At 62.2% G+C, this 223,750-nt stretch carries 220 protein-coding genes, 1 tRNA gene, 1 other RNA gene, 1 pseudogene and 1 riboswitch (2 of these 224 only partly in view); of the genes and pseudogenes, 124 read left to right on the top strand and 99 right to left on the bottom strand.

Going from position 1 to position 223,750, the window contains the following annotated elements; genetic code table 11:
- The 5 genes from rnpB to gatC form a co-directional block, all read right to left on the bottom strand.
- Positions 1 to 23, bottom strand: an RNA gene (gene rnpB, locus K3762_RS13305) — RNase P RNA component class A; it reaches 457 nt to the left of the window's first position.
- An 11-nt stretch (positions 24 to 34) separates the two neighbouring features.
- Positions 35 to 724, bottom strand: coding sequence for an N-acetylmuramoyl-L-alanine amidase (locus K3762_RS13300; protein WP_260009898.1), 690 nt, complete (start codon positions 722 to 724; stop codon positions 35 to 37).
- Positions 725 to 727: 3 nt separating this feature from the next.
- Positions 728 to 1,483: a hypothetical protein gene (locus tag K3762_RS13295; RefSeq protein WP_260009896.1), complete on the bottom strand. Its 756-nt coding sequence runs from the start codon at positions 1,481 to 1,483 to the stop codon at positions 728 to 730.
- 37 nt (positions 1,484 to 1,520) lie between these two features.
- On the bottom strand, positions 1,521 to 3,008 hold the full coding sequence (gene gatA, locus K3762_RS13290; protein ID WP_120351567.1) for an Asp-tRNA(Asn)/Glu-tRNA(Gln) amidotransferase subunit GatA: 1,488 nt from the start codon (positions 3,006 to 3,008) through the stop codon (positions 1,521 to 1,523).
- Positions 3,008 to 3,295 carry an Asp-tRNA(Asn)/Glu-tRNA(Gln) amidotransferase subunit GatC gene (gene gatC / locus K3762_RS13285; RefSeq protein ID WP_067627510.1) on the bottom strand — a complete coding sequence of 96 codons (288 nt, stop codon included), beginning with the start codon at positions 3,293 to 3,295 and terminating at the stop codon, positions 3,008 to 3,010. Before gatC ends, gatA begins: the two co-directional genes overlap by 1 nt.
- 325 nt (positions 3,296 to 3,620) lie before the next feature.
- On the opposite strand from gatC, the gene K3762_RS13280 reads away from it, so the two are divergent.
- The 3 genes from K3762_RS13280 (at position 3,621) to K3762_RS13270 (ending at position 5,249) form a co-directional block, all read left to right on the top strand.
- A complete protein-coding gene (locus K3762_RS13280; protein WP_260009885.1) occupies positions 3,621 to 4,313 on the top strand; it encodes a metal-dependent hydrolase in 693 nt (230 codons plus the stop codon).
- Between the two features lie 71 nt (positions 4,314 to 4,384).
- Positions 4,385 to 4,543, top strand: coding sequence for a hypothetical protein (locus tag K3762_RS13275; protein ID WP_165935557.1), 159 nt, complete (start codon positions 4,385 to 4,387; stop codon positions 4,541 to 4,543).
- Between the two features lie 16 nt (positions 4,544 to 4,559).
- Positions 4,560 to 5,249 (top strand): VIT family protein, encoded by a 690-nt coding sequence (locus K3762_RS13270; RefSeq protein ID WP_260009883.1) that lies wholly within the window; start codon positions 4,560 to 4,562, stop codon positions 5,247 to 5,249.
- Between the two features lie 79 nt (positions 5,250 to 5,328).
- On the opposite strand, the gene K3762_RS13265 is transcribed toward K3762_RS13270, so the two are convergent.
- The gene (locus K3762_RS13265) at positions 5,329 to 6,105 is read right to left on the bottom strand and encodes a Bax inhibitor-1/YccA family protein (RefSeq protein WP_067627480.1); all 777 of its coding nucleotides are present in this window, start codon (positions 6,103 to 6,105) and stop codon (positions 5,329 to 5,331) included.
- Positions 6,106 to 6,730: 625 nt separating this feature from the next.
- Between K3762_RS13265 and K3762_RS13260 the strand changes: the two genes are divergently transcribed.
- From K3762_RS13260 to K3762_RS13245, 4 genes are all read left to right on the top strand, one after another.
- Complete coding sequence (locus K3762_RS13260) at positions 6,731 to 7,105, top strand: helix-turn-helix domain-containing protein (RefSeq protein ID WP_120351565.1); 375 nt, start codon at positions 6,731 to 6,733, stop codon at positions 7,103 to 7,105.
- A gap of 115 nt (positions 7,106 to 7,220) precedes the next feature.
- Entirely contained in the window at positions 7,221 to 8,021 is an 801-nt protein-coding gene (hisN, locus tag K3762_RS13255; RefSeq protein ID WP_120351564.1) for a histidinol-phosphatase, read from the top strand.
- 133 nt (positions 8,022 to 8,154) lie between these two features.
- Entirely contained in the window at positions 8,155 to 9,489 is a 1,335-nt protein-coding gene (locus tag K3762_RS13250) for an 8-oxoguanine deaminase (RefSeq protein WP_132444421.1), read from the top strand.
- On the top strand, positions 9,486 to 9,905 hold the full coding sequence (locus K3762_RS13245) for a CAP domain-containing protein (protein WP_120351562.1): 420 nt from the start codon (positions 9,486 to 9,488) through the stop codon (positions 9,903 to 9,905). The genes K3762_RS13250 and K3762_RS13245 overlap by 4 nt, the downstream gene beginning before the upstream one ends.
- 24 nt (positions 9,906 to 9,929) lie before the next feature.
- Here the strand turns inward: K3762_RS13245 and guaD are convergent, their stop codons facing one another.
- Complete coding sequence (gene guaD, locus K3762_RS13240) at positions 9,930 to 11,231, bottom strand: guanine deaminase (RefSeq protein WP_260009880.1); 1,302 nt, start codon at positions 11,229 to 11,231, stop codon at positions 9,930 to 9,932.
- Between the two features lie 121 nt (positions 11,232 to 11,352).
- On the opposite strand from guaD, the gene mgtE reads away from it, so the two are divergent.
- The 4 genes from mgtE (at position 11,353) to K3762_RS13220 (ending at position 16,123) form a co-directional block, all read left to right on the top strand.
- Positions 11,353 to 12,756, top strand: a complete 1,404-nt coding sequence (gene mgtE / locus K3762_RS13235; protein WP_120351560.1) for a magnesium transporter — start codon at positions 11,353 to 11,355, stop codon at positions 12,754 to 12,756.
- Complete coding sequence (locus K3762_RS13230; protein ID WP_260009877.1) at positions 12,753 to 13,313, top strand: 5-formyltetrahydrofolate cyclo-ligase; 561 nt, start codon at positions 12,753 to 12,755, stop codon at positions 13,311 to 13,313. Before mgtE ends, K3762_RS13230 begins: the two co-directional genes overlap by 4 nt.
- Before the next feature lie 131 nt (positions 13,314 to 13,444).
- Positions 13,445 to 14,257 carry a TIGR00282 family metallophosphoesterase gene (locus K3762_RS13225; RefSeq protein ID WP_120351558.1) on the top strand — a complete coding sequence of 271 codons (813 nt, stop codon included), beginning with the start codon at positions 13,445 to 13,447 and terminating at the stop codon, positions 14,255 to 14,257.
- 93 nt (positions 14,258 to 14,350) lie between these two features.
- Positions 14,351 to 16,123, top strand: a complete 1,773-nt coding sequence (locus K3762_RS13220; protein WP_120351557.1) for an SLC13 family permease — start codon at positions 14,351 to 14,353, stop codon at positions 16,121 to 16,123.
- A 1-nt stretch (position 16,124) separates the two neighbouring features.
- On the opposite strand, the gene K3762_RS13215 is transcribed toward K3762_RS13220, so the two are convergent.
- A complete protein-coding gene (locus K3762_RS13215) occupies positions 16,125 to 17,159 on the bottom strand; it encodes a hypothetical protein (RefSeq protein ID WP_132444423.1) in 1,035 nt (344 codons plus the stop codon).
- 319 nt (positions 17,160 to 17,478) lie between these two features.
- On the opposite strand from K3762_RS13215, the gene K3762_RS13210 reads away from it, so the two are divergent.
- Positions 17,479 to 19,023, top strand: a complete 1,545-nt coding sequence (locus K3762_RS13210; protein WP_260009874.1) for a hypothetical protein — start codon at positions 17,479 to 17,481, stop codon at positions 19,021 to 19,023.
- Between the two features lie 69 nt (positions 19,024 to 19,092).
- Here K3762_RS13210 and K3762_RS13205 read toward each other — a convergent pair whose 3' ends face one another.
- Together K3762_RS13205 and K3762_RS13200 are read right to left on the bottom strand one after the other, a co-directional pair.
- Positions 19,093 to 19,950, bottom strand: coding sequence for a bile acid:sodium symporter family protein (locus K3762_RS13205; RefSeq protein WP_260009872.1), 858 nt, complete (start codon positions 19,948 to 19,950; stop codon positions 19,093 to 19,095).
- Positions 19,951 to 20,029: 79 nt separating this feature from the next.
- Positions 20,030 to 21,802: an SLC13 family permease gene (locus K3762_RS13200; RefSeq protein WP_120351553.1), complete on the bottom strand. Its 1,773-nt coding sequence runs from the start codon at positions 21,800 to 21,802 to the stop codon at positions 20,030 to 20,032.
- A 119-nt stretch (positions 21,803 to 21,921) separates the two neighbouring features.
- Between K3762_RS13200 and K3762_RS13195 the strand changes: the two genes are divergently transcribed.
- Positions 21,922 to 22,662 (top strand): YebC/PmpR family DNA-binding transcriptional regulator, encoded by a 741-nt coding sequence (locus K3762_RS13195; RefSeq protein WP_260009863.1) that lies wholly within the window; start codon positions 21,922 to 21,924, stop codon positions 22,660 to 22,662.
- Here the strand turns inward: K3762_RS13195 and K3762_RS13190 are convergent.
- The gene (locus K3762_RS13190) at positions 22,659 to 23,540 is read right to left on the bottom strand and encodes a LysR family transcriptional regulator ArgP (RefSeq protein ID WP_260009861.1); all 882 of its coding nucleotides are present in this window, start codon (positions 23,538 to 23,540) and stop codon (positions 22,659 to 22,661) included. The genes K3762_RS13195 and K3762_RS13190 overlap by 4 nt on opposite strands.
- An 88-nt stretch (positions 23,541 to 23,628) precedes the next feature.
- On the opposite strand from K3762_RS13190, the gene K3762_RS13185 reads away from it, so the two are divergent.
- From K3762_RS13185 to K3762_RS13160, 6 genes are all read left to right on the top strand, one after another.
- On the top strand, positions 23,629 to 24,228 hold the full coding sequence (locus tag K3762_RS13185) for a LysE/ArgO family amino acid transporter (RefSeq protein WP_067936692.1): 600 nt from the start codon (positions 23,629 to 23,631) through the stop codon (positions 24,226 to 24,228).
- A gap of 55 nt (positions 24,229 to 24,283) precedes the next feature.
- Positions 24,284 to 25,213 (top strand): DMT family transporter, encoded by a 930-nt coding sequence (locus K3762_RS13180; RefSeq protein WP_120351551.1) that lies wholly within the window; start codon positions 24,284 to 24,286, stop codon positions 25,211 to 25,213.
- Between the two features lie 92 nt (positions 25,214 to 25,305).
- Positions 25,306 to 25,881: a choline-responsive transcriptional repressor BetI gene (betI, locus tag K3762_RS13175; RefSeq protein ID WP_120351550.1), complete on the top strand. Its 576-nt coding sequence runs from the start codon at positions 25,306 to 25,308 to the stop codon at positions 25,879 to 25,881.
- A gap of 76 nt (positions 25,882 to 25,957) precedes the next feature.
- Complete coding sequence (betB, locus tag K3762_RS13170) at positions 25,958 to 27,415, top strand: betaine-aldehyde dehydrogenase (protein ID WP_260009858.1); 1,458 nt, start codon at positions 25,958 to 25,960, stop codon at positions 27,413 to 27,415.
- 86 nt (positions 27,416 to 27,501) lie between these two features.
- Positions 27,502 to 29,160: a choline dehydrogenase gene (gene betA / locus K3762_RS13165; RefSeq protein WP_260009855.1), complete on the top strand. Its 1,659-nt coding sequence runs from the start codon at positions 27,502 to 27,504 to the stop codon at positions 29,158 to 29,160.
- Positions 29,161 to 29,221: 61 nt separating this feature from the next.
- Positions 29,222 to 29,896 carry a thermonuclease family protein gene (locus K3762_RS13160; protein ID WP_120351547.1) on the top strand — a complete coding sequence of 225 codons (675 nt, stop codon included), beginning with the start codon at positions 29,222 to 29,224 and terminating at the stop codon, positions 29,894 to 29,896.
- On the opposite strand, the gene K3762_RS13155 is transcribed toward K3762_RS13160, so the two are convergent.
- Complete coding sequence (locus K3762_RS13155) at positions 29,897 to 31,297, bottom strand: short-chain fatty acyl-CoA regulator family protein (protein ID WP_120351546.1); 1,401 nt, start codon at positions 31,295 to 31,297, stop codon at positions 29,897 to 29,899. It lies immediately after the preceding gene.
- Positions 31,298 to 31,382: 85 nt separating this feature from the next.
- Entirely contained in the window at positions 31,383 to 32,597 is a 1,215-nt protein-coding gene (locus K3762_RS13150; RefSeq protein ID WP_260012821.1) for a multidrug effflux MFS transporter, read from the bottom strand.
- Positions 32,598 to 32,766: 169 nt separating this feature from the next.
- On the opposite strand from K3762_RS13150, the gene K3762_RS13145 reads away from it, so the two are divergent.
- The 7 genes from K3762_RS13145 to K3762_RS13115 all read left to right on the top strand — a co-directional run bounded on the left by K3762_RS13145 (position 32,767) and on the right by K3762_RS13115 (position 38,554).
- Positions 32,767 to 34,299: an acyl-CoA carboxylase subunit beta gene (locus tag K3762_RS13145; RefSeq protein WP_120351544.1), complete on the top strand. Its 1,533-nt coding sequence runs from the start codon at positions 32,767 to 32,769 to the stop codon at positions 34,297 to 34,299.
- A 105-nt stretch (positions 34,300 to 34,404) separates the two neighbouring features.
- Entirely contained in the window at positions 34,405 to 34,659 is a 255-nt protein-coding gene (locus K3762_RS13140; protein WP_067630224.1) for a Rho termination factor, read from the top strand.
- A 32-nt stretch (positions 34,660 to 34,691) separates the two neighbouring features.
- Positions 34,692 to 35,057 carry a DUF6497 family protein gene (locus K3762_RS13135; protein WP_120351543.1) on the top strand — a complete coding sequence of 122 codons (366 nt, stop codon included), beginning with the start codon at positions 34,692 to 34,694 and terminating at the stop codon, positions 35,055 to 35,057.
- A 214-nt stretch (positions 35,058 to 35,271) separates the two neighbouring features.
- Positions 35,272 to 35,412: a hypothetical protein gene (locus K3762_RS13130; protein WP_162931863.1), complete on the top strand. Its 141-nt coding sequence runs from the start codon at positions 35,272 to 35,274 to the stop codon at positions 35,410 to 35,412.
- 81 nt (positions 35,413 to 35,493) lie between these two features.
- Positions 35,494 to 35,841, top strand: a complete 348-nt coding sequence (locus K3762_RS13125) for a hypothetical protein (protein WP_067941107.1) — start codon at positions 35,494 to 35,496, stop codon at positions 35,839 to 35,841.
- 322 nt (positions 35,842 to 36,163) lie between these two features.
- Positions 36,164 to 36,370, top strand: a complete 207-nt coding sequence (locus K3762_RS13120; protein WP_067630227.1) for a hypothetical protein — start codon at positions 36,164 to 36,166, stop codon at positions 36,368 to 36,370.
- A 138-nt stretch (positions 36,371 to 36,508) separates the two neighbouring features.
- Complete coding sequence (locus K3762_RS13115; protein WP_132445212.1) at positions 36,509 to 38,554, top strand: acetyl/propionyl/methylcrotonyl-CoA carboxylase subunit alpha; 2,046 nt, start codon at positions 36,509 to 36,511, stop codon at positions 38,552 to 38,554.
- Positions 38,555 to 38,596: 42 nt separating this feature from the next.
- Here K3762_RS13115 and K3762_RS13110 read toward each other — a convergent pair whose 3' ends face one another.
- A complete protein-coding gene (locus tag K3762_RS13110) occupies positions 38,597 to 39,052 on the bottom strand; it encodes a DUF4174 domain-containing protein (RefSeq protein WP_120351541.1) in 456 nt (151 codons plus the stop codon).
- Positions 39,053 to 39,217: 165 nt separating this feature from the next.
- On the opposite strand from K3762_RS13110, the gene scpA reads away from it, so the two are divergent.
- The 5 genes and pseudogenes from scpA (at position 39,218) to K3762_RS13085 (ending at position 44,055) form a co-directional block, all read left to right on the top strand.
- Positions 39,218 to 41,359 carry a methylmalonyl-CoA mutase gene (gene scpA / locus K3762_RS13105; RefSeq protein ID WP_260009794.1) on the top strand — a complete coding sequence of 714 codons (2,142 nt, stop codon included), beginning with the start codon at positions 39,218 to 39,220 and terminating at the stop codon, positions 41,357 to 41,359.
- Positions 41,359 to 41,880, top strand: coding sequence for a GNAT family N-acetyltransferase (locus tag K3762_RS13100; protein WP_260009792.1), 522 nt, complete (start codon positions 41,359 to 41,361; stop codon positions 41,878 to 41,880). Before scpA ends, K3762_RS13100 begins: the two co-directional genes overlap by 1 nt.
- Positions 41,881 to 41,932: 52 nt before the next feature.
- Complete coding sequence (locus K3762_RS13095; protein ID WP_120351538.1) at positions 41,933 to 42,613, top strand: molecular chaperone DjiA; 681 nt, start codon at positions 41,933 to 41,935, stop codon at positions 42,611 to 42,613.
- Positions 42,613 to 43,612, top strand: a pseudogene (locus K3762_RS13090) (endonuclease/exonuclease/phosphatase family protein). The gene K3762_RS13095 and the pseudogene K3762_RS13090 overlap by 1 nt, the downstream one beginning before the upstream one ends.
- A 77-nt stretch (positions 43,613 to 43,689) precedes the next feature.
- Entirely contained in the window at positions 43,690 to 44,055 is a 366-nt protein-coding gene (locus K3762_RS13085) for a hypothetical protein (RefSeq protein ID WP_260009790.1), read from the top strand.
- Positions 44,056 to 44,061: 6 nt separating this feature from the next.
- On the opposite strand, the gene K3762_RS13080 is transcribed toward K3762_RS13085, so the two are convergent.
- The 4 genes from K3762_RS13080 to K3762_RS13065 form a co-directional block, all read right to left on the bottom strand.
- Entirely contained in the window at positions 44,062 to 45,645 is a 1,584-nt protein-coding gene (locus K3762_RS13080) for a Ppx/GppA family phosphatase (protein ID WP_260009788.1), read from the bottom strand.
- An 84-nt stretch (positions 45,646 to 45,729) separates the two neighbouring features.
- Positions 45,730 to 47,904 (bottom strand): RNA degradosome polyphosphate kinase, encoded by a 2,175-nt coding sequence (locus K3762_RS13075; RefSeq protein WP_067626891.1) that lies wholly within the window; start codon positions 47,902 to 47,904, stop codon positions 45,730 to 45,732.
- Between the two features lie 61 nt (positions 47,905 to 47,965).
- Positions 47,966 to 48,646 carry an HdaA/DnaA family protein gene (locus K3762_RS13070; RefSeq protein WP_120351536.1) on the bottom strand — a complete coding sequence of 227 codons (681 nt, stop codon included), beginning with the start codon at positions 48,644 to 48,646 and terminating at the stop codon, positions 47,966 to 47,968.
- 1 nt (position 48,647) lies between these two features.
- A complete protein-coding gene (locus K3762_RS13065) occupies positions 48,648 to 49,730 on the bottom strand; it encodes an AI-2E family transporter (RefSeq protein WP_067937490.1) in 1,083 nt (360 codons plus the stop codon).
- 244 nt (positions 49,731 to 49,974) lie between these two features.
- Here K3762_RS13065 and proS point away from each other — a divergent pair, with 244 nt between their 5' ends.
- Genes proS through K3762_RS13045 form a run of 4 tightly spaced genes read left to right on the top strand, consistent with a single transcriptional unit; the run spans position 49,975 to position 53,856 of the window.
- Positions 49,975 to 51,315, top strand: a complete 1,341-nt coding sequence (gene proS / locus K3762_RS13060; protein WP_093926792.1) for a proline--tRNA ligase — start codon at positions 49,975 to 49,977, stop codon at positions 51,313 to 51,315.
- A gap of 8 nt (positions 51,316 to 51,323) precedes the next feature.
- Positions 51,324 to 51,830 (top strand): DUF2937 family protein, encoded by a 507-nt coding sequence (locus K3762_RS13055; protein WP_120351533.1) that lies wholly within the window; start codon positions 51,324 to 51,326, stop codon positions 51,828 to 51,830.
- A gap of 54 nt (positions 51,831 to 51,884) precedes the next feature.
- Positions 51,885 to 53,180 carry a lipoprotein-releasing ABC transporter permease subunit gene (locus K3762_RS13050; protein WP_260009785.1) on the top strand — a complete coding sequence of 432 codons (1,296 nt, stop codon included), beginning with the start codon at positions 51,885 to 51,887 and terminating at the stop codon, positions 53,178 to 53,180.
- Positions 53,173 to 53,856: an ABC transporter ATP-binding protein gene (locus tag K3762_RS13045; RefSeq protein WP_132445198.1), complete on the top strand. Its 684-nt coding sequence runs from the start codon at positions 53,173 to 53,175 to the stop codon at positions 53,854 to 53,856. Before K3762_RS13050 ends, K3762_RS13045 begins: the two co-directional genes overlap by 8 nt.
- A gap of 12 nt (positions 53,857 to 53,868) precedes the next feature.
- Here K3762_RS13045 and K3762_RS13040 read toward each other — a convergent pair whose 3' ends face one another.
- The 6 genes from K3762_RS13040 to K3762_RS13015 form a co-directional block, all read right to left on the bottom strand.
- Positions 53,869 to 54,546: a hypothetical protein gene (locus tag K3762_RS13040; protein ID WP_132445196.1), complete on the bottom strand. Its 678-nt coding sequence runs from the start codon at positions 54,544 to 54,546 to the stop codon at positions 53,869 to 53,871.
- A gap of 147 nt (positions 54,547 to 54,693) precedes the next feature.
- Positions 54,694 to 55,665 (bottom strand): MrcB family domain-containing protein, encoded by a 972-nt coding sequence (locus K3762_RS13035; protein ID WP_132445194.1) that lies wholly within the window; start codon positions 55,663 to 55,665, stop codon positions 54,694 to 54,696.
- Complete coding sequence (gene parE / locus K3762_RS13030) at positions 55,662 to 57,617, bottom strand: DNA topoisomerase IV subunit B (protein ID WP_132445192.1); 1,956 nt, start codon at positions 57,615 to 57,617, stop codon at positions 55,662 to 55,664. The genes K3762_RS13035 and parE overlap by 4 nt, the downstream gene beginning before the upstream one ends.
- Positions 57,618 to 57,713: 96 nt before the next feature.
- Positions 57,714 to 58,091 carry a type II toxin-antitoxin system death-on-curing family toxin gene (locus K3762_RS13025; protein ID WP_132445190.1) on the bottom strand — a complete coding sequence of 126 codons (378 nt, stop codon included), beginning with the start codon at positions 58,089 to 58,091 and terminating at the stop codon, positions 57,714 to 57,716.
- Entirely contained in the window at positions 58,088 to 58,336 is a 249-nt protein-coding gene (locus tag K3762_RS13020; RefSeq protein WP_132445188.1) for a hypothetical protein, read from the bottom strand. Before K3762_RS13020 ends, K3762_RS13025 begins: the two co-directional genes overlap by 4 nt.
- Before the next feature lie 47 nt (positions 58,337 to 58,383).
- On the bottom strand, positions 58,384 to 59,271 hold the full coding sequence (locus K3762_RS13015) for an alpha/beta fold hydrolase (protein ID WP_260009778.1): 888 nt from the start codon (positions 59,269 to 59,271) through the stop codon (positions 58,384 to 58,386).
- 148 nt (positions 59,272 to 59,419) lie between these two features.
- On the opposite strand from K3762_RS13015, the gene K3762_RS13010 reads away from it, so the two are divergent.
- Complete coding sequence (locus K3762_RS13010) at positions 59,420 to 60,775, top strand: MATE family efflux transporter (protein ID WP_132445184.1); 1,356 nt, start codon at positions 59,420 to 59,422, stop codon at positions 60,773 to 60,775.
- Between the two features lie 3 nt (positions 60,776 to 60,778).
- Here the strand turns inward: K3762_RS13010 and K3762_RS13005 are convergent, their stop codons facing one another.
- Positions 60,779 to 61,180 carry a hypothetical protein gene (locus K3762_RS13005; protein WP_132445182.1) on the bottom strand — a complete coding sequence of 134 codons (402 nt, stop codon included), beginning with the start codon at positions 61,178 to 61,180 and terminating at the stop codon, positions 60,779 to 60,781.
- A 9-nt stretch (positions 61,181 to 61,189) separates the two neighbouring features.
- Positions 61,190 to 62,392: a pyridoxal phosphate-dependent aminotransferase gene (locus tag K3762_RS13000; RefSeq protein WP_260009774.1), complete on the bottom strand. Its 1,203-nt coding sequence runs from the start codon at positions 62,390 to 62,392 to the stop codon at positions 61,190 to 61,192.
- 85 nt (positions 62,393 to 62,477) lie between these two features.
- Between K3762_RS13000 and K3762_RS12995 the strand changes: the two genes are divergently transcribed.
- The 3 genes from K3762_RS12995 to K3762_RS12985 all read left to right on the top strand — a co-directional run bounded on the left by K3762_RS12995 (position 62,478) and on the right by K3762_RS12985 (position 63,723).
- Entirely contained in the window at positions 62,478 to 62,879 is a 402-nt protein-coding gene (locus tag K3762_RS12995) for a helix-turn-helix domain-containing protein (RefSeq protein WP_260009771.1), read from the top strand.
- Positions 62,872 to 63,138: a succinate dehydrogenase assembly factor 2 gene (locus K3762_RS12990; protein ID WP_120351522.1), complete on the top strand. Its 267-nt coding sequence runs from the start codon at positions 62,872 to 62,874 to the stop codon at positions 63,136 to 63,138. The genes K3762_RS12995 and K3762_RS12990 overlap by 8 nt, the downstream gene beginning before the upstream one ends.
- Before the next feature lie 84 nt (positions 63,139 to 63,222).
- Positions 63,223 to 63,723 carry a MarR family winged helix-turn-helix transcriptional regulator gene (locus tag K3762_RS12985; protein ID WP_067942516.1) on the top strand — a complete coding sequence of 167 codons (501 nt, stop codon included), beginning with the start codon at positions 63,223 to 63,225 and terminating at the stop codon, positions 63,721 to 63,723.
- On the opposite strand, the gene K3762_RS12980 is transcribed toward K3762_RS12985, so the two are convergent.
- Positions 63,717 to 64,463: a DUF1194 domain-containing protein gene (locus K3762_RS12980; protein ID WP_132445178.1), complete on the bottom strand. Its 747-nt coding sequence runs from the start codon at positions 64,461 to 64,463 to the stop codon at positions 63,717 to 63,719. The genes K3762_RS12985 and K3762_RS12980 overlap by 7 nt on opposite strands.
- Before the next feature lie 151 nt (positions 64,464 to 64,614).
- On the bottom strand, positions 64,615 to 65,049 hold the full coding sequence (locus K3762_RS12975; protein ID WP_067262125.1) for a VOC family protein: 435 nt from the start codon (positions 65,047 to 65,049) through the stop codon (positions 64,615 to 64,617).
- 260 nt (positions 65,050 to 65,309) lie between these two features.
- Between K3762_RS12975 and K3762_RS12970 the strand changes: the two genes are divergently transcribed.
- From K3762_RS12970 to K3762_RS12955, 4 genes are all read left to right on the top strand, one after another.
- On the top strand, positions 65,310 to 66,143 hold the full coding sequence (locus K3762_RS12970) for a thymidylate synthase (protein ID WP_120351520.1): 834 nt from the start codon (positions 65,310 to 65,312) through the stop codon (positions 66,141 to 66,143).
- A complete protein-coding gene (locus K3762_RS12965) occupies positions 66,143 to 66,622 on the top strand; it encodes a dihydrofolate reductase (RefSeq protein ID WP_132445176.1) in 480 nt (159 codons plus the stop codon). Before K3762_RS12970 ends, K3762_RS12965 begins: the two co-directional genes overlap by 1 nt.
- Before the next feature lie 42 nt (positions 66,623 to 66,664).
- Entirely contained in the window at positions 66,665 to 67,849 is a 1,185-nt protein-coding gene (locus K3762_RS12960; RefSeq protein WP_120351518.1) for a cytochrome P450, read from the top strand.
- A gap of 83 nt (positions 67,850 to 67,932) precedes the next feature.
- Complete coding sequence (locus tag K3762_RS12955; RefSeq protein WP_165935581.1) at positions 67,933 to 68,238, top strand: hypothetical protein; 306 nt, start codon at positions 67,933 to 67,935, stop codon at positions 68,236 to 68,238.
- Between the two features lie 54 nt (positions 68,239 to 68,292).
- Here K3762_RS12955 and K3762_RS12950 read toward each other — a convergent pair whose 3' ends face one another.
- Positions 68,293 to 68,499 carry a cold-shock protein gene (locus K3762_RS12950; RefSeq protein ID WP_067262111.1) on the bottom strand — a complete coding sequence of 69 codons (207 nt, stop codon included), beginning with the start codon at positions 68,497 to 68,499 and terminating at the stop codon, positions 68,293 to 68,295.
- A 168-nt stretch (positions 68,500 to 68,667) separates the two neighbouring features.
- Between K3762_RS12950 and K3762_RS12945 the strand changes: the two genes are divergently transcribed.
- Positions 68,668 to 68,988, top strand: a complete 321-nt coding sequence (locus tag K3762_RS12945; protein WP_260012818.1) for an ArsC/Spx/MgsR family protein — start codon at positions 68,668 to 68,670, stop codon at positions 68,986 to 68,988.
- Here the strand turns inward: K3762_RS12945 and K3762_RS12940 are convergent.
- The 5 genes from K3762_RS12940 to thrS form a co-directional block, all read right to left on the bottom strand.
- On the bottom strand, positions 68,985 to 69,518 hold the full coding sequence (locus tag K3762_RS12940; RefSeq protein WP_132445174.1) for a DoxX family protein: 534 nt from the start codon (positions 69,516 to 69,518) through the stop codon (positions 68,985 to 68,987). The two genes, K3762_RS12945 and K3762_RS12940, sit on opposite strands and share 4 nt — an antisense overlap.
- Positions 69,515 to 70,273 (bottom strand): DNA-binding domain-containing protein, encoded by a 759-nt coding sequence (locus tag K3762_RS12935; RefSeq protein WP_132445172.1) that lies wholly within the window; start codon positions 70,271 to 70,273, stop codon positions 69,515 to 69,517. Before K3762_RS12935 ends, K3762_RS12940 begins: the two co-directional genes overlap by 4 nt.
- Positions 70,270 to 71,115: a DUF692 family multinuclear iron-containing protein gene (locus K3762_RS12930; RefSeq protein ID WP_120351515.1), complete on the bottom strand. Its 846-nt coding sequence runs from the start codon at positions 71,113 to 71,115 to the stop codon at positions 70,270 to 70,272. Before K3762_RS12930 ends, K3762_RS12935 begins: the two co-directional genes overlap by 4 nt.
- A gap of 63 nt (positions 71,116 to 71,178) precedes the next feature.
- Complete coding sequence (locus K3762_RS12925; protein WP_067622878.1) at positions 71,179 to 71,481, bottom strand: DUF2282 domain-containing protein; 303 nt, start codon at positions 71,479 to 71,481, stop codon at positions 71,179 to 71,181.
- 224 nt (positions 71,482 to 71,705) lie between these two features.
- The gene (gene thrS / locus K3762_RS12920; RefSeq protein WP_132445170.1) at positions 71,706 to 73,652 is read right to left on the bottom strand and encodes a threonine--tRNA ligase; all 1,947 of its coding nucleotides are present in this window, start codon (positions 73,650 to 73,652) and stop codon (positions 71,706 to 71,708) included.
- A gap of 173 nt (positions 73,653 to 73,825) precedes the next feature.
- Here thrS and K3762_RS12915 point away from each other — a divergent pair, with 173 nt between their 5' ends.
- From K3762_RS12915 to K3762_RS12905, 3 genes are all read left to right on the top strand, one after another.
- On the top strand, positions 73,826 to 75,112 hold the full coding sequence (locus tag K3762_RS12915) for an MFS transporter (RefSeq protein ID WP_132445168.1): 1,287 nt from the start codon (positions 73,826 to 73,828) through the stop codon (positions 75,110 to 75,112).
- Positions 75,113 to 75,163: 51 nt separating this feature from the next.
- A complete protein-coding gene (locus K3762_RS12910; RefSeq protein WP_132445166.1) occupies positions 75,164 to 75,916 on the top strand; it encodes a carboxylesterase in 753 nt (250 codons plus the stop codon).
- 142 nt (positions 75,917 to 76,058) lie between these two features.
- Positions 76,059 to 76,769, top strand: coding sequence for an alpha/beta fold hydrolase (locus K3762_RS12905; protein ID WP_067622867.1), 711 nt, complete (start codon positions 76,059 to 76,061; stop codon positions 76,767 to 76,769).
- Between the two features lie 9 nt (positions 76,770 to 76,778).
- On the opposite strand, the gene phaZ is transcribed toward K3762_RS12905, so the two are convergent.
- Positions 76,779 to 78,110, bottom strand: a complete 1,332-nt coding sequence (gene phaZ / locus K3762_RS12900) for a polyhydroxyalkanoate depolymerase (RefSeq protein ID WP_260009757.1) — start codon at positions 78,108 to 78,110, stop codon at positions 76,779 to 76,781.
- 50 nt (positions 78,111 to 78,160) lie between these two features.
- On the opposite strand from phaZ, the gene K3762_RS12895 reads away from it, so the two are divergent.
- The 3 genes from K3762_RS12895 to phaR all read left to right on the top strand — a co-directional run bounded on the left by K3762_RS12895 (position 78,161) and on the right by phaR (position 81,254).
- Entirely contained in the window at positions 78,161 to 79,966 is a 1,806-nt protein-coding gene (locus K3762_RS12895; RefSeq protein ID WP_120351510.1) for an alpha/beta hydrolase, read from the top strand.
- A gap of 152 nt (positions 79,967 to 80,118) precedes the next feature.
- Positions 80,119 to 80,562 carry a phasin family protein gene (locus K3762_RS12890; protein WP_067622858.1) on the top strand — a complete coding sequence of 148 codons (444 nt, stop codon included), beginning with the start codon at positions 80,119 to 80,121 and terminating at the stop codon, positions 80,560 to 80,562.
- Between the two features lie 143 nt (positions 80,563 to 80,705).
- Complete coding sequence (gene phaR / locus K3762_RS12885) at positions 80,706 to 81,254, top strand: polyhydroxyalkanoate synthesis repressor PhaR (protein ID WP_067622929.1); 549 nt, start codon at positions 80,706 to 80,708, stop codon at positions 81,252 to 81,254.
- 46 nt (positions 81,255 to 81,300) lie between these two features.
- On the opposite strand, the gene K3762_RS12880 is transcribed toward phaR, so the two are convergent.
- The 15 genes from K3762_RS12880 to secG all read right to left on the bottom strand — a co-directional run bounded on the left by K3762_RS12880 (position 81,301) and on the right by secG (position 95,452).
- A complete protein-coding gene (locus K3762_RS12880) occupies positions 81,301 to 82,479 on the bottom strand; it encodes a DegT/DnrJ/EryC1/StrS aminotransferase family protein (RefSeq protein ID WP_132445162.1) in 1,179 nt (392 codons plus the stop codon).
- Between the two features lie 215 nt (positions 82,480 to 82,694).
- Positions 82,695 to 83,999, bottom strand: a complete 1,305-nt coding sequence (locus K3762_RS12875; RefSeq protein ID WP_260009753.1) for an FAD-binding oxidoreductase — start codon at positions 83,997 to 83,999, stop codon at positions 82,695 to 82,697.
- 14 nt (positions 84,000 to 84,013) lie between these two features.
- Positions 84,014 to 85,375, bottom strand: coding sequence for a glutamine synthetase family protein (locus tag K3762_RS12870; RefSeq protein ID WP_243266977.1), 1,362 nt, complete (start codon positions 85,373 to 85,375; stop codon positions 84,014 to 84,016).
- Positions 85,375 to 86,064, bottom strand: a complete 690-nt coding sequence (locus K3762_RS12865) for a type 1 glutamine amidotransferase (RefSeq protein WP_120351506.1) — start codon at positions 86,062 to 86,064, stop codon at positions 85,375 to 85,377. Before K3762_RS12865 ends, K3762_RS12870 begins: the two co-directional genes overlap by 1 nt.
- 10 nt (positions 86,065 to 86,074) lie before the next feature.
- Positions 86,075 to 87,409 (bottom strand): glutamine synthetase family protein, encoded by a 1,335-nt coding sequence (locus K3762_RS12860; protein WP_120351505.1) that lies wholly within the window; start codon positions 87,407 to 87,409, stop codon positions 86,075 to 86,077.
- A 101-nt stretch (positions 87,410 to 87,510) separates the two neighbouring features.
- The gene (locus tag K3762_RS12855; protein ID WP_120351504.1) at positions 87,511 to 88,317 is read right to left on the bottom strand and encodes an ABC transporter permease; all 807 of its coding nucleotides are present in this window, start codon (positions 88,315 to 88,317) and stop codon (positions 87,511 to 87,513) included.
- Complete coding sequence (locus K3762_RS12850) at positions 88,314 to 89,198, bottom strand: ABC transporter permease (RefSeq protein ID WP_067627062.1); 885 nt, start codon at positions 89,196 to 89,198, stop codon at positions 88,314 to 88,316. The genes K3762_RS12855 and K3762_RS12850 overlap by 4 nt, the downstream gene beginning before the upstream one ends.
- Positions 89,199 to 89,307: 109 nt before the next feature.
- Positions 89,308 to 90,045 (bottom strand): transporter substrate-binding domain-containing protein, encoded by a 738-nt coding sequence (locus tag K3762_RS12845; RefSeq protein ID WP_067627063.1) that lies wholly within the window; start codon positions 90,043 to 90,045, stop codon positions 89,308 to 89,310.
- A gap of 24 nt (positions 90,046 to 90,069) precedes the next feature.
- On the bottom strand, positions 90,070 to 90,846 hold the full coding sequence (locus K3762_RS12840; RefSeq protein WP_132445154.1) for an ABC transporter ATP-binding protein: 777 nt from the start codon (positions 90,844 to 90,846) through the stop codon (positions 90,070 to 90,072).
- 111 nt (positions 90,847 to 90,957) lie between these two features.
- Positions 90,958 to 91,398: a TerB family tellurite resistance protein gene (locus tag K3762_RS12835; RefSeq protein WP_067938626.1), complete on the bottom strand. Its 441-nt coding sequence runs from the start codon at positions 91,396 to 91,398 to the stop codon at positions 90,958 to 90,960.
- Positions 91,399 to 91,434: 36 nt separating this feature from the next.
- Positions 91,435 to 91,872 carry a TerB family tellurite resistance protein gene (locus K3762_RS12830; RefSeq protein WP_067627069.1) on the bottom strand — a complete coding sequence of 146 codons (438 nt, stop codon included), beginning with the start codon at positions 91,870 to 91,872 and terminating at the stop codon, positions 91,435 to 91,437.
- Positions 91,873 to 91,957: 85 nt separating this feature from the next.
- Complete coding sequence (locus tag K3762_RS12825; protein ID WP_067627071.1) at positions 91,958 to 92,251, bottom strand: DUF1330 domain-containing protein; 294 nt, start codon at positions 92,249 to 92,251, stop codon at positions 91,958 to 91,960.
- Between the two features lie 3 nt (positions 92,252 to 92,254).
- Positions 92,255 to 93,046: a 23S rRNA (adenine(2030)-N(6))-methyltransferase RlmJ gene (locus K3762_RS12820; protein ID WP_260009736.1), complete on the bottom strand. Its 792-nt coding sequence runs from the start codon at positions 93,044 to 93,046 to the stop codon at positions 92,255 to 92,257.
- Positions 93,047 to 93,263: 217 nt separating this feature from the next.
- Positions 93,264 to 94,907 carry a CTP synthase gene (locus tag K3762_RS12815; protein ID WP_067627074.1) on the bottom strand — a complete coding sequence of 548 codons (1,644 nt, stop codon included), beginning with the start codon at positions 94,905 to 94,907 and terminating at the stop codon, positions 93,264 to 93,266.
- Positions 94,908 to 95,086: 179 nt separating this feature from the next.
- Complete coding sequence (gene secG, locus K3762_RS12810) at positions 95,087 to 95,452, bottom strand: preprotein translocase subunit SecG (protein WP_067627076.1); 366 nt, start codon at positions 95,450 to 95,452, stop codon at positions 95,087 to 95,089.
- 353 nt (positions 95,453 to 95,805) lie between these two features.
- Here secG and nthA point away from each other — a divergent pair, with 353 nt between their 5' ends.
- The 5 genes from nthA (at position 95,806) to K3762_RS12785 (ending at position 99,035) form a co-directional block, all read left to right on the top strand.
- The gene (gene nthA / locus K3762_RS12805) at positions 95,806 to 96,423 is read left to right on the top strand and encodes a nitrile hydratase subunit alpha (protein ID WP_259945340.1); all 618 of its coding nucleotides are present in this window, start codon (positions 95,806 to 95,808) and stop codon (positions 96,421 to 96,423) included.
- On the top strand, positions 96,420 to 97,094 hold the full coding sequence (gene nthB / locus K3762_RS12800) for a nitrile hydratase subunit beta (RefSeq protein WP_067938633.1): 675 nt from the start codon (positions 96,420 to 96,422) through the stop codon (positions 97,092 to 97,094). Before nthA ends, nthB begins: the two co-directional genes overlap by 4 nt.
- Positions 97,091 to 97,417 carry a nitrile hydratase accessory protein gene (locus K3762_RS12795; RefSeq protein ID WP_120351499.1) on the top strand — a complete coding sequence of 109 codons (327 nt, stop codon included), beginning with the start codon at positions 97,091 to 97,093 and terminating at the stop codon, positions 97,415 to 97,417. Before nthB ends, K3762_RS12795 begins: the two co-directional genes overlap by 4 nt.
- Positions 97,418 to 97,507: 90 nt before the next feature.
- Positions 97,508 to 98,803: an adenylosuccinate synthase gene (locus K3762_RS12790; RefSeq protein WP_067626585.1), complete on the top strand. Its 1,296-nt coding sequence runs from the start codon at positions 97,508 to 97,510 to the stop codon at positions 98,801 to 98,803.
- A 4-nt stretch (positions 98,804 to 98,807) separates the two neighbouring features.
- On the top strand, positions 98,808 to 99,035 hold the full coding sequence (locus tag K3762_RS12785; RefSeq protein ID WP_007119326.1) for a DUF2842 domain-containing protein: 228 nt from the start codon (positions 98,808 to 98,810) through the stop codon (positions 99,033 to 99,035).
- Positions 99,036 to 99,094: 59 nt separating this feature from the next.
- Here K3762_RS12785 and K3762_RS12780 read toward each other — a convergent pair whose 3' ends face one another.
- Positions 99,095 to 101,296, bottom strand: coding sequence for a hypothetical protein (locus K3762_RS12780; RefSeq protein WP_260009730.1), 2,202 nt, complete (start codon positions 101,294 to 101,296; stop codon positions 99,095 to 99,097).
- Positions 101,297 to 101,349: 53 nt separating this feature from the next.
- Here K3762_RS12780 and K3762_RS12775 point away from each other — a divergent pair, with 53 nt between their 5' ends.
- On the top strand, positions 101,350 to 102,045 hold the full coding sequence (locus K3762_RS12775; RefSeq protein WP_260009728.1) for a thiamine diphosphokinase: 696 nt from the start codon (positions 101,350 to 101,352) through the stop codon (positions 102,043 to 102,045).
- Here K3762_RS12775 and K3762_RS12770 read toward each other — a convergent pair.
- Positions 101,981 to 102,907: a DMT family transporter gene (locus K3762_RS12770; RefSeq protein WP_260009726.1), complete on the bottom strand. Its 927-nt coding sequence runs from the start codon at positions 102,905 to 102,907 to the stop codon at positions 101,981 to 101,983. The genes K3762_RS12775 and K3762_RS12770 overlap by 65 nt on opposite strands.
- Before the next feature lie 57 nt (positions 102,908 to 102,964).
- Here K3762_RS12770 and K3762_RS12765 point away from each other — a divergent pair, with 57 nt between their 5' ends.
- Complete coding sequence (locus K3762_RS12765; RefSeq protein ID WP_260009724.1) at positions 102,965 to 103,210, top strand: hypothetical protein; 246 nt, start codon at positions 102,965 to 102,967, stop codon at positions 103,208 to 103,210.
- Between the two features lie 206 nt (positions 103,211 to 103,416).
- Here the strand turns inward: K3762_RS12765 and K3762_RS12760 are convergent, their stop codons facing one another.
- Complete coding sequence (locus K3762_RS12760) at positions 103,417 to 104,823, bottom strand: diguanylate cyclase (RefSeq protein ID WP_132445144.1); 1,407 nt, start codon at positions 104,821 to 104,823, stop codon at positions 103,417 to 103,419.
- Between the two features lie 97 nt (positions 104,824 to 104,920).
- On the opposite strand from K3762_RS12760, the gene K3762_RS12755 reads away from it, so the two are divergent.
- Together K3762_RS12755 and K3762_RS12750 are read left to right on the top strand one after the other, a co-directional pair.
- Positions 104,921 to 105,205: a DUF3572 domain-containing protein gene (locus tag K3762_RS12755; protein ID WP_132445142.1), complete on the top strand. Its 285-nt coding sequence runs from the start codon at positions 104,921 to 104,923 to the stop codon at positions 105,203 to 105,205.
- Positions 105,196 to 105,891 carry an HAD family hydrolase gene (locus tag K3762_RS12750; protein ID WP_120351494.1) on the top strand — a complete coding sequence of 232 codons (696 nt, stop codon included), beginning with the start codon at positions 105,196 to 105,198 and terminating at the stop codon, positions 105,889 to 105,891. Before K3762_RS12755 ends, K3762_RS12750 begins: the two co-directional genes overlap by 10 nt.
- Positions 105,892 to 105,898: 7 nt before the next feature.
- Here the strand turns inward: K3762_RS12750 and K3762_RS12745 are convergent, their stop codons facing one another.
- From K3762_RS12745 to K3762_RS12735, 3 genes are read right to left on the bottom strand one after another with little or no spacing between them, the layout of a single operon-like run.
- Entirely contained in the window at positions 105,899 to 106,420 is a 522-nt protein-coding gene (locus K3762_RS12745) for a DUF421 domain-containing protein (RefSeq protein ID WP_132445140.1), read from the bottom strand.
- Complete coding sequence (locus K3762_RS12740; protein WP_162931861.1) at positions 106,420 to 107,067, bottom strand: DUF998 domain-containing protein; 648 nt, start codon at positions 107,065 to 107,067, stop codon at positions 106,420 to 106,422. Before K3762_RS12740 ends, K3762_RS12745 begins: the two co-directional genes overlap by 1 nt.
- A gap of 53 nt (positions 107,068 to 107,120) precedes the next feature.
- Positions 107,121 to 107,267, bottom strand: a complete 147-nt coding sequence (locus K3762_RS12735; protein WP_161487393.1) for a hypothetical protein — start codon at positions 107,265 to 107,267, stop codon at positions 107,121 to 107,123.
- 210 nt (positions 107,268 to 107,477) lie between these two features.
- Here K3762_RS12735 and K3762_RS12730 point away from each other — a divergent pair, with 210 nt between their 5' ends.
- Genes K3762_RS12730 through K3762_RS12715 form a run of 4 tightly spaced genes read left to right on the top strand, consistent with a single transcriptional unit; the run spans position 107,478 to position 111,148 of the window.
- Complete coding sequence (locus tag K3762_RS12730; protein WP_120351492.1) at positions 107,478 to 108,062, top strand: heme NO-binding domain-containing protein; 585 nt, start codon at positions 107,478 to 107,480, stop codon at positions 108,060 to 108,062.
- Positions 108,059 to 109,084 (top strand): GGDEF domain-containing protein, encoded by a 1,026-nt coding sequence (locus K3762_RS12725; protein WP_132445138.1) that lies wholly within the window; start codon positions 108,059 to 108,061, stop codon positions 109,082 to 109,084. Before K3762_RS12730 ends, K3762_RS12725 begins: the two co-directional genes overlap by 4 nt.
- A gap of 43 nt (positions 109,085 to 109,127) precedes the next feature.
- Complete coding sequence (locus K3762_RS12720) at positions 109,128 to 110,219, top strand: glycosyltransferase family 2 protein (RefSeq protein ID WP_240791612.1); 1,092 nt, start codon at positions 109,128 to 109,130, stop codon at positions 110,217 to 110,219.
- Entirely contained in the window at positions 110,216 to 111,148 is a 933-nt protein-coding gene (locus K3762_RS12715; RefSeq protein WP_260009714.1) for a glycosyltransferase family 2 protein, read from the top strand. The genes K3762_RS12720 and K3762_RS12715 overlap by 4 nt, the downstream gene beginning before the upstream one ends.
- A 3-nt stretch (positions 111,149 to 111,151) precedes the next feature.
- Here the strand turns inward: K3762_RS12715 and K3762_RS12710 are convergent, their stop codons facing one another.
- Positions 111,152 to 111,898: a WecB/TagA/CpsF family glycosyltransferase gene (locus tag K3762_RS12710; protein WP_260009712.1), complete on the bottom strand. Its 747-nt coding sequence runs from the start codon at positions 111,896 to 111,898 to the stop codon at positions 111,152 to 111,154.
- 150 nt (positions 111,899 to 112,048) lie between these two features.
- Between K3762_RS12710 and K3762_RS12705 the strand changes: the two genes are divergently transcribed.
- From K3762_RS12705 to K3762_RS12670, 8 genes are all read left to right on the top strand, one after another.
- Complete coding sequence (locus K3762_RS12705; protein ID WP_240791611.1) at positions 112,049 to 113,551, top strand: hypothetical protein; 1,503 nt, start codon at positions 112,049 to 112,051, stop codon at positions 113,549 to 113,551.
- A 169-nt stretch (positions 113,552 to 113,720) separates the two neighbouring features.
- Complete coding sequence (locus tag K3762_RS12700) at positions 113,721 to 120,170, top strand: type I polyketide synthase (RefSeq protein ID WP_260009709.1); 6,450 nt, start codon at positions 113,721 to 113,723, stop codon at positions 120,168 to 120,170.
- Positions 120,167 to 121,177, top strand: coding sequence for a glycosyltransferase family 2 protein (locus K3762_RS12695; protein ID WP_311198984.1), 1,011 nt, complete (start codon positions 120,167 to 120,169; stop codon positions 121,175 to 121,177). Before K3762_RS12700 ends, K3762_RS12695 begins: the two co-directional genes overlap by 4 nt.
- Entirely contained in the window at positions 121,177 to 125,763 is a 4,587-nt protein-coding gene (locus tag K3762_RS12690; protein WP_260009707.1) for a MupA/Atu3671 family FMN-dependent luciferase-like monooxygenase, read from the top strand. The genes K3762_RS12695 and K3762_RS12690 overlap by 1 nt, the downstream gene beginning before the upstream one ends.
- Positions 125,735 to 126,445 (top strand): 4'-phosphopantetheinyl transferase, encoded by a 711-nt coding sequence (locus K3762_RS12685; protein ID WP_120351486.1) that lies wholly within the window; start codon positions 125,735 to 125,737, stop codon positions 126,443 to 126,445. The genes K3762_RS12690 and K3762_RS12685 overlap by 29 nt, the downstream gene beginning before the upstream one ends.
- 4 nt (positions 126,446 to 126,449) lie before the next feature.
- A complete protein-coding gene (locus K3762_RS12680; RefSeq protein ID WP_132445128.1) occupies positions 126,450 to 127,394 on the top strand; it encodes a hypothetical protein in 945 nt (314 codons plus the stop codon).
- Positions 127,391 to 130,054 (top strand): hypothetical protein, encoded by a 2,664-nt coding sequence (locus K3762_RS12675; RefSeq protein ID WP_132445126.1) that lies wholly within the window; start codon positions 127,391 to 127,393, stop codon positions 130,052 to 130,054. Before K3762_RS12680 ends, K3762_RS12675 begins: the two co-directional genes overlap by 4 nt.
- Positions 130,045 to 130,899 carry a glycosyltransferase family 2 protein gene (locus K3762_RS12670; protein ID WP_132445124.1) on the top strand — a complete coding sequence of 285 codons (855 nt, stop codon included), beginning with the start codon at positions 130,045 to 130,047 and terminating at the stop codon, positions 130,897 to 130,899. The genes K3762_RS12675 and K3762_RS12670 overlap by 10 nt, the downstream gene beginning before the upstream one ends.
- On the opposite strand, the gene K3762_RS12665 is transcribed toward K3762_RS12670, so the two are convergent.
- Entirely contained in the window at positions 130,896 to 132,101 is a 1,206-nt protein-coding gene (locus tag K3762_RS12665) for a glycosyltransferase (RefSeq protein WP_132445122.1), read from the bottom strand. The two genes, K3762_RS12670 and K3762_RS12665, sit on opposite strands and share 4 nt — an antisense overlap.
- A gap of 159 nt (positions 132,102 to 132,260) precedes the next feature.
- On the opposite strand from K3762_RS12665, the gene K3762_RS12660 reads away from it, so the two are divergent.
- The gene (locus K3762_RS12660; RefSeq protein ID WP_132445236.1) at positions 132,261 to 133,571 is read left to right on the top strand and encodes an oligosaccharide flippase family protein; all 1,311 of its coding nucleotides are present in this window, start codon (positions 132,261 to 132,263) and stop codon (positions 133,569 to 133,571) included.
- 5 nt (positions 133,572 to 133,576) lie between these two features.
- Here the strand turns inward: K3762_RS12660 and K3762_RS12655 are convergent, their stop codons facing one another.
- From K3762_RS12655 to K3762_RS12605, 11 genes are all read right to left on the bottom strand, one after another.
- The gene (locus K3762_RS12655) at positions 133,577 to 134,878 is read right to left on the bottom strand and encodes a Wzz/FepE/Etk N-terminal domain-containing protein (RefSeq protein WP_132445120.1); all 1,302 of its coding nucleotides are present in this window, start codon (positions 134,876 to 134,878) and stop codon (positions 133,577 to 133,579) included.
- 114 nt (positions 134,879 to 134,992) lie between these two features.
- Positions 134,993 to 135,892, bottom strand: coding sequence for a CpsD/CapB family tyrosine-protein kinase (locus tag K3762_RS12650; protein WP_132445118.1), 900 nt, complete (start codon positions 135,890 to 135,892; stop codon positions 134,993 to 134,995).
- Positions 135,893 to 135,963: 71 nt separating this feature from the next.
- Positions 135,964 to 136,680: a sugar transferase gene (locus K3762_RS12645; protein ID WP_120352243.1), complete on the bottom strand. Its 717-nt coding sequence runs from the start codon at positions 136,678 to 136,680 to the stop codon at positions 135,964 to 135,966.
- A 1,148-nt stretch (positions 136,681 to 137,828) separates the two neighbouring features.
- Positions 137,829 to 138,161 (bottom strand): DCC1-like thiol-disulfide oxidoreductase family protein, encoded by a 333-nt coding sequence (locus tag K3762_RS12640; RefSeq protein WP_067622436.1) that lies wholly within the window; start codon positions 138,159 to 138,161, stop codon positions 137,829 to 137,831.
- Entirely contained in the window at positions 138,158 to 138,982 is an 825-nt protein-coding gene (locus tag K3762_RS12635; protein ID WP_132445116.1) for an HTTM domain-containing protein, read from the bottom strand. The genes K3762_RS12640 and K3762_RS12635 overlap by 4 nt, the downstream gene beginning before the upstream one ends.
- A complete protein-coding gene (locus K3762_RS12630; RefSeq protein WP_260009687.1) occupies positions 138,979 to 139,449 on the bottom strand; it encodes a hypothetical protein in 471 nt (156 codons plus the stop codon). The genes K3762_RS12635 and K3762_RS12630 overlap by 4 nt, the downstream gene beginning before the upstream one ends.
- A 379-nt stretch (positions 139,450 to 139,828) precedes the next feature.
- Positions 139,829 to 141,184, bottom strand: coding sequence for a patatin-like phospholipase family protein (locus K3762_RS12625; protein WP_260012815.1), 1,356 nt, complete (start codon positions 141,182 to 141,184; stop codon positions 139,829 to 139,831).
- A gap of 158 nt (positions 141,185 to 141,342) precedes the next feature.
- Positions 141,343 to 141,741 (bottom strand): hypothetical protein, encoded by a 399-nt coding sequence (locus K3762_RS12620; RefSeq protein WP_132445110.1) that lies wholly within the window; start codon positions 141,739 to 141,741, stop codon positions 141,343 to 141,345.
- Positions 141,742 to 141,915: 174 nt separating this feature from the next.
- The gene (locus K3762_RS12615; protein WP_120351474.1) at positions 141,916 to 142,590 is read right to left on the bottom strand and encodes a response regulator; all 675 of its coding nucleotides are present in this window, start codon (positions 142,588 to 142,590) and stop codon (positions 141,916 to 141,918) included.
- A gap of 2 nt (positions 142,591 to 142,592) precedes the next feature.
- On the bottom strand, positions 142,593 to 144,017 hold the full coding sequence (locus K3762_RS12610; RefSeq protein ID WP_260009671.1) for an ATP-binding protein: 1,425 nt from the start codon (positions 144,015 to 144,017) through the stop codon (positions 142,593 to 142,595).
- A gap of 102 nt (positions 144,018 to 144,119) precedes the next feature.
- Entirely contained in the window at positions 144,120 to 144,596 is a 477-nt protein-coding gene (locus K3762_RS12605; RefSeq protein ID WP_132445107.1) for an A24 family peptidase, read from the bottom strand.
- Between the two features lie 182 nt (positions 144,597 to 144,778).
- On the opposite strand from K3762_RS12605, the gene K3762_RS12600 reads away from it, so the two are divergent.
- Both K3762_RS12600 and K3762_RS12595 read left to right on the top strand, forming a co-directional pair.
- A complete protein-coding gene (locus K3762_RS12600; RefSeq protein WP_120351471.1) occupies positions 144,779 to 146,404 on the top strand; it encodes a DUF4331 domain-containing protein in 1,626 nt (541 codons plus the stop codon).
- A gap of 24 nt (positions 146,405 to 146,428) precedes the next feature.
- On the top strand, positions 146,429 to 146,626 hold the full coding sequence (locus tag K3762_RS12595; protein ID WP_132445105.1) for a hypothetical protein: 198 nt from the start codon (positions 146,429 to 146,431) through the stop codon (positions 146,624 to 146,626).
- Positions 146,627 to 146,713: 87 nt separating this feature from the next.
- On the opposite strand, the gene K3762_RS12590 is transcribed toward K3762_RS12595, so the two are convergent.
- The 3 genes from K3762_RS12590 to K3762_RS12580 are packed head-to-tail and all read right to left on the bottom strand — an operon-like array spanning position 146,714 to position 149,240.
- On the bottom strand, positions 146,714 to 147,583 hold the full coding sequence (locus K3762_RS12590; protein WP_260009665.1) for a general secretion pathway protein GspK: 870 nt from the start codon (positions 147,581 to 147,583) through the stop codon (positions 146,714 to 146,716).
- Complete coding sequence (locus K3762_RS12585) at positions 147,580 to 148,107, bottom strand: type II secretion system protein GspJ (protein ID WP_260009662.1); 528 nt, start codon at positions 148,105 to 148,107, stop codon at positions 147,580 to 147,582. Before K3762_RS12585 ends, K3762_RS12590 begins: the two co-directional genes overlap by 4 nt.
- On the bottom strand, positions 148,104 to 149,240 hold the full coding sequence (locus K3762_RS12580; protein WP_260009660.1) for an ABC transporter substrate-binding protein: 1,137 nt from the start codon (positions 149,238 to 149,240) through the stop codon (positions 148,104 to 148,106). Before K3762_RS12580 ends, K3762_RS12585 begins: the two co-directional genes overlap by 4 nt.
- Positions 149,241 to 149,275: 35 nt before the next feature.
- Between K3762_RS12580 and K3762_RS12575 the strand changes: the two genes are divergently transcribed.
- Positions 149,276 to 149,893 (top strand): type II secretion system protein N, encoded by a 618-nt coding sequence (locus K3762_RS12575; RefSeq protein WP_260009657.1) that lies wholly within the window; start codon positions 149,276 to 149,278, stop codon positions 149,891 to 149,893.
- Here the strand turns inward: K3762_RS12575 and gspF are convergent.
- From gspF to gspL, 4 genes are read right to left on the bottom strand one after another with little or no spacing between them, the layout of a single operon-like run.
- Entirely contained in the window at positions 149,890 to 151,101 is a 1,212-nt protein-coding gene (gene gspF / locus K3762_RS12570; RefSeq protein WP_132445097.1) for a type II secretion system inner membrane protein GspF, read from the bottom strand. The genes K3762_RS12575 and gspF overlap by 4 nt on opposite strands.
- Positions 151,101 to 152,627, bottom strand: coding sequence for a GspE/PulE family protein (locus K3762_RS12565; protein ID WP_132445095.1), 1,527 nt, complete (start codon positions 152,625 to 152,627; stop codon positions 151,101 to 151,103). Before K3762_RS12565 ends, gspF begins: the two co-directional genes overlap by 1 nt.
- Entirely contained in the window at positions 152,627 to 153,079 is a 453-nt protein-coding gene (gspM, locus tag K3762_RS12560; protein WP_120351464.1) for a type II secretion system protein GspM, read from the bottom strand. The genes K3762_RS12565 and gspM overlap by 1 nt, the downstream gene beginning before the upstream one ends.
- Positions 153,076 to 154,233, bottom strand: coding sequence for a type II secretion system protein GspL (gene gspL, locus K3762_RS12555; protein ID WP_132445093.1), 1,158 nt, complete (start codon positions 154,231 to 154,233; stop codon positions 153,076 to 153,078). The genes gspM and gspL overlap by 4 nt, the downstream gene beginning before the upstream one ends.
- A 76-nt stretch (positions 154,234 to 154,309) precedes the next feature.
- Here gspL and gspG point away from each other — a divergent pair, with 76 nt between their 5' ends.
- Genes gspG through gspD form a run of 5 tightly spaced genes read left to right on the top strand, consistent with a single transcriptional unit; the run spans position 154,310 to position 158,487 of the window.
- A complete protein-coding gene (gene gspG, locus K3762_RS12550; protein WP_132445091.1) occupies positions 154,310 to 154,807 on the top strand; it encodes a type II secretion system major pseudopilin GspG in 498 nt (165 codons plus the stop codon).
- A complete protein-coding gene (locus K3762_RS12545) occupies positions 154,804 to 155,310 on the top strand; it encodes a prepilin-type N-terminal cleavage/methylation domain-containing protein (RefSeq protein ID WP_132445089.1) in 507 nt (168 codons plus the stop codon). Before gspG ends, K3762_RS12545 begins: the two co-directional genes overlap by 4 nt.
- On the top strand, positions 155,307 to 155,669 hold the full coding sequence (gene gspI / locus K3762_RS12540; protein WP_120351460.1) for a type II secretion system minor pseudopilin GspI: 363 nt from the start codon (positions 155,307 to 155,309) through the stop codon (positions 155,667 to 155,669). Before K3762_RS12545 ends, gspI begins: the two co-directional genes overlap by 4 nt.
- Positions 155,666 to 156,541 (top strand): type II secretion system protein N, encoded by an 876-nt coding sequence (locus K3762_RS12535; RefSeq protein ID WP_260009648.1) that lies wholly within the window; start codon positions 155,666 to 155,668, stop codon positions 156,539 to 156,541. The genes gspI and K3762_RS12535 overlap by 4 nt, the downstream gene beginning before the upstream one ends.
- Positions 156,538 to 158,487 (top strand): type II secretion system secretin GspD, encoded by a 1,950-nt coding sequence (gene gspD / locus K3762_RS12530; protein ID WP_254693919.1) that lies wholly within the window; start codon positions 156,538 to 156,540, stop codon positions 158,485 to 158,487. The genes K3762_RS12535 and gspD overlap by 4 nt, the downstream gene beginning before the upstream one ends.
- Positions 158,488 to 159,367: 880 nt before the next feature.
- Here the strand turns inward: gspD and K3762_RS12525 are convergent.
- Both K3762_RS12525 and K3762_RS12520 read right to left on the bottom strand, forming a co-directional pair.
- Positions 159,368 to 160,156 carry a MauE/DoxX family redox-associated membrane protein gene (locus tag K3762_RS12525; RefSeq protein ID WP_120351458.1) on the bottom strand — a complete coding sequence of 263 codons (789 nt, stop codon included), beginning with the start codon at positions 160,154 to 160,156 and terminating at the stop codon, positions 159,368 to 159,370.
- Positions 160,157 to 160,172: 16 nt separating this feature from the next.
- Positions 160,173 to 160,691, bottom strand: a complete 519-nt coding sequence (locus K3762_RS12520; protein WP_120351457.1) for a DUF305 domain-containing protein — start codon at positions 160,689 to 160,691, stop codon at positions 160,173 to 160,175.
- Positions 160,692 to 160,805: 114 nt separating this feature from the next.
- Between K3762_RS12520 and K3762_RS12515 the strand changes: the two genes are divergently transcribed.
- The 11 genes from K3762_RS12515 to K3762_RS12465 all read left to right on the top strand — a co-directional run bounded on the left by K3762_RS12515 (position 160,806) and on the right by K3762_RS12465 (position 168,344).
- Positions 160,806 to 161,045 carry a metal-sensitive transcriptional regulator gene (locus tag K3762_RS12515; protein ID WP_162931852.1) on the top strand — a complete coding sequence of 80 codons (240 nt, stop codon included), beginning with the start codon at positions 160,806 to 160,808 and terminating at the stop codon, positions 161,043 to 161,045.
- Positions 161,029 to 161,487: a helix-turn-helix transcriptional regulator gene (locus K3762_RS12510; RefSeq protein ID WP_260012812.1), complete on the top strand. Its 459-nt coding sequence runs from the start codon at positions 161,029 to 161,031 to the stop codon at positions 161,485 to 161,487. Before K3762_RS12515 ends, K3762_RS12510 begins: the two co-directional genes overlap by 17 nt.
- Before the next feature lie 259 nt (positions 161,488 to 161,746).
- Positions 161,747 to 162,214: a DUF411 domain-containing protein gene (locus tag K3762_RS12505; protein WP_260009642.1), complete on the top strand. Its 468-nt coding sequence runs from the start codon at positions 161,747 to 161,749 to the stop codon at positions 162,212 to 162,214.
- A 39-nt stretch (positions 162,215 to 162,253) separates the two neighbouring features.
- Entirely contained in the window at positions 162,254 to 163,225 is a 972-nt protein-coding gene (locus K3762_RS12500; protein ID WP_260009640.1) for a cation diffusion facilitator family transporter, read from the top strand.
- 559 nt (positions 163,226 to 163,784) lie between these two features.
- Positions 163,785 to 164,732: an exo-alpha-sialidase gene (locus K3762_RS12495; RefSeq protein WP_240791606.1), complete on the top strand. Its 948-nt coding sequence runs from the start codon at positions 163,785 to 163,787 to the stop codon at positions 164,730 to 164,732.
- Positions 164,729 to 165,223 carry a DUF411 domain-containing protein gene (locus K3762_RS12490; RefSeq protein WP_132445081.1) on the top strand — a complete coding sequence of 165 codons (495 nt, stop codon included), beginning with the start codon at positions 164,729 to 164,731 and terminating at the stop codon, positions 165,221 to 165,223. Before K3762_RS12495 ends, K3762_RS12490 begins: the two co-directional genes overlap by 4 nt.
- A gap of 10 nt (positions 165,224 to 165,233) precedes the next feature.
- A complete protein-coding gene (locus K3762_RS12485; protein ID WP_260009635.1) occupies positions 165,234 to 165,377 on the top strand; it encodes a hypothetical protein in 144 nt (47 codons plus the stop codon).
- Complete coding sequence (locus K3762_RS12480) at positions 165,374 to 165,850, top strand: cytochrome c (RefSeq protein ID WP_132445079.1); 477 nt, start codon at positions 165,374 to 165,376, stop codon at positions 165,848 to 165,850. The genes K3762_RS12485 and K3762_RS12480 overlap by 4 nt, the downstream gene beginning before the upstream one ends.
- Positions 165,847 to 166,425: a DsbE family thiol:disulfide interchange protein gene (locus tag K3762_RS12475; protein WP_132445077.1), complete on the top strand. Its 579-nt coding sequence runs from the start codon at positions 165,847 to 165,849 to the stop codon at positions 166,423 to 166,425. The genes K3762_RS12480 and K3762_RS12475 overlap by 4 nt, the downstream gene beginning before the upstream one ends.
- Entirely contained in the window at positions 166,422 to 166,937 is a 516-nt protein-coding gene (locus K3762_RS12470; protein WP_132445075.1) for a TlpA disulfide reductase family protein, read from the top strand. The genes K3762_RS12475 and K3762_RS12470 overlap by 4 nt, the downstream gene beginning before the upstream one ends.
- 348 nt (positions 166,938 to 167,285) lie before the next feature.
- The gene (locus K3762_RS12465; protein ID WP_132445073.1) at positions 167,286 to 168,344 is read left to right on the top strand and encodes an endonuclease/exonuclease/phosphatase family protein; all 1,059 of its coding nucleotides are present in this window, start codon (positions 167,286 to 167,288) and stop codon (positions 168,342 to 168,344) included.
- Between the two features lie 67 nt (positions 168,345 to 168,411).
- On the opposite strand, the gene K3762_RS12460 is transcribed toward K3762_RS12465, so the two are convergent.
- Positions 168,412 to 168,660 carry a YrhK family protein gene (locus K3762_RS12460; protein WP_120351446.1) on the bottom strand — a complete coding sequence of 83 codons (249 nt, stop codon included), beginning with the start codon at positions 168,658 to 168,660 and terminating at the stop codon, positions 168,412 to 168,414.
- A 201-nt stretch (positions 168,661 to 168,861) separates the two neighbouring features.
- Between K3762_RS12460 and K3762_RS12455 the strand changes: the two genes are divergently transcribed.
- Positions 168,862 to 169,035, top strand: a complete 174-nt coding sequence (locus tag K3762_RS12455; RefSeq protein WP_132445071.1) for a CsbD family protein — start codon at positions 168,862 to 168,864, stop codon at positions 169,033 to 169,035.
- A 438-nt stretch (positions 169,036 to 169,473) separates the two neighbouring features.
- Here K3762_RS12455 and K3762_RS12450 read toward each other — a convergent pair whose 3' ends face one another.
- The 7 genes from K3762_RS12450 to K3762_RS12420 all read right to left on the bottom strand — a co-directional run bounded on the left by K3762_RS12450 (position 169,474) and on the right by K3762_RS12420 (position 177,300).
- Positions 169,474 to 169,737: an ATP-binding protein gene (locus K3762_RS12450; protein ID WP_276321498.1), complete on the bottom strand. Its 264-nt coding sequence runs from the start codon at positions 169,735 to 169,737 to the stop codon at positions 169,474 to 169,476.
- Between the two features lie 83 nt (positions 169,738 to 169,820).
- Positions 169,821 to 170,950, bottom strand: a protein-coding gene (locus tag K3762_RS12445) for an IS3 family transposase (protein ID WP_260009627.1) whose coding sequence is annotated in 2 segments (ribosomal slippage) — positions 169,821 to 170,716 and positions 170,716 to 170,950 — 1,131 coding nt in all. Because the reading frame shifts where the segments join, the coding sequence is not laid out codon by codon here.
- A gap of 1,166 nt (positions 170,951 to 172,116) precedes the next feature.
- Positions 172,117 to 172,191, bottom strand: a tRNA-Glu gene (locus K3762_RS12440).
- A gap of 117 nt (positions 172,192 to 172,308) precedes the next feature.
- Complete coding sequence (recJ, locus tag K3762_RS12435) at positions 172,309 to 174,048, bottom strand: single-stranded-DNA-specific exonuclease RecJ (RefSeq protein WP_132444438.1); 1,740 nt, start codon at positions 174,046 to 174,048, stop codon at positions 172,309 to 172,311.
- A 52-nt stretch (positions 174,049 to 174,100) separates the two neighbouring features.
- Positions 174,101 to 175,063 carry a class II fructose-bisphosphatase gene (glpX, locus tag K3762_RS12430; protein ID WP_132444439.1) on the bottom strand — a complete coding sequence of 321 codons (963 nt, stop codon included), beginning with the start codon at positions 175,061 to 175,063 and terminating at the stop codon, positions 174,101 to 174,103.
- A gap of 474 nt (positions 175,064 to 175,537) precedes the next feature.
- Entirely contained in the window at positions 175,538 to 176,824 is a 1,287-nt protein-coding gene (locus K3762_RS12425; protein WP_120351428.1) for a homoserine dehydrogenase, read from the bottom strand.
- 116 nt (positions 176,825 to 176,940) lie between these two features.
- The gene (locus K3762_RS12420; RefSeq protein WP_206054294.1) at positions 176,941 to 177,300 is read right to left on the bottom strand and encodes a hypothetical protein; all 360 of its coding nucleotides are present in this window, start codon (positions 177,298 to 177,300) and stop codon (positions 176,941 to 176,943) included.
- A gap of 84 nt (positions 177,301 to 177,384) precedes the next feature.
- On the opposite strand from K3762_RS12420, the gene K3762_RS12415 reads away from it, so the two are divergent.
- Positions 177,385 to 177,969: a TetR/AcrR family transcriptional regulator gene (locus tag K3762_RS12415; RefSeq protein ID WP_120351427.1), complete on the top strand. Its 585-nt coding sequence runs from the start codon at positions 177,385 to 177,387 to the stop codon at positions 177,967 to 177,969.
- Between the two features lie 19 nt (positions 177,970 to 177,988).
- Here K3762_RS12415 and K3762_RS12410 read toward each other — a convergent pair whose 3' ends face one another.
- Positions 177,989 to 178,900, bottom strand: coding sequence for a pirin family protein (locus K3762_RS12410; protein ID WP_132444440.1), 912 nt, complete (start codon positions 178,898 to 178,900; stop codon positions 177,989 to 177,991).
- Between the two features lie 94 nt (positions 178,901 to 178,994).
- Positions 178,995 to 180,368 carry an L-serine ammonia-lyase gene (locus K3762_RS12405; protein WP_260009621.1) on the bottom strand — a complete coding sequence of 458 codons (1,374 nt, stop codon included), beginning with the start codon at positions 180,366 to 180,368 and terminating at the stop codon, positions 178,995 to 178,997.
- A 3-nt stretch (positions 180,369 to 180,371) separates the two neighbouring features.
- Here K3762_RS12405 and K3762_RS12400 point away from each other — a divergent pair, with 3 nt between their 5' ends.
- From K3762_RS12400 to K3762_RS12370, 7 genes are all read left to right on the top strand, one after another.
- Positions 180,372 to 180,608 (top strand): hypothetical protein, encoded by a 237-nt coding sequence (locus tag K3762_RS12400; protein WP_120351424.1) that lies wholly within the window; start codon positions 180,372 to 180,374, stop codon positions 180,606 to 180,608.
- A 13-nt stretch (positions 180,609 to 180,621) separates the two neighbouring features.
- Complete coding sequence (gene rpiA / locus K3762_RS12395) at positions 180,622 to 181,410, top strand: ribose-5-phosphate isomerase RpiA (protein ID WP_120351423.1); 789 nt, start codon at positions 180,622 to 180,624, stop codon at positions 181,408 to 181,410.
- 119 nt (positions 181,411 to 181,529) lie between these two features.
- Complete coding sequence (gene gorA, locus K3762_RS12390) at positions 181,530 to 182,909, top strand: glutathione-disulfide reductase (protein ID WP_132444442.1); 1,380 nt, start codon at positions 181,530 to 181,532, stop codon at positions 182,907 to 182,909.
- A gap of 68 nt (positions 182,910 to 182,977) precedes the next feature.
- The gene (hflK, locus tag K3762_RS12385; protein WP_206054295.1) at positions 182,978 to 184,210 is read left to right on the top strand and encodes an FtsH protease activity modulator HflK; all 1,233 of its coding nucleotides are present in this window, start codon (positions 182,978 to 182,980) and stop codon (positions 184,208 to 184,210) included.
- The gene (gene hflC / locus K3762_RS12380; protein ID WP_067916329.1) at positions 184,210 to 185,325 is read left to right on the top strand and encodes a protease modulator HflC; all 1,116 of its coding nucleotides are present in this window, start codon (positions 184,210 to 184,212) and stop codon (positions 185,323 to 185,325) included. The genes hflK and hflC overlap by 1 nt, the downstream gene beginning before the upstream one ends.
- A complete protein-coding gene (locus K3762_RS12375; RefSeq protein WP_120351421.1) occupies positions 185,322 to 185,516 on the top strand; it encodes a DUF2065 domain-containing protein in 195 nt (64 codons plus the stop codon). Before hflC ends, K3762_RS12375 begins: the two co-directional genes overlap by 4 nt.
- A gap of 193 nt (positions 185,517 to 185,709) precedes the next feature.
- Positions 185,710 to 187,197, top strand: coding sequence for a DegQ family serine endoprotease (locus K3762_RS12370; protein WP_132444443.1), 1,488 nt, complete (start codon positions 185,710 to 185,712; stop codon positions 187,195 to 187,197).
- Positions 187,198 to 187,251: 54 nt separating this feature from the next.
- On the opposite strand, the gene K3762_RS12365 is transcribed toward K3762_RS12370, so the two are convergent.
- Positions 187,252 to 187,803: a peptidoglycan-binding protein gene (locus K3762_RS12365; protein ID WP_132444444.1), complete on the bottom strand. Its 552-nt coding sequence runs from the start codon at positions 187,801 to 187,803 to the stop codon at positions 187,252 to 187,254.
- Between the two features lie 176 nt (positions 187,804 to 187,979).
- Here K3762_RS12365 and K3762_RS12360 point away from each other — a divergent pair, with 176 nt between their 5' ends.
- Positions 187,980 to 188,303, top strand: a complete 324-nt coding sequence (locus K3762_RS12360; protein WP_067625538.1) for a 2Fe-2S iron-sulfur cluster-binding protein — start codon at positions 187,980 to 187,982, stop codon at positions 188,301 to 188,303.
- Positions 188,303 to 188,998, top strand: a complete 696-nt coding sequence (locus tag K3762_RS12355) for a VCBS repeat-containing protein (protein WP_132444445.1) — start codon at positions 188,303 to 188,305, stop codon at positions 188,996 to 188,998. The genes K3762_RS12360 and K3762_RS12355 overlap by 1 nt, the downstream gene beginning before the upstream one ends.
- A 30-nt stretch (positions 188,999 to 189,028) precedes the next feature.
- Here K3762_RS12355 and purD read toward each other — a convergent pair whose 3' ends face one another.
- The gene (gene purD / locus K3762_RS12350) at positions 189,029 to 190,294 is read right to left on the bottom strand and encodes a phosphoribosylamine--glycine ligase (RefSeq protein WP_260009613.1); all 1,266 of its coding nucleotides are present in this window, start codon (positions 190,292 to 190,294) and stop codon (positions 189,029 to 189,031) included.
- Between the two features lie 70 nt (positions 190,295 to 190,364).
- Here purD and xseA point away from each other — a divergent pair, with 70 nt between their 5' ends.
- Positions 190,365 to 191,927 carry an exodeoxyribonuclease VII large subunit gene (xseA, locus tag K3762_RS12345; protein WP_132444447.1) on the top strand — a complete coding sequence of 521 codons (1,563 nt, stop codon included), beginning with the start codon at positions 190,365 to 190,367 and terminating at the stop codon, positions 191,925 to 191,927.
- Between the two features lie 6 nt (positions 191,928 to 191,933).
- Here xseA and K3762_RS12340 read toward each other — a convergent pair whose 3' ends face one another.
- Positions 191,934 to 192,323 (bottom strand): hypothetical protein, encoded by a 390-nt coding sequence (locus K3762_RS12340; RefSeq protein WP_067625553.1) that lies wholly within the window; start codon positions 192,321 to 192,323, stop codon positions 191,934 to 191,936.
- Between the two features lie 41 nt (positions 192,324 to 192,364).
- Positions 192,365 to 193,366, bottom strand: a complete 1,002-nt coding sequence (locus tag K3762_RS12335; RefSeq protein WP_132444563.1) for an alkane 1-monooxygenase — start codon at positions 193,364 to 193,366, stop codon at positions 192,365 to 192,367.
- 161 nt (positions 193,367 to 193,527) lie between these two features.
- Between K3762_RS12335 and K3762_RS12330 the strand changes: the two genes are divergently transcribed.
- Both K3762_RS12330 and ftsY read left to right on the top strand, forming a co-directional pair.
- Entirely contained in the window at positions 193,528 to 195,240 is a 1,713-nt protein-coding gene (locus tag K3762_RS12330) for an NAD(P)H-dependent oxidoreductase subunit E (protein ID WP_132444448.1), read from the top strand.
- Positions 195,241 to 195,336: 96 nt separating this feature from the next.
- Positions 195,337 to 196,737, top strand: a complete 1,401-nt coding sequence (gene ftsY, locus K3762_RS12325) for a signal recognition particle-docking protein FtsY (protein WP_260009607.1) — start codon at positions 195,337 to 195,339, stop codon at positions 196,735 to 196,737.
- Positions 196,738 to 196,770: 33 nt separating this feature from the next.
- Here the strand turns inward: ftsY and K3762_RS12320 are convergent, their stop codons facing one another.
- Positions 196,771 to 197,256 carry an MgtC/SapB family protein gene (locus tag K3762_RS12320; RefSeq protein WP_067626987.1) on the bottom strand — a complete coding sequence of 162 codons (486 nt, stop codon included), beginning with the start codon at positions 197,254 to 197,256 and terminating at the stop codon, positions 196,771 to 196,773.
- A 63-nt stretch (positions 197,257 to 197,319) separates the two neighbouring features.
- On the opposite strand from K3762_RS12320, the gene K3762_RS12315 reads away from it, so the two are divergent.
- The 6 genes from K3762_RS12315 (at position 197,320) to K3762_RS12290 (ending at position 203,392) form a co-directional block, all read left to right on the top strand.
- A complete protein-coding gene (locus K3762_RS12315; protein ID WP_260009602.1) occupies positions 197,320 to 198,222 on the top strand; it encodes a DMT family transporter in 903 nt (300 codons plus the stop codon).
- A 10-nt stretch (positions 198,223 to 198,232) separates the two neighbouring features.
- Positions 198,233 to 198,838 carry an inner membrane-spanning protein YciB gene (locus K3762_RS12310; RefSeq protein ID WP_120351411.1) on the top strand — a complete coding sequence of 202 codons (606 nt, stop codon included), beginning with the start codon at positions 198,233 to 198,235 and terminating at the stop codon, positions 198,836 to 198,838.
- Positions 198,839 to 198,895: 57 nt separating this feature from the next.
- Positions 198,896 to 198,972: riboswitch (SAM riboswitch) on the top strand.
- Positions 198,973 to 199,038: 66 nt separating this feature from the next.
- Complete coding sequence (gene metZ / locus K3762_RS12305) at positions 199,039 to 200,229, top strand: O-succinylhomoserine sulfhydrylase (RefSeq protein ID WP_132444450.1); 1,191 nt, start codon at positions 199,039 to 199,041, stop codon at positions 200,227 to 200,229.
- Positions 200,230 to 200,306: 77 nt separating this feature from the next.
- On the top strand, positions 200,307 to 201,398 hold the full coding sequence (gene folE2 / locus K3762_RS12300) for a GTP cyclohydrolase FolE2 (protein WP_260009592.1): 1,092 nt from the start codon (positions 200,307 to 200,309) through the stop codon (positions 201,396 to 201,398).
- Positions 201,399 to 201,613: 215 nt separating this feature from the next.
- Entirely contained in the window at positions 201,614 to 201,862 is a 249-nt protein-coding gene (locus tag K3762_RS12295) for a hypothetical protein (protein ID WP_120351408.1), read from the top strand.
- Between the two features lie 81 nt (positions 201,863 to 201,943).
- The gene (locus tag K3762_RS12290; RefSeq protein WP_260009580.1) at positions 201,944 to 203,392 is read left to right on the top strand and encodes a TrkH family potassium uptake protein; all 1,449 of its coding nucleotides are present in this window, start codon (positions 201,944 to 201,946) and stop codon (positions 203,390 to 203,392) included.
- 65 nt (positions 203,393 to 203,457) lie between these two features.
- On the opposite strand, the gene K3762_RS12285 is transcribed toward K3762_RS12290, so the two are convergent.
- Positions 203,458 to 205,338 (bottom strand): serine protease, encoded by a 1,881-nt coding sequence (locus K3762_RS12285; protein ID WP_132444454.1) that lies wholly within the window; start codon positions 205,336 to 205,338, stop codon positions 203,458 to 203,460.
- A gap of 155 nt (positions 205,339 to 205,493) precedes the next feature.
- Here K3762_RS12285 and K3762_RS12280 point away from each other — a divergent pair, with 155 nt between their 5' ends.
- The 9 genes from K3762_RS12280 to glmM all read left to right on the top strand — a co-directional run bounded on the left by K3762_RS12280 (position 205,494) and on the right by glmM (position 216,812).
- A complete protein-coding gene (locus tag K3762_RS12280) occupies positions 205,494 to 206,441 on the top strand; it encodes a glycine--tRNA ligase subunit alpha (RefSeq protein WP_120351405.1) in 948 nt (315 codons plus the stop codon).
- Positions 206,438 to 206,953, top strand: coding sequence for a DUF6446 family protein (locus K3762_RS12275; RefSeq protein WP_067627003.1), 516 nt, complete (start codon positions 206,438 to 206,440; stop codon positions 206,951 to 206,953). The genes K3762_RS12280 and K3762_RS12275 overlap by 4 nt, the downstream gene beginning before the upstream one ends.
- 81 nt (positions 206,954 to 207,034) lie before the next feature.
- Positions 207,035 to 207,850, top strand: a complete 816-nt coding sequence (locus tag K3762_RS12270) for a DUF1206 domain-containing protein (protein ID WP_240791583.1) — start codon at positions 207,035 to 207,037, stop codon at positions 207,848 to 207,850.
- A gap of 92 nt (positions 207,851 to 207,942) precedes the next feature.
- Positions 207,943 to 210,030 (top strand): glycine--tRNA ligase subunit beta, encoded by a 2,088-nt coding sequence (gene glyS, locus K3762_RS12265; protein ID WP_260009570.1) that lies wholly within the window; start codon positions 207,943 to 207,945, stop codon positions 210,028 to 210,030.
- Positions 210,031 to 210,104: 74 nt separating this feature from the next.
- Positions 210,105 to 212,642 carry a pyruvate, phosphate dikinase gene (locus K3762_RS12260; protein WP_260009568.1) on the top strand — a complete coding sequence of 846 codons (2,538 nt, stop codon included), beginning with the start codon at positions 210,105 to 210,107 and terminating at the stop codon, positions 212,640 to 212,642.
- A gap of 126 nt (positions 212,643 to 212,768) precedes the next feature.
- On the top strand, positions 212,769 to 213,413 hold the full coding sequence (locus tag K3762_RS12255; protein ID WP_205570860.1) for a cell wall hydrolase: 645 nt from the start codon (positions 212,769 to 212,771) through the stop codon (positions 213,411 to 213,413).
- A 113-nt stretch (positions 213,414 to 213,526) separates the two neighbouring features.
- Positions 213,527 to 214,456, top strand: coding sequence for a dihydroneopterin aldolase (locus K3762_RS12250; protein ID WP_132444457.1), 930 nt, complete (start codon positions 213,527 to 213,529; stop codon positions 214,454 to 214,456).
- Positions 214,456 to 215,469, top strand: a complete 1,014-nt coding sequence (gene folP, locus K3762_RS12245) for a dihydropteroate synthase (protein WP_132444458.1) — start codon at positions 214,456 to 214,458, stop codon at positions 215,467 to 215,469. Before K3762_RS12250 ends, folP begins: the two co-directional genes overlap by 1 nt.
- Positions 215,466 to 216,812: a phosphoglucosamine mutase gene (gene glmM, locus K3762_RS12240; protein WP_067916323.1), complete on the top strand. Its 1,347-nt coding sequence runs from the start codon at positions 215,466 to 215,468 to the stop codon at positions 216,810 to 216,812. The genes folP and glmM overlap by 4 nt, the downstream gene beginning before the upstream one ends.
- A gap of 6 nt (positions 216,813 to 216,818) precedes the next feature.
- Here the strand turns inward: glmM and K3762_RS12235 are convergent, their stop codons facing one another.
- Together K3762_RS12235 and ilvC are read right to left on the bottom strand one after the other, a co-directional pair.
- A complete protein-coding gene (locus tag K3762_RS12235; RefSeq protein WP_260009564.1) occupies positions 216,819 to 217,739 on the bottom strand; it encodes a DMT family transporter in 921 nt (306 codons plus the stop codon).
- A 76-nt stretch (positions 217,740 to 217,815) separates the two neighbouring features.
- Positions 217,816 to 218,838 carry a ketol-acid reductoisomerase gene (ilvC, locus tag K3762_RS12230; protein WP_132444460.1) on the bottom strand — a complete coding sequence of 341 codons (1,023 nt, stop codon included), beginning with the start codon at positions 218,836 to 218,838 and terminating at the stop codon, positions 217,816 to 217,818.
- A gap of 134 nt (positions 218,839 to 218,972) precedes the next feature.
- Between ilvC and K3762_RS12225 the strand changes: the two genes are divergently transcribed.
- The 3 genes from K3762_RS12225 (at position 218,973) to K3762_RS12215 (ending at position 221,067) form a co-directional block, all read left to right on the top strand.
- Positions 218,973 to 219,428 (top strand): Lrp/AsnC family transcriptional regulator, encoded by a 456-nt coding sequence (locus K3762_RS12225; RefSeq protein WP_067935636.1) that lies wholly within the window; start codon positions 218,973 to 218,975, stop codon positions 219,426 to 219,428.
- Complete coding sequence (locus K3762_RS12220; RefSeq protein WP_132444461.1) at positions 219,425 to 219,880, top strand: Lrp/AsnC family transcriptional regulator; 456 nt, start codon at positions 219,425 to 219,427, stop codon at positions 219,878 to 219,880. Before K3762_RS12225 ends, K3762_RS12220 begins: the two co-directional genes overlap by 4 nt.
- Positions 219,881 to 219,942: 62 nt before the next feature.
- Positions 219,943 to 221,067, top strand: a complete 1,125-nt coding sequence (locus K3762_RS12215; RefSeq protein ID WP_132444462.1) for an aminotransferase class V-fold PLP-dependent enzyme — start codon at positions 219,943 to 219,945, stop codon at positions 221,065 to 221,067.
- Between the two features lie 18 nt (positions 221,068 to 221,085).
- Here the strand turns inward: K3762_RS12215 and K3762_RS12210 are convergent, their stop codons facing one another.
- Positions 221,086 to 222,285 (bottom strand): UbiH/UbiF family hydroxylase, encoded by a 1,200-nt coding sequence (locus K3762_RS12210; RefSeq protein WP_120351398.1) that lies wholly within the window; start codon positions 222,283 to 222,285, stop codon positions 221,086 to 221,088.
- Positions 222,285 to 222,932, bottom strand: coding sequence for a pyrimidine 5'-nucleotidase (locus K3762_RS12205; RefSeq protein WP_132444565.1), 648 nt, complete (start codon positions 222,930 to 222,932; stop codon positions 222,285 to 222,287). The genes K3762_RS12210 and K3762_RS12205 overlap by 1 nt, the downstream gene beginning before the upstream one ends.
- 101 nt (positions 222,933 to 223,033) lie before the next feature.
- On the opposite strand from K3762_RS12205, the gene K3762_RS12200 reads away from it, so the two are divergent.
- On the top strand, positions 223,034 to 223,687 hold the full coding sequence (locus K3762_RS12200; RefSeq protein ID WP_067622715.1) for a GntR family transcriptional regulator: 654 nt from the start codon (positions 223,034 to 223,036) through the stop codon (positions 223,685 to 223,687).
- Here K3762_RS12200 and K3762_RS12195 read toward each other — a convergent pair.
- Positions 223,638 to 223,750 carry the 3' end of a glycosyltransferase family 2 protein gene (locus tag K3762_RS12195; protein ID WP_132444463.1) on the bottom strand. The gene runs 1,834 nt beyond the window's last position, so the window shows 113 of its 1,947 coding nt (coding positions 1,835-1,947); its start codon lies beyond the right edge, outside the window; the stop codon is at positions 223,638 to 223,640. The two genes, K3762_RS12200 and K3762_RS12195, sit on opposite strands and share 50 nt — an antisense overlap.

The raw sequence follows: 223,750 nt of genomic DNA, 5'->3' as shown, positions 1-223,750 counted from the left end.
GCAGCGGCCATCCAGCCTTCCGCGCATCCCCGCCCTAGACGCCGCCGCGTGGCGCGTCAATGGGGGCGGGCAGGGCGGCAAGGTCTGCGGGGGTGAGAGGGCCGCGCCCGTGGGGCCTGAAACGCATCCGCACGGTCTCTAGCAGCGTGGCATCGTCACAGGGCGCGGTGAAGCCTGCGGCTTGCGCGGCGGCGCGGAAGGTATCGGCTGTGGCGGTCTTTGGCGCAACGCCGTCGCCCGCAGACAAGGCCAGCCCCCGCCGCGCCAGCCGTGCCCAATCGAATCGGGGGCCGGGGTCGACCTTTCGGCCCGGTGCCATGCAGGAGTGGCCGATTATCCCTTCGGGCGGGATGCCGTGACGCTCCATGATGCCGGGCAGGAGGATTTCGAGCGCGCGCATCTGCGGTTCTGAGAAGGGGTGATCGCCGCGGTTGTCCAACTCGATCCCGATGGAGCGGGAGTTGATGTCGTCCTGACCCGCCCATTCGCCGACGCCCGCGTGCCAAGCGCGCTGGTCTTCTTTAACCAATTGCAGGATGCGCCCGTTGCCACAGATCAGATAATGCGCAGAGACAGCCGCAGAGGGGTCGCAGAGGCGATCCAGCGCCGCTTGGGCGCTGGTCATGGCCGTGTGGTGGAGGACGATAAGCCGGGGCCGCAGCCCGCCGCGTCGCGGGCCGCAATTCGGCGAGGGATGCGCCGTCACGTCAGGCGCGACAGGCATCTATCAGCCCTGCGCAGCCCGGCGGAAGGGAGTGGGATCCCAGTTGCAGGCGAAGCCATCGCCATCGGGGTCCATGCCCTCGCGGTCCTTTTCGGGGCCACCGGCCTCAAGGAAAGCAATCTGCGCTTGGTCGGCGTGGCTGTACTGCGCGCAGGCACGTTCAAACTTGCGGGCCTTGTTAAAGCCGATACGGCTATAGACCTGCTGACCGACCGATTGGTTGGATTGCAGCGCATAGGCGACGATGTTCGGGCCGACGTTCCGACGCTCTGGCAGTGCTTCGGGCTGAACCACCTGATATTGGGCGCGGTTGGCGGCCACACGGGCCGCGTCGTCTTGAATGCTGCGCTGGCCCGATACCGCGTCAAAGTTGTTCTCGTTCGAGATGCCAACGGCGTTGACCGCGGCGGGGGGCGGGTTCGACGGGCTGGCGTTCACCGGGGAAACGCCCGAGTTGGTCGTGGCGTCATTGCCCAGACCGTTGCTTGCCCCGCCCGGACGGGTCGCCGCCAGAACGCGGGCAGTTTCCGCCGCCGTCGCTTCGGGGGAGCCGTCATCTAACGGCTGGGCGGTCACGTCAGAGGTGAAGCTGCCGTCGCCCGCCAGCGCCGCATCGCGTGCGCGCTGCTCGGCTTCGAAATTGCTGTCGCCAAAGCCGACGCCGCGCCCGCTGTTGATGTTCCCGGAATCGGGGATAGCCGGTTGGCAGGCTGCCAAAAGACCGCCTGCTGTCATCGCTAGAAGTGTCCGTGTGATCATCTGACCCGCTCTCGCCTCTTATTCACCGCCCTGCGGCTTACCACCATTTCTCGGGCTTGGCCACAAAACCGGCCGCCTTCTCCAGCGCATAGGCGGAGGACAGCAACTCGGCCTCTTCCCACGGGCGCCCGATCAGTTGCAGACCCAACGGCAAGCCTGTGGCGCTTTGCCCCGTCGGCAGCGCGACACCGGGCAGACCGGCAAGGTTCACCGTTACGGTGAACACGTCGTTGAGATACATCGCCACCGGATCGGCATCCTTCATCTCGCCCAAACCAAAGGCGGCCGAAGGCGTGGCTGGGGTCAGGATGCTGTCGATGCCTTGGGCAAAGACGTCTTCGAAGTCTTTCTTGATCAGGGTGCGGACCTTGCGGGCGCGGTTGTAATAGGCGTCGTAGAAGCCTGCGGAGAGCACATAGGTGCCAACCATGACGCGGCGCTGCACCTCGTGGCCGAAGCCCTCGGCGCGGGTTTTCTCGTACATCTCGGTGATGCCGTCGCCGTGGTCGAGCTTGGCGCGGTGGCCAAAGCGCACCCCGTCATAGCGCGCGAGGTTCGAGGAAGCTTCGGCAGGCGCGATGACATAATAAGCGGGCAGGGCGTATTTCGTGTGCGGCAGCGAAATGTCGACGATCTCGGCGCCTGCGTCCTTCATCATGGCGATGCCGTCTTGCCAGAGCTTGTCGATCTCTTCGGGCATGCCATCCATGCGGTATTCGCGCGGGATGCCGATTTTCTTGCCACGGATGTCGCCAGTCAGGGCCGCCTCAAAGTCCGGCACGGCCAGATCGGCGCTGGTGCTGTCCTTGGCGTCATGGCCGCACATGGCTTCCAGCATGATCGCGGCGTCGCGCACGGTTTTGGTCATCGGCCCGGCTTGGTCGAGGCTTGAGGCGAAGGCGACGATGCCCCAACGCGAGCAGCGGCCATAGGTCGGCTTGATGCCCACGGTGCCGGTAAAGGCCGCAGGCTGGCGGATCGAGCCGCCGGTGTCGGTGCCGGTCGCGGCGAGGCACAGATCAGCCGCCACGGCGGCGGCAGAGCCACCCGAGGAGCCGCCCGGTGTCAGGTCCGCCGTGTCACCCGCGCGGCGCCACGGATTCACCGCGTTGCCATAGACGGAAGTCTCGTTCGACGAGCCCATGGCGAATTCGTCCATGTTGAGCTTGCCTAGCATGACCGCGCCGCTGTCTTTCAGCTTTTGGCTGACGGTGCTTTCATATTCGGGCAGGAACCCTTCGAGGATGCGGCTGCCCGCTTGGCTTGGCACGCCTTTGGTGCAGAAGAGGTCTTTGATGCCGATGGGCAGGCCGCACATGGCAGGCGCGTCGCCCTGTTTGATGCGCGCGTCAGCCTCGGCGGCCTGTTCCATCGCGATCTCGGGGGTGCGGTGCACAAAGGCGTTCAGCGCGCCTGCGCCGTCGATGGCCTTGAGGCAGGCTTCGGTCAGGTCTTTCGAGGTGGTCTCACCCTTGCGCAGGGCATCGCGGGCTTCGGCAAGGCTCAGTTTGTTCAGATCGGTCATTATTCCACCACCTTCGGCACGGCAAAGAACCCTTCACGGGCATCGGGGGCATTGGCCAGCACGCGGTCCTGCTGGTCGCCATCGGTGACCACATCCTCGCGCCGCTTCAGGCGTTGCGGGGTCACGGAGGTCATCGGCTCGACGCCGTCGACATCCACCTCGGACAGCTGCTCGATAAAGCCGAGGATGTTGTTGAACTCTTCCGCCAGCGCCGGAAGCGCCTCGGGTTCAACCTTGATCCGGGCCAGTTTCGCCACCCGTGCGGCGGTGTTTTCGTCGATCGACATGAACATCTCCATCTCTTTGAGGCTCCTCTACCGTTTGGGGGCGGGCCTCGCAAGGGTTTGAGAGGGGCGAAGCGGAGCCGCGCAGCGCCAGACCGGGGGATGGCGCCTGCTTCGAAGCAGTTGGGCAATTTATGTTTGCTGGGGTATTGCGCGATGGCGGGATGGCGTCCGGCTTGCAGAAGCGCCAGCCCGTTGGGCCGGTCTGGCGCTGCCCGGCGGGCATGCGCCCTTGATTCCGGGCTGGTGGCATGCGGAGGCGTTTACTTGATTCCGCGCTTCGGAGGGTCAAATCTGACGTGAAACCCACATCACTCAGGAGACCCTCATGAACATCATCTGGCTCGGCCACGGCTCATTCCGCATCGAGATCGAAGATCAAGTGCTGCTGATCGACCCTTGGCTCAAGGACAACCCGATGCTGCCTGAGGAACACCATGCCGAGGCGATCAAAGGCGCGACTCAAATCCTCGTCACCCACGGCCATTTCGACCACACGGCTGACATCGCCGATATCGCCAGCCGGACCAATGCGCCGGTGGCGGGGATGGTCGAACTGATGGTCTGGCTGGAAAGCAAAGGCGTCGCACAAACCACCGGCTTTAACAAAGGCGGGACGATCCGCACGGGCGAAGTGGCGATCACCATGGTTCCGGCCTCGCATTCCTCATCCGTGGAAGGCGACAACGGGCCGATCTACACCGGGATGGAGACGGGGTTCATGATCTCGGGCGAGGGGCATACGATCTATCATTCCGGCGACACGGCGATCATGGCGGATATGGATTGGATGGGCGACTACCACAAACCCGACATCGGCATTCTATCCGCGGGCGGGCATTTCACGATGGACATGGCGCAGGCCGCCTATGCCGCGAAACGCTATTTTAATTTCAAGACGGTTATCCCCTGCCACTACCGCACCTTCGACGCGCTGGAGCAGTCGGCGCAGGCGTTGACCGATGGCCTGCCCGGCGTCGATGTGGTGGAGCCGCAGGTGATGCAGCCGATCACCGTCTGACCAACTGCCCCGACCGCCTTGCGCGCCAAGGCGGAACGGGGGATACCTGAATGAACCACCGGGGAAATGCCATGTTTGCCAAAACGACTGCCGTGATCTTGTTGCTGACGCTGGGGGCCTGCGCCCCGCTGGACCGGGCCGAGCCTACCGGCAGTGTCGGCTTTACCGGCGTGGGTGGTGACCGGCCAGTCATCTTCCCGGCGCATCTTTTGGTGTACCAGCCGCAATAGACGTAAGGCGGCTGAGATGCCCAAAGAAGGTCACTTCATCAACCGCAGCAATTGGCTGCGCGCTGCCGTTTTGGGGGCCAACGACGGTATCGTCTCTTCTGCCAGCCTGCTGGTGGGGGTGAGCGCGGCAGGTATGGCGCAGGGCAATGTCTTGCTGACCGGGCTTGCGGGGCTCACCGCCGGGGCGCTGTCAATGGCGGCAGGGGAGTATGTCTCGGTCTCGGCACAGGCGGATGTTGAGAAGGCCGATTTGGAGCGCGAGCGCGTGGCCCTGATCGAAGACCCGGATTACGAGCTGAGCGAACTTGCCGAAGGGCTGGAGAACCGGGGCGTGGAAAGTGACCTCGCGTTGGAAGTCGCAGCACAGATGACCGACCATGACGCCTTGGGCGCCCACGCGCGCGAAGAGTTGGGCATGTTCGGCCTTGCCGGTCAGGCCGATCCGCTGCAGGCGGCGGGCGCCTCGGCGCTGGCCTTTGCCTTGGGCGGCGGGCTGCCCTTGTTGGCGGCTGTTCTGGCCCCTGCGGGGGCGCGTGGCCTGACGATCGCTTTGGTTGCGTTGCTGGCGCTGGTGCTGCTTGGCGCGGGCGGGGCACAATTGGGCGGTGCGCCGAAACGGCCCGCCATCAGGCGTGTCGTTTTCTGGGGTGGTTTGGCCATGGCCGTGACCGCGGGGGTCGGCCATCTTTTCGGAGCGACTGGCTGACCGCTTTGACTTTAAATGCCGCCAAAGAAAAAGGCCGACCCCTTTCAGGGCCGGCCTTTCGCATCAGATGGTCCAGCGATTACTCGCGGTTGCCGAAGAGCGACAGCAACATCATGAACATGTTGATGAAGTCCAGATAGAGGCTCAGCGCGCCCATGATCGCGGCCTTGCCCAGCCACTCAGTGTCGCCGTGATGCGCGTGGGCCAGATACTCGGTCTTGATCTTCTGGGTGTCATAGGCGGTCAGACCCGCGAAGATCAGAACACCGATGGCCGAGATCGCGAACATCAGCGCCGAAGAGGCGAGGAAGATATTAACGATCGACGCGACGACCAGACCGATCACGCCCATGATCAAGAAGCTGCCCCAGCCGGAGATGTCCTTCTTGGTGGTGTAGCCCCAGAGCGACAGACCGGCGAAGGCGATCGATGTGATCAAAAAGACCTGCGCGATGGAATAGCCGGTGAAGACCAGAAAGATCGAGCTGATCGAGATGCCCATGACGGCAGCGAAGGCGTAGAACACGACCTGCGCCGTGGCCGCCGACATTTTGTTGATCATCGCGCTAAAGCCAAAGACAAAAGCGAGCGGCGCGAACATTACGACCCATTTCAGCGGCGAGGCATAGAGCGCATAGCCCAACTGCGTCAGGTACTTATCTTGGCTAAGCTGCGCCACGGCGGCGGAGGGGTCGGAGGTAACCGACAGCCCAGAGATCGCCCAAGCCGCGGCGAAGGTGATGAGCATGCCGATCGACATGGTGCCATACACCTTGTTCATATGAGCGCGCAGACCCTCGTCGATCGCGGCGACGCGCGACCCGGCAGCAGAGCGAATTGAATTGACGTCAGCCATTTAGTGACTCCCATTGGCAAAGTTGCGTGTCGAAACCCGGCCGACACGTTCTTGGCTTTGAATATCGGGCCTGAAGGGGCGAATTTCAAGTGTCTTGCAACCTGATATCACGGCAATAATCGCGGGTTTCGCCCCGGATTTGTCAGGGGCGCGCGCTGAGGGTCGGTAAGACCTCTGTTTCGGGCGGGCGGGTCGCCCAAGGTGCGGTGATCGGCGGAAAAGCACCGATGCTTCGGCGGCGCGGCGGGGCGCGGGTAACGGTGACGTGAACCACCCGAGAGCCAGAAAAACGGCATTTGAACTATTCCGGGGGGAACCGATTGATATTCTTCGCGTTCATCCAATGGTTGCCGAGCGGAAAACCACTACAGCCAAGGAAACTTGGAGATTCAACGCCCGCCGGTCAAAGAGAGAGAGGGGCAGTGCACCGCCTGAGGTTGCGGTCGAAACGGAACGGATTTTTACCATCACGTGAAATTTCTTTGCCGAATTCAACGCAACCGCTATGATAGGAGGTAGGACTTTCACGCAACCCCTGCGGTATTGCGTGAAGCAACGGCACACTTCGTCCTTGTTTGGAACAGAGATTGGCACGGTCGCATGTGCCCTATAAGGATTAAAGAATATGGTGCATGTGGTAGATGTACATGTGGGTAAACGTATCAGGCAGCGGCGCTGGCTGACGGGGATGACCCAACAGAAACTGGCGGAACTCGTCGGAATCAAATTCCAACAGATACAAAAATACGAAACCGGCGCCAACCGCGTCAGCGCTTCGCGGCTTTGGGATATCGCGGATGCGCTTGGCGTGCCTGTGTCTTTCTTCTTTGAAGGATTGAAAGACGAAGAGGTCGCAGATGGCCCAGCGGTGGACGGGCTGCCAGCCGATCTGATGGCCGACAAAGAGGCGATGGAGCTGGTCCGTTCTTACTATGCCATCCCCGAGAACCAGCGCCGCCGGTTGTTCGAACTGGCCCGCGTGCTGAGCGATGTGGCCTGATCCCATCCGGGTCGTCTTTCTTGGCCTAGCTTTTGAAGGGCCAACATTCTAAGGCCCGACTTTCTAAAGCATTGGCAGGCTTGCGCAAACCCGCGCAAACTGTCAGGTCTTCGTCATGATGAACGCCACTGATTTTGATCCTGATATTCGCCGCGTCGCCCATCTGATGGCGGATGCGGCGCGTCAGGTGATCCTGCCCTATTTCCGCAGCCTTGATTTGCAGGCCGACAACAAGCTCGGTACCGGTTTTGACCCCGTGACCGAGGCGGATCGCGCCGCCGAACGGGCGATGCGCGATATCTTGGCGGCGGAACGGCCCGCCGATGGCATCTTGGGCGAGGAATATGGCGCGCAGCCCGGCACGTCGGGGCTGACATGGGTGCTTGACCCGATTGACGGCACACGCGGGTTTCTCAGCGGCACGCCGACTTGGGGCGTGCTGATCGCGGTCAGCGATGCGTCGGGGCCATTCTACGGCATCATTGACCAGCCCTATATCGGCGAGCGGTTCGAGGGCGCACCGGATGGCGCGCTGATGACCGGGCCGCATGGAAGCCGCCCCCTGCAGGCCCGCGCGGCGCGGGACCTGCGACAGGCCATCGTTTTCACCACATTCCCCGAGGTCGGCAGCCCCGATGAGGCCAGTGCCTTTCGGGCCGTGGCCTCGCAGGCGCTGCTGACCCGCTATGGCATGGATTGCTACGCCTATGCTTTGGTCGCGGCCGGGCAGGTCGATCTGGTGATCGAGGCAGGATTGAACGCCTATGACATTCAAGCGCCAATCGCAGTGATCCAAGCGGCAGGGGGGATCGTCACCGATTGGCAGGGCAACCCGGTGCATGAGGGGGGCAGGGCGCTTGCGGCGGCCAACCGCGAAATCCACGCGCAGGCGCTTGCGGTCCTTTCCGCATATTGATCCAATTGTCGAAACCCGCGGATTGACCGGCCCCGGCGGGATGCGATAAATGCCGTAAAGGCCGGTTCTCTCGCCCGTTTTCCATCGGCCACACACACTTTGCATGAGACGGGCATAGCGAAAAGTGTGACCTATGGCAGAGACCCTCATCCGCGGCGCGGATTACCTTATCACGATGGACGATACCCGGCGCGAGCTTGCCGGTGCAGACCTGTTGCTGCGCGACGGGGTGATTGCCGAGATCGGGCAGGGCCTTCGGACGGAGGGCGAGATTGTCGAGGCGAAGGGTTGCATCGTCACGCCGGGACTCGTGAACACGCATCACCACCTTTACCAGAGCATGACCCGCGCCGTGCCGGGCGCACAGGATGCGCTGCTCTTTGGCTGGTTGCAGCGGCTCTATCCGATCTGGGCGCGTATGGGGCCGGAGCATATGTCCGTCTCGGCCCAGATTGGGTTGGCGGAACTGGCGCTGTCGGGCTGTAGCCTGAGTTCGGACCACCTTTATCTCTACCCAAACGGCGTGCGGCTGGAGGATACGATCCACGCCGCCGCCGAACTGGGCCTGCGGTTTCACCCCACGCGCGGCTCGATGAGCATCGGTGAAAGCGATGGTGGCCTGCCACCCGATGCGCTGGTGGAGCGGGAAGCGGCGATCTTGGAAGATTGCATCCGCGTGGTCGACGCCTTCCATGATCCTGCCGAAGGGTCGATGTGTCGTGTCGGATTGGCACCTTGTTCACCTTTCTCGGTCAGTCGCGAGTTGATGCGCGACACGGCGCTTCTGGCGCGGGACAAAGGCGTGATGCTGCACACCCATCTGGCCGAGAATGCCGAGGATGTGGCCTATTCGCTGGAGAAATTCGGCTGCCGCCCCGGAGAATATGCCGAAAGCCTTGGTTGGCTGGGCGATGACGTCTGGCATGCCCATTGTGTGCAGTTGGACGCGTCTGAGATTGACCTCTTTGCCCGGACCCGCACCGGGGTCGCGCATTGCCCCTGTTCCAATTGCCGCCTTGGGTCAGGCATCGCGCCGGTACGGGCGATGCTGGATGCAGGCGTGCCGCTGGGGCTGGGGGTCGATGGATCGGCCAGCAACGACAGCGGCAATCTGGCAGCCGAGGCGCGGCAGGCGATGTTGTTGCAGCGCGTGGCGCGCGGCGCTGATGCGATGAGCCCCCGCGCCGCCTTGGAACTGGCCACACGCGGCGGGGCGGATGTGCTGGGGCGCCCTGATTGCGGGCGGCTGATGGTCGGCAAACGCGCCGATGTGGCAATTTGGGACGTTTCCGGCGTGCATAGTGCGGGCAGTTGGGATCCGGCTGCGCTGCTTCTTGCCGGTCCGACGGCGGTGCGCGACCTTTTCGTTGAAGGCCGTCAGGTGGTGCGCGATGGTCACGTCACCACGATTGACTTGGCCGCACAGGTGGCGCGGCAAAACGAATTGGCGAAAGGCTTGGCTGAATGAGGCCATTTTTTCTATCGATCCTGATGCTGGCAGGCATGCCGGCATTGGCCGACCCCATGGGGTTGGAGCGCGTAAATGCGTTGCGGGATGTGCAGGGGCTCAAACCCCTCGTCTATGATGGCCGTTTGGCGCAGGCGGCCCAAACCCATGCCAGCGATATGGCAGAGCATGACTATTTCAGCCACAAAGGCCGCGATGGCACGGATGTGGGCCGTCGTGCCGCGATGGCGGGCTATCAATGGTGTTTTGTGGCCGAGAATATCGCCAAGGGCCAGCAGTCATTGGATGAGGTCATGACCGGCTGGACCAACTCGCCGGGGCATTACCGCAATATGGTCGACAGCCGTGCCGAAGAGATGGGGCTGGTGCAGGCCGATAGTGAAGTTTGGGTGATGGTGCTGGGCGCGCCCTGCTGAGGCGACCCACTCACGGTTGGCGCGTTACGCCGTGCCACCCCGACGCGCACCCGCAACCCAAACATCTGCAATCGCCCGATCATCGCCCATCATGATGGTGGCGAAGAGGCTTTCCCAGATATCCTTGGCTGCCGCGTGACGCTGAGCGATGGCGGGGGTGGAGTTGAGCGATAGCACGGTGATATCCGCCTCCATCCCTTCGGCCAGACTGCCGACGTGATCCTGCAGATGCAGGCTGCGGGCCGAGCCTGCGGTGGCGAGCCAGATCAGCTGCGCCGCGTGCAGCGGGGTGCCGCGCAACTGGCCGACCTCATAGGCTGCGGCCATCGTTCGCAGCATCGAGAAGGAAGAGCCGCCCCCGGTATCCGTTGCCAGCGCCAGCGGAATGCCCCGCGCCGCGAGGCCCGTCATGTCAAACAGCCCCGAACCGATAAACGTATTGGAGGTGGGGCAATGCACCAGCGCCCCGCCTGTCTCTGCCAGCCGGTCAATCTCACGCGGCTCTAGGTGGATCGCATGGCCGTAGAGCCCGCGTTCGCCTAGCAGCCCATGGGCCTCATAGGTATCAAGGTAATCGCGCGCCTCTGGGAACAGGCCGCGCACCCATTCGATCTCATCCGTTTGTTCGCTGAGGTGGGTCTGCATCAGGCAGGTCGGATGCTCTGCCCAAAGCGCGCCTAGGGCCGAGAGTTGTTCGGGCGTTGAGGTCGGAGAGAAACGCGGCGTGATCGCATAGCTCGCGCGGCCCTTGCCGTGCCAACGCTCGATCAGCGCTTTGCTGTCATCATAGGCCGATTGCACCGTGTCGCGCAGCCCCTCGGGGGCGTTGCGGTCCATGCAGGTCTTGCCCGCTACGATCCGTTGGCCGCGATCCTCTGCCGCCTGAAACAGCGCGTCGGCGCTGTGGGGGTGGATCGTGCAGTAAGACGCAACAGTGGTGGTCCCATGGGCCAGCGTCAGGTCCAAATAGCGCGCGGCGATGTCGCCCGCATAGGCCGGATCCGAAAGGCGCATCTCTTCGGGGAAGGTGTAGGTGTTCAGCCAGTCGATCAGCCGCTTGCCCCATGACGCGATGATCGCGGTCTGCGGATAATGCACGTGGGCATCGACAAAGCCCGGACAAATCAACGCATCGCCATAGCGCGTCACCTCGGCCTGCGGATGGTCGGCACGCAGGCGTTCGCCATTGCCCACGGCGACAATGCGACTGTCTTCGATCAAGACACCGCCTTCGGTGTCGATCTTCACGGCATCCTCCCACGCGCTTTGCATCGGGTTGCCGGAATAGCTGAGCGTCGCGCCCAAAAGGAGTCGTTGATTTGTCATGCCAGTGGTTTAGGTGAGGGCGAGACGGGGAACAATACCGAAGCGTCGCGGGCGGCATTGTGCCCGTGCGGGCGCTTGCATATTGTCGGCCCAAAGCGCAGCACAGGCACGGAGAACGCGGATGGCAGAGCAGATCGAAGAGCTGGATCCGGCGGTAGCCTCTGAGGAGAATGCCGAAGCCTATATGCTGGACCGCAAGGCCGTTGCCGCGATCCTTGAGACCGTAGAGGCCAACGATCAAGCCCATCTGACCCAGTTGATGGAACCGCTGCACGCGGCGGATATCGCTGACCTTTTGGAACAGATCGACGAGGATGACCGCGCAGCGCTGATCCGGCTTTACGGGCAGGAATTCGACGGTGAGATTCTGTCGGAACTCGACGAGTCGATCCGCGAAGAAGTCATCTCCATCCTGACGCCGCAGGTTTTGACCCAAGCGGTGCGTGAGTTGGACAGCGATGATGTCGTCGACCTGATCGAAGATCTGGAAGACGCGCAGCAGGAAACCATCCTCGACGCGCTGGAGGAAACCGACCGGGTCGCCGTTGAACAGGCGCTGAACTGGCCAGAATACTCCGCCGGTCGTCTGATGCAGCGCGAGGTTGTGATGGCGCCCGAGCATTGGACGGTGGGCCAGACCATTGACCATCTGCGCGCCACCAAGGAAGAAGACCTGCCAGATCAGTTCTATCACATCGTCATGGTCGACCCGCGCCTGCACCCGGTGGGCAACGTGACACTGGGCAAGCTGATGCGCTCGCGCCGCGAGACGCGGCTGGCGGATATCTTGGAGGAAACCTTCCAGATCATCCCCGCGATGCGGGATGAGGGCGATGTGGCCTATGCGTTTAACCAGTACCACCTGATCTCGGCCCCTGTGGTTGATGAAGAGGGGCGGTTGATCGGCGTCATCACCATCGACGACGCCATGGCGGTGCTCGATGAAGAGCACGAAGAAGACATCCTGCGACTGGCGGGTGTGGGCGAGGGCTCACTTTCCGACCGTGTGGCGGAAACGACCAAACAGCGTCTGCCATGGCTTGCGGTGAACCTTGTAACGGCGATTGCCGCGTCGATGGTGATTTCGCAGTTCGAAGCCGCCATCGCGCAGATCGTGGCGCTGGCGGTGCTGATGCCGATCGTCGCCTCCATGGGCGGCAACGCGGGCACGCAGAGCCTGACCGTCGCGGTGCGTGCGATTGCGACGAAAGACCTTACCGGCTCGAACGTCTGGCGGGTGATCCGGCGGGAGGTTCTGGTGGGGCTGGTGAACGGTCTGATCTTTGCGGTGATCATGGGGATTGTCGGGGTGATCTGGTTCGGCTCTCCGGCGCTTGGCTATGTGATCGCGACCGCGATGGTGATCAACCTTGTGGTGGCAGGGCTGGCTGGCACCGGTATTCCGATCTTGCTGGAGCGGTTCGGGATTGACCCGGCGCTCGCCTCGGGGGCCTTTGTGACCACGGTGACGGATGTTGTCGGCTTCTTTGCCTTCCTCGGTCTCGCGGCGCTGGTGCTTTTGTGAGCGAGGCTGCAGCGCGTAAGGCCGCGGCGCGCAAGGCCGCCTTTGCCCGCCGCAAGCCGTTGTTTGAACAGGCGAATGCCGCGCAGGCTGGGTATCTGTCTGAAGTTTTGGCAGGCTATCGCGGCGTGCCGCTTTCAGGCTTCATGCCCATTCGCACCGAAATCGACCCCCGCCCGGCCCTGGCCGAAGCCTGCGCCCACGGCCCGGTCGGCGTGCCGGTGATCATGTGGCCCGACCACCCGTTGTCGTTCTCGCGCTGGACACCCGAGACGCCGATGGTGGCGGGCACTTTCGGCGCGATGATCCCCGAACATAACGATTTTTTCGAACCCGAGATCGTGATCGTTCCGCTGCTGGCCTTTAACCGCGCAGGCGCGCGGCTGGGCTATGGCGGCGGATTTTATGATCGGACACTGGCGATGCTGCGCGCGCGCCGGGCCACCATGGCAATCGGTTTCGCCTTTGCCGGGCAGGAGAGCGACGACGTTCCGTTGGAAGACACCGATGAGCCGCTGGATCTGATCGTGACAGAGGCCGGGGTGATTGAGGTGGCGTGACGTTAACCCGCCCACGTGGAATAAGGCCCCGCGCTGAGTAAGGCCCCAAATGGAACGAGGCCCCACGCGGAATAATGCCCCAAGCGGAATAAGGGTTGCCGCCAAGCCGCGCGCGTCCTAGTCCATAAGTTATGAAGATTTTGTTTCTTGGCGATGTGATGGGCCGGGCCGGACGGCGGGCGATCACCGAAAATCTGGCGCGGCTGCGGCGCGACTGGAAGCTCGATTTCATTGTGGTCAATGGCGAGAATGCGACCGGCGGCATGGGGCTTTCGGGCGCACATGCCAAGACGTTGCTAGAGGCCGGGGCCGATTGCCTGACCCTTGGCGATCACGCTTTCGACCAGAAAGACATGCTCAGCTTTATCGAGCAAGAGCCCCGCGTGATCCGCCCGCTGAACTTTTCTAAGAATGCACCGGGCAAGGGGGCCAAGCTGTTCACAGCGCAGAATGGCAAGAAGGTCTTGGTGACCCAAGCGCTCGGCCAAGTCTTTATGAAACGCCCCTTTGATGATCCCTTTTCGGCGCTGGAGCCGGTGCTGAAAACGCACCCTCTGGGCGGAATGGCGCAGGCGATCATCGTCGATATGCACTGCGAAGCCACGAGCGAGAAGATGGCAATGGGCCATTGGTGCGACGGGCGGGCGAGCCTTGTTGTCGGCACTCATACCCATGTGCCGACCGCCGATGCGATGATCCTGCCGGGCGGGACGGCCTACCTCAGCGATGCGGGCATGTGTGGCGATTACCATTCGGTCATCGGCATGGACAAGGCCGAGCCGCTGCGCCGTTTCATCACCGGCATGCCGCGCGAACGTTTCACCCCCGCCAATGGCGAGGCAACGCTGTCGGGTGTCTATATTGAGACCGATGACCGCACGGGCCGCGCCACACGGATCGTGCCGGTGCGCGAGGGCGGTGCCTTGCAGGCCAGCGCACCTTAAGTTCAGCACGGCGCGGCGACGCGTCGCGCTTGCACCGAAGGCCGCAATCGGCGTAACTGGACAACGGCCTTTTGCCCGAATGACAGGTTCTTGATGGAATTTTTCAGCTTCTCTCCGATGGAGACGGCGGTGCTCACCCTCGTGGTCGTCGGCATGATGTTCGTGCTTTTCCTGCGCGAAGCTTTCCCTACCGAAGTGGTCGCCATCGCCGGTGCCGCGCTTTTGCTGGCCATCGGCGTCTTGCCCTATGACGATGCGCTGGCGGTGCTGTCGAACCCCGCGCCTTGGACCATTGCGGCCATGTTCATCATCATGGGGGCCTTGGTGCGGACCGGGGCGTTGGATGTGCTAACCCGGCTGGCCGAACGCTCGGCCAAGACCCACCCCAAGACGGCGGTGGCGGGGGTGATCCTGTCGGTCATGGCGGCGAGTGCGATCATGAACAACACGCCCGTCGTCGTGGTGATGATCCCGGTGGTGGTGCAACTCACCCGTACGCTCAATACCAAAGCCTCTAAGTTGCTGATTCCGCTCAGCTATGCCGCGATTATGGGCGGTTCACTCACGCTGATCGGCACCTCGACCAACCTGTTGGTCGATGGTGTGGCGCGGTCGCAGGGGATGGCGCCGTTTGGGATCTTCGAGATCCTTCCCGTGGGTCTTGTCGTCTGCACATGGGGTTTGATTTACATGCTGTTTTTCGCCGACAAACTGCTGCCCGCGCGCGACAGCATGGCGAATATGCTCTCGGACCGCTCCAAGATGAAGTTCTTTACCGAGGCGGTGATCCCCCCTGAAAGCAACTTGATTGGCCGCGAAGTGCTGGACGTGCAGCTGTTCAAACGCGAGGGCGTGCGGTTGATCGACGTGGTGCGAGGCGACGATTCATTGCGCCGCAACCTCAAAGGCGTTGAGCTTCAGGTCGGGGACCGCGTGGTGCTGCGGACCCAGATGACCGAGCTGTTGAGCCTGCAAAACAACAAAGAACTGCGCCGGGTTGACCAGCTTTCGGCGGTGGAGACCACGACCGTCGAAGTGCTGATCACCCCCGGTTGCCGGATGGTGGGGCGTAGTTTGGGCTCCATGCGGCTGCGGCGGCGCTATGGCGTCTATCCGCTGGCGGTGCATCGGCGGAACCAGAATATCGGCCAACAGCTTGACCAACTGATCGTCAAAGTGGGGGACACGCTGCTGCTGGAAGGCGCTGCAGAGGATATTCAGCGTCTGGCCAGCGAGATGAACCTCGTTGACGTGACCCAACCCTCGGCCCGTGCGTTTCGGCGGGGCCATGCGCCGATCGCCATCGCGGCGCTGGTGGGCATCGTCACACTGGCGGCCTTCAACGTCGCGCCGATCTTGGCTTTGGCCGTGATCGCCGTGGCCGTGGTGCTGGTGACCGGCTGTATCGACGCAGAGGAGGCATTCTCTTTCGTCGAAGGGCGCTTGTTGGCGCTGATCTTTGCCATGCTGGCCGTGGGCGCTGCCCTGCAGAACTCAGGGGCAATTGCGCTGATCGTCGACAATATCGCGCCGGGATTGGCACAGTTGCCGCCGTTTTTCATCATCTGGGCGGTGTTCCTGCTGACCACGACCCTTACCGAGATCGTCAGCAACAATGCTGTGGCAGTCATCATGACGCCGATCGCCATCAGCCTCAGCGCCGCCCTTGGCATGGACCCGCGCCCGCTGGTTGTGGCGGTGATGATCGCGGCCTCCTGCGCCTTTGCCACGCCCATCGGCTATCAGACCAACACGCTGGTTTACGGGCCGGGGGGGTATAAATTCACCGATTTCATGCGCATCGGGATCCCGCTGAACCTGAGCATGTCGCTGTTGGTAAGCGCGGTGATCCCGCTGTTTTGGTAACTCAGGCGCTGCGCTGCTTTTCGGTCTGGGCGACGATCGCTTCAAATCCCGCCTGCGCCTCAAGGAAGTTGCGTGTCAGCGGCGCGGTGAGTTCGGATTGGTCCGAGAAATAGGCCCCAACCCGGCAGATATGCGCCGCGAATTCGGGGTGCACGCCTGCATCGTCATAGCGCCGGATGCGGTCTTTGCTCAGCCAGCCACGTTTCTTGGCTTCCTTGCTGATCAGTTTAAGCCGCTGCACGGCATGGAAGGTCAGGTAAACCGAAAGGTAGTCAAGGTAGTCGGGCAGGGGGATGCCGCAGGTGGGATCGAAGGCGTCGATCACCACGTCGACCATGTCCTGCGGGGCGACGGGCCACGCCTCATCCCCGATCAGCCAAGCGATGTCTTCGGCGCCATGGCGCAGCCCGGCATATTCAAAATCGAACCAACGCAATTTGTCATCCCGGCCAATCGCGGCATTGCCCGACCGGCAGTCCCACTTCACGAATTGCCGCGCCGGGGCGTTGATACGTTCATAGGCGGCGGTGCGGTCGAACTGGTCTGAAATGCCGCCCCCGAGGTCCTTTAGAAAGTCCACCGCATCAACGAAGTTCAGCACCCAATCGCGGTTGTTGCCCAGATGCGGCATGATGGCGTTCAACTCGGTCTGGCGCGCGGCGCCATGGATGCGAAAAATGGCCGATACGGCCTCTCCCGCAAGATCAAGCTGTACCGCTGGCGCGACCTGCGCGACCTCAACATTGAGGCGGCGTTTGCCGACATCGGATTGGAACATGATCTCACCCACCACACCCAGACATTCGGGCAGGTCGCTGCAATGGCGGCCAAGTTCGGTCAGCACATGGGCTTCTAAATGGGTGCGGCGAAAGTTCGGGCGCAGGGTTGCGATGACGGTGCGATCGGTCAGGTGCAGCCGGAAACTTGACCGGTTCTCACCACCGGGGGCCGATACCCGTGCCACGTCTTGGCCAAAATGCTTGCGCGCCGCTGCGACGATCTGCGCCTGAGCGCTTTGTTCCTTGGGTCGTGCCATGGGGCCTCCGCTGGTGTTTCCGTCTGTCTAGGCGTTTTGACGGTCGAGGGTACGGCGGGTTTTGGGCAAAACAAAGGCAATTTCAGCCTATCCGGCCGGAGTGATTCGCCGCCATTCGGTATGTTTGGCCTATACCAAAGGACAATGCGTCTGCGCGGCGCGTTACTGTTTCGCGATTATGTCGACATCTGGCCTCATTCATCGAAAAAATGGAAAGAATTTGCCGAAAGAGAATTGCGCCTGTTAGTTTCGCAAGTCTGTGGGGGACGTGGCGCTGCAAAGCGGTCGCGACTGCAAAAGTATATGAGGGATTGGTGTCATGGGTTACAGATTCTCTAAAGGTTGGAACAGTAAAGACGATAGCTGGTCCACCGATGGTGCGGCGGGCAGCGGTTGCGACGCCAGCGGAACGAAGTCCTATCACAACGGCGGGGTAGAGGGATCCTCCTTCGCGAAATGGTATGACGAAAACCTGGCCGGGAAGTTCGACGGGAGCGATGACGGCAAGGGTTCTGGTTCTGGCGGCACCAAGGGTTCTGGTTCGGGTGGCACCAAGGGTTCCGGCTCTGGTGGTACCAAAGGCACCGGCTCTGGCGGCACGAAGGGCGCCGGTTCTGGCGGCACCAAGGGTTCTGGTTCGGGTGGCACCAAGGGCACCGGCTCTGGCGGTACGAAGGGCTCCGGCACTGGCGGCACGAAGGGTTCCGGTTCTGGCGGCACGAAGGGTTCCGGCACTGGCGGTACGAAGGGCTCCGGCACTGGCGGTACGAAGGGCTCCGGCTCTGGCGGCACGAAGGGTTCCGGCACTGGCGGCACGAAGGGTTCCGGCACTGGCGGCACGAAGGGCACCGGCTCTGGCGGTACGAAGGGTTCCGGCTCTGGCGGCACGAAGGGCTCCGGTTCTGGCGGTACGAAGGGCTCCGGCTCGGGTGGTACGAAGGGCTCCGGCTCTGGCGGCACGAAGGGTTCCGGCTCGGGTGGCACGAAGGGCTCCGGTTCTGGCGGTACGAAGGGCTCCGGCTCTGGCGGCACGAAGGGTTCCGGTTCTGGTGGCACGAAAGGTTCTGGTTCGGGCGGTACGAAGGGCTCCGGCTCTGGCGGTACGAAGGGTTCCGGTTCTGGCGGTACGAAGGGCTCCGGTTCTGGTGGTACGAAGGGTTCCGGCTCTGGCGGCACCAAGGGCTCCGGCACTTGCGGAACGAAGGGCTCCGGCTCTGGCGGTACGCAAGGTAGTGATACCGGTGGCGACGATAAAACCGTTCTGAAATTCCTGATGGGGGAGAATGGAGAGACCACAGTCGCCGTCACTGAGATGCCTAATGGCGAGTTGCACTTCAACCTATCACCCACAGACCCTGAAGCTGAGTCCCACGCAGATATCAACGGACTTTTCTTCAATGTGACTGACGGGAGTGCGATCGAAGAACTGAACTTCTTCCCTGATGTGAACGCCGAGGGGTATCACCTCACGGACGTGAAGGCTGTTGATGACGGAGTTGACGGTTTCACCGACGGTCCCCAAGCGGGGGGCAATTTTGATGTCGGTCTGCAGTTCGGCACGACCGCTGATAGTTCGGAAGGGGAGGTCAGCAGTACCAACTTTACCCTGTGGACCTTTCCCGGCTCACTGTCGTTCGAGGATATCGATCTGAGCGGGATGCGCCTCGTCGTCGACTCGGACGAGACTGGCGGGGAAGTTCTTGAGGTGACGGGTATGGTCGATCCCGACATGGCCGACCCCGACGCCGCCGACACATCCGACGGCGCGACCGCTCTTTTGGACGCGCTCAGCCTTGCCTCCATGCCTTCGGAGGAAGACGAAGAGCCCGACCTCTGTGAGGACGACGCTTTCGACATGGCCTGATGGCCCGTCCCTTAAACAAGAAAGGCGCGTCCCTCGGGGCGCGCCTTTTGTTTGTGCGGCCCCCCACTCTCAGCGCTTGCGAAACCAAAGCACAAAGGGCAGGGCCCCCAGATACATGGTAATCCCATAGACCGCCGAGGGCAGGGCGTAGGCGCTGAACCCCGAGGCTTGGCCCGATATCAAAGCGGCGAGGGTGATGCCCAGCGTGGCGTTCTGAATGCCGACCTCAATCGAAATCGTCTTGCGCGTCCGCCACGCCAGCCCCGCGGCCCCGGCGATGCCCAGCCCCAGCAGCATTAAAACGACGTTAAAGCTGATGAGCGCAGGCCCGAGGCTGGCGAGGTTCTCAGCAAAAAGGCTCCAGTTCCCGGCCAAAGCGGCCAGCACGATCAGCACAAAAAGCAGCGCGGCGAGGGCCGAGAGACCCGGCTCGATCCGCAGGGCCAAGGCAGGCGCGCCGTGGCGCAGCAGCAGCCCAAGCGCGACGGGCAGGGTGGTGATCAGAAACATCGCCATGGCAAGTGTTGCGACCGACACATCCGGGGTCGCATCGCCCATGAAATGCCGCACGGCGATGGCGGTGAAGATCGGCACGGTCAGAATGCTCAGGAGCGAGACGACCGCCGTCAAAGTCACCGACAGCGCCACATCGCCCCGCGCGAATTTGCTGACCATGTTCGAGGTCACCCCGCCGGGGCAGAAGGACAGGATCATCAGCCCCACCGCCAGCTCTCCGCTGAGGCCAAAGGCCGTGGCGACGGCCCAAGCGGCGGCGGGCACCAGCACCACTTGGCACAGCGCGCCCAACCCGAAAGCGCGCGGGTATTTTGCAACGCGGGTGAAGTCTTGGACCGTAAGGCCGACCCCCAGCGACAGCATGATGATCGCCAAAGACAGCGGCAGTACGACGTTGATTAGAATATCCATTTGTCCCCCCTAAAGCTGAAATCAGCCTAGGGGCGACAAATGCGATCTGGCAAGCCTGACGCGCGCCGGGGGCGCGACGTCAAAGTGGCCAAAAGACGAGGATCGCGGGGATCGACACCGCGACGACGATGATCTCTAGCGGCAGCCCCATGCGCCAATAGTCGCCAAAGGAATAGCCGCCGGGGCCAAGGATCAGGGTGTTGTTCTTATGTCCAATCGGCGTGAGGAACGCCGAAGAGGCCGCCACCGCCACCGCCATCAGGAAGGGGTCGGGCGACACCCCGAGCGTCTGCGCCATCTGGATGCCCACCGGGGCGGCGACGATTGTCGTCGCCGTGTTGTTCAGCACATCCGACAGCGACATGGTCACCACCATGAGCACCGTCAGCACGACCCATGCGGGCAGCCCCTCGGTCAGCCCCACCAGCGCGCCCGCGATCAACTCGGTCCCGCCCGAGGTTTCCAGCGCCGCGCCCAGCGGGATCATGGAGCCCAAAAGCACGATCACCGGCCATTCGATATGAGTATAGAGCTCCGACAGCGGCACGATCTTGGCCAGCACATAGCCCACGACCACCAGCCCAAGCGCAATGGGCAGATAGATCAACCCAAAGGAGGCCGCCGCCACCGCACCTGCGAACATGCCGATGGCAAGCCACGTCTTGCTGTCTTGGGTCACGGCAAGGCCACGGTCGGCCAAGGGCAGTACGCCCAGCCAGTCGGTGACATGGGCCACCGTGTCACGCGGCACCAGCAGCAAGAGGATGTCACCGGGTTTCAGCTCGGTTGTGCGCAGCTGCGAGGTGATCTTGCGGCCTTGCCGAGACAGACCCAGAAGCACCGTGCGCTGGCGCCACGAAAGGCCCACCGCCTGCGCCGTGCGACCATTGAGGCGGGACCCTTCGGTCACCACGACCTCGACAATCTCGACCCCGTCGCCATCGGCCAGCAGCAGGTCTTCGCGGTCACTGTCCGCCAGCGCGAGGTTCAGGGTGCTGCGAAATTCGTCCAGCGCGTCGGGCGTGGCTTCCAGCACGATCGCGTCTCCGGCCTGCAGCACCACATTGCGCGCGGTGCCATAGCGCCTCTTGCCGTCCCGCATCAGCCCAAGGATCGCCACATCGGCCTTATGTGCTTCTTCCTGTAGCTCTGCCAGACGCTTGCCGATCTGCTTATTGCCCTCGGGCACGGTCAACTCGGCGATATATTCCGCGATATCATCAGCTTCGATCATCGCGTCTTCGCGGGCGGGGATCAAACGCCAGCCGATCAAGGCCACGAAGATCAGCCCGGCAATGGCGGCCAAACCGCCCACCGGGGCAAAGTCGAACATCTTGAAAGGCGCCCCCAGCGATTCCTGCCGGATCGACGCGATGATAATATTGGGCGGCGTGCCAATCAGCGTGGCCATGCCGCCAAGGATGGTGGCAAAACTCAGCGGCATCAGGCTTAGCCCCGGCGCGCGGCCCGCTTTGCGCGCGGTCTGAATGTCGACCGGCATCAAAAGCGCCAAGGCCGCCACGTTGTTCATAAAGGCCGAGAGCACCCCGCCGACGGCCCCCATGATCGAGATATGCGCGCCCAAGCTGCGCGAACTGTCCACCAGCGTGCGGGTGATCAACATCACCGCGCCCGAACGCACCAGCCCGGCGGAAACCACCAGCACCAGCGCCACGATCAGCGTCGCCGGATGGCCAAAGCCGTCAAAGGCGTTTTCCGTGGGCACCACCCCCAGCACCACCCCGGCCATCAGTGCGCCAAATGCCACGATGTCATAGCGAAAGCGGCCCCACAGCAGCAGGCCAAAGACCGCGCCAAAGAGGGTAAAGAGAATGATCTGATCTGTGGTCATATATCCGGTCTAACGTGGTTGCCCCAAAGGAGGAAAGCTAAGCACAGGCCGGGTGGCTTGTTCCAGCGGTGATGCTGGCATATAGAGTGGCGCAAACGCATTGCCAGAACGAGGTATTCATGGCCGGTCACTCCAAATGGGCAAACATCCAGCATCGCAAGGGCCGTCAGGACAAGCTGCGCGCCAAGGTGTTTTCCAAACTTTCCAAGGAAATCACCATCGCGGCCAAGATGGGCGACCCCGACCCGGAAAAGAACCCGCGTCTGCGCATGGCCGTGAAAGAGGCCAAAGGCCAGTCCATGCCCAAGGACAACATCGAACGCGCCATCAAGAAGGCCGTGGGCGGTGAGGGCGAGGATTACGAAGAAATCCGCTATGAGGGCTATGGCCCGAACGGCGTGGCGGTGATCGTGGAAGCGATGACCGACAACCGGAACCGCACCGCTTCGACCGTGCGCTCGACCTTCACCAAGAACGGCGGCAATCTGGGCGAGACAGGCTCGGTCGGCTTTATGTTCGAGCGCAAGGGCGAGGTCATCTACCCCGCGTCCGTGGGCGACGCGGACACCGTGATGATGGCGGCGATTGAGGCCGGAGCCGAAGATGTCGAAAGCTCCGAAGACGGTCACGTCATCTATTGCGCCGACACCGATCTCAATGATGTATCGACAGCGCTCGAGGCGGAACTGGGCGAGTCGGAATCGACTAAACTGATCTGGCGTCCGACCACCACCACCGAGATGGACCTTGAGGCCATGGAAAAGCTAATGAAGCTGGTCGATGCGCTTGAGGAAGACGACGACGTGCAGCGCGTCACCACCAATTTCGAAGCCTCTGATGAGGTTATGGCGCAGCTTTAACGCGCCCCTTGCACCAGCGCCTCGCGCGCCGCAGCCCTTATGGCGGCGGTGAGCGGGGCAAGCGCGGGGGCCATGATCCGCGCGACCTGCCAGTAAAGCGGCACATCCAATGGCAATGCGTCGTCGAGCGAGACGAGGCGGCCTTTCTCCATATCCTCAGCCACCAGAGGGGCAGGGTTCATGCCCCAGCCCAAGCCTTCGCGCGCCGCCGCCACGAAGCCGTGACTTGAGGGCAGGTGGTGGCTGGGCGGGGTCAATCGCTGCCTGGTTTTTTGCATCAGCCAGCGCCCCTGCAGTTGATCCTTGCGGTTAAAGGTCAGCATCGGCGCTTGGCCCAGTGTCTCGGTGGTGACGCCTTGGGCAAACCATTTCTTCATATAGGCGGGGCTGGCTGTGGGGTGATAACGCAGCGCGCCCAAGGGCCGCAGATCACAGCCCGGTGCGGCGCGGGCTTGTCCGGTCACAGCCGCGCTGACCTCTCCACGCCGCAGCCAATCGGCGGAGGTGTCTTGATCGTCGATCACCAGATCAAACAGCATCTCCGGTATCTGCGCCAAGGCCGGGATGAGCCATGTCGCCAGTACATCCGCAGGCACCGCCAGCCGCAGCCGGGGCGGGGACGTGTTGCCGCTGACGCCCAATGCCTGCGCTTCGAGCAGGGCCACGTCTTCGGCATGTTTCGCCAGCCGCTGGCCCGTCGGCGTGCCGGTACAGGGTTGGCCGCGCAAGACCAGCGTGGTGCCGACTCGATCCTCAAGCGCCTTCACCCGCTGCGAGATGGCGGAGGGGGTGACCCCGAGCGCCGCCGCCGCCGCGTCAAAGCTGCCAAGTCGCAGGATGCTCGCCAAAGCGGTCAGTTGGGCGCTGTCTAGCTGCATAAGTTTTTCTAATCCAAGCGAAGACTATTGAATTTGAGTAATCTGTACCGCCGCGGTAGGCAAAAGCAACCCAAGACAGGACGCCCCAATGCTGACCTCATTCCTCCCCGGCTTCGCTCTCAGCCTCACTCTCATCATGGCCATCGGCGCGCAGAACGCCTTTGTCCTGCGCCAAGGGCTGCGGCGTGAGCATGTGCTGGTGGTGGTGTTGGTCTGCGCCACTTCGGATGCGATCTTGATCACTGCCGGTGTGGCCGGTTTTGGCGCGCTGGCCGAAGCGGCACCGTGGTTCGGGCCACTGATGCGCTACGGCGGCGCGGCCTTCCTGCTGTGGTACGGTTGGCGCAACGCCGTGTCGGCATGGCGCGGCGGTGAGGGGTTGGAGGCCGAAGGGCAGGCCACCCGCAGCTTGGGCAAGGCGGTCCTAACCCTGCTGGCCCTGACCTGGCTGAACCCGCATGTTTATCTCGACACATTGGTGCTGCTTGGTTCAATCTCGGCGCAGTATCCCGACCGCCTGAGCTTTGGGATCGGCGCAGCGTTGGCGAGTTTCGTGTTCTTCTTTGCCCTCGGCTATGGCGCGCGGCTGCTTGCGCCGCTTTTCGCCAAGCCGCGCAGTTGGCAGATTTTGGACGCCGTCATCGCCGTGACCATGTGGGGGATTGCGATCAAATTGCTTGCGATGTGAATAAAAGTGCCGCGCCCATCTTGCCCTTGGCAGCACTTTGGGAAAGGGTCGCGACATGACACAAAACCCCGCGACCACCCCCGACATCCCCGTTCCCGCCAATCGCCCGCTTGTCGGGGTCTTTTGGATGCTGGTGACCGGGGCATGTTTCATCGGCGTGACCGCGCTGGTCAAATACATGGGGCCGCGCCTGCCCTCGGCAGAGGCCGCATTCCTGCGCTACGCCATGGGGCTGGTCTTTGTTCTGCCGATCCTGCGGTCGCTTTTGTCGACCCCCGTTAGCAAGCGCCAGTGGGGGCTTTTCGGTCTGCGCGGGTTCTTTCATGCGGGCGGGGTGATCTTGTGGTTCTACGCCATGACCCGCCTTCCGATTGCCGAGGTCACGGCGATGAACTACCTCGCGCCGATCTATGTCACTGTCGGCGCTGCGATTTTTCTGGGCGAAAAGCTCGCGGCACGGCGCATCGTGGCGGTCTGTCTGGGGCTGGCGGGCGCGGCGATCATCCTGCGACCGGGTTTCCGCGAAGTTTCGACCGGGCATCTGGCGATGCTGCTGGCGGCGGTGGTGTTTGCGGGGTCTTACCTCTTGGCCAAGGTGCTGGCGGATGAAGCGCGGCCTGTGATGATCGTCACCATGCTGTCGATCTTCGTGACCATCGGCCTTGCGCCCTTCGCCTTCACCGTTTGGATCACGCCCACCGCGCAGGAGTTGCTGATCCTCGCCGGCGTCGCCTTTTTCGCCACGGCGGGGCATTTCACCATGACGCTGGCATTCGCCGCCGCCCCCGTGACGGTGACGCAGCCGGTGACATTCCTGCAACTGGTCTGGGCCACGATCCTTGGTGTGGTGGTCTTTGCCGAACCGGTGGACATCTGGGTGGTGCTGGGCGGAGCCGTGATTTTGGGCTCGGTCACCTTTATCACATGGCGCGAAGCAATGCTGAAACGGCAGGTCACGCCGCCCTCCCACGCCACGAAATTCTGACGTACCACCCCGCCGGGCGGTACTTGATTGACGAGTCAATAAAGATTCCCCTATCCTGAGGCGGTCAACACTGCCCCAAGGACCCGAATCCAATGCCCAAAGTCGGAATGGAACCCATTCGCCGCTCTGCGCTGGTCAAAGCCACCATCGCCGAGATTGGCGAAGCTCAGTCGCTGGATGTGACGGTGAGTCAGATCGCCAAGCGGGCAGGCATGTCGAGCGCGTTGGCGCATCACTATTTCGGCGGCAAGAATCAGATCTTCCTCGCCGCGATGCGTCATATCCTGTCGGAATATGCCGCCGGGGTGCGCGAACGGCTGGCCACGGCCCGCACGCCGCATGACCGGGCGGCGGCGATCATTGTCGCCAGTTTCGACGACACCGGCTTTCATCCTGGCACGATTAGCGCGTGGATGACGCTTTACGCCCATGCCCGCACCAATCCCGAAACGCGGCGGCTGCTGACAGCTTATCAAAGCCGTCTGCGCTCGAACCTCACCCATGCGCTGCGCCCGATCAGCCCCCAACCCGAAGGCGACGCCGACACATTAGCGGCGCTGATTGATGGGCTCTATCTGCGCGCCGCGCTGTCGGACGATGTCAGCGCTGCCGAAGCCATGACCCGCGCGCTCTATACCCTCGACCTGCTGCTGAAAGCGGGCCGCTGAACACTGCGGAGAAGGGCGGCATTGCCGCGCTCCGCCTCCTCGAACACTCCGCCCCTCAGGCAAGAAAGTATCTTTGATGTCTTATGATCCCCAGCCCACAGCCAGCCATTTCATCGACGGCGCCTATGTCGAAGACACGGAGGGCACGCCGATCCCGGTGATCTATCCCGCCACGGGCGAGACGATCGCCACGCTCTATGCCGCCACGCCTGCGATCGTTGAACAAGCCATCACCTCGGCCCGCAAGGCGCAGGCCGCATGGGCCGCGATGACAGGCACCGAGCGGGGCCGCATCCTGCGCCGCGCCGCCGACATGATCCGCGAGCGCAACCACGACCTGTCGGTGCTGGAGACCTATGACACCGGCAAACCCTATCAGGAAACCTCTGTCGCCGATGCCACCAGCGGGGCCGACGCGCTGGAGTATTTCGGCGGTCTGGCGGGCAGCCTGACGGGCGAGCAGATCCAACTGGGCGAAGACTGGGTCTATACCCGCCGCGAGGCGCTTGGCCTGTGCGTGGGCATCGGCGCGTGGAACTACCCCACGCAGATCGCCTGCTGGAAAGCCGCGCCGGCGCTGGCCTGCGGTAATGCGATGATCTTCAAACCGTCCGAGACAACGCCGCTCTGTGCGCTGAAAGTGGCTGAGATACTCGTTGAGGCCGGGCTGCCTGCGGGCCTGTTCAACGTGGTGCAGGGCATGGGCGAGGTGGGGCAATCGCTGGTCACCGACAGCCGCGTCGACAAGGTGTCGCTGACCGGATCCGTCCCAACGGGCCGCAAGGTCTATGCCGCCGCCGCCGAGGGCATCAAACATGTCACGATGGAGTTGGGCGGCAAATCCCCCATGATCGTCTTTGAAGATGCCGATATCGACAATGCCGTGAGCGGCGCGATCTTGGGCAACTTCTATAGCTCCGGCCAGATTTGTTCGAACGGCACGCGGGTCTTTGTGCATCGCGACATCAAGGAGGCGTTTCTTGCGCGGCTGTCTGAGCGGTTGGAAAACGCCGTGATCGGTGACCCGATGGACCCCGACACCAGCTTTGGCCCCATGGTCAGCGACCGCCAGATGCAGATCGCGCTGGACTATGTGGCGAAGGGTGAGGCCGAGGGCGCGCGGCTGGTCTATGGCGGCAAACGGATTGAGCGCGACGGTTTCTACATGCAGCCGACCGTCTTTGCCGATGTTAAAGACGACATGGTCATCGCCCGCGAAGAGATTTTCGGCCCCGTCATGGCCGTGCTCGATTTTGAGGATGAGGCCGAGGTCATGGCCCGTGCCAATGCCACGGAATTCGGCCTCGCCGCTGGTGTCTTTACCCAAAACCTGACCCGCGCACATCGCGTGGCCGCCGGGTTCGAGGCGGGGACCTGCTACATCAATACCTATAATGACGCGCCGGTCGAAGCGCCCTTTGGGGGCATGAAGAACTCCGGCGTGGGCCGCGAAAACTCTAAGGCCGCGATCAACCATTATAGCCAGTTGAAGTCGGTCTACGTCCGCATGGGCGATGTCGAAGCGCCGTTCTAAGCAACGGAAAATTAGGCCGCAGCGCATAAAGCCGACACCGTCGGGCGCTGCCCCGCACCCGTGCGGATTTGCGGAAGGTAAGTGGAATGGAAGCTGAATTTGTAATCGTCGGGGCGGGGTCTGCGGGCTGCGCCATGGCCTACCGTCTGGCCGAGGCGGGGCGGAAGGTGATCGTCATTGAACATGGCGGCAGCGACGCGGGGCCGTTTATTCAGATGCCCGCGGCACTCAGCTATCCGATGAACATGCCGCGCTATGACTGGGGCTATAAATCCGAACCCGAGCCGCATCTGAACGGGCGCGAGTTGGTCTGCCCGCGCGGCAAGGTGATCGGCGGGTCATCCTCGATCAATGGAATGGTCTATGTGCGCGGCCATGCCAAGGATTTCGACCATTGGGAAGAAAGCGGCGCGCAGGGCTGGGGCTATGCCGACGTGCTGCCCTATTACAAACGCATGGAGACCTGGCACGAAAACGGCCATGGCGGCGATGCGGCGTGGCGCGGCACAGACGGCCCGCTGCACGTCAGCCGCGGCCCGCGCGAGAACCCGCTGTTTGACGCTTTCGTACAGGCGGGCTCGCAGGCCGGTTACCAGATGACCGAAGATTACAACGGCGAGAAGCAAGAGGGCTTTGGCCCGATGGAGCAGACGGTCTGGAACGGGCGGCGCTGGTCGGCGGCCAATGCCTACCTGCGGCCTGCACAGAAAACCGGGAATGTGACGCTGATCCGCGCGCTGGCGCAGCGCGTGGTGATCGAAGAGGGCCGCGCCGTGGGGGTCGAGGTCAAGCGCGGCAACCGCACAGAGGTCATCCGTGCGCAGCGCGAGGTGGTGCTGGCCGCGTCATCGATCAACTCGCCGAAACTGCTGATGCTGTCGGGGATCGGTCCGGCGGGTCATCTGGCGCAGCACGGCATCAATGTTGTCGCAGACCGTCCCGGCGTGGGGCAGAACCTACAAGACCATTTGGAGCTCTACATCCAGATGGCCTCCAGCCAGCCGATCACCCTTTATAAGCATTGGAACTTGCTGTCGAAGGCTGTCATCGGCGCGCAGTGGCTCTTTACCAAGACCGGTATGGGCGCCTCTAATCAGTTCGAATCCGCGGCCTTCATCCGCTCGAAGCCCGGCGTGGAATACCCTGATATTCAATACCATTTCCTGCCCATCGCCGTGCGTTACGACGGGCAGGCAGCAGCGGAGGGGCACGGGTTTCAAGCCCATACAGGGCCAATGCGCTCTAAGTCGCGGGGCGACATCACCCTGCGGTCAGCCGACCCGGCAGATGCGCCGAAAATCCGCTTTAACTACATGTCGCATCCCGACGATTGGGAGGAGTTCCGCACCTGCATCCGCCTCACACGTGAGATTTTCGCGCAGGAGGCTTTCAAGCCTTTCGTCAAACATGAGATCCAACCCGGCGACGCGCTGCAATCGGATGCGGAGCTTGACAGTTTCATCGCCGAACATGCGGAAAGCGCCTATCATCCCTGTGGCACCTGCCGCATGGGCGCGGCCGACGATCCGAACGCCGTGGTCGACCCGCAGGCGCGGGTGATTGGGGTTGAAGGGCTGCGGGTGGCCGACAGTTCGATCTTTCCGCGCATCACCAATGGCAACCTTAACGCGCCCTCGATCATGGTGGGGGAAAAGGTCTCGGACCTGCTTTTGGGCCGCGATCCACTGCCTCGGGCGAATGACGAACCTTGGCTGCATCCCAATTGGCAGGTGGCGCAGCGCTGATCATTAACCTGTCTTAATCTCCTCCCTTGAAGCTGACGGGGCAGGGCGTCATACCTGCCCCATGTTAAAGATTTGTTCACTTTTCGCCCTCAGTCTCACGCTGAGTTTCGCAGCAGTATCGGCTGGGGCGCAGACCGTGTCGGGTGTGGTGCGCGTGATCGATGGGGATACCTTCGATCTTGGCGGCACGCGCATCCGCTTGCACGGAATCGACGCGCTTGAGGCAAGCCAGACCTGCGAAACCGATGGCGGGCAGGCTTGGGCCTGCGGTGATTGGACAACGAGAGAGGTGCGCGACAGATACCAAGGGGCCGAAGCGCGCTGTGAAGCGCTGGACCGTGACCGATATGATCGCATCGTCGCCCGCTGCCATGTCGGCGGTGTCGACGTAGGGCAGGCGCTTGTGCAAGAGGGGCTGGCCTTTGCCTATCGCAAATATTCGATGGACTATGATCTGGAGGAGAAGGCAGCCTTTGTCGCAGGGCGTGGCATTCATGGGTTCAAGACCATCTCTCCGGCCCGCTACCGCGTGACCCGCCGCAGCAGTTCAGAACCGGCCCGGCCTGAGGGGAGCTGCCAGATCAAGGGCAATATCAGCGCCAAAGGGACCAAGATTTACCATATGCCGGGGCAGGATTTCTATAGCCGCACCCGCATCAGTACCCGCAAGGGAGAGCGTTGGTTCTGTTCCGAAGCAGAAGCCCGCGGTGCTGGCTGGCGGCGGGCGCGGCGCTGATCACTCCACCCGGTAGGGCAGGGTATCGCGCAGATGCGGGTCGACGACCAACTGCCGTTCCAGCGGCGGGACGGAGCGCTGGTGGCAATCCCGGCGCTCACAAATGCGGCAGGAAATGCCAATCGGTTCAAAGGCATCGCTGCGGGTGACATCCATCCCATCGGCATAGACGAGTGCCGCCGCATGGCGCACCTCGCACCCCAGTGAGATCGCATAACGCCGCACCGGCGCGCCAAACCGCCCCGCCGGCTTCGAGATGTCCCGCGCCAGACTGATATAGCGCACCCCGTCCGGCGTTTCGGCCAATTGGCGCAAGAACCTTCCCGGCGTTTCAAACGCGCGGTGGACATTCCAAAGCGGACAGGCCCCGCCAAAACGCGCGAATTGCAACCGGGTGGCAGAATGGCGCTTGGTGATCGTGCCCGCCTGATCGACCCGCACAAAGAAAAAGGGCACCCCCTTTGCGCCGGGCCGCTGGAGCGTCGAAAGCCTGTGCGCCACCTGCTCAATCGAGGCGCCGAAATGCCCAGCCAGCACCTCCAGATCATGGCGGCAGTCCTGCGCCTTTTGCAGGAATCGCCCGTAAGGCAGCAGCGCCGCCCCAGCAAAGTAATTGGCCAACCCGATCTTGGCGATATCCCGGGCGGCGGCGCTGTGGAACCGGGCAAGATCAAGCGTTGCCTCCAGCAGCGCGTCCTGCTGGGTCAGCGCCACTTGGAGCAACATTTGAAAGGTCTGCGTCTCAGGGGCTGCACGGGCCGACAGATGCAGCGTTTTGCGCGCGGGATCATAGGCGCGCAGGCGGTCGTCATCCTCAAAGATCACGGTCACGCCAGCGCGTTCAAGCGCGGTTGCCGCGGTCGCCCGCGTATCGTTACCGCTGCCCGCGCGGGTGGCGAAATGCTCTGCTGCGCGGTCGACGGCATCAATGTAATTGTCGCAATAGTGAAAGAAATCCCGCACCTCCTCCCAAGGGGAGGGCATCGCCCGAGCGTCCTCGCGGCCCAAGGCTTCGTCCAGTGAGGCCAGTCGTTCATGCACCTGCCGGTAGCTTTGGTGCAGGGCGAGAAACGCATGGGCCAGACCCGGCGCGTTGGAGGCGGTGAGGCGCAGATCGGCCACCGGGGGTGTCTTTCCGGCGAAGATCGGATCGGCCAGCGCCTCGCGCAGATCGCTCACCAATCGCTCTCCATCTCCGCTGGAAAGCTCGGTCACGTCGAGCCTGAACTCCGACGCCAGTGCCAGTACCACATTGGTACTGACGGGCCGGTTGTTGTTTTCCATTTGGTTGAGATAGGGCAAGGAGACGCCAAGCCGGGCGGCGAAGTCTTTCTGCGTCAGCCCCGCACGGGTGCGGGTCTCTCGCAGTTTTACACCGGCATAGAGTTTCTGGATCGCCATCCGCGCACCTTTGCAAATTTGCATTTCGCGGCAGCGTAGCTTTGCAAACCCCCGCTCGCAAGCCCGAGGCGGGGGTACTGCTAGGTTAAAGCCCCAGGGCTTTCTCGCGCCGGATCACCACCCAGATGGAGGCGACCGAGGCGATGGCGGTCAGCAGCATCAACCACAATAGCGGATAGGCCCCGGTCTCTGGTGTGAGCAGGGCCCCGGCCAGCGCGCTCAGCGCCGCGCCACCGACGATCATAATCGCCCCGCCAAGCCCAGAGGCCGTCCCCGCCAGATGCGGGCGCACCGACAGCATCCCGGCCGTGGCGTTGGGAATGCACAGGCCATTGCCCAGCCCCACCAGCGTCATCAGCCCGAAAAAGCTGAGCGGGGAGCCGTATCCCGCAAGGAATATCAGCAGCGACACCGTGCCGCCCACGGCGTTTGAGATGCAGCCCCAAAGCACCAAGGTATTGACGCCAAAGCGGGTCGCAGTCCGCGCGGTGATGAAGTTGCCAATAAAATACCCGACTGCGGGCGCGCCGAAATAAAGGCCAAGCACCGCAGGCTCCATCCCGAAAACCACGGTGCCCACGAAAGGCGCGCCGCCAAGATAGGCAAAGAAAGCGCCCGAGCAGAAGCCCGTCGCAAGCGCATAGCCCCAAAACCGTGGCGAGCGGAGCAGTTCGGGGTATTCGCCGAACTGCTGGCCCAGCGATTTGCCACTGGCGCGGGCGGTTTCGCCCAAATCCGCCCAAGCCACCCAGAACACCAGCCCGCCGAGGATCAGCATCGCCCAAAAGGAGGCCTGCCAGCCAAACCCCTGCTCCAACAAGCCGCCCAAGGCCGGGCTGATCATCGGCACCAGCGCCATGCCCATGGTGACATAGCCGATCATGGAGGCCGATTCGTCTTGGGTATAAAGGTCGCGGATCACCGCACGGCTCAGCACCATGCCCGTGGCGATGACGGCCTGCGCCATACGAAAGACGAGGAACACGGCGATGTTCGGAGCGAGCAAGCAACCAACCGTGGCCAGGGAAAAGATGCCCAGCCCCCAAAGCATCACGCGCCGCCGCCCGAGGTTGTCGGATATCGGCCCAATGAAGATTTGCAGTATGCCACTGAAGAACAGGTAAAGCGGCACCGAAAGCTGAATCACCGCGTAATCCGTGCCAAAATGCTCTGCCATCTTCGGCAGGCTGGGCAGAAAGATGTTCATCACCATGGCCGAAAGCCCGGCCAGCAGGATCAGCGTTGAAATATGGGGCGGGGTCGTCCGGTCTAGATACCGGACTTTGGGGATATCGCTCATGCAAATGCAAGTAGTCGCGGGCATGGGAAATGTCCATGTTAACTAGATTGTTTTGCAACTTTTCATTTTGCTTGGGTGCGCCTGTATTGATTTTGCAAATTTGCAAAATTGCTCTTTGGTCAGTTGCGCTCCTCCGATAGACTGGCCGAAATCACAATAGGGGTGCGTCATGAAAGACATTCTCGAACAACTGGAGCGGCGCCGCGAAGATGCGCGTTTGGGCGGCGGACAGGCGCGGATCGATGCGCAGCACGGTCGCGGCAAGCTCACCGCACGGGAGCGTGTCGATCTGCTGCTCGACGAAGGCTCGTTCGAAGAATTCGACATGTTCGTCACCCACCGCTGCACCGATTTTGGCATGCAGGATCAAAAGCCCGCAGGCGATGGCGTGGTCACCGGTTGGGGCACGATCAACGGCCGCCTCGTCTATGTCTTCAGTCAGGATTTCACCGTCTTCGGCGGCTCCCTTTCGGAAACCCACGCTCAGAAAATCTGCAAGATCATGGACATGGCGGTGCAGAACGGCGCGCCCGTGATCGGCATTAACGATTCCGGCGGCGCACGTATCCAAGAAGGCGTGGCAAGCCTCGCGGGCTATGCCGAGGTTTTCCAGCGCAACATCGAAGCCTCCGGCGTGATCCCGCAGATCAGCGTCATCATGGGCCCCTGCGCGGGCGGCGCGGTCTATTCGCCCGCGATGACCGACTTCATCTTCATGGTCAAAGACAGTTCTTACATGTTCGTCACCGGCCCCGATGTGGTGAAAACCGTCACCAACGAAGTCGTCACCGCCGAGGAATTGGGCGGCGCCTCGACCCACACGCGCAAATCCTCTGTCGCCGATGCGGCGTTCGAAAATGACGTAGAGGCGCTGGCCGAAGTACGCCGCCTCGTCGATCTGCTGCCCGCCAACAACCGCGAGAAACCCCCGGTCCGCCCCTTCTTCGACGATCCCAACCGGATCGAACCCTCGCTCGACACGCTGGTGCCGTCGAATGCCAACACCCCCTATGACATGAAGGAACTGATCCTCAAACTGGCGGATGAGGGCGACTTTTACGAAATCCAAGAGGAATTCGCCAAGAACATCATCACCGGTTTCATCCGTCTCGAAGGCCGTACCGTCGGCGTGGTCGCCAACCAGCCGATGGTGCTGGCGGGCTGCCTCGACATTGATAGCTCGCGCAAAGCGGCCCGTTTCGTGCGGTTCTGCGATGCTTTCGAAATCCCGATTCTGACCCTCGTGGACGTGCCCGGCTTCCTGCCCGGCACCGGTCAGGAATTCGGCGGCGTCATCAAACACGGCGCGAAACTGCTCTTCGCCTATGGCGAGGCGACCGTGCCGATGGTCACCGTCATCACGCGCAAAGCCTATGGCGGCGCCTATGACGTGATGGCTTCCAAACACCTGCGTTCGGATTTCAACTACGCATGGCCCACCGCCGAAGTCGCCGTAATGGGGGCCAAAGGCGCTACAGAGATCATCCACCGCAAGGATCTGAAGGATCCCGAAAAGATCGCCAAACACACGAAGGATTACGAAGACCGTTTCGCCAACCCCTTCGTCGCCGCCGAACGCGGTTTCATCGACGAGGTGATCCAGCCCCGCAGCACCCGCAAACGGGTCGCCCGTGCCTTCGCGTCATTGCGCAACAAAAAAGTGCAGACCCCGTGGAAGAAACACGACAACATCCCGCTCTGAGCACCATCATGCAGCTTCATCCTTTCTTAAATACCGATCCCACCGAGGCCGCGCGCGGAACCCTCGGCGGGCTGGGTGGTTTTCCTTGCAAAGGAGGGCCGGATCATGCCGAATTCATCAATCAAGGACGAAGAGACCTACAAGTCCCTGCGCGAGGATGGGGCGAGCAAGGAGAAAGCCGCCCGCATCGCCAATGCGCAGGCCAACGACAGCCAGCATCCCGGCAAGAAGGGGGGCAAACAGCCACCCTACGAGGATTGGACCAAGGACGACCTCTACGACCGGGCGCAGGAACTCGGGATCGAGGGGCGTTCGGATATGGACAAGGACGCGCTGATCGACGCTTTGCGCAATCACTAGGCGCTCTGCTGCGCCGAGCTTGCCTGCCAGCTTTGCTGGCGGGGGGGCTCGCGTCTCCGGCACGGGCGATTGACGTTCCCTCGGGGCAAGTTATTGACTTGCAAGAGGTTCTTGTCGAGGAATTGGGCGGTGAGACTTGGCTTCGCTTTCGGTTCATTGCGCCGCAGATCGCCAAAGGGCCGGAGGCCATCGCCTATGACCTCGCCGCTCCAGACATGGAGCATCTCTGCGCGGTGGTCGCCCTCCCTTACATGACCGAACATGCGCTTGCGGGGCAGGTGATCGTCGTCTCCCTTGCTGACCGCCCGGTGGAATTCGGCGCGGCCGACCCCGAAGCGACCCAATATTTCGAAGCTTTCCGTGCCCAAGATGACGCTTGCATCTGGGAGGGTTTGTGATGCGCAGGCAAGATCTTGCAAGAATCCGCCGATCCTCCAATTGGAATGATGCTTTGGAGTCACAACGCGACCGATTGCGCTTGCAACCATATCCATTGCTATGTGAATCGCATATGATGCGGTCAAGGAATACCCACGTATCCCTTACCTCAGAACCCGGGCTTGGCCGGCATGTTGTCGCGTCAGGTTCATTTAACATCAATAGGAGATATACATGTCCAAGAGCATCAAGTTGCTGGCAGCTATCGGTTTCGTCGCAGCTGTTTCGGCCTGCGCACAGCAAGAAGAAGAGTTCGTCGTGGTTGAGCCCGAGCCCATCTCGGTCGAGCCCGTCTACACCGGCAAGTACAAATAATGCCGTTGCAGGGCAGGCGTTTGCGCCTGCCCTGATCCCAGCCACCCCTGCAACCGGGAGGGGTGTCTGATGCCCGCCTATATGCTAAAACACCGCGGGTTCCCCGGGCGACTGCCCGGCACCGATTTCCAATTCACAATTCGCCGTCCGAACCCCAAGGGGGTCACGCCCATCACCCGGCGTGAGCGTCGCCCTGACCGCCGCGCGCCTGACCGCCGCGCCGATGCCGCCTTTGTCAAAGCCCTGTGGGAAGCCTTTGGCGAGCATCCTTTCGAGCGTGGCAATCTGGATGCGGGCCGTCTGTCGTGGCTCTTTGGCCGCGAGGTGCTGCCGGCTACCGATCCCTTTGATCCCGCCGATTACGAAGCTTTGCTCGTGCTCGACGTGGCCGCAGCCCGTGCCGCCTTCCCTGAAGCTTTCGAGGGTTGATCGGCATGATGTCGCCCCGCCTCTACGCAGATCAGCACAGCCTTGCCGAAGTCCGGCCGCCTCAAAGGGCGTGCTTGGCGCTGGCGCAGGCTTGGGGCAGGTTTTGCGTGGCTGGCGGCGCGTCTTTTGCTCTTCGTGCCGTCGGACATGAAGACCATACCCCTTCCCCTAACGGGCAGCCGCTGCGCAACCGCGCCGCGCTGCCCGACTTTTCGGCGGGGTGGTTTTCGCGCCACAGGGCAACGGGCCGGAAAATTGACCGGGAACTTGTCAAACGGCAGGGCGTTGGTCGGACAGTAGATAGCAGTGAAGGAACAGGCACATGTCAATTCGTAACATCATTCTCGCGCTTGGCGCGACAGCCGGTCTTGCCGCATGTGGCAACACCATCGGCGAACAGGGTTTGGGCGGCGCAGCCGTGGGCGCAGGTGCGGCAGCCGTCACAGGTGGGTCGCTGGCGCAGGGCGCAGCCATCGGCGCCGCAGCCAACGTCGGTTATTGCCAGCTTAACCCCGGCAAATGTAACTGATCTCGCCCCATTAACCGCTCTGCCTGCCATTGGCGCGGGCAGGGCGGTTTCCCCCTCCATCTTTATCTCTACAGGCACCCGCGCAGCTATGGCTGACGCGGCATTTTGCGTGGCCTGTTACCGTCAAAGGAACTGCTGATGTTTGACAAGATCCTCATTGCCAACCGGGGCGAAATCGCCTGCCGCGTGATCAAGACCGCTAAGAAGATGGGTCTGACCACCGTGGCGATCTATTCCGATGCGGATGCGCAGGCGCTGCATGTGGAAATGGCGGATGAGGCCATTCACATCGGCCCGCCCCCCGCGAACCAGTCCTATATCGTCATCGACAAGGTGATGGAGGCCGTGAAACAATCCGGCGCGCAGGCGGTCCATCCGGGCTATGGTTTTCTCAGCGAAAACAGCAAGTTTGCCGAGGCGCTTGACGCTGTTGGCGTGGCTTTCGTCGGCCCGCCCGTTGGCGCCATTGAAAAGATGGGCGATAAGATCACCTCCAAAAAGATCGCTCAGGAGGCGGGTGTCTCGACCGTGCCGGGCTATATGGGGCTGATCGAAGACGCCGAGGAGGCCGTGAAAATCTCCAACGAAATCGGCTACCCGGTGATGCTCAAAGCCTCGGCTGGCGGCGGCGGCAAGGGCATGCGGATCGCTTGGAATGATGAAGAGGCCCGCGAGGGTTTCCAGTCGTCCAAGAACGAGGCGGCAAACTCCTTTGGGGATGATCGGATTTTCATCGAGAAATTCGTCACCCAGCCCCGCCACATTGAAATTCAGGTGCTCTGCGACGCGCATGGCAATGGTATCTATCTGGGCGAGCGGGAGTGTTCGATCCAGCGCCGCAACCAAAAGGTCGTCGAAGAGGCACCGAGCCCCTTCCTTGATGAAGAGACCCGCAAAGCCATGGGCGAGCAGGCCGTCGCACTGGCGCAGGCCGTGGGCTACACCAGCGCGGGCACGGTGGAATTCATCGTCGATGGCGACAAGAATTTCTACTTCCTTGAGATGAACACCCGCCTTCAGGTGGAACACCCGGTCACCGAACTGATCACCGGTGTTGATCTGGTCGAGCAGATGATCCGCGTCGCTAATGGCGAGAAACTGTTGATCACCCAAGACGATGTGACTTTGACCGGTTGGGCCATCGAAAACCGGCTCTACGCCGAAGACCCTTACCGTAGTTTCCTGCCGTCCATCGGTCGTCTGACCCGCTACCGCCCGCCGCAGGAAGTGGCCGCCGGGCCGCTGCTGGAGCAAGGCACATGGCAGGGCGATGCACCGAGCGGCGAGATGGCCGTGCGCAACGATACCGGCGTCTTTGAGGGCGGCGAAATCTCGATGTATTACGACCCGATGATCGCCAAGCTTTGCACATGGGCCCCGACCCGCGAAGAGGCGATTGAGAAGATGCGCGTGGCGCTCGACAGTTTCGAGGTTGAGGGCATCGGGCATAACCTGCCGTTTCTCTCTGCCGTGATGGATCACCCGAAATTCGTCTCGGGCGAGATGACCACCGCCTTCATCGCCGAGGAATATCCCGAAGGTTTCGAGGGTGTGACCCTGCCTGAGGGCGAGCTGCGCCGCATCGCTGCGGCCTGCGCTGCGATGCACCGCGTAGGCGAAATTCGCCGCGCGCGTGTCTCGGGCCGGATGGACAACCACGAGCGCAAGGTCGGCAGCGATTGGAACGTAAAGCTGCAGGGCGAGAGTTTCGACGTGGTCACCAAGGCCGATCCCGAAGGGGCGACGGTGGCCTTTGGCGACGGCGGCGAAATGCGCGTCAGCGGCGATTGGACACCGGGCGACCAACTGGCCGAAATGACCGTCGATGGCGCGCCTCTGGTGCTGAAGGTTGGCAAAATCTCTGGCGGCTTCCGTATCCGCACCCGCGGAGCGGATCTGAAAGTCCATGTCCGCACCCCGCGTCAGGCGGAACTGGCGGCCCTCATGCCCGAGAAACTGCCGCCCGACACCTCCAAGATGCTGCTCTGCCCGATGCCGGGTCTGGTGGTGAAACTCGACGTGGAAGTGGGCGATGAGGTCCAAGAGGGCCAAGCGCTCTGCACCATCGAGGCGATGAAAATGGAGAACATCCTGCGCGCCGAGAAGAAGGGCGTGGTGAGCAAGGTCAACGCTGGCGCGGGCGACAGCCTTGCGGTGGACGATGTCATCATGGAGTTCGAATAGGGTGCGATGCGCTGGCGATCAGGGCGGGCAGGGCGCGGGGCATCAACGGATGACGTCGCGCTCCTTTGCCTCTCTGATTTCACGCTGGCGCAGCGGCATCTTGTCGATGCTGCGGGTGATCTCGCGCACGTCCCATGGAAAGGGTTTGCGCAGCTCGATTTGGCCTTCCTTGTCGACCAGCACCAGCATGAAGCCCCGCGGGCGCATCCGCAGCCTCAGCGCACTGCGCGCGGCAGGGTCGGTATCGGTCAGCACGATGACATCACGCAACCGCAACTCTTCCTCGCGGTCGCGGAGGTATTCCATCTGCGCGACATATGCCGGATCGTTCTCGGAATTGGCAAAGACCAGAACGGGCCGCTTTTTCCATTGGAAGGCGCTGAGATCGGCCATATCGGCGGGCAGGAACAGCGGATCCTCCATCGGGGTATCGGCCCCTTGGGCAATCGCTGTGCTGGCGATCAATCCTGCAAAAACTAGTGAGATCAAACGTTTCATCAAGGCTCCTGTCCCTTCAGATATAGGGGGCCTGTACCATTTTGCGAAGGGCAAAGCGCCGCAGGGGGCATTTATCCCCGTGAGGGCGCGCCCCGTGACAATTCAGCCGCCGGTGATGCGCAGGCTTATGCCTGCCGCCCGGCGTTAAGGGAGAAGGACAAGCATATGACATCCGACCAAAAGGACGCCAAGACACGCTGGCAGGAACTGGCCACGGGCGAATTGCGCGGACGCAGCCTTGATGATCTGACGTGGAAGACGTTGGAGGGGATCGACGTACAACCGCTCTATACCGCCGACGACGTGAACGGGCTGGAGCATCTCGGCAGCATTCCCGGCGAAGCGCCGTTTACGCGCGGCGTGAAGGCGACGATGTACGCGGGCCGTCCTTGGACGATCCGGCAATATGCAGGTTTTTCGACGGCTGAGGAATCCAACGCCTTTTACCGCCGCGCGCTGGCCGCCGGGCAGCAGGGTGTTTCGGTGGCCTTTGATCTGGCAACGCACCGGGGCTATGACAGCGATCACCCGCGCGTTGAGGGCGATGTCGGCAAGGCCGGTGTGGCCATCGATTCGGTTGAGGATATGAAAATCCTCTTCGACGGCATTCCGCTGGATCAGGTCTCGGTCTCCATGACGATGAACGGCGCAGTGATCCCGATCCTCGCCAATTTCATCGTCGCGGGCGAAGAGCAGGGCCATGACCGTGCCAAGCTCTCGGGGACGATCCAGAATGACATCCTCAAGGAATTCATGGTGCGCAACACCTATGTCTATCCGCCGGAACCGTCGATGCGGATCATCGGGGACATCATTGAATATACCTCGGACCACATGCCGAAGTTCAACTCGATCTCGATCTCGGGCTACCACATGCAAGAGGCGGGCGCGAACCTCGTGCAGGAGCTGGCCTTTACCATCGCCGATGGGCGCGAATATGTGCGCACGGCGATTGCCGCAGGCATGGATGTGGATCGTTTCGCACCGCGGCTGTCGTTCTTCTTTGCCATCGGCATGAACTTCTTCATGGAGGCCGCCAAGCTGCGCGCCGCGCGTCTGCTTTGGTCGCGGGTCATGGCGGAATTTGAGCCGAAGAACCCCAAGTCATCGATGCTGCGGACCCACTGCCAGACCTCTGGCGTCAGCCTCGCTGAACAGGACCCCTATAACAACGTCGTGCGCACGGCCTATGAGGCGCTTTCTGCCGTGCTGGGCGGCACGCAGTCGCTGCACACGAACTCGCTGGACGAAGCGATTGGCCTGCCGACTGAGCATTCTGCCCGCATCGCCCGCAACACCCAGCTGATCCTGCAGGAAGAGACCGGCATCACCAATGTCGTCGACCCGCTGGCAGGCAGCTACTACGTTGAGAAGCTGACCGCTGATCTGGCCGAGGCCGCGTGGAAGCTGATCGAGGAAGTCGAGGAGATGGGCGGCATGACCAAGGCCGTGGCCTCTGGCATGCCGAAACTGCGCATTGAGGAAGCCGCAGCACAGCGTCAGGCGGGCATTGACCGGGGCACCGAGGTGATCGTGGGCGTCAACAAATACCGCCGCGATAAGGAAGAGCCGATCGACATTCTCGACGTCGACAACGTCAAGGTGCGCGCCGGTCAGATCAAGGCGCTAGAGCGCATCCGGGCCGAGCGCGATGACGCGGCCTGCACGGCTGCCTTAGGCGAACTGACACGGCGGTCCGCCGAGGGCGGCAATCTGCTCGACGCGGCGGTGGAAGCCGCACGCGCGCGCGCCACAGTGGGAGAGATCAGCATGGCGATGGAGAAAGAATTCGGACGGCACCGGGCTGAGGTCAAAACGCTTTCTGGCGTCTATGGCGCGGCCTATGAGGGTGACGAGGGCTTTGCCGACATTCAAAAATCGGTCGATGAATTCGCCGAGGCCGAAGGCCGCCGCCCGCGCATGCTGGTGGTCAAAATGGGCCAAGACGGGCACGATCGCGGGGCCAAGGTGATCGCCACCGCCTTCGCCGATATCGGCTTTGACGTGGATGTCGGCCCGCTTTTCCAGACCCCTGCCGAAGCGGCGCAGGATGCGGTGGACAACGACGTTCATGTTGTCGGCATCTCCAGCCAAGCGGCGGGGCACAAGACATTGGCACCGCAGCTTATTCAGGCGCTCAAGGATGCAGGGGCAGAGGATATTCTGGTGATCTGTGGCGGGGTCATTCCGCAGCAGGATTACAAATTTTTGGAGGACGCGGGCGTCAAGGCGATCTTTGGCCCGGGGACGAATATCCCGACGGCTGCGCAGGATATCCTCAAGCTGATCCGCGAGACCCGGAAGTGATGCAGGCTGAAACGGGCGCGGTCCAATCGGGCCGCGCGATCCGCCCGGCAGAGCGGCGCGATGCCGCTGCCGTGGCGGGCCTATGGAACGGCATGATCCGCGACAGCCTCTCGACCTTTACCACCGACGAAAAGACGCCAGAGGATATCACCGCCCTGATCGCCACCCGCGCCGACGCCTTTTGGGTGGCCGAAGACTCAGGGCAAGTCATGGGTTTTGTCACCTACGGCAGCTTTCGCGGCGGTCCGGGCTACGGCGCGACGGTCGAACATAGCATCGTGCTGGCGGACGCGGCACAGGGGCAGGGACTGGGCCGCGGCCTGATGACGCGGGCGGTCGAGGCGGCAGCGGCGCAGGGCCATCACGTCATGGTTGCCGCGATCAGCAGCGCCAATCCGGGGGCTGTGACTTTCCATGAAAAACTGGGCTTTGCGCAGGTGGGCCGGATGCCCGAAGTCGGGCGCAAACACGGGCAATGGCTTGATCTGATCTTGATGCAAAAAACCCTGTCAGCATCCTGACTTCCCCGGTGCCAGCGGTTAAGCTGGGGGCCGAATACCAAAGGGTCAGCCCATGTCGATCTGGACGCGCATCTCCGAAGCTTTGTCAGCCCTCACCGCGGGCGAGGGGCTGTCGGCTGTCTTTGACCGTCTGCGCAGCCCGCCTGAACGCTCGGTCGCCTTTACCATCGCAGTCATCGCCTTGGGCGCGAAGATGGCCAAGGCCGATGGGCTGGTGACCCGCGACGAGGTGACGGCCTTTCGCGAGGTCTTCCAAATTGCCGAAGGGGATCAGGACGGAGCGGCGCGGGTCTTTAACCTTGCGCGGCAGGATGTCACCGGGTTTGAGGAATACGCCAAACGCATCGCCAGCATGTTCAACGACCAGCCCGAGATGCTGCATGATCTGATGGAGGGGCTGTTTCACATTGCCATGGCGGATGGCGTCTATCACCCGAATGAAAACGCCTTTCTCGAAGATGTGGCTGCGATCTTTGGCATGGGAGAGGAGGCTTTTGCCTCGCTCAAAGCGCGGTTCGTGCCCGACAGTTCGCCCCTGCCGCGCACGGTTCTGGGCATCGGCCCCCATGCCACGCTCGAAGAAGCCCGCAAGGCGTGGCGGCGGCTGGTACGCGAAAATCATCCTGATGCCTTGGTGGCGCGCGGCTTGCCACAGGAGGCCATTAAGATGGCCGAGAAACGCATGATCGACATCAACCGCGCGTGGGAAACGATCTCGGGCAAACACGCTTGATGCGCATCGCGACCTACAATGTTGAGTGGTTCGCGAGCCTTTTTGACGATGACAATCAGCTCTACGACGACGGTGAATGGTCTTCGCGCTATCAGGTGACCCGTGCGCAGCAGACGGCTGCTTTGGTGCTGGTTTTCGGCGCGCTGGATGCCGATGCGGTGATGGTGATTGAGGCGCCGAACCAAGGGCGGCGGCAGTCCACCGTGGCAGCGTTAAAGCATTTCGCCGCGCGGTTTTCCCTCCGCGCGGGAGGCCGTCATGGGGTTTTCCAACGATACAGAGCAAGAGATTGCACTGCTTTATGACCCCGATAAGCTCACCGCCCGCCACACGCCGCAGTCGGCAGCAGGTGCTCCGCGCTTTGACCAGACGTTGCGGATTGATCTTGACGTAGACGCGACTGAGGATGCCGTGGTCTTCTCCAAACCGCCGCTTGAGTTGGAGGTGACCACGAAGACCGGCTTTGCCTTTCAGGTGATCGGCGCGCATCTCAAATCCAAAGCGCCTCATGGGGCCAAGTCGGAGGCCGATGTGCTGCGCATCGCCATCGCCAATAGGCGCAAGCAATTGGCTCAGGCGATCTGGCTCAGGCGGCGGATTGATGCGCATTTGGCGGCAGATCGGCCCGTGATGGTGATGGGTGATTTGAACGACGGGCCGGGGCTGGATGAGTTCGAGAGCCTGTTTGGGCGGTCTTCGGTCGAGATTGTGCTGGGGGAGGGGGCGGCAGCGCTCTTTGACCCGCATGCCAAACAGGCGCTTAGCCGACGGTTAGGGGCCGCGCCTACCAGCGCGCGGTTTTGGATCGCACCAGAGGAACGTTACCTTCAGGCGCTGTTGGATTACATCATGGTCAGCCCGCAAATCTGTGCCCGCGATGCCCGCTGGCGGATTTGGCACCCGATGGATGACCCCGCTTGCTGGCAAAATGTGGCCCTGCGCGATGCGCTTCTTGCGGCGTCGGATCACTTTCCGGTCACGCTGGATGTCGACCTTTAGGCGGGCTTGTGCCCGTGCATCGGCAGAAGACTAGAAATCCCGAACGCGCCGCCTACATCAATTGCATGACACGTTTCATGCCCCTTATCGCCCTTTGCACGATGCTGACGCTTGCGGCCCACGCACAAGAGGACACCGAAGAACGCGGCCTCGGCTTGATGGAGCGCGGCGCGCAGATGTTCATGGACGGGATCATGGATGAAATGGGCCCGGTCATGGAGGGTTTCGAAGGCTTTAGCGAAGCCATGCGCCCCGCCCTGCGCGATTTTGCGCGTGAGATGGGGCCGAAGCTGACGGAACTGCTGGATGAGGTCGAGGACTGGAGCGCATACCAAGCGCCCGAGATGCAGCCCAACGGCGATATCATCATTCGCCGCAAGCCGGATCATCCGATGGTGCCACCAGACACGCCGACAGAGCCTGCCCCCCAGATCGACCTGTAACCCGGGCTATTTCGGAGGGCGCTTGCCGGTGCGCACATGGACTTCGGCGTCAAGCGATTTGGCGAGCGAGTTCAGTCGGGCCTCTGCGACCTCACCGAAGAGCGGCACCATGTCGGGGGTGAGCCACAGTTCCAACTGCTTTTTCTTGGGGAACCAGCGCAATTCGCCGCGCTGTTCGCCCTTGTCCATCCAGAGCATCGCACCAAAGCGCATGGCCTTGCCAAGGATCTCGGCCTCCAGACGGGTCTTTTCGTCGACCATCTCATAAAGGTCTTCGAACCGGGTGTTTTCGCGTTTGTTGGAATAACGGTGCAGCAGCGCCAGCCCCAGATAAATCCGCTCCGCGTGTTTGAGCCCGCCAAGGTTGGCGCGGGTGGCGTTGTCAAAACAGGTCTCGGCCCGGTAGTCGGGATGCGCGCGCCAGCTGACATCATGCAGGAGGCAGGCCGCTTTGACCAACCGCCTGCGCGCATGCGGGGCAGAGCGGTAGAGCGGCAGGATGAAGTTATAGAGCACCTTACCAAAGCCGGGCATCCGCGCGTCTTTGGCTTCGGCGAAATAGCAGGCCTCGATCAGCGGATCACGGTCGCGCAGGCGTTGCGGCATCTGCTCATAGAGCATGCCTTCGCGGATGCCGTAGCTGGAAATGGCGATGTCTTTGGGGCGGAAGGTTTTGACCAGACGGCTTAGCACCTCGGCGGCGTAGGGCACCAATGACATCCGGCTCGACGACACGCCGCAGGCGCTGCGCAACTCTTCCAAATCAGAGGTTTGGATGAACTTCACCGTCTCCCGGACCGAGGTCACGGTCATGCGGTATTCATGCAGAACATGCAGCGGATAGCCCCGGCGGTACATGTCGATCCGCGCGATAGCGCGCCATGAGCCGCCCACAAGGAACAGCCGGTCGCGCTGGTTGCCCATCTTTTCCTGAAGGCCGGTGATGACCTCTTTGATATGGGCGTGCCGCCCCTTGGCACCGCCCTTGAGATCGCGCAATTTCAGCGGCCCGAGTTGCGAGGTCACCCGCCGCCCGACACGCCCACCGGAGATTTCTGCCAGTTCCATCGACGAGCCGCCGATGTCGCAGACAAGGCCGTATGCGCCAGGCCAGCCCAGCAGCACCCCTTGGGCCGAAAGCCGGGCCTCTTCCTCGCCGTCGATCACCCAGATGCGCAGGCCGGTTTCGCGCAGCACATCGGCGCAGAACTCGCGCCCATCGCTGGCATCGCGCACCGCTGCGGTGGCAACGACCGTGAGTTCCGACAGGCCCATGCCATCGGCAAGCTTGCTGAACCGCCGCAGCGCCGAGAGGGCACGGGCGCGGCCTTCGGGCGACAAGTGGCCCGTCTCAGACATGCCAGCACCAAGGGCACACATAATCTTTTCGTTATAGAAATAGGCCGGAGAGCGGGCCGCGCCGTCGAACACCACAAGGCGGACAGAGTTCGAGCCCACATCCACCACGCCCACCCGCGCCAGCGCGCGCGCACCCGGATCCTGAAACAACGGTTTCGCGAAAAGGCCCAGTTCCGCCACGCCGGTCTCAGGGACGGGGGCGGCTCGGGAAGGGTCGGTCTGGTCTGCCATCAATGCTCCTGCGGGCCATCCGTTTGAAGGGATAATTGGCGCAGGGGCGCGGTGAGGTCAATTGCTAACGGACCTCTCCATAGGTCAATCCTCGGTATGGGTCAGCTTGGGCACATCCGACGCCCCCGCGCTGCCGCGCCCCGAGAGCGAGGGGTTTTCCATAAAGAAGCGGTGGCAGTTAAACGCGAACGTCCCCTCCGGCACGGCGGGCCGGGTGAATTTGCCATCCGGCCCCATGACCCAGCTTTGCGCCACGTCAGCCAGATTGGCGGCCATGATCTGGCTGGTGATCTGTGCCTTGACGGTCGGGTTCTCGATCTCAACCAAAGTCTCGACCCGGCGGTTGAGGTTGCGGCCCATCCAGTCAGCGGAAGACATGAAAACCCGCGCTTTTTTATGCGGCAGCCCGTGGCCGTTGCCGACACAGACAATGCGGCTGTGTTCCAGAAAACGGCCAATGATGGATTTGACGCGAATGTTGTCCGACAGCCCCTTAACGCCGGGGCGCAGCCCGCAGATGCCGCGAATGACAAGGCTGATCTCCACCCCCGCTTGGCTGGCATCATAAAGCGCGTCGATCACCTCGGCGTCGATCAGGGCGTTCATCTTGGCCCAGATTACGGCGGGGCGTCCGGCGCGGGCATGGTCAGCCTCGGTGGCGATCATCTCAAGCAGGCGCGGCTTGAGCGTGGTGGGGGAAATGGCGAGGTTTTCCAACTGCTCTGGCGGGGCATAGCCTGAGAGGAAGTTGAAGACTTTCGTGGCATCGCGCCCAAGGCTCGAGTCGCAGGTGAAAAGCGACAGATCCGTATAGATCCGCGCGGTGATCGGGTGGTAGTTGCCGGTGCCGTAGTGGGTATAGGTCACCAGTTGATCGCCTTCGCGGCGTACCACGGTCGAGATCTTGGCGTGGGTCTTGAGGTCGAGAAAGCCATAGACCACATGCGCGCCCGCGCGTTCCAAGCGGCGTGACTGGCGGATATTGGCGGCCTCATCAAAGCGGGCTTTCAGTTCAACCAAGGCGGTGACGGATTTACCATCCTCGGCAGCCTCGCAGAGCGCGCTGACAATCGGGCTGTCGCGCGAGGTGCGGTAGAGCGTCTGTTTGATCGCCACCACGTCGGGATCCCGCGCCGCTTGGGCAAGGAAGCGCACCACCATATCAAAGGTCTCATAGGGGTGGTGCAGCAGCATGTCCTTTTGCCGGATCGCGGCGAACATATCGCCATCGTGGTCGCTGACGCGCTCGGGCACGCGCGGGGTGAACTGCGGCCACAGAAGGTCGGGCCGGGCGTCGGTCACCAGTTTCGACAGATCGGCGATGCCGAGCATGCCTTCGATTTCGATCACGTCTTGGGGCCGCACGCAAAGTTCGCGCATGACGACGGATTTCAGCTTTTCCGGGGCGCCCGCGGAATGGGTCAGCCGCACGACTTCACCGCGGCGGCGGCGTTTCAGGGCGACTTCGAACTCGCGCACGAGGTCTTCGGCCTCGTCTTCGACCTCAAGATCGCTATCGCGCAGCACGCGGAATTCGAAATGCGCCTTGAGTTTGTAGCCCGGAAAGAGGTTGGGGATGTTGATGATCAGCAGGTCTTCGAGCGGCAGGTAGCGCAGGCAGCCGTCGGGCGCGGGCAGGGGTACGAAGCGGTCGATCTGGCCGGGGATCGGCAGCAGCGCTTGCAGGGGGCGTTTGTCGCGGCTGCGTTCCAGTTGCAGCGCCAGCGCATAGCCGGTGTTGGGGATGAAGGGGAAGGGATGTGCCGGATCAATCGCCAGCGGCGACAGCACGGCGAAGACTTGGTTAAGAAAGACCCCTTCGAGATGTTTGTGGTCCGCCTCGGTCAGGTCGGCGGCGCGTTCCAGCATGATGTTCTGCGCGTCCATCTCGGTCATGAGGTCAACCAGCACACGCTGTTGGGACATCATCAGGTTGCGGGCGTCTTCGTTGATCAGCACCAATTGCTCACCGGGGCTCAGCCCATCGGCGGCGGCGGTGGTATTGCCCGCTTGGGCCAGTTCGCGCAGCCCCGCGACCCGCACGGTATAGAACTCATCCAGATTGGTGGCTGAAATCGACAGAAAGCGCAACCGTTCCAGCAGCGGCACGCGCGGGTTCTCGGCCTCTTCCAGCACCCGCCAGTTGAAGTCGAGCCAGCTTAGCTCACGGTTAAAGAAACGGCCCGGCCCGGCGGTATCAAGCTCGGGCAGATCGGTGGCGGGCGGAAAGGGCGCTTGCAGGAAATCAGCTTGGGTCATGCGGGCCTCATGACATTGGAATGTAACGGGTTTGCGAAGGCTTGCGTTAATTATTCCAGTATCACGCGCGGGGCGGGGCGATGTCCAGCACCTGCGCGGCCAGTGCGCGGGTCAACGGGCGCTTCTGCGCAAGGCTGGCGGCATCCAGCCGGTCGACCAGCGCGATGGCAGCGGCAAAGGAACGATCCATCCGGGTCATCAGGTAGTTGATCAGTTCCGGTTTCGGCGTCAACTGCCGGTCGGCCAGCAGCTTGACCAGCAGGGCCGAGAGCAGCGCGTCATCGGGGGCTTCCATTTCGACCATCGTGGCGCCGCGCATCCGGCTGACCAGATCGGGCAGCGTCAGCCCCCAATGGGCCACCGGCCCCGTGCCGGTGAGCAAGAGCGCCTGACCCTCGGCCAGTACGAGGTTGTGCAGGTGAAACAGGGCCGTTTGCGCTTCTGCGTTCCCGGCGATCAGATGGACATCTTCGACGGCGAGGGGGCCGCGGGCGAGGGCGGGAATGTCGGCCTCCAGCAGGTCGGCAGCACTGATGATGCGGGCGCCCGACAGGTCCGCCCAAACATGCGTCAGATGCGTCTTGCCCGAGCCTTGTGGCCCGGTCAGCGCCAGCTTGCCGCCCGCCCAACCGCGCCAGCCGTCGATCATCGCCATCGCCATGGCGTTGGAGGGGGCGACAAAGAATGCGTCGCGGCCCAGAGCCGTCCGGCTGGGCAGGTTCAACCCGAGTTGGTGGGCCATGTCAGCGAATGTCCTCGTCGACGGTCGTTTCAGGCTCGCGGCCTTTGTAGAGCACGCTTTCACGGTAGCGCGCCGTGGCGAAACGCGCGATCACCCCGATGGCGGCGGCCACGGGCACCGCGACCAGCAGGCCGACGAAGCCGAAAAGCGTGCCGAAGACCGACAGCGCCAGCAGCAGCCAGACCGGATGCAGCCCGACGGAGTTGCCGACGAGTTTTGGTGTCAGCAGATTGCCCTCGACGATCTGGCCCAGCACAAAGATGCCAGCCACCAGCCCGATCGACACCCAATCGCCCCAGAATTGGAACAGCGCCAGCCCGATCGCCAGCGCCCCACCGATCAATGCGCCAAGGTAAGGGATGAAAGTGACCAAACCGGCCACGAAACCGACGACGAGGCCGAACTGTAGCCCCACCAGCATCAGCGCCACGGCGTAATAGGTGCCAAGGATCAGGCAGACCGTGCCCATGCCACGCACGAAAGAGGCGAGCGTCGCGTCGATCTCCCGCGCCAATTGCCGGATCGTCGGCGCATGGTCGCGCGGCAGCAGCCGGTCAATGGCGGCAACCATGCGGTCCCAGTCGAGCAGCAGGTAGACGGCGACCACGGGCACGATGACGAACAAGAGCAGGATGTTGATCAGCGAGGCAAAGGAGGCCAGTGCGGTTTGGAACAGCTCACCACCGCGTTCTTGGATCGTCGTGCCCAAGGTGGTCAGCGAGGTGCGCAGCGTCGAATCGTCGTCCAACAGCGAGGGGAAACGGTCGGTGATGAAATCGGTGAAATTGCGAGTGACCTTGGGCGCGGTCTCGATCAAGTTGACGGTTTGGTTCACTAGCGTCGGGATGACCAAAAGCGCCATCAGCACGAAGATCAAAAGAGCCGCCACGGTGATCAGCGCGGTGGCCATCACACGGCTCAGCCCCAGACGCTCCAGCCGGTCGGCCACCGGATCAAGGAAATAGGCAATCGCCCCGCCGAGCAGGAAGGGCAGCAGCACGTCGCCCATGAACCACAATGCCACCATGAACACCGCCGCAGCGATGCCCCAGTATTTCAATTGGTCTCGGATTGGCAGGGCCATGATGCTCTCCGGCAGGGAATGTTCTCACATCGCCCATGTGGCGTTTCGTTTCAAGTCTTGGCTGCTTAACTTGGGGGAGATCGGGCGGCCATCGCAGCAGCACGCTGTCCGTTGTGCACAGGCCGCTCGAGAGATGGGCGCTGTGCGCCGCGGGCGGCCAAGCTCTCGCGCTGCCGTGCGATGTGATTGTCTCGCCTCCTGACATGCACTAGTCAGGGGGCAATTCGCTCAATGAGGAAACACCATGCGTCTGTCCCAATATTTTCTGCCCGTGCTGAAGGAAAACCCTGCCGAGGCGCAGATCGTCAGCCACCGGTTGATGCTGCGGGCGGGGATGATCAAGCAATCCAGCGCGGGGATCTATTCTTGGCTGCCGTTGGGCTACAAGGTGCTGCGCAAGGTCGAAGAGATCGTGCACCAAGAGCAGCAGCGCGTGGGCCATATCCCGATGCTGATGCCGACGCTGCAATCGGCGGATCTGTGGAAGGAATCGGGCCGCTATGACGCCTACGGCCCCGAGATGCTGCGCATCCGCGACCGCCAAGACCGCGACATGCTCTATGGTCCCACCAATGAGGAGATGATCACCGACATCTTCCGCAGCCATGTCGGCTCTTACAAAGACCTGCCGCTGACGCTCTATCACATTCAATGGAAGTTCCGCGACGAGATCCGCCCGCGTTTCGGCGTGATGCGGGGCCGCGAGTTCCTGATGAAAGATGGCTATAACTTCGACCTCACCAAAGAGGACGCGCTGCACGCTTACAACCGCCATCTGGTGAGCTACCTGCGCACCTATGAGCGGATGGGCTTGCAAGCGATCCCGATGCGTGCTGATTCCGGCCCCATCGGCGGCGATGACACGCATGAATTCCTCGTGCTGGCCGAAACGGGCGAGTCGGAGGTCTTCTATGACAGCGAGATCACCGATCTGACCTTTGGCGACCGCGAGATTGACCCCAGCGATCACGACGCCTGCCGCGCTGTGCTGGATGAGTTCACCTCGCGCTACGCCCGCACCGATGAGACCCACGACCCCGAGCTTTTCGCCAAGGTGCCCGAAGAACGCCAGCGCACCGCGCGCGGCATCGAAGTGGGGCAGATTTTCTACTTCGGCACGAAATACTCCGACGCGATGAACGCCAAGGTCCAAGGCCCGGACGGCAAGCAAGTGCCGGTGCATATGGGCAGCCACGGCATCGGCGTCAGCCGCCTGTTGGGCGCGATCATTGAGGCCAGCCACGACGACAAGGGCATCATCTGGCCTGAGGGCGTGACGCCCTTCCACGCCGGGATCGTGAACCTCAAGCAAGGCGATGATGAGGCCGATGCAGCCTGCGACGCGCTTTATAAGAGCCTCAAAGCGCTGGGTCTCGATCCGCTTTACGACGACCGCAAGGGCGGGGCGGGTATGAAATTTGCGACGATGGATCTGATCGGTCTGCCGTGGCGCATCACCGTTGGGCCACGCGGGCTGAAGAATGGTGTGGTTGAGTTGACCAGCCGCCGTACGGGTGAAAGCGAAGAGCTGCCGCCAGAGCAGGCGGTCGAAAAGCTGGCGAAAATCTACGCCGGTATTGCCTGAGGTCGCCGATGATCCTGCGGGCGCTGACATTGGCCGGTGGGATCATAGGGGCAGGGATTGCGGCGCAAGGCCCGGGGTTTTCCCGGGCCTATGTGTTTGAGCTAGAGGCCGCAGAACGCAGGCTTTCGCAAGTGGTGGCGGATTTCGACCGTGCGGCCGAAATTGTCGGGCTAGACAGAAAGGCCGCTCTGGCGCGGCTGCGTGGCTCGGCCCTTTTGGAGCGTCGCCGCATTGACCTGATCCGCAATATTGAGCGTCACGCGACACTGGAGGCGGAATTGCCGCCCCTTAGCGCAGCAGGCCCGTTCTTGCGCAGCTATTATCTGCTGCATGCGCCGGATGCTGACGCCCTGCGCGAAACCGTGCGTGCCTTTTCGCCCTCCGCCCCGCGCAGCCGTGCGGAATTTATCTTTGCCGTTTTGGGGTTCATCGGAGGGGCCGTTTTTAGCCGGTTCCTTTTGTGGCTGCCCACATGGCCCGCGCGCTTCCGCCGCCGCCGGGCATTGCGTTCTTGACCCTTCTGAGGCAAAGGCTCACGTTGCGCGCACCTCAGACCGGAGCCCTCCCCGATGGCCAGTAAGCCCACCCGAACCGCCCCATTCGCGGCCTTTGAATGGATGATCGCTTGGCGCTATTTGCGCGCCCGCCGCGCCGAGGGCGGGGTGAGCGTGATGACGTGGATCAGCCTGATCGGCATCACGCTTGCGGTCTTTGCGCTGATCGCCACACTGTCGGTTCGCTCAGGGTTTCGCGCCGAATTTGTCGACACGATCCTTGGCGCCAACGCCCATGTCACGGTCTACACGATGGGCGAGGTTCAAGAGACTGGCCAGATCGACCGCACCATCGCCAACTATACTGAGATGGCCGCCGAGGTTGCAAAAGTGCCCGGCGTGACCCGCGTGGCCCCCTTGGTGCGCCAGCAGGTCATGGCGAACCGGCGGCAGTCCAACGCAGGCGTTGAGGTCTTTGGCATCGCGTCTGATGATCTGATGACCATCCCCGGCATCCAGCCTTCCGAGCGCTCTTTCGGTGACATCGGTCGGTTTGAAGAGGGCATCGCCATCGGCAGCGGCGTGGCGCAGTCTTTGGGCGTGCAGGTGGGCGATACGATCAAGCTAATCTCGCCCAATGGGGTGAAAACCGCCTTTGGCACCAGCCCGCGGGTGAACGGTTATGAAGTGGTCTATATCTTCTCAGCCGGTCGCTATGATATTGATAAGACACGTGTCTATCTGCCGATCGCCGAGGCGCAGAGCTTTTTCAACCGCGAGGGCGTCGCGGATGAGTTGGAGGTTATGGTCGAAGACCCCGAGAGCGTTGACGCCATGGCGCGGGCATTGATGCAGGCGGCGGGGGATCGGGCGCAGGTCTGGACATGGCGCGATGCGTCCGGCTCGTTCCTTTCGGCGCTGGATATCGAGGACCGGGTGATGTTCGTGATCCTCTCGGTGTTGGTGTTGATCGCCGCGATGAACATCGTCTCGGGGCTGATCATGCTGGTCAAGAACAAGGGCCGCGACATTGGCATTCTGCGCACCATGGGGCTGTCTGAGGGCTCGGTGCTGCGGGTGTTCTTTATCTGCGGCGCGTTCACGGGGATCATCGGCACCGCCGCGGGCGTGGTGCTGGGCGTGCTCTTTGCGATCTACGTCGACCAGATTTTCGCCTTCGTGAACTACCTCAGCGGCGGCAATGCTTGGGATGCGTCGATCCGCGGCATCTATTTCCTGCCCGCGAAACTGCAACTGGGCGATGTGCTCTCCGCCGTGGGGCTGTCGCTTGGCCTTAGCTTTGTCGTGACGATTTTCCCCGCCCGCCGTGCGGCGCGGATGAACCCTGTGGAGGCCCTGCGCTATGAATGATCCCGTCCTGCGCCTGAGCGGCATTTCAAAGGCCTACAACCCCGGCAAGCCCAACGAGGTGCAGGTGCTACGCGGCATAGACCTGACGGTCGCCCCCGGTGAAGTCGTGGCACTGGTCGCCCCTTCGGGTGCGGGCAAGTCGACGCTGCTGCACATCGCGGGGCTGCTGGACGCGGCTGACAGCGGCACGGTTGAGATCGCGGGCGATGACCTCACGGGGCAGAGCGACCGCAAGCGCACCGGGGTGCGCCGGGCGGATGTGGGATTTATCTATCAATTCCACCACCTACTGCCCGAATTCACCGCGCTGGAAAACATCGTGCTGCCGCAGCTTGCCAATGGCGTGGCCCGCAAGCCGGCCGAGGCGCGGGCGCGTGATCTACTGGCACAGGTGGGCATTGCCGAGCGCGCGGATCACCGCCCCGCCGCTATGTCTGGCGGTGAGCAGCAGCGGGTGGCCTTCTGTCGGGCGCTGGCCAACGAGCCGCGTCTGTTGCTGGCGGATGAGCCGACGGGTAACCTCGACCCCTCGACCTCGGATCAGGTGTTTGCAGCACTGATGGCGCTGGTGCGCGGCACCGGGCTTTCGGCGGTGATTGCCACGCATAACCTCGAACTGGCTGCGCGGATGGACCGTCAGATCCGTCTTGAGGCTGGGCAATTGGTGCCGGTCTGAGCCGGGCCTGATCTAGCCGCAGATATTGTCCAGCTCGACCCCGTCCCAAGGCAGACGCACATCATGGGCGCGACTTTGGGGCAGGGGGGCGACGGGCATGGCTTCGGACAACATGTCGTGCAACCGCTTTGTGCGCGGCGCTTGCGGGTCCAGCGCACGACAGCAGACAAATTCCTCAACGATAGAACCCTGCTGCTCGTAGCCGAAATCGAGGAAGCGCGGCTGCGTGTCGACCTCGAAAAGATAGGGATCGGGGCTGGTGAACTGCTCTGAGGCCGCGCGCAGTGGTGAGTAACCGGTGAGCTTACGGTTCTGCCATTGCCAGACATGGGTGATCTCATGCGCGAGCAGCATCGCGGCGATCAGGCCGATGCGGTCAGGGTGATCGGGCAGGTAGTCGTCGAGGTACCAATCCTTGTCGAAAAGCAGGTTGTTCCACAGGGCCACGGCGGCGGGTTTGGAGGTCACGGTGTCACCTTCCTGCGGCGGCAGGATGCGCTCGCGGCAGGTGGTGCGCGGGCGCGGCTTGCGGGTGAAGGTAACGGCGCGGGTCGGGGCCCCGTCGTGCAAGCGCACGCGGTCGTAGTCGACGGAACTGCCGTGGATGGTGGAGAGATAGGCGCGCTCGTTCTCCGTCAGCGGACGACCGCAGGCGGTGAGGAGTAGGAGAAGGAGGAGGGCGCGGATCATGGGGGGGAGTTAGGACCGGTGGGGGCGGCGGATCAAGGGGAAAGATTTGGGCTGGGTGCGAAACGGTAGGGCCGCGCCCGACCTCAGCCCGGAGGGCGGCGCAAGCCGTGGGGGCACGCATGTGCGCCCTCCCCGGGGAGGGCGCCACTATTTCGGCTTAAATTTATGGACGAACTGTATGCTGTCCCGGAGATAGTCCAAATCCGATGGATCACTCTGTTTGTGTATCATTCTATGGCAAGTTGGGCAGAGCACATAGAAATCGTCCGGAATTTTGTAGCGCCTACTTTCGCCCTCCGCCAACCAATTGACGGGAGACGTATGGTGCACGTCGAGGGGCGTTTTTTCGGGCGGACCGGAATATTTCATGTGGACTTCGGGGTCGAAACCACAACCTTCGCAAACCGCATTGCGCCTCTGAAGCACGGCCTTTCGCACTCCCGCCGCTCTCTCGATTCTTTTTGATAGGCTATACTTTCTCACTTCTTCGATGGAAGTGCTGTCCGCGTCGTCACGAAGTACATCTGTAGGTGTAGTTCCTCCGCGATCGATTAGCGCTTCATAGGCAGCAAGCATCTGCTCGAAATCGCTATCGAACATGTCCTCGTCGATAACTTCGGGACTATAGCGCCGGCCAAATGAATGCCCGGCAGCGTAGCCGCTAGGTAATGATTCATCGGAGCCCAAATCGATTGGTGAAATGTCAAAATTATTCGCGAAATCAGAAACTCGTTCGCGGATATCTAAGGCACGTCGTTCGAGAACTTTGCGACCGCGTGTTTCACCAAACTCTTGATAGACGGCTGTCGTACCCTGATTCAGCGAGAGATAAATATCACGCGTTTGCGCATTTATGAGATAAACGACGTAAAACCCATTGGTAGCGCTTTTCGTAATGAGCGGATCAAAAAATCCTAGCCAGGGTACCCCGGCCCATTTTCCAGCGCCGACGCTCGCCTTTACGGTTAAGTCGTAGGGTAGAAAAATAAGCCGTTTCTTAGCTTCTAAGGCCAAGTCGTGCCGGACAAAATTTCCAAATTCACTTCCTGCAAATGGCTTTGCGCGCTCGTATGCGTATCCCTCGGCAGTCGAAGCGAGCATCTCATAGAGCCTACTCAAACATCCAACTCCTCCACAAACTGCGCATTCTGCTGAATATACTCAAACCGCATCTCCGGCTTCTTCCCCATCAGCCGCTCCACCAAATCCCCGGTCTCGCCCGGCACGTCCTCATCCACGGTTACGCGGATCAGCTTGCGGGTGGCGGGGTCCATGGTGGTCTCTTTCAGGTCCTTCGCGTCCATCTCGCCCAGACCTTTAAACCGGCTCACATCAATCTTGCCTTTGCCGCCCAAGCCCTTCTCCAGCCACATGTTTTTCTCAGCTTCATCCAAGCAATAGACCCGCTTGGCCCCTTGGGTCAGACGGAACAGCGGCGGGCAGGCCAGGTACAAATGCCCTGAATCAATCAGCGGGCGCATCTGGGTGAAGAAAAACGTCATCAACAATGACGCGATATGCGCGCCATCGACGTCGGCGTCGGTCATGATGATGATCTTGTCATAGCGCAGATCGTCGAGGTTGAATTTCGTGCCCATGCCAACGCCAAGCGCCTCGCAAAGGTCGTTGATCTCGGCGTTGGTTGTGAGCTTGCTTGAGGCCGCGCCCAGCACGTTCAGGATCTTACCCTTGAGCGGCAGCAGCGCCTGCGTATTGCGGTTGCGCGCGCCCTTGCCAGAGCCACCCGCCGAGTCGCCCTCGACGATGAACAACTCGGTGCCTTCGCGGGTCTTGCTGGTGCAATCGGTGAGCTTGCCGGGCAGGCGCAACTTCTTGGTGGCGGATTTACGGGCGGTTTCCTTCTCTTGCTTGCGGCGCATCCGTTCCTCGGCGCGCAGGACGAGGAAATCGAGGATGGCACCGGCGGATTTCGTGTCCGCCGCCAGCCAGTTATCAAAGTGGTCGCGCACGGCGTTCTCAACCAGACGCGCGGCTTCGGTTGTGGCCAGACGGTCCTTGGTCTGGCCCACGAATTCCGGCTCGCGGATAAAGCAAGATACCAGCGCGCAGCCTCCGGTGATCAGGTCGTCGCGGGTGATGTCCTTGGCCTTGCGGTTGTTCGCCAATTCGCCATAAGCGCGGATGCCTTTGAGGATCGCAGCCCAGAAGCCGCCTTCGTGAGTGCCGCCCTCGGGCGTGGGCACGGTGTTACAGTAGGACTGGATGAAGCCGTCACGCGCGGGCGTCCAGTTGATCGCCCATTCGACCTTGCCCGGCACGCCAAAGCGTTCTTGGAACTCGACCGTTCCGGCAAAGGGGTTTTCGGCATAGGTGGTTGATTTGCCAAGTGTTTCGCGCAGGTAATCAGCCAGACCGCCGGGGAAGTGAAAAGTCGCCTCCATCGGCGTGTCGCCGTCTTCAATCTCAGATTTCCAGCGGATTTCGACGCCGGAGAACAGATAGGCTTTGGACCGGACCATCTTGAGCAGGCGGGCGGGTTTGAAACGGTGGGCGCCGAAAATCTGCTCATCCGCGTGGAAAGTCACCGTGGTGCCGCGCCGGTTGGGCGCCGCGCCGATCTTCTCCACCGGGCCTTGCGGGATCCCGCGGGAGAAGCGTTGTTCGAACAGTTCGCGGTTCCGCGCGACCTGCACCACCATCGAATCCGACAGCGCGTTGACTACGGATGCACCAACCCCGTGCAGACCGCCCGAGGTCTGATAGGCTTTGCCCGAGAACTTGCCGCCCGCGTGCAGCGTGCAGAGGATTACTTCAAGCGCGGATTTGTCGGGAAACTTCGGGTGCGGGTCGATCGGGATGCCGCGGCCGTTGTCGCGAATGGTGACCGAATAATCGGCGTTCAGCTCCACCTCGATCCGGTTGGCATGGCCCGCCACCGCTTCGTCCATCGAGTTGTCGAGCACTTCGGCCACAAGGTGGTGCAGAGCGCGTTCATCTGTGCCGCCGATATACATGCCGGGGCGCTTGCGGACAGGCTCCAGCCCCTCCAGCACTTCGATGGAGGAGGCATCGTATTCGGTGGGTTCCTGGCCGGAAAGAAGATCGGTCATGCGGGCCTGCTCTTTGTTTGTGGGTGGGGGCCATTTTGACAGCCCCGCGCGCCGGGGGCAATCGCGGGTTTGTCTTGTTGGGTGGATTTAACCGGGTCAGCTGGCTTTGGCGCGCAGCCAATCAGCAAGGGTCTCTTCGTCGATGCGGCCTTGGGCCACTTCGCGGATCAGGTCGCCTGCCTCGACGGTGTCGTGGTCAAGTTGCACCCCATTGAGATCAAGACAGATATCGAGAACGAGATGCGCGGTTCGCTTGTTCGCGTCGTTGAAGACATGCCCCGTGGCAACCGCCACGCAATAAGCCGCAGCGAGGTCAAAGACATCTTCGAACATGCCGTAGACCAGTCGGTTGTCGACCCGTGCCAGCGCTCCTTCGAGTGATTTGTCCAAGGTCATGCCGGCTAGCTCGCCGGGGTTTAACGCAGAATCGTGGATCCTGACGACGAGGTCAGGTGAAAGCAGCACATAGGTCATTTATCTTTGAGATAGTCCAGAACCGGCTGGTTGATGTGCTTTCTGCGGGCAATGCTCTCCATCACCTCATCCAGCGTGGCCACGCGCGGCTCCTCCTGCAGGGTCGCCTCGGCGGGTACGAAATACCCCACACAGCGTGAGTTCTTCATCACCGCCACGGGTCTGCCGCCAGAGCGTTCCAACACCTTATGCGGTTCGCGCATTTCGGTCATGGTGGCGATGTGGTTGGTATGGATGCGGGTCATGGCGTGGCTCCTGAATACACATCTCAATATACATTTTGTTGCGCATTTTACAAGGGCCGCGTCCTGCACCAATCAAGGATCGCCTTTGCCACAACTGATGGCTTTTGGTGGTGCAACCAGTGGTCCGCGCCTTCTATCTCAATACGGGTAAGGTCTGGCGCGAAGGTTTCCAGCCCCGCGGTGGCTTCGGGCAAAAGGGCGGTATCCTCGGCCCCCCAGATCAGCAGATGCGGGCAGTTCACGCGCAAACGTTCAACCGGGAATTCTGGCAGGTCGCGCAGGGGCTTGCCGGGCGCCGCAACCTGCAGGGGGGAGGCGCGATACCAGTTGATCATCGCCCTCAGCCGCCCCGGACGCCCCCATTCCGCGCGGTAATCCTCAAGCCGCTCTGCCGTCAGCCAACTCAGGTCCATATGCGCCGAAAAGAGCTTTAGCAGCCCGGCGAAGTCATCTTTGGCCAGCCTCACCGCGCTGCCTTCGGCGCGCAGCGCGTTGATATATTGCGAGGCGCTCGACTGCGCACCGCCTGCGGCCATGGCACGCTGAAAAGGCACGGGATGCACGCCGTTGAGAATGATCAGCCGGGCCACCAACTCGGGTCGAAACATCGCCAATGCGTATCCCACCGAAGCGCCCCAATCATGCGCCAAAACTGTCACCGGCCTGTCGCCGATCAACGCGGCCATATCGGCCATAAGATGCGCCATCGCGTAGGGTTCGATCCCTTCGGGCGCGCTGCTTTGGCCATAGCCGCGCTGGTCGGGGGCGATGCAATGGAAGTGCTGGCAAAGCAGCGGGGCCAGATCGTGCCATGCGCCGCCATATTCGGGAAAGCCATGGAGCATGAGCAGCGGCGGCAGGTTCTCATCGCCCCAATGGCGTATGAAAATCTCCTGACCATTCACGCGGCGGGTTTCGGTCCGTGTTGCTTCCATCGCGAGCCCTCCTGCCATCAGCTTTGCCGCTCAGGGCCGCAGACGCAAGGAATTCATGGCAAAATCAGGGCAACAAAGCCCCGCAACCCTATGATAGAGCGCAAAAACCGGACTTTCCCTTTGCAGCGGCCCGGCGTAAGGCTGGCCCATGACCAAAGTAATGACCAACCGCAATCACGTCCGGGCGATCCTGACGCTTGGCCTGCCGCTGATCGGCGGACATCTGGCACAGATGGCCATCGGGGTGACCGATACGGTCATGCTGGGCTGGTATTCGGTCGAGGCGCTGGCGGCGGTTGTTCTGGGCAGTACCTATTTCTTCGTGCTGTTCATCTTTGGCTCGGGCTTTGCCATGGCGGTGATGCCGTTGGTGGCCGCCTATGACGCCGAGGGTGACGAGATTGGCCTGCGCCGCGCCACGCGCATGGGGCTGTGGCTGTCGGTGGGTTTTGCGATGATCGCGCTGCCCGCGATGATATGGTCGCCTGCGGTGCTGGACCTGCTGGGACAGGGGCCCAACCTTGCCGATACGGCGGGTGATTACCTCAAAGTCGCAGGCTGGGGCATCGTGCCTGCGCTGCTGGTGATGGTGCTGAAATCCTACCTTGCTGCCTTGGAGCGGACTCAGGTCGTGCTATGGATCACCCTGCTGGCTGCCGTGATCAATGCGATGGCGAACTACGCGCTGATCTTTGGCAATTGGGGCGCGCCGGAGCTTGGTGTGATGGGCGCTGCCGTGGCCTCGGTCACGACGCAATGCGTTTCGCTTATCGGGGTGGTGATCTATGTGCTGATCGCCCTGCCGCAACACAGTCTGTTCGTGCGGCTCTGGCGGGTCGATACCCAGATGCTGGTGCGGGTCTTTACGTTGGGGCTACCGATTGGCCTGACCACGCTGAGCGAAGTTGGCCTGTTTGCGGCCTCTTCGTTGATGATGGGCTGGCTGGGGACGATCCCGCTGGCGGCGCATGGGATTGCGATCCAGCTCGCCTCTCTGACCTTCATGGTGCATCTGGGGCTGAGCAACGTCGCCACGATCCGTGCGGGCAATGCCTATGGCCGCCGCGACGTGCCGCATATGAAGCGCGGCGCGGTGATTGTCACGGTCCTGTCGCTGGTCTTTGCCCTGATCACCATGGTCGGTTTTGTGGGCTGGCCCGAGCCGCTGATCTCGGTTTTCATGCAAGAGGACGAGCCTGCGCGGGTCGAAATCCTTGCCATTGGCACCGGCCTTCTGGTCATGGCCGCGCTGTTTCAACTGGTCGACGGGGCGCAGGTGGTGGCGCTTGGCCTGCTGCGCGGGGTGCAGGATACCAAGATCCCGATGGTGATGGCCGCGATCAGCTATTGGGTGGTCGGCATGCCCTGCTCCTATTTCCTTGGCTTCACGCTGGGGTTCGGAGCGATGGGCATTTGGGCCGGTCTGGTGGCCGGGCTGGGCGTTGCGGGGCTGCTGCTCAACGCGCGGTTCTGGGGCGTCACGGTCAAGTCACTGGCCGGGTAACCCTCAGCTCCGATCCATCCGATCCGCTTTTTTGCGCACGAGCGTGCTGCGCAGATCATGCATTGCCAACAACAAGTCATCCGTCACCGCATCCAACTCGGCATCCGTGGCGCGCGATTGTGCCCATTGCGTGGTGAGGTTCAGGTGATCCACCGCGCGGCGGATGTCGTCAATCTCCCGTGCGGCAAGGGTTTCGCGGCGCGCCTTTGTCCAGCGGGCGATCTCGGACTTATCGGCTTCGGTCAGATGGTGCTGCCCATGGGGCTTTACCTCACCGTTGCGGATGTTGACGACGGCGATCTGCTCCATCTCGATCCGGCGCTGGCGGTTTGCGGCATCCAGCCGAAACACCGCCGCGCCATTCTCGCGGACCCTGAAGTAATAGTCGGGAAGATCGCCTGCCATGGTTCGCCTTTACGTCAGCCCGGCACAGAAGGTTTGGATGCGGGTGCATGCCTCTTTCAACGCCTCGTCAGAAGTAGCGTAGCTGACGCGGAAATTCGGCGAAAGACCGAAGGCCGCGCCAAAGACGACCGCCACGCCGGTTTCCTCAAGCAGCGCGGTGGCAAAGGTCTCATCATCCGAGATCTTGGTGCCCGCCGCCGAGGTCTTACCGATCAGCCCCGCGATGGAAGGGTAGACGTAGAACGCCCCCTCGGGCGTCGGGCAGGTGATGCCCTCAATGGCCGAGAGCATCTCGACCACCAGATTGCGGCGGCGCACGAACATCTCGTTGTTCTCAGCGATGTAATCCTGCGTGCCGTTCAGTGCCTCAACCGCGGCCCACTGGCTGACCGAGCAGGGGTTCGACGTGCTTTGCGACTGGATTTTGCGCATTGCGCCGATCAGCTTTTCCGGGCCTGCGGCATAGCCGATGCGCCAGCCGGTCATAGCGTAGGCTTTCGAGACGCCGTTGACCGTCAGCGTGCGGTCGTAAAGCGCGGGTTCCACCTCGGCCGGGGTGCAGAACGCGAAACCGTCATAGGCGAGGTGCTCGTACATATCGTCGGTCATCACCCAGACATGCGAGTGGCGCATCAGCACATCGGTCAGCGCCTTCAACTCGTCGCGGCTATAGCCCGCCCCGGTAGGGTTCGAGGGCGAGTTGAAGATGAACCATTTGGTTTTGGGCGTGATCGCCTCTTCCAGCGCTTCCGGCGTCAGCTTGAAGTTATTCTCAAGCGTGGCGGGCGCGATCACCGGTGTGCCGCCTGCGAGCAGCACCATATCGGGATAGCTGACCCAATAGGGCGCGGGGATCACGACTTCTTCGCCGGGGTTCATGGTTGCCATCAGCGCGTTATAAAGGATCTGTTTGCCGCCCGTCCCGACGCTGACCTGTGCGGGCGTGTAATCCAGCCCGTTGTCGCGTTTGAACTTGGCGCAGATCGCCTGTTTCAACTCGGGGATGCCATCGACGGGGGTGTATTTCGTCTTGCCTGCGTTGATCGCGGCGACGGCGGCGTCCTTGATATTCTGCGGCGTGTCAAAGTCCGGCTCGCCCGCGCCAAGTGCGATAATATCGCGCCCCGCGGCCTTGAGTTCTGCCGCCTTGGTGGTGACGGCGATGGTGGGCGACGGTTTGACCCGATCAAGGGTCGCGGACAGCAGTTCCATTTCAGCCTCGGGTTGCTTATGAATATCCCCACGTTCATAGGGGGCGGCCCCGCACCCGGCAAGGGTGTCTGGCAGGAGATAAAGCATGACCGACGAGATTGACTGGTACGGCCCCGAGGCCGCCACCTTTGGCGACCGGGTCGCGGCGGCCCGCGAACAGACTGGCATGACCCAAGCGATGCTGGCCAAACGGCTGGGCGTGCGTCTGGCGACTTTGCGCGGCTGGGAAGAAGACCTGTCCGAGCCGCGCGCCAACCGGCTTTCGATGCTGGCGGGGCTTTTGAATGTCTCGATGATGTGGTTGATCAATGGCGAAGGCGAGGGGGTAGATGCCCCCGAAGCGGGCGAAACCGCGCGCCGCGTCGATCTGGAAGAAGTGTTGGCCGACATGCGCGCCCTGCGCACCGACCTGCTGAAAAAGGCCGAGACTGTCGGCAAAATGGAAAAGCGCATTCGGCGCCTTATGACGGAGCCCGCAGATGCCTGAGGTCCATGAACACCGGTTGAAACGCCTGCAAATGCGCTCCATGCGCCGGGGCATCAAAGAGATGGACCTGATCCTATCGGCCTATGCCGAGGCGCGGCTGCCGCAGATGGATGACGCGGGGCTCACGCTCTATGACCAGATGCTCAATGAGAATGACCACGACCTCTATCTTTGGGTCAGCGGACAGGCCGACGCCCCCGCCGAATATGCGGCATTGGTCACAGATATCCGCGGGCAATTGGCCGAGGCGCGCGGCTGATTCAAAAAACCCGAAAGGGTTTAACGAATTATTCTGATTTTTCAGCGAGTTTCCGGTTCGAACAAGGTGAACCGGAGATTTCGCATGAGCATTCAAGACCCCGCTGCGCAGCCGATGGCCATAAAGGGTTTTATGGCAGGCTATCTTGAGTCCCTGTCCTTGGTCGAGCGGTTGCACCGCTTGCTGCTGGACGTGATCAAGGACGAATTCGAACGTGTCGGCGTGTTAGAGATCAACGCCGTGCAGGCGCTGCTTTTGTTCAATATCGGCGATAACGAGGTGACCGCGGGCGAGCTGAAAAGCCGCGGCTACTATCAGGGCAGCAACGTCAGCTACAACCTCAAGAAGCTGGTCGAAATGGGCTATATGCACCACCAGCGCTGCGAGATTGATCGCCGGTCCGTCCGCGTTCGGCTGACCGAAAAGGGGCGTTATATCCGCGATGTGGTGGCCGAGCTTTTCTCGCGCCATGCCGATGGGATGGAAAACAAGGGCGTGCTGGGCGATGCAGGGATCGAAGATATCACCCGCTCTCTCAAACGGATGGAGCGGTATTGGACGGATCAGATCCGCTATATCTACTGATCACGGGCAGGGGGGGTGAGGTGGGAGTAGACCCTCCCCTCCACTTCCCGCAAGAGCTTCTGGGTCATGGCGCGGGCGTAGTCCTCAAACCCCTCTGCCGTCTCAACGAATGCGCCGGGGCCGAGCATGACTTCGGCCCGGTAGTATGACGCCAGCGCGCCGATCTCGGCCTGCCGACTGTCGCCAAGCGCCGGGTCTTCCGCGCCGATCACCAAACCGTTGATGGTCAGCTCCTGTGGCTCGAGGGGCTGGGCTTGCAACCTGTCGCGTATATCCCGGGGCCGCGGCCCGAAGTTCGAGATGCCGTCGCCCGAGATATCCAGCGTGTGTTTCTGGCAGGCGGCGCGCGTCGCCAACTGGCCCGCGCCAAACTGCATCGCATCCCCCAATGCCGTGCCGGGAGAAGCCTCACGCCGCTCGGTGCTGCGCAAAAGTGCGATGGCCCCATCAAGCGCCGCCGCGTCGCTCAACGGGGTCCAAGGCAAGATCACCGTCTGATCACTGGATCCGCTCCATTCATAGATCATCAGGTCGACGCCATGCTCCGGCAGCGCCAGCAGGGCGTCCCGCACACGCGGATCGTTCAGCGCGTCGGCCAAACCACCGATCTGTAACCGATACTCTCGCGCATCGACCGAACCAGAGACATCCAGCCCCAAGGCAAGCGCCTGCCGACAAGCGGCCTCGGCCGATTGGATGGCATTGATCGTGAGAAAAAGGGCGAGGGCCGCGCGGATCATCCCAGCGATCCGCTCAGCCGCGGCGGCACCCCCTTGGGGGCGACCGAAGAGGGCACATCACGCACCGGACGCCGCGCGAGACGACAAAGGGCCGCCCGCGCTTCGCCTATGGGCGCGAGCATCAGCGCCAGCAGGACATTGATGCAGAGCCTTACCAATGACCGGTGTTTTCCATGCTGGCCCAAGGTTCCTGCGCGGGCAGGGCGTCACCCTCTTGCAGCAATTCGACCGAGATATTGTCGGGCGAGCGGACAAAGGCCATCCGCCCGTCCCGCGGCGGGCGGTTGATGGTCACGCCGTTGTCTTGCAGGTGCTGGCAGGTCTCATAGATATTCTCGACCGTATAGGCGAGGTGACCAAAATGGCGGCTGTCACTGGGCAGCGCGTCATCGCCGTCCCAGTTATAGGTCAGCTCCACATCCGCATGGCCATCGTCCATGCCCGGCGGGCAGAGGAAAACCAGCGTGAAACGGCCCCCCTCGTTGTCGATCCGGCGCCGTTCCACAAGGCCCAGAAGTTTGTAAAATGCGATAGAGGCGTCCAGATCCTTCACGCGCACCATTGTATGCAAGTATTTGATGGGCATCGGTTTTCCTTCAGTTGGGCCGCTTGGGGAGGGATGAAACACCCTGTTCGGGCCGAAAATTCGTCGTCAAAAAGTCGTCACAAAACGGGAAGCGGCAAAATATGCCCGCCGCGCTTTGATAGAGAGTTTAGGCGCGAAACCACCGGTGTCAAAGGCGGCAACGGCATTGTCAGGCGATTGCCCCCGCAAAGCCGCCTTGAGGCGCGCGGCGCGGAAGGGTATGCAAAGACAAATGCCACGGATAACGTGAGGGGGGCTGCGTGAAACAGTACCATGATGCGCTGCGCGAAGTGCTGGAGCAGGGGGTGACCTCGACCGACCGCACGGGAACGGGGACGATCTCTCATTTCGGGATGCAACAGCGCTACCGGATGGCCGATGGCTTCCCGCTGGTGACGACGAAGAAGCTGCATCTGAAATCCATCCTGCATGAGCTTTTGTGGTTCCTCTCGGGCGACACGAACATCGGCTACCTCAAGGAAAATGGCGTCCGCATCTGGGACGAATGGGCCGATGAGAACGGTGACCTCGGCCCGGTTTATGGCCATCAATGGCGGCGTTTTCCGATGGTGGGTGAGCCGATGCCGCAGCCCGATGGGACGGTGCTGCATCAGGCCGGTCAAGTCGATCAAATCGCCAAGCTGGTCGAGGCGATCCGCAAGACCCCCGACAGCCGCCGGCTGATCGTTTCGGCGTGGAACCCCGGCGAGGTAGATCAGATGGCGCTGCCGCCCTGCCATACGCTATGGCAGGTACGCATCGCGGGCGGCAAGCTGCATTTGCAGCTTTATCAGCGCTCGGCGGATATGTTCCTTGGCGTGCCGTTCAACATCGCCTCCTACGCGCTGCTGCTGGAGATGTTGGCCCATGTCACTGGCTACGCACCGGGCGATTTCGTGCATTCGATGGGCGACGCGCATATCTATTCCAACCATCTGGAACAGGTGCAGACCCAACTTGCGCGCACCCCCAAGCCGCTGCCAAAGCTGCGGATCAACCGCGAGGTGAGCTCGATCTTTGATTTCCGCTATGAGGATTTCACCTTCGAAGGCTATGACCCCGACCCAGCTATCAAAGCGCCGGTGGCCGTCTGATGCTGAGCCTGATCGTCGCCCGCGCCCGCAATGGTGCCATTGGCAAAGACGGGGATATCCCTTGGTCGCTGCCCGAAGACCTGAAATTCTTTCGGCGCGAAACCACCGGCGGTGCCATCATCATGGGGCGCCGCACATGGGAAAGCCTGCCGTTCAAGCCTTTGAAGAACCGTCTGAATTGCGTGGTCTCCAGTACTGATATTGAGGGCGTCCATTCGGCGCGCGACCCGCAGGCGGCCTTGGGCCATTGCGCGGCTGAGGGGTATCGCCGGGTCTACGGCATTGGCGGCGAAGGTATCTACCGCGCACTTCTGCCCTTGGCGGATCGGCTCTTGGTGACCGAAGTCGACGTGGAAATCGACGCGGCAGACGCATTTTTCCCCGAGTTTGACCCCGAAGAATGGATTGAGCTTGGCAATCTTTGCCTGCGCGCGACGGGCCCCCGCGCCATCGCACGTGAATGGCTGCGCCGCCGCTGACAGCCATTGACATAGGCCGCGCGCCGCGCATCACTGCGGCCTATGTTTGATCTGTCCGCACCGCCTGAGGGGTTTGTCGAAAACCCATTCCCCCATTACGACCGCCTGCTGCGCGAGACCCCGGTGCTGCGCCAGCCCGATGGCTCTGTGCTGATCTGCCGCCACGCGGACCTGAACGCGATTTACCGCGACACCACGCTTTATATCTCGGACAAAAAGCTGGCCTTCGCGCCGAAATTCGGCCCTGGCAGCCCTCTGTTTGAGCATCACACCACAAGCCTCGTGTTCAATGACCCACCGTTGCACACCCGCGTGCGGCGGATCATGACGTCGGCCCTGACGCCCAAGGCGCTGGCACGGATGGAGCCGGGGCTGATCGACACGGTTGACCGTCTGCTGGAAGGGCTGGGCCCCACGCCGGACCTGATTGAGGACTATGCCAGTTGCATTCCGGTGCAGATCATCGGCAACCTGCTGGACGTCCCGATGGAAGAACGCGGCCCCCTTCGGGACTGGTCACTGGCAATTCTCGGCGCGCTGGAGCCTACCTTGAGCGAAGCGGAGTTGGAGGCGGGCCATACTGCGGTGCGCGCGTTCAAAGCCTATCTGCAAGACCTCATCGCCCGGCGCCGGGCTGATCCGGGGGATCCTGAAACCGACGTGCTGACGCGGCTCATTGCCGGAGATGACGGCGGGCAGTTGACCGAGATCGAGTTGATTCAAAACTGCATTTTTATTCTCAACGCAGGCCATGAGACGACCACCAACCTGATCGGCAGTGCCCTCGCGCTGCTCCATGACCACCCGGATCAAAAGGCGCGATTGCTGGCGGAACCCGCGTTGATCGGCCCCTGTATCGAAGAGGTGCTGCGCTTCCGCTCGCCCAACCAGTTCGGCAACCGCGAGACCACGGCCCCCGTCACGATCGGCGGGGTGGAGATTGCCGCAGGGACCAACCTGCATCTTTGCATCGGAGCGGCCAACCGCGACCCGGAAGTCTTTGAGGATCCGACGAAATTCGATATCGGGCGCAAACCCAATCGGCATCTGGCCTTTGCCGGCGGTCCGCATGTCTGCGTAGGGCTGACCTTGGCACGGATGGAGGGGAAAATCGCCCTCCAACGCTTTCTGAACCGTTACCCGGACTATGAAATCAGCGCGGCGCGTCAGGGCGGTGGGCGTATCCGTTTTCACGGCTATGCGACGCTTCCGGCGCGGTTGAGTTAAAGACGCGCTGCCATAAAAGACTGGACTTGATGTATGCGCCCCGGCAATCTTCGTTCATATTGTATATAATTACGAGGATTATCATGCGTCTAACGACAGCTATTGCAGCGGCGATAGGGCTGCTTTCTGCGGGCTTGGCCGGTCAGGTCTCGGCCGAGCCAAAGCTCTATGCCTATCCTAGCAGCGCGAATTATTGCCCGGCTGGATTGCAGCCGGTGACGCTTGGCGGCGCGATTGGCTGCGGGACACCGAACCAGCCCATGACCTATGCAGAGGTCAAAGCGCATCCGGTTGTCCACCGCCATCGCCACCCGCACCGCGCAGTGACACTGCGCCGTTCAGCCCGCGTGCCTTGCCCGGTCGGGGCAAAGGGCTGTTCGTATCAGTGAACTCTCAAGCAACGCCCGGCGCGGGACGCCGGGTGTTCTTTTGCGATATCGTGGCTAGAGCAGGGCGAGATCGGTGGCCATCTGCCGACCGTCGCGGCCTTCGGTCAGCTCGTAGCTGACCTTTTGATCATCCGCCAAGCCGGTCAGGCCAGAGCGTTCGACCGCTGAAATATGAACAAATACATCGTTACCGCCGCTCTCGGGGGCGATGAACCCGTAGCCTTTGGTGGTGTTAAACCATTTCACGGTGCCAGTTGGCATAATCTCCGCGCCTCCTTTGTCTTTGCGTCTCTGCGTCGAGCAGAATGGCGAAAGCGATTGAATTGCGACCCGCCATAATAGAAAGATCGCGCGGACTTGGAAAAAATCAAGCGATCAGGTGCGAAACCCGCAATTGGGGGCGCGATCGCGTGGCTGAGGGAGACGAATGTGCTAATTTATGGGCTGAAAAACTGTGACAGCTGTCGCAAGGCGAAAAAGGCGCTGCCAGAGGCGCAGTTGGTCGATGTTCGGGAGGCGGGCGTGCCAAGGGCGGTTTTGACGCAGGCCCATGAGCAATTTGGTGCGGCCTTGCTCAACACCCGCTCCACCACCTGGCGGGGGCTGGATGAAGAGACGCGCAAGCAGGCCCCGCTCGCCCTGATAGGAGCTCATCCAGCGCTAATGAAACGCCCTCTGATCGCGGTGGGTGACAAGCTATTTCTCGGCTGGAACAAAGAGATAGAAGCCGACGTTCACGCGATGCTTTAACTTCGGCCTGCAATTAGCCGGTCCAGTGACAATGGGCCGGCACCTTTGATGACGAGTACCAAAAGCAAGAACACCCAGAGCGCCCGCTGGTCAAGAATATGGGCATCAGGAAAGCGGTCGAACCACGCGCCAAGCGCGCTGCCATGGCCGTAAAGATCGGTGAGGGATTGCACCACGACAAAGCCCACCATCGCCAGTGCCGCCAGTCGGGTCAGCAGGCCAATAACGATGAGCAGCGGCAAGATAAATTCCGCCACCGTTCCGGCGACGACGACGAGCCAATGGAACACCCCAAGCGCGTCACTGTCATAGCCCACGGCCGCAAACACGCGGGGGAAGATTTGCGCATAGGCTCCGGTGGATGGGGTAAAGATGCCCAAGGGGCCGGGCCCGAGTTTGGTCAGCCCGGCATTCAGGAAATAGACCAGCAACACTGCGGCAAAGAGGAACCGGGCGAGGGTCGGAAGCAGCCAGTCGGCCCGCTCCAGACGGTCGGCGGCGTTGCGGTATAGGGTCGGAAGCTGGGTCATTTACTGCCCTCCAAGGAAATTGCGCTGAAGACACCGTGGCTCAGGGCGAGGGTCAAGGCGGCGGCAAGGTCAAACGCGGGCTGGGCGCCCGCCGTGGCGTCATGGGCCGCCCCGAAGGGCAAGCCGTCGGCAAGGTGGGATAGCCATAGCGCCGCGCCGGGCGGCAGCAGATGCGGCGCGGGATCATAGGCGGGGCGGGTGATCACCACGTCCTGCGCTGCGCTGTGGGGCTTGGGCGCGTCCTCGGTGAAATTATAGCGCCAGATGTCGAAAAGCGGCCAGTCTGACCGCAAGAGGCGGGTTGCGGGCGCGAGGGTGAACCTTGCCCCCATCAATGCATCGGGGCCAAGCGTTTCGAAGACCTTCGGATCAAGCGGAGCCGCGTCAGCCGCGTGATAGGAGGCACGCAGCGCGAGGTCGAGCCGTGCCGCATCGGCGAGGTAGCCAATCTTGGCCAAAGGGGCGAAAGCCGCGATAAAGGCGGGGAAATCCCTGCCGTAATGCATCATCATCGGAGATGTCGGCGGATGCGCCCGGACGTAGAGGGGGGCCAGTTCGGCAAAGTTGCGGGCGCCGATCAGCTTGCGCACAAGGGGAAAGGCCACTTCGAGCGCGGCGATCAGGGAATGCGTGACGTTGTTGCGATAGACGCCATAGCGCGCGCCCGCCGGTTGCCCCCGGCCATCGCGCAGCCCATCGGGTGCAGACCGTGACGGATCAAGCAGGGCCGCGCGAAAGCTGTGTTGGTCGGTCACACCAGCACCTCAGCGGCGCGGGTGGCTTCGGCCCGTAGGACGGACCAGTCGGGCACGTCATTGTCCCACTCGACCAGCACCGGCTTTGGCCCGGTTTGGGCCAGCGTGTAGCTTAACAGGTCCCAAACAGGATCGACGACCGGTTTGCCATGGCTGTCGATCAAAAGCGGCGCGCCGTGATCGTCGGTGTCGTCATCATGGCCGCCCACATGAACCTCGCCCACATGGTCTGTCGGGAAGGCGTCGATGTAACCCTGTGGCGACAGCCCGAGATTGGTGGCCGAAATGAAGACATTGTTGACATCCAGCAAGAGACCGCAAGAGGTGCGCGCTATAATCTCTGCCAAAAAGTCCGTTTCAGACAAGTCGGATTCCGCGAATGCAAGGTAGCTGGAGGGGTTTTCCAGCAGCATTTGCCGACCCAAGACATCTTGGACTTGGTTGATATGTGACGCCACACGGGTCAGCGTTTCCTCGGTGTAGGGCAGCGGAAGGAGATCGTTGAGATACTCCATCCCATGGGTCGACCACGCCAAATGTTCGGAGAAGGACGCGGGCTGCGTTCGGTCACAGAGGGTTTTGAGCCGTGCCAGATGGGCCGCGTCCAGCGGCCCTTCGCCACCGATCGACAGGCCGACACCATGGACCGACAGGGCGAAACGGTCTTGCAAGGCGCGTAGTTGCGCATGGGGGCGGCCACCGTCGCCCATGTAGTTTTCGGCATGCACCTCGATCCAGCGGACCGGGCCAGGATCGGCCATCAAGCCATCGAAATGTCGAGATTTAAATCCGACGCCGGGGGCATTGGGCAGTGTTGTGACAGGGGGGGTATCGTCGCGCATAACGGCCTCCGGCATGTTGCGGGGCGGGGTTCCGGGCGGGGATGCCGCCCGGAACGCTATAGATTAAGCGGGCAGGTCGCGGTCGAGCGCTTCCAAAGAGCCGGTCCGCTCGGTCCCGTCTGCCATCTCGGGCAGGTCGATCTCGGCGCAGGTGCCTTCGTCAACGAGGGTCCATGCGTTGCCTTGGTAATCGGTCACAGAGGTGCCCGCGCAGGTGGTGCCGGGGCCCGCTGCGCAGTCGTTCTCACCGGCCAGCGAAACGCCAAAGCATTTCTCTTGCGAAGCGGCGGTAGCGGTGGTGGCGTGGCTGCTCAGCGCGGCGGCGACGGCCCCTGCGATGGCGGCGGTTTTGAGTGTGGTGGACATTGTCGTTTCCTTCCTGATGGTTTGAACAGGTTTACTAGAGCAGCCTGCTTCCTCACAAGCCAGTCACGAGGGAGTGCGTCACGGTCCCGTCAGAAATCACGCGGAAAACTAGCGAAAATTGTAACCTTCCCGCGCAGGAAGGGAATGATTGTTACAAAAACGCTCCGGCGGGCAGGGGGCAAGCTGCCCGCAAGACCGCCGGAGCGCAGATTTGTTACAAGCCGTTAGCGCAGGTCAGGCGGGGTCGCGTCCTGCGCCAGTTCGGCGGTGAGTGCATCCAGCGGCTGCACCGAAGTCTGCTTTTGCCCCAGACGGCGCACGGAAACGGTACGCTCTTCAACCTCACGCGCCCCGACGGCGAGGATCACCGGCACTTTGCCGACCGAATGCTCACGGACTTTGTAGTTGATCTTCTCATTACGCATGTCGGCTTCCGCACGCACACCAGCGGCTTTCAGGGTCTCGACGACCTCGGCCACATAGTCATCCGCTTCAGATGTGATGGAGGCCACGACCACCTGACGCGGGGCCAGCCAGAAGGGCAGCTTGCCAGCGTGCTCTTCGATCAGAATGCCGATGAAACGCTCGAAGCTGCCCAAGGTGGCGCGGTGCAGCATCACAGGGCGGTGCTTGTTGCCGTCCTGCCCGATGTAGCTGGCCTCCAGCCGCTCGGGCAGGTTGGCATCGACCTGTAGGGTGCCGCATTGCCAGTTGCGCCCGATGGCGTCGGTCAGAGTGAACTCCAGCTTCGGCCCGTAGAATGCGCCTTCGCCCTCCAGCACCTCAAAGTCATAGCCGGCAGCCTTGCAGGCATCGCCAAGCGCCTGCTCCATGTTGTCCCATGTCTCATCGGAACCAATCCGCTTTTCGGGGCGGGTGGAGAGCTTGATGGTCCAGTTCTCAAACCCGAGGTCGGCATAGACCTTCGACAGAAAGGCGATGAACTTGGCGGTTTCCGAGGTGATCTGATCCTCGGCGCAGAAGATATGCCCATCGTCTTGGGTAAAGCCGCGCACCCGCATGATGCCATGCAGCGCCCCCGAAGGCTCATAGCGCGCGCAAGATCCGAACTCGGCCATCCTGAGCGGCAGGTCGCGATAGGATTTCAAGCCTTGGTTGAAGACCTGCACGTGGCAGGGGCAGTTCATCGGCTTGAGCGCGTTCACCGCCTTTTCGCGGGCATGTTCCTCATCGACCTCAACGATGAACATGTTCTCTTGGTATTTGTCCCAGTGGCCGGATTTTTCCCACAGTTTGCGGTCGACGACCTGCGGGGTGTTCACCTCGACATAGCCGTCGCGGTCCTGCATGCGGCGCATGTAGTCCTGCAAGGTGGTGTAGATGCGCCAGCCGTTGGGGTGCCAGAAGACTTGGCCCGGTGCCTCTTCCTGCATGTGGAACAGGCCCATCTCTTTGCCAAGCTTGCGGTGGTCACGCTTGGCGGCTTCTTCGAGCATGTTGAGATGCGCGCGCAGCTTTTCCTTGCCGGTGAAGGCCACGCCGTAGATGCGTTGCAGCATCGCGCGGTCACTGTCGCCGCGCCAATAGGCACCGGCGATGGACATCAGCTTGAACGCATCGCCCGGCACTTGGCCGGTGTGTTGCAGGTGCGGGCCACGGCAGAGGTCTTGCCAATCGCCGTGCCAATACATGCGCAGCGGCTCATCGCCGGGTATCGCGTTGATCAGCTCGACTTTATAAGGCTCGTTCAAGTCCTCGTAATGTTTGATCGCGCGGGCGCGGTCCCAAACCTCGGTCCGGACGGCGTCGCGTTTGTTGATGATCTCTTTCATCTTCTTTTCGATTGCGCCGAGGTCTTCTGGGGTGAAGGGCTCTTTGCGGTCAAAGTCGTAATACCAGCCGTCCTTGATCACCGGGCCGATGGTGACCTTGGTGTCGGGCCAGATTTCCTGCACGGCGCGGGCCATGATGTGCGCGAGGTCGTGGCGGACCAGTTCATTTGCCTGCGCTTCGTCGGCCATGGTGTGGATCGCGATGTCGGCATCTGCTTCAATCGGCCACGCCAGATCGAAATGCGCGCCATTGACGGTGGCGCTGATGGCCTTTTTGCCCAAGGATTTTGAGATGTCGGCAGCCACTTCGCCAGCGGTGATACCGGCGTCATATTGGCGGCTATTGCCATCGGGAAGGGTGAGGGAGATTTGGGCCATCTTGGGCGCTCCTCGTCGGTTTGGCGCCTACGAGACGCCCGGTTGCGGGTTATGTGTTGCGCCTATGTGGCGGGACGGGGGCGTTTTGTCAATGCGAGCGGGACCTTGGGCAGGCAAGTTGCGGCCCTGCGGCGGCGCGCTATGTCAGGCGGGCAACAACGAGGATGGGTCACATGCAAGACGACACGGCGCAGCGCGCTTTCGAGACGATTTCGGGGGCGGATGACCCGGCACCGGGGTTGGACGACAAGGCGCAGCGGGCCGAGGCACGCAATGGGCTGCGCCATATCCTGTCGTTGTCGATGACCAAAGTGGCCGATGGGCTGATTGATCCCAAGCTGGTGTTGGCGTGGCTGCTGAGTGCCCTCGGCGCGCCTGCGGTCTTTGCGGGGGCCTTAGTGCCGATCCGCGAGGCCGGATCGCTTTTGCCGCAGATCGCGCTGGCGGGCGTGGTGCAGCGCATGGCGCGGCGCAAATGGGCTTGGGTGTGGGGCTCGGTCGGGCAGGGCATGGCGGCGGCGCTGATCGCCCTCGCCGCGCTGAGCCTTGAGGGGGCCACGGCAGGCTATGCCATCTGCGCGGCCCTCGCGCTGCTGGCCGTTTGCCGCGCCGCCTGTTCGGTGTCGTTCAAGGAAATTCTGGGCAAGACCGTGGGCAAAACCCGGCGTGGATCGGTGACCGGTTTGGCGGGGTCCGTGTCCTCGGTCGGGGTGGTGATCTTTGCCGGGCTCTTGATGTCGGGCCTGTTTCAAAGCCGCGGTGTCGTCGTGGTGGCGATTGCGCTGGCGGCGGGGCTTTGGGTCGCGGCGGCGCTGCTCTTCTCAACGATCAAAGAAACGCCGAGCGAGACCGAAAAGGCCGATGGCGTGGATTTCAAACTGCTGCGCGGCAATCGCGACCTGTGGCTGTTCATTCTGGTGCGTGGGCTTTTGGTGTCGACCGCGCTTGCGCCGCCCTATTTGGTGGTGCTGGCCGGATCGTCGGAGGGCGGGCAGTTGGGGCAGTTGGGCGCCTTGGTGCTGGCCTCGGCATTGGCGTCCTTGGTCAGCTCCTATGTCTGGGGGCGGCTGTCAGATATGTCGAGCCGCCGAGTGCTGATGCTGACGGGCATCGTCGGCGCACTGGCGATGGCGTTGGCGGTGGGGCTGTGGTTCCTTGGTTTGGCGCAGGCGGTCTGGGCCATGCCCGGCGTGCTGTTCATCCTGATGATCGCCTATCACGGCGTGCGGCAGGGGCGCTCGACCTATCTGGTCGACATGGCCCCGAAAGACCACCGCGCCGCCTATGCCGCCGTGAGCAATACGGTGATCGGGTTGCTTTTGCTGCTGGCCGGGGTGCTGGGCGGTGGTGCTGCGCTGATCGGGGCGCAGGCGACGCTGATGCTCTTTGCCGTGATGGCGGTCGCCGCCGCGGTTCTGGCCCATTGGTTGCCCGAGGTTGAGCATCTTTCCGAGGACTGACTTGCCCTCATCCGCGGCGATGCCCATGATTGGGCCAAAGACGGAGGCAGCATGTCAGACAGCAAATTCATCGACACCCCAGAGGGGCGGCGCATCGCCTATCACAAGACCGACGGGGCGGGGCCCTGCGTGGTTTTCCTCGGCGGGCTGAAGTCCGACATGATGGGGACCAAGGCGGTCTATCTCGAAGACTGGGCGCGGGCCGAGGGGCGGGCGTTTCTGCGGTTCGACTACTCCGGTCACGGGGAATCCTCGGGCAGCTTCACCGAAGGCTGCATCGGCGATTGGCACGAAGATACGCTGGCCGCAGTCACGGCGCTGACCGAGGGGCCGCTGATCGTTGTGGGGTCGTCCATGGGGGGCTGGCAGGCGCTGCTTTTGGCCCGGCACCTGCCAGAGCGCATTGCCGGGCTGGTCGGCATCGCCGCCGCACCTGATTTTACCGAAGACGGATACTGGGCGAATTTCACCGAGGCGCAGAAACAGACGCTGGCAGAGGTCGGGCAGGTCGAACTGCCGTCGGACCATATGGAGCCCTATGTCATCACCCGCCGCATGATCGAGGATGGGCGCAAGCGGCTGGTGCTGCGGGAGGCGCTCGACTTGCCGTTCCCCGTGCGGCTGCTGCAGGGCACGGCCGATACGGCCGTCAGCACGGCCACGGCGGTGCGGCTACTGGAGCACGCGCAGAGCCCTGATATGCAACTGACGCTGGTCAAAGACGCCGATCACCGCTTCTCAGATGCGCGCTGTCTGGCGATGATCGTCGCGGCGATCAACGAGGTTTCCGGCAAAGAGGGCTGACCCAAGGCGCGGGCATGGAACCGCCGATAAGGTTGCGCCCCCGATGCCACCCCAAACCACCCATGCTAAGAGACCGCCAAACCCAAGGGGGACGGCATGAAACCACGTCATTTCAACCGCATACCGCAGCGGATCCTGCGCAATGGCTGAGCCGCTTGTTCTGCTGCCCGGCATGATGTGCGATGCCCGTGTCTTTACGCCACAGGTCCGAGCGCTCTCCCCACGCAGCACGGTGGTGTTGGCTCCGATCACCCAAGGGGAACGGATCGAAGAGATCGCCTCGGGCCTTTTGGATCAACTGCCACCGCGTTTCGCGTTGGTGGGGCAGGGCATGGGCGGTGTTGTGGCGCTGGAGCTTTTGCGTCGCGCCCCCGACCGGATCAGCCGCATTGCCTTGCTGGCGACGCAGGTGCTGGCCGAACTGCCCGCCATCGCCGCGGACCGGGAGCCGCAGATCATCATGGCGCAATCCGGCAAGCTGGGGGAGGCGATGCAGGCGCGGATGGCCTCGGGCTTTCTCGCCCCCGGCAAGGGACGGGGCGAGGTGCTGACCCGCGCGATGGAAATGGCCGAGACACTGGGCGGCGATACCTTTGTGCGCCAGTCCCGTGCCCTGCAACGGCGGCGGGACCAGCAAGCGGTGCTGCGCAAATGCAAGGTGCCGGCACTGGTGCTTTGTGGGGAGCATGACATGCTCTGCCCCGTCAAACGCCACGCCTTCATGGCCGAGATGATCCCCTACGCCAAGCTGACGGTGCTGGAGGATGCAGGCCATTGGCCCAGCCTAGAGGCACCAGAGGCCACAACCGCCGCGCTGCGCGACTGGCTGCATCAACCTCTGGTGCTGCAATAGGGCGGCGGCTCAGGCCGCTGCCGGTTTGTCGGTCTTCTTGGGCGCAGATTTCTGAGACACGGGTTTCTGAGACTCGGATTTCTGAGGCTCGGGCGTTTTCGGCTCGGGCTGGCCATTGTTGGCATCGATAAAGTCCAGCACCAAGGGCCGAATATTGTTGCGCCAGCTTTTGCCTGCAAAAATCCCGTAGTGGCCCGCCCCATCTTCAAGATGGCTGGCCTTTTTGGAATCAGGCAGACCGGTCAGCAGATCAAGCGCCGCGATGCATTGGCCGGGAGCAGAGATGTCATCCTTGCTGCCCTCAACCGTTTTAACCGCCACCGTGGTAATCTTGCCGATATCGACCTGACGGCCCGCCACGGTAAAGACGTTCCGCGCGATCTCGCGCTCTTTAAACACGCGTTGCACGGTCGACAGATAGAACTCTGCCGGCATGTCCATCACGGCGAGGTATTCGTCGTAGAACTTGTTGTGCTTGTCGTGCTCATGCGCCGCTTTTTGCGCTACGCGGGTGATCTGATTGGTAAAGGCATCGCGGTGGGTGTCGTTGTTCATTGAGATGAAAGACGCCAGTTGCAGCAGACCGGGGTACACCTTGCGGCCCACGCCCGCGTATTTGAAGCCGACTTGCTGGATCATCAACTGCTCAAGCTGGCCCATGGTGACACTATGACCAAAGTCGGTCACATCGGTAGGCGCGGCATCCGGGGCAATCGGGCCGCCAATCAACGTCAGCGAGCGCGGCTGCGCTTCGGGCGCTTCTTCGGCCAGATAGGCGGTGGCCGCCAAGGTCAGCGGGGCGGGCTGACAGACCGCGATCACATGGGTGTCGGGGCCAAGGTGGTGCATGAAATCAACGAGGTAGAGCGTATAATCCTCGATGTCGAATTTGCCTGCACTAACTGGAATATCACGCGCATTGTGCCAGTCTGTCACATAGACGTCGCAATCAGGCAGCAGGGAGATCACGGTGGACCGAAGGAGCGTGGCATAATGACCGGACATTGGCGCAACCAGCAGAACCTTGCGGCCCGTCTCTTTGCGGCCTTGGACCGAGAATTTCAGCAGATCGCCAAAGGGGCGTTCCATCACCGGCTCGATGCTGACCAGACAATCTTGGCCCGTGGGGCCGACCACTGGGGGAATGTCCCAGTCGGGTTTCACGACCATGCGGGCGAAACTACGCTCCGTCACTTCGCCCCATGCGGCGAGCCATTCCATCGCAGGGTTTGGAAACAGAGAGAAAGCCGGGTAGGATGCCATAGCAAGCGCCGAAGCGCCGAGCCATTGATTGGTATTCCGGATGGACTCCATCATGTCGTAGGTGGCCATATAGCGCATGTGGGGGCTCCTTTATGCTGCACCTGCAAAGATAGGAGGTAAGGGTTAAGATGACAACAGAATCCGAAAATCCCGAGATCACTGAGCCTCAAGCCCTGTCTCGAATGGCGCAAAACCTGAAAAAGGTTGAAGAATTAAGTAAGCGCCTGACCCGCGTGATGTCGCAGCGCGAGGGCCATCAGCCCGCGTTGGACGGGCCGAACCAACAACTTTTCGCGAAAGCAGCACAGTCTTACTGGGCCGAGGCGATGACAAATCCGGCCCGTTTGATGGAGCATCAGATGGGCTATTGGACCAAATCGGTCGCCCATTTCGTCGAGGCGCAGCAGGCGCTGGCCAAGGGCGGGCTGGCCCCGGTCGAGGGGGAGGCGCCCACCGACAAACGTTTTGCCAATCCGCTGTGGCAAACCCATCCCTATTTCAACTTCATCAAACAGCAGTATCTGATCAACGCCGAAGCGCTGCGCCAAGCGGTCGAAGACGCCCAAGACATGGACCCGGCCGAGAAGAAGCGGCTGGTCTATTTCAGCCAGCAGATCATCGCGATGATGTCGCCGACCAATTTCCTTGCCACCAACCCCGATGTTTTGGAGCGCGCGGTAGAGACAGAAGGCGAGAGTCTTGTGAAGGGGCTGGAAAACCTGATCGCTGATTTGGAGGCCAACAACGGCGAGTTGGTCGTCAAACTGGCGGATGACAGCGCCTTTGAGTTGGGCCGTAACATCGCCACCACGCCCGGCAAGGTGGTGTTTCGCAACCGCATGTTCGAGCTGATCCAATACACGCCCAGCACCGAAGAGGTGCACAAGACCCCGCTGCTGATCTTCCCCCCATGGATCAACAAGTTCTACATCCTCGACCTCAAGGCGCAGAACAGCCTTGTCAAATGGCTTGTCGATCAGGGGCACACGCTGTTCGTCGTCTCATGGGTGAACCCCGATGTCAGCTATGCCCAGATCGGCATGGAGGATTACGTCGAAGAAGGCTACCTCGCAGCGATTGAAGAGGTGAAGGCGATCACGGATGAAAAGCGCGTGAATGTCGTCGGCTATTGTATTGCAGGCACCACGCTGGCGCTGACGCTCTCGCTGTTGAAAAAACGCAGCGACACGTCGATCAAATCCGCGACCTTCTTCACCGCGCTCACCGATTTCTCGGATCAGGGCGAATTCCAGCCCTTCCTCACCAATGACTTCATCGACGGGATCGAGGCCGAGACGGCGGACAAGGGCATCCTGCCCTCCGTGGTCATGGCGCGGACATTCTCTTTTCTGCGCTCCAACGATCTGGTCTATGGCCCCGCCGTGCGCAGCTATATGATGGGAGAGACCCCACCGGCCTTTGATCTGCTCTATTGGAACGGGGACGGGGCCAATCTGCCGGGGCAAATGGCGATGCAATATCTGCGCGGCCTGTGCCAGCGGAATGAATTGGCCGAGGGCGGGTATAAACTGCTGGGCGAGCGGCTGACCCTCGACGATATCGAGGTGCCGCTCTGCGCTGTGGCCTGCGAGACCGACCATATCGCGCCGTGGAAAGACTGCTACCGTGGCGTGCAGCAGATGGGTTCAAAGGACAAGACCTTCATCATGGCGCAATCAGGCCATATCGCGGGCATCGTGAACCCGCCCAGCCGCAATAAATACGGCCACTATGTGAACGGTGATCTTAGCCAAGATTACGCAGCCTGGCGCGAGGCCGCAACTTATCACGAGGGGTCATGGTGGCCGCGGTGGGGCAAGTGGCTGGTCAAACGTGCAGGCGCTATGATTCCCGCGCGCTTTCCCGGCGATGATGGCCGCGAGGTTCTCGGCGACGCGCCGGGCGCCTATGTGGCCCGCAAGGCAAATGACTGATTACCTTACGTAATCTTAGCGCGCTAAGCAGCTTATGCTGCAATGCAGAAAAAACCTTGAAATGCTGCACTGCGGCATCTATATTGTGGTCAGACGCGAAACGGACGGGTCTTCCCGCTCCCTTGCCACAGTAGCAGTAAAAGGATTGAGACATGACCAAGACACCTGACATGACCGCGATGTTCAAAGACATTATGGGCGCTTTCCCCGTAGATAACGCCGCCATGCAAGACGCATTCAAAAACACCGCCTCCCTGAACGAGAAACTCTCGGGCGTTGCTTTTGACGCGGCTGAAAAATCGGCTGACATCTCCACCGCCTGGACCAAAGAAACTCTGTCCCGCCTGACTGAGATGACCAAAGTCAAAGCCGAGCCTACAGACTACGCCAAAGCGATGACCGATTTCGCTTCCGCCTCCGCTGAATCCGCGGCCGAGCATATGGCCGCCTTCGCCGAGATCGCGAAAAAGGTGCAGATGGACACTGTTGAGCTGATGATGTCGGCTGGCAAAGAGTTCCAGAGCGACGCGACTGCCGCAGCGACCAAGACAGCCGAGAACGCTCAGGCTGCTGCTAAGAAATCCACCGTGAAGTAAACCGCCCGTCGGTTTTATCTTCTCGGCATGATGCCTAGAAAAAGGGCAGGTCCAATCGGGCCTGCCCTTTTGTCATGCGCTCTTTCTATTTGCCGATCCCTGTCCTAAGCTGCGATGCAGCACCACTGGTCGGGAGTAACATCATGGCGGACAAACCGAAGCCCTTGCTGATAAAACGCTATGCCAGCCGCAGGCTCTACAATACCGAGACAAGCGATTACGTCACCTTGGAGGATATCGCCGGTTTCATCCGCGATGGCCGTGAGGTTCAGATCGTCGACCTGAAGTCTGGCGATGACCTGACACGGCAATATCTTTTGCAAATCATCGCCGAACACGAAAGTCGGGGCGAAGCCGTCTTGCCGGTCGATGTGCTGACCGATCTGGTCCGCAGCTATATGTCGGGCAATGTTTCGGTGGTGCCGCAGTTCTTGCAGGCCTCTTTCGACATGCTCCGCGATGGGCAGAGCAAAGTGGTCGAAAACATGAGCGCGATGAACCCGATGGCCAAAATGCCCGGCATGGAAGCGATGCAGGCGCAGCAAGAAGCCTTCATGAAAGCGATGACAGGGGGCTGGGCCAAATCGACCGCGCCGGAACCACCCAAGCAGCAGGCCGAGCAGGGCGACGATCTGGATGCGATCAAAAAGCAGTTGGCCGAATTGCAGGACAAACTGTCAAAGCTGAACTAACCCACCCCTGGTGAGGGAGCCCTGCGCTCCCTCCTTTCGGTGCACCCTATGCAGCCTGCGCATCCGCCACATCGGCCAGCGCCGCCAAGATCACATCCGCCACAGCGTCGATCTCATCCAGCGTCAACTGAACCGGCAGGCGCACGTCACAGGCCCGCATCAACATGGCGCGGGTACGCGGCAGGTCAGGCAGGTCTTCGATGAATTGCCAGTTCCAAAAAGCCCGGGCGTTATCGGTGCTCTGGCCAAAGACCTGCACCTTCACACCCGTCGCTTCAGCCGCCGCGGCGAAGGCGCGGATCGTGGCATCGGGCAGGCCCACCAGATTGAACTGGATCGAATCCGGCGCGCGGGTCTCTCCGGGCAGGGGGCTTGGCACATCGATCAACGGTGAGGCCGCCAGCCGCGCGGCCATGTGATCATGATTGCGCAGCCCATCCGCCACCCGGCGCGGCAGATGCGACAGTTGCGGGCGGATGATCGCCGCCGACAGGTTCGACATGCGCAGATTGTAAAGCGGCAGCCGGTTCTGCCACGTGGCAAAGCTGTCTTGCAGGGCTGCGTGTTTCTTCCAATTATGCTCATAGGCGCCCGACATGATGATGGCACGGGCCACCAAATCGGCATCATCGGTGATCAGGATGCCCCCTTCGCCGGCGTTGATCATCTTGTAGGACTGAAAAGAGAAACAGCCGATTTTGCCAATCGTGCCAATCTTTCGCCCCTGCCAAAGCGTTCCCAGCGAATGGGCGGCGTCTTCGATCACCGCCACATCGGCGGCCTCACAAAGCGCCATGATCGCATCCATATCCGAAGTGTGCCCGCGCATATGGCTGATAATCACGGCCTGAACACCGGGCAATTTGGCGGCGAAATCCTCAAGATCGACGCGGTAATTCTCGCCCACCTCGCAAAGCACCGGCTTGCAGCCTGCGTGGATCACCGCAGAGGGCACGGCGGCGAAAGTAAACCCGGGGATCAGCACCGACGCCTCTTTCGGCAGGTCCAAGGCGAGCAAGGACAGAAACAGCGCGGCAGAGCATGAAGAAACGGCCAAGGCATATTCGCTGCCCATCATCCGCGCAAATTCGACCTCCAGCAAGGAAACAGGCGCGTCCTTTGCCGCAGTGTAGCGAAAAAGATCGCCGCTTTGCAAAAGCGCCGCAATGGCAGCCTCGGCTTCAGCGGGGATAGGTTCGGCGCGGTGCATGTCGGGCAAAGCCATATTTCAAAATCCTGAATAATGATTTCCAGAATTGTAAAACAACGCGCCGCTCAGGCCAAGAGAAGACCAGCTCAACCCGCACCCCAGTTCTTCCTTCATTCTTTCTCAAATACCCGCGGGGGAATCGCGCCCCCGGCGCGATGGGGGCAGCGCCCCCGCTTTTCAAAGGCCCGCCCAAAACGAGCCCCCCGCCATTGCCGCTCACGCTGGAGAAGTCAAAGACCCAGCCGATCCCGCGTCGCATACCAAAGCATGGCCAGCACCAGCAGCGGGCTGCGCAGAGAGGCGCCACCCGGAAATGCCTGCGTCGGGATCGCGGCCATCGTGTCGAACCCAGCAGCATCGCCCTCGATCGCCTTGGCCATCAGATAGCCCGCATGGGTCGCGGTGCCGACCCCGTGGCCAGAATAGCCGGAAGCCGATAAGATGTTCGGCGCCAGCCGCGCGACATAGGGCAGGCGCTTCATCGTGATGCCCAAGGTGCCGCCCCAAGCATAGTCGATCTTCACATCCTTCAACTGCGGAAAGACCTGCGACATCGGTTTGCGCACCTTAGCGGCGATGTCCTGCGGGAACCGGTAGCCATAGCTTTCGCCCCCCCCGAAAAGCAGGCGCCCGTCGTGCGACAGCCGGAAGTAATTCACCACGAACCGGCTGTCAGCCACCGCCACGTCGCGGGGCAGCACATCGTTTACGCGGTCGCCCAAGGGTTCGGTGGCGGCAATGAAGTTGTTGATCGGCATGACCCGCGCGGCCACGTCGCCGTTCAACTTGCCCAGATAGCCGTTGCAGGCCAGCACCACATGGTCGGCAGAAACGCTGCCGGTGGCGGTCTGCACCAGTGCCTTGCTGCCTTCGACGATATTCTCGGCGGGGCTTGTCTCATGAATGCGCACCCCCGCGGCGGCGGCGGCGCGGGCAAGGCCGAGCGCATAGTTCAGCGGATGCAGATGCGCCGCACCCATATCCAGCACACCGCCTTTGTAGTCGGGCGAGGGGCAAACCGATTGCAGCGCGGCGTGATCCAGCACCTCGATCTCATCATAGCCGTAGTGCTTTTGCAGATGCTCTGCATAATCGTGCAAGTGCCGCACGTCCGAGGCGGTCGATCCTGTCCATGCCACGCCGGGTTTCAGATGGCAGTCAATCTCATGCTTTTCGATCAACGATTTGACCAGCGCCTTGGCCTCTTGCCCCATCTCCCAGAGCTTGCTGGCGTGCTCTTGACCCAGCATCTTCTCCAGACCGTCCTGTTCAACCCGCTGACCGGACCCCAACTGCCCGCCGTTGCGGCCCGACGCACCGAAGCCCACGCGCTGCGCATCTAACAGCACCACGTCATAGCCCGCCTCGGCCAGATGCAGTGCTGCCGAAAGGCCGGTATAGCCCCCGCCAACCACACATACGTCGGCTTTTGCGTCCCCCTGAAGCGGCGGGTGGGCCGTGTGCTTCGTGGCGGTGGCGGCATACCAGCTGGTGGGGTACTGGCCGGGCGTGTCGTTGGCGTAAAGCAGGTTCATCGGGCCTCCGGGCGTTAGACGTTCATCAGCAGATGTTCACGTTCCCAGGGCGAGATGACCTGAAGGAACTCTTCGTATTCGGCCCGCTTGACGATGGAGTAAACGCGGGCGAAATCGGGCCCCAAAGCCTCATGCAGCTCCGTGGCTTCTTCAAACAGATCAAGCGCTTGGCCCAGAACTTGGGGGATGTCCCCTTCGCCGACATAGGCGTCGCCCTTGAATTCGGGCAGCGGGTCTTTTTGCTGGGTTAATCCCAGATAGCCGCAGGCGAGGCTGGCGGCGATGCCGAGGTAGGGGTTGCAATCCATCCCCGCAAGGCGGTTCTCAACCCGGCGCGATTTTGGCCCCGAGAGCGGCACGCGGATGCCTGTGGTCCGGTTGTCGCGGCCCCACTCAAGGTTGATCGGCGCGGCGTGATCCTTGACGTAGCGGCGGTAGGAGTTGACGTAGGGCGCGATCACGGCCAGCGCCGAGGGCATGTGGTTTTGCAGCCCGGCGATGAAGTGCTTGAAGGGCGCAGTCTCTTCCCCATCCGCATCGACAAAGATGTTTTCGCCGGTTTTCACGTCCAGCACCGAGTGGTGGATGTGCATCGCGCTGCCCGGCTCATCGGCGATGGGTTTGGCCATGAAGGTGGCATAGCACTCGTGCCGCATCGCCGCTTCGCGGATCAGCCGTTTGAAGTAGAAGACCTCATCGGCCAGACGCACCGGATCGCCGTGCTGCAGGTTGATCTCAAGCTGGCCAGCACCGCCTTCTTGGGTGATGCCGTCGATTTCAAAACCCTGCGCCTCGGCAAAGTCATAGATGTCGTCGATGACGGGGCCGAACTCATCCACGGCGGTCATCGAATAGGCCTGCCGCGCCGCAGCCGGGCGGCCCGAGCGGCCCATCATCGGCTGAATTTCCTTGGCCGGGTCGATGTTGCGGGCCACAAGGAAGAATTCCATCTCAGGGGCCACCACAGGCTCCCATCCCTTGTCGCGGTACAGTTGCACCACCCGTTTAAGCACATTGCGCGGCGAATAGGCCACCGGCTCATTGTTGCGGTCATAGGCGTCGTGGATGACCTGAAGCGTCCAGTCCCCGGTCCATGGGGCGGCGGTGGCCGTGTCCATATCCGGGCGCAGGATCATGTCTTTTTCAATGAACCCATCGTCGCCTGCCGCTTCGCCCCATTCACCGGTGATGGTCTGGTAAAAGATGCTGTCGGGCAGGTGAAAGTAATCCTGCCGCGCGAACTTCGACGCCGGGACAGCCTTGCCGCGGGCGATGCCGGGCAGGTCGGGGATGATACATTCCACTTCGTCCAGACGCCGGCCCTCAAGATAGGCGCGCGCCGCTTCGGGTAGTGCTTCTGTCCAATCCTCGGCCATCAGGCCCTCTCTTTCCTGTTGTCTTTGAAGAATGCGGCCATTTGGTCCGCGATTTTTTGGTTATCAATGGGGCCACCAAGCGCGGCGGTGGCCTGTTCAAGCTGGTGGTCCGGCACCACGCCTTTGCCACGGGTTTTGATCAAGCCGTCGATGAAATCATGACCGAACTCGGGGTGAGGCTGAACCGTCCAGATGCGGTTGTCATAGGCCAGCGCCGCATAGGGGCAGAAATCAGATGAGGCAACGACCTTGGCACCTTCGGGCAGTTCGACAACCTGATCCTGATGCCATGCGTTGAGCGCCAGCTTGTCTCCGTCCATGTCGTATTCAGTGCGGCCGATCGACCAGCCGCCGGTGAACTTCTCGACCTTGCCGCCAAGCGCTTGGGCGATGACCTGATGGCCAAAACAGACGCCAATCATCGGGCGGCCATCGGCATAGGTTTCGCGGATGAAGTCTTCCAGCGGCGGGATCCAGTCGTGATCCTCGTAAGCGCCGTGTTTGGACCCGGTGATGAGCCAGCCATCGGCTTCATCCACCCCTTCGGGCAAGATCCCATCGACGACCGACCAGATTTGAAAGTCAAAGTCATGACCGTCCAGCAGCTTGGTGAACATTTCGCCATAGTCGCCCAGCTGTTCGCGGAAGTCGTCGGGAGAATGGCCGGTTTGAAGAATGCCGATTTTCATGTGTCACCTGTTACACAGTGTCGAGATAGATCTCGACCTGTTCCTCTGGGGTCAATTCCTGCATGTAATGCAATTCTTGGCGTTTCGTCAGCACGAAGTTGCGGACCATCTCGGGGGCAAAGATCCGTGCGACATGGGGGCAGCTTTCAAACAAGTCGATAGCGGTTTTCCAATCGCTGGGCATGCGCGGCAGATCGGCGGCATAGGCGTTGCCGGTGATCGGGGCAGGCGGCTCTGCTCCATCTTCGATCCCGTTAAGCGCCGCGCCCAGAACGGCGGCCAGCATCAGATAGGGGTTCACGTCGCCGCCAGAGACCCGATGTTCGATCCGCCGCGCCTTGTGGCTGCCCGAAGGGATGCGGATCGCGGCGGTGCGGTTTTCATAGGCCCAGCATACCCCGGTGGGCGCATGGGATTCGGGCACCATCCGGTCAAAGCTGTTGGCGTGCGGACAGAACACCAGCGCCGAGCCCCGCATCGCGTTCATGCAGCCCGCCACGGCGTGGCGCAGCGTGGCGGTCCCCTTGGGCCCGCCATCGTCAAAGATGTTGTCGCCATTTTCATCCAGCACCGAGAAATGCGTGTGCAGGCCGGAGCCGGAGTAATCCTCGTAAGGTTTCGCCATGAAGCTTGCGGCAAAGCCGTGCCGCCGCGCCAGCCCTTTGACCAGCATCTTGAACAGCCATGCGTCGTCGGCGGCGCGCAGCGCATCGTCGCAATGCATCAAGTTGATTTCGAACTGGCCCAGACCCGCCTCGGAAATGGCGGTGTCGGCGGGGATGTCCATCTCTTCGCAGGCGTCATAGAGATCGGTGAAGAACAGATCGAACTGGTCGAGCGCGCGGATCGACATGGTCTCGGCCGCCTTGCGCCGTTTGCCCGAGCGGGGCGAGATCGGCACCTGAAGGTTGCGGCCCGAATCGTCGATCAGGAAGAATTCCAACTCCACCGCGCAAACCGGCGTCAGCCCGCGCGCCTTGTAGCGGTCAAGCACGGCGCGCAGCGCGTGGCGCGGATCGCCTGGGTAGGGGCGGCCATCTTCGCGGAACATCCAAATCGGCAGCAGGGCCGAGGGCGCGTCGAGCCATGGCATCGGCATAAAGCCCCGCTCGGTCGGTTTCAGCACGCCGTCCGCATCGCCGCTCTCAAACACCAGCGGGCTGTCGTCGATATCCTCGCCCCAGATGTCGAGGTTCAGCACCGAGACCGGAAAGCGGGTGCCTTCGGTTGTCACCTTATCGGCAAAACGCGACGGAATGCGCTTGCCGCGGGCTTGGCCATTGAGGTCGGCGGCGGCCACACGAATGGTGCGGACCTGAGGGTTTTTGCGAAGCCAGTTGTTCATACGTCACCTGCAAAGGCGGTGGGCATGTCACAGAGCGGTTCACCCGGGGGGCAAAAGCAGTTGGCGCCCACGCGCCGCGTAATTTGATCAAATAATGGATACTACCGGATCAAATTAGGACGCAAGCGAATTTTACGGCGTTGGGCCTGTGGCAGGTGCCGGTTTAGGCGGGAATTGATCAAACCGAAGACGCCAATGATGCAGAGCGTCAGAAGGATGAAATAACCGGCAAGAATGGGATAGGGCACGAAGGGATTGAAGGTTTTGTCGGCAAAATAGCTGGCGTAATAGAGCGCATCTCCGCGCTGTTGCCAGGCCGGGAAACCGCTGAAAAACACCAGTGTCGTGGCGTGAAACAGAAAAATCGCCTCGTTCGTATAGGCGGGCCAGGCAAGGCGCAGCGAGGTGGGCCAGATCACCCGGCGAAAGCGCGACCAGCCCGACAGACCATAGGCATCTGCGGCCTCGACATCGCCCTTGGGGATGGACTGCAGCGCGCCGTAAAAAATTTCGCCCGAATATGCGGCAGTGTTGAGAAAGAGCACGATCAGCGCCCCCAACCATGCCGCGGTGAAGGGAGCGAAAAAGGCGTATTCGGACTTCAGCGACAGAAACAGGAAGTAGCCAAAGAAGAATTGGATGAAGAGCGGCGAGCCACGGAAGATGAAGATGAACCATTCCGCCGGTTTGCGGAACCAAGGGTTCGGACTGGCCTTTCCAACGCCAAGCGCCGTGGCAAAGAAGAACCCTGTCAGCAGGGCGATGACGCCGAAGTAGATGTTCCACAGCATCCCTGAGCCGATCAGCGTGAACTGTTCGCAGAGCGTGAAACCCTCGCGCGGCAGCAGGCGTTCACCATAGCCAAGAGAGCGCAGACCGTAGTCCTGAATCGTTTGCAGACAGCTCATGCGCCGGCCCTCCGCTGGGCTTCGCCGCCGGTGGTGGCTTGGCCGCGTGTCAGTCGTTTCATCAGGCGGTCCAACGAAATCTCGGAAATCCGGGTAAAGAGCAGGTAGAACACCAGCAGCCCGAGGAAGTACCACATGCGCCAGTCGGGGTGCGGATAGTCGGTAAAGCGCGGCGTCTTGGTGCCGCCCAGTTCGCGCGCCCAATAGACGATATCCTCGACGCCCAAAAGAAACAGCAGCGGCGTGGCCTTGATCAGCACCATCCACAGGTTGCTGAGACCGGGCAGGGCATAGACCCACATCTGCGGCACCAGCACCCGCCAGAAGGTCTGGCGGTGGTTCATGCCGTAAGCCTCGGCGGTTTCAAGCTGCGCCCGGGGCACGGCGCGCATGGCACCGAATAGGACGTTGGCCGCAAAAGCGCCGAAGACGATGGCAAAGGTAAAGACCGCAAGGCCGAAACCATAGGTCTCATGCACCCATTGCGCGGCATTGCCCAAAGGCATCTTGGCGGCCTGACAGACCACGAAATCACTGCCTTGGCGGACCGGCATGTCCCAATCGGAACAGAGCGCCTTGTGACGCAGGTATTCGATGCCCTGATCCAAGGCGATGACGAAAAACAGAAAGAAGGCGATATCCGGCACACCGCGCACCAGCGCGATATAACCTTTGCCGACCCAACTCAGCGGCGCGAAACGCGCACGCGCCATCATGGCCCCGCCAAAGCCGAAGGCCAGCGCCACAGGCGCGGTCACGGCAAGCAGCATCAAGACCTTAAGGAAGGACATGTAGAACGACATATGAACGCCGGTTGTCAGGTAACAGGCGGTCCAGAACCAGTCGTTCAGGATCGATGGGTCAGAGCAGAAAGAAAACATGGGCCCCCATGGGCTGGTCCGCGCGAGGGTGCTGCGCGAGGGCTAATCCGCGCGAGGGTGCCGCGCAGGGAAGGTCAGGCGCGCCGCGAAGGGCGCGCCTGAGGTTGGATCACTCGTAGGTGTTGGTATCGTCGCCGAACCACTTTTTGAGCATTTCGTTCAGCGAGCCGTCTTCTTTCATCTCAGTGATGACGGCGTCGAATGTGTCACGCAGTTCGGTGTCGGACTGACGCAGACCCATGCCGATGCCGTCGCCAAGCGGGACATCGTCGCCCACGAACATCAACTCACCGCCGGATTCCTCGACGATCGGAACGAGGTAATCTTTGTCAGCGAATACCGCGTCGGCTTCGCCGTTGCGCACGGCCGCAACGGTTTCTTCGGGGGTCGCGAATTCGATCAGCGTGGCACCGCTTTCGGCAACGTGACCAGCTTGGATGGTCGCTGTCTGACCTGCAACAACGCCGCCTTCGATGTCCGCATCCTCAGAGGCCGCAACATAAGCGGAAGCGGTCGGCGGATAGTAGTTCTGCGTGAAGGAGATGACTTCCTTCCGCTCGTCGGTGATGCTCATCCCGGCCATGATGTTGTCGTAGTTGCCCGACACGAGGTTGGGGATGATGCTGTCCCAGTCGTTTTTCACCCATTCGCAGGTCAACTCGGCGCGTTTGCACAGCTCGTCGCCCAGTTCACGCTCGAAACCGTCGACTTCGCCGGCGTCGTTGATGAAGTTGTAGGGGGGGTAGGCGCCCTCGGTGCCCATGCGGATGGTTTTGCCATGAGCTTCGGCCATCGCGAAACCAGCAGTCATGCTGAGCGCGGCGCTTGCCAGTAGGATCTTTTTCATTTGGTAACTCCCTTTGGTTTTTGTTTACGCAGGCTGGGTTGCCGAAAGGAACCCACGCAGACGTTCCGATTTGGGCGCGCCGAAGACTTCTTCGGGCGTCCCTTGTTCTTCGATCAGACCTTGGTGCAGGAACACGACATGGTCGCTGACATCAGCGGCCAGTTTCATGTCATGGGTCACGATCACCATCGTGCGCCCCTCTGCGGCGAGGTCTTTGATGACTTTGACGACTTCCTGCTCCAGCTCGGGGTCGAGCGCGCTGGTCGGCTCATCAAACAGCAGCGCCTCGGGCTCCATGCAGAGTGCACGGGCAATGGCGGCGCGCTGTTGCTGGCCGCCGGACAGTTGGGCGGGGTAGACATCGCATTTGTCACCGATCCCGACCTTTTCAAGATAGCCGCGCGCGGCGCGCTCTACCTCTGCCCGGTCGCGGCCCAGCACGGTCAGCGGCGCTTCCATGACGTTTTGCAGGATCGACATATGCGCCCAGAGGTTGAACTGCTGGAAGACCATCGACAGGTTGGTGCGGATGCGCAGCACCTGCTTGGCGTCCGCCGGGCAGCGGTGGTGGCCGTTGCCTTTCCAGCGCACCGGTTCGCCTTTGAAAATCACTTCGCCCTGCTGGCTGTCTTCCAGCAGGTTACAGCAGCGCAGCAAGGTCGATTTACCAGAGCCTGAAGAGCCGATCAGCGAGATCACATGGCCACGCGGGGCGGTCAGATCGACCCCTTTGAGAACCTCCAGTGAGCCATAGGCTTTGTGAAGGTTCTTGATCTGGATAACCGGGGTATCTGTCGTCACGGAAACTGTCGCCAATCTGTCATTTCAGTGCGCTATAAAGCGACGAATCGACGGAAATTGCAACGCAGAGTTTGGCCCGCGTTGCATCGCAGTACCGGTGCTGACGCTAGGTCAGCTTTCCTTGGCGACACGCTGGCGCGCCATGGCGCTGTCGGTATCGGTGACGCCCAATAGGTTCGACACCAACCGCAGCAGCGCGTCTTCTTCGTCAGAGCGGCTGCCATCGGCCAAAACCACCTGCCAAAGCGCTTCGATCACCTCCAGCCGACGCTCATAGGGCACCGCGTCTTTGATCGCGCGGGTAAAGCGCACAGTGTCGGGGGCTTGCGCCTCAAGCGCCTCGGCTTCTTCGCGCAGGGCGGTGGCGTCAGCCTCATTCAGCCCGTAGCGTTCAGCCGCGATCCGGTCGATCAAGCGCCGTTCGCTCATCGCGTAGTCATTGTCGGACCTGGCGATGCGGACCAAGAGCGCGGTCAGCGCGAGGCGGGCATCGTTGTCGGCCAATGGGTCGGGTTCGGGCTGGGTCAGCCGTTTGAGAAAGTCACCAAACATAAGTGCGTTATCATCCTGCTGCGGGGAAAGGGAATGTCAGAGCGTATTTAGAGCGTTGGCGCGGGCTGCGGCCATATCCTCATCCGATAGGCCAAGCGCGGTTTCGATGGCGACAAGCTGGATTTCCTCGTCATCATTGCGCGCCCCGTCCGAGAGGGCCACCTGCCACATCGCCTCGCCCAGTGCTTTGCGGTCGGCATAGTCGACCTCTTCGCGCAGGATGCGGGTGAACTCAGGCGTGCCGGGGGCGTCACGTTCCAGCGCCTCGCACGTGGCGCGCAGCTTGGCGGCCTCAATCGGTTTCAACCCAAAGGTCCGCGCCAGAATCTGGTCGATCTGGCCGATCTCGGAGGCGCGGTAGTTGCGGTCGGCAAAGGCCACACGCACCAAAAGCGCGCCCAGTGCCAGTTGGGCATTGGGCTGCGGCAAAGGTTTCGGCTGTGCCTTACGGCGGGGGAACAGTCGGTTCAGCATGGGGCTCACTTATCGCAGGAAACAGGGTCGCCATAGAGGAAACTGCGCGTGGGGCGCGCTGGTTCCTGCAATGGTCCGCATGGATTTAGCTGTCATAGCCTTCTACGATCACCAAAGACCCATCGGCCACGTTCAGGCGGATGTCTTTGGCACGCTGGTAGCCGGGGCTTTCGTAGCAGGCGACCGCGTCGGCATAACTGTCGAATTCCAAGACAACAGTGCGGGCGCGCATCTGGCCTTCGCGGACTTGTTGGGTGCCGCCGCGCACGAGGAAACGCGCGCCGTAATCCGCGAATGGTTTGGCATTGGCGGCGCGGTATTTATCATAAATCGCGGTGTCGTGGATATCCATGGTGGCGATCCAATAGCCCTTTGGCATCTGTTATCTCTCCTGTTGGGTCAAAGTGGCGAAACGGGCGGTGAGGTTCTGCGCCTCAGTTGCCAGCCCGTAGGGGGGATTGATCACGAACATGCCCGAGCCGACCATGCCATGACCGGGGCGCGCTGGCGGGAAGCGCACTTCGTGGCGCAGCGCTTCGGGGTGGTTGGCGGTGAGCGTGTCGAGCATGGGTACATGCGCGCGGTTGGTCAGGATCGGATACCACAGGGCTATGATCCCGACGTTCCACGCGCGGCTAAGCTTGGCGATCTGGCGCGGGATGGTCTCGTAATCCGTCTTGATCTCATAGGAGGGATCAATCAGCAGCATCCCCCGGCGCGGCGTAGGCGGAGTGAGGGCAAAGGCCATCTCGAACCCATCGCTGAGGTGGCATTTCGCCGGGTAGGGCGACATTGCCAGATCAAGGGCGCTGTGCTCTTGGGGGTGCAACTCGGCCAGATGGATGCGGTCATCGGGGCGCAGCAGTTTCGCAGCCAGCAGAGGAGAGCCGGGATAGGCGCGGGGGCCGTGGGTCTCGCGCAACGCTTGCAAGACTTGGGAATAGGGGTGATCGGGGGCGAACCAATCGGCCACCTTGTCGATGCCCTGCCGCGCTTCGCCGGTCTTTTCGGCCGCCGCGTCCGACAGGTCATAGAGCGCCCGGCCTGCGTGGGTTTCCAGATAGGTGAGCGGTTTGTCCTTGCGGGTGAGATACGACAGCATCCACGCCAAAAGCGCATGTTTCTGCACGTCTGCAAGGTTTCCGGCGTGGTAGATGTGTTGATAGCTCAGCATGGCCTAGCTGTAGCGGAGTGGTTGGCGGGTGCAACGCGAAAGAGCGGAGAGGGCCATAGCCTACCCGTCGCACCGCAGGTGCGGCGAATGAATGATGGCACGCCTGCGGCGTGGCGGGCGGGCAGGCGATGGCCCGGCGCCTGCGGCTTGATTCCGGGCCTGTTGATGGCTGCCAGACAGAAAAAAGGCCCGGCGTTTAACGCTCGGGCCTTCGATCTTATACCAACCGCGACACATCCTTCGCGGCGCGCACGAAATCCTTGAAAAGGGGATGCGGATCAAACGGCTTTGACTTCAGCTCAGGGTGGAACTGCACGCCGATGAACCACGGGTGATCCGACCATTCCACGATCTCTGGCAGCTTGCCATCCGGCGACATGCCCGAGAATTTCAGCCCAGCCTTCTCAAGCTGTTCCTTATAGGCGATGTCGACCTCATAACGGTGACGGTGACGTTCATCGATTGTGGTGGTGCCATAGGCTTCGGCCACGCGCGAGCCTTCGGCCAGCGTCGCGTCATAGGCGCCCAAACGCATGGTGCCGCCTTTGTCGTCATCGACCTTCCGCGCCACCTTGTGGTTGCCCTGCACCCATTCTTTCAGGTGGTAAACCACCGGCTCGAAACGCTTTTTGCCTGCCTCATGGTCAAACTCTTCTGACCCCGCAGATTTCAGCCCGGCCACGTTTCGCGCGGCTTCGATCACCGCCATCTGCATGCCAAGGCAGATACCGAGGTAGGGGACCTTGTGCTCGCGGGCATATTGCGCGGCCTTGATCTTGCCTTCGGTGCCACGCTCGCCAAAGCCGCCGGGGACGAGGATCGCGTGGAAACCTTCAAGATGCGGCGCGGGGTCTTCGCTGTCGAAAATCTCGGCGTCGACCCATTCCACGTTAACCTTGACCCGGTTGGCCATGCCGCCATGGGTCAGCGCCTCGGCGATGGATTTATAGGCGTCTTCAAGCTGGGTGTATTTGCCGACGATGGCGACTTTGACTTCGCCTTCGGGGTTGTAGATGCGGTCGGCCACGTCTTCCCAACGGCGCAGGTTCGGCTTGGGGGCAGGGGTGATCTGGAAGGCATCCAGAACCGCCTGATCCAGCCCCTCGCGGTGGTAGGCCAAGGGCGCTTCGTAGATCGATTTAAGGTCTTGCGCGGCGATCACCGAATCCGGGCGCACGTTGCAAAAGAGCGCCAGCTTCTCGCGTTCTTTCGCGGGGATCGGCCCCTCGGAACGGCAAACCAGAATGTCGGGCGCGATGCCGATGGAGCGCAGTTCTTTGACCGAGTGCTGCGTCGGCTTGGTCTTCAGTTCGCCGCTGGCTTTGACGTAGGGCAGCAGCGTGAGGTGCATGAAAATACACTGCCCGCGCGGCTTGTCTTGGCTGAACTGGCGGATCGCTTCAAAGAAGGGCAGACCTTCGATATCGCCCACGGTGCCGCCGATTTCGCAGAGCATGAAATCGACCTCATCATCGCCGATATCGATGAAGTCTTTGATTTCATTGGTGACGTGGGGGATAACCTGAATGGTCTTTCCCAGATAGTCGCCGCGGCGTTCTTTCTCCAGCACGGTGGAATAGACCCGGCCCGAACTGATGCTGTCGGTCTTGCGCGCGGCCACGCCGGTGAAGCGCTCATAGTGCCCAAGATCAAGATCGGTTTCCGCGCCATCATCGGTGACGAAGACTTCGCCATGCTCAAATGGCGACATCGTGCCGGGGTCGACGTTCAGGTAGGGGTCCAGCTTGCGCAGACGAACCGAAAAACCGCGTGCCTGAAGCAAGGCGCCCAAGGCCGCCGAGGCCAGACCCTTGCCCAGCGACGAGACCACACCGCCTGTGATGAAGATATAGCGTGCCATGTGATCGGAGACCCCCGTGAAATCAAAGTTTGTTGCAGGCAAAAACCAGCCAAACGCGCTGCGGAAAACCGCAGCACCACGGGATTTAAGCCTTACAGGATTCGTGCGTGTGAGGCAAGGCCTGCCGCAACATGCAGTTGCGGAACAAGGCCGTGCCTCAAGGTTTTGTGTTCGTTAGCTTAATCGGCCGCAGGGACCAGCGGTGAGTTGCCATCCGCGGAAGGCGGCAGCAGATCGTCGCCCGCAGGCAGGGCAGGGCTGCCATCTTGGTTCTGGGCGGGCGGTGTCGCGCTCAGCCGGTCGATGACCGACGAGCCTGCGGATTTTTCCGCCGCGATGATGGTCAGCGTGATCGAGGTGGCGATGAAACCAGCGGCAAGGATCCATGTCACCTTGCCCAGTGCCGTCGCGGCAGAGCGGCCCGAAACGGCACCGCCGCCGCCACCACCCATGCCAAGGCCACCGCCCTCAGACCGTTGCAGCAGTACCACGGCGATCAGGCCGAGGGCCAGAATCAGGTGAATGATCAGAACGACATTTTCCATGGGTACGACAGCTTTCGGTTTTGGTTGGCGGGTATCTATTCGTCTTTGCCCATGGGGGCAAGGGTGGATTGCCGCCGAGCAGCGATCGGACCGGGGTGAAAAGCGGGGAGGGGGCACCAGACGGATGAAAGGCACGAGCAAAGACCGCCGCATGGGGGCGACGGTCTTTTGAAGCAGTACTCAACCACAATATGTAAGAGGGTTATCCTGGAATTAAGGTGGTGCAGACTCGCTTCGTAGGAATACTATAGCATGAAATGCGGGCAAATTCGCCCATTTTCTTTGCAGAGAAATGAAGGAATTGGCTTTGATCGGCGATGGACAGCCGATCCCCTCTGGGGCAGTCTGCCGCCATGCCTCATGATCATCCAGACCACGACCACCCCCATGCCCTGCTGCCGCCCGAGCCTGCGCTCAGGGTCAAGGCGCTGGAAACGCTGTTGACGGCCAAGGGGCTGATTGACCCCGCCGCATTGGATGAGATCATCGACACCTATGAGAACCGCATCGGCCCGCGCAACGGGGCCGAGGTCGTCGCCCGCGCGTGGAGCGATCCTGATTTTCGCGCGGCGCTGCTCAAGGATGCGACCGCCGTGGTGGCCGAGATGGGTTTCTTCGGGCGGCAGGGCGAGCATATGGTCGCGGTCGAGAATACGGATGAGGTGCATAACATCGTCGTCTGCACGCTGTGCTCCTGCTACCCTTGGCCGCTTCTGGGCATTCCGCCGGGTTGGTATAAATCCGACGCCTACCGCGCCCGCGTGGTGCGCGAACCGCGCAAGGTGCTGGCGGAATTCGGGGTGGACCTGCCCGCAGACACCGCCGTACGGGTCTGGGATTCAACAGCCGAGGTGCGCTATCTGGTGATCCCGCAGCGCCCGGCGGGAAGCGAGGGCATGGATGTCGCGGCGCTGGCCGACCTTGTCACCCGCGACAGTATGATCGGCACCGGATTGGCCAAAGCGCCATGACCCGCGTGCATGATATGGGCGGGCGTTTCGGCGATGGCCCGGTCACGCCCGAGGCCGAAGACGTGATCTTTCACGCCGAGTGGCACCGCCGCGCGCTGGCGTTGACCTTGGCCACCGGCACCTTAGGCAAATGGAACATCGACGTGTCGCGCCATGCCCGCGAATGTCTCGCCCCCACTGATTACATGCGGTTCAGCTATTACGAAAAGTGGCTCGCCGGGGTGGCCGATATGTTGGTCGCCCGCGGGGTGGTCAGCCGTGAGGAACTGGCGGGCAAGGCCGATCCTGCGCCCAGCCCGCTGGCGGAAAAGGCGATGAAAGCGCCGCAGGTGGCTGGGGTGCTGGCCCGTGGCGGCCCGGCGGATCGCCCTTCGGACATCGCAGCGATCTTTGCGCCCGGCGATGCGGTCGTCACCCGCAAGCAGCCTGAAAACACAATTGTTCCGGGCGGCCACACCCGGCTGCCCGCCTATGCCGCGGGCGCGAAGGGCCGGGTGCTGCGGCTGCATGGCACGCATGTCTTGCCCGACAGCAACGCCCATGATCTGGGCGAAGCCCCTGAGCCGCTTTATGCCGTAGCCTTTCCGGCCTCTGAGCTTTGGGCGCATCCCGAACACCCCCGCGATGAGGTCGTGCTCGACCTGTGGCAAAGCTATCTGGAGGCCCCATGAGCGCCCCGGAACCCGTCTTTGAGGCGCCATGGCACGCGCATCTCTTCGCGCTGACGGTGCATCTGAACGAGAGTGGTCTTTTCGATTGGCCCTTTTGGGCCGACCGCTTTGGCGCGACTTTGGCACGGCATGGGCTGAGGCGAGAGTTGAACGGCGGAGAGGACTACTTCAACGCTTGGCTGGAAACCCTCGAAACCCTGCTGATCGACGCAGGCCATGCCCGCCCCGGTGATCTGCGCAGCCTGCGCGACGGGTGGGAGGCCGCCTATCTCAGCACGCCACATGGCGATCCGGTGCGTTTGAGCGCGGCAGGAAACGTCTAAACCCCCTCGCTGGCGCTCAGCGCGTTTTTCGAGTTTCACACGCCTGCCACTGTCGCTATACGGGCGCGGGACATCGCAAAGGAATATATCATGGCCAATGTCGTCGTTGTCGGCGCCCAATGGGGTGACGAGGGAAAAGGCAAGATCGTTGACTGGCTCAGCGAACGCGCCGATGTGATCGCGCGCTTTCAAGGCGGGCATAACGCGGGCCACACTCTGGTCATCGACGGCAAGGTTTATAAGCTGCACGCGCTGCCTTCTGGCGTGGTGCGCGGTGGCAAGCTGTCTGTCATCGGCAACGGCGTGGTGCTGGACCCGTGGCACCTGCTGAAAGAAATTGAGACCATCGAAGGGCAGGGCGTTGAGATCAACCCCGAGAACCTGATGATCGCGGAAAACACGCCGCTGATCCTGCCGTTCCACGGCGAATTGGACCGCGCTCGCGAAGAAGCGGCGAGCAAGGGCACCAAGATTGGCACCACTGGCCGCGGCATCGGGCCGTGCTACGAGGACAAAGTGGGCCGCCGCGCCATCCGCGTGGCCGATCTGGCGGACCCCGCGACATTGGAAGCCCGGGTTGACCGTGCGCTGCAGCACCACGATCCGCTGCGCAAGGGCTTGGGCGTTGAAGCCATCGACCGCGACGCGCTGATTGCACAACTGCAAGAAATCGCTCCGAAAATCCTGCCTTTCGCTGCACCCGTTTGGAAAGTGCTGGCCGAAAAGCGCAAAGCGGGCAAGCGCATCCTCTTCGAAGGGGCGCAGGGCGCGCTGCTCGACATCGACTTTGGCACCTATCCCTTTGTCACGTCGTCGAACGTGATCGCAGGGCAGGCGGCGACCGGCGTGGGCCTTGGCCCCACCGCCATCGACTATGTGCTGGGCATCGTCAAAGCCTATACCACCCGCGTCGGCGAAGGCCCGTTCCCGACAGAGTTGGAAGACGCAGACGGCCAACGTTTGGGTGAGCGGGGCCATGAGTTCGGCACCACCACCGGGCGCAAGCGCCGCTGCGGCTGGTTCGACGCGGCCCTGCTGCGCCAGACCTGCGCGACTTCCGGCATCACCGGCATCTGCCTGACCAAGCTTGACGTGCTTGATGGGTTCGAGACGCTGAAGGTCTGCGTCGGCTACGATCTGGACGGTGAGCGGCTCGACTATCTGCCGACCGCCGCCGAACAGCAGGCCCGTTGCGTGCCGATCTACGAAGAACTGCCGGGCTGGTCCGAATCGACCGAAGGCGCGCGCAGTTGGGCCGATCTGCCCGCCAATGCGATCAAATATGTGCGCCGGGTCGAAGAGTTGATCCAATGCCCCGTCGCACTCGTCTCCACCTCGCCAGAGCGGGAGGACACCATTCTGGTGACCGACCCTTTCGCGGACTGATCTGATGGCGCTGAGCTACAAAGCACGTCGCCGTTGGGCGCTGGTGATCCTGCTGATCGGGCTGCCAAGCTATATCGCGGTGGCGGTCTGGACGGTGGCCCAATTCGACCGCCCGCCGGTGCTGCTTGAGCTTGGCATTTATGTTGCCCTTGGGATCGTCTGGGCACTGCCGTTCAAATTTGTCTTTAAAGGCATCGGACAGGCAGACCCGGATGCGGGCGATGACCAGTAACACCTAATAAAAAAGCGCCCCGCGGGGCGCTTTTTCGTATCTGCACTTTGGTCGGGGGTTTAACCCACGGCGCGGTGATCAGGGCGGTAGCCAATCTCATCGGAGACGGTGAACCGCCCGCCTTTGATTTTCTCGATCTTGCCTGCGCGCAGCAGTTGACCGAAGGAGCGCAGCCCGTCTTCGCGGGTGAAGTCCGGCAGCCCGATCGAGCGGACCTTGCCCATCAACTGCGGGCGGGAGAACTGGTCGCGCCCCTCGACAAAGGACATGTAAGACGCCGCTGCTTCAAGCAGTTCGGGCAGCTTGGTAGCGCCCATGTCGGCGGCGAAATCGGCAAAGCTTTCGGCATCGGGGTTGGTTTTGACCGGCTCGACCACGGCAGCCACCCGGCGCGGACGCACGGGGCCGGCGCTGCGCAGCTTGTCGACGTCGATGCGCTGCTCGGCTACCAGTTTCAGCGGAGCAGAACGGGCGTCGGCCTTGGGTCGCTCGGTCCGGGCCGAACGGCTCACGGGGCGGCGCGGACGGACTACATCGGCCAAGTCTTCGCGGTAGGCGTCATCCGAGGTCGCGGTGGTGGCGCGGCCCCCCATCGCCTCATCGGCTTTCTTCGCGGCGACGGCGGCGCGAAGATGGGCAAAGGCATCGCGGCGCGTGGTGCTTTCGGCCTCGTCCATCTTGCTGTCGGTTTCCGCCATCAGACGCGACATGTCGGGGCCGGTCTCATCGTCGATGGTGGGCAGGCTGTGACGGGCCGCTTGCGCAGGCTCGGCTTGCTCTTCGATCTGTTCCGCTGCGGCTTCAACCTCTGCTGGTTCCTGCTCTGCGGCTTTAACCTCTTCGGGCTCTTCGCCTGCGGGTTCGTCTTCAACAGGCGCGGCTTCCGGCTCGGTCATCTCGACCGCGGGGGCGGGCGTTTCCTCGGCCTCTGCCGGGGTGGACGCGCCAAGTTCGGCCTCCAACGCGGCCAATTCGCGGGCCAGTTCGTCTTCATCCTCGGGCGACAGCGAAGAGCTGCGCGCTTCCTCGGCTTTTGCGGCGGGTGCCTCTTGCGGTGCCGGGTCGGAGACTTCTTCCAGATCGCCCCGGGCCACGGCGGCTTCGAGATCTGCGCGTTTGACCTTGATCACGCGCCCTTTGCGGGGCAGGTCGGCGGCGTCGATCTCCGGTGCGGCTTCGGCTTCAGGTTCCTCTTCGTCCTCTGCGTCGAACAGGCTTTCGTCCGTCTCGGCGACTTCTGCTTCGTCTTCTTCTTCGGCCTCAAGACGGTTGAGGATGTCAGCGAGATCGTCGTCGTCCTCTTCCGCTTCGTCTTGCGCCATCTCTGTGGCTTCATCGGCGTCCAGCGCATCTTCGATGTCGCGACGTGCGGCGTCGATGGCGGCTTGGCTCTCTTCGGATTCGACCTGCGTTTCGGCGGTGGCACGGGCCACTTGGGGCGCGGCTGCTTCTTCCTCGTCGTAGCTTGCGGCCTCATCCTCGTCCTGCTGGGCGACCACGGCGCGGATGCGCTGCAGTTTGGCGGCGATGCTGTCGGCGGGGGCGGCGCTTGCGGCGGGCGTCTCTTCGACGCTGGCGGCCTGCGCTTCATCCTCGTAGTGGGACTGCGGCTGCGGGCTGGCGGCAAAGAACGCCTCGGCGTCGCTGGTGTCTTCTTCCTCTGCTTCGGCTGCCGGTGCAGGCTCGGCGGTAGGGGCGGGCTCCGCCTTTTCGACGGCTTCAGCGATCTGAGGTTCGGCTGCTGCTGGGGCTTCCACGGCGGCGGTGTCGGCGATCTCAGCCTTAAGGGGGGCTGGCGCTTCTTCTTGGACGGGCGCAGGCTCTGCCGCGGCGGGTGCTTGCGGCGCTGCGGTTTCGGCCTGAGCCGGAGCGGCTGCGGCAGGTGCTGCTGCCGGGGGCGCTTGGGCCGGAGCCTCCGCGCTTTGGTTCTCCAGCGCGCTCAGCACGATCTTGCCTTCCTGCTCACGGGCTTGCACCCGGCGGGAGACTTCGCGCTGCGCGATCCGGGTGAGCATCTCAGCATCCGGTTGTGGCGGCTCGGCACCGAAGTAACGGTCATCCGAGGCCAGATCGCGGAAATACTCGGCAATGGCCTTCATGGTGCCGAAGGAATCGTCGAAGCCTTCCAGCGTACACGAAAAAGTGCCATAGGAGACCGTCAAGATTTTGTTGCTGTTCATCATCGGATGCTCGTCCTCTGCGGTGTTGCAGGTATCGTTTACCACGATGTCCAAGACCAAAGCGGCTCGAATCTGTGCCATTCAACGTATGATTTCAAGGCAAGATTAAGGCAGATTTCCGAAAGGGGCACTAATTGACCACTTCAGACCATATCGTGCGGGACCACAAACCAGTCACGCTGCTCGGCGGCGGAGAGGTCTTTGAGGGAGACATCGGCGCGGCACTGGCGCTGGCACCCACCTGCGTTGCGGCCGACAGTGGCGCCGCGCTGGCTCTGGCGGCAGGGGTGGAATTGGCGGCGGTCATCGGCGATTTCGATTCCGCCCCGGCAGAGGTGTTGGCACGGATCCCATCAGAGCGGTGTCACCGGGTCGCCGAGCAAGAGAGCACGGATTTCGACAAGGCGCTGACCCGGATCGACGCGCCGCTGGTGCTGGGGGTTGGTTTTACCGGGGCGCGGCTGGACCATCAGCTTGCGGCTTTTAATACGCTCGCCACCTATCCGGATCGGCCCTGCATCTTGTTGGGCGCGCATGAGATCGTGCTGCTCGCGCCGCCGCGCATCACCCTACCGACGGAGGCGGGGGATGTGGTCTCTCTCATGCCATTGGCACCGGTGACGGGGCGCAGCCGTGGATTGGAATGGCCGATTGACGGGCTGGATTTTGCGCCCGGTGGCCGGGTTGGCACGTCGAACCGCGCTTTGGGGCCCGTCGCGCTTGAGATGGACGGCCCCGATATGTTGCTGATCCTACCGCGTCGCCTTATGGCGCCACTGGCGGCGCAACTGCTGCGGCCAGATCACGCGCAGTGGCCCGCTCGCGCATGATCACGTAGAGACCCGCGCTGACGCTGATCAGAATGCCCAAACCTGCGAGTGGATTGGGCAGGTCGGAGAAGATGAGCAAACCAAGCAGCGTGGCGAAGGGGATTTCAAGGTATTGCATCGGCGCCAATGTGGCCGATGGGGCAAAGCGCAAGGACCATGTCATCAGCAGATGCGCGATCGTACCGAGAACCCCGATGCCGAGCAGCAGGGTCCAGTCGAAGGCATCGGGTTGTATGATCTGCAAAGGCGCGAACTCCGTGATGGCGCCGAGCGCCAGCAACGGCAGGATCATCACGACAGCCATCACCCCGCTCACGGCTTGCAGGCTGATCGGGTCCGTCTCCTTGGCGATCTGGCGGGTGACCAGCATGAAGAATGAAAAGACGACCGCCACGACGATCGGCAGCAGTGCGGGCCAGCCGACGTTCACGAAACTCGGTTGTACGATGAGAAGCGTGCCGAGAAACCCAACGATGCTCGCGCCCAAACGTCTTGGGCCGACCTCTTCCTTTAAGATGAGTTTGCCGAGCAGCAACATGAAAAAAGGCATGACGAAAGCAATGGCAACGGCATCGGCGAGGGGCAGGTATTTCAACGCGGTGAACATGGCGGCAATGCCCGCCATATGCAGCAGGGTGCGCAGAAGGGTCAGCCGAAACACCCGCCCGCGCATGTGCCAGACGCGGCCAGAGTACCACACGATTGGAAACAGGATCAGCGCCTGAAGGGCGAAGCGGAGCAGCACCACCTGTCCCAAGGGGACCGAAGCGCCCAGTAGCTTGGCCACCGCATCGCCCACGGGCGCTACGATGCAGAAGCCCATCATCAGGGCTATTCCGATAAGGGGCCGATCCTGTTGCATTGCGTTACGCTAAGGAAGGTTTGTGTTTAATGCAATCTTTGGTTGAGGCTGGCTCATTTGTATCGCGTCCTTTTCGCAGAGGCAGAGGCAGAGGCAGAGGCAGAGGCAGAGGCAGAGGCAGAGGCAGAGGCAGAGGCAGAGGCAGAGGCAGAGGCAGAGGCAGAGGCAGAGGCAGAGGCAGAGGCAGAGGCAGAGGCAGAGGCAGAGGCAGAGGCAGAGGCAGAGGCAGAGGCAGAGGCAGAGGCAGAGGCAGAGGCAGAGGCAGAGGCAGAGGCAGAGGCAGGATGCGGGTGGAAAGGCTGACAAAAGGACCGGCATCGAAGGGGACGTTGATTGCGATTGCCTGCTTACGAAGACCCGGCGGTGGACAGTGGACTATGCAAACCTAGTACCCCCAAATGGACTTTCGTCTTGTCCTAAACGCAACCAGCGCCGCGAATGCGACTGACACTTGCCCGACAGAAGGGCGTCCGGCGCCTTTGGTCCCGGTTTCGTTCTGGGCCTCAGGTTCAAGCCGCGGGGCGGCTCAGGTTCACCCGGTTTCGACCGTGGGTTTTCGCAGCGTAGAGGGCCTGATCCGCCTGAGCCATCAACGCTTCCGAGGATAGCGGGCGGCCCTCTTCCTCCATCGGGCCGACGGAGAGACCGATGCTGATGGTCACATGTATCGGTAGGGGAGTGCCGGGAACGACGAAGCCGCGATTGCCGATATCGGCACAGATCGCCGCCGCCGTTTTTTCGGCATCCGCAAGGTTGGTCCCCGGCATGACGATAAGGAATTCCTCCCCGCCAATCCGCGCGACAAGGTCCATGCCGCGCAGATTGTTGCGCAGCCGTTCCGCCGTTTGCACCAGCACCGAATCCCCCGCGGCATGGCCATAGCGGTCATTGATGCCTTTGAAATGATCCAGATCGGCGACCATCACCGAAAAAGGGCGGGCGGTTTCAAGGGCATGTTCCGCGATGTGATCCAGATGGGGCAGGGCATAGCGGCGATTGTGCAGCCCCGTCAGAGGGTCGAAAACGGCAGCCTTCAGCCCTGTGCGTACCGTATCGCGAAGTTGGTCCGTCATCCGTTTGCGCCGCAAGATCGCATGAAGACGCAGGGCCATTTCCGCGGGGTTGAAACCTTCGGTCATCAGATCGTCTGCTCCCAGATCTAGGGCAGTGGCAGCAAGCGCCGCATCCGGGGCCAGTTGCACCACCAGCAGCCCGGTATGGCGGGTTTGCGCATTGGCGCGTAGGGTCGAGATTAGGCGCAGAGCCGCCGTGGCAGGCACGGGATCTTGAGGCAGGACCAATACAAAGGCGTCTGGCGGCCCGTTTGCGGCGGCGGCGCGAATGGCCTCCTCCGGGTTGGCGAGGGTGAGGCGCGCGCGCAGTTGGGGGCGGAGGTGTTTGGCCCAATTCACGCTCATCGCGCTGTCGGAATGGATGATCACACAGTGGCTGCGGGCTGTGAATTCCGCCGTAAATTGAGCCGCGGGTTCCGCCAACCCAAGCGCGCGTGACGTGTCATCGCGCATCTCCCATTCGTCAGCCGCATTGCGGGCACGGATGAGACTGCGCGCCCGGCCTAGCAATAGCGTGCAATCAAGCGGTTTGAGCAACACGTCGTTTGCCCCCGCTTCGAGCGCGGCAAACCTATCCACCGCCTGATCGCCGTTGCCGATGGCCAGCACCGGAAGCTGCGCGCTATCGCCAGAGGCTTTGAGCGCGCGGCATAGGTCCGCCGCCCCGCCACCCGGCAGGGTCAGGGCGCAGATCACCAGATCCGGCGGGTTGTCCCGCACGCAGGTCAAAGCCTCTTCCATATTCTCTGCCTGCACGACGTGATAGTATGCCGCACAGAGCTTGACCTTGAGGGCGATCCGATTGGTTGCAATCGCATCTGCAATAAGGATGGTCCCTTGCACGACAGCTCCTTCACCGTACAAATCAGTTTGATGAGACTGTCTTTGCCCCTTAATGGTTAACAAAGGGTTTCCAACCTTCAGCAAAAGACGGTTTTCAATGTCCTATACCCAAGATTCCGCCGAAACTTTGGCACTTCAGGCGCTGGGCTGGCTCGCGGCGAATGATGATCTATTGCCGGTGTTTCTGGGCAGTACGGGCGCGTCCGAAGCGGACCTAACGAAAGAGGCCAGCGACCCTATTTTTCTGGGCGCTGTGCTGGATTTTCTGATGATGGACGACGCCTGGGTCATCGGGTTTTGCGACCATCTGGCGATACCCTATGAACGGATCATGCAAGCCCGCGCGGCGCTGCCCGGTGGGGAGCAGGTGCATTGGACTTAAGAAACGTTAAGGGTCTGCTCTTTGACAAGGACGGCACCCTTTTTGACTTTGCCGCGACTTGGGAACCTTGGGCCGAAGCCTTCTTGCTGCGGGTCTGTGATGGGGAGCGTGAAATGGCCGCGCGGGTCGGCGCAGACATTGGCTTTGACCTTGCCACCCGCCGCTTTGCCCCAGACAGTATCGCCATCGCTGGCACACCGCAGCAGGTGGTCGATGCCTTGGCCCCGCATTTCCCTGAACGGCCGCCTTCGGACCTTCTAGAGTTAATCAATGCCGAGGCGGCCCGTGCGCCGCAGCGCGAGGCGGTGCCGCTCAGACCGTTTTTGCAGGGACTGCGCGACCGGGGGCTGCGCCTCGGCGTGGCGACCAATGATGCGGAACACCCCGCGCGCGCGCACCTGCTGGCGGCGGGGGTGGTTGATATGTTCGACTTTATCGCAGGGTTCGACAGTGGGCATGGGGGCAAGCCATCTCCGGGGCAGTTGCACGCCTTTGCGACGCATGTGGGCCTGCCGGCCTCCTCCATCGCGATGGTCGGCGACAGCATTCATGATCTAGCAGCCGCGCGCGTGGCGGGCATGGGGCGGATCGCGGTGTTGACCGGACCGGCCACAGCGGAAGATCTCGCCCCGCACGCCGATCTGGTCTTGCCGGATATCGGCCATTTGCCGGGGCGGTTGATTTAAGGCCGGGTCAGTCCTTGATCACCCGCGCACCCTCAAGAATTCCCTCTTCGAGGGTATCCCCATGCAGGACCGAGATATCGCCCGTCGTCTCCAACACAACGGCACGCACCTCCGAAAAGCGCAGCGCATTGGCCTCCCGCAGCTTGGCAATCAGATCGGCGCGCGCGACGCGGGTTTCGCTTAGGGCGGCGTCGAAAATTTCACCCTCCCGCATCAGGATCACAGGCTCGTTCTGCACGACTTTTTCGAATTGGTCAGAGGCTTGCCGTATCCGCGCGATGACGAATTGCGCACCAAGCAGGGCGGAAATGGCTAAGGTCGGCTGCGCAAACTCTGGCCAAGTGGTGGCCTGACAGGCCCCGGCAAGCAGCGAGCCTGTGGCGACCGTGGCGACGAAGTCAAAGGCGGTCATCTTTGAAAAAGTGCGCAGCCCGATCACGCGGACCACAAAGATCACCCAAGTCAGCGCAATGGCGGAAAGCAAGAGCGCCCGGGCGAGGATATCGAGCGGAACGTGGTCGAAAAACATCACCCGTGCCCCCCGTTCAATGCCTTGCCCCGCTGGATAAAGAACCGCCCCAAAAGCACCACCATCGCCATGGCAATCAGCCCCAGATAGCGCTCATAGATGCCGTCGATCCCGGTGGGCAGGAAGAAGAACGGCGGGGCGGAGACCAGCCACAGAAGCGAGATCACCTTGAGCGCCTTGGCAAGGAACGCAGAGATATCAGCGAAACCTTTCGACAGCAGCCAAGGCACGGTGAGCATAATCAGCCCAAGCGCGTAGACCAGATAGACATGGATCACCACGCCATCGGAATCGCGGTCCCCGTATTCGTTTCTTGCGCCGACCAGAAAAACGATGAGCCCCAGAAGGGCAAGGCCAATGGTGGCGATGCTCCACCACCGATCGCCGAAATGCACATGGGCACAAAGCAGGGCACAGGCAATTAGCGCGGCGGAGAAGGCATAGATGCCGATGTCGACGATGAATTCATACCGCCCCGCACCCAAATCGCTGATCGTGTCGGCGATCCAGTCATGATTCGGCACCACAAAATCCGCGATCAGGATCGAGACGGCGAATATCACACAGCCAAGGATGGCGACCCAGCCCAGACAAATCATAAACCCCGGCGCGCTGTGCTGCCGGGGGGCTGTGACGTCATTGCTCATATTTAGACACCCTTTTTTACTTGAGGTCTGACACCAAGGTCAGACCCAGACCCTCAGTCCGATAGCCGCGAGCGTTCTTCGGCGTTGGGGCTTCCTGCGGGGGCTTCGTCCAATGTGGCCTCAGGGCGGTGCAGGTCTTTTTGAGGTTTCTTGGGCGGTGTCTTGTCTTCGTCTTTCGGGTGTTTGGGATCATCGCTCATGGATATGCTCCTCACTGGCTGGGGGAGAGGCGGGGCGTCGCCTCTTCTCTCCAATACCGAACGCGCGGAATGTGGCGGCGGTTCCGGGTGCGATTCCGGGCTTGGCGTGGCCGGGTGGACGACGCAATTTCCTGACAACTGTATTCATCAGGCCAATCTTAACCACTGCAACGGCAATCTGCTCTCGGGAAAAATGGGAATGAGGCAGTCATGCACGGGCTTATCAACCGCAGCATTCAGAACTACTTTTGTGCCAACTACGGGCAGAGACTTTGGGCCGAGGTGGCCTCTCGGGCCGGGTTGGACTTTACCGAATTCGAGGCGATGCTGACCTATTCGGATCACGTCACCCCGGCTGTCCTTGAGGCGGTCTGCGACGTGCTGGACCGACCCCGGGCCGAGGTGATGGAAGACGTCGGCACCTTTCTTGTGGCGCAACCGGGCTATGAGGCTGTGCGGCGTTTGCTGCGCTTTGGCGGGGTGAGCTTCAGTGACTTTTTGCAATCGCTCGACGATTTGCCGGACCGGACGCGCCTTGCCCTATCCGAACTGCATTTGCCTTGGGTCGAACTGCGCGAAGACCCCGATGGCCAGTATTCCTTGATCTGCGAAGCCCCGCTCGTTGGCTATGGCTACCTTATGATGGGGGTCTTGCGGGCCATGGCCGATGACTATGGCGCGCTGGTGCTGTTGGAACACTGTGGGCGATCGGATGGCATTGAGGTGCTAAAGATCATTCTGGTCGAGGCCGAATTCTCGGAAGGGCGCCGGTTTGAGCTTGGGGCGCGGGCATGAGCGGAGGGTGCCATGATCCGGCGGTTCTGGACAAACTATGTCCGATGCATCTGCTGTTGTCCGCCAATGGCGAGATCCGCCACGCCGGGCCGACGATCCAAAAGCTTCGCCCGCAGTCCCCGCTGGCGGGGCGGCATTTTCTGGAAACCGTCACCGTCAAGCGGCCCCGCGGGATTGACGGGATGAAAGACCTGCACCGGGCCACGGGGGTAAAGCTGCACCTCGCCTTTCGCGATTCCCCCCGGACCGAGCTGAAGGGGCTGCTGGTGCCCTTGGGGGATCGGCGGCTGATCGTGAACCTCTCTTTCGGGATTTCGATTTTCGACGGGGTGCAGGACTATGCGTTGACCAATGCGGATTTCGCCGCCACCGATCTGGCGATCGAGATGCTCTATCTGATGGAGGCGAAATCAGCCGCGATGGAGGCCTCCCGTCGCCTGAACCTGCGCCTGCAAGAGGCGCGGATCACGGCAGAAGAACAGGCCTTTACCGATACGCTGACCGGGCTGAAAAACCGCCGCGCGCTGAACGCGGTGCTGGAGCGGTTGATCACCGCCGGAGAGGGGTTCGCGGTGATGCATGTCGATCTCGATTACTTCAAGGCGGTGAATGACAGTCTGGGCCATGCCGCGGGCGATCATGTGCTGCAAGTTGTCGCCCGGATCATGCAACAAGAAACCCGAAGCTCTGACATGGTGGTGCGGTTGGGCGGGGATGAGTTCACCGTGGTTCTGCCCGATGTGCGGGGCGAGGGCATATTGCGGCGGATCGGCCAGCGGATCATCGATCGGCTGGAAGAGCCAATCCGCTACAAGGGGGAGGTTTGCAAGGTTTCCGCCAGCATCGGCACGGTCTGGATCCAGCGCGGCGATCGGCGACCGCGTGAGGTGGTTCTGGCCAATGCAGATGCCGCGCTCTATGCCTCGAAACACGCTGGCCGTGCGCGCCACACATTCTTTGACCCCGCCCTGCGGGCGGTGGCCGGGCCTGCTGCCGCGCCCGGTCAAAACGGTGGCAGCTAATCGCTCGGGGCGCTGTGACGCGGATCAGAAAGCCCTGGCGGCAGTGGACCGCGCAGATTGCCTGTCGTATCACAACGGCATGAAATCGCCCCTGCATCTGCTCCGCCGCCTGCGCCAACGCCTGCACGACGCCCGCCGCCGGGCGCGCTTTGCCGCTTCCTTGCAGCATCTGCACGGGCCGAGCAAACTGGACGTGGCCCTGGGGGAGGTGGTGCTGATCGCCTTGGTGCGCGACGGCAGCTATTACCTCGACGCCTTTTTTCGCCATTACCGCGCGATGGGCGTGCAACATTTCGTTTTCATCGACAACGGCTCGCGCGATGACACCATCGCCCGGATCAAAGCGCAGAAAGGCACTGTGATCGACCGCTGCACCCTGCCGCTGGCCGAATACGAAGACCTGATCCGCCAGTATCCCGCGCAGACCTATGGTAGAAATCGCTGGTGTCTTTATGTCGATATGGATGAAATCTTTGATTTCGAAGGGCGGGGTCAGATTGGCATCAAGGGGCTGACCGCCTATCTCGAACAGCAGGGCTATACCGCCTTAGTGGCGCAGATGCTTGAGATGTTCCCTAAAACCAGCCTCGCTGCCGCGGCGGGGGTGCCCTATAAACAAGCGCTGCAATCCTTTCTCTATTATGACATCAGCGCGGTGCGCAAAACCGACTACCACAGTCCGGAGATTCCGTTCTCCGCGCTGCTGGCCGATAATGATCTTTCCAACGATGCGGTGAAGTTCGCCTTTGGCGGCGTGCGCGGCAAGGTCTTTGGAGAGAACTGTTGCCTGACGAAACATCCGCTGATCTTCAACGGGCCAGAGGTCACACCGGCGCCGCATCCGCATCTGTCCTGCGGGCTGCGCGTGGCGGATATGACGGCAGTGATCAAACACTACAAGTTCGCCAATGACGCCGCCGCGCGGGATGCCGAGACGCTGGGCGCAGGCAATTTGGCGCATGGCGAAGACGCACGCCGCATGGCGGTGATCGGGCAAAACCCCGATGTCTCGCTCTTCTCGCTGGACGCGCGGCGTTGGAACCGGGTCGAACTTCTGTACCGCGCGGGCTTTCTGGTACCCTCCGACAGCTACAGCGCCCATGTCGCCGCTTGGCGTGATGAGCATGCCGCATGAGCATCGGCGCCGTTGTCATCGGACGCAATGAAGGCGCCCGGCTGGAGCGGTCCTTGCAGGCTTTGGCGGGGCAGGTGGCGCAGATTGTCTATGTCGACAGCGGCTCAACCGATGGGTCCGTCGCTGCGGCGCGGGGGCTGGGCGCGGAAGTGGTCGAACTGGACATGCAGCAGCCCTTCACCGCCGCGCGGGCCCGCAATGCGGGCGTGGCGGCATTGGGCGAAGGGATTACGCTGGTGCAATTCCTTGATGGCGATTGCATCCTGCGGGACGGTTGGCTGGCGGCGGCTGAGGCCCATCTGAACGCGCATCCTCAACTCGCCGTGGTCTGCGGCAGACGTCGCGAGGAACATCCCCAAACCTCGATTTACAACAGTCTGATCGACGCAGAATGGGACACGCCGCCGGGCGAGGCGCGCGCCTGTGGTGGCGATGCGCTGATACGGCTTGAGGCGCTCCGCGCCGTGGGTGGCTACCGGGCAGAGATGATCGCCGGAGAAGAACCAGAACTGTGCCAGCGGCTGCGCCGGGCGGGTTGGCAGATATGGCGGCTCGACGCCGAGATGACATGGCATGACGCGCAGATCACCCGGTTCAGCCAGTGGTGGCGGCGCAGCCTGCGTGCTGGTCACGCCTTTGCCGAAGGGGCGGCGCTGCATGGCGCTGGTCCCGATCGCCATTGGGTGGCCGAGACGCGCCGCGCCGTGCTTTGGGGCGCGCTTTTGCCTGCGGTGATTTTGCTGCTGGCGCTGTTGACGCCGTGTGCCGCAGTCGGGCTGATGCTGCTCTACCCACTGCAACTCTTGCGGTTGATCTGGCGCGGGGGGGCGGCTTGGGGCTTTTTCACCCTGCTGGGCAAATTCCCCGAAGCCTTGGGCGTGCTGAAGTATCACATGCGCCGCGATGGGCGGATCATCGAATACCGCTGACGCCTAGCGCGTCCGCCAAGCCTCAAGCGTCAGGCGCGGGAGGATCGCGAAACAGCGCGCATAGCGCGGCACCATCCGCGCCGGGCTCTGCAGGGCACGCCAAAACCATTCCAGAGCCAGCATCCGCATCCATTTCGGCGCACGGCGCTGCCGCCCGGCCAAAAAATCCAATCCCGCCCCGACAGAGGCGAACCCCACCCCCGGCGCAACCTCACGCCCGCGCGCGGCGAGCATCTCTTGTTTGGGCGCACCTAGTGCCAGAAAACACAGACGCGCCCCGCTGTTGGCGATGTTGCGCAGGGCGGTATCCGCTTCGGCGCTTTCGGGGTCAAAGCCCTTCGGCGGGGCGGCGATGTGGCAAATCTCCAGCCCCGGCACACGGGCCCGCAGGGCTGCTGCGGCCCCGTGAAGGGCTTCCTCATCACTGCCGAAGAACGCGATGGGCAACGATTGCTCGGCGGCCAATTCGCAAAGCGGGATGATCAGATCAGAGCCGGGCATCAAGGCAACCGGCTGCTTGGCCAGTTGCGACAGCCAGACAACGGGGCGGCCATCGGCCACGATCAGATCCTGCGCATGATAGGCAGCGGCAAAACCCGCATTGCGGGGCAGTTTGGTCAGATGGTCGAGGTTGAGCGTGGCAAGCGCGAATCCTTGGCCCTTGGCAAAGCGCGCGCGCAGGGCCTGAAACAATGCGGCCCTTGTCGCCACATTAACCACCACCGCGGCATCGCCCTTGCCATACTTCATACCGCGCGCCCCGCCTTTGGGCTGCCACAGGCAGGCGCAAGGGGGGAGGATGCACGCTTTATGTAATTGATTTCACATGCCATCTATCAACCACGCCCGTGCCAGATTGAACCTGCCGCAAAACTAGCGGGATGACAGGGCTGGGGCCAGATGGTATTTTCGCCCCGCCCCATCCTGCCGCGCATTCGTCCGGCTTTCGTGAAGGACATCATGCCAAATCCCGTCGCCTATCTGATGCTGCTGATCTGGCCCTTCGTCTGTCTGGGGCTGTTTCGCAACCTGCCGCTGCAGCGGGCGTTGATCTGGTCGATCTTGGGGGGCTATCTTTTCCTGCCGCCGCTGGCCGAATTTAACCTGCCGCTGGTGCCGGGCCTCGACAAAGTGTCGATCCCGAACCTGAGCGTTTTGTTGATCATCTGGCTGGGCACGCAAGAGAAACTGCAGCTTTGGCCCGCCTCTCGTTTGGCGGGGTTCTTGGTGGTGGGGCTGGTCTTTTCCGCTGTGCCCACGGTGCTGACCAATGGCGATCCGATCCTGTTTCAGGCAATCCGAGGGTTCGAGCCGATCCTCTTTCCCGTGGACGCCCTGCCGGGGCTGTCGATCCGCGACATCGGGTCGGTCTTGATCGGCCAGATGCTGATGCTGGTGCCCTTCTTGTTGGCGCGGCAGTTCCTTGCGGACGAAGAGGGCCTGCGCGAGCTGTTGCTGGCCTTCATGATCGGCGGGCTTATCTATTCCGTGCCCTCGCTCTTCGAAATTCGTTTCTCTCCGCAGCTAAACACCTGGATCTACGGATTCTTTCAGCACTCCTTTGAGCAGATGATGCGCAATGGTGGCTTCCGGCCCATCGTGTTTTTACCGCATGCGCTGTGGCTGGCGATTTTCATGTGTATCGCGCTGTTGTCGGCGGTTGCGCTGGCGCGGCAGACCCCGGTGATCGACCGTTGGAAAATGCTGCTGTTGGCGGCCTATTTGGGCGTGGTTCTGCTGCTGTGCAAAAGCCTTGCCTCCATCGCCTATGCGCTGCTTTTGGTGCCGATGGTGCTGCTGGTCCCGGCGCGCTGGCAGATCCGTCTGGCGGTGGTCTTTGCGGCGGTGGCGGTGATCTATCCGATGCTGCGCAATGCCGGGCTGGTGCCGCTCGATGCCATCCTCGCGCAGGCCGAGGCGATCAGCGCGGACCGGGCGCACTCGCTTGGCTATCGGTTCATGAACGAAGAACGGCTGCTGGCGCGGGCAGCCGAAAAGCCGTGGTTCGGCTGGGGTGGATGGGGGCGCAACCTGATCCGGGATGCGACCAACGGCAATATCCTATCGATTCCGGACGGCCGCTGGATCATCGTTTTTGGCACTTTCGGCTGGGTCGGGTATCTTTGTGAGATGGGTCTTTTGGCGCTGCCGATCTTTCTTATGGGGCTACACCTCTACCGGCAGGGGGATGCGGGCCTCTCCCCTTGGGTCGCGCCGCTGCTTTTGATCCTTGGCATTACCATGATGGACATGTTGCTTAATGCCACGCTGACGCCGCTTACTTGGCTTACGGCCGGGGCGATCCTCGGTCATGCCGAGGGTCTGGCGGCGGCGCGCAGGGGGCAGACCGCACTTGATGCCAGCGCAAATCCTGCGCTGCAGGCAAAGCGGACGGTTTTCTGAACTGGCATCTGCTCACCGTTCCGTGAAGCGATTTTGTCCAGAATAGACCCAAGGGCACGCTCTTGGCTCATTTTTGACAGATTTGCCTGTTGTATGCTGCACCCGAAGCTTAAATTGAACCTTGAAGGCTCATCACTGTAGTCGAACGGGCGATGGGACATGTGTCGCAATGAATAGCACAGACAAAACTCTTGCACGCGATGATATCGCTATTGTCGGCATGTCGGTGAATGTGCCGGGGGCCGAAGGAGTCGACGCCTATTGGGCGAACCTCCGCGATGGCGTGAGCGCGCTCAAGCGGCGCGACGCGGCCGAGCTGCGCGCCGCCGGAGAGAGCGCCGAACGTATGGCCCGGCCAAACTACGTGCCCGTCACCGCCGAGATGCCCGGTTACGACATGTTCGACGCCGAGTTCTTCGGCTTTTCCCCAAAAGACGCCGCCATCCTCGACCCGCAGCACCGCAAATTTCTTGAGGTCGCTTGGGAGGCGATGGAGCAGGCGGGGCATATGCCCGAAAGCCTCTCTGGCCCCGTTGGTGTCTATGCGGGCTGTGGAATGGGCAGCTATTTCTATTTCAACATCTGCTCGAACCCCGATCTGGTCGATGACGTGGGCATGTTCCTGCTGCGGCATACCGGCAATGACAAAGATTTCCTCTCGACCCGGGTCAGCCATGTGCTTGACCTCAAAGGCCCATCGATCAATCTGCAAACCGCCTGTTCGACCTCGCTGGTGGCAATTCACTATGCCGCGCAGGCGCTGCGGGCGGGCGAAATTGACATGGCGTTGGCGGGCGGGGTGACGATCGAACTGCCGCAGGGCAGGGGCTATGAGTTCAAAGAGAACGAAATTCTCTCCCCCGATGGTGAATGCCACGCCTTCGACCACCGCGCGCAGGGCACCGTCTTTGGCTCTGGCGCAGGGGCGGTGGCGCTGCGGCGGTTGGAAGATGCCATTGCGGATGGCGATCCTATTTGGGCGGTCATCAAAGGCTCGGCGGTCAACAACGACGGCGCGGCCAAGGCGGGCTATCTGGCCCCTTCGGTTGATGGGCAGACGGCGGCCATTGCCCGCGCGCTCGACAATGCAGGCGTGGCGGCGCAGAGCATCGGCATGGTCGAATGCCACGGCACCGGCACCTATCTAGGCGATCCGATTGAGGTCGCCGCCCTGACCCAAGCCTACCGGGCCGAGACGCAGGCCGAAGATTTCTGCCGCATCGGGTCGGTCAAAACCAACATCGGCCATCTCGATACTGCGGCGGGTGTGGCGGGGCTGGTCAAGGCGGCGCTGGCGTTGCACCACCAGCAAATCCCCCCCTCGCTGGGCTATGAAGCGCCGAACCCGGCGATCCCCTTCGAAGGCTCGCCTTTCCGCGTGAACGACCGGCTTTATAACTGGCCCGCCCAAGCCGCGCCCCGGCGTGCCGCGGTCAATGCGCTTGGCGTTGGCGGGACCAACGCGCATATGATCTTGGAAGAGGCGCCCGCCCGCGCGGCGTCGGAAGAGAGCGATTTCCCGTTCCATGTGCTCTGCCTCTCGGGCCGGAACAAAGCGGCGTTGGACGCCAACAGCGCCGCCCTCGCGGCGCATTTGCGCGCGCATCCCGAACAGCCCTTGGCCGATGTGTCCTTCACCCTGAAAGAGGGCCGTCGGGGTTTCGACAAACGCCGCATCTTGGTCGCCGAAACCCATGAAGAAGCCGCAGCCCTTTTGGAAGGCGGCGACAGCCGCCGTGTCTTCACCCATGACCACCTTGGCCCCGAGGCTGAGGTCGTTTTCATGTTCCCCGGCGGCGGCGCGCAATATGCCGATATGGCCCGCGACCTTTATGAAACCGAGCCGGTCTTTGCCGAATGGATGGACCGGGGGCTCGACCATCTCGCGCCGCAGCTTGAGTATGACATCCGCGCGATCTGGCTGCCGGAACCCGAAGACCGCGCGGCGGCAGAAGCCAAGCTGAAACGGCCTTCGGTGCAATTGCCGCTGATCATGATCGTCGAATACGCGCTGGCGCAGCTTTGGCTCTCTTGGGGGGTGAAACCCGCGGCGATGGTGGGGCATTCCATGGGGGAAAATGTCGCCGCCTGCATTGCCGGGGTGATGCGCTTTGAGGAATGCATCGACCTTGTCCTGCTGCGCGGACGGCTCTTTGATGAGGTGCCCGCAGGCGGGATGATCAGCATCTCCGCTCCGCTGGATCAGATCACGCCACTTCTGGGCGAAGGGCTTGATATCGCCAGCGTCAACGGCCCGGAACTGATCGCGGTCTCTGGCCCGGACGACGCGCTAAAGGCGCTACAAGCACGGTTGGATGCAGCCGGTCTCGACCACCAGCGCATCGCCATCGACATCGCCGCCCACTCGCGGATGCTGGACCCGATCCTTGACCGATACCGCGCTTTCCTTGCCACGCTTGACCTGCGCGCGCCGCAGATGCCCTTTTTGTCCAACCGAACAGGCAAGATGATCACGGCGCAGATGGCGGCGGACCCCGACTATTGGGTCGAACAGCTGCGCAACACGGTGAATTTCGCCGATTGTATCAGCACGTTGAGCGCTGACGCGCGGCGGGTCTTCCTAGAGGTCGGACCGGGCAAGGCGCTTTCCGCCTTGGCGCAGATGAACGCGGATGTGGCGCCGGGGCAGGTGATGTCTTCGTTGCGCCACCCCGAGCAAGAAATCGCGGATGATGCCTATTTCCTCAGCGTGATCGGGCGGCTTTGGGCCTCGGGGGTCGAAGCTGACTGGGCGCAGATCTGGGGCGAGGCACGGCGCAACCGCGTGGTGCTGCCGACCTATCAATTCCAACGTGCGCGTTATTTCATCGAACCGGAAGAGGCCGCGACCCGCCCCGCAGAGCAACCGCTGCAACGGCTGGATGACATCAGCGATTGGGGCGCGCTGCCGCATTGGCAACCGCGCTACGCCGAAGGGGATATGGCGCTCTCCGGCCGGGTGAACTGGCTTATCTTCGCCGATACGGCGGGGCCGGGGGCCGAGGCCGCCGCGCAGTTGCGGGCCAAGGGGCATCGCGTGGTGCAGGTCACGGCGGGGGATGCCTTTGCCCGCGTCACCACGGATCACTTCACGCTGGCCCCCGAACAGGGACGGTCGGGCTATGACCAGTTGATCGCGACGCTTCAGGCCGAAAGGCAAATGCCCGACCGGATCGCGCATTTCTGGCTGACCGATGATCAGGTCGCCCCGCGCCCCGGTTCCAGCAGATTTGACCGCAATATTGAACAGGGGTTCTGGAGCCTGACGTGGCTCGCGCAGTCCTTGGCCGAGGCCGAGATTGACGCGCCGCTGCACCTTAACGTCTTCACCACCGGTGGGGCGCAGATCGCGGAAGAGGGGCTGGCCTATCCCGAAAAGGCGCTGATCTCTGGCCCCGTCGGCGTCATGGCACGAGAGGTGCCGGGGCTGACGGCGAGCCAGATTGACCTGCCCGTCGCAGCACCCGTGGCACCGGCAAGATGGTTTGCGAAGCCAGCTGACCCCGCGCCGGTGATTGATCCCGGTGACCTGATCGAAGAGCTTTTGGCCAGCCCGGCCAACCTTCAGGTCGCCCATCGTGCTGGCCGCCGCTATGAATTGGGCTACCGCGCAGCCAGCCTACCGCCAAGCGATTTGCCGGGGTGGAAGCCGGAGGGACATTACCTCATCACCGGCGGTTTCGGGGGCATCGGGCTGACCCTTGCGGCAGACATTCTTGAGACGCCGGGCACCCGCGTCATCCTGCTGAGCCGCGCTGCGCTTCCGATGCGCCACGAATGGGACAGCCACCTTGCCAGTCACGGCCCCGCCGATGCCACGGCCCGCCGACTGCGGGCAGTTCTGCGGCTTGAGGCGCAGGCGGCGCAGTCGGGCGGGGCGGTCGAAGTGGCCCGCGCGGATGTCACCAACCTTGCGCAGATGCGCCGGGTGATCGACGATCTGACCGCCCGCCACGGGGGGCTGACAGGGGTGATCCATGCCGCCGGGGTGCTGGACGATGCGCCGCTCTTGGCCAAATCCGACGCGGGCATTGACGCGGTGCTGGCCCCCAAGGTGCAGGGGCTGCGGGTCTTGGACCAACTGTTGCCCGATGGCGCGCTTGACCTGATGGTGCTCTTTTCCTCGACCTCTACCGCCAGTCGCGCGGCGGGGCAGGTGGACTATGTGGCGGCGAACGCCTGGCTCAATGCCTTTGCGCAATCGCGGCGCGGCGCGAAGACCCGCGTGGTCGCGGTGAACTGGGGCGTTTGGGCCGATGTGGGCATGGCCGCTGACACGCTTGCGGGGGGCGGTGCCGTGGCGCTGCCTGCCCGCGCGATCAATGCGGCGCTGCTTGAAACCGCAGGGTCAGGCGACAGCGGCGTACCGGAATTCACCACCGAGATCGCCACCTCACATTGGCTGCTCGACCAGCACCGCACCTTGGATGGCCGCGCCATCATGCCGGGGACAGGCTATATTGAGCTTTTGGCCGAGGCCGCGCAGGCTCAAGGGCTGCAGGGGTTCACGCTGCAAGACCTCTATTTTCTGCGTCCCCTGCCGCTGGCCGATGGGGCGCGGCGCAAGATCAAGATCACCCTGACCCCCGAGGGCGCAGGTTTCGCCGCCGAGTTGCGCAGCGCCTGTGTGGTCAATGGCAGGCCCGCGTGGCAGTTGCATGTTCAAGCGCGTTTGACCCCCACGGGGCGCACGGCCAGCCCTCTAGATCTTGCTGCCCTCGCGGCCCGTTGCGAGGACGTGGCCGAAGCCGCGCCCGGGGGCCGTCTGCCCGCCGTTCAAGAGGCGCATCTGAAATTCGGCCCGCGCTGGCATGTGCTGCAACGCACCGCCATGGGACAGGGAGAGGGGCTCGCCGCGCTACGGCTGCCCGAGGCCGCGCAGGGTGATCTGGCCGATGGCTATGTGCTGCACCCCGGTCTGATGGACATCGCCACCGGTTGGGCCATGGCGCTGATCCCCGGCTATGCCGCGCGTCACCTTTGGGTGCCGCTGTCTTATGGTGAGATCACGCTTCACGCGGCGCTGCCTGCCGAGGTCCGCTCGCACGTCCGGCTTGCCGAAGGATCGGCGGCGGAGGGCTTGGCCCGGTTCAATGTGACGATCACCGATGCGCAGGGAGCGGTCCTTGTCGATGTGCACGATTTCGCGATGAAACGGCTCGAAGGGGCCTTCGCCGAGGTGCCGCCGCCCGACGCCCGCGAAGTGGTCTTTGAGGATGCCCAAAGCGCTGACAGCCTCAGCCCCGCCGAAGAGCGTTTGGCCCGTCTGGTGCGCCAAGGTATCCGCGCGCAAGAAGGGCCAGAGGCCCTGCGCCGTGCGCTGGCGCTGGATGCGTCACAGGTCATGGTGTCCTCACTGCCCCTGCAGACATTGATTGCCCAAGCCGACGCGCCGCTGACCGATGCCTCCGCCCAAGGGCAAAGCTTTGAGCGGCCCGATCTGGACGGTTCTTTCGTCGCCCCCCGCAACGGGATCGAAGAGAAACTGGCCGAGATTTGGTCGAACCTTTTGGGCGTTAGCCCGGTGGGGGTCGAGGATAGTTTCTTTGACCTCGGCGGGCATTCCCTGATCGCTGTCCGCCTGTTTGCGGCGGTCAAGCGCGAGTTCAAGGTGGAATTCCCGATCTCCGTTCTGTTCGAGGCTCCCACGATCGCCAAATGCGCAGCGCTCATCGCGGCGGAGCGCGGAGATTTGGCGCAGACGGAAGTGGCTGATACGGCAGCGGCGGCCCCGCAGCAGCGCTTTGACCACCTTGTACCGCTCAATCAATCGCCGCAGGATGCGACGCCGCTTTTCGTGGTGGCGGGGATGTTCGGCAATGTGCTGAACCTGCGCCACCTTGCCTTGCCCTTTAGCGGCGAACGCGCGGTCTATGGTGTGCAGGCCCGTGGGTTGATCGGCGACGCTGCCCCCCACGAAGAGGTGCAGGCCGCTGCGGCTGACTACATCGCAGAGATCCGTGCGCTGCAGCCCCAAGGGCCCTATCTGTTGGCCGGATACTCCGGCGGCGGGATCACGGCCTATGAGATGGCGCAGCAGTTGCAGGCGGCAGGGCAAGAGGTGGCCGTTCTAGCGATGCTCGACACGCCGCTGCCCGTCCGCCCGACGCTCAGCAAGATCGACAAGGCGCATATCAAATTGGCAGAGCTGCGGCGTAAGGGTCCGGCCTATCTGCTTGAATGGGCGCGCAACCGCTGGGCGTGGGAGCGCGCGCGCCGCCGGGGGCCTCAGGAGGCGGTCGGCGATGGTGAGGGGGGGGCTTCCTTCAACAGTCTGCGCATTCAGGCGGCCTTCCTGCGCGCGATGGAGCGCTATGAAACGCCCCAGTGGGACGGGCCGATGACACTCTTCCGACCACCGCTGGATCGGCATTGGGCTGTTTCTGCCGGGCAATATGTCACCGCGGAAAAAGAATATGTCTATGAGGACAACCAGTGGCGGCAATATGCGCCGCGCTTGCAGGTGATCGAAGTGCCGGGCGACCATGTGAGCATGGTGCTGGCGCCCAATGTGACTGTCTTGGCGCAAGAGCTGGCCGAGGTGATCGCGGCGGCCCTGCCAATAGACGCCAGCCACGACCAGCCCGCTGATCAGCCTCAGGCCACGGCGGCGGAATGATGCAACAATCACCCCGCCTTTTGGTCATTATTCTCAACTACCGCACCGCAGAGATGACCCTGCGCGCGGCTGAGGCCGCCTTGGCCGATATGCCCCAGACCCATGCCGAACTGGTGATCGTTGACAACGACAGCGGCGACGGTTCTGCCGCGCTCTTGGCGCAGGAGATTGCCGCGCGGGGCTGGGGTGCGGGCAATCGGGTGCGGCTGATCACATCGCCCCGCAACGGTGGCTTCGGGGCGGGCAACAACATTGCCATGCGGGCGGGGATGTCCGACGGGGCAGCGCCGGATTTCGTGCATGTGGTGAACTCGGATGCCTTCCTTGATCGGGGCTGTATCGGGACGCTGTTGGACCATCTACAGAACCACCCCCGCGCCGGGTTGGCCGGAAGCCATGTGCGCGGCGAGGATGATCTGCCCCATGCCACGGCCTTCCGGTTCCCTTCTGCCGCGGGTGAGTTGGAAGCTGCCGCGCGGTTGGGCCCACTGACGCGACTGCTGTCCTCTGCCGTGGTGGCCCCGCCCTTGCCGGAAGAGGCCGCAGAGGTCGATTGGGTGGCCGGTGCCAGTGTCATGATGCGGTGGGATATGCTGGCTGATGTCGGTCTCTTCGACGAAGCGTATTTCCTTTATTATGAGGAAACTGATCTTTGCCTGCGTGCCGCGCGGGCTGGGTGGGACTGCTGGTATGTGCCTCAGGCGCGCTGCGTTCACGTTGGCTCGGTCTCGACCGGGATGAAGGAATGGCGCCGGATGCCGCGCTATTGGTTCGACAGTCGCCACCGCTATTTCGCCAAGAACCATGGCCGCGCCTATGCCGCTTTGGCCACCTGTGCACGGCTTGCCGGGGGCGGATTGCACCGCCTGCGCTGCCTGCTGACCGGACGCCAGCCAGAAGATGCCCCCGGTTTCTACCGTGACCTCGCGGCCCATGCGCTCACGGCGAGGCGCGCGGCCCCCGCCGACCAAAACCCAAGCCGTAGCCCCGCCACGGAGGACCGTTGATGACCGCCAGTTTCAAGACAGAACCGTTTTCCGCGCTCTTGATGGGCGACGAATCTCTGACCATTGCCTGCGGCGACATGCTGCTGGCGGGCGGCCATCGGATCGCCGCCGTAATCACCCGAGATGACGCGGTGCGCGCATGGGCCGAAGGGCTGGGGCTGGTCCTCTGCCACGATGCGGAAGATCTGCTGCCCATGGGTCTGGCCGCCGACTGGCTTTTGAGCATCGCCAACCTGCGGCTGATCCCTCAGACGGTTCTGGCCCTGCCCACACGTGGCGCGGTCAATTTTCACGATGGGCCCCTGCCGCGCTATGCTGGGCTGAACACACCCGCTTGGGCAATCATCAACGGCGAGGCGCAGCATGGGGTCAGTTGGCATCTGATTGAAGCGGGCGTTGATACCGGTGACCTGCTGGCGCAGCGGGAGGTAGAGATCGCGCCCGATGAGACGGCCTTTAGCCTCAACTCTAAATGCTACGCCGCCGGGATGGAAAGCTTTGGCGCAGTGCTGGCCCAGTTGGAAAGCGGCAAGCTGCAAGGCACCGCCCAAGACCTGCGTCAGCGCAGCTATTTCGCGAAGGACAAACGGCCCGAGAACTGCGGGCTGATCGACTTTACCAAGACCGCAGGAGAGATCAGCGCGCTGGTCCGTGGCTTGGATTTCGGGGCCTATTGGAACCCTTTGACCACGGCAAAACTCGCAGGCGCGGCAGGCGCGGTGCTGGCCGTTTCCCGCGTCGAGGTGCTGGCGGGCCAAGGCGGCACCCACGGCGAGGTTGTCGATGTCGACAGCACGCGGGTGGTCGTGGCGGCGCGCGATGCCCATATCGCCCTCTATGATCTGCGCGATATGGCGGGGGAGAGTATTGCTCCGGCCCAGTTTTTTGCCCCCGGTGATAAAGTGCCCCACACGGCGGGCAGCGCTCCGGCTTCGGCTGAGGAGGCACATTGGCGGCGCGCTTTGACCGGGTTTGAGGCGCTGCCGGTCCCCTTGGCCACCGCAGCTGAAACGACGGCAGCGACATGGGCAGAGCGAGAGATCGCGCTGCCGCAGAGGAGTGACCTTTCGCAGCAGGCCGCAGCCGCAGCCCTCGTCGCGCTGCGCAGCGCCGGGGCAACAGAAGGCGGCATCGCCCTCAGCCGCAAAGGGGAATCCGCGCCGCTGATCGCCGATTGGTTGCCGGTCACCATCGCGGCAGAGGCGGGTTTGCCCGTGGCGGAACTGATCGCACAGGTGGAACCACAACTTGCCCGCGCGAAGGATGCGGCAGGTTTCGCGCGTGATCTGCCGCTGCGCGACCCAGCGATTGAAGCGCTTGGCACTCCGGATTTTGCGTTGTCCTTTGACAGTGAACCGCTCGCGGGCGCGGCGTTGACCCTCTGCCTCGGGGCGGGGGGCGCGCGCCTCTTTGCGGATAGCACGCGACTGACCGATGCCGCGATCGACCTCCTCGCCGCGCGGTTAGAGGCGGCCTTCGCCAAGATTTCCGAGGCTACCGATTGCGGCACCGTCTGGGCGGTTCCTGAGACCGAGGTGCAGTTTCTGACCCGCGTCAACGCGACGACGCGCGACTATGAACACCTCACCATCCATGCCGCTTTTGAGGCGCAGGTGGCGCGCACACCCGAGGCCCCCGCGCTGGTGTTCGAGGGGGAGACGCTTAGCTATGCCGCGCTGAACGCCTGCGCCAATCAATTGGCGCATGTGCTGGGGGACATGGGGGCCGGGCCGGGGATGCCGGTGGCGCTTTGCGTTGCACGGGGGGTGGACCTGCTGGTGGGCACCCTTGGCATCCTGAAAGCTGGCGCCGCCTATGTGCCGCTTGATCCGGCATATCCAGCGGACCGTCTGGCACATTACCTTTCAGACAGTGGCGCTGCGGTCGTGGTCACGCAATCGGCCCTTTCCGCCAGCCTGCCCGCGCAAGGCGCGCAGGTGTTGGAGCTGGACCGTGACACACGCCTCGCCACGGCTTCGGACGTGAACCCTGCCGCCAGCGCGGGGCCGGATGACCTTGCCTATCTGATCTATACCTCCGGCTCGACCGGGACCCCCAAGGGCGTGATGGTCAGCCACGGCAATGTGGCGAATTTCTTTGCCGGAATGGACGACCGGATCGATCATGAGGCGGGCGCTGTCTGGCTCGCTGTCACCAGCCTCAGTTTCGATATCTCGGTGCTGGAACTGTTCTGGACCTTGGCGCGGGGGTTCAAACTGGTGCTGGCAGGCGACGATAGCCGGGCGCTGATGTCGAACGGGCCGATTGCCACCAGCGACCGCAAGATCGACTTTAACCTGTTTTACTGGGGCAATGACGACGGGGTCGGCCCCAAGAAATACGAGCTGCTGCTGGAAGGCGCGCGGTTCGCCGATGCCAATGGCTTCAACGCGGTCTGGACGCCCGAGCGGCATTTCCATGCCTTCGGCGGCCCCTATCCGAACCCCTCTGTCACAGGCGCTGCCGTGGCCGCGGTGACGCAGAACCTTGATGTGCGGGCCGGGTCTTGCGTCGCCCCGCTGCATCACCCCGCGCGGATCGCCGAGGAATGGGCGGTGATCGACAACCTGACAAACGGGCGCGTGGGACTGGCCATCGCCAGCGGATGGCAGCCCGATGACTTCGTGCTGCGCCCGGAGAACACGCCGCCGCAGAACAAGCCCGCGATGTATGACGCCATCGACCAGTTGCGCAAACTCTGGGCCGGGGAGCCGGTGGAATTCCCCCGTGCCGATGGCACGCCCCACGCGGTGGTAACGCAGCCGCGCCCCGTCTCGAACAGGCTGCCGATCTGGGTCACCACGGCGGGCAATCCACAAACGTGGAAAGAAGCAGGAGAGATCGGGGCCAATGTGCTGACCCACCTGCTCGGCCAATCGGTGGAAGAGGTGGCGGACAAGATCAAGATCTACCACGACGCCCTGCGCGGTGCGGGCCATGACCCGGCGGTTCACCGGGTCACCGTCATGTTGCACAGCTATCTTGCCGAGACCCGCGCCGAGGCCGAGGAAATCGCCCGCGCGCCCATGAAGGACTACCTGCGCTCGGCGGCGGGGCTGATCAAACAATACGCTTGGGCCTTTCCGGCCTTCAAGAAACCGGCCGGCACGACGAACCCGTTTGAGATCGACCTCGAAGGGCTCTCGGCCGAAGAAATGGATGCGATCCTAGAGTTCGCCTTTCAACGCTATTTCAACGACAGCGGCATGTTTGGCACCGTGGCAGATGGGCTAGCGCGGGCCGAGCAGCTCAAGCGGATCGGTGTGGATGAGATCGCCTGCCTGATCGACTATGGCATTCCCACCGACAAGGTGATGGCGGGGCTGAAGCCGCTGGCCGATGTGCTGCGCCGCGCCAATGCGGGTGGGCAACCGGCAGAGGACGACCACTCAATCGCCGCGCAGATCGTTCGCCATGGCGTGACCCATCTGCAATGCACGCCCTCGATGGCGCAGATGATGGTGATGAACGATGAGGCACGTGGCGCTTTGGCGCGGGTAAAGGCGCTGATGGTCGGGGGGGAGGCGTTGCCCGGCACGTTGTCACGCGCTTTGCGTGCGGCGACGCAGGCGCAGATCCAGAACATGTACGGCCCGACAGAGACCACGATCTGGTCGACCACCCATGTGCTACAAGACACCCACAGCACCACGGCCCCCATCGGCACACCGATTGCCAACACGCAGGTTCATGTCCTTGACGCCGCGCGGCAGGTGCTGCCGATCGGTGCGGCGGGTGAACTTTGGATCGGGGGCGCTGGCGTGACACAGGGCTATTGGCAACGGGCCGAGATGACCGCCGCGCGTTTCATCGACGATCCCTTCGCGGGCCACGGTCGTCTCTATGGCACGGGCGATCTGGTGCGCATGGACGCCGAAGGCGTGCTGCATTTCGAAGGCCGCGCCGATGCGCAGGTCAAGATACGCGGCCACCGGATTGAGCTTGGGGAAGTCGAAGCGCGGCTGGCCGATCTGCCGGGGGTGCGTCAGGCCGTGGCCCTGCTGCGCGATGATGCGGGGCCGGGTGGCGCGCAACTGGTCGGCTATGTGGTCGCCGATGCGGCGATCGACTGCGACGCGGCGCGGCGGCAACTGGCCGCCCATCTGCCCGATATCATGGTGCCGCAGGCCATCGTAACGTTGCCCGCCATGCCCTTGACGCCCAACAAGAAAATTGACCGCAAGGCCTTGCCCGCCCCGGTCAAACGCAGTGCTGCACCTGCCGCCTCGCCACAGCCGGCCACGCAAGACGGCAACAGCCAAGCCGCCATCGCGCAGGTCTGGGGCGCGCTTTTGGGCATCGGGGACATTCGCGGCGGCGATAACTTCTTTGCTCTTGGGGGCCATTCGCTGCTGGCGGTGCAGGCGCATCGCGATATCAAGGCGGCCTTGGGCGCCAGCGCGCTGTCGATCACCGATATCTTCCGTTTCCCGACCCTTGCGGGATTGGCGGCGCATATTGATGGATTGGACGGCCAGAAAGCCGAACCGCCCAAGGCGCCCCCAGCCGCCGAAACGCCTGCCCGGACCGAAACCATGTCGAAACGTCGCCTCATGCGTGCCGAGCGCGCCCGCGGGCGGGGTTGAGGTGACGGCAGAGGCCGAGATCAAGACCGCAGTCCGCAGTCTGTTCGATCTGCCAGTCGCCGTTGCTGTAACCCAGATCGACAGGCCCCATCCGCCATTGCTGGGGGACGAAGCCGCCGTCATCGCACGTGCACGGCCCAAGCGGGTCGCCGAATTCACCGCCGGACGCCACGCCGCACGCGAAGCGATGCAGGCCCTTGGCCACCCGCCTGCGCCGGTGCTGGCCAGCACCGACCGCGCCCCGATTTGGCCGCAGGGCCTGACCGGTTCGATCAGCCATTCCGATGTGTGGTGCATCGCCGTGCTGGCGCGGTGCTCTGATGTGGTGGCACTGGGCGTCGACATCGAAGAAGACAGCCCGCTGCCCGACGACCTGATTGCAGAAATCTGTCTTCCGTCCGAGATTACCCGCCTCGGGGGGGCTGATCTCGCCGCCGCCAAACGCATCTTCTGCGCCAAGGAGGCGGCCTATAAGGCGCAATATCCGCTCACCAAAACGCTCTTTGGCTTTGATCGGTTGGACGTAACCCTATCCGCCGAAAACCCCGCTTTTGACGCGCAATTTACCCAAGACACTGAACGCTTTAAGCGCGGCGAGAAGCTGCCGGGGCGGATCGTTTCGGTGGCGGGCCACCTTGTCAGCGGGGTGGCGATTGGGCAGATTGATCGCAAAGGAGCTTGATCTCATGGTCGCACTCTCTCGCCGTGCCTTTCTGGGGGGCGCCGCTCTTGCCAGCCTTGGCGGCGGGACTTGGGTCTTTCGCCGGGCGCAGGTGCAGGACCGCGCGGAACAACTCTATGCCACGCCGCTGACCCCGCCGGCGGGGCCGATGCAGGTCTACCATCTGGGGCATTCACTGGTGGGCCGAGACATGCCCGCGATGCTGGCGCAGATGGCGGGGGCCGGGCACAGCTATCACAATCAAACCGGCTGGGGCAGTTCGCTGCGCGATCATTGGGAGCCGAATGTGCCGGTGAATGGGTTTGAGCGCTCTAATGACCATGCGCAGCACCGGCCCGCCCGGGCGGCGATCGGTTCGGGCGATTACGACGCCGTGGTTTTGACCGAGATGGTCGAGATTGCCGACGCCATCCGCTACCACGACAGCCCCGACTACCTTGCCCGCTGGGCCGATCTGGCGCAGGCGGCCCGGCCCGACACGCGCGTCTATCTTTATGAGACATGGCATCACACCGACGATGGCAAGGGGTGGCTGAACCGGATCGACCGTGACCTCGATCAATACTGGCGGCAGCAGGTGATCTACCCCGCTTTGCAGCAATCGGAGGTGCCCATTTATCTGATCCCCGCCGGGCAGGTCATGGCGGCCTTTGGCCGCGCAGTCGATGCGGCCGGAGGGGTGGGCGGCATCATCAGCCTGCAGAACCTCTTTTCGCGCGATGAGCAGGGCCGCCGCGATACGATTCACTTCAACGATCAGGGGGCCTATCTTGTGGCGCTGACCCATTACGCAACGCTCTATCACCGCGACCCGGCGGGGCTGCCGCATCAGTTGACCCGCGCGGATGGCACCCCGGCTGACACACCAAGTGCAGAGGCCGCAGCGCTGATGCAGCGGGTGGTCTGGGACGTGGTCCGTGCCCATCCCGACAGCGGTGTCGCGGCATGAGCGGTCTGGGCGGGCTGTTCTCGGTCTTGATGGTGGGCCACAGCCTTTTTGGGGCGGACGGGCCGGATATGTTGCAAGAGGCGCTGCGCGCCGGGGTGGGGCAGGGCGAGGTGCGCGCGCAGATCATCAACGGCGCGCCCCTGCGTTATAATTGGGACGAATCTGACCGGGCCGAGGGCGTGGATGCCCGCACTGTCTTGCCCGAAGGGCAGACCACCCATCTGATCCTGACCGAGGCGATCCCGCTGGCCAATCACACCCGTTGGTCGGATACCGAAGTCTATGCGCAGGCTTTCTTTGGCCTTGCTGCGGCGGCCAATGCGACGGTGAAGGTCTATCTGCAAGAGACATGGCATTCGCTGAAAAGCGGCAGCGGAGAGGCAGTGGCCTATGACGACCACGCCCATATCCCTTGGCGCGAACGGTTGCAGAATGATCTGCCCGCATGGGAGGGGATCGCGGCGGCGGTGAGCGATGGGCGCAGCTCTGACACTGCGACGATTGAGGTGATCCCCGCCGGGCAAGCGATGGCGCGGCTTTACGATGAAATCGCCGCCGAACGTGTGCCGGGGCTGAATGAGATCGACGCGCTTTTTGCCGATGACATCCACCTGAACGATCTGGGCCACTACTTTGTCGCCATGGTGCAATATGCCACGCTGACGGGCAAAGATCCCTTGGGCCTGCCGACGGATTTCAATGACCGTTGGGGCAAAGCGTTTGACACGCCCACCCCCGACCTCGCGCGGGAGCTTCAGCGTGTGGCGTGGGATGCGGTGCGAGAGTATCAGGGCAGTGCTGTGGTGCCGGTGCCGCCTGCCACGCGCCCTGCCGCCGCAAACAATGCACAGACCGCCCCGATTTCGCCCACTGGCCCGCCCGCGGTGCCTGAGTCTACGCTTGCCCGCGATGAGCCAGCGCCCGCCCCAGATGAACCTGCGTCCGCTCCTGATGAGCCAGCGCCGGCCCCAGATGAGCCCGAAGTACCTGTCACGCCGATTGCGAATGCCCCGTTCAAGATCACACCGCCGCAGGACGCCGTCGCAGGCACCCGCGACATGGGCATCGGCCTTGCCGCCATCGCCGATTGGAGCGTGCAGGCTCCTTTCCTCGACCTGATGAAAACCGCGCGCCCGTGGCTTGGCCATCTGGCCGGGCGCTTTGGCGGGATGGAATATGCGCAACTGGTTGAGGGTGGCTACCTCGATTCCGAAGGCTGGCCGGTGAAGATGCCCCGCGCCTTGGGCAGCATCGGCACATTGATCCTGACCGACATGCCGCCGCAGGCGACCACGCTCAGAGGCCGCTATCTGCTTCGCTTTGAGGGGCAGGGCGTGATCGAGGTCACGGGCCGGGCCGAGAATGTCCGCTATGGCAAGAACGAGGTGCGGTTCGACTATGCGCCGGGGCCGGGCAGTGTCGACATTCGCATTCAGCGCATGCACCGCAGCGATCCGCCGCGCGATATCACCGTCGTGCGCGAAGACCGCGCTGCCGATTTCGACGCTGGCGCGCGGTTCAACCCCGATTGGACGCAGCATCTGACCGGGATGAAGGTGCTACGCTTCATGGATTGGATGGGCACCAATGACAGCCCCATCGCCGCATGGGAGGACCGCCCGCGCCCCGAGGATGTGACCTATGCCCTGCGCGGTGTCCCGGTAGAAGTCATGGTCGCCTTGGCCAATGAACTCAAGATCGACCCGTGGTTCAACATGCCACATCTGGCGGATGATGGCTATGTGACCGCGTTCGCGACCTACGTCGAGGAGACGTTGAGCGAGGACCGAAAAGCCTATGTGGAATTCTCCAACGAGGTTTGGAATTGGCAATTCGCCCAGACCCAATGGGCGGATGAGATGGCGCAGGCCCGCTGGAATGAGGCCGAGAAGGGGATGCAGTTCTATGGCCTGCGCGCCGCCGAAGTGGCGCGCATCTGGACGGATGTCTTCGGCGGTGAGGCTGAAGCGCGGTTGCGCAATGTGATCGCGAGCCAGACCGGATGGCTGGGGCTTGAGCGTGAGGCTTTGGAAGCCCCGCTTTACCAAGCTGAAAAAGCAGGAAACCGCGCGCCCGCCACCGCCTTTGATGCCTATGCGATCACCGGCTATTTTGGTGGGGTGCTGGGGCTGGAAGACAACGCCGAGTTGGTCAAGGATTGGCTGTCGGAAAGCCTCGAATTGGCCCGCGCCGAGGGGGAAGCGGAAGGGGTGAGCGGCAGCGCTCTCGACGATTATATCAAGACCCACCGCTTTGACGCGGCCACCGCCCGTGCGGCGAAAGATCTGCGCAACGGTGGCATCAGCGGGCTTCAAAACGATACGCTTGCCGACCTTATTGGCCGTGTCTGGCCCTATCATGCCGCCGTGGCGCGGGCGCATGACCTAGATCTGGTGATGTACGAAGGCGGCAGCCATGTGGTTGGCCTTGGGGCACAGGTGAATGACGAAAGTCTGACCGCCTTCTTTCACCATCTCAATTACGCGCCTCAAATGGGCGCGCTCTATACCGATTTGATGGCAGGGTGGCTGGCTGTCGGCGGGCAATTGTTCACCCATTATTCAGATGTCTATGCCCCGACGAAATGGGGGTCTTGGGGCGCGCTGCGCTATCTGGCGGATGAAAATCCACGTTGGGACGCTTTGAACGCATGGAAGTAGCAACAGGCGCGTTCCAAGGGGTGAGCGTGTTGATCCCCGCCCATAATGAGGCCGACTGGCTGCCCGCCTGCCTCGACGCGCTCTGCGCCACTGACCCGGTGGCGGGGCCGGTGGAGGTGATCGTCGTGGCCAATGGCTGCACGGACGACACCGCAGAACTGGCCCGCAGAAAGGCCCCCGCGTTCGAGGCGCGAGGCTGGGCGCTGCGGGTGCTGGAACTGGCTCAAGGCAGCAAACTCGGTGCGTTGAATGCGGGCGAGGCTGCGGCGCGGGGTGCGGTCTTGGTCTATCTCGACGCCGATGTGCTGGTCTCACCGCCCCTGCTGGCGCAACTGGCCGGGGCACTGGCCGAGGACGCGCCGCGCTATGCCAGCGGGATGCCGCAGGTGACGACCTCAGGCGATTGGGTGACGCGCCATTACACGCGGTTTTGGCAGACCACCGGCTTCATGACCCATGGCGTGCCGGGGTTTGGTGTCTTTGCCATGAACCGCACCGGGCGGGCGCGTTGGGGGGATTGGCCGGACATCATCTCGGACGACACTTTCGCGCGGCTGAATTTCCGCCCCGAGGAACGCATCGCGGTGCCTGCCCCCTATGCTTGGCCCATGATCGAAGGCTTTGCGCCGCTGGTGCGGGTGCGGCGGCGGCAAGACATTGGCGTGGCCGAGGTCGAGCAGCTTTTCCCCGACCTGATGCGCAATGATGACGCGCATGATCAGATGCGCCCCTTTTGGCGGCGCGCGCTGGCGGACCCTTTGGGGGCGCTGGTCTTTGTCGCCGTGCGGCTGACGATTTACGCACCGGTCTTTCGCAGTGCAAACCGCTGGGTGCGGGGGCGCTAGCGGGCGGCGTCTTGCATGTGGTCCGCGAGCTTTGCCGCCTCGCGGGACACATCATGGCGCGCGAAGACCCGCGCGCGGGCGTTCGCTCCCATCTCTTCCAGCGTCGAGAGCGGCGCGTCATGCAGGGCGGTCATCGCCTCGGCCAAGGCCGCCACATCGCCTGCGGGCACCAGCCAGCCGGTTTGGCCGGGCTGCACCAGTTCCGGCGTGCCTGCGATATAGGTGGCGATCACCGGGCGGGCGGCGGCCATGGCCTCCATCACCACCATGGGCAGACCTTCGGCGAAACTGGGCATGACGAGCGCATGGGCAGCGCTGAGTTCGGAGGTAACTCGCGCCTCGTCGACCCAGCCGGTCAGGGTGATGCGATTTTGCAGGGTATGGCGGGCGATTTCCGTTTCAATCGCGCGGCGCAAAGGGCCGTCGCCAATCAGCGTCAGATGCAGATCGAGGTGGCTGTCGCGCAGCTGGGCCATGGCGTCGATCAGGGCAAGCTGGCCCTTCTGCTCCACAAAACGCCCGATGGAGACGAGGCGCCGCGGGCCATCCGGCAGGGCGGCGGGGGCAGGGAATTTAGCGGGCTCAATGCCGCAATGCACAACTTTGATGCGCGGCCAATCGGCTGGGTCAGCCCATCGGCACAGTTGACTGCGCCCGAACTGGCTGATCGCTACGGCAAATGCCGAATGATGGATTTTCGCGCCGAGTGACAACGCGCGGGGGCTGTCGAATTCCTCAGGCCCATGGGTGGTGAAACTATAGCGCGGCCCGCCAAGCAGGTGGCAAAGCATCGCGACCATCGTGGCGTTGGTGCCGAAATGAGCGTGCAGGTGCTCTGTGCCGCTGCCGTCCAGCTGCGCCTGCAGATAGCATGCCTCGGCCAGATAGATCAGATGGCGGGCCATCCCAGTCTCGGCCCGACGTGCGGCGTGCCAGACTTCGCGCAGCGCTTTGCCGAACCGGCGGGGCGAACGCAGGACACTGCGCAGGCTTGCATGGGCGAGGGCGGCCCCGCCAGCGGCCAGAACATAGTGGCTGCGCGCCTCTTCGGCCTTGTCCTGCCCATCGACCAGCGGCACATCGGGGCCGCGCATGGCAAAGCGCAGCACCTCATGGCCCGCCGCCTCTAGCGCCGCGATCTCGCGGCGGATGAAGGAATGCGAGGGCTGCGGGTAGGTGTTGAGGATATAGGCGATCTTCACGGGGGGCGCGGCCTTGGCTTATGGCTGATAAACCTTGTTACCCGCCCGCTTGCCACTGGCACAAGGGCGGGCAAGCCTTTAGTCTCTCGCAAAGAATTGGCAAAGGCGCAGCAACGGGTGTTTTCACAGGTTTCCCAAGCGGTGACGGGCAATCGCCTGATGGCACGGGCGCTGCGCTCAACCTCATGGATCGTCTTGGGCTATGGCGGGTCGCAGGCGATCCGGCTGGCCTCGAACCTGATCCTGACGCGGCTGCTTTTCCCCGAAGCCTTTGGTCTGATGGCGCTGATACAGGTGGTGATCGTCGGGTTGACGCTGTTTTCGGACGTAGGCATCGCGCCCTCCATCGCACAGAGCAAACGCGGCGATGATCGCGACTTTCTGGACACCGCGTGGACGATTCAAGCGATCCGGGGGCTGTGCCTCTGGCTGGCGGCCTGTGCGCTGACGTGGCCAGTGGCGGCGTTTTACGATGAGCCTTCGCTGCTGACCTATCTGCCCATCGCGGCGCTGAGCCTTGTGGTCGCCGGGTTCAATCCCACGCGGATCGAGACGGCGCACCGGCATCTGCAAATGGGGCGGCTGACACTGCTGGATCTGGCGTCACAGGTGATTGGCATCGTGGTGATGATCGTGGGCGCGGTGCTTTATCAATCCGTGGCGGCGCTGGTGGTCGGTGGCGTGGTGGGGGCGCTGGCAAAACTGGCGCTGACCCATGCGTTCCTGCCGGGGCCGGGCAACCGCTTTCGCTGGGAACGGCCTGCGGTGCAGGAGTTGGTGCATTTCGGCAAATGGATTTTCCTGTCGACCATGTTTTGGTTCTTTGCCAGCCAAGGGGACAAGGCGATCTTGGGCAAGTTCCTCTCACTCGAAGGCTTGGGGATCTACAATATCGGTTATTTCCTCGCCAGTTTTCCGCTGCTTTTGGGGCAGAACGTCACCGGGCGGGTGATGATCCCGATCTACCGCGAGGCCGGGGGCGGCGATCATCCCAAGCTGCGGCGGATGCGCTATGGGCTGAGCGGGGGGCTGCTGATGCTATTGGCCGCAATGGCGCTGGCAGGGCCGTGGCTGGTCTCAGTACTCTATGACCCGCGCTATCTGCAAAGCGGCGCGATTCTGGTGATGCTGGCGCTGGCGCTGATGCCGCAGGTGATCGGGATGACCTATGACCAAGCGGCGCTTGCGGCCGGGGATTCGCGGCGGTTTTTTATCTCCTCGGCCTCGCGGGCCAGCTTGCAGATTGGGTTGCTGTTGGCGGGGGTGATCGCCGCCGGGCTGCCCGGTGCGTTGATTGGCCTAGGCGCGGCGATGGCGCTGTCGCATCTGGTGCTGATCTGGCTTGCGCGGGCGCATGGCGTCTGGGACGCGCGCCACGATTTGATCTTTGCCCTGCTGGGGATCGTGCTTGGCGCACTGGCGCTTTGGCTGCATTGGGGCCGGGTACAGGGGCTCAGCGCTACGGTCTGAGCGGATCAGCTCTTTTGCTTGCGTGCCATACGTGCGGCGCGGCCCTCTTTACCTGCCTTTAAGCGTTCTTGCCATACTTTGCCCAAGGTGCGGCGCTTTTCGCGGGGGCTGAGGTCGGGGATCGACACGACGGGGATGAGCCCCGTCTCGCGCGTCATCTGCCGGGAAGAGCGGATCACCGGGCGGCGCAGTTCCAGCAAAAAGGCCACGATCAGGGCAAGCGCGAAGCTGCCCATGCCACCTATCGCCGCCCGCTTTTTGCGGCTGAGAGAGACGGGGTAATCCGGCAGTTCGGCCTGCTCCAGCGTGATCAGTTTCTCACCCCGTTGATCGGATTCGAGTGAGAACCCCACCTCCGCTTCGTTGCGGCGGGCGGTGATCACCTCCAACTGGTCCTGCAACTGGGTCAGGCGACGATCAAACCGGGCCAGTTCACGCTCGACCTCGGGCGAGGTTTGCAGGCTGGCGGTCAGCGTTTCGCGCTGCTCTTGCAGCAAATCGCGCTGCGTGGTGAGGCTTTCCAACGTGGCGTCCAGTTCGGCCTGTTCGCGGGCGATGGTGGCGGCGCGGGCGTCGGGGTTGACCCGGTCGCGGGCCAGCCGGGTGGCGATGATCTCGCGGTCAAGCTCAAGGAGGGCGTCGTTCAGGCTGCTGATTTCGCCGCGGCGAAACTCAAGACTGCCTTCGAGAGACAGATCATTCTCGGCCCGGTAATCGGCCAGTTCCGCCTCAAGCTCAGAGATGTCGCGGATCAGGTTCTGCTCTTGGCGCTGAAAGAACTCCAAGGTCTCTTGGGTCTGGCTTTGGCGTTGGGCCGCCGACATCTGGCGGGTGCGGTCGGCAAATTCGCGCGCCACGGCCTGCGCATCGGCGGGGTTGTCCATCTCGGCGGTGAAGGTCATGACAGAGATGGTGCCGTCATCGGCAAAGCCCTCGCGCGCGGCGGCCACACCGGTGATGGTAACCGAACGGCGCAGCAGATCAACCTTTTCCGACATCCGCAGCGCGGTAAGATCATCATAAAGATCAAAGTGTTGGATGATGTCCACGAGGGTGCCGCGGGCCATCAACTGCTGTTCGATCAACTGCAGACGACGCGCCGATGACCCCTCTACGGTGGAGGGGGCCAGATCATTGGCGATCTTGGGCTGCTCGATCTGAATGACTTCGGAAGATTGGTAAACATGCGGCGTCGAAAGCGCCCAGTAGACCGAGGCGATGCAGCCCAGTAGCGTGATCAAAATGATCACGCCCGCCCGACGGCGGAGCATGTCGATGATGTCATCGAATGTATAGATCGGTCCCATGTGCCTCTTTCCAACCTGCCTAAAGCCCCCGACCGTTGCCCGGCGGAGTTTCCCTGCCTAGACCAGAAGACTTGGGCGATAATAGGGCGCTAGAGGGGGCAGCGACAGGGGGTGTCAGGCATATTTCGGCAGGCTGGACGCGCGCGCCCGGTTCAGTACGATGCCCAAGAGCGGCACCTGACCTTCGAGCATGCGTTCGCATTCGCGCAGATGGCGCGCCATTGTTTGCGTCCCGTCCGAGATCAGCAACACACCATCAAGTTGCGGCAGGAATGCCGACAGATCGTCATGCTCCAACATGGGTGGCATATCATAGAGAACGATTTCTGGCTGCAGCGAGGCACGCAGGCGCAGCAGTGTTTCGGCGGTGGCGCTGTCTTGGAGGATTTCCGCGGCGTTCACCTCGGGCTGGTCATTCAGGCCGAGGGCCAGCGTGTCACTGACCCGCAGCATCCCTTTGCCAAGATCGACCCGTCCGCTGAGCAGGTCGCTCATTGCGCCGGGGGCTTGCAGGTCAAAAGCGCGGGCCAGACCGGGGTTGCGCATGTTCATGTCCATCAACACGGTGCGCGATCCCGGCACACGCGACAGGCTCAGCGCCAGATTGGTCGCTGAAAAGCTGTTGCCGCAGCCCGAGGTGGGGGCGGTGACAGCGATATTGACCCAGCGGTGCTCTATAGTGGTTTGACGCAGGCGCGTGCGCAGCAGGTCAAAAGCCCGCGCGGCGGCGCTGTTGCGGTGATCGTCGACCAACGGCATGTCCCCCCCGGGGCCGGGGGTGGCGATGGGCAGGTCTTGCCAACGCGGCGCGCGGTCGTCGCCGATATAGCGCGACACGGCCGGAGCGGCGGTGGGCAACGTCTCTTCAGACGCAAGATCGCCGTCGAACTCATCCTCATGGTCGATCACGGTGCGGCGCGGGCGGATGCTGTGCCGCATCCCCGGGCCGCCAAACTGCGCCGACACATCGCTGTTGTCCGCGCCAAGGGCGTCGGATGCATAGAGATCTTTCATCGTCTTCCCTTTCGATTTTCTGAACATGAGGCGCTAATTTTCTCGTTGTTGCCGGGCGCGGCAAGCATCGCTCAGCACCCGGTCCGGCGCAAGACGACGCCAACGGTTTTGAGCAGAATCGTCAGGTCCATCGGCAGCGAGAGATTGCGGCGATAGGCGGCGTCGACCTCATTGCGGTATGTAAAACGGCTGTTGTTGCGCGCCGAGACCTGCCACAACCCGGTGATGCCGGGGCGCAGGGCGAAATAAGCTTTCGCTTCGCCGTACATCTCAAGCTGGTCGGGCATCATCGGACGCGGGCCAATCAGGCTCATGTCGCCTTTAAGCACGTTCCAAAGCTGCGGCAGCTCATCCAACGAGGTTGCCCGCAGGAAGGCGCCAACCCGTGTGATGCGCGGATCGTCCTTCAGTTTTTGCATCTCGTCCCATTCGGCCCGCATCGCCGGGTTCGCGGCAAGGTAGCTTTCCAACACGGCATCGGCATCGCGGACCATGGTGCGCAGTTTCAGGATAGAGAAGCGTTTGCCCCCCCGCCCAAGACGCTGCTGGGTATAGAAGGGCTGCCCGCTTTCAATCCAAAGCGCCAGCGCGCAAAGGGCGATGATCGGCAGCGCGATGGGCAGGGAGGCAAGGATCAGCAGCCGGTCGATAATCGGTTTCGCATAGCGCCCATAGAGGCCGGTAGGACGCAGACGAAAGGCCGCCAAAGCGCGCGGCGCGGGCAGCGCGGCGGCACCCGCAGCAGCAGGCTGCGTGCGGCCCAACATCGGGCCGGCGAGGGCTTCCATTGAGCCATAGGTATGGCTGTGGGCGTCAAAGTACTTCATTCCAAACCCCCCAGGGTTCATTCGCATTCAATCGGACCTGTCCGGCCCACGGCGCCTTCGCCCCGCTTTGTCTCAACGGCCTAGGCGGCCTATACGTTCAGGTAGGATATGTATCATTTGTTACCACCTTTTCGCCTTATTCGATCCATTTTCTCAGAAACAGACTGTTTCGCAGGAGAGGGGGGTGGCAGAAATTAGCGAGGGAACTGTAGGGGTTAGGCAGGGGGGGCTCGGGCGTGGACCCTGCTGGCATGCCGCGAAAAGAGGGGTGCGGATGGGCGGGAAAGTGTGTATCAAGAGCTTGATATTGTTGTGGAATATCTTTTATTTCAGGGCTGTTCCGCGATGCGCTCCGTGTATCGGCCGCTTGCATCTCCTACACTGAGGCACTTGTGGAGGGATGAGATATCGGCACGCCTGCGGTCACCTCTCGCGGAGCTCTCACAAAAATGTCAGGGCGATAAATGGGCGACAGTTGGGCGCAGGTAGTGGATGTGTGAAAGCAAATTCGTCCTGCATGGCAGCAAGATTTCAGAGGATTCTTCGGTTGGTTGTGAGGCTTGGCTTGGTGCGGACCAAGGCAAATACTGAAGACCCAAAAATTACTGTGTTCAAACGAGAGGAAAGGACACCCTGGGTCAAGATGAGCGTGCCCCGCCACCCACCAGTACAGCAGCCCCTCATTACCACCGACGATTTGTCGCTGGTTGCGTCACACAACCCAGCCGAGGTCTATTCTCCGTTTCAGCTATTGCCGTTCACGACATGTTTTTTGCCGGAACGCTGCACGTCCTCGGCCAAGGGCGTCGGCAGGTCGAAGTCGTCGAAGGTGCCTGCATAGCCGTTCCCGCCCATCCGGCCGAGCGCGTCGAGTGTTTCTGCCGCGCCGGTATGTCGGGCTTCGCCATAGGCTGGCGGATCTGACGGATACTGTGCTGGTCGATGGCCTAGTAGCCTCCGCGATCTTTGCCGCTGCGTTGACCTGTTGCTGAATGCACGTGAACTGTAGACCTGCACTGTCGGCGTCAATTTTTGGCTTAGGGTTGCGCGTGGGCGTTAACGGCGTCGCCTATGGGCAAAGCAGTGTCACCGTTCTCGCTCGGCGCGGGTCAGAGAGGTTTTCGGCCCAAAACCTTAAGTGTTACCGCCCGACCAAACCGCATCACCGGGTAGACCGCCTTCGCAACGCGGTCCGAGCTTAAAACCCCTCGCCGCCGCGACAGACGCGAGAGCAGGGCGACAGCTTTCGCGCCATGGAAAACCTCACCGTCAAGATCGACGATCATCCCATCGTTGAGATCCAGACCATAACTATTGGCCCTGGTTCGATCGGTGCGCGCATTGATCAGTTCAACGGCATGGCCTTCCCGAAGTCGAAGGAGCGCGACATAGTTTGCGCAAAAAGGACATTCACCATCGTAGACGATCCGCAGCGGCGTCATGGCTCTTGTATTCTCTTGGTGAACTTTTGGACGGATTGCGGGTCCAACAACGCAAGGTATAGCAGCATCATCGTCGCAGAATAGGTGCTGACGGGGAGCAACAGGTAGAACGTGGAATGCATGCTTAACCCGATGAAAATGGCCGTTGCGCGATGGCGACGGGTAAGGATCGCATAGGCGAGAAAATATTCGACGACCAAGACGGCGCAGGACATCAACGCAAGGAGCATGGGAGAAGCGAGAAGTATCTCAAGCGTGCGACCCGAATAGCTCCAAACGAAAATCTGTTCGAGCCTTTGTCCTGAAATGAAGGCTTGGTCTGACTTGTCCACCGCAGTCCAGAAATAGAGTGCCGACATTTGCAGGGCGATCAGGCGCTGCCCCCACAAGATGCCGTGTTCAGGTAGAACCCGATTTCCGCTCTGGATGGCCGTCCATCGGTCAAAGGAATAAGACCGGCCGCAATCCGTAAACATGAGGAAAATACAAGAGATGCCAAGAAGATAGACATGGTGATGATTCCAACCCGCGGTACCAAGGCCCGCTTGTCTCATCCCGTATAGAAGAAATATTGTCAGCCCAAGCAGACCGATTGACAGTCTGGCGCGGACGCCCAGCAGGGCTGCGATTGCAAAGATAAAGAAGACCAATCCCAGCAGCAGTTCGCTGAATGTCTCCGCCGCGAAGGGTGCGACTTCGGCACCGAAGCGGACAATTGCCATGGTTGCCAGCCCAATTCGCATAAGCGCAACTGCCCGCGTTGGACCAGTGGCGTCTGGGCCCCAAGCGACGAAGTCGCGCAACATCACCCCAGCGTTCATGGCTTCTTCCCTTCGCTGGAGGCGCAGATATTTTCGATCTTCAAGGCTTGCCAGCCCTGACGGGTTCCAACCGACCCTTCGAAACGAACCGAACTTGTTTCAGGTGCCGTTGCGCATAGGGGCGCGGCAAAATGGGCGAAATGCTCTGTCGCGAAAATGCGATTCTCGAAAAGGTAGTGCAAAATCAACGGATATTGCTCGATATCTGCCGCTTCCAATGGGGTGTGCATTGTCTCGGCACCATCCTCATGTCGCACGACAAAGCGGCCATTGGGAATGCCCACACCCACCCCAGAGAACATGACCCACTCGCGCAGCCATGGCGAATGGGAGCCGAAGATCTGTCCAGGAGCCGGGCCCAGATAGATCAATACCGCAAACAAGCCGAAAGCAATGTGGCGCGCTAACATCGAAAGATTTCCGCTCTGCGGGCGTGACACGGTTCCTGGTGTGGGTACATCGGTCATTGTTGCGGCCTCTTTCACTGCTTGCGCCAGTATCTAGGTTTCACACAACCATGTTAAGAAATCGGGACGAAAATTGGGCAAAATGTGAGCCATGGTTGGAAAACATAGAAATTGCACCGGGTTTGGGCAGTTAGATGCTTGATAGGTGACTGAAACCCCGCAGTTCACATTGCCCAACGGCAGGGGTGATTTTACTTCCTTCGCTCCTATCTGACCCGATCTTCGGCACTGCAGGGAACAACTGAAATCTGCCCATTTTGAATAAAACCACCCATTAGCGAACGCAAAAATTGACGAACCGAGGAGGGTGCAAGCACCTTTCTGATTGGGCCTGCATGTTCAATCCGTTAATTTCGGGGCGCACTCGATTTTCTCGGTGCTACTGTCGTGGCGGCCACTCCTCCTTTGCGTTCGTCCAAAGTGTACCGCTCTGCGCCCGCTCTACGCCGTGTTGATAAAGAGCGTTCATATAGGTTGATGAAAACCGATCCGACGGATCATAGACGATCCCAGATTTCGGATCGATTGAAGTTACCGAAAAGCGTAGCCCCCGTTCGCGTGCGTAAAGCTGGGTCGCGTTGACCTGCAGCAATGCGTTGGCTCGGCCTGTTGTCGTGAGTGCCTGTTGCGAAATGCTTAGCGCGGATCTTCCTACTGTTTCAGGGGCCGGATTAAGCGTGTTGTTGATCAGGACGTAAATATGCCCGCCTTGCAGCCTGTGGTCAGGTGTCGTGAACGCGAAGTTGGGGACCGCCAGAAACTGCATGTGTACGCCCCCGTCGACATGCGTTTCCGCATAGGTTTTACCCCCCGCAGTGTATCGCAGATTTACCGGCGGAAAGAGCCCCGGCAGTGCGGCAGAGGCGCGTAAGATGCTGCGAAACAACTCGTATTGCCCTGCGGCGGCGATGGCGCCCATGTCCCAGACCGAGGCCCGCGCACTATCAAGTTCCGAGGTGACAATGAGCAGGCTTTTTCCCGTTCTGTGCTTTTGCGCGATGGCACGAAGGAACGAGGGTTGGGTGTGCTGGGTGATCAACGCAGCCAGCGGCGCGGTGTCATATAGCGCGTCGCTAAAGACCGCTTGAAATGGCCGCATCCGCATGATGTCACCTGCGTCACTTTCGGTGAAAACGCGGGTTAGAACATTATCGTAATTCGGTCCCATAAACGCAAACGGAGCGATGAGGGCGCCGGTCGAAATGCCGGTCACCAAGTCGAAATTGGGCCTGTCGCCGCGCTTTGACCAGCCCACAAGCGCGCCCGCCCCAAAAGCACCGTCCTCACCGCCGCCGGATAGGGCCAGCACGTTCGGCCCGGCAGAGGGGTCCGGTAAAGATGACGGGGGATGCAGGTGTTTGCGCCATTCATCCGGCCCATCATCCGCAAAGAGACGAAACCGCGACAGCGGGTCATTGTCCGTTTCGACGCGCGTCGCCAAAGGCGTCTGAACGGGGCTTGTGCAGGCTGAAAGAGCGGTGGCCCCAAGGCCCATGAGAAACGAACGGCGGCCCACAATGCCCTTGTTTGGTTTCGTGCAAATCATCTTAATTCCCTCAGGGGCACCGAGCGATGGGCCTTGCTCGGTAAGCTGTGATTCAGCCCGATGGTTTTCGTGGTCGGGCGCGGTGATCTGGTAGCGGGCGGATGCAGTGCCATCCTCAAGTGTAAAATCTACGGTCAAGGGACGCTCAGCGCTCTCCGTCGTGATCGGTTCGTCTATGTCGGAATGCACCAAAACCGCCCGAGCGAGACTAAGTGAGGCGCGCATAAGTAAGCCCGGGCAAAGGTGGGGCGGAGGTTCAATTCAGCCTATCCGTTTCTCGGCAAGACACGGAGAATACGGCAACCCCCTGAGGGTTGCCGCATCGCAATCTCGTGGCGAAGCGCGACCTAACCCTTCTTCGGCATATTGGCCGGGGCGCACGCCAGTGGCACATCTGCTTTGGGGGACATACAGGTGCCCCGAACGGTGCCGCCATCGCGGCCCGAGAACTCGCAGACAGACTGTGGCTCAACATTCTCGCAAGCTTCAATAGCCTCGCGCGGCGGGCGGCCTGCGCGTTCTCCCTGACCAGAAGGCGCAGATTGCGCATAAACGGTGCCTTGATCCGTTGCCGAAGCACTTTCAGCGCGCACGGCGGAAATGTTAAGCGCGCCCAGAACCACAGCGGCGAAGGTGATCGCGAGGATGATGCTTTGGTTGCCTTTGATGCGGGGTACTGTTGGCCGGTAAAGTGGGATCTTACGTTGGGCCGCAGCCTGTTCGCGTTGTGCTCTAAGTTTATCCATGAACATCGTAGGTTCTCCTGTTGTGGCGTTAAGTCGCCATTCACAGGGCCTTTTTCCATGTTCTTTGAGCAGTGAGTTTGCAGCAATTATGCAGCGAGAATGCAGATCGTAAAAAAATGCACTCTGTAGCTTTTCTGGCTCAATTCTCGAAAGGTTGGGGGAGGGGCGGCCCCTTTAGCCATCGTAGGCGTATCCCACCCCATAGACAGAGCGGATCGGGTCCCAAGTGCTGACCGATGCGATCTTGCGCCGGATGTTTCGAATGTGGCTATCGACGGTTCGGTCAAAAACCTCTGTGTCGCCGGGAAAGGCCAGTGCAAGCAGTTGGTCGCGCGAAAAAACGCGGCCTGGCCGGGAAGCAAGCGCCTGCAGCACCGAGAATTCCCGGCGTGTGAGGTCAAGGAGGCTGCCATCCAGTGTTGCCTGCCACCGGTCGCCGTCGATGATAAGGCGGTCGTTCGTGGCAGGGCTTTGTGCGGGCTGACCCATAGGGCGTCTGCGTAAAACCGCCCTGACCCGCGCGACAAGCTCACGCGGGGAGAAGGGTTTGCACAGGTAATCATCTGCCCCCAGTTCAAGACCCAGAAGACGGTCGATTTCTTCTACTTTCGCGGTGGTCATGATGATCGGCACATCGGATGTTTTGCGCAATTCACGACAGATCGTCAGGCCATCCACCTCGGGCAGCATCAGATCCAGAATGACCAGGTCATGCTGATTTGTCTGGGCAAGCGCGACGGCACCCGCGCCCGTACCCAACATTTCTACGCTCATACCGTCAGCAAGCAGGTAATCCCGCACGACTTCTGCAAGTGCTATTTCGTCTTCTACGATCAGGATGCGCGCCATGGTCACATTGCTTGTTTCGGCAATCGTATGACAATTTGTACCCCGCCCAACTCGGATCGGCCAGCAGAGATGGTGCCGCCATGCGCCTCTACGATGGCCCTACAGACGGAGAGCCCCAGCCCAGACCCCCCATGCGCGCGAGACCGCGATGCCTCCACGCGGTAGAAACGGTCAAACAGCTTGTCCCCATCGTCTTCGGGCGCGGCTGGCGGCGTGTCCTCTACAGTCAGCTGCGCGAAACCCTCGCCGTCTTGCAGATTAACGCGTATCTGGCCGGGCCCATCGGTATATCGAAAAGCGTTCTCAAGCAGGTTATCCATGACTTGGCCAATCTGCCCTCGGTCACAGGGAACCCACATCTGCATCGGCAGATTAAGCTCCAACTCTATCCCTTTAGCGCTGAGCTTTGAACGCATCGTTTCAGCCGCCTGCTTCACAAGGGACGGGAGGTCTTCTTGTTCAATTGACGATGTCAGCTCGGCTTCGCGGCCATAGGACAGTGTTTTGAGGTCCTGTACGAGACGCGACAGTCGCATGAGCGCTGCATGCATTTCGGTCAGCGTTTTGTCGTCGGGCTGGCGGATCCCGTCCTGTAGCGCCTCAATCTGGGCGCGTAGCACCGCAAGCGGCGTTTGCAGTTCGTGGCTGGTATTGGAAATCCATTCACGCTCGGCCTTAGCGGTTTGTTCAAGTGTCGCCGCCAAAGTGTTGTAGTGGCCGATCAACTGCCCCAATTCGTCACTTCTGTCTTGTTTGATCCGGGCCGTGTAATTGCCCGCCGCCATCGTTTTCGCGCCGGCCTCCAACCGCCGAACGGGCTCAAGCAACTGGCGCGCGATGATAAACGCAGCCGCAGCCGAGAGGGCGATGGCGATCAGCGCTGCAAGAGCAAGAGAGGCATACTGCCCGCGCAAAAAGAATGTGTCGCTCGCATCTCGTTGCTCCATCGGCGCGTTCAATCCGATATAGCCAAGAAGGTTTGCGCCCGCGCAGGTGTTGTTCGCGCATACGGGGCGCCGCTCAAATAGCGCCGAGCGTTCAATATGGCCCGCGATCTGATTGCCATCGCGGTCAAGCAGCACGATACGTTTTTCCAGCCTCATATTGTCATCGCCTAATGTAAACGGCGGTGGGTTGTCTGGCCTTGGTGGGGGTGGTGCTTCAGGTGGAAATCTCGGGGACCGGCTTGGGAGAGGGGCATGCGCATGTACAAAAGCAGCCCACAGTTGCGGGTCTTCATCAAACTCGGCCCAGCCGTCCTGCCCACGCTCAGCCAAGGATGTTGCGAGCTCGTCGAACCGTGCCAGTTCCCCCCTGAGCAGGTAGCGCGCAAAACCCTCGCGCATCCACAGGGCGACCATCAGCGCCATCACCAATACGATAAGAATGGAAATCGCTGCGACGGCTGTGAAAATCTTGGCAAACAATGACTTCCGGATTGGGTTCATATGTTAGGTCTACCACCAAAATGTGCAGTTAGTTTGCAGGGACACCAATGGTTCAACGCTCCAACAGTGGCCTGCCGATCACTACCAGACGGTATCAATCCTCAATACCCACAAGACAAAAAACGCTGCCGCAAGCCAAGGGCCAAAGGCCAGTTGGTCCGTTCGTCCACGCTGGGTGATAACCGCAAAGCCCAAGGCGCCGAGCGCCGCCAACAGCACGACCATCGGCAAGGCGCTAATACCCAGCCACGCGCCAGCGGCGGCCAGAAGCTTCGCATCGCCGAGCCCAAGCCCTTCTTGCCCTCGCAGTCTGAAAAACAAACTGCCGAGCGCCCAGAAGGTCACATAGCCGACAATCGCCCCCCAGATCTCGCCCCCCGGTAATGTGCCCCTAGCATAGGCAATTAGCGAAAGCCCCAGAACGATGAGCGGCAAGGTATACCGATCCGGCAGGCGCTTCTCGCGCAGGTCGATCCGTACCAGCAGACCCAGAAACACGGCCAAAATGGCCGTGCTCGCAAGGAATAGGGCAGGCGACATATCCGCGTTCAAAGGCATTCCGTTGGCCTACAAATCATCCCGTCCTTCGGCAACAAAACTTTTTTCAGAAAGGTTGAAACCTTTTCTTAACGAACCACGTGACTGCGTTAATGCGGGTACTGAGTTGCATTTTTTTCAGCGTTCGCAGGGAGAGTAGAACCAACAATTACATCAGAAAAATGCCAACTTGGGAGAGACAAATGACTATTTCTGTTCGTACCCTGCTACGAGGGAGCTGCGCCAGCGCATTGTGCCTGACGACGACCCTTGCATCAGCGTCGTCACACCGCGAAGCGCCCGGTATCACCGAGCAGCCAAAGATCGACGCCACCGATTTCTACATGTTCAAAAGCTATGAGGCAGGGCGCGGCGACTATGTGACCTTGATCGCCAACTACCAGCCTTTGCAGGCCCCTTATGGCGGTCCGAACTATTTCACCATGGATCCCGATGCGATCTATGAGATCCACGTCAGCAACGATGCCGACGCCGAGGAAGAGATCACCTTCCAGTTCAAATTCGACAACAACCTGACGGGCGGCACCGGTATCCAGCTTGATATCGGCGGTGAGACCGTGGGCATCCCGCTGCGCGCGGCTGGCCAGATCACCGCCAGCAACCCCACAGCCGCCTTGGGCGAGACCGAAAGCTACGGTGTCACCATGATCACCGGCGACCGCCGTAGCGGCGATCGCGCCGAACTGACCCACTCGGGCGGTGCAACCTTCACCAAGCCTCTCGACAACGTCGGCAACAAGACACTGCCCGACTACGAGGCCTATGCCGACGCCTATATCTACGACAATGTCGAGATTCCGGGCTGTGGCACCGGCCGTGTCTTTGCCGGTCAGCGCGAAGAAGCCTTTGCCGTGAACCTCGGCGAGATCTTCGATCTGGTGAACCTTGTGCCCGTGCAAGGCCCTGATAACCCGATGTGGCCGCAGTACAATGACCCGGATTTCAATGCGAACGGCATCGTGCAGGACCGCGCCAATGACGATCTGATCGGCAAGGCCAATGTCACCACGCTGGCACTTGAAGTCCCGATTGACTGCCTGACCCAAGGCGATGAAGCTGTGATCGGCGCTTGGACCACCGCAAGCCTGCCGCAGGGTGAGCTTGAAGATCCGTCGCCGACCTATGAGCAGACTTCGCTCTTTGGCGGTGCTTGGGTGCAGCAGTCGCGTCTGTCGAACCCGCTGGTGAACGAAGTCGTCATCGGTCTGGCCGACAAGGACCTCTTCAACGCTGCCGAGCCGACCATCGACGAAGCCCTCGCGGTCTATGTCACCAACCCGACTTTGCCGGCCTTGCTGGACATCCTGTTCCGGGACGCGCTTGGTGCCTCGGGCGACATCGCACCGTCGAACTTCCCGCGCAATGACCTTGTGACGGCGTTCTTGTCGGGCTTTCCGGGTGTGAACCAGCCAGCTAACTTCGATGCGTCCACCGACCTGTCGGAAATGCTGCGTCTGAACACCACTTTCCCGGCGACACCACGTGATGATCAGCACACCTTTGGCCTGCTGGCCGAAGATCTGGGTGGTTTCCCGAACGGCCGTCGCCCCGGCGATGACACGGTCGACCTTGCCCTGCGTGTGATGATGGGCCGTCTGTGCCACAACGTGCCGCTTGGTCAGGAAGTCAGCGGTGATCCAAGCGCCGAAGACAGCATCAACCTTGGCCTTTGTGGCGATGGTGACCCTGATGACACAGCACCAGCGGGCGAAGTTCCCTTCACCGATGGTGCGCCGTTGCGGGCCACCGAACTGCGGGCGTCTTTCCCCTATCTGAATACGCCGATCGCCGGTTCGCCGAACAACTAAACCCAAAGGAATAGGAGAATTCCAATGTTAAAGAATATCTCGATTCTTGTGCTTCTGGGCGGTGTTTTGGTCGCCTGCGGCGGCGGGAGCGGGCTGAATGGGATCGCCTCGCTGGGGTCGGACTTTGCCCGTGCCTTCGCGCAGGATCGCAACGATGAGCCGATTTCCCTCGCCGGGGTGTCGTTGCCCCAGTTCCCCACACGGGAGCCGTTTAACCCGTAAGGGGACGGCAAGCGCCTGATTGGCGCGAGTGACCTGAAGCGCGGCCTTCCCCCCGGGAGGCCGCGTTTTTCTTGGCGTCCGTGGTTTTTAGGGGCGAAAGGGCGGCGGGTCGGGCAGGGGGGCTGCATCTGCCCCTTGGGGCGAGAAACTGCGCGCGATGACGCGCACTTCCTTTTTGCCCAGCACCGTGCGGCGCAGCAGCCGCGAACTCAGCGTGACCGTGAGACCGTCAACCTCGGCCCGGCTTTCGACGTCAAAGACCGCCGAGGTGAAGCCAATCCCGTCCAGCGTCACAATCCCCGCGTCGGTGAGGTCGCCCTTGGTAAGAAAGCCCGCCGCCGCGCGCCGTTTTACAAGCTGTCGCGCCGCACTGGGCGAGCCCAGCATCACGGCCATCACCGTCTCATTGGCCGTGTTCAAATTCACATTCCCGGACTGCGGCAGCAGGCTGACATGGGGTGCCAGCGCGGCGCGGGTCTGGGCGTCCAACGCTTGGATTTCCGCCAAGTCCCGCACCGGGCCGCGCCGGATCAGGTGGTCATTTATATCGAGCGCCACACGGTCCGGCAGTTCCAGCGCAGTGATCAGTTGCGCCAATGTCTGCTGCTGCGCAAGCCGGCCCGCCGCCAAGGCATTGAGGTCAAACCGCGCCTGCGCGTCATTCACGGTGATCGAGAAGCTGCCGGTTTCCAGTTCAACTTCCTCCTGCGCGGCCAGCGCCCAAGGCTCGGCCATATGGTCGGTCTCGGGGGCCACTTCCATGTCGCGGCGCAGGGCGGCGACCAGTGATGCCTCCGCGCCAAGCGCCAGCGCTTCGGCCTGCGTGGCCGCCGCAGCCCGGCGGGTGCGGTCCATCAGGTTTTCCTGCGAGGTGAACATCAACACGACAATGGCCGCGCCAAGCGCCAGTGCCACCAGCACGTTGATCAGGATCACCCCAGCCTCACGCGCCCTCATTTCGGCACCACTTGGCTTAATGGCACCAGCCGCCGCAGCGTGCCTGCTCCGGTGATCTCAAGGCGCAGGTCCACGGCAGACGCCGGAGTGTCGCTGGCGGGGTCAGGCCAGGTGTCATGCCAAATGCCCGCGCCGTCGAGCACCCGAAAGGTCAGGCTCTCGACCTCTGGCACAAGGGTCTGCGTCAGATCGGGGTCAGCGTTTTGCGTGCCCGACTGGCGGTGCAATTCCCCCTCGGCACGCAGGTAGCGGCGCAGGGTGCGCCCGTCTTGCAGCGGAGCCGAGAGTACGCCCGCCTCCAACGTGACCGCCTGCGGATCGGCTTCGATCAGATCGCGGCCAAAGATCATGAGCGCGCGGTCAAGCCGGGCCAGATGCTCCAGCCGCCCATCGGTCTGCGCGCGCACCCGCAGGATCGTGTCCAAGGTGGTAAAGGCGGCAAGACCGACCATGGCAAAAAGGCTCAGCGCCACCAGCATTTCGACCAATGTCACCCCGGCCATGCCGTCGCGCCGAGGGGTCATGCGCCGGTCGAGCCGATCAGGTTGTTGGCGCCATTGGTCACACTAAGGATCGCCAGGCCGCGGCTGCATTGCCCGTCTTTCTGAAACCGGTAGGGGCCGACAACACCGTCAAAGCCCGCCTCACGCAGCAGTCCCTTGCGGTCTTGCTGGGCAATCCGGCCAAGGATGCGGGCCATCTCCACGGCGTCGAATGCCAGCCCTGCCAGCACGCCGGGGTCGGCCTCGCTGACCTCGGCAAAGGCGGTGGCGAAGGCTTCGAAACCCACCGGGTCGGGGGCGGCGAACCACCCGTCTTGCAGCGCCGCGATCCGGTAGGGGGTGATCGAGGCCCATTGCTCGGAGCCCAGCAGTTGCACCCCGCTGGATTTGAGGGCAGTGGCCTGTTCCTCGAAGGGTCCGCCGACCACGGGCAGATAGACCGCGTCGGGCAGCGCGCCGCCGTTGGCCGCGCGGATTTTGTCCACCAGCCCTGCGGCCGAGGCCGCGACCACTGGGGCGGGCATCTTGATCCCAACGCTGGCCGCCACCGCCTGCGCGGCTGTCGCCGACAGGGCCCCGAAGGCACCGGGCGGGACGACGGTGGCCACGCTGCGCTTGCCACGTGAGGCCGCAAACCCAAGGATCGATTTGGCCGATTGCTGCGGGGTGATGCCAAAGACAAACAGGTTCCCCCCAGCGATTGAGCTGTCGTTGGACAGCGACACCACCGGCACATCCACCGCCGCCGCCACGGCGCGACTTTGCCCTGAGAACATTGGCCCAAGGATCATCCGCGCGCCGCCCGCCTGCGCGGCTTTGGCCGCCGCAACCGCCGAGGCGTCGCTATCGCCCGCGTCAACCACCGCCACCTCTGCGCCCGGTGCTGTGGAATTGCCGCCAAGGCTTGCAGCGGCCAGCATGATCTGACCTAATGACGCTCGCGGCCCGCTGAGAGGGGCCAGCAGAACCGCCTGACCCACCGCATTCGCTGGCGGCAGCTTGTCGCCCCCCTTCAGAGACAGCCCGCCACAGCCCGACAGACCAAAGAGCGCCGATGCCCCACCAAGACCCAGCAACAGACGCCGCCGTGTCAGCGCCGCCCCAGCCCCGCAAATCGCGGCTTCGGGGGTTTGTTTCGCTCGTGCTTTTGGCATCTTTCGCGCTCCTTTTTTACCTGGCTGCATTGATCGTGACCCTCCCGGCCACCGCGCTGCACCGTGTGGCGGTTGTCCCTGCACAGATTACTGACCTGTATGGCAGCCTGTGGAAAGGCCGCGCGGTGCTTAGCGGTGGATATTCGCTGGACTGGGAGGTTCGGGGCCAGCCCTTGCTGCTGGCGCGCGGCGTGGTCGATTGGACGCTGCAGGGCCGCGACACCCAGCTGACCGGGGTCGCCCGTGCCACGCCTTGGGCACTGGAGGCTGAAACGGTCGTGGGCCGCGCCGGGCCGGGACTTATGGCACTTATCCCGGGGCTGGCGTTGAAAAACTGCACCTCACGCGCGGTGGTCGATCTGCAGAGCCTGAGCTGGCGAGAGGGCCGTGCCGCGGCGGCGGGGGTTGTTTCGGTCGAGGCGGGCAACTGCGAAGATTTGCTGGGGCGCGCCGCGTCGGTGCCGCAGATGACGCTTGATCTGACCACGCAGGGCAATGATGCCCGCGGCCTGCTGCGCGACCGCGACAGCGTGCTCGCGGAACTCACCGTGACCGGCGACCGCCGGGTGATTGCGCGGGTTGAACCCGAAGGGGCGGTCTTGGTGCCCGGCATGCCGACCGGCGGCCCGATCATCATCGAATACCCTTTCTAAGTCACCAGATTGTTCAGGTTGACGATCGGCAGCAGGATCGACAGCACCAAAAGCATCACGATTCCGCCCATGATCAGCAGAACGGCCGGCTCGACCAGGGCTACCAGTGCTGCGACCAGCGCATTCAGGTCGCGTTCCTGATCATCGGCGGCGCGGGTCAGGGTCGCGCCCAGCACGCCGCCTGCTTCACCGCTGGCCACCATGGCGATCAGCATCGGCGGAAACACCTTGGCCTCCTCTAGCGCCTGCGACAGGGCCACCCCTTCGCGCACCCGCGCCGTGGCCTGAGTGACCTTCGCGCGGATATGCAGGTTCGGCACCGTCTGCGCCGCCGCAGCCAACGCATCGACCAAAGGCACGCGGCTGACCGTCAGGGTCGCGAGGGTGCCCGCGAACTGCACCGCATTGGTCTTGAGCGAGAACCCCCGCGTCAGCACCGAGCGCGACAGGAGACGGTGCCAGCGCAGCCGGACCGCGGGCTGCCGCAACAGGCTCACCGCCGCCAGTCCCGTCGCGGCCAATCCCCCAAGGACCACGAGCCCCCAAGCGTTGATAAAGTCGCTCACCGAGATCAGCGCCCGGGTCAGAAACGGCAGTTCCGCCCCGCGTGAGGTAAAGACGCGCACGATGTCGGGCACAACGAATGTCAGCAGCGCCACGATCACCGCCAGCGACACCACGGCAAGGATCGCCGGATACAGCAGCGCCAGTTGCACCGTCTGGCGGTTCTTGGCGCGGGTTTCCACAAAGCCTGAGAGATGCTCCATCACCTGACCCAATTGGCCCGAGGTCTCTCCCGCCGCCACCGAGGCGCGGTAGAAATCGCCAAAGACATTCGGGTAATCGCCAAGCGCCTGAGCAAAGCTGCGACCCTCTAGGACCGAGGCGCGCAGGTTGAGCAGCAGCGAGGTCACCGCCGGTTTTCCGCTTTGATCCGCCACGGTTTTCAGCGCCTGTTCGACCCCAATGCCCGACCCGACAAGCGTGGCCAATTGCCGTGTCAGCAGCGTCAGCGCCCGGCGCGGGATGCGAGGCTTGCCAAAACCCGATTGCTTGGCGGTCTTGCTCTGTTTTGTCGGCTCGACAGAGAGCGGCGCGAGGTTGCGCTGGCGCAGATTGCTGCGGGCGGCGGCGGCGCTGGCGGCCTCGATGATCCCCTTGGTCGATTTGCCCGCGGGGGTGAGGGCTTCATAGGCAAAGGCGGGCATCAGTCAGCCTCCGGTGCGGGCGAGGCGTCTTGGGCAGGCGGGGGGAGAACCGCGCCCTCATGGATCGCGCGGGCGACCTCTTGCGCCGTGGTCATGCCTGCGCGCATCTTGGCGATGCCGTCTTCCAGAATGCCCGGACCCCGCGCCCGCGCCGCGGCGATCAGGCTGGCTTCGGATTGGCCTTCGTGCATCATCCGCTCAAGATCGCCATCGACCTCGATGATCTCGTACAGCGGCAGGCGCCCGCGATGCCCGCTGTTTTGGCAATTGTCGCAGCCCATGCCTTTCTGAACGATCTCTCCGGGTTTAACCTTGCCCGCTAAAAGATCGCTTTCGGTCTGGGTGACGGTGTGATCGGCCAGACAGTCCGGGCAGTTGCGCCGCACAAGACGCTGGGCGATCAGCCCGCGCAGCATTGGTGCCAGCAGGAAGCGCTCTACCCCCATCTCCACCAACCGTGAAACCGCGCCGATGGCCGTATTGGTGTGTAGGGTCGAAATCACCAAATGCCCGGTCATCGCCGATTCCACCGCAATCTGCGCGGTTTCGCGGTCGCGGATCTCGCCCACCATGATGACATCCGGGTCCTGCCGCAGGATTGCACGCAGCCCGCGGGCAAAGCTGAGGTCGGTCTTGGCATTGACCTGCATCTGGCCAACCCCGTCCATCGTGTATTCAATCGGGTCCTCGACCGTCATGATATTGCGCTGCCGGTCGTTGAGCATGTCGAGCCCGGCATAGAGCGTTGTGGTCTTGCCCGAGCCAGTGGGGCCGGTCACCAGCACCATGCCGTCGGGCAGGGCGAGGATGCGTTTCAGCACAGTGTTATCGCGAGGCGACAGACCTAGATGGTCGATGCCGCGCAGGGTCTGGCCACGGTCCAAGAGACGCAGCACTACCCGTTCGCCGAATTGCGACGGAATGGTCGAGATCCGCACGTCGAGGTCATAGCCCCCGACCCGTAGCGACACCCGACCGTCCTGCGGCAGGCGTTTTTCGGCGATGTCGAGCTTGCCCATGACCTTGATCCGGCTCACCAGCAAGGGCGCCAGCGCGCGTTTCGGGCTGATCACTTCGCGCAGGATACCGTCGACGCGGAAACGCACCAGCAGGCGGCGCTCTTCGGTCTCGATATGCACGTCCGAGGCGCCTTCCTTGACTGCTTCGAGCAGCAGCGCGTTGATCAGCCGCACCACCGGGGCATCGTCGTTCTGCGCCAGAAGATCGTCGATAGAGGCCGCCGTATCGGCAAGCGTGACCAGATCGTCATCGGCATCGGCGGCCACTTGCGCGGCCTCGGACGCGGAATCGCGATACAGCGTGCCAAGCGCGGCCTCGAATTCCGTGGTGCCGACTTCTTCGAAGGTCAATGTCGTGCCGCAGACCCGCTGCGCTTCGATCAGCGCCTCAAGCGGCGCATCGCTGCGATACTGGCATAGCGGACCCTCGGCGCCGGGCGTCACGATGACGCCATGGCTTTGGGCAAAGCCGTAGGCGAGGCGGGTCAGGAGGCTTGGTTCAGGCATCACAGGGCTCCCAGCAGCAGACGGGCCGAAATCACACCGGGCGCCGGGCGGCGGTCGACTTCGAGCGCCTCAAGGGTCACGTCATGCTGTTCTTCGAGATCGGCAAGCCAAAGCAGCAGGGTGGCAAAGGGCGTGTCGTCCAAGGTCACGCGAATGCCGTCGTTTTCGGGCTCGATCCGGCGCAGGGTCAGCTGCGCCGCGCTGGCGGAACTGGTGATCCGGGTGGCAAGCGGGGTGTCATTGATTGGCGCAGTCGGCGCGATCTCGGTCTGGGCGGCCAGTGCTGCGGTGTCCTGCACAAGGCGGTACGCCGCGATATCGGCCCGCGCCTGCGCTTCACCCGCTTGCAGCGGCATCCATGCAAAACGGTAAAGCGCCACCAAAAGGGCCAGCGGGATCACAAGAGCGATGAGCAGTTTTTCGCGTCTGCTGAGCCGATCAAAACCTGTCATCCGCCCGCCCCTTTGGTGATGCGCATTTCAACTTCCGCGCCGCCATTTCCAGCGGTGGCCGCCCCGCTGCGCACGGCAAAGCCTGCGGTTTCAAGTTCCTGCTCAATGCGTTGCAGGTCTTCCAGTCCGGGGCTTTGCATCAGCACCACCAGTGTATTGTCGCGCCGCCCCCAAGAGAGGCGGCGGAACCCCACGCTGGCAGGGTCTGAGGCCAATGTACCCGCGACCTCGTTCAGCAGCGGCAAAAAGGGGCCGCGCCCCTCCTCGCTGGGGGCCGGGGTGAGCCGTGCGAGGATCGGCCCGACATCGCCGGTCAGCGGGACGCCGGGCAGTATGTTTGCAATGGCGGCTTCGGCTGCGAGGCGTTCCTGCTGCGCGATGCGTTTGAGGGCGGCGGTGTCAAAGGCCGTCAGGCCAAGATGGATCATCAGCGCCGCACCGGCGGCCACCGCGGCCCATCGCCATGCCGCAACCCCTTCGGCCCCTGTCGTGCGCTGGCGTGCAAAGCTGAAAGCAAGGTCGCGCGGGTCCGGCGGCGGCGGCGCGGCAGAGAGGTCTTCGGCTGGCAAAGCGTCACCCAGCGGTTCGGCGAGCGCATAGAGCTTGGGGCTTCCCGAGCGGCTCCAGAACACCGGCAGCATCTCGGTCCGCAGGGCAAATCCGGTGCCATCCGAGCAGCGTACCACCGCCCTGTCGCCATCGCGCCAGACCGACCATGCCGGGCCGCCCCCGGCATCGGGGCGCGGGATCATCAGAAACTCCGGCAGATAGGGGGCCTCGGCGGCGGCGATCTCTGCCATGATCTCTTGCGACAGGACAAAGGCCAGCAGTTGACCCGGATCGGCGTTCTCAAGTGGGCCTTGGATCACCTGCACCGACTGGATCGGAGCGGCGATACGGTCTTCGACGGCAAAGGTCAGCAAAGCGCGCCGTTGGCGGGCAGTGGCGCGGGGCACATCGACCAGAAAGCTGCCGACTTGCTCGGCGGCCACAAGCCTTGCGGACAGGCCATTTTCTTTCGGGCAATAGGCATCGGCGCGGGCCAGTAGACCGGCCGTGGCAGGAGACAGCAAAGGTTTCAAAGTATTTTCATCGCGCAGGTCTATGGGGCGCTCAGAGGCGTCCATTTCTGACGTAATACTTTGATTACTCACGTAAAATTGCCTTTTCAATCATCCTGTTTTTACCATAGTATAGCCAAAGCCACGCGACAGATAGGGGAACAGTTTCATGGGCCATCGGAAAAACTTGCGCCAAGCGTGCCCGCGCACTCATCCAGCGCTCAAAGGCGCGCGTAACCCCGAGGCCGGGGTGACCCTGATCGAGATGATGGTGGTGCTGGTGATCATCGCGCTGGTGGCCGCGATCATCGTGCCCAACGTCATTGGCCGCCCCGATGAGGCGCGGGCCACGGTAGCGCAATCGGACATCCGCGCGGTCAGTTCGGCGCTGGAACTTTACCGCCTTGATAACCGCACCTATCCCACGACCACACAGGGGTTGGAGGCGCTGGCCGTGCGCCCGACCTCCCCGCCCGAGCCGCGCAACTGGGTGGCGGGAGGCTATCTGACCGCCGTGCCGATTGACCCTTGGGGCAATGATTACCTCTATGCCTCGCCGGGGCAGAATGGTGGCTTTGACTTGATGTCGTTGGGCGCGGATGGCGCGCCGGGGGGCGAGGGCGCCAATGCAGACATCGCACATGGGCAGTTGCAGGCTAAAAGGTGACCCAAATCTCCGCCACATCCACATCCACATCGCCGGGCCGACACCGGCTGCCCGATGCTGGCGTGACACTGGTGGAGGTGCTTGTCGTTCTCGCTCTGATCGGCATTCTGGCCGGAGTGGTGGGGCTGAGTTTTGGCTCTGGTCCGCGCGGCGATGTGGCAGGGCAGGAGGCGGACCTGCTGGTGGCGCGGCTGAACCGAGCGGCGGATGAGGTGATCTTGACCGGGGTGCCCTTGGGGTTTGTCTGGGCGGCCGAAGGCTATCGTTTTGATTTATATGATGGCGACAGATGGCAGGCGCATGACCTGCCGATCCTCGCCGCGCCGCATCTATTTGACGGCGGCACCCGGATCGCCGATGCGGCGGGCAGCTTGGTGCTGTCGCGCGACATGGACCCCGGTGTGTCCGGGCCATTGACGCTTGAGTTGCTGTCGGGCGCGGGCGCTTCGGAATTGATCCGTTTTGACGGTCTCAACGCCGCCCGGTTGGAGGTGGCGCAATGAGGCGGCAGGCGGATGCAGGCTTTACGCTGATCGAAGCCTTGGTGGCGATGGCGGTGCTGGCGCTTGGGGCGGTGTCTTTGCTCTCGGCCAGCGAGGGTCATACCCGCCGCATCACTGACCTGTCGGACCGCGTCGCCGCCCGCTGGGCCGCCGAATACCGCCTGTCGGAACTGCGCGCCGGGCTGCCAGCGGCGACCTCAGCATTGGAAATCTATGGCATCGACTTTGACATCACCGTAACCCGCCGTCCCACCGAAGACCCGGCGGTCGAGGCCGTGACCCTGCGCAGCGCGATCGCGGGCAGCGACCAGCCGCTTTACGTGTTGGATGGGTATCTCGATATTGGAGCGCCGTCATGATCCCGATAGCACCCCTTGGCAGATGGCTGCGGCTTGCCGTGATCCTTGGCGCTCTGGGCAGCGTGGCGGTGGCCGGGGCGGATGTGACATGGCGGGTGATGGGCCATGACCGGGTGATGCCGTCCGTCGCCGTGCTGCGCGCGCCGGTCGAAGCGCAAACCGCCCCCACCGATCTCGGCCCCGCCTTGGCGCTGGCGCCTTTCGGTGCCGCCGAGGTGGCGGTGGCCGAGGTCGAAGCCGTCGAGGCGCCGCTCAATCTGGTCCTTCTGGGCGTGATCGTGCGCGATGATCCCAGCCGTTCGCTGGCCCTGCTGCGCTCGGACCAATCGGAGGGCAACTACCGCATTGACGAGGAGGTGGCACCGGGCACCACGCTCACCGCCATCGCGCAGGACCGCGTGACCCTCAGCAAGGATGGCGCTGAAATTGTGCTCTATTTTGCAGGTGCCGAGGCCACTCCGGATGCCGAGGCCGTGCCGACCGGCGCAGAGCGGCTGATGGCGCTGATCACTTCGGGGAAGGGCGGGTCGATCAGCGAACAGGTGGATGCCGCGTCCCGGGCAGAGCCTGTCACCACGCAGGACTATATCGACATGTGGCGTAAGCGCATCATCTCCAATCCGGCTCAGGTGCTCGACACGATTGGTTTGGTGCCGGGGGAAAAAGGCTATACCATCGCAGAAAAGCACGACGTGGGTGTAAACCGCGCTGGTTTGAGGGCAGGAGACATCGTGACAAGTGTGAACGGGCAGAGTGTCGGCAACGTGGATAAGGATCGCGCGCTTTATGACGTGATCGCCGAATCCGGCCTTGCCCGCATCGAAGTGGAAAGGGATGGCCGCACGATCGTGATGTCATTCCCGCTGCAGTGACCCGTCCGCTCACTCTCCTTGCCGCCCTGATGCTGGGGCTGCTGACCCTCTTGCCCGCCCCGTCGCGGGCACAAGAGACCTTTGTCATCAATCTGCGCGATGCGGATATCTCGCTCTTGGTCGAACAGATATCCGAGATCACCGGCCGGACCTTGGTGCTGGACCCGGGCCTTGTGGGTGAGGTCACGGTGGTCTCTGCCGAGGCGCTGGATGCCGAAGGCGTTTGGTCGCTGTTCCAGTCGATTCTGCGGGTGCGCGGCTTCGTCGCCGTTCAGGCCGGATCAATCTGGCAGGTGGTGCCTGAGGCCGAGGCCCGCACCGCGAGCGGTCCCAATCTGGGCGAGGCCGACGACGCAGGCAGTCAGGACTTCGTGACCGAGATGCTGCGTCTCAATCGCTTACCCTCGGCAGAGGCTGTCCGAGTGCTGCGCCCGCTGGTGGCTGAATCGGGCTATATCGAAGCGGTCGAAGACCCCAACGGCGTGGTCATCACCGATACCCGCGCCAATGTGGACCGGATCATGGCAATCGCCCGCAGCTTTGACGGTGACGCGCTGGTGCGCTCCGAAGTGCTGCGCTTTCGCAGTGCCGATGCGGCGACCGTGGGCAATGCCATTCTTGAGGTGCTGGGCCCGGCAGGCACCGGCGCACGGCTCTCTGTCGATCCCGGCTCGAACCTTTTGCTCGTGCGGGGCACGCCCGAAGACATCACCGAGATCCGCAACCTTGCCATCGCGATGGACGTGGCCCCACGCCGTGATCCACGCGAGGCCGTGGCCACCACGGTCTTCAACCTGCAGTACGGCGATGCTCAGGTGATTGCCGACATCATAAAGGGCACCGTGGGCGAAGCCACCGACATCACCAATGTCGTGGCCGCCGATGTCGGTGCTGCGGCTGAGGCCGAGCAGGGCGCGGAGGGTGCCTTTGTCCCCCTGAGCCGCGTTGTGGCGCCGGATGCCGTCAATATCACGGCCTCGGTCGCAACCAATTCCATCATTGTGCGTGGCACCGCCGCGCAGGTTCAAGAGATCGGCCAACTGGTTCATGCGCTCGACGTGCGCCGCCCGCAGGTGATGATCGAAGCGGCTATCGTCGAGGTCTCGGGCGAGGTTGCCGAACGGCTTGGCGCGCAGCTGGGTTTGGGTCCGAACATTCCCACCGGTGCCATCGCTGCGACCAATTTTTCCAATGGCGGCGGGGTCTCGCTCGGCTCCGTTTTGTCGGCTGTCGGCGTGCCTGCCGGATCCGCGCTCTCGACCGGGCTGACACTGGGCGCAGGGGGCAACGATTTTGGCATCCTCGTGCAGGCGCTGTCGCAATCGACCAGCGCGCGGCTCTTGTCCACGCCTTCGGTCACCACGCTCGACAACGAGCCTGCGACCATCGTAGTCGCCCAGAACGTGCCATTCCGCACCGGCAGCTTTGCAACAGACGGTAATACCGCCACGCCTTTCACCACGATTGAGCGGCGTGACGTCGGCATCACCATGAACGTGGTGCCGCGGATCACCGCGGGCGGGGTGGTGCAACTGGTGATCGAACAAGAGGTTTCGAGCCTCACCAACGCCAATGTCGAGGGCGCAGCCGATCTCGTGACCAACCGACGGGCTATCAACACCACTGTCATGGCCGACAACCGCGGCACCGTGGTGCTGGGCGGGCTGATCACCGACGACCGGATCAACGGCAGCAGCAAGGTGCCGGGACTGGGTGATCTGCCGGTGGTCGGCGAGCTGTTCAAGACCCGCAACGGCCGCAACACACAACGCACGCTTTTCGTCTTCCTGCGCCCCACCATCCTGCGCAGCCGCGAAGATATCTCGGCCGCCTCGGCCAACCGCTACAACAAGCTGAGATCAGCAGACTCGACGCCCCAGCCGAAGACCGTGCTGAAACAGCAGCAGGTGAAGCAACTGCCACTGGAAATTCAGGGGCTGTATTGAGGTGGGGTCACGCGGGTGACGTCTACGGTCGGGTTATGGAACGATGACGTTGCGTTGATTGATCCGTAGGATTGGCGCTTAGAGCCGATAGGTGCTGCATAGCCGCCTCTCCCCGAAGAACTGGCGTGGGGGATTAGCATGATGCTACTCTTGCCGTCAGTAAGCTCTGTAGCCCATCTATGGGGCGTGCAGCGCGGTTTGACATGTGCTTTGAAAGTTATTGGGGAAAGCCGGGAAGCGCAAATCGAACTGAGCTTTCTGTTGCAACATGGCGTTCGCAAAGCGCGCCCCCCCAAAAAAAATTCTTGGTCCAATCTGGTGCCAACCTGTGCGAGATCGCTGTCCACCTGTTTCCCTCCGACTATAGGCGTCCGCTCAATATGTTCAGGAGCTTGATTGTGAGGGGCTTGCCGAGTCATGCTTGGACTGGCTCGAGAAGGCCCGTCTATCGCGGAGTGACCCGCAGCCAGAACCTCGTCGGACAACCAGTGCCCGGAGCGGTCATTGAAGCATTAATTCGTAGAAGATAAGTGGCAGCCCGTAGGGGGCTCCCATAAACCCGGTTCAGACCAAGAAAATAAGGGATAGGGTGGACCACGGGCACTTAGAATCTGGGTGATGGAAAACAATGGGTTAAATTCGAGGTGGACCACGGCTGAACGTCAGCTCGAAGATGGTTTTCAGGTTTCAGGAGCTCGGTTTCCGCTGCGACTGCGAAGACTCCGGTGATAAGGGCGGAGAGCCGCCGTTCGCCGCAAAACACGCGAACGGCAGCTATGCGAACAAAGCTGAGACAAGCACTTGTGCCATGCACGTTTGCTTCAGTTGACCATTTCCGCCCTGCGAACTCGTGCTAAGCGCAAGATGCTGCGCCCGATCTTCAGGTAAACATCTTGGCCAACATCACGGTGGCCATGCCCATCATCATCAGATTTTCGGACAGGCTCACAAATCCGAGAGGCACGTTCGAATTGCCGCCAACGCAGGCGCATTTTAACTCGCGCTTGTCGATGTAGACGGCCTTGAACACGCTTACTGCGCCAACCGTGGCTATGAAGAGTGCGGCTGGGGCGGCAATTGAGGTTAGCAACATCCCGGTCATCAAGACGCCCGCCCCGGTTTCAACCCATGGATAAACGTAGGCATATGGCACCCATTTGCGTGCCAGCAGGTCGTAGTTGAGGAACATCGTCGTAAAGCTTTCAATATCACGCAGCTTCTGCATCCCCAGTAGGATCATCGAGACCGAAATGAACCAACCGAGCGTCTGCCACGTGATCGCGCCGAGAAAGCCGATGGACAGAGCAAGTGCAGTCGCCGCAGCTACGGCAAAGAGATAGATCACCGGTTTGTAGGTGGTCGCCGCAGGGGCATAGTCGGTAAGTTCCTGGCGCAGGGCGTCATAGCCCCCGATGCGTCTCCCTTCGATCCAAACTTGTGGCGTTGTGGGAACATCGTATTGCGCCTTGAACGCGTCGACTTCGGACCGCGCGCGGAACAGGCGGTCATCGACCTCGTAGCCTTTGCGCTCCAAGAGCCATCGCGCCTTCTGCCCTGACGGGCACAGGTGGTTTGGCAGGGCCATGCGGTAGAGCACGGCGGTTTTCCCTGTCGCGGATGCGGCTGGGTTAGATGTTACGTCGGCCACATCGCGGGTGTCTCTGGGCATGATATGCTCCTTTATCTTAGGGTTTGGTGCGGGGCGTGCCAGGCGCTGCATCCCCGTTGGCTTCGATGTCTTCGATATAAAGCTTCATCTCTTCGATCTCGCTGCGCTGTGCCTTGATGATCGCGTCGGCCAACTCGCGCACGCGCGGATCGGACAGGTTTGCGCGTTCGCTGGTCAGGATCGCGATTGAATGGTGCGGGATCATGGCTTTCATCCACGCGGTGTCGCCTACCGTATCTTGCGACCGGACCAAGTAGACGCCAGCCGCAAAGGCGATGGCAGCCCCAGTGAAGATCGCAAAATTCGTCTTTCGATTGGAATACATGCCGAGCATGAAGGCGAGCATGATGATTGCCATTACCCCGCCCATATAAAGGGCCATCCACATCCGCGTTTGTGAGTAGAATACATGATCAAGCGCATAGGTGTTAAGATACATCAGACCGTACATCACGATCGTCGAAGTGCCGATCATCGCGAAGAACAGACCATAGCCGCTGCCTGTGCTATCGTCGTGCTTATTCTTAGAATCCATTGTTCTTAGAATCCATTGTGTTGTCCTCCCAAATTGCCAATGTGTGCCTTCGTTTTATACCCATATGGGGTAAATTTTCCGATTGGCGACAAATCTCAAATGGAGCGACGCCTCATGAAGGCTAACAAGGAAAAGACGCTGGACCGCCTATCACGGCTCGAAGGACAAGTGCGCGGCATCGCGAAAATGGTTGAGGCCAACCGCTACTGTATGGACATCTTAGCACAGACTGCGGCCATCCGATCCGCCGTTTTGGGCGTCGAAAAGCTTGTGCTGGAGAACCACGCCCAGCATTGCGTTGGCGATCTTTTTCTCCATCTGCTTCCTGCTGGACGCCATGGGACTGGAGCCTGATTTTCTGATTTGGCAAAGCCACGAATATCAGCAAACGATCTTGGTCATCGGCCTGAACCTCGGCGTGGCCCTTGGCTGGATCGCCCTCAGGACCAGTCTGCAACGTGCGCGGCTGGCCGAAGAGAAGATGCGCAGATGCACCTCGGAGTTCTCGCTGGTGATGACGCAGCATTTCACGGATTGGGGGCTGACCCCCGCAGAGCGGGACGTCGCGGTCTTTTTGGTCAAAGGACTAAGCACCCGCGACATTGCGGACCTGCGCGGCACCTCAGAAGGGACAATCAAGGCGCAGACAAACGCGATCTATCGCAAGGCTTCGGTCACCGGACGCACGCAGTTGCTGAGCACGCTCATTGAGGATTTGATGGATGACGCATTGATGCCCGCAGAGGCCCTGCAAACTGTGGCTATGAAGGGTTCGGATATGGCTGCCGCCGCATGAGCACCAGCTTTCGCATAACCGCCCGAAAAAATGGCCCTCATACAAGCCTGATCGAATTGCCAGGGAAAAGATATTGATAAGTCCGCGTATTGGAACGCGATCTTGGCGGATACCAGGGCAACCGTGTCGGGGGCGCTGAACGGCCTGCGGCTGCTGTTTTTCCGGCCGACTACCGCTGAGCGGTTGGCCGAACCTCGCCGCCGCCCTACAACCCATGCATCAGATGAAAAGACAGCCTGAACCTTTGGAAGGATTTCACATGACCCTCACACGACGTAGCCTGCTGGCCTGTTCCGCAAGCTTTGCCGCCGCCGCACCCTTCGCCGCATGGGCCGAAGCAAAGCCCGCCATCCATGTGATGAAAGATCCCAACTGCGGCTGCTGTTCGGCGTGGATCGAGATTCTGGAAAACGAGGGTTTTGCTGTGACGACGGAACGCAGCTTGGGGACGCTCTTGATCAAATACAAGCAAGACAACGGCATCCCGCAAAATATGGCCTCCTGCCACACCGGAAAGATCGAGGGCTATATGATCGAAGGTCACGTCTCGCCCGCCGATATCCGCAAACTGCTGGCCGAGCGCCCGGATGCCATCGGCCTCGCCGTGCCGGGGATGCCCTATGGCTCGCCGGGGATGGGACCGGAGAGTGAGCGTGATGCCTATGATGTCTATCTGATTGGCCGTGACGGCAGCAGCGAAGTCTTCACACACTACGAGGCTGCCTAAAACGCAGCAGTTATGGCCTCAAGCAAGCAGGAAGCGCGCATGGCACATGATCACGCCCATATTGACCCCGAAAGCGGGGACCGCAGAGTATCACTGGCCATCTGGGCAAATGCCCTTCTGACGGTGGCGCAGATCGTAGGCGGTGTCTTTGCGGGGTCGCTCGCCCTTATCGCCGACGCGCTGCACAATTTTTCGGACATGGCTTCATTGGTCATTGCCTTTGTCGCCCGCAAGATCGCACGACGTCCGGCAGATGCGCGGATGACCTTTGGCTATGGCCGGATCGAAATCGTTGCCGCCCTGATTAACTACACCACGCTCATTCTTGTCGGGATCTATCTGATCTACGAAGGCGGGATGCGGATGATTGATCCGCCTGCGGTGGCGGGCTGGACGGTGGTCATTCTGGGCGGGGTCGCGCTTGTCGTCGATACGCTGACGGCGCTGCTGACCTACTCGATGCAGAAAGGCAGTGTGAACATCAGAGCGTTGTTTCTGCACAATCTGTCAGACGCGCTGGCCTCGGTCGCGGTTATTTTCGGCGGTACGCTCATCATCCTTTACGATCTGCGTTGGGTTGATCCGGCGATCACCATCGGGATCGCGCTTTATATCCTTTATCTGGCACTCACTGAGATCGGAGGTCCGATCCGTATGTTGATGCTGGGCAGCCCGCCCGACATGGATGCAGAGGCAGTGGTTGAGGCGATGACCAAGGTCGCTGGCGTCAGGGACGTGCACCATGTTCATCTTTGGCAGATGCAAGAGCATGAGGTGGCGCTTGATTGCCATGTGGTGTTGGAGGGGCAAGATTGGAGGGACCTTGATGCTGTGAAGCAAGCGGTCAAGAAAATGCTCGCGGATGACTTTGGCATCACCCATTCAAGCCTTGAGTTTGAAACCTCCGCAAATGCCCATCAGGATGCCGCGTTGTTTGGGCATGAGGGCGGCCCGACGCGCGCTGGCACAGATGCTGAGCACAACGATGGGACGTCGCACGACGACCGCTGAGGCGCATCGCAATACGCTGTGTCTTGCCGATCTGCGGGCCTGCGGCGTCTTGCTCAGCCTCACTTTCTGGTGAGGGGATCGACAGCACCGCATCGGGTTCCTATATCAGTGCCATGCGCATGCTGCTTCGCCTTGCCACATTCTGCCTCTCGCTCGTTCTTTTGACGGGTATATTGGCGCATGATTTGGCGGCGGCGAACATGTCCTTGCAGATGTCAGGTTTGACCGCATCCGCGACGATGGAGGAGGACGATAGCTGCACAGCTTGCTTGCAAGAAGATCAGGGTGAGGTGGTGTGCGACATTGATTGCACGGCATCTGTCTTTGTGATGTCGCAGTTGCTTCAGTCCCAACCCGAGAGCGTGCAGCGTTTCTTCGCGCCTGTGCCCGGGGATCTTGGCCTCGCCGGGATTGATCTCGGATCTGACCCTTTCCCACCGCGAACCACCTCCCTAAGTTGACCGGCCGCATCGAAGGGTGACGGCCCGGTTTCGCGACGTTTGCTGCCACTGCGCAGCGACACGCTCGACCTTATCTGTCACTTTCGGGAACGACCTTTATGTCTATTCATCCACCGCGCGATATGTCGCGCAGGCGTGTGCTGTCCGGCGGGCTTGCCACAGTTGGGGCGACGCTGATCCTACCTCATGTCTCCCTCGCAACGACAACGGGGGAGTCGATCCGCGCCCTTCAGTATGACGGCGATGCACTTGTTGTGGCTTCAAAGCGCAAGCTTTGGCGCGTGCCCGCCCCAAGCGACATCCAGCATGTGTCGTTGGAGCGATCAATCACCGCGATCACCAGCCATCCAGAGACTCCGGGCACTTTGTTCGCGGCAGTTGATCCTGTCGGCCTTATGCGCAGCCGGGATGGGGGGCGCACATGGGCAGACGCCAGCGCGGGCCTGCCGGCAACCCGCGTCACCGCGCTCACCCAGGCCGCGCTTGAGCCGGATATGCTCTATGCCGCCCTTGCGGATGACGGGCTTTGGCGCAGCAAAGACGCGGGCGAAAGCTGGGAATTCGTCATGGACCGGCCTTATCTCGATGGGGCCGAACGCGAGGTGTTGACGCTCGTCTCGGTGGGCAATCCGACTGGCATGGGCGGCATCTGGCTTTATGCCGGAACCGACGCCGGGCTGACCCGCGTGCCAGATTGTTTTTGCCGTTGGCAAGATGTGACCGCGGGCGATGCGATGGATGCGCTGGCTGCGGGTAAAACGCCGCCGCCTGCCAAACCTCTGCCCGAAGACCAGCCGATCACCCATCTGGCGCTCTCCCCCAAAGCGCCTGAACGGCTCTACGCTGGGCTGGCGACTGGCCTTTGGACCTCGACAGACGCAGGCGTGAATTGGACGCGTGCCGCGCCGGGAAGGATCGAAGCGCTGGCTGTCGACCCTGCCGACCCTGAAAACCTTGCCGCAGTTCGCGACGGCATTCTTTCGGTCAGCCGCGACGGTGGGCTGACCTTTGACCCCCTCAACATCCCTCACGGAGACCAGACATGAACAGCAAATTCACCCTCGGCGCGGCCGCAGCTCTCACCGCTGCCGGTATCATCGGTTTTGCCACCTTCGGCATGGCCGAAAGCGACAAAACAGCGCCCGCCGACACCGCAGCAAGCACCGTCCCGGCGGACCGCCAAATGACCATCTGGCGCGACCCGTCCTGCGGCTGCTGCGACGCCTATGCCGACTATGCCGAAGAGAACGGCTATCACGTGACCCGCATCGACGATCGGGATTTCGACAAACGCTCGGTTGAGGTTGGCGTGCCGGAGCAAGGGCTGGGGTGCCACCTTGCCGAGGTCGATGGCTACTACGTTAGCGGTCTGGTGCCTGTTGAAATTATCCAGCGCCTGACTTCCGAGCGCCCCGATGTCACCGGCATCACACTCCCCGGCATGCCGCAAAACGCGCCTGGCATGGCAGGCAAGAGCGGCACACTCAAAACCTATGCTTTCGGTGAGGACGGCGTGGCCGTGTATTCAAATGAATGAGGTTGGATTGATGAATATGATGAACGGAACTATGATGAATGGGCCGATGTCGGTCGGAATGATGATCGCCTGTGGCGTGCTCTTCCTCTTGGTGCTGGCGGTGCTGGTGCTGGGCGTGCTGGCCTTGGTCAAATACCTACGGCGGCCCGCATGAACCGGTTGGGTCTGACAGCCATGATCGGCATCGCGGGCGCGGCGGCGGTCGCTGTCTGGGCCGGGGGGAAGGAGGACAGCCCCCCGGTGCTCGCCGTGCTTGGTGTGCCGGTGGACGCAGAGATGATCGAGCGTGGCGCGGGGCTTTATGCCGAAAGCTGCGCGTCCTGTCACGGTGCCGATCTCGAAGGCCAGCCGGACTGGCGCAGGCGGCTCGACGATGGCCGTATGCCCGCGCCGCCGCATGATGAGACGGGCCATACGTGGCATCATGCCGATCAGCAGCTTTTCGACATTACCAAGAACGGGTTGGCTTCGGTCGTGCCCGGCTATGAGAGTGACATGCCGGTGTTCGACGGGATCCTGAGCGATGCAGAGATCACGGCCATCCTCGGCTATATCAAAAACACGTGGCCCGAGCGGGAGCGCGGCTTTCAGGCCGAGGTCACCGCCAAGGATGAGGGCGGGACATGAGCAAGGACAGCCGGTCTGTCCGCAAGCCTCGGTGGTCGCTGTTCATCGCGGCCCTGCCTGCGATGGTCTTTGGGGCCATCGCGGCGGCGTTTCTCTGGGGGCTGTTCAACAACAACGATAGCCTGCCCAGCACGATGATCGGCCGGGACATTCCTGAGTTTGAGCTGCCGCCCATCGAAGGGCGCAGGAAAGGGCTCACGACGGCTGATCTGCGTGGTGAAGTGTCTCTCGTGAATGTCTGGGCTTCTTGGTGCGTGCCTTGTCGGGTTGAGATGCCACTGCTGGTGGAACTGGCCCAAACCGACAGCGTGCCGATCCACGGCATCAACCTCAAAGACAAGCCCGCCGCCGCCCGCAGGTTCCGTGCGGAACTTGGCGATCCTTATGACCGGATCGGTGCCGACAACTCGGGCCGAACTGCGATCGACTGGGGCGTCTATGGCGTGCCGGAAACCTTTGTTATCGATGCCGAAGGGCGCTTCGCTTACAAACATGTCGGCCCGTTCAATCGACGTTCGCTGGAGGAAGATATCCTTCCCGTGGTGCGGCGTTTGCAACAGGAGCAGAACGCATGAAGCGGCGTGGGTTTCTGAGCGGCGCATTGGCGCTTGGGGCTTCGCCAGTCGCGGCGCGCACCGTGATGGCGGAACATCAAAAGCCCCTGCCAATGCTGTCGCCGCCCATCACGGATGGGGCAGGGCGGAGCCTGACTTTGGCGGACTTTAGTGGCCGGACGGTGTTGCTCAATATCTGGGCGACGTGGTGCCCTCCCTGCCGTCATGAAATGCCCACCCTTGATCGGCTTCAGGCGCGATTGGGTGGGGCGGAGTTTCACGTTCTCGCACTCTCAATCGACAAGGGCGGGTTCGACATTGTGCGCGATTTCTATGCCGAGATCGGCATCACGCATCTCGATCTTTATCTGGCGGACCAGTTACGGGCGATGATGGCTTTCGGCGTTGTCGGCCTGCCCACGACACTGCTGGTCAACCCCCAAGGCCACGAGGTCGCTCGCAAGGTCGGCCCCGCCGCTTGGGACAGCCCGGCGGCCATTTCCCAAATCCAAAGCGTCATTGCAAAAGGGTGAACCCAACAGTGACCCAACGTTCAAAAGCAAACCGGTCCTCATCCGCAATCTCCATGTCCTTTTGGCGTCAAACCCTCATGCTGACCGGCGCGGGTGCGCCTGACACGCTGTCCCTGCTATCCGGTGAACCGCAGGACTCCGCCGCGAGCGTCTGTAGAGTCAGTTCGCGTCCGACTTTACGAAAGGCTGTTTTTGGACCTTCGCCGCGCAGTGCGCCGGCAATTGCTCTGTGCGGTTTCTGGACTACGCAGCCCCCACTGCCGAGAGGTGGCCTTGCGAACAACTTAGGAAAGATGAAACTCTGCCGGCCCTTGCGGTGTTCTTTGGGTAACTAACGGGGGAGAACACATGAAATACGTCGTATCAACGCTGCTCACTTTGGCCACGCTGGCTCTTTTTCTGCTTAGCTTCGGCGCGTTGATCGAAACCAACCTTTGGTGGGTGCGGATGACGGATTTCCCCCGGCTACAGTATCTAATTGCGCTCATAGCAGTTCTTGCCCTGATCGCGATTTCTCGAACAGTTAGCCGCAAGCTTCGGATGGTTCTGGTTGCGCTTGTCGCGCTGGCGATCGGCTACAACACCTTGAAGCTTTTCCCCTACGTGCCCCAGAGCAACACCCCTCAATTTGCCTGCGAAGCCGACCAGAAGTTCGTAGTAATGGTCGCCAACGTAAAAAAAGGTAATAGGAGCGCAGATGGGCTGATCCGGCTTGTCGAAGAGCACAGCCCCGATCTATTCCTCGCTTTAGAGACCGATGAGTGGTGGGATGCGGAACTCGCGGCTTTGGATAGCCAAATGCCGCATAAGGCTCAGCGCATCACCGGTGGGTTCTTCGGCATGCACCTCTTCTCACGCCTGCCAATAAGCGAAACTGAGGTCATTTTTCCAGTCGAACAGGACGCCCCTGCTATCCTTACGAATGTCGAGATGCCGTCTGGAGACAGCGTTCAGTTCATGGGGCTACATCCCCGCCCGCCGCACCCGGGGCAATCCTCTACGGGGAGGGACGCTCAGCTGATGTGGGCGGCACTGAAGTCCCGCGGCAGCGACCTTCCGGTGCTCGTTGCAGGTGACTTGAACGCAGTCCCATGGGAAACCTCCATTGAGCGGCTCCAGCGCGTTGGCGGCTTCATAGATCCGAGAGAGAAATTTGGCTATAAGCCCACTTACGACGCGCATTCTTGGTGGATGTCGTGGCCACTCGATCAAATCCTGCATCAACCGGAATTGGCTGTCGCCAACTTTGAAGTGTTGCCGGAATGGGGTTCGGATCATTATCCGATCAAGGTGGAAATGTGTAACACGGCCACGGATTCGGAACCGCCCCAACTGCGCAAAGATGATATCGCAGAGGCCGAGCAGGATATCGACCTTGCCATAAGATCCGCACCAGACCAGCGGTGAAGTGTTCAAGCAAGGCAAAGCAAGGTCCGCCGCCAGTGGCGTAGAACGCGCTACGGGCAAAGGTGTATTACTCTTGCTCCCGTGCCTCATAAATTTTGACCAGTAGATTGCCGAGCGTGCCGATCAGCATGAGAAATGACCCCACAATGAAGATCCATACGCCCACTGTTTGCCATTCCATCCCAACTTCCTCCCATCTCTTAAAGGTCGGGAGAAATGCAATACTCCCGAGGAAGAACAACGTATTTCCTGCAAGCCCAATGCCGGTGTGAATCCAACCGTAGTCCTGCACCAAAGTGCGTATTGCGTTACTCATGTTGCATCTCCTGACTATGTTACCATTTGACAGGACCAACGCGAGGAGTGAGCTTTGGGTCCAGCTTCTTACTCTGCCGCTGGCCGCTTAGTTGCCGGTGCTTCTCCGCTGAAAAACAAACCATTTAGGGCCACTGCCGGGGGCACTTCCGGGTCTCTCATCCCCGTGGTTCGATACCAACTAAATGCAAAGGAGAGAGAAATGGCAAACGAAGATCAAGCCAAAGGTAAAGTGAAGGATATCGGCGGGAAGGTTAAAGAGGAAGTCGGCGACGCTGCTAACAAGGACGACCTAAAGAACGAAGGCCAGGCCGATCAGGCCGAGGGCAAGGTCCAGAAAGGCGTCGGGGACGCCAAAGAGAAACTGTCTGACTGATCCAATTGGTTCGCCACCACCTTCCTTTCCAGTGGTGGCGTTCCACCCTGTCGAGGCTCCACGTCCAATATCCAGGGCTCTCAATGATCACCTAAGGTCTGTGTCCCATCAACGGTCTGTTCTGCCCGCACGATGGATGCGACTTACCCCTTATGAAAGCCTGCCCTTTGGGACCTGATGGGAGTGCTCGAATGGGCCGAAATCTGAAGGCATTGCTATGTGCCCTGACCCGCGACGTTGAGGTGAAACTGCGCCTGATGGCTGCATTTAATAGTAAAGCGAGGAACGACCGCAATGGTTGATACAAGGCTTCCAACGGTGAGTGAAAAGCCCGCATTTATGATCGCTCTGGGCTGGTATGCGAACCTTGTGTCAACGCCGTTTGAACTTTCCCCAAAAGTGCCGAAGTAAAATTCCCCACTTGCTTGATTCCGGTGATCAGCCGGCACAGTGATCAGCGGCTCCATTCCTTACTATTGGCGGCCGTCCGCGGCGCTTTGGCGGCGGTGGCGGAGCGATTGGAGCGTTGGCTCGGACACGCTCGGGGATAAGGTCGGCATGGCCACGCAGACGGTAGCTGGCGCCCTCGATCTTGATAACGACAGCGTGATGCAGGAGTTGGTCGACCAGTGTGGTCGCGACGACTGGATCGCCGACGATTTCGCCCCATTCCGCGAACCTGCGGTTCGAAGTGAGGATCATGGCGCCCTTTTCGTAGCGAGCGTTGACGAGCTGGAAGAACAAGTTTGGACCTGTCGCGTATTTGTGCCGCTCCGAGTGCTAGTTTAAGCCACCTTTCGCTCGAAAGCGACAGGGCTTTTCCAACCCAATGCTGAGTGGCGGCGGCGCGGATTGTAGAACCCGTTTATGTATTCAAAGATCGCCATCTCAGCCTTGCGCCTTGTCTCCCAAGGATGCCGCCAGATCAGCTCTGCTTTGATGGTCTTGAAGAACGTCTCGACCGCCGCGTTGTCATAGCAATTGCCCTTGCCGCTCATCGATACCTTGAACCCGTGCTGGCGCAGGAGTTTCTGGTAGTCGTGTGAACAATATTGCGACCCACGATCCGTGTGATGAATGCAGCCTTTGGGTGGTTGCCGGAACGCGATGGCCATCTTCAACGCCCGGATCGCGAGGTCACGCTTCATGCGGTTACTCACAGCCCAGCCGATGACGCGTCGGGAATGCAGATCCAAGATCACGGCCAGATACAACCAGCCCTCGCGCGTCCAGACATAGCTGATGTCACCGGCCCATTTCTGGTTTGGTTGATCCGCCGTGAAGTTCCGATCCAATAGGTTGGGCGCAATGTTGAACTTGTGATCGCTGTCGGTCGTCACCTTATGTTTGCGTGTTCTCACAACAGATACGCCGTTCTGACGCATCAATCTGCCAACACGGCGGTGCCCGACATCCAAGCCGATCTCCTTAAGCTCTTCCGTTATCCGCGGCCTGCCGTAGCTGCCCAGGCTGAGACGGGACTGTTCTTTGATATGTGCCAGCGTCACCAGATCAGACCGCTGTCTGCGGCTGGCTGGCCCACTGCGGAAAGCCCGCAAACCGCGCATGCTGACATCCATAACCTGACACAGGCGCGCTGCCGGAAACGCATCCCGGTGTTCTTCCACGAACCTAAACCTCACGGCTTTTGGCTCGCGAAGAACTGCGTTGCTTTTTTTAGGATGTCCCGCTCCTCCTTGAGAATGCGGTTCTCACGCCGAAGCCGGTCATTCTCTTGAGCAAGGCTCAAATCTTCTTTCGACACCACGTCTGTGTCTCTGTGCGCGGTGATCCATTTGTTAAGCGTCGACATACCGACGCCGAGATCATCCGCCACCTGCTTACGCGTTAGCCCGCTGGTCAGCGCGATCCGCACCGCATCTTGGCGAAATTCGTCCGTCCGTTTCAATCCCATAGTCAGTCTCCTTTGTTGCAGTAAATGCTATCAAAGGAGCGGCACAAATACGCGACAGGTCCAAACCTGGCTTTCACGAGCATTATCATGCTGCGCGTGCCGGGCAAAAGCCCATTGTAGAAAGAGCGGAGCAGTCCAAAAAAGGTACGCTTGACGAGTTGTGCAAGAAGCACCTTGAATGGCTGGAAAGGCAGGTGGCCGCTGGAACTATGTCCTCCAAAACTCACCAAAGCCGCCGAACCGGATTGAAGCAGGCATGCGAGACACTTGATCCGGACGGAGATCGTATGGGCTCGCTCAATTGCGATCTCCCAGAAGAAGCCTTTGCTCATATTCAGGACGCGTTTGGCATTCGCACAGCAGCTGCGGACACCTGCATAAAGGCTTTACGTGCCGCATATAGGTGGGGGGCAAAACGTGGCTTCCCCAAGAGCAGCCCTGTATTCGAAGTGGAAAGGGTGCATCTCGAAGGTGGCGGCGCCAAACCGTGGCGGGCTGAAGATGTTGAGAAATTTCTGGCAACCCACGGTCCTGGCACCATGGCGAGATTGTGGTTTTGTCTCGCGTACGACAGCCACGGCCGTATTGGAGATATGCATCTGCTCGGCTCAAAGAATTTGGTGCAGTACGACGGTGAACGCTACCTTGAATGGCAGCCCACTAAGCGTGGCTCGGCGTTCGTATCTATACCGCTTGGTGAAATGCTCGCCACGGAACTTGAGCTGCACGAGGATCGCGACGTCTTCTTGGCAACCCGGCACGGCAAACCCTTCGCATCGCCCGGTGCGCTCGGCAACCGTGTGCGGGAATGGATCATAGAGGCCGGCCTTTGCGTCGAAGCGAAAGATGCTGACGGCAACTTAATTTATGAGCTCAAGGGCAAACAGAAAACCGTCAAGCGACGCGCCACGCGGTCACAGCATGGTATCCGCAAAGGTATTGCCGAACTTATGGCGGAACGCGGTGCCACGGAGTACGAACTTATGGCTGCGTTCGGCTGGAACGAGGCGAAGACTGCCAGCGTCTACACCAAAAAGTTTCACCGTCGTGGCGCGGCAACAGCGGCATCGAAGCGCATTGCCGAAATGAAGAGTGGACCACGGGAACCAGACTGTGGTCCACATTCGGAACTCAAGGTCAACAAAACAAATAAATTTGAGGATAAGTGGCAGCCCGTAGGGGAATCGAACCCCTCTTTCCAGGTTGAAAACCTGGCGTCCTAACCGATAGACGAACGGGCCACTCTTTGTCAGGTCAGTGCAGCGTTTCGTGTGTTGCTGCTCTGTCTGTGAGCGGACGTTTAAGTAATCCGGCGGGGGGCTGCAAGCAGAAAAATGAACTTTTTCTAGAAAAAGTTTTCAGGCCCGCGCGGCGTCCTCCAAACGCAGTTGAACTGTGCGCCGACCGCGGAAATTATTGATGTCGAGACGCCCGGCAAGGTGGAAGCGCGCGCCGCCGTGGTTTTCAAGCGCGGGGCCGAGGGGGCCGTCGTAGGCGCCGAACGCAATCGCTTCGAGGTTCGCGCCCAGACCGTCGCCAAAGCTAACCTTGAGGTGGTTCTCGCCTACGCGTTTGGCAAAGCGGATTTGCATATCGGCGAAGGCATAGCGCGGGGCAGGGGCGCCCGCGCCGAAGGGGCCGGCCTGGTCGACCATCTCGGCCAGTTCTACCGTGGCCGCGCCGGGCATCATCATGCCGCAGAGGTTCAGATCAGCGGGGCCAGCCAGATGCGCGCCCTGTTTGGTGAGCAATTCGCCAAGCCGTTCCATTGCCGCGTCGATCTTGTCTTCGGCCACCGTCAGACCCGCCGCCATCTTGTGGCCGCCGCCCTTGATCAGCAGCCCTTCGGCAGCAAGGCGCTGGATCGGCGCGCCAAGGTCGATGCCACTGATCGAGCGGCCTGAGCCTTTGCCGATGCCGTCTTCGACGCCGATGACGATGGAGGGGCGGTTGGCGGCTTCTTTGAGGCGCGAGGCGACGATCCCCACCACGCCGGGGTGCCAGCCGGGGCCAGCGGCCCATGCCAGCGGCCCGTCAAAGCCGCGCTCTTCGGCCTGTGCCATGGCGCTGGCGCGCACGGCGGCTTCGACCTCGCGGCGGTCGGTGTTGAGCTGGTCCAGTCGCTCGGCCAAGGCCGCGGCCTCATGCGGGTCGGCGGTGGCCAAAAGCCGCGCGCCAAGGTCGGCCTGCCCGATGCGCCCGCCCGCGTTGATGCGGGGGCCAAGCAGAAAACCGAGGTGATAGGCCGTGGGGGCCGTGTCCATCCGCGCCACATCGGCAAGGGCGGCCAGACCGGGGCGCGCGCGGCGGGCCATGACCTTCAGACCCTGACGCACAAAGGCGCGGTTGACGCCGATCAGCGGGGCCACATCGGCCACGGTGGCCAATCCCACGAGGTCTAGCATCCCCATGAGGTCCGGCCCCTTAAGGCCCGTCTCACGCAGCTGGCGGCCTGCTTCGACGAGCATCAGGAACACCACCGCAGCGGCACAGAGATGCGCCAGCGTGCCGTCTTCGTCTTGCCGGTTGGGGTTCACCACAGCGAGCGCATCCGGCAGCGTCTCTCCGCCCAAGTGGTGATCGAGCACGATGACATCCGCGCCCTTGGCAGCGGCGATGGGGCCATGAGACAGCGTGCCGCAGTCGACGCAAACGATCAGGTCATGGTCGGCGGCGAGTGCCGACATGGCCTCGTCATTGGGGCCATAGCCTTCGTCGATACGGTCAGGGATATAGAGCGTCGCGCGGTGGCCCATGTCGCGCAGCCAGACGAGCAACAGCGCAGCGGAAGAGCCGCCATCCACGTCGTAGTCAGCGAAAATCGCGATGCGTTCACGTTTTTGGAGGGCCGAGAGAAACCGCGTTGCGGCTGCCTCCATATCGCGCAAGCTGCGTGGGTCGGGCAGCAGGTCGCGCAGGGCGGGGGCGAGAAAGCCCGCCGCCTCGGTGTCGACCACGCCGCGCCGGGCCAGCACTTGGCACACTGGGTCGGGCAGGCCCGCGCGCTGCACCAGCAGTTCCGCCGCGCGGGTCAGTTCCACGTCAGGGCCGATCCAGCGCCGCCCGGTCAAAGATGTTTCGACACCGAGAAAGCTCATGCGGACCTCATCTGGCCGTTATGGAAGGGGGTGGGGAGGGCCAGTCTGGCCCTCACTCCGCCGGGGTGCGGTAGTTGATGCGACGGACCGACCCGGTGCGCGAGCGCATGATCAGCGTCTCGGTGGTCAGCCAGCCCGGCTCGCGTTTCACGCCCGGAAGGATGTTGCCGCCGGTGACGCCGGTGGCGGCAAAGATCACGTCTTGGGTGACCATCTCGTCGCGCGAATAGATGCGGTCAAATTCGGTGATCCCGGCCTTGGCAGCGCGGCCTTTTTCGTCGTCGTTGCGGAACAGCAGGCGGCCATACATCTGCCCGCCCATGCATTTCAGGGCGGCAGCGGCCAGCACGCCTTCGGGCGCGCCACCTTGGCCCATATACATGTCGATGCCGGTCTCGGGGTCGGCGCAGTGCATCACACCCGCCACATCGCCGTCGGTGATGAGGCGGATGGCAGCACCGGTGGCGCGAACCTCGGCGATCATATCCGCATGGCGGGGGCGTTCGAGGATGCAAACGGTGATGTCCGAAGCCGCACAGCCTTTGGCGCGGGCCAGCGCTTCTACGCGCTCACCGGGGGTCATGTCGAGGGTGACGACATCGGTCTCGAAACCCGGACCGATGGCGAGTTTGTCCATATAGGTGTCGGGCGCGTGCAACATGGAGCCGCGCGGGCCCATGGCGATCACGGTGAGCGCGTTGGGCATGTCTTTGGCGGTCAGCGTGGTGCCTTCGAGCGGGTCAAGCGCGATGTCCACGCCGGGGCCTTTGCCGGTGCCGACCTCTTCGCCGATATAAAGCATGGGTGCTTCGTCACGCTCGCCTTCGCCGATGACCACGACGCCCGCGATGTCGAGCATGTTGAGCTGTTCGCGCATGGCGTTGACGGCGGCTTGGTCGGCGGCCTTCTCGTCACCCTTGCCGATCAGCTTGGCCGAGGCCAATGCGGCGGCTTCGGAAACACGGGCGAGGCCCAGTGAGAGCATGCGGTCTTGGAATTCGGCAGAAGCGGTCATGAGGTGTCCTTGGGTGCAATGTGTTTTCTGTCCTGTACCCTCGCGCGGGCCTCGGGGCAAGTTTTGGGTTGGGCGCAGGTAGCACTTGGCCGGGAATCAAGCCGCAGGCGCCGGGCCGTCACGCCAAAGGCGTGCCGTATTATAAGGGCGCACCTTTGGTGCGACCGGGTGGGCGATTTGATGAGGTTGGGTGCACCCTCGCGGAGCGCACATCACGGCTGCGCCATAAAGTGGCATGTCGCTGCCTTCAGTTTGCCGATCCGCTGGCAAACGCCGGAGCTTGGCTCCAAATGCCACCTAAGCCCGGAATCAAACCGCAGGCGCCGGGCCATCGCCTGCCCGCCCAGACGGGTAGGCGATTTGGTGGGGCTGGGTGCTGCTTTGCGAAGGTACATCTTGGCTGCACCATAAAGTGGCAATATTCGCGGTCAGATCGCCGACCCGCGGGCAGGCGATGGCCCTCAACGCAAACCTTCAGACCTCTTCGATCCGCAACGCGACCGGCTCACCCGCCAGCACGCCGGTCTTGTCCATATTCGCCAGCGCCTCAACCAGCGCATTGCGGCTGGTCTTATGGGTCACAATCAGAACCGGGGCAGAAGTGTCGGAATGTTCATACTGGCGCATCCGGTAGATGCTCACGCCCGCTTCACCCAACACCGTGGCGATTTTCGCCAGTGCACCGGGTTTGTCGACTAGCGCCATGCGCAGATAGTAAGGGGCCGGGCGCTGGCTGCTGGCGGGGGTGGTTTGCTCTAACGTCTCGGCGGGCTGGCCAAAGACCGGCCCGCGCAACCCGCGCGCAATATCGCAGACATCGGCCATCACCGCGCTGGCCGTTGGACCTTCGCCCGCGCCGGCACCGCGCAGCACGATCTGCCCTACCGCGTCGCCTTCGATCACCACCATGTTGGTGCCGCCGTCCAGTTGTCCCAAAGGCGAGGTCTGCGGCACGAGGCAGGGCATCATCCGCTGCTCCAGTCCGCGTCCGGTTTTCTGGGTCACGCCCAGCAGTTTGATCTTATAGCCCATGTCGGCGGCGGCGCGGATGTCTTCGATGGCGACCCGCTCGATCCCCTCAAGCTGTATGCCGTCAAAGTCGATTTTGGTGCCAAATGCGATCGATGACAGAATCGCCAGCTTATGCGCCGCGTCAATGCCGCCCACGTCCAGCTGCGGATCGGCTTCGAGATAGCCCAGCCCATCGGCCTCGGCGAAAATCTCTTGATAGGTTTTGCCAGAATCTTCCATCCGGGTGAGGATGTAATTGCACGAGCCGTTCATCACCCCCATGATCCGGGTGATCTCATTGCCAGCAAGCCCTTCCATCAGCGTCTTGATGACCGGGATGCCGCCCGCCACGGCGGCCTCATAGCGCAGCGCCACGCCTGCGCCTTCGGCCTGTTCGGCTAGCGCTTGGCCGTGCATCGCCAGCATCGCCTTGTTCGCGGTGACCACATGTTTGCCCGCCGCCAGTGCGGCTTCGGTCGCGGCCTTGGCAGGGCCGTCCGCGCCGCCCATGAGCTCGACAAATACATCGACATCATCGCGGGTCGCCAGTTTGACGGGATCGTCTTCCCAGTCATAAGACGCAAGCGACAGCCCGCGATCCTTGTTGCGGGTGCGGGCCGAGACCGCAGAAACCGTCATCGCGCAGCCGGTGCGGGCCTCTAGCAGGGCGGCCTGCTGGCGCAGAATGCGCAGCACGCCCACACCCACAGTTCCCAATCCAGCAATCCCGAGGCGAAGCGGTTTAGACATGGTGGTGGTCCTTCTGGTCTGATCCGAAAGGCCCGGCGGATGGGGCCGGGCATAGCCGCGATGTAGCGGGTTCAGCGCCTGCGTGCAACGCGCATACGCATCTCGGACATGCCTGTTTATTCAGCTTCTGCACTGGTTTCGGCGGCCTGACGTGCGCGCCGCAACTCAGCGGCCTTTGCCCGCAGACGCGCCACCCGCGTCGCGGTCGTGGCATTGGTGCTTGTCGTCCCGATCCGTCTGGCGCGGGCTTCAAGCTGTGCGGCACGCCCCGAAAGTTCGGCTTCGGTCCGAACGGGGTCGATGCGCCCGGCGGTGGCCTTGGCCAAAAGCGGGTCAATCGGCACCAGATCGGGGTAGGGCGCTGCCTCAAGCTCTGGGGTAATCGTGCGGTCGAGTTCGGGAAACTGCGTGCAGCCCGCAATCAGCGAGACGCCCAGAAACAGGGCGGTGATCGAATGGGGGCGGGGCGTGCGCATGAGAGTCATGCCTCGTTCTGCCCCAGCGGCGATCTTCGCGCAAGCGGGGTTTGCTTTTGAACGCTTGTTCATTAAATTGCCGCCATGGCAAGAACCACAGGCTCACACTCTGACATCACCGGCCCGCGCGTGCGCGCAGCTGCACTGCGGCTTTTTGCACGGGGCGGCTATGCAGCCGTGTCGATGCGCGCGATTGCTGCTGAGGTCGGCGTTCAGGCCGGGGCGCTTTATAACTACACGCCCGATAAACAAAGCCTTCTGTTCGACCTGATGCGGGCGCATATGACCGACCTGCTGGCCGAAACGCCCAACAATGCAGACCGCTCTGCACTGCAGCAGTTGCAGGACTTCGTGGCCTTCCACATCCGCTTTCACGCGGATCGGCCTGATGAGGTTTTCATCGCCTACATGGAATTGCGCAATCTGACGGAGGAGAATTTCGCCGTGATCGAGCGTTTGCGCCGCGACTACGAAGACCGCCTCGAAGCGATCCTGCGAGCCGGAGTTGCCAACGGCGATTTCGCCGTCGCCGACACCAAGATCGTGACGCTGGCGATCATCGCGATGCTGACGGGCGTGAATACTTGGTACCGCGCGGGCGGGCGGCTGTCGCTGGACGAGGTTGTCGCGCAATATTGGGATATGGTGCGCAAGGCCGTGACCGCCTAAGCGGCCACGGCCCTTCGGTTCAATGCGCGGGGCGGATGAAAGTCCCGTTGTTCAGATCGCGCATTGCCTGCTGCAACTCGGCGCGGGTATTCATCACAATCGGCCCATGCCACGCGACTGGCTCTTCAATCGGCGCGCCAGAGATGAGAAGAAAGCGCACACCTTCCTCGCCAGCCTGAACCGTCACCTCATCCCCGGAGCCGAAACGGATCAGCGTCCGGTCGCCCGACATGTCGCGGATGTTGACCTCCTCACCGGCGACCTCTTTCTCAAGCAACACGCCCGAGGGGGCAGAGGCATCGGCGAAAGCGCCCGCGCCTTGAAAGACATAGGCGAAGGCCCGGCGGTAGGTGTCGATCTTAAAGGTCTTCTTGACCCCTGCGGGCACGAAAACATCCAAATACTGCGGGTCAGCCGCGATGCCATCGACGGGGCCGCGTTTGCCCCAGAACTCGCCGGTGATGACTTTCACCCGCGTGCCGTCGTCGTCGGTCACCACTGGGATATCGCTGGACTTCATATCCTGATAACGCGGCGCGGTCATCTTCTGGGCTGACGGCAGGTTCCCCCAAAGCTGGAAGCCATGCATCTGCCCGGCGGCATTCCCGCGCGGCATTTCTTGGTGCAAGATGCCCGAGCCTGCGGTCATCCATTGCACGTCGCCCGCGTTCAGATCGCCGGTGTTACCCAGCGAATCCGCGTGTTCCACGGTGCCTTCGAGCACATAGGTGATCGTCTCGATCCCGCGGTGAGGGTGCCAAGGGAAGCCCTTTTCAAAGTCTTCGGGCCGGTCGTTGCGGAAGTCGTCAAACAGCAGAAAGGGGTCCAGCTCCGACGGGTCGTGGAAGCCGAAGGCGCGGTGCAATTTGACGCCTGCGCCTTCCATTGTGGGCGTGGCGCGGCGGGTTTCCAATGTGGGTCTGAGGGACATGATGCTCTCCTTTGCGGTTGCTTAGAAGATAGGCGGTGGCAGTGCCCTCAACAATTGGCCCCGGCGAACGGGCCCTGTGCAAATTTGCGCAGCTTCAACAATTTGGCACATTGACAGCCAATCCGCCGAGCGAGGTTTCCTTGTATTTCTCGCTCATGTCCGCGCCGGTTTGGCGCATGGTTTCGATACAGGCGTCCAGCGGCACCAGATGCGTGCCGTCGCCGCGCAGCGCCAATGAGGCCGCCGATACCGCCTTGATCGCGCCCAGCCCGTTACGTTCAATACAAGGCACTTGAACCAGCCCTTTGACGGGGTCGCAGGTCATGCCGAGGTGATGCTCCAGCGCGATTTCGGCAGCGTTTTCAATTTGCGGCGGCGTGCCGCCCATCACGGCGCAAAGCCCGGCGGCGGACATGGCGGCGGCACTGCCGACTTCGGCCTGACAGCCTGCTTCCGCCCCCGAAATCGAGGCGTTGTATTTGACCAGCCCGCCAATCGCGGCGGCGGTGAGCAGGAAGTCTTCGATATGCGCCTCAGACGCGCCGGGCACATGGTCGAGATAATAGCGTAATGTCGCGGGCATCACGCCTGCCGCGCCGTTCGTGGGCGCGGTGACGACCTGACCGCCCGCCGCGTTTTCCTCGTTCACCGCCATGGCATAGACGCTCATCCAGTCGTTGATCGTATGCGGCGCGGATTGGTTCTGCCCACGCTCGGCGATCAGCGCGTCATGGATGCCCTTGGCGCGGCGTTTCACCTGAAGGCCGCCGGGCAGGGTGCCATCGGTCGTCAGCCCCCGGTCGATACAATCGCGCATCACCTGCCAAAGCCGTTTGCTGCCCGCGCGCAGGTTCTCGGCCCCGCCACGCGCCTCTTCGTTGGCGCGTTTCATACCTGCGATAGTCTTGCCGGATTTCGTCGACATCTCAAGCATTTCGGCGGCGGACTTAAAGGGGAAGGGCACCGGCGCGCCTTCATCCGTGTCCTTGCCTGCGGCCAGTTCCTTTTCGGTCATCACGAAGCCGCCGCCGATGGAATAATAGGTTTCGCGCAAGGCAACGTCGCCTTGGGCGTCGGTGGCCATCAGCATCATGCCATTGGCGTGGCCTGCAAGCTTGGTGTCGTAGTCGAAGATCATGTCGTGCTCGGGGTCGAAGCGCAGTTCGGGCAGCCCCTCGACGCTGATGCGCCGGGTCTGCTTGATCTTGTCCAGCGTCTTCTCGGCGGCTTCGGCGTCATAGTCTTCGGGCGTGAATCCGGCGAGGCCGAGGATCGTGGCGCGGTCGGTGGCATGGCCCACCCCGGTAAAGGCCAGACTGCCGTGGAGCGACGCGCGCAGCCCGGCGAATTGGAAAGGCGAGGCGCGCATCAGGTCAAGGAAACGCCCCGCCGCCACCATCGGCCCCATGGTATGCGAAGACGAAGGGCCAATGCCCACTTTGAACATGTCGAAGACGGAAAGAAACATCAGGTGGCGGACCCTTTTATGGTTGCGGGTGTCGGGGCGCGGTGGAACGGGTATCGCCCAGACCTTTGGCGCATTGCAAGCGGTGTGGGCCGATCCAACCATTTCCTGCCGCCGCTTGGCGCGCTGAAAGCGACAGGGCGCGCGCTCTGGCCGTCCTGTCGCATTGCCGTGCGTCCAAAAACCGCCGACTTGCCCCTCGCACCCTATGCCAATTCGCCCTATAACGCGGCAAACGCCTGAGAGGGAGCACCCGATGTCCGGAGACCTATCACCGATCGACAAGGCCAAATTCGTGGCCGCGAAACGGGCCTGTGAGTTCGTGGAAGATGGGATGCGCGTGGGCCTTGGCACCGGATCGACGGCGGCGTGGCTGGTGCGCTGTCTGGGCGAGTTGGTGCGCGAAGATGGGCTGCGGATCAAAGGCGTGCCGACCTCCTCGCGCACGGCGCAACTGGCGCGGGAGGTGGGGATCGAGGTGATCTCGCTCGATGAGGCGAAATGGCTCGACCTGACGATTGACGGCGCGGATGAGTTCGACGCAGAGCTGAACCTCATCAAAGGCGGCGGCGGCGCGTTGCTGCAAGAAAAGATCGTGGCGACCGCCAGCGACCAGATGGTGGTGATCGCCGATATCGGCAAAGAGGTGCATCATCTGGGGGCATTCCCCCTGCCGATCGAGGTGATTCCCTTTGGCTGGCAGACCACGCAGGCGCTGGTCGAAGAGACGCTGATCTCGATGGATGTGCTTGGCCGCAACTCGACCCTGCGGATGAACGGCGAGGTGCCTTTCATCACCGACGAGGGGAACTATATTCTAGACCTGCGGCTGGGGCGCATCGGCAACGCGCGGCAACTAGCGCTGGTGCTGAACCAGATGCCCGGCGTGGTGGAAAACGGCCTGTTCATAGATATCTGTGACGCGGTTGTGATCGGCTACGGGGATGGCAGGGTTGAGGTGCGCGACATAAATGAAGGCACCGTGGCGACCGACCGGCTGGAATTCGTCGAGACCGACAACCTGTTTTCCGACCTCAGCGATTAACGCCCAAGAGCGATCCACGCGCGATCCCGCGCAAGACCAAAATATGCGCGATCCCGCGCAATACCAAAAAAATATGCGCGATCCCGTGCAATACCAAAAACGACTAAGAGAGGCGCCAAATGGCCAAGAATGAATTCGACTACGACCTGTTTGTCATCGGTGGCGGCTCGGGCGGTGTGCGCGCGGCGCGTGTCGCGGCGGGCGAGCATGACGCCAAGGTCGGACTGGCCGAAGAAGACCGCTATGGCGGCACCTGTGTGATCCGGGGCTGTGTGCCCAAAAAGCTGATGGTCTTTGCCTCGGGCTATGCCGATGTGGTGGATGAGGCGAAATGCTTTGGCTGGGATCTCAAGGCCGGGCCCTTCGATTGGCATGACTTCAAAAGCCGCCTGAACACAGAGTTGGACCGCCTTGAAGGCGTTTATCGCAAGCTCTTGAAGAACTCTGGCGTCGATACCTTCGACGCCCGCGCGCGGATCAAAGACGCCCATACCGTCGCCCTTTCCGACGGGACCGAGAAGACCGCCAAACATATCCTCATCGCCAGCGGCGGTCGCCCCGTGCGCCCCGAGATCGAGAATGCGGAACTGGGTCTGGTCTCCGACGATCTGTTCCACCTTGAGAAGCTGCCCAAGTCGATCCTGATTATCGGCGGCGGCTATATCGCCTGTGAATTCGCCTGTATCCTCAACGGCTTGGGTGTCGAGGTGACGCAATACTACCGCGGTGCGCAGATCCTGCGCGGCTTTGACGACGAAGCCCGCGGCATGGTGGCCGAGATGATGCAGGAAAAGGGGATCGACCTGCATCTTGGCACCAACATTCTGGAAATGTCGCCCAGCCACGAAGACGGCAGCGGCCCGATGAAGGTCAAGCCGACCAACGGCACCGAAAAGATGTTCGACCAAGTGCTCTTTGCCACTGGCCGCCGCCCCAACAGCGACGACATGGGGCTGGAAGAACTGGGCGTGAAACTGGGCCGCAGCGGTGCGATCGAAGTGGATGAGTACAGCCAGACCGCCGTGCCCTCGGTCTATGCCATCGGCGACGTGACCAACCGGATCAACCTTACGCCCGTGGCGATCCGCGAAGGCATGGCCTTTGTCGAAACCGTCTTTGGCGGCAACCCGACGCAGGTCGATCACGATCTGGTGCCCTCGGCGATCTTCACGCAGCCCGAAATGGGCACCGTGGGGCTAAGCGAGGAAGACGCCCGCGACAAAGGACCGATTGAGGTCTATGCGACCTCCTTCAAACCGATGCAGGGGGCCTTCGCGGGCAAGGCCGACCGGGTGCTGATGAAGCTCATCGTCTGCGCCGATACGCGGGTCGTGCTGGGCTGTCATATCGTCGCACCAAATGCGGGCGAGTTGATCCAGATGGTCGGCATCGCGGTCAAGATGGGGGCCACGAAAGAGCAGTTTGACGCCACCTGCGCGGTACACCCAACCATGTCCGAAGAGCTGGTGACGATGCGTAATCCGACCCGCACGGCTTGAATATCGCGCGAAAGCGTACAATTTTTGGAACGATAGGCCGCATGGGCGGCCGAGAGGGGAACATATCAATGGCAGGAAATTCGCAAGGCCCCTGGGGGGGCGGCGGAGGCGGCAACCGGGGCAACGGCGGAGACCGGGGTACCAATGGTGACCGCGGCAACGGGGGACGCAACGACGGGCCGCAGGGTCCACGCGGGCAGGGCGGTGATCGCCCCCAGATGCCCGAGATCGACGATCTGGTGCGCAAGGGCCAAGAGCAGCTGCGTGTCCTGATGGGCGGCCGTGGTGGCGACCGGGGCAATGGCACCGGCGGCGGTGGCCGCGGCTCTGGCGGGCCGGGCGTGACCCGCTCGACCATTGGTATTGCCCTTTTGGCCGGCGTGGCGCTTTGGGGTTTTGCCAGCTTTTATACCGTGCGGCCCGAACAGCAGTCGATCGAACTGTTCTTGGGCGAATTTTCCGGCATTGGCACCGAGGGTTTGAACTTTGCCCCATGGCCGCTGGTCACGGCAGAGGTTTTTGACGTCACCACCAACCGCACCGAAGAACTTGGTGTGCGGCGCGGCACGGGCGGCAACGAAGGCCTGATGCTGACCACCGATGAAAACATCGTCGACATCGACTTTCAGGTGGTCTGGAACATCAAGAACGCGCGCGATTTCAAATTCTCGCTGCGCGATCCCGAAGCCTCCGTGCGTGCGATTTCCGAATCCGCGATGCGCGAAGTTATCGCCCAGTCCGAACTCGCGCCGATCCTCAACCGGGACCGTGGTGCCGTTGCAGATCGGGTGAAAGAGTTGATCCAAACCACGCTTGATAACCGCAAGACCGGCATCAACGTGCTGCGTGTCAACGTGAACAAGGTCGACCCGCCCAGCCAGACCGTGCAGGTCACCGATGCCAATGGCAACACGACCACACAATCGGTCGTCGACGCTTTCCGCGACGTGCAAGCGGCCGAGCAGGAGCGTGACCGGGTAGAGCGTCAGGCCGATGCCTATGCCAACCGCCGCACCGCCGAAGCCCGCGGTGAATCCGCGCAGCTTTTGGAAGCCTCCGAAGGCTATCGCGCCCGTGTGGTGAACGACGCTGTGGGTGAAGCCAGCCGTTTTGAGGCCGTCTTGGAAGAATACCGCAACGCGCCCGACGTGACGCGCAAGCGTCTGTACCTTGAGACCATGGAAAAGGTGCTGGGCGACGTGGATAAAATCATCCTCGAAAACGGCAGCGGCCAAGGCGGGCAGGGCGTCGTTCCCTATCTGCCACTCAATGAATTGCGGCGCGGCGGAGGGTCGAACTGATGCGGAAAACAAGTCTTATCATTCCCATCTTGGTGATCGCCATCGTGGGTGTCCTTTCGGCTGTCTTCGTCGTGGACGAGCGCGAAAAAGCGCTGGTGCTGCGTTTTGGCCAGATCAAACAGGTTCGCAACGAGCCGGGCATCGGCTTCAAAGTGCCCTTCTTGGATGAGGTCGTGCGCTACGAAGACCGCATTCTGTCGCTGGAAACCCCGGTGATCGAAGTTACCCCCGCCGATGACCGTCGTCTGGAAATCGATGCCTTCGTGCTCTACCGGATCGACGACATGGTCCAGTACCGCCAAGCTTTGGGTGCGGGCGGTGAACGTCAGGCCGAAAGCGAAATGGGCGGCATCATGGAAAGCCAGATCCGTGCCGTTTTGGGTTCGCAAGGCGTGACCTCCAACACGATCCTGTCGCCCGAGCGGTCGGACCTGATGGAGCAAATTCGTGTCCGCGCAGATGCCCGTGCACAGGCGCTTGGCCTCAAGGTCGTTGATGTGCGTCTGCGTCAGACCAACCTGCCAGAGCAGAACTTTGATGCGACCCTGCAGCGGATGATCGCCGAACGTGAGCGTGAAGCCACCGATGAACGCGCCCGTGGCCGCGAGGCCGCGCAGCGTGTGATCGCCCTTGCTGACCGGACCTATGAAGAGATCTTGTCGGAGGCGCGTCGGGACGCACGGATCATCGAAGGTGAGGCGGACGCTCAGCGAAACAAAATCTTCGCGCAGTCTTATGGTCAGGATCAGGAGTTCTTTGAATTCTACCGGTCGTTGACCGCCTATGAGCAGGCCCTGCGGGGCGAGAACTCGACCATGGTGATGTCGCCGGACAGCGAGTTCTTCAACTACCTGCGCTCGGACCGCAATCCTTCGACCACTGTCGATGCGAACGCACCGCCGCAGACAGCGGCCGAGGCACAGGTCCAGACGCCAGCCGAGGCACCGCAAACCGATGCGCCGGCGGCGGAACCTGCGCCAGCGGACGATAGCGCTGCTGCCGACGACACGCAGGAGGAGGCCGCCCCTGCGGCCCCCGCCACGCCTGAGCCTGTAGCGCCTGCACCTGTCGCGCCGGACGCGGAGGCCGACCAGCCAGCCGCGCTCGACGAATGAGCCTTGTTCTACTGGCTCTAGGGTCGGTGCTGATATTCGAGGGGCTGGTGTACGCACTGGCCCCTTCGTTTTTGGAGCAGATGCTGGAAATGCTCCGCCGCATCCCTGAGGCGGCGCTGCGCCAACTCGGCGCACTGGTGGTGGTCGCCGGATTGATACTTGTCTGGCTGGCGTTTCAATTGGGCGTCTAAAGGCCGGATCAGGGGCCGAAGGACGTTCGGTTTCGCCGCCATTCTGCCAAGGCACAGAGGCCCGAGCCATAAATCAACAGCCGCGTGCCCGTTGAAATGCACGTGATCGGCCCCATCTTTGCTGTTGCAGCGCGTCCTTTCGGAATGCACTCTGCCCACGTTGGCAACAACAGGAACAATCAGGAGACGATGAATGCAGGCCAAGGCGGTTTCCCTGTCCAAAACAGCACAACACACCCAATGGATGCGAGCGATGGCAATGGGGGTGATGGCGCTGACCCTCTTGATCCTGCAAGCCAGCATGGCGCTGGCCAAACCTGAAAGCCTCGCCCCGCTCGCGGAAAAGATCAGCCCCTCGGTGGTGAATATCACCACATCGACCACGGTTGAGGGCCGCACCGGGCCGCAGGGCATCGTTCCCGAAGGCTCGCCTTTCGAAGACTTCTTTCGCGAGTTCCAGGACCGCAACAACGACGGCGAGGGCAACCGCCCGCGCCGTTCCTCGGCGCTTGGCTCGGGCTTTGTGATTTCCGAAGATGGCTATGTGGTGACCAACAACCACGTGATCGAAAGTGCCGATGAGATCACGATCGAATTTTTCTCGGGCGAGGAACTGGTCGCCAAGGTGATCGGCACCGACCCCAAGACCGACATTGCGCTGCTGAAGGTCGAAGCCAGCCAGCCGTTGCCCTTCGTCTCTTTCGGCGACAGCAATGCCGCGCGTGTCGGGGACTGGGTGATCGCCATGGGCAACCCGCTGGGGCAGGGCTTTTCGGTCTCTGCGGGTATCGTCTCGGCCCGCAACCGGGCGCTCTCGGGCACCTATGACGACTACATTCAGACTGATGCTGCGATCAACCGGGGCAACTCGGGCGGGCCGCTGTTCAATATGGATGGCGAGGTGATCGGCGTGAACACCGCGATCCTGTCGCCCAATGGCGGCTCCATCGGGATCGGCTTTTCGATGGCCTCGAATGTGGTCACCCGCGTGATCGACCAGTTGCAGGAATTCGGTGAGACCCGCCGCGGCTGGCTGGGTGTGCGCATTCAGGACGTGACCGACGATGTAGCCGACGCTATGGGCCTCAAGAAAGCCGTTGGGGCCTTGATCACAGACGTGCCGGAAGGCCCGGCGAGGGAAGCAGGGCTCAAGACCGGTGACGTGATCAAATCGTTCGATGGCGTCGAAGTCGTCGATACCCGCGGTCTGGTGCGTCAGGTGGGCAACAGCCCCGTGGGCGCGACGGTCCGCGTGACCGTGCTGCGCGATGGCAAGACCCAGACCATCAAAGTTGTGCTGGGCCGCCGCGAAGATGCGGATGGCGCGGTTCCTGCGGCAATGGACGAAAACGCCGATGACGGCACCGAGGCAGAGCCGCAGTCGACCATGCTGATGGGCCTGACCCTGATGCCGTTGACCGACGATCTGCGCGCCGAACTGGGGGCCGATGACGATATGAGCGGTCTTGCCGTGACGGATGTGGATCAAACGTCGGAGGCCTTTGAGAAGGGCCTGCGCATGGGTGACATCATCACCGAAGCGGGGCAGGAACAGGTGACGAGCATCGCTGATCTGGAAGCGCGGATCACTGCAGCGAAAGAGGCTGGCCGCAAGTCTCTGCTGCTGCTGGTGCGCCGTGGCGGCGACCCGCGATTTGTCGCGCTGTCGCTGGCGGAGTGATCCGCTACCGTGGTTTGGAAAGGGCGCCTCCGGGCGCCCTTTTTCGTTGGGGGATCAGCCGCCCTGCCGGGGCACCGCGACAAGCCCAAGCGCACGGGCGGTGGTAAGCGACAGCACCTCGCTGTTCGGGCCCTGTTTGGCCTGATAGCGCCGCACGGCGAGCCGTGTCGCCCTGTCCATCTCACCGGTGATCGGCCCGGCGTAAAACCCGCGTGCCTGCAGCGCCCGTTGCAGGGTGCTGTTGAACTCTGGCGTCAGCACATCCGGGCAGGGGGTCTCGAACCAGTTGTCTATCCGTGCGCGCACGATCTCTTGGCGGGTCTCTGTCTTGTAGACGGGCGGTTTGGCGATGCTGCCATCGGCGTTCATTTTGGCCGGGGTGACTTCGACCTGTTCGGTCACCGTCTCGATTACCGCGGGGCTGACCGTGCGGCCCCAGCAACTTCCCTCCGGCGCGCCTGCGGGGCCGTTGCGGGTGGCTTCCAGCACCCCCGGCTCAGGGCGCGGGGTGGCCGGTGCCGCCGTCTCGCAGCCCGCGATACCGGCGACGAGCAGCAGCAAGGCCGCGCGCTGCAATTTGGACCGGAGGGGAGGGGGCTGTGTCATGCCGGAATCGCGGGGCTCGCCTGTTGTTTGCGCGCAGACTAGCGGGATGCGCGGACCTTGCCCACCGCAATGTCATCGGCGGGGGCATGCGTGGGCGAACTCATGAAAAGGGGGCTGGAACCGGCTGCCATAGCCCGCTAAACAAGGCCGAACTTTTAGGACGAAAGGGCATCATCATGGCCAAAATCACCTATGTCGAACATTCCGGCACCGAACATGTGGTCGAGGTGGCCAATGGTCTCACGGTCATGGAAGGCGCGCGGGACAATAACATTCCCGGCATCGAAGCCGACTGTGGCGGGGCCTGCGCTTGTTCCACCTGCCACGTCTATGTCGATCCGGCGTGGACAGAGAAACTGACCCCGATGGACGACATGGAAGAAGACATGCTCGACTTCGCCTTCGAGCCTGACCCCGCGCGGTCGCGTCTGACCTGCCAGATCAAGGTTACCGATGCGCTGGACGGTCTGCGCGTGCAGATGCCGGAAAAGCAAATCTGATGCGGGCGGTCGGCGCGGCATTGCTTGCGCTGATCGCAACCAGCGCCGCGGCGGAGACGATCACCGCCGCGCGCTATATCTCGCCCACCGGGCGCTACGCCCATGGCATTCTCGGCGACGCGCTGGAATGGGGCGGGCTACAGGTGTCTTTGGCGGACGGAAGCGCGCGGCGTTTCAATCTGCCCCGCGACCATGTTTTCGAAGATATCGCCCCGCGGCTGGTCGATGTAACGGGCGATGGCGCGCCCGAAGTGCTTGTGATTGAGACCGACGTGAACCGCGGTGCGGCGTTGGCGATCTACGGCCCCGAGGGCAAGATTGCTGAGACCCCGCATATCGGCCAAAGCAACCGCTGGCTTGCCCCCATAGGCGCCGCTGATCTCGACGGTGACGGCGCGGTTGAGATCGCCTATGTCGACCGCCCGCATCTGGCGCGGGTGCTGCGGGTCTGGCGTTTTGCGGATGGGGACCTGAGCGAGGTGGCTCAGATGCCGGGGCTGACCAACCATCGAATCGGAGAGTCCTTCATCTCGGGCGGTCTGCGCGATTGCGGTGCCGGGCCAGAGATGGTGCTGGCGGATGCCGATTGGCAGCGCGTGGTCGGGGTGACCCTGAAGGACGGGCAGCTTGCGCGTCGCGACATCGGCCCCTTCGCGGGGGCCGACAGCTTTGCCGCGGCACTTACCTGTGAGTGAGGGTGCTGGGGCGGCCTAAGCCGCCGCCTGTTAGCTCAGCGCGCGCCAGCCGATGTCGCGGCGGCAGAAGCCTTCTGGCCAATTGATCCCGTCGACCATCGCATAGGCACGCTCTTGCGCCTCGGCCAATGTATCCCCGCGCGCGGTGACGTTCAGCACGCGGCCGCCGTTTGCCAAGATCGCCCCGTCTTGCGCCACGGTGCCCGCGTGGAACACCATATTGGCGCTGTCTTCGGGCAGGTCTTTCAGCCCCTTGATCTCACTGCCCTTTTCATAGGCGCCGGGATAGCCATTCGCCGCCATCACCACGGTCAGCGCGTGGTCTTCGGCCCAGTTGACCTGCATCTCGGCCAAAGACCCCTTGGCCGTGGCCTGCATCAGATCAAAAGCCTGCGCACCAAGGCGCATCATCAGCACTTGGCATTCAGGATCGCCAAAGCGCACGTTGTATTCCACCAGACGCGGCTGGCCGTCTTTGATCATCAACCCGGCATAAAGCACGCCTTGATAGGGCATCCCGCGTTTCGCCATCTCGGCCATGCAGGGGCGGATGATTTCATTTAGCGCGCGTTCGGCGATCGCGTCGCTCAGAACCGGGGCGGGGGAGTAGGCGCCCATGCCGCCAGTATTGGGGCCGGTGTCGCCGTCGCCGACGCGCTTGTGGTCTTGGGCCGTGCCGATGGGCAGCACGGTCTCCCCATCGCAGAGCACGAAGAAGGACGCCTCTTCGCCCTCCATGAACTCTTCGATCACGACTTCCGTGCCCGCGTCGCCAAAGGCACCGTCAAACATCTCATTTACGGCGGCGAGGGCTTCGGCATCCGTCATGGCAATGATGACACCCTTGCCCGCCGCCAGACCGTCAGCCTTGATGACGATCGGCGCGCCTTGCTTTTCCACATAGGCGCGGGCGCTGGCGGCGTCGGTGAAATGGCCATAGGCCGCCGTGGGCGCATCGCAGGCGTCGCAGATTTCCTTGGTGAAGGCTTTGGAGGCTTCCAGCGCAGCCGCCGCTTTGGAGGGGCCGAACACATCAAAACCCGCCGTGCGCAGGTCATCGCCCACGCCTGCCGCCAAGGGCGCTTCGGGGCCGATGATGACGAAGTCGATGTTGTTGCCCTCGCAAAAGGCCACCACTGCCGCGCCGTCCATGATGTCCAGTTTTGCGCATTGCGCGATGGCCGCGATGCCCGCATTGCCCGGCGCCACGATCAGCTTGTCGCATTTGGGGTTCTGCATGACCGCCCAAGCAAGTGAATGTTCGCGGCCACCGCTGCCGAGGATCAGGATATTCATGCCGCGCACTCCCTTGGACTTCGTTGCTCCGCGTTCTAAGCTGGGGTGCCCACAGACACAAGGTGCCCAGATGGATCTGTTCGACGACCCCGCCCCCGGTGCAAACAGCCCCGAATTTACCGTCACCGAGCTTTCTGGTGCGATCAAGCGGGTGATTGAGGGTGAGTTTGCCCATATACGGATTCGGGGTGAGGTGGGCCGCGTGAGCCGCCCGCGTTCGGGGCATGTCTATCTTGACCTCAAGGACGACCGTTCGGTGATCTCCGGCGTGATCTGGAAAGGCGTCACCGCGCGGCTCGAGACCCAGCCCGAAGAGGGGATGGAGGTGATCGCCACCGGACGGATCACCACCTTTGGCGGCCAATCGAAATACCAGATCGTCATCGAGGATATCAAACCGGCGGGCATGGGCGCGCTGATGGCGCTCTTGGAGAAACGCAAAGCGGCGTTGGCGGCGGAGGGGCTTTTTGCCCCCGAACGCAAACGCCCGCTGCCCTACCTGCCTGAGATCATCGGCGTCGTGACCTCGCCCTCGGGGGCTGTGATCCGTGATATCCTACACCGGCTGCGCGACCGTTTCCCGCGCAAAGTGCTGGTCTGGCCCGTCGCCGTACAGGGCGCGAAATGCGCGCCCGAGGTGGTGCGCGCCATTGAAGGGTTCAACCGGCTGACCCCAGGTGGCGCATTGCCCCGGCCTGAGCTGCTGATTGTCGCGCGGGGCGGTGGCTCGGTCGAAGACCTTTGGGGCTTTAACGAGGAAAGCGTCGCGCGTGCGGCGGCAGCCTCGGAGATCCCGCTGATCTCTGCCGTGGGGCATGAGACAGACACGACGCTGATCGACTTCGTTTCTGACAAACGCGCGCCGACGCCGACCGCAGCGGCGGAATTGGCGGTGCCCGTGCGGCATGAACTGGCAGCATGGCTCGAAGGGCAGGGCGCAAGGATGCGTCAGGCGCTGAGCCAAGGGCTGACCCGGCGCGGCCAGCGGATGCGGGATCTGGCGCGGGCCTTGCCGCGTGCCGAGACTTTGACTGAAGGTGCGTGGCAGCGGTTCGACCGCGCAAGCGAAAAACTAGGACCCGCGCTGATCGCAGGCGTCCAAGGCCGCCGCGTGAAACTGGCCGATATGTCCGGTGCCCTGCGTCCCGGCACCCTGCGCCGCCAGTTGGAGGCTGATCGTCAGCGGCTGGCCCAGCTATCGGCAAGGCTCGACCCCGCATGGCAACGCAACTTGGCAGGGCAGCGTGAACGGCTCGGGACAAGGATCGACCGGTTTCACCCCGAGGTGTTGCAGCGGCAGATCCTGCGTCGTCGTGAACGGCTGCTCGACCGTACGCAGACTTTCCGCCCAGAGGTGCTGCTCCGCGACCTTTCCCGCCAAGACCAGCGATTGAATGAGGTGCTCGCCCGGTTGGCGCGCGCAGGCCGCGCGGATCAAGACCGCCGTCGCCGCCAGATCGACGCTTTGGGCCGCACCCTTGGCACGCTTGGCTACCGCGAAACGCTCGCCCGCGGTTTCGCCGTGGTGCGTGGCGATGGCGATGTGGTGACCAGCGCCGAGGCCGCAAAGAACGCCGCCCGGTTGGAGATCGAATTTGCGGATGGTCGGCTGGCTGTCAAAGGCGAAAGCTAAGGCCGGTCAGACCCCGACTTCGGGCCCGAGACAGAGTAGAGGGTCATTCTGCTCCTGCGCCTCGTAAAGCTCGGTCTGGGTTGGGTCATTCTCGAACCGGGCGACCAGCCCGGATGGGCTTTCGGTGAAGCTCCAGCATTGCGGGGTGGGGTCGTCTTCGTAGACGAAACAGATCAGCCCCTCGGCCTCATACCAGCGCCCCTCCTTGCAGCGGCCATCAAGAAAGGACCACTGCACGCGGCGATCCTCGTGATAGACCTCGGCCCCATAGGGCGCGCCGGACTGGCCGTAGTAGAGCGTTTTGCCCTGCGTATAAGCCTCGAACTCCGCCGCTGACATCTCGGCCAAGGCGGGCAGGGGCAGGAGGGCGCAGATCAGGGCGAGGGTATGTCTCATCCCAACAGCCTGCCAGAAGCCCACGCCCCGCGCCAGTGGGATCAGCCGCGGTGCCACCGCGCCACGCGGCGGTCCATCACCCGACGCCAGAGCGGTGGCACAAGGGCGATCACCGCCATGATGGGCAGGGAATAGGGCAGTTTCGGCATCTCTTCGGTCACTTCCAGCGCCGGAAAGGCGCGTGCGGGGCGCATGTGGTGGTCCGAATGGCGCGGCGCGTTCAGCATCATGGCCGCGGAATACCATTTCGGGGCGTTCCAGCTGTGTTGCGGGCCGATCGGCTCGAACCGGCCATCGGGGCGTTGCTGCCGCCGCAAGCCATAATGCTGCACATAGTCCGACAGCAGCAGTTGCATCTGTGCATAGGCGGCAAGGCCAAGATAGGCCAACAGCCCGGAAATGTCGCTCAAAAGTAGCGCGGTGAGCAGGGCCAGTGCTGCACCGCCGAGGTAGATTGCATAGGGGTGCAGCCCCTTCGCCCCCGTCTTGCGCGCCCGCTGCGCGTTGTCGGCCTGCCACCCGGCGCGAAACTCCCCCCAGCTTGCGCTGAGAAGAAACCGCCAGAACCCCATGCCCTTGGGCGCGGAATTGGGATCGGCGGGGGTGGCGGCGGCGGGATGATGCACCCGCAGATGGGCCGAGACGTGATGCCCGTGCAGCAAAGAGATATAGACCGCCGTGCCGATCCGTCGGGGCAGGCGGCGGGATGCGTGGATCAACTCATGTGCGTTGGAATTGCTGATCTGACCCAGAAACAGACCGAGGGCGGCAAAGATCAGCGCACGGTCCAGCCCCTCAAGATGCGGCGCGCCGCCAATCGCCCAGACCCCGAGCGGCAGCAGCATGAAATGCACGGCAGCCAATGTCAGCGTCAGCCCCCGACCGGACCTGTCGGAAAGGGTCAGCGCACGGCCCAATCGGTCCATAAAGGAGACATGGACCGTGATCGACAAAAGCGCCAGCACAGGCCAGACCCCGCCCCAGAGGGCGGCGGCGGCGATCAGCACCGCTGGCGTCAAACTGGCGATCATATACCACAGCACGTGTTTTCCCTTACTCATGACCCGCCTTGCGGCGCATCCGCCCATTCTGCCTGCCGCACGGCCCGCGCACAACGCAAACACCCGCGCGATTGTCGCTTTTTGATCGCCGGGCTGCGCCTTGATTTGCTACGACTGCTGAAAGCAAGGCGGGGGGAAGCGACATGGCGCTGGATGATCACGGTAAAGCGGCGGGGCAGGAACCGCAAAAGGGCGTCTGGAAATCCGGCAAGGGCAAGGGGCGGCATCACCCCAAGGGTCGGCAGGTGCAGGACGCGGCTTGGGAGGACGTTCGCGTGCTGTTGGGCGACCGCCCGCGCCGCCGCGATCTGCTGATCGAGTACCTGCATCTGATCCAAGACCGCTATGAACATCTCTCTGCCGCGCATCTGCGCGCCTTGGCCGAAGAGATGCGCCTGTCGATGGCCGAAGTCTATGAGGTCGCCAGTTTCTACGCGCATTTCGACGTGGTAAAAGAGGGCGAGACACCACCGCCCGCGCTGACCATCCGTGTCTGCGATTCGCTGTCTTGTGAACTTGCCGGGGCGCAGGCGTTGAAATCGGCGCTGGAAGTGGGGCTGGACCCTGCCGAGGTCCGCGTGCTGCGCGCGCCTTGCATGGGGCGCTGCGACACCGCGCCGGTGCTGGAGCTGGGGCACAATCATATTGACCACGCGACGCCCGAAAAGGTTCAGGCGGCGATTGCAACACAAGACACGCATGCCCAATTGCCGGACTATGAGCCTTATCAAAGCTACCAGAATACAGGTGGTTACGAGGCGCTGTTGAACCTGCGCGCGGGCGGTGATTGGGAAGCGGTTCAAGAACAACTGCTAGAAGCCGGACTGCGCGGGCTTGGCGGGGCTGGTTTCCCTTCGGGCAAGAAATGGGGATTCGTGCGGGCCAATCCGGGTCCGCGATATCTGGCGGTGAATGGTGACGAGGGCGAGCCGGGCACCTTTAAGGACCGCTGGTATCTTGAGCGTACACCACATCTTTTCCTCGAAGGTATGTTGATCGCCGCATGGGCGGTCGAGGCTGAAAAAGTCTTTCTCTACATGCGTGACGAATACCCGGCGGTGCTGGAAATTCTGCGGCGCGAGATTGCGGCGCTGGAGAATGCAGGCGTAATCGCCCCCGGTTTTGTGGATGTGCGTCGTGGCGCGGGCGCCTATATCTGTGGCGAAGAAAGCGCGATGATCGAAAGCATCGAAGGCAAGCGCGGCCTGCCGCGCCACCGCCCGCCTTACGTGGCGCAGGTGGGGGTCTTTGGCCGTCCGACATTGGTGCATAACGTGGAAACACTGCATTGGATCGCCCGCATCTGCCGCGAAGGGCCGCAGTTGCTGAACGCGACCGAAAAGAATGGTCGAAAGGGGCTGCGCAGCTACTCGGTCTCGGGGCGGGTGGCGGAGCCGGGGATGTATGTGCTGCCTGCGGGGTCGACCATCACCGATATCATCGCGGCGGCGGGGGGCATGGCCGAGGGGCATGTGCTGAAGGCGTACCAGCCGGGCGGGCCGTCCTCTGGCCTGTTGCCTGCTTCGATGGATGACGTGCCGCTCGATTTCGACACGCTGCAACCGCATGGGTCGTTTATTGGCTCGGCGGCGGTGGTTGTCCTCTCGGAACATGACAGCGCCCGCGCGGCCGCGCTCAACATGCTGCGGTTTTTCGAGGATGAAAGCTGTGGCCAATGCACGCCCTGCCGGGTGGGCTGCGAAAAGGCGGTCAAGCTGATGCAAGAAGACCGCTGGGATCAAGGGCTGCTGGAGGAGTTGTCGACCGCGATGGTTGATGCCTCAATCTGCGGGTTGGGGCAGGCGGCGCCGAACCCGATCCGGCTGGTGATGAAGCATTTTTCTGACGAAATCTAACCGCGGCCCCTCTCGGTTGCCTTGATCTGCCCTAGGCGCCCTTCCATCTGCGCGGGCAAGCCTATAGATCAAGACGAAACTGCATGGGAGACGCCGATGGCCTTCTTCACGAAGCTCAAGGACCGCTTGTTCAAATCCTCGTCCAAGATCGACGAGGGGCTAGAGGCGATAGTCAGCGATGGCGGCGAAACGGAGGCCGAAGCGGCCCCCGTGGATGCGGTGATGGACCAGCCCGGCGCGGCGTCGGATGTGATGCCCGATGGGCAGGACGACAGCGGCCCGATGTTGGCAGCTGAGCAGGAGGAGGAAACCCCCGAACCCGCTCCAATGCCAGAACCAACGCCCGAGCCGACGCCCGAGCCCGTCACCATTCCCGAGTCCACCCCTCAGCCCGCGCCAGCGGTGCCATCTGAGCCCGCAGACCCGGAGCCCACGCCCGAACCCGAGCAGGTGCCGCCAGCGGTCGATCCAGTCCCCGCTCCGGCCCCCGACCCCGCTCCGGCCCCCGACCCCGCTCCGGCCCCCGACGAAGTGCCGCCCGCCGTGGATCTGCGCCAAGCGATGACCCCGGTCGCGCCTGCGTTGGACGAAACCGAGGCCGCCCCGGCCAAGCCGGGCCTGTTGGGACGTCTGATGGGCCGCAGCGCAGCGCAGCCAGTTGTGCGCCGCGCGCTGGATGACGAGATGCTCGAACAGCTCGAAGAGTTGTTGATCAGCGCCGATATGGGCGTCGATACGGCCTTGCGGGTCACCGCCAACATGGCCGAAGGGCGCTTTGGCAAGAAACTGTCAGTGGCAGAGATCAAACAACTGCTCGCCAGCGAAGTCAGCCGCATCATGGAGCCTGTGGCGCGGCCCCTGCCGATCTACTCCAAGACCCCGCAGGTGGTGCTGGTGGTCGGCGTGAACGGCTCGGGCAAAACGACGACCATCGGCAAGTTGGCCTCGCAATTTCGTGCGGCGGGCAAGAAGGTCGTGATCGCCGCCGGTGACACTTTCCGCGCCGCCGCGGTGGAGCAATTGCAGGTCTGGGGTGAACGCGCAGGGGTGCCTGTGCTGACCGCAGCGCAGGGCAGCGACCCCGCCAGCCTTGCCTTCGACGCCATGGGCCGCGCGCAGGAGGAAGGCGCCGATTTGCTGCTGATCGACACCGCAGGCCGTTTGCAAAACCGGGGCGACCTGATGGAGGAATTGGCCAAGATCGTCCGCGTCATCCGCAAGAAGGATGAGACCGCGCCGCATAACACCCTATTGGTGCTGGACGCGACGACCGGGCAGAACGCACTGAACCAAGTGAAGGTTTTTCAAGAGATTTCCGACGTCAGCGGTCTGGTTATGACCAAACTCGACGGCACCGCAAAGGGGGGCGTTCTGGTGGCGCTGGCGGATCGTTTCGGTCTGCCGATCCATGCGGTGGGTGTGGGCGAGCAGATTGACGATCTGTCCCCGTTTGATCCCGATGAATTTGCCGCCGCATTGGTTGGTACGGATGCCTAGCGACGCCTTGGTCGCCCTGCGCGGCGGCTCTGATTACTCGTGGGTGCCGAGCTTTCGCTCGATCCAGCGCAATACCGTCAGAACGCTGACCACAATCCCTGCCGTAAGACAGGCGAGCAAAATCTGCCCCGCGCCGCAAGCAAGACCAATGGCACCGGCCAACCACATCGACGCGCCGGTGGTGATGTTGCGCACTTCGCCGTTGGAGGTGAAAATGATCCCCGCGGCAAGGAAGGCGACGCCCGCCGTGACCGCTTCGATCAAACGCAGCGGATCAAAGCGCATCTGGTCGCCCTCTCCGAACTCCAGACTGCCCAGCTCTTGCCCGATGATGATGAACAGGCAGGCCGCGATGGCCACCATGATATGGGTGCGCAGCCCCGCGGGCTTGTCTCGGCGCTCGCGCTCAAACCCCACAACACCCGCCAGAAACGCTGCCATTAGCAGCCGCGCGGCAGCGACAGTGACGGGCACTTTGGAAAAACTGTTGGTCAGGTCGGCGAGCAGGCTTTCAAACATGGAATTTCCGTTGGTGATAAAGGTTTTGAGGAATAAACCTCTCGCCGCTGTGGTGGTTCCGCGATGACCGAATGGATCCTGTCGATCGAAGGCACGCCCGCGGGCCATACCGCGGCGCTTTGGTTGGCGCTTTCGGCGGCCTTTTTGCATGCGGTCTTTGGCGCGCTGCAAAAGGGGCGGCATGATCCGTGGCTCACGCGCGGGGCGATTGATGTCTCCTATGGTGTGATGGCCGCGCCCTTTGCGCTGTTCGTCGTGCCATGGCCCGAGCCGCATATGTGGCTGATCTTCCTCGGCGCCTTCGTGATCCATGTGATCTATAAACTGTTACAGGCTTGGGCCTATACCAAGGGTGCTTATACGGTGGTCTACCCGGTGGTGCGCGGCACGGGGCCGCTGTTTGCCGTGGTCGGCGCCTATCTGATCTTTGGCGAGCGCTTCAACGCGGTGCAGTGGCTCGGCGTGGCCGTGCTGCTGAGCGGTATCTTCGGGCTGGCGGTTTACAACCTGCGCAATCTGGTCGCGGCGCGCGATACGTTGCACGCGGCCTTGGGGCTTGCGGTGCTGACGGGCTTGTTCGTGGCGCTTTACACCACATATGACGCCTATGGCATTCGCGCCACGGCGGACCCGTTCACCTTTCTCGCGTGGTTTTTCATGATCGACGGGTTGTTGATGCCGGTGATTGCATGGCGGCGCTGGCACCGGATGGAGAACCCACCCGAGGTCGCGCCGCTGATGCTGCGCGGCGTGATCGGCGGGTTTATCGCTTTTGCGAGCTTTGGGTCGGTCATGCTGGCCACGCGGCTTGATAAGGTGGGCGAGGCGGCAGTGCTGCGCGAGACATCGACCGTCTTTGCCGCGCTGATCGGCGTGCTGGTGCTGAAAGAAACCGTCGGCCCGCGCCGCATTGCGCTGATGGCGTTGATCGCGGCCGGGGCGGTGATTGTTGAAATGGGCGGCTGAAGGAACAGGCATGTCAGAACCAAGAGAGATCAACCCAATGCTGCGTGCAGGCTTGGAATATGGGCCGGTGTTGGCCTTCCTCGTCGCCTATCTGTGGCTGAAGGATAATACCTATACCTTCGGCGGCACGGAGTACGATGGCTTCATCGTCGTCACCGCGATGTTCGTGCCTTTGCTGGTGCTGTCGACCGGCGCGCTCTGGGCGCTGACGGGCAAGCTGAGCCGGATGCAGGTCGCCACCGTGGTGCTGGTGGTGATCTTTGGCGGGCTGTCGGTCTGGCTGAACGACGACCGCTTTTTCAAGATGAAACCGACGTTGATCTATGTGCTCTTTGGCGGCCTTTTGGCGGTTGGCCTGCTGCGCGGGCAGTCCTATCTGAAATACGTCATGGAAGAGATGATGCCCCTGCGCGATGAGGGCTGGATGCTGCTGACCAAGCGGCTGATGTTTTTCTTCTTTGGCCTCGCGTTGGCGAATGAGCTGATCTGGCGGTTCTTTTCGACCGACACATGGGTCTATTTCAAAACCTTCGGCCTGACGGCGGCGATTTTCGTTTTCTTCATGGCGCAGGGCAAGCTGTTCGAAGCCTACGGCGAGAAGAAAGATCAAAGCTGACCCGAATTTAAACCATGCCCGCGCGAAACTGTTGACCTGCAGCGTCGCGCGGCGTAATCCACCCCGCGTGGCGATTTGTTACCGGATTGTGGGCCACGTTAAACATGCCGCTAAAAGGTCAGGATGAAAGACCCCCTTTCGCTTGGCCGCGTCTGGGGTTTTTTTTATGCCCGCAAGGTCGGGCCGGAAGGATGAGATACATGAGCAACGACCGTCACGCGCGCACCCAAGCGATCCACGCAGGCACCCGCCGCAGCCAATATGGCGAGGTGAGCGAGGCGATCTACCTCACCCAAGGGTTCGTCTATGACAGTGCCGAACAGGCCGAGGCCCGGTTCGAGGAAACTGGCCCGGATGAGTTCATCTATGCCCGCTACGGCAACCCGACGGTCGCGATGTTCGAAGACCGTATCGCCACGCTGGAAGGGGCCGAAGACGCATTCGCCACGGCCAGCGGCATGGCGGCAGTGTCGGGTGCGCTGATCTCAATGCTGAAGGCGGGCGATCATGTGGTGTCGGCCCGGGCGCTTTTCGGCTCCTGTATCTATGTGCTCGAAGAAATCCTTGGCCGCTATGGCGTTGAGGTGACCTTTGTTGACGGCAGTGATCTGGGCGCATGGGAGGCGGCGATCCGCGAGGACACCCGCGCTGTGTTCTTTGAATCCGTCGCCAACCCCACGCTTGAAGTGATCGACATCGAAGCTGTCGCCAAACTCGCTCATGCCAAAGGCGCGCTGGTGGTGGTCGACAACGTTTTTGCCACGCCGGTCTTTTCCCGCGCGATCTCGCAGGGGGCGGATGTGGTAATCTATTCGGCGACCAAACATATCGACGGGCAGGGCCGCGCGCTTGGCGGTGTGGTGCTGGGCAGCCGCGATTTCATCCGCGGCACGCTTGAGCCCTATATGAAGCACACCGGCGGCTCGATGAGCCCCTTTACCGCGTGGATTATGCTCAAGGGGCTCGAGACCATTGACCTGCGGGTGCGGGCGCAAGCGGCCAGCGCACAGGAGTTGGCAGAGGCGCTCGAAGGTCACGCGGCATTGGCGCGGGTGCTTTACCCCGGCCTCTCCGCCCATCCGCAAAACGCGCTGGCGATGCAGCAGATGGGGGCAGGGGGCACGGTGCTGTCCATTGACCTCAAGGGCGGCAAGGCGGCGGCTTTCGCATTCCTGAATGCGTTGCAGGTTGGGGTGATCTCTAACAACCTCGGCGATGCAAAGACCATCGTGACCCATCCGGCCACCACGACGCACCAGCGTTTGCCGCAGGAAACCAAAGACCTTTTGGGCATTACGCCGGGCCTCGTGCGGGTCAGCGTGGGGCTAGAATATACCGGCGATCTCAAGGCCGATCTGTTGCAAGCCTTGGACGCGGCGGCGCAAGCCTGACCTGATGTGTCGCAGGCGCGGTGGCATTTTGGCCCCGCGCATCATACATTGAGGATGACAGACCGGAGGGCCGCGCAATGAACATCGTGACTGAGATGTCCGAAACACCGGATCGAAGCGCTGCGGAGGCTGCGCTCGCCACCCTGCGCGCTTGGGCCGAAACGGCCACCCCGGCAGAGATTGCAGCCCTTGACCCGGCGATGGCGCGGATGCTCGCGCCCGCCGACTACCCGGCGCTGAGCCGTGCCTACCCCGAAGACTTCACCGCGGGTGACAACTACCGCGCGAGCCTGCCTGATTTGCAAAACGGCCCCTCCAGCCTGATCCGGGGCGCGCAGCAGTTGATCCAGCATGTCGGCATCTCGAACTTTCGCCTGCCGATCCGCTATCGCAGCCGTGAGGGCGGGGATATGCGGCTGGAAACCTCTGTGACCGGTTCGGTGTCGCTTGATGCGGAAAAGAAGGGCATCAACATGTCCCGCATTATGCGCAGCTTTTACCGCCACGCAGAGGCGACCTTTAGCTTTGAGGTGATCGAAGCGGCGCTGGATGATTATAAGACCGATCTCGAAAGCTTGGACGCACGGATTCAGATGCGATTCTCTTTTCCGATGAAGATCGCCAGCCTGCGCTCGGGGCTGACGGGCTATCAGTATTACGACATCGCGCTGGAGTTGGTTGAGCAGGACGGAGAGCGCAAAAAGATCGTGCATCTCGATTACGTCTATTCCAGCACCTGCCCCTGTTCGCTGGAACTCAGCGAACACGCACGGGAAACGCGCGGGCAATTGGCGACGCCGCATTCGCAGCGCTCCGTGGCGCGGATATCGGTCGAGACGCGGGACGAGGGCGATTGCCTGTGGTTCGAAGACCTGATCGAGATTTGCCGCCGCGCCGTGCCGACCGAGACGCAGGTCATGGTCAAGCGCGAGGACGAACAGGCGTTCGCCGAACTCAACGCCGCGAATCCGATCTTTGTTGAGGATGCCGCGCGGCTGTTTTGTGAACAGCTTTTGGCCGATGGACGGGTGGGGGATTTCCGCATCGTCGCCAGCCATCAAGAAAGCTTGCACAGCCATGATGCGATCAGCGTGCTGACCCAAGGCGAGACCTTCGCGGCGCAGAGCATCGACCCCAAGCTTTTCAACACGCTCTTTCACGTGGGCTGACCCGGCGCTGCGCGGCAATCGCGCGATGGTTGTCCGCGTCCCGCGCCGCGCCCCTTTGCGGGGCATTCCGGGTGTCTTAGCGCAGAAATAGCGAATGTCGCCCCGTCAGCCCTGCAAGTCCCGACCAGCGGCTATGCGAAAACGTCGGTTCTGCTGCGGCGCAGCATTGCCTATCTAGCGGTCATCGAAATACTGGAAATTGCAAAGGCAATCAGATGACCTACCAGAGCACTGCTCATCCCGCCCACTCCGTCTCTCCCTTTGAAGGGCTGCGGCGCGCCGGCGCCGGTCTGCGTCGCTTTTTTGCGGGGATCGGCCATGGCATCATGGTGGGCTCCACCGCCCACCGCCGTTTTGAGCAGGTCCAAGGCCTGCAAGCGAAAAGCGACGAAGAACTGTCCGCCATGGGCATCAAGCGTGACGACATCGTTCACCACGTTTTCAAAGACCTCTACTACATCTAAGACGACACGGACCGGGGCCAAATCGCGCCCCGGTCCCGTCTCGGCTTGACAGCGACGAGCGGCCAAGCCAACGCTGCGCCCATGTTGGATATACGACCTGTCGGATATGTCGTGGGCCTTTTGGTGGCCGTGCTTGGCCTTGCCATGATCATCCCGATCTTGGTCGATCTGGCCGAGGGCCGGGGCCAATGGTGGGTCTTCGTCGAAAGCGCACTGATCACGACGTTGGGTGGCGGTATGATCGCCCTTGCCAGCGCCAATGGGGTCCGCGAAGGGCTTACCATCCAACAGACATTTATGCTCACCACCGGCGTCTGGCTGATGCTGCCGCTGTTCGGGGCCTTGCCCTTCGTGCTGGGCGCGACCGATGCCAGCGTCACCGACGCGATGTTCGAGGCAATGTCGGGGCTGACGACCACCGGGGCCACGGTGCTGACCGGGTTAGAAGACTTGCCCAAGGGGTTGCTGATCTGGCGCGGTATTCTGCAATGGCTGGGCGGCATCGGTATCGTCGTGGTCGCCATGGTGTTCCTGCCCGAGTTGCGGGTCGGTGGTATGCAGATTTTCAAATCTGAATCCTTTGACACCTTTGGAAAAATCCTGCCCCGCGCGGGGCAAATCGCGACTCAGATTTCGGTGATCTACCTTTGGCTGACGCTGGCTTGTATGCTGAGCTATCTTGCCCTCGGGATGAGCACATTTGACGCGACGGTTCATGCACTGACCACGGTATCGACTGGGGGATTTTCCAACTACGATGCCTCGTTCAGCACCTTCTCTGGCCCCGCCGAGTATGTAGCGGCGATCTTTATGATCCTCGCGGCCTTGCCTTTCGTGCGCTATGTGCAGCTTATCAACGGCAACCCCGTGGCCCTGCACCGCGACCCGCAGGTGCGCGGCTTTTTCATGACCTTGACCTTTCTGGTGGTGATTGTCTTTTTCGTCCTGCGCAGCGGCACGACCTACGAGTCCGAGCGGATCTTGCGGGAAGCGATCTTTAATATCACCTCCATCATCTCGGGCACCGGCTATGCTTCGGCGGATTATATGAAATGGGGCAGCTTCGCCGTGGCGCTGTTCTTTTTCATCGGCTTGATCGGCGGCTGCGCGGGCTCGACCACCTGTTCGATCAAGATCTTCCGCTATCAATTGCTCTTTGCCTCGATCCGCGCGCAGTTGCGGCGGATCCGCTCGCCCCATGGCGTCTTTACCCCGCGTTATGATGGCCGCCCGGTGGGCGCGGACGTGCTGAGCTCGGTGATGTCGTTCTTCATGTTCTTCGTGGTGTCGCTGGGGCTGATCTCGGTCGCGCTGAGCCTGACGGGGTTGGATTTCGTCACCTCCGTCTCGGGCGCAGCGGCGGCGCTGGCAAACATCGGGCCGGGACTGGGAGAGATCATCGGCCCTGCGGGGAATTTCAGCAGTCTCAACGACACGGCGAAATGGATTCTGATCATCGCCATGTGGATCGGGCGGCTGGAATTGCTGGCGGTCTACGTCATGTTCACCGCGAAATTCTGGCGCGCCTGAAACGCGAAAGGGCGGCGCCGATGGCACCGCCCTTTGTCTTTGTCGCTTGGGGCTGAGCCCCCGCGTTATTCCCAGCAGCTGACCAAGACCGTCATGCCCTGCGCACGCAGGGTCAGATCGCGCGGCGCGATCGGGCCCGTGGCCCCCTGCGCCTGCTTGCTGTCCAGCCCTGCGTCCTGTGCCGCCTTGAGGATCACACTACCATCAAGGGCAAAGCTCACGTCTTTGGGCAGTTTGCGGTCCGCCTCGGTCTGGGGGAGCAACATGCCCACCACATGGCCATTCTCGTCAAAGACCGGCCCCCCGGCATCACCGGGCTGGGCGTTGACCGACAGGCGTTTGAGGTTTTCATCCCCGTTCAGCCCTTTAAGGTCCGACAGCGCGCCAAAGGTCAGGGTCGCAGCACTCAGCACCCCTTCGTAGGAGTAGCCTGCGACAGAGATTTCCGATTGCAGACGTGGCGCACCGTTGCTGAATTCGGCCACGGCCAGCGGGGCGAGGCGGCTTTCAGGTTTGAGCAGGGCAAGCCCGCGTGCCTCATCGGTGGCGATAACAGTAGCATCGGTATCCGCGTCCAGCGTGACCCGGGAGCAGGAGGCGACAACCTCGTTCGTGGTGACAACCGCACCATTGCCGTCGATGAAAAAGCCGCTGCGGGCGATCTTGGGCTGGCGGATTTGCAGACCCGCGACCAGATCAATCGCCTGCGCGTCGCTGTTGCCTGCGGCGGCGTCCAACACGCCGGGCAGGCGGGTCAGGCTTTTGGACATCTCAGCCACCACGCGGCGGCGGCGGTCTTCGTCCCCGGCAGGCCAGATCAGGGTGAACCCTTTGATCTGACCGTTCTCCAGCGAGACCTGCGTCTGGCTGATGATGCTGCCGTTCTCCCCGATCAACTCAAAGGAGTTGCGCTTGCGTTCGCGGGGGCCATCCAAGGGGACGATCTCAAGCGTTTGCATGATGTCATAGAGACCGTAGAGCGTATCTTGGTTGCCGGGCTGGCTGATCAACAGCACCCGTGCGCCGATGTTGCCGCTGGTGTCGTAATGGGCGAAGGGCGGCTCGTAGCGGGCAAATTCGACCTCAGCCGTGGGCATCATAACCTCGATCCCGGCTTTCTCATCGCGCACCATTTGCAGGCCCAAACCATCAAGGACGGCATTATACTGTGCGATCAGCGCGGCACGCTGTCGGGTGGTCAGCACGCCAGTCTGGTCATATCCGTTCGCCGCCTGCCACGCCCCCATAGAGGCGCGGGTGCCCCGGCCAAAGGCACCATCAATCGCGGCGTCGTAAAAACCGGCCCATTGCAGCGCGATTTGCAGGTCTTTGCGCTCTTGCGCCGAGAGGGCGCGTTCCGAACGGCGCGCCTCTGCCGGGGTTTCATCCGGCTCTGGCGGGGTGGGGGCCGGAGCGGTTTCGGCCTCTGCCTCAGCGACTTCAATCTCGCCCTCAGTCTCGCCTTCAATCTCGCCTTCGGTCGTTGTCGCGTCGAGCGGGGTTGTGGTGACATCGGGGGTGGTGCTGCCCGCTGCGGCTTCCTCTGGCTCACCGCCATCCACACTCACGGGGGCATCGATCACGCCGGTTTCCAGAACATTGTCGCCCACGGGCCAGAACTGCTGCTGGAAACGGCTGGACTGCTGGATGAAGCTGTCACGCGGCACCAGACCGTCGCGCACATAGCTGCGCAGCACCAGTTCCGCATCTTCGCGCCGGTAGGGGCCCACGGCGATGCCGTACCAACCGCCGCCAAGGGAAAAGCCATTCACGTCATCCAACAGGGTCTCATAGGCGCGCGCGCGATCGGTGGCTTCGGCCAATGAGGGCTGCGCCTCGATCTGGACCCAAACGATATCCTCCGCCGATTGCGCCCGCGCAAGGCTGGCCCAAGACAGGCTCAGGGCCAAGAAGATCGCCACCGGGGCACGTAGAATTCGCTTCATCGTCACTCAACTCTCGCAAAACCAAATCCGAGCCAGATTACGCCGGAAAGCAGCGCAAATGCCATGGCAAAGGGGGCGAATTTCTCACAAAGCTGCGATTGACCCCCATGGATTGCAGACGTAGGAAAGGCGCGCATCATAAAGGGGCAATCACCATGTCTGACGCGGCGCAGAAACCACGCTCTTTTCAAGAGATCATCCTTGCATTGCAGAGCTATTGGGCGCGGCAGGGCTGCGCGATCTTGCAACCCTATGACATGGAAGTGGGCGCGGGCACCTTTCACCCGGCCACCACGCTGCGCAGCCTCGGCACGCAGCCATGGGCCGCGGCTTACGTTCAGCCCTCGCGCCGCCCCACCGATGGGCGCTATGGTGAGAACCCGAACCGCTTGCAGCATTATTACCAATACCAAGTGCTGATCAAACCCAGCCCGCCCAATCTGCAAGATCTGTACCTCGGTTCGCTCGAAGCCATTGGCATCGACATGGCGCTGCATGACATTCGCTTTGTCGAAGACGACTGGGAAAGCCCGACGCTGGGCGCGTGGGGTCTGGGCTGGGAAGTCTGGTGCGACGGCATGGAAGTCAGCCAGTTCACCTACTTCCAACAGGTTGGCGGCCATGACTGCCACCCCGTCTCGGGTGAGCTGACCTATGGGTTGGAGCGTTTGGCGATGTATGTGCTAGGTGTCGATCACGTAATGGACATGCCGTTTAACAGCCCCGAGGCACCAATTCCGCTGACCTATGGCGATGTTTTCAAGCAGACCGAAGAAGAATTCGCGCGCTGGAACTTTGACACCGCCAATACAGAGGTGCTGCTGGACCAGTTCAACGAGGCCGAAGCGCATTGCCAGTTCATCCTCGACCAGCCCGCCGAGGACCCCAAGACCGGGAAACGCATCGTCATGGCGCATCCGGCCTATGACCAATGCATCAAGGCGAGCCACATCTTCAACCTGCTCGACGCGCGCGGCGTGATCTCGGTGACCGAACGGCAGGCCTATATCGGGCGGGTGCGGGCCTTGGCGAAACAATGTGCCGATGCCTTCGTGCAGACCCGCGCGGGCGGCTGGACGCCTGAGGCGGATAGCGCGGCATGAGCGGCAAGATTGTCGGTATCGTGATCCTTGTATCCGCACTGATCGCCGGGGCTGCACTCTATTATTTGCAGATCTATGGGTTTTATCACGAGGTGCCTGAGGCCAAGGTCGAACTGGTATCGCTTACCTCGCAAGAGCCGGAAGAGATCGCGGCAGAGAACCTTCAGGCCATCGACGCCGACAGCTCTCCGATCCGGTTCCGTGCCTGCTTTGAGCATGACATCAGCCTCGCCATGGCGACCGAGACTTATGAGATGACCGACCCCACCGATCCGCGCAACGCGCCGGGCTGGTTCGATTGTTTCGACGCCCCCGCCATCGGGGCCGAGATTGAGGCCGGCACCGCGCTTACCTTCCTTGGCGGCAAGAACGTGCACTACGGCGTCGACCGGATCGTGGCGCTGACCGATGACGGGCGTGGCTACATCTGGCATGAGCTGAACGACTGCGGCGAGAAGTCCTATGACGGCACCGTGGTAGGAGAGGCTTGCCCCGAGCGTCCCGCCGACTGATCTTAAACGCAAGCGCGGCCTGTTTGCGCGGAACCTTTTGGCGCTGCCGAACGCTTGTCCCCACATAGAACGGGGGCGAAAATGTCGGAAAAAACACATGAGGGGCTGAAATGGGTGATGCGCGCGGGCTACGGCGCGCGCGGGGTGATCTATACGATCATCGGGGGGCTGGCCCTATTGGCCGCCGTCAAAAGCACCCAAGCCTCGGGCACGAAAGACGCCCTCGCGGCGCTGCGGGATGAGCCATACGGTATTCCGGCACTCATCGCGATTGGCATCGGGTTGCTTGCCTATCTGGTCTGGCGCGTGGCTGCGGGCGTGAAGGATGTCGAAGATCACGGGACCGACGCCAAGGGGCTGATCGCGCGGTTGGGGCAAGTCACGACCGGGCTAATCCACGGCGGTATCGGCGTTTCCGTTCTGGCCTTGGCAATGAGCGGCAAGAATTCCGGCGGCAGTTCCGCGCAGGACTGGACGCAAAAGCTGATGTCGATGCCCGCCGGGCGCTATATCGTAGCCGCTGGCGCGCTGATCTTGTTGGGTGCAGGCATCTACTATGCCTACAAAGGTTGGAGCGGGAAATATAAGGGCCATCTGGCGCGCACCCAGTTCACCGAAAGCATCGACCCTATCGTGAAGGTTGGCCTGATTATCTATGGCGGCATTCTGGGGCTGGTTGCCTTTTCACTGGGCTATGCGGCGCTGACCGCGAACCCCGCACAGGCGGGCGGTCTGGGCGAGGCGCTGCAAAGCCTGCGCGGCATGGCCTTTGGGCGTTTCCTTTTGGGCGGTGCCGGGCTGGGGCTGATTGGCTTTGCGGTCTATAACTTTGTCGAAGCGGGCTACCGGGTGGTGCCGAAATTCTCCGACCCCGATATCCGCACCTTGTTGGATTAAACGCAGGGCGGGGGGCTAGACCCTCCGCCTAGCACTCGTTATCCAAGCCCCCGATGAGACGCCGCCATCGCGGCAAGAATTGGGGGCCGCCCGTGCCAGATCTGCTGATTGAACTTTTCTCCGAAGAAATCCCTGCGCGGATGCAGAAACGCGCGGGCGAAGACCTGCAAAAGCTGGTGACCAACGGTCTGGTCGAAGCCGGTCTGACTTATGGCTCCGCCGCCGTTTTCACCACCCCGCGCCGTCTGACGCTGGCGCTTGGCGATATGCTTGCCGCCAGCCCGCGACAGGTGGAAGAGCGCAAAGGCCCGAAAGCCGACGCGCCTGAGAAAGCCATCGAAGGGTTTTTGCGCGGTGCTGGGTTGACCCGTGATCAATTGGAAGAACGCGACACGCCCAAGGGCAAAGTGTTCTTTGCCAAGATCGAAAAACCGGGCCGCCCTGCGGCTGAGATCGTGGCCGAGGTGCTGGAACAGACCATCCGCAATTTCCCATGGCCGAAGTCGATGCGGTGGGGCACGGGCAGCTTGAAATGGGTCCGCCCGCTTCATTCGATCCTTTGCGTCATCAGCGATGAAGCCGGGGCCGAGGTTGTGCCGTTGACCGTCGATGGCATCACCGCTGGCAACACCACGCGCGGACACCGGTTCCTTGCGCCCGATCAGATCGAAGTCGCGGGCTTCGAAGACTACCAGACCAAACTCGCCCGCGCCCATGTCGTGCTCGACCCCGCCGCGCGGGCCGATACGATCTGGCATGACGCCACCAACATGGCCTTCGCCGCCGGGCTTGAGGTTGTCGAAGACGCAGGGCTTTTGGCCGAGGTCGCCGGGCTGGTTGAATATCCCGTGGTGCTGATGGGCCGCATTGGCGACGATTTCCTAGGTCTGCCGCCCGAGGTGTTGCAGACATCGATGAAAGAACATCAAAAGTTCTTTTCCGTCCGCAATCCAAAGTCGGGTCAGATTGAACGCTTTGTCACCGTGGCCAACCGCACCACCGCCGACGATGGCGCGACGATCCTTGCAGGCAACGAGAAGGTGCTCGGCGCGCGGCTGTCGGATGCGAAATTCTTCTGGGACAATGACCTGCGCACCGTGACCTCGGGCGCGGGCATGGAAACTTGGGTGAAGGCGCTCGGAAACGTCACCTTTCACAACAAGCTGGGCACTCAAGCTGAGTTGATCGACCGCATGGCGACCTTGTCGCGTGAGCTTGCTCCGCTGGTCGGGGCTGATGCAGATGAGGCCGAGCAGGCCGCGCGGGTGGCCAAGGCTGATCTCAGCTCCGAGATGGTCTATGAGTTCCCCGAGTTGCAGGGCTTGATGGGCAGCTATTATGCGCGCAAGGCAGGGCTGTCGGACGCCGTGGCGGATGCGGCGAAGGATCACTACGCGCCGCTGGGGCCGTCCGATGATGTGCCGACAGCGCCGGTGTCGATTGCTGTGGCTTTGGCCGAGAAGATCGACAAGTTGACGGGGTTCTGGGCGATTGATGAGAAGCCGAGCGGGAGCAAGGATCCTTTTGCGCTGCGCCGTGCGGCTTTGGGGGTTATTCGGATTTTGGTTGAGAATGATGTCTCGTTGACGCTGAACGACGTGCTGAACAAAAGCGCCGAGATCGTCGGTGACCGCGATGCAGGTCGGGCCGATACCGGTGATATTCTCTCCTTCATCCACGACCGCCTCAAAGTCTACCTCCGCGATCAAGGCATCCGCCACGACATCATTGACGCCTGCATCGCCATGGACGGCAGCGACGATCTGACCCGCTTGGTCAAACGCGCCCGCGCCCTGTCGGAGACGCTCAAAACCGACGACGGCGAGAACCTGATCCAAGGCTTCAAGCGCGCCAACAACATCCTCAGCCAAGCCGAAGAGGCCGATGGCGTGGAATACTCCTTTGGCGCCGATCCGAAGTTTGCGGAAACCGAAGCCGAGAAAGACCTTTTCGCCGCGCTCGACAAGGCCGAGGCCAAGATCACCCCGGCGATGGCAGAGCAGGATTTCTCGACCGCGATGGCGGCGATGGCCGAATTGCGCGGACCGATTGATGCCTTTTTTGAGGCGGTGCAGGTCAATGCCGACAACCCCACCGTGCGGCGCAACCGGCTTAACCTCCTGAGCCGTATTCGCGCGATCTGTAGCGCCGTGGCGGACTTGACCAAACTGGATGGCTGACCGCCGAGGGGGCAAGATCCCTTGCCCCTTCTGCCTCAACCCCTATGCTGCACCGGAACGATTAAGGTGCCGCAGTGCAGAACGATCCCCATACCACGCTGGTGACCCCCACCGCGCCAATTGCCAATGACACCCACGGCGGGCGGGCGAAATGCTTGCAGCGCCTTGTGCGGCTTGAGTTGCCGGTGCCCTCTACCGTGGCGGTTTCTTTCAATGCGGTGCAACAGATCGCGCGCGGGCAGTTGCCTGATATCCAAGCGGTGGTCGATCAATTCCCCAAGGGCGCGCTGCTTTGTGTGCGCCCCTCTAGCCAAGACCCTGATTGGGGCGGGCCGGGGGCGGTGCTGAACATCGGCATCAACGACGCGCTGTTTAAACATTACGCCACGACCATCGGCGAAGGCCCGGCAGCGGCGCTTTATTCGCGGTTCGTGCAGTCCTATGCCGTCAATGTTGCACGGCTGGATCCGGATATGTTCGACGATGTGAACGGCGATGGCCGCGCGGCGCTGATGGAATCACTACGCGCCTATGAGGCCGAAACCGAAGAGCGTTTTCCCCAAGACCCGGCAACGCAACTGGCTGCCGTGTTGCGGTCAATGGCGCGGGCGTGGAACGGCACTTCGGCGCGGTTGCTCCGGCAGGCCAAAGGCGCGCCTGCGGATGCGGGGCTGGGGCTGATCGTGCAAGAGATGGCATTTGGTGTGGGGCAGGGGCAGTGCGGTTCGGGCGTGTTGCAACTGGTCGATAGCGATACTGGCCTGCCGCAAATCACCGGGCGTTACCTCAGCCAAAGCCAAGGCCGTGATGCGCTCGAAGGCGATGCGGCGGCGATGTATCTCACCCGCGATCCGCGTGGGCCGTCGTTGGAGGAACTGGTGCCCGATGCCTTTGCCGAGTTGAAAGACCACGCGGCGCTGATGCGCAAACGGCTCCGGGCCGAGATGCAGGTCGAGTTCGTGATCGACCAAGGCAAGCTGCATATTCTGGATGGTGTGAAGGTCGCACGGTCCTCCCGTGCGGCGGTGCGGATCGCCGTGGCGCTGGCAGACGAAGGGATCATCAGCCGCGAAGAAGCGCTCATGCGGGTGCAGCCCCGCACGCTGTCGGAACTGCTTCACCGTCAGGTTGACCCAAGCGCCAAACGCGACGTGATCGGGCGCGGCATCGCCGCCAGCCCCGGGGCGGCCACCGGGCGGATCGTCTTTTCCGCCAGCGACGCACAGGCCAGCGCCGCGCGGGGGGAGCCTTGCATCCTCGTCCGGCGCGAGACGTCACCAGAGGATATTCGCGGCATGCATGCCGCCGCTGCCGTTTTGACCGAACGCGGCGGCATCACCAGCCATGCGGCGGTGATCGGGCGCGGCATGGGGCTTCCTTGCGTTGTCGGTGCGTCGAACATGCGCTTTATCGTGACCCAGCGGCAGATCATCGCCCCCGATGGGCGGGTTTTTGTCGAAGGGGATCAGGTCACCGTTGATGGCTCAACCGGGCAGGTCTTGGCCGGGGCGGCCAAGATGCAAGAGGCCGCGCTGGATGATACGTTCACCCGGCTGATGGGCTGGGCCGAGGATGTGGCCGACATTGGCATTCGCGCCAATGCCGACACGCCTGCCGATGCGCAGACCGCGCGCAATTTCAACGCCCATGGCATCGGGCTGTGCCGCACCGAACATATGTTTTTCGAGCCCGGTCGCCTGACCGTGATGCGCGAAATGATCTTTGCCGAAAGCGGCGAAGACCGCCGTGCCGTGCTGGAACGTCTGCTGCCCATGCAGCGCGAGGATTTTACCCAGTTGTTCCGCATCATGCAGGGGCAGCCAGTGTGCATCCGCTTGTTTGATCCGCCGCTGCATGAATTCTTGCCCTCAGACAAAGCCGGGCAGCGCGAATTGGCCGAGGCGCTTGGCCTTCAGATGTCTGACGTGACGCGGCGCGTGGCGGCGATGACGGAGTATAACCCGATGCTGGGCCTGCGCGGCGTGCGGCTCGGGGTGACGGTGCCCGAAATCTACGAAATGCAGGCCCGCGCGATCTTTGAGGCCACAATCGAAGCCAGCCGCGATGGCGAGCCGGTGGTGCCCGAGATCATGATCCCACTGGTCAGCGCCCGGCGCGAAGTGGAATTGGTCAAAGCCAGCGTCGATGCCGTGGCCGCCGCCGTGCGCAGCGAGCGCGACGCGAGCTTCACCTACCGTCTCGGCGTGATGGTCGAGACCCCGCGCGCCTGTCTGCGTGCTGATGATATCGCGCCGCATTGTGCCTTTCTCAGTTTCGGGACCAACGATCTGACGCAGATGACCTATGGCCTCTCGCGCGACGACGCGGGGCGCTTCATGTCGAATTACGTCCAACAAGGGGTCTATCCGGAGGATCCTTTCCACGTGCTCGACACCGATGGGGTCGGCGAATTGCTGCAGCTTGGGGCGGAAAGGGGGCGCAAAGCCCAGCCCGGAATCACCCTTTCCATCTGTGGGGAGCATGGCGGTAACCCCGAATCCATCGCTTTTTGCCGCGAATCGGGCTTTGATTATGTTTCTTGTTCGCCGTTTCGCGTACCGGTTGCACGTTTGGCAGCGGCCCAGCTCGCCATTGCCCACAAGATCGGGTAGGGGCAGCGGGCTCCAGCCCAACTTATACCATAATTCGGCAAGTTTCTGCACATAATGCCCGGTTGGGTTTACCGCCCGGAACCTTTTGGCTATCCGCCCCGCAGCCCTAACAATGATGCGAGGCGCATGATGCGTTTTATCCGGTCGATCTCTTTTGCTCTTTCCATGGCTCTGTGCAGCAGCCCGCTGGCTGTTCAAGCAAGCTCCGAAAGCGCGAGCGATCTTGCGCAGATTGAAATTCAAGGTCTGAAATCCGCCGGTGCGGCGCGGCTTCAGGAGATGGTCGCTCAGCCCGTGTCGGCCAGCGAGACAGATGTGAAATTCTCGACCGCTTGGGTCGACAGCCAGCCCAAAGCCGAAGGCAACGCCGAGTTGCAGTGCCTTGCCGAAGCGCTTTATTTCGAGGCGCGCGGTGAGACGGTCAAAGGCCAGTTTGCCGTGGCCGAAGTGATCATGAACCGTGTGAAATCGGCCCGCTTTCCCGGCACGCTTTGCGGCGTGATCAATCAGGGGACGGGGCGCAAGTATCAGTGCCAGTTTACCTATACCTGCGACGGCTACAAAGAAGTCATCAATGAGCCGCGCGCCTTTGCCCGTGTCTCTAAAGTGGCGCGTGCGATCATCGACGGCTCCGCGCCCAAGCTGACCAATGGCGCGACCCACTACCACACCACCGCCGTGAACCCCAACTGGGCGCGGGTCTATACCAAGACTGCGCGGATCGGTCAGCATCTCTTCTACCGCCACACGTGGAAAACCGCCTCGAACTAAGAGTTCGGGTTCGGATGTGCCTTCGGGTGCTGGCCTGCCGTCGGTGGGCCTGCTAAATGTGCATCGAAGCGCCCCCGACGGGGCCCGATACCCTGATCCGATAGGCGCTGCCGATGTCCGACGACGAAATTCGACTTGCCTTTGCCCACCCTTCTGAGCGGGCAGAGACGATGGCCGGCCCTGAGCCGCGCGACCGTATTTCCCTGCGCGATCATATCGTTGAGGTAGAGATCGGCGCCTTTCAGGCCGAGCGGGATGTCACGCAACGGGTCTGTTTCAACGTGGTGGTCGAGGTGGCGCCCCTGACGGGCGTGGTGGATGACGATGTGGATCGCATCCTGTCCTATGACCGCGTGACCGAGGCCATCGCCGCCGAGCTTGCTGCCGAGCGGCTCAACCTCTTGGAAACGCTGGCCGAACGGGTGGCGGACCGTATCTTGATCGAACCGCAGGCGATGCGGGTTTTCGTGCGGATCGAAAAGCTTGACCGTGGCCCCGGTGCGCTTGGGGTTGAGATCGTGCGGGCGCGGGAGGGCGCTGCCATAGCGCAGGACGCCGCCCAAGAGGCACCGCAGCCGCGCGTGATTTACCTGTCAAATGCCGCCATTGCCTCTGACCGCTTGACCGGATGGCTCGACCACTTGGAAGCCTCCGCCCAGCCCGTGATCCTTTGCGTTGGCCCCGCTGACATCGCGGCCCCACGGGCCGGAGATGAAAAAGCACAACGCCACATCGACCTGTTGGCGATCGAACAGAACGCTTGGGTGCTCTGGGCGCGCGATCCCCGCTGCGGGGTCGTTGGCAGCCGGACAGAGTTGGACTGGGCGATGAAAAACGGCCAGATCAGCATCTGGGCCCCTGCGCGGATCGTGCTCGATGCGGTGGACGGCCCCGCCGCCCCGCCAAGCGCGGCACCGGCCTTGGCCGCGTGGTTCGCAGAGACCTCTGCCGCCAGCGAGTTGGTGCTGATCGGCGCAGACCGGCCCGAGGGCGCGGCGCTGCCGGTGCGGGTGCTCGATGTCGACAGTGCGGAGATTGCCTGATGACAGATTATCACCGCCCCTTGGTTCAGATTGGTCCCGCGCGGCCCGAAGGCGCGCTGACCCTTGCGGGCGGCTGGGGCTGGTTTACCCATGTTGAGGTATTGGCGCGGGGGCAGGCGCCGCATGTGATCACGGCAGACGCGCTCCCCCCTACGGCGCGGGCGGCGTTGACCGCGCCGCGCCCGGCCATCGCAGGGCTGACTTTCGACCGCCCCCGCGTGATGGGGATTCTCAATGCCACGCCCGACAGTTTCTCAGATGGCGGTCGCCATGCCGATCCGCAGATCGCGGTCGCTGCGGGGGCGGCAATGCGGGCGGCGGGGGTCGACATGCTGGATATCGGCGGCGAATCGACCCGTCCGGGGGCCGAAACGGTGCCTGAGGACGAAGAGATCGCGCGCGTTCGTCCCGTAATCGAAGGGCTGCGCGCTGCTGGACCCGGGGCGATCAGCATCGACACCCGCAAGGCCGCCGTGGCCGAAGCCGCGGTCGCGGCGGGGGCGGATTTGGTCAATGACGTGGCCGGGCTGACCTTTGACCCGGCGCTCGCGCCCTTTTGCGCGGCGCGGAACCTGCCGGTTTGTGTGATGCATGCCCAAGGCGACCCGGCCACGATGCAACGTGACCCGCAGTATGAAAACGTCCTGCTCGACGTCTATGACTATCTGGCCGGGCGGATCACCGGGTTGGAGGCCGAGGGCATCGCGCGGCACAACATCATCGCCGATCCGGGCATCGGCTTTGGCAAGACGCTTGAGCACAACCTCACACTGCTTGCAAATCTCAGCCTGTTCCACAGTCTCGGCGTGCCGATCTTGCTGGGCGCATCGCGCAAACGCTTCATCGGCACCATAGGGGGCGGCGCGGCTGGGGAAGATCGCGCACCGGGGTCCATCGCGGTCGCCCTGGCGGCGCTTAGCCACGGTGTCCAAGTCTTGCGGGTCCACGACGTGGCGCAAACCATCCAATCCATTTCAATTTACCGCGCGGCACTGACAGGAAAACAGCTATGACAAAACTCTTTGGTACTGATGGCGTGCGCGGCACCGCCAATATTCACCCCATGACCGCCGAAATGGCGCTGCGCATCGGTGCTGCCGTGGGGCGCTATTTCCGGCGTGAGAAAGACACCGTGCACCGCGTGGTCATCGGCAAGGACACACGGCTGTCGGGTTATATGTTTGAAAACGCGCTGACGGCGGGCCTCACCAGCACGGGGATGAACGTCCTGCTGTTGGGGCCGGTGCCGACGCCTGCGGTCGGGCTTCTGACGCGGTCGATGCGCGCCGATCTGGGGGTCATGATCTCGGCCAGTCACAATCCGGCCAGCGACAATGGTATCAAATTCTTTGGCCCGGATGGCTTCAAACTCTCCGATCAGGTCGAACAGGAAATCGAAGCGCTGGTCGCGGAAGGGGTCGCGCCTTCGGAGCCGGATCAGATCGGCCGGGCCAAGCGGATCGACGACAGCCGCTATCGCTATATCGAACGGGTCAAATCCTCATTCCCGCGGCAGATGCGTCTTGATGGGCTGAAAGTGGTGATCGATTGCGCCCATGGCGCGGCCTACCACGTGGCGCCCATGGCGCTGTGGGAATTGGGTGCGACGGTGATCCCCGTGGGCGTGGCCCCCAATGGGTTCAACATCAACGATGGCTGTGGTTCGACCCAGCCGCAATCCGCGGCAGAGGCCGTGGTGGCGAATGGCGCCGATGTGGGCATCTGCCTTGATGGCGATGCAGACCGGGTGATCTTGATCGATCAGAATGGCCGTATCGGGGACGGCGACCAGTTCATGGCGCTGATGGCCGCCCGTTGGGCCGAAGAAGAGCGGCTTGCGGGCAAGGCGCTTGTGGCCACGGTGATGAGCAACCTTGGGCTGGAGCGTTTCCTCGACGACCGCGGTCTGCGGTTGGAGCGCACGAGCGTGGGCGACCGCTATGTGGTGGAACGGATGCGCGAAGGGGGGTTCAACCTCGGCGGGGAGCAGTCGGGTCATATCGTGATGACCGACCACGCGACCACGGGCGACGGACTTATGGCCGGGATGCAGTTTCTGGCTGAGATGGTCCGCTCGGGCAAACCTGCCTCGGAGCTGCTGTACCAATTCGACCCGGTGCCGCAACTGCTGAAAAACGTCCGGTTCTCCGCTGGGCAAACCCCGTTGGAAGAGGCGCAGGTCAAAGCCGCAATCGCGCAGGCCGAGGCCGATCTGGCGCAAGGCGGGCGGTTGTTGATCCGCAAATCGGGCACCGAGCCGCTGGTCCGTGTGATGGCCGAACATGAAGACGCGGCACTGATGGAACGTGCCGTGGACAGCGTGGTTGACGCGGTGAATGCGGCGGTGGGCGGCTAGGCTGTCCTATCCGCGCTGGAACAGCCGTTTCAGCGCGCCGTATTGGCTGAGCCCGACCCCCGCAAGGATCAGCGCCATCGCATAGAGCAGCGACATCGGCAGCGGCTCTGACAAGACCAGCGCCCCCAAGAGGACCGACCAGACCGGCACTTGGTAATTGACCAAGGACATAAAGACCGGCCCGGCGGTGCGCACCACATAGACCCGCAAAAAGGCCGCGCCTGCGGTGGGAATCAGACCCAGAAAGGCCAAGACGGCCACGATCTTGGGGCCGGGCAGGGGCGGCGGGCCTTCGCTGATAAAAGCGGCAGGCAACATGATGCCTGCACCGATCAGCATAAGGATCGTGGCCAGGCCGATCGGGTCTACCGACGGCAAGCGGCGCATGAGGATCGAGCTGATGGCATAGCACGATGCCGCGCCGACGCAGGCGATACGGCCCGCAGTCTCCATCGCGGCACCCGTGCTTTCAAATGCCTGCCCGCCGATCAATACCACCACGCCGATAAAGCCAATGACAAAACCGCCAACCTTGCGCGAGGTCATACGCTCTCCCGGCAGTAGGAAATGCGCCAAGGGCAGGACGATCAGCGCGACCGAGGCCATGGTCACCCCGGCAAAGCCAGAGGTCACATATTGCTGCCCCCATGCCAGAAGTGAAAACGGCAGGGCCGAGCTGATAATGCCGATGGTGGTCAGTGTCGCGATCACGCCCCGCGTCGGGCGGTCGGCGAATAGCGCGAAACCGCGCCAGGCCCATAGCGCCAGCATCACCACCGACGCAAACCCGATCCGAGAGGCGGCGAGCCAAAAGGGCGTAATGCCCGTCAGCGCAATTTCGATGGCCAGAAAGGTGCCGCCCCAGACAAAGCCCAGAATGGCGATCAGCAGCCAGCTGGTGCGGGTGATCTGAGGTGTGGTGTTCATCGGGGCTCCGGCGTAAAGGCAAAGACCCCGGCGCAAGGCCGGGGTCGATGTCGTCTTATCTTGAGAGGGAGATGGCTCAGTTCTTGGCCTTGTCCACCATCTTGCCTGCGGAAATCCACGGCATCATCTCACGCAGTTTCGCGCCGACCTGTTCGATGCGGTGCTCGTCGTTGATGCGACGTGTGGCTTTGAACGAAGGCTGGCCGACTGCGTTTTCCTGCATGAAGTCACGCACGAACTTGCCGTTCTGGATGTCCGTCAGCACGTCTTTCATGCGCTTCTTAGTCTCGTCGTAGGGCAGGATGCGCGGGCCGGAGACATATTCGCCGTATTCCGCCGTGTTCGAGATCGAGTAGTTCATGTTGGCGATGCCGCCTTCATAGATCAGGTCGACGATCAGCTTCACTTCGTGCAGGCATTCGAAATAGGCCATCTCGGGAGCATAGCCCGCTTCGACCAGCGTCTCAAAGCCCATGCGGATCAGTTCGACCAGACCACCGCAGAGCACGGCCTGTTCGCCAAAGAGGTCGGTTTCGCATTCTTCACGGAAGTTGGTCTCAATGATGCCCGAACGGCCGCCACCGATGGCAGAGCAATAGGACAGACCGATTTCCAGCGCCTTGCCGGAAGCGTCTTTGTCGACAGCCACAAGGCAGGGCACGCCGCCGCCTTTGGTGTATTCGCCGCGCACGGTGTGGCCCGGACCTTTGGGCGCCATCATGATCACGTCGATGCCTTCTTTGGGCTCGATCAGGCCGAAGTGGACATTCAGGCCGTGGGCGAATGCGATGGCGGCACCTTCGCGAATGTTGTCATGCACGTATTTTTTGTAGGTCTCGGCCTGAAGCTCATCGGGCATGGTGAACATGATCAGGTCGGCCCAAGCAGCCGCTTCGGCGATGCCCATGACTTTAAGGCCTTCGCCCTCGGCTTTGGCGGCAGAAGCGGAGCCTTCGCGCAGGGCGACGACGAGGTTCTTGGCACCTGAATCGCGCAGGTTCAGCGCGTGGGCGTGGCCTTGGGAACCGTAGCCGAGGATGGCTACTTTTTTGTCCTTGATGAGGTTCACGTCGCAATCGCGGTCGTAGTAAACGCGCATGATCTTGTCCTTTGGTTGATCTTTATCTGCGGTTCACCATAGCGATGTTGCGTCTAGTGGCCATTGTCATCGCAGAGGTATTTGTGAAAGAATGAAGATAGTTATTCGTGGTTTCACTGGAAAACGGAAAATTAATGCTTGATGATCTGGATCGCCGTATTCTGCGCTATTGGCAGGCGGAGCCGAGCCTCAGCCCCGGCGAGTTGGCGGAGCGGTGCAATATCACCTCTGGCAAGGCCGCGCGGCGGATTGCCCGGCTGCAGGATCAGGGGATCGTGCAGGGCAGCGGTGTGGTGATCGATTGGGCCGCACTGGGCTATGCGTTGGAGGTGTCTTTGCGGGTGACACTGGACAAGACGCAGGCCAATGCCTTCGACATCTTTATGGCAGAGGCGCGGCAGGTGCCTGAGGTGATCGAGCTTCAGACGTTTTTGGGCCGAGTCGATCTGCGGCTGTCGATCATCGCGCGGGATATGGGGCATTACCAGCAGATCTATCGCAGTCGTATCCTCACGCTACCGCATATCGCCGAGATCGAGGCGCTGATGCATGTGGCGCGGATCAAAACGCAGGAGGGGCTGCCGCTGTGATTGAGCTTGATGAGATTGACCGCGCCTTGCTGCGCGCTTTGGCGCGGGATGCCACACAGAGTGCGAGCGCATTGGGACGGCGGTTGGGCCTGTCGCAGCCTGCGACCTGGCGGCGGATCAGGCGGTTGGAAGAGGGCGGCGCGATTGCCGGGCGGCGGCTGCGGTTGAATGCCGAGGCTTTGGGTTTTGGTGTGACCGTTTTTCTGGGCATCAAGCTGGCCACGCGGGGCCGGGTGAGTTTGGAGGATTTTGAGCGGGCGGTGAGTGCGATTCCCGAGGTGCAGACGGTGGAGCATGTATTGGGGCTGTTCGACTATCGGTTAAGGGTCGTGGCGCGGGACCTGCCCGATTTCGAACGCGTGCTGAGGCGGCGGATCATGACATTGCCCGGCGCGGGGGAGGTGGAGGCCAATGTGCTTTTGAGCGAAGAGCGCCTGCCGGGGCCGCTTTAGCCGTGAATTGCCTTTTGTGGCGGCGGGACATATGCCTTTGATCGAAAGATGGAGGAAGAACGATGGCATTGCTCGACACGGTAGACCCCACGGGGCTTGATGAATTCAGCGTGGTCTTTACCGACCGTTCGCTCAACCACATGTCAGCGGAATTTCAGCAGGTCATGCGCGACCTCTCGGGCTGGCTGGGCGAAGTGTACAACGCCGACGCTGTGGCGCTGGTGCCCGGCGGCGGTACCTATGCGATGGAGGCCGTGGCCCGACAATTCGCGCGCGGCCAAGACGTGTTGGTGGTACGCAACGGGTGGTTTTCCTACCGTTGGAGCCAGATCATTGAGAGCGCCGATCTTACCAAGAGTGCCGAGGTGATGAAGGCGCGGATGCAGGGCAACGCCAGCCCCGCGCCCTTTGCGCCCGCGCCGATTGAAGAGGTCACCGCAGCTATTCGCGACGGGAAACCGCAGGTCGTGTTTGCACCGCATGTGGAGACCAGCTCGGGCATGATCCTGCCGGATGACTACATCAAAGAAATGGCTGCGGCGGCGCATGAGGTCGGCGCGTTGATGGTGCTTGATTGCATCGCCTCGGGCTGTGTCTGGGTGGATATGAAGGCGCTTGGGGTCGATGTGTTGATCTCGGCCCCGCAAAAAGGGTGGAGCGCGTCGCCTTCCGCTGGGCTGGTGATGATGTCCGCGCGGGCAGAGGCGCGGTTGAATGAGACCACGTCGGACAGTTTCGCCATCGATCTGCGCAAGTGGCGCGACATCATGAAAGCCTATGAGGCGGGGGGGCATGCCTATCATGCGACCATGCCGACGGATGCGCTGCGGCTGTTCCGTGATACAGTGAAAGAGACCCGCGATTATGGGTTCGACCGGTTGAAAGAAGCGCAGTGGCGTTTGGGGGAAGCGGTGCGGCAGGCGCTGGCCGCACGGGGGGTGACTTCGGTTGCTGCTGACGGGTTTGCCGCGCCGGGCGTGGTGGTCGGCTACACCGCCGATCCGGATGTGCAAAACGGCAAGGCCTTTGCCGCTCATGGCATGCAGATTGCAGCGGGCGTGCCGTTGCAGGTGGGAGAGCCGGATGATTTCCGCACCTTCCGTCTGGGGCTGTTCGGGCTGGATAAGCTTTATGACGTTGACGCCACCGTGGCACGGTTGACGGCTGTGCTCGACGAGGTTTTGTAAGACAGGCTGCGCCGCGCGTTAGCGGCGCAGGCCCAGCCCCATTTGCATCAGCATCTTGCGCACTTGGGGCAGGGCGTAGAGCGCATTAAGCGCTGCCGCCCGCGCATCGCGGGCCAGTGGGCTGCTGGCTTGGCTAGCCCGGTTCAGCAGGTCAATGCCCCGGACGCGCAGGCTGATGTCTGTGTGGCGGGCCTTGTGGTAGGCTTCTAGCATCTCGGCATCGCCGAGCTTTTCAGGCGATTTGCGGGCCAGATCCAACAACGTCGCCAGATCGGTTAGCGACATGTTCAGCCCCTGCGCGCCGATGGGGGGCAGCACATGGGCGGCCTCAGCCACCAATGCCACCCGTTCGGCGGAGAGGCGCTTGGCCTCTTGGCTGATGATCGGCCAAAGCGCGCGGGGGCTGGCGAGGGTCAGCGGCCCGAAAAGATTGGCTGAGCGCGCCGTCGCTTCGGCCTCAAAGGCAGCGGTATCCAGCGTGGCGCGGGCTTGGGTCGCGGGACCGTCGTCCATCCAAACCACGGCGGAGCAGGGCATGCCGTCGCGGTCGGGCAGGGGGACGAGGGTGAAGGGGCCGCCGGAGCGGTGTACTTCGGTCGAAACATTCTCATGCGGGATGGGGTGTGTCACGCAAAAGGCCAGCGCCTTTTGGCCGTAGCGGCGGGTGGTGACTTCGATCCCGGCGGCATCGCGCATTGGGCTGTTTCGCCCATCGGCGGCGATCACCAGTCGCGTTTTGATGCGGCTGCCGTCGCTGAGACCGACACGGGCCTCGGAGCTGCGGGTGAAGAGCGTGGTGGTGCCGGTGCCGGGGCGAAAATCGACATTGGGCAGCGCGTTCAGGCGGGCCAAAATCTCGCGGCGCAGCAGCCAATTTGGGAAGTTCCAGCCGAAGGGGGCATCTGAGATATCGGCGGCGTCGAACTCGCGGGTGACGCGGGGGCTCGGGTCATCGCCCCCCGCATCGACGATCCGCATGATCTGCAAAGGGGCGGCATGTGGGGCGAGGCGGTCCCATAGTCCGGCGTCTTCCAAGAGCAGACGGGATGGTTGCAGCAGCGCGGTGGAGCGCATGTCGGCGCCCTCGGCTGCGCCGTCGGTGACGGGCGGTGTGGGATCGACGCAGATCACGTCGAAACCCGCCGCGCCAAAAGCGGCGGCGGCGGTCAGTCCGGCGATGCCGCCACCGGAAATCAGAATATCGCAATCAAAGGTCATCAGCCCGCCACCCGTGTCAGAAAATCGCAGAGGTCTTGCGTATGGTAGTGGATGTGATCGCCTTCGCCACGTGTGGGCGCCACATGCACCGTGCGCATCCCCAAGGCATGGGGGGCGGCAAGGTTGCGTGGATCATCCTCAAACATCGCGGCGGCTGCGGTTTGGAAACCGTCGATGGCAAAGACTTTATCGTAGGCGGCGGCTTCGGGTTTGGGCAGGAAATCAGCGTGTTCGACGCCGTAGACCGCATCGAATAGCCCCGAAAGGCCGCGTGCCTCAAGCACCCGTTCGGCGTAGGGCGCGCAGCCATTGGTGTAGACGATGCGGCGCCCCGGCAGAACGCGGATCGCTTGGGCGAGTAATGGGTCGGGGGTCAGCCGGTCCATCGGGATGTCATGCACATCCGTGAGGTAGGGGCCGGGATCGACGCCATGTTCGCGCATCAGCCCCGCCAGCGTGGTGCCATAGGTCTGCCAATAGTGCTGGCGCAGGTGGTTGGCCTCGGCCCGGTCGACATTGATGGCGCGCATCACCCAATCGACCATACGCGCTTCGATCAAATCGAAAAGCCGCGCCTCGGGGGGGTAGAGCGTCTGATCAAGGTCGAAGACCCAAGTGGTGACATGAGAGAAAGCATCGCGCGGCATGGCGCAGAGGTAGGCCGAGATGGGCAGCCGCGCAAGCCCTCCCGGGTTGCGCATATGGTCGCGGTGAGTAAGGTGGCGCAACTTTCAAGGACAGATAGCTCATGCCCGACGCCAAAACCGGCCCGACCGACGCTTATTCGATGATTCTAGAGGCCATCGACATCGGCACCTATCGCCCCGGTGACCGGCTGGTAGAAAGCGAGTTGGCCGAGCGTTTCGGCGTGTCGCGCACCCCGATCCGTGAAGCTTTACAACGGCTTGAGACCCAATCGCTTTTGATGCGCGACGGGCGCAGCCTGATCGTGGCCTCGCTGGATCACAACCAGATGGCCGAGCTTTACGTCGTGCGGGGGGAGTTGGAAGGGCTGGCCGCGCGTCTGGCCGCGCGCCATGCCACGGCTGAGGAAGTGCGCGTGCTGCGCGAGATGGTGGATGCCGACAACGCGCTGGCGGGCAATCCCAATGCGCTGGCGCGGGCGAATAAGCGGTTTCACAAGCAGATCCATCTGGCGTCGCACAACCGCTATCTGGTGCAACAGCTTGACCTTGTGCACCGCTCCATGGCCTTGATGGCGACCTCTTCGCTTGCGGTGGAGGGGCGTGGGGAGATCGCGCAGGCCGAACATAACCGCATCGTGGAAATGATCGAAGCGCGCGATGAGGATGGCGCGGATGAGGCGCTGCGCACGCATATTTCTGTTGCCTTCATGACCCGATTGAAGCAGGAAGCGGCCCGGCGCGAGGAAGATTTTTAGGCGTCTTCTTCTGCGGCCTTACGTAGTGGGGCAATGTATGCCCATGGGCGGTTTTGTCCCAAA

It is taken from the genome of Sulfitobacter sp. W074, from assembly GCF_025142275.1.
Taxonomy (GTDB): domain Bacteria; phylum Pseudomonadota; class Alphaproteobacteria; order Rhodobacterales; family Rhodobacteraceae; genus Sulfitobacter; species Sulfitobacter profundi.
The sequence above is the reverse complement of the archived record's forward strand: the minus strand, read 5'-3'. Positions and strand labels throughout refer to the sequence as shown.

Bases quoted from the DNA above. Each gene is read 5' to 3' on its own strand.
- K3762_RS13300 (WP_260009898.1), bottom strand. From the start codon at position 724: ATGCCTGTCGCGCCTGACGTGACGGCGCATCCCTCGCCGAATTGCGGC.
- K3762_RS13295 (WP_260009896.1), bottom strand. From the start codon at position 1,483: ATGATCACACGGACACTTCTAGCGATGACAGCAGGCGGTCTTTTGGCA.
- gatA (WP_120351567.1), bottom strand. From the start codon at position 3,008: ATGACCGATCTGAACAAACTGAGCCTTGCCGAAGCCCGCGATGCCCTG.
- gatC (WP_067627510.1), bottom strand. From the start codon at position 3,295: ATGTCGATCGACGAAAACACCGCCGCACGGGTGGCGAAACTGGCCCGG.
- K3762_RS13280 (WP_260009885.1), top strand. From the start codon at position 3,621: ATGAACATCATCTGGCTCGGCCACGGCTCATTCCGCATCGAGATCGAA.
- K3762_RS13275 (WP_165935557.1), top strand. From the start codon at position 4,385: ATGTTTGCCAAAACGACTGCCGTGATCTTGTTGCTGACGCTGGGGGCC.
- K3762_RS13270 (WP_260009883.1), top strand. From the start codon at position 4,560: ATGCCCAAAGAAGGTCACTTCATCAACCGCAGCAATTGGCTGCGCGCT.
- K3762_RS13265 (WP_067627480.1), bottom strand. From the start codon at position 6,105: ATGGCTGACGTCAATTCAATTCGCTCTGCTGCCGGGTCGCGCGTCGCC.
- K3762_RS13260 (WP_120351565.1), top strand. From the start codon at position 6,731: ATGGTGCATGTGGTAGATGTACATGTGGGTAAACGTATCAGGCAGCGG.
- hisN (WP_120351564.1), top strand. From the start codon at position 7,221: ATGATGAACGCCACTGATTTTGATCCTGATATTCGCCGCGTCGCCCAT.
- K3762_RS13250 (WP_132444421.1), top strand. From the start codon at position 8,155: ATGGCAGAGACCCTCATCCGCGGCGCGGATTACCTTATCACGATGGAC.
- K3762_RS13245 (WP_120351562.1), top strand. From the start codon at position 9,486: ATGAGGCCATTTTTTCTATCGATCCTGATGCTGGCAGGCATGCCGGCA.
- guaD (WP_260009880.1), bottom strand. From the start codon at position 11,231: ATGACAAATCAACGACTCCTTTTGGGCGCGACGCTCAGCTATTCCGGC.
- mgtE (WP_120351560.1), top strand. From the start codon at position 11,353: ATGGCAGAGCAGATCGAAGAGCTGGATCCGGCGGTAGCCTCTGAGGAG.
- K3762_RS13225 (WP_120351558.1), top strand. From the start codon at position 13,445: ATGAAGATTTTGTTTCTTGGCGATGTGATGGGCCGGGCCGGACGGCGG.
- K3762_RS13220 (WP_120351557.1), top strand. From the start codon at position 14,351: ATGGAATTTTTCAGCTTCTCTCCGATGGAGACGGCGGTGCTCACCCTC.
- K3762_RS13215 (WP_132444423.1), bottom strand. From the start codon at position 17,159: ATGGCACGACCCAAGGAACAAAGCGCTCAGGCGCAGATCGTCGCAGCG.
- K3762_RS13210 (WP_260009874.1), top strand. From the start codon at position 17,479: ATGGGTTACAGATTCTCTAAAGGTTGGAACAGTAAAGACGATAGCTGG.
- K3762_RS13205 (WP_260009872.1), bottom strand. From the start codon at position 19,950: ATGGATATTCTAATCAACGTCGTACTGCCGCTGTCTTTGGCGATCATC.
- K3762_RS13200 (WP_120351553.1), bottom strand. From the start codon at position 21,802: ATGACCACAGATCAGATCATTCTCTTTACCCTCTTTGGCGCGGTCTTT.
- K3762_RS13195 (WP_260009863.1), top strand. From the start codon at position 21,922: ATGGCCGGTCACTCCAAATGGGCAAACATCCAGCATCGCAAGGGCCGT.
- K3762_RS13190 (WP_260009861.1), bottom strand. From the start codon at position 23,540: ATGCAGCTAGACAGCGCCCAACTGACCGCTTTGGCGAGCATCCTGCGA.
- K3762_RS13185 (WP_067936692.1), top strand. From the start codon at position 23,629: ATGCTGACCTCATTCCTCCCCGGCTTCGCTCTCAGCCTCACTCTCATC.
- K3762_RS13180 (WP_120351551.1), top strand. From the start codon at position 24,284: ATGACACAAAACCCCGCGACCACCCCCGACATCCCCGTTCCCGCCAAT.
- betI (WP_120351550.1), top strand. From the start codon at position 25,306: ATGCCCAAAGTCGGAATGGAACCCATTCGCCGCTCTGCGCTGGTCAAA.
- betB (WP_260009858.1), top strand. From the start codon at position 25,958: ATGTCTTATGATCCCCAGCCCACAGCCAGCCATTTCATCGACGGCGCC.
- betA (WP_260009855.1), top strand. From the start codon at position 27,502: ATGGAAGCTGAATTTGTAATCGTCGGGGCGGGGTCTGCGGGCTGCGCC.
- K3762_RS13160 (WP_120351547.1), top strand. From the start codon at position 29,222: ATGTTAAAGATTTGTTCACTTTTCGCCCTCAGTCTCACGCTGAGTTTC.
- K3762_RS13155 (WP_120351546.1), bottom strand. From the start codon at position 31,297: ATGGCGATCCAGAAACTCTATGCCGGTGTAAAACTGCGAGAGACCCGC.
- K3762_RS13150 (WP_260012821.1), bottom strand. From the start codon at position 32,597: ATGAGCGATATCCCCAAAGTCCGGTATCTAGACCGGACGACCCCGCCC.
- K3762_RS13145 (WP_120351544.1), top strand. From the start codon at position 32,767: ATGAAAGACATTCTCGAACAACTGGAGCGGCGCCGCGAAGATGCGCGT.
- K3762_RS13140 (WP_067630224.1), top strand. From the start codon at position 34,405: ATGCCGAATTCATCAATCAAGGACGAAGAGACCTACAAGTCCCTGCGC.
- K3762_RS13130 (WP_162931863.1), top strand. From the start codon at position 35,272: ATGTCCAAGAGCATCAAGTTGCTGGCAGCTATCGGTTTCGTCGCAGCT.
- K3762_RS13125 (WP_067941107.1), top strand. From the start codon at position 35,494: ATGCTAAAACACCGCGGGTTCCCCGGGCGACTGCCCGGCACCGATTTC.
- K3762_RS13120 (WP_067630227.1), top strand. From the start codon at position 36,164: ATGTCAATTCGTAACATCATTCTCGCGCTTGGCGCGACAGCCGGTCTT.
- K3762_RS13115 (WP_132445212.1), top strand. From the start codon at position 36,509: ATGTTTGACAAGATCCTCATTGCCAACCGGGGCGAAATCGCCTGCCGC.
- K3762_RS13110 (WP_120351541.1), bottom strand. From the start codon at position 39,052: ATGAAACGTTTGATCTCACTAGTTTTTGCAGGATTGATCGCCAGCACA.
- scpA (WP_260009794.1), top strand. From the start codon at position 39,218: ATGACATCCGACCAAAAGGACGCCAAGACACGCTGGCAGGAACTGGCC.
- K3762_RS13100 (WP_260009792.1), top strand. From the start codon at position 41,359: ATGCAGGCTGAAACGGGCGCGGTCCAATCGGGCCGCGCGATCCGCCCG.
- K3762_RS13095 (WP_120351538.1), top strand. From the start codon at position 41,933: ATGTCGATCTGGACGCGCATCTCCGAAGCTTTGTCAGCCCTCACCGCG.
- K3762_RS13085 (WP_260009790.1), top strand. From the start codon at position 43,690: ATGCCCCTTATCGCCCTTTGCACGATGCTGACGCTTGCGGCCCACGCA.
- K3762_RS13080 (WP_260009788.1), bottom strand. From the start codon at position 45,645: ATGGCAGACCAGACCGACCCTTCCCGAGCCGCCCCCGTCCCTGAGACC.
- K3762_RS13075 (WP_067626891.1), bottom strand. From the start codon at position 47,904: ATGACCCAAGCTGATTTCCTGCAAGCGCCCTTTCCGCCCGCCACCGAT.
- K3762_RS13070 (WP_120351536.1), bottom strand. From the start codon at position 48,646: ATGGCCCACCAACTCGGGTTGAACCTGCCCAGCCGGACGGCTCTGGGC.
- K3762_RS13065 (WP_067937490.1), bottom strand. From the start codon at position 49,730: ATGGCCCTGCCAATCCGAGACCAATTGAAATACTGGGGCATCGCTGCG.
- proS (WP_093926792.1), top strand. From the start codon at position 49,975: ATGCGTCTGTCCCAATATTTTCTGCCCGTGCTGAAGGAAAACCCTGCC.
- K3762_RS13055 (WP_120351533.1), top strand. From the start codon at position 51,324: ATGATCCTGCGGGCGCTGACATTGGCCGGTGGGATCATAGGGGCAGGG.
- K3762_RS13050 (WP_260009785.1), top strand. From the start codon at position 51,885: ATGGCCAGTAAGCCCACCCGAACCGCCCCATTCGCGGCCTTTGAATGG.
- K3762_RS13045 (WP_132445198.1), top strand. From the start codon at position 53,173: ATGAATGATCCCGTCCTGCGCCTGAGCGGCATTTCAAAGGCCTACAAC.
- K3762_RS13040 (WP_132445196.1), bottom strand. From the start codon at position 54,546: ATGATCCGCGCCCTCCTCCTTCTCCTACTCCTCACCGCCTGCGGTCGT.
- parE (WP_132445192.1), bottom strand. From the start codon at position 57,617: ATGACCGATCTTCTTTCCGGCCAGGAACCCACCGAATACGATGCCTCC.
- K3762_RS13025 (WP_132445190.1), bottom strand. From the start codon at position 58,091: ATGACCTATGTGCTGCTTTCACCTGACCTCGTCGTCAGGATCCACGAT.
- K3762_RS13020 (WP_132445188.1), bottom strand. From the start codon at position 58,336: ATGACCCGCATCCATACCAACCACATCGCCACCATGACCGAAATGCGC.
- K3762_RS13015 (WP_260009778.1), bottom strand. From the start codon at position 59,271: ATGGAAGCAACACGGACCGAAACCCGCCGCGTGAATGGTCAGGAGATT.
- K3762_RS13010 (WP_132445184.1), top strand. From the start codon at position 59,420: ATGACCAAAGTAATGACCAACCGCAATCACGTCCGGGCGATCCTGACG.
- K3762_RS13005 (WP_132445182.1), bottom strand. From the start codon at position 61,180: ATGGCAGGCGATCTTCCCGACTATTACTTCAGGGTCCGCGAGAATGGC.
- K3762_RS13000 (WP_260009774.1), bottom strand. From the start codon at position 62,392: ATGGAACTGCTGTCCGCGACCCTTGATCGGGTCAAACCGTCGCCCACC.
- K3762_RS12995 (WP_260009771.1), top strand. From the start codon at position 62,478: ATGACCGACGAGATTGACTGGTACGGCCCCGAGGCCGCCACCTTTGGC.
- K3762_RS12990 (WP_120351522.1), top strand. From the start codon at position 62,872: ATGCCTGAGGTCCATGAACACCGGTTGAAACGCCTGCAAATGCGCTCC.
- K3762_RS12985 (WP_067942516.1), top strand. From the start codon at position 63,223: ATGAGCATTCAAGACCCCGCTGCGCAGCCGATGGCCATAAAGGGTTTT.
- K3762_RS12980 (WP_132445178.1), bottom strand. From the start codon at position 64,463: ATGATCCGCGCGGCCCTCGCCCTTTTTCTCACGATCAATGCCATCCAA.
- K3762_RS12975 (WP_067262125.1), bottom strand. From the start codon at position 65,049: ATGCCCATCAAATACTTGCATACAATGGTGCGCGTGAAGGATCTGGAC.
- K3762_RS12965 (WP_132445176.1), top strand. From the start codon at position 66,143: ATGCTGAGCCTGATCGTCGCCCGCGCCCGCAATGGTGCCATTGGCAAA.
- K3762_RS12960 (WP_120351518.1), top strand. From the start codon at position 66,665: ATGTTTGATCTGTCCGCACCGCCTGAGGGGTTTGTCGAAAACCCATTC.
- K3762_RS12955 (WP_165935581.1), top strand. From the start codon at position 67,933: ATGCGTCTAACGACAGCTATTGCAGCGGCGATAGGGCTGCTTTCTGCG.
- K3762_RS12950 (WP_067262111.1), bottom strand. From the start codon at position 68,499: ATGCCAACTGGCACCGTGAAATGGTTTAACACCACCAAAGGCTACGGG.
- K3762_RS12940 (WP_132445174.1), bottom strand. From the start codon at position 69,518: ATGACCCAGCTTCCGACCCTATACCGCAACGCCGCCGACCGTCTGGAG.
- K3762_RS12930 (WP_120351515.1), bottom strand. From the start codon at position 71,115: ATGCGCGACGATACCCCCCCTGTCACAACACTGCCCAATGCCCCCGGC.
- K3762_RS12925 (WP_067622878.1), bottom strand. From the start codon at position 71,481: ATGTCCACCACACTCAAAACCGCCGCCATCGCAGGGGCCGTCGCCGCC.
- thrS (WP_132445170.1), bottom strand. From the start codon at position 73,652: ATGGCCCAAATCTCCCTCACCCTTCCCGATGGCAATAGCCGCCAATAT.
- K3762_RS12915 (WP_132445168.1), top strand. From the start codon at position 73,826: ATGCAAGACGACACGGCGCAGCGCGCTTTCGAGACGATTTCGGGGGCG.
- K3762_RS12910 (WP_132445166.1), top strand. From the start codon at position 75,164: ATGTCAGACAGCAAATTCATCGACACCCCAGAGGGGCGGCGCATCGCC.
- K3762_RS12905 (WP_067622867.1), top strand. From the start codon at position 76,059: ATGGCTGAGCCGCTTGTTCTGCTGCCCGGCATGATGTGCGATGCCCGT.
- phaZ (WP_260009757.1), bottom strand. From the start codon at position 78,110: ATGCGCTATATGGCCACCTACGACATGATGGAGTCCATCCGGAATACC.
- K3762_RS12895 (WP_120351510.1), top strand. From the start codon at position 78,161: ATGACAACAGAATCCGAAAATCCCGAGATCACTGAGCCTCAAGCCCTG.
- K3762_RS12890 (WP_067622858.1), top strand. From the start codon at position 80,119: ATGACCAAGACACCTGACATGACCGCGATGTTCAAAGACATTATGGGC.
- phaR (WP_067622929.1), top strand. From the start codon at position 80,706: ATGGCGGACAAACCGAAGCCCTTGCTGATAAAACGCTATGCCAGCCGC.
- K3762_RS12880 (WP_132445162.1), bottom strand. From the start codon at position 82,479: ATGGCTTTGCCCGACATGCACCGCGCCGAACCTATCCCCGCTGAAGCC.
- K3762_RS12875 (WP_260009753.1), bottom strand. From the start codon at position 83,999: ATGAACCTGCTTTACGCCAACGACACGCCCGGCCAGTACCCCACCAGC.
- K3762_RS12870 (WP_243266977.1), bottom strand. From the start codon at position 85,375: ATGGCCGAGGATTGGACAGAAGCACTACCCGAAGCGGCGCGCGCCTAT.
- K3762_RS12865 (WP_120351506.1), bottom strand. From the start codon at position 86,064: ATGAAAATCGGCATTCTTCAAACCGGCCATTCTCCCGACGACTTCCGC.
- K3762_RS12860 (WP_120351505.1), bottom strand. From the start codon at position 87,409: ATGAACAACTGGCTTCGCAAAAACCCTCAGGTCCGCACCATTCGTGTG.
- K3762_RS12855 (WP_120351504.1), bottom strand. From the start codon at position 88,317: ATGAGCTGTCTGCAAACGATTCAGGACTACGGTCTGCGCTCTCTTGGC.
- K3762_RS12850 (WP_067627062.1), bottom strand. From the start codon at position 89,198: ATGTTTTCTTTCTGCTCTGACCCATCGATCCTGAACGACTGGTTCTGG.
- K3762_RS12845 (WP_067627063.1), bottom strand. From the start codon at position 90,045: ATGAAAAAGATCCTACTGGCAAGCGCCGCGCTCAGCATGACTGCTGGT.
- K3762_RS12835 (WP_067938626.1), bottom strand. From the start codon at position 91,398: ATGTTTGGTGACTTTCTCAAACGGCTGACCCAGCCCGAACCCGACCCA.
- K3762_RS12830 (WP_067627069.1), bottom strand. From the start codon at position 91,872: ATGCTGAACCGACTGTTCCCCCGCCGTAAGGCACAGCCGAAACCTTTG.
- K3762_RS12825 (WP_067627071.1), bottom strand. From the start codon at position 92,251: ATGCCAAAGGGCTATTGGATCGCCACCATGGATATCCACGACACCGCG.
- K3762_RS12820 (WP_260009736.1), bottom strand. From the start codon at position 93,046: ATGCTGAGCTATCAACACATCTACCACGCCGGAAACCTTGCAGACGTG.
- K3762_RS12815 (WP_067627074.1), bottom strand. From the start codon at position 94,907: ATGGCACGCTATATCTTCATCACAGGCGGTGTGGTCTCGTCGCTGGGC.
- secG (WP_067627076.1), bottom strand. From the start codon at position 95,452: ATGGAAAATGTCGTTCTGATCATTCACCTGATTCTGGCCCTCGGCCTG.
- nthA (WP_259945340.1), top strand. From the start codon at position 95,806: ATGCCTCATGATCATCCAGACCACGACCACCCCCATGCCCTGCTGCCG.
- nthB (WP_067938633.1), top strand. From the start codon at position 96,420: ATGACCCGCGTGCATGATATGGGCGGGCGTTTCGGCGATGGCCCGGTC.
- K3762_RS12795 (WP_120351499.1), top strand. From the start codon at position 97,091: ATGAGCGCCCCGGAACCCGTCTTTGAGGCGCCATGGCACGCGCATCTC.
- K3762_RS12790 (WP_067626585.1), top strand. From the start codon at position 97,508: ATGGCCAATGTCGTCGTTGTCGGCGCCCAATGGGGTGACGAGGGAAAA.
- K3762_RS12785 (WP_007119326.1), top strand. From the start codon at position 98,808: ATGGCGCTGAGCTACAAAGCACGTCGCCGTTGGGCGCTGGTGATCCTG.
- K3762_RS12780 (WP_260009730.1), bottom strand. From the start codon at position 101,296: ATGGCACAGATTCGAGCCGCTTTGGTCTTGGACATCGTGGTAAACGAT.
- K3762_RS12770 (WP_260009726.1), bottom strand. From the start codon at position 102,907: ATGCAACAGGATCGGCCCCTTATCGGAATAGCCCTGATGATGGGCTTC.
- K3762_RS12755 (WP_132445142.1), top strand. From the start codon at position 104,921: ATGTCCTATACCCAAGATTCCGCCGAAACTTTGGCACTTCAGGCGCTG.
- K3762_RS12745 (WP_132445140.1), bottom strand. From the start codon at position 106,420: ATGTTTTTCGACCACGTTCCGCTCGATATCCTCGCCCGGGCGCTCTTG.
- K3762_RS12740 (WP_162931861.1), bottom strand. From the start codon at position 107,067: ATGAGCAATGACGTCACAGCCCCCCGGCAGCACAGCGCGCCGGGGTTT.
- K3762_RS12735 (WP_161487393.1), bottom strand. From the start codon at position 107,267: ATGAGCGATGATCCCAAACACCCGAAAGACGAAGACAAGACACCGCCC.
- K3762_RS12730 (WP_120351492.1), top strand. From the start codon at position 107,478: ATGCACGGGCTTATCAACCGCAGCATTCAGAACTACTTTTGTGCCAAC.
- K3762_RS12725 (WP_132445138.1), top strand. From the start codon at position 108,059: ATGAGCGGAGGGTGCCATGATCCGGCGGTTCTGGACAAACTATGTCCG.
- K3762_RS12715 (WP_260009714.1), top strand. From the start codon at position 110,216: ATGAGCATCGGCGCCGTTGTCATCGGACGCAATGAAGGCGCCCGGCTG.
- K3762_RS12710 (WP_260009712.1), bottom strand. From the start codon at position 111,898: ATGAAGTATGGCAAGGGCGATGCCGCGGTGGTGGTTAATGTGGCGACA.
- K3762_RS12705 (WP_240791611.1), top strand. From the start codon at position 112,049: ATGGTATTTTCGCCCCGCCCCATCCTGCCGCGCATTCGTCCGGCTTTC.
- K3762_RS12700 (WP_260009709.1), top strand. From the start codon at position 113,721: ATGAATAGCACAGACAAAACTCTTGCACGCGATGATATCGCTATTGTC.
- K3762_RS12695 (WP_311198984.1), top strand. From the start codon at position 120,167: ATGATGCAACAATCACCCCGCCTTTTGGTCATTATTCTCAACTACCGC.
- K3762_RS12690 (WP_260009707.1), top strand. From the start codon at position 121,177: ATGACCGCCAGTTTCAAGACAGAACCGTTTTCCGCGCTCTTGATGGGC.
- K3762_RS12680 (WP_132445128.1), top strand. From the start codon at position 126,450: ATGGTCGCACTCTCTCGCCGTGCCTTTCTGGGGGGCGCCGCTCTTGCC.
- K3762_RS12675 (WP_132445126.1), top strand. From the start codon at position 127,391: ATGAGCGGTCTGGGCGGGCTGTTCTCGGTCTTGATGGTGGGCCACAGC.
- K3762_RS12670 (WP_132445124.1), top strand. From the start codon at position 130,045: ATGGAAGTAGCAACAGGCGCGTTCCAAGGGGTGAGCGTGTTGATCCCC.
- K3762_RS12660 (WP_132445236.1), top strand. From the start codon at position 132,261: ATGGCACGGGCGCTGCGCTCAACCTCATGGATCGTCTTGGGCTATGGC.
- K3762_RS12655 (WP_132445120.1), bottom strand. From the start codon at position 134,878: ATGGGACCGATCTATACATTCGATGACATCATCGACATGCTCCGCCGT.
- K3762_RS12650 (WP_132445118.1), bottom strand. From the start codon at position 135,892: ATGAAAGATCTCTATGCATCCGACGCCCTTGGCGCGGACAACAGCGAT.
- K3762_RS12645 (WP_120352243.1), bottom strand. From the start codon at position 136,680: ATGGAAGCCCTCGCCGGCCCGATGTTGGGCCGCACGCAGCCTGCTGCT.
- K3762_RS12640 (WP_067622436.1), bottom strand. From the start codon at position 138,161: ATGACGCCGCTGCGGATCGTCTACGATGGTGAATGTCCTTTTTGCGCA.
- K3762_RS12635 (WP_132445116.1), bottom strand. From the start codon at position 138,982: ATGAACGCTGGGGTGATGTTGCGCGACTTCGTCGCTTGGGGCCCAGAC.
- K3762_RS12630 (WP_260009687.1), bottom strand. From the start codon at position 139,449: ATGACCGATGTACCCACACCAGGAACCGTGTCACGCCCGCAGAGCGGA.
- K3762_RS12620 (WP_132445110.1), bottom strand. From the start codon at position 141,741: ATGGATAAACTTAGAGCACAACGCGAACAGGCTGCGGCCCAACGTAAG.
- K3762_RS12615 (WP_120351474.1), bottom strand. From the start codon at position 142,590: ATGGCGCGCATCCTGATCGTAGAAGACGAAATAGCACTTGCAGAAGTC.
- K3762_RS12605 (WP_132445107.1), bottom strand. From the start codon at position 144,596: ATGCCTTTGAACGCGGATATGTCGCCTGCCCTATTCCTTGCGAGCACG.
- K3762_RS12600 (WP_120351471.1), top strand. From the start codon at position 144,779: ATGACTATTTCTGTTCGTACCCTGCTACGAGGGAGCTGCGCCAGCGCA.
- K3762_RS12595 (WP_132445105.1), top strand. From the start codon at position 146,429: ATGTTAAAGAATATCTCGATTCTTGTGCTTCTGGGCGGTGTTTTGGTC.
- K3762_RS12590 (WP_260009665.1), bottom strand. From the start codon at position 147,583: ATGAGGGCGCGTGAGGCTGGGGTGATCCTGATCAACGTGCTGGTGGCA.
- K3762_RS12585 (WP_260009662.1), bottom strand. From the start codon at position 148,107: ATGACCCCTCGGCGCGACGGCATGGCCGGGGTGACATTGGTCGAAATG.
- K3762_RS12580 (WP_260009660.1), bottom strand. From the start codon at position 149,240: ATGCCAAAAGCACGAGCGAAACAAACCCCCGAAGCCGCGATTTGCGGG.
- gspF (WP_132445097.1), bottom strand. From the start codon at position 151,101: ATGCCCGCCTTTGCCTATGAAGCCCTCACCCCCGCGGGCAAATCGACC.
- K3762_RS12565 (WP_132445095.1), bottom strand. From the start codon at position 152,627: ATGCCTGAACCAAGCCTCCTGACCCGCCTCGCCTACGGCTTTGCCCAA.
- gspM (WP_120351464.1), bottom strand. From the start codon at position 153,079: ATGACAGGTTTTGATCGGCTCAGCAGACGCGAAAAACTGCTCATCGCT.
- gspG (WP_132445091.1), top strand. From the start codon at position 154,310: ATGGGCCATCGGAAAAACTTGCGCCAAGCGTGCCCGCGCACTCATCCA.
- gspI (WP_120351460.1), top strand. From the start codon at position 155,307: ATGAGGCGGCAGGCGGATGCAGGCTTTACGCTGATCGAAGCCTTGGTG.
- K3762_RS12535 (WP_260009648.1), top strand. From the start codon at position 155,666: ATGATCCCGATAGCACCCCTTGGCAGATGGCTGCGGCTTGCCGTGATC.
- K3762_RS12525 (WP_120351458.1), bottom strand. From the start codon at position 160,156: ATGCCCAGAGACACCCGCGATGTGGCCGACGTAACATCTAACCCAGCC.
- K3762_RS12520 (WP_120351457.1), bottom strand. From the start codon at position 160,691: ATGGATTCTAAGAATAAGCACGACGATAGCACAGGCAGCGGCTATGGT.
- K3762_RS12515 (WP_162931852.1), top strand. From the start codon at position 160,806: ATGAAGGCTAACAAGGAAAAGACGCTGGACCGCCTATCACGGCTCGAA.
- K3762_RS12510 (WP_260012812.1), top strand. From the start codon at position 161,029: ATGGGACTGGAGCCTGATTTTCTGATTTGGCAAAGCCACGAATATCAG.
- K3762_RS12505 (WP_260009642.1), top strand. From the start codon at position 161,747: ATGACCCTCACACGACGTAGCCTGCTGGCCTGTTCCGCAAGCTTTGCC.
- K3762_RS12500 (WP_260009640.1), top strand. From the start codon at position 162,254: ATGGCACATGATCACGCCCATATTGACCCCGAAAGCGGGGACCGCAGA.
- K3762_RS12495 (WP_240791606.1), top strand. From the start codon at position 163,785: ATGTCTATTCATCCACCGCGCGATATGTCGCGCAGGCGTGTGCTGTCC.
- K3762_RS12490 (WP_132445081.1), top strand. From the start codon at position 164,729: ATGAACAGCAAATTCACCCTCGGCGCGGCCGCAGCTCTCACCGCTGCC.
- K3762_RS12485 (WP_260009635.1), top strand. From the start codon at position 165,234: ATGAATATGATGAACGGAACTATGATGAATGGGCCGATGTCGGTCGGA.
- K3762_RS12480 (WP_132445079.1), top strand. From the start codon at position 165,374: ATGAACCGGTTGGGTCTGACAGCCATGATCGGCATCGCGGGCGCGGCG.
- K3762_RS12475 (WP_132445077.1), top strand. From the start codon at position 165,847: ATGAGCAAGGACAGCCGGTCTGTCCGCAAGCCTCGGTGGTCGCTGTTC.
- K3762_RS12470 (WP_132445075.1), top strand. From the start codon at position 166,422: ATGAAGCGGCGTGGGTTTCTGAGCGGCGCATTGGCGCTTGGGGCTTCG.
- K3762_RS12465 (WP_132445073.1), top strand. From the start codon at position 167,286: ATGAAATACGTCGTATCAACGCTGCTCACTTTGGCCACGCTGGCTCTT.
- K3762_RS12460 (WP_120351446.1), bottom strand. From the start codon at position 168,660: ATGAGTAACGCAATACGCACTTTGGTGCAGGACTACGGTTGGATTCAC.
- K3762_RS12455 (WP_132445071.1), top strand. From the start codon at position 168,862: ATGGCAAACGAAGATCAAGCCAAAGGTAAAGTGAAGGATATCGGCGGG.
- K3762_RS12450 (WP_276321498.1), bottom strand. From the start codon at position 169,737: ATGATCCTCACTTCGAACCGCAGGTTCGCGGAATGGGGCGAAATCGTC.
- recJ (WP_132444438.1), bottom strand. From the start codon at position 174,048: ATGAGCTTTCTCGGTGTCGAAACATCTTTGACCGGGCGGCGCTGGATC.
- glpX (WP_132444439.1), bottom strand. From the start codon at position 175,063: ATGACCGCTTCTGCCGAATTCCAAGACCGCATGCTCTCACTGGGCCTC.
- K3762_RS12425 (WP_120351428.1), bottom strand. From the start codon at position 176,824: ATGTCTAAACCGCTTCGCCTCGGGATTGCTGGATTGGGAACTGTGGGT.
- K3762_RS12420 (WP_206054294.1), bottom strand. From the start codon at position 177,300: ATGCGCACGCCCCGCCCCCATTCGATCACCGCCCTGTTTCTGGGCGTC.
- K3762_RS12415 (WP_120351427.1), top strand. From the start codon at position 177,385: ATGGCAAGAACCACAGGCTCACACTCTGACATCACCGGCCCGCGCGTG.
- K3762_RS12410 (WP_132444440.1), bottom strand. From the start codon at position 178,900: ATGTCCCTCAGACCCACATTGGAAACCCGCCGCGCCACGCCCACAATG.
- K3762_RS12405 (WP_260009621.1), bottom strand. From the start codon at position 180,368: ATGTTTCTTTCCGTCTTCGACATGTTCAAAGTGGGCATTGGCCCTTCG.
- rpiA (WP_120351423.1), top strand. From the start codon at position 180,622: ATGTCCGGAGACCTATCACCGATCGACAAGGCCAAATTCGTGGCCGCG.
- gorA (WP_132444442.1), top strand. From the start codon at position 181,530: ATGGCCAAGAATGAATTCGACTACGACCTGTTTGTCATCGGTGGCGGC.
- hflK (WP_206054295.1), top strand. From the start codon at position 182,978: ATGGCAGGAAATTCGCAAGGCCCCTGGGGGGGCGGCGGAGGCGGCAAC.
- hflC (WP_067916329.1), top strand. From the start codon at position 184,210: ATGCGGAAAACAAGTCTTATCATTCCCATCTTGGTGATCGCCATCGTG.
- K3762_RS12375 (WP_120351421.1), top strand. From the start codon at position 185,322: ATGAGCCTTGTTCTACTGGCTCTAGGGTCGGTGCTGATATTCGAGGGG.
- K3762_RS12370 (WP_132444443.1), top strand. From the start codon at position 185,710: ATGCAGGCCAAGGCGGTTTCCCTGTCCAAAACAGCACAACACACCCAA.
- K3762_RS12365 (WP_132444444.1), bottom strand. From the start codon at position 187,803: ATGACACAGCCCCCTCCCCTCCGGTCCAAATTGCAGCGCGCGGCCTTG.
- K3762_RS12360 (WP_067625538.1), top strand. From the start codon at position 187,980: ATGGCCAAAATCACCTATGTCGAACATTCCGGCACCGAACATGTGGTC.
- K3762_RS12355 (WP_132444445.1), top strand. From the start codon at position 188,303: ATGCGGGCGGTCGGCGCGGCATTGCTTGCGCTGATCGCAACCAGCGCC.
- purD (WP_260009613.1), bottom strand. From the start codon at position 190,294: ATGAATATCCTGATCCTCGGCAGCGGTGGCCGCGAACATTCACTTGCT.
- xseA (WP_132444447.1), top strand. From the start codon at position 190,365: ATGGATCTGTTCGACGACCCCGCCCCCGGTGCAAACAGCCCCGAATTT.
- K3762_RS12340 (WP_067625553.1), bottom strand. From the start codon at position 192,323: ATGAGACATACCCTCGCCCTGATCTGCGCCCTCCTGCCCCTGCCCGCC.
- K3762_RS12330 (WP_132444448.1), top strand. From the start codon at position 193,528: ATGGCGCTGGATGATCACGGTAAAGCGGCGGGGCAGGAACCGCAAAAG.
- ftsY (WP_260009607.1), top strand. From the start codon at position 195,337: ATGGCCTTCTTCACGAAGCTCAAGGACCGCTTGTTCAAATCCTCGTCC.
- K3762_RS12320 (WP_067626987.1), bottom strand. From the start codon at position 197,256: ATGTTTGAAAGCCTGCTCGCCGACCTGACCAACAGTTTTTCCAAAGTG.
- K3762_RS12315 (WP_260009602.1), top strand. From the start codon at position 197,320: ATGACCGAATGGATCCTGTCGATCGAAGGCACGCCCGCGGGCCATACC.
- K3762_RS12310 (WP_120351411.1), top strand. From the start codon at position 198,233: ATGTCAGAACCAAGAGAGATCAACCCAATGCTGCGTGCAGGCTTGGAA.
- metZ (WP_132444450.1), top strand. From the start codon at position 199,039: ATGAGCAACGACCGTCACGCGCGCACCCAAGCGATCCACGCAGGCACC.
- folE2 (WP_260009592.1), top strand. From the start codon at position 200,307: ATGAACATCGTGACTGAGATGTCCGAAACACCGGATCGAAGCGCTGCG.
- K3762_RS12295 (WP_120351408.1), top strand. From the start codon at position 201,614: ATGACCTACCAGAGCACTGCTCATCCCGCCCACTCCGTCTCTCCCTTT.
- K3762_RS12290 (WP_260009580.1), top strand. From the start codon at position 201,944: ATGTTGGATATACGACCTGTCGGATATGTCGTGGGCCTTTTGGTGGCC.
- K3762_RS12285 (WP_132444454.1), bottom strand. From the start codon at position 205,338: ATGAAGCGAATTCTACGTGCCCCGGTGGCGATCTTCTTGGCCCTGAGC.
- K3762_RS12280 (WP_120351405.1), top strand. From the start codon at position 205,494: ATGTCTGACGCGGCGCAGAAACCACGCTCTTTTCAAGAGATCATCCTT.
- K3762_RS12275 (WP_067627003.1), top strand. From the start codon at position 206,438: ATGAGCGGCAAGATTGTCGGTATCGTGATCCTTGTATCCGCACTGATC.
- K3762_RS12270 (WP_240791583.1), top strand. From the start codon at position 207,035: ATGTCGGAAAAAACACATGAGGGGCTGAAATGGGTGATGCGCGCGGGC.
- K3762_RS12255 (WP_205570860.1), top strand. From the start codon at position 212,769: ATGATGCGTTTTATCCGGTCGATCTCTTTTGCTCTTTCCATGGCTCTG.
- K3762_RS12250 (WP_132444457.1), top strand. From the start codon at position 213,527: ATGTCCGACGACGAAATTCGACTTGCCTTTGCCCACCCTTCTGAGCGG.
- folP (WP_132444458.1), top strand. From the start codon at position 214,456: ATGACAGATTATCACCGCCCCTTGGTTCAGATTGGTCCCGCGCGGCCC.
- glmM (WP_067916323.1), top strand. From the start codon at position 215,466: ATGACAAAACTCTTTGGTACTGATGGCGTGCGCGGCACCGCCAATATT.
- K3762_RS12235 (WP_260009564.1), bottom strand. From the start codon at position 217,739: ATGAACACCACACCTCAGATCACCCGCACCAGCTGGCTGCTGATCGCC.
- ilvC (WP_132444460.1), bottom strand. From the start codon at position 218,838: ATGCGCGTTTACTACGACCGCGATTGCGACGTGAACCTCATCAAGGAC.
- K3762_RS12225 (WP_067935636.1), top strand. From the start codon at position 218,973: ATGCTTGATGATCTGGATCGCCGTATTCTGCGCTATTGGCAGGCGGAG.
- K3762_RS12215 (WP_132444462.1), top strand. From the start codon at position 219,943: ATGGCATTGCTCGACACGGTAGACCCCACGGGGCTTGATGAATTCAGC.
- K3762_RS12210 (WP_120351398.1), bottom strand. From the start codon at position 222,285: ATGACCTTTGATTGCGATATTCTGATTTCCGGTGGCGGCATCGCCGGA.
- K3762_RS12205 (WP_132444565.1), bottom strand. From the start codon at position 222,932: ATGCCGCGCGATGCTTTCTCTCATGTCACCACTTGGGTCTTCGACCTT.
- K3762_RS12200 (WP_067622715.1), top strand. From the start codon at position 223,034: ATGCCCGACGCCAAAACCGGCCCGACCGACGCTTATTCGATGATTCTA.